This window comes from Pseudomonas sp. NFPP28 (assembly GCF_900115535.1).
In the GTDB taxonomy this organism is placed as follows: domain Bacteria; phylum Pseudomonadota; class Gammaproteobacteria; order Pseudomonadales; family Pseudomonadaceae; genus Aquipseudomonas; species Aquipseudomonas extremorientalis.
On sequence record NZ_FOWT01000010.1, the window covers coordinates 111,352 to 341,115 of the forward strand.

Below are 229,764 nucleotides of genomic sequence, written 5' to 3' on the forward strand. Positions count from 1 at the left end.
AAAACAACCGGGTGCATGTGCAGCCGATCCCGCCGACCCGTGGGCTGATTTTCGACCGTAATGGCGTGGTGGTGGCGGACAACCGGCCCAGCTTCAGCCTGAGCATGACCCGCGAGCGCTCTGGCGACTGGCAGCAGATCCTCGATGTGATCGTCGAGGTGCTGCAACTGACGCCGGAAGACCGGGTGATCTTCGAGAAACGCATGAAGCAGGGGCGCCGGCCTTTCGAGCCGGTGCCGATCCTGTTCGAGCTGACCGAAGAGCAGATCGCGCGGATCGCGGTGAACCAGTTCCGCCTGCCGGGTGTGGAAGTGGTGGCGCAGTTGGTGCGGCATTACCCGCAGGGGCCGCACTTTGCTCACTCCGTCGGCTATATGGGGCGGATCAACGAGAAAGAGCTGAAAACCCTCGATCCGGTGAATTACAGCGGCACCCACCATATCGGCAAGACCGGCATCGAGCGTTTTTATGAGCCCGAGCTGCACGGCCAGGTGGGTTACGAGGAAGTCGAGACCAACGCCCGTGGCCGCGTGCTGCGGGTGCTCAAGCGCACCGACCCGGTGCCGGGCAAGGACATCGTACTGAGCCTGGACATCAAGTTGCAGGAAGCGGCGGAGATGGCCCTGGGCGGGCGTCGCGGCGCGGTGGTTGCCCTGGACCCGGCTACCGGTGAAGTCCTGGCGATGGTCAGCCAGCCGAGTTTCGACCCCAACCTGTTTGTGACCGGGATCAGCTTCAAGGCCTACGCCGAGTTGCGCGATTCCATTGATCGTCCGCTGTTCAACCGCGTGCTGCGCGGCCTGTACCCGCCGGGTTCGACCATCAAGCCGGCGGTGGCGATTGCCGGCCTGGACGCGGGTGTGGTTACCGCTTCCAGCCGCGTGTTCGACCCGGGCTACTACATGCTGCCCAACTACGATCACAAATACCGTAACTGGAACCGCACCGGCGACGGCTTTGTCGACCTGGACACCGCAATCATGCGCTCCAACGACACCTATTTTTACGACCTGGCCCATAAGCTCGGGATCGATCGCCTGTCTGCCTACATGGGCAAGTTCGGTCTCGGCCAGAAAGTCTCCCTGGACATGTTCGAAGAGTCCCCCGGCCTGATGCCGTCGCGGGAGTGGAAGCGCGCAACCCGCCGCCAGGCGTGGTTCCCGGGCGAAACCCTGATCCTCGGTATCGGCCAGGGCTACATGCAGGCCACGCCGCTGCAACTGGCCCAGGCCACGGCGTTGGTCGCCAACAAAGGCATCTGGAACCGTCCGCACCTGGCCAAGACCATCGAGGGCGAGAAGCCCCTGGATGAAAACCCGATCCCGAACATCGTGCTGCGCGATCCGTCCGACTGGACCAAGGTCAACCATGGCATGCAGCAAGTGATGCACGGTGCACGCGGCACCGCACGCAAGGCGGCCATTGGTGCGCAGTACCGCATTGCCGGCAAGAGCGGTACCGCCCAGGTGGTGGCGATCAAGCAGGGCGAAAAATACGACCGCTCCAAGGTTCAGGAACGCCACCGCGACCACGCCTTGTTTGTCGGCTTTGCCCCGGCGGACGATCCGAAGATCGTGGTCGCGGTGATGGTCGAGAACGGCGAGTCCGGCTCCGGCGTCGCGGCGCCCGTGGTGCGCCAGGTGATGGACGCCTGGCTGCTGGCCGACGACGGCAGGCTCAAGCCCGAATATGGCGGCCCCCCTTCAAGCACCGAGGTTACGGCCCGTGAAGAGTAATTTTGACCGCATCCTCTCCAGTGAGGATGTGATGCGTCGCCGTGCGACGTTGCTGCAACGCATGCACATTGATGGCCCGCTGCTGATCCTGCTGCTGACCCTGGCGGCCGGCAGCCTGTTCGTGCTGTATTCGGCCAGCGGCAAGAACTGGGACCTGCTGATCAAGCAGGCGTCGTCGTTCGGCCTGGGCTTGTTGTCGATGGTGGTGATCGCCCAGCTCGAGCCACGTTTCATGGCGCGCTGGGTGCCGCTGGGCTACGTCGCCGGGGTGTTGTTGCTGGTGGTGGTCGACGTGATGGGCCACAACGCCATGGGTGCCACCCGCTGGATCAACATTCCGGGGGTAATTCGATTCCAGCCGTCGGAATTCATGAAAATCCTGATGCCCGCGACCATTGCCTGGTACCTGTCCAAGCGCACCTTGCCGCCGCAGCTCAAGCACGTGGGGATCAGCCTGATCCTGATTGGCGTGCCGTTCATCCTGATCGTGCGCCAGCCCGACCTCGGCACCTCGCTGCTGATCCTGGCGGGTGGCGCGTTCGTGCTGTTCATGGGCGGCTTGCGCTGGCGCTGGATCCTCAGCGTGCTTGCCGCTGCCGTGCCGGTGGCCGTGGCCATGTGGTTCTTCTTTATGCACGACTACCAGAAGCAGCGGATCCTTACGTTCCTCGACCCGGAAAGCGATCCGCTGGGTACCGGCTGGAACATCATCCAGTCGAAGGCCGCCATCGGCTCCGGCGGGGTATTTGGTAAGGGTTGGTTACTGGGCACCCAGTCGCACCTGGACTTTTTGCCCGAGAGCCACACCGACTTCATTATTGCGGTGATGGGCGAAGAGTTCGGCCTGGTGGGCATTTGCGCGCTGTTGCTGATCTATCTGCTGTTGATTGGTCGCGGCCTGGTGATCACCGCGCAGGCGCAGACGCTGTTCGGCAAATTGCTCGCCGGCGCCCTGACCATGACTTTTTTTGTTTACGTTTTCGTCAACATCGGTATGGTCAGTGGCCTGTTGCCGGTGGTTGGGGTGCCGTTGCCATTCATTAGCTATGGCGGAACTTCGCTGGTGACATTGCTGTCAGCGTTTGGGGTTTTGATGTCGATTCATACGCATCGCAAATGGATCGCACAGGTTTGAATAAGGTGAAGATGTCAATGCAAGTAATGCGCGGCTGGGCGACTCGGCACGCGTCCTGGATGGGCCTGATTGGGCTGCTGGGCGCAACGCAGGAGGCGCAGGCCGGTGACTATGATGGTTCACCCCAGGTCGCCGAATTTGTCGGTGAGATGACCCGCGACTATGGTTTCGCCGGTGAACAGCTGATGGGCGTGTTCCGCGAAGCGCAGAAAAAGCAGGCGATCCTCGACGCCATCTCGCGCCCCGCCGAACGTGTGAAGCAGTGGAAGGAATATCGCCCGATGTTCCTCACCGACGCCCGCGTGGCCCGTGGTGTGGACTTCTGGCGCCAGCACGAGGCCGTGCTGGCTCGCGCCGAGCAGGAGTACGGCGTGCCGGCCCAGGTCATCGTTGCGATCATTGGCATTGAAACCTTCTACGGGCGCAATACCGGCAGCTATCGGGTGATCGACGCCTTGTCGACCCTGGGCTTCGATTATCCGCCCCGCGCCGAGTTCTTCCGCAAGGAACTGCGCGAGTTCCTGCTGCTGGCCCGCGAAGAGCAGGTCGACCCGCTGAGCCTCAAGGGTTCCTATGCCGGTGCGATGGGCTTGCCGCAGTTCATGCCGAGCAGCTTCCGCGCCTATGCAGTGGACTTCGACGGCGACGGGCATATCAATATCTGGAGCAACCCCGACGACGCCGTCGGCAGCGTGGCCAGCTACTTCAAGCGCCATGGCTGGGTCGCCGGCGAGCCGGTGGTGATCCGCGCCGATGTCAGTGGGGACCGCGTCGATGAAGGTCTGACTCAGGGCATCGAGCCGGCCAAGACGGTCGGGGAGTTGCGGGCGCTGGGCTGGTCGAGTCAGAATGCGCTGCCTGACGATATGCCGGTCACGGCATTCCGCCTTGAGGGCGAAAACGGCCCGGAATACTGGATGGGCCTGAAGAATTTCTACGCAATCACGCGTTATAACCGCAGTGTGATGTACGCCATGGCCGTGCATCAGCTGTCAGACATGCTGGTCCAAGCACGGGGCACTAAGTAATGCGGGCATCGCCGTTCAATCAACCGCTCAAGCTGGTGGCGTTCGTCGCGTTGTCCCTGCTGGTCGTCAGTTGCTCCACCAGCCGCGGTCCGGCGCAGAAGTCCGGGGGCACCGCAGTTCGTTCCCAGCCGGGCCTGGACATCAACCGTGCGCACAAAGACGGCGCGCCGTGGTGGGATGTCGATGTGTCGAAGATCCCGGACGCCACGCCCACCCTGCACACCGGTGCCTACAAGGCCAACCCGTACACCGTGCTGGGCAAGACCTATTTCCCGTTGCAGGACTCCAAGACCTACGTGCAATCGGGCACGGCTTCCTGGTACGGCACCAAGTTCCATGGCCAGAACACTGCCAACGGCGAAGTGTATGACCTGTATGGCATGAGTGCGGCGCACAAGACCCTGCCGCTGCCGAGCTATGTGCGGGTGACCAACCTGGACAACAACCGCACGGTGATCCTGCGCGTCAACGACCGTGGCCCGTTTTACTCGGACCGTATCATCGACCTGTCCTACGCCGCCGCGAAGAAACTCGGCTACGCCGAAACCGGCACTGCGCGGGTCAAGGTCGAAGGCATCGATCCGGCGCAGTACTGGGCCCAGCGCGGCAAGCCGGCACCGTTGATGCTCAACGAGCCGCAGACACCACAACCGCAAATCACCGCATCGGCCGGCAAGGTCGAGCAGTGGACACCGCCGCCACAGCAGCACGCCCCGGACACCGTGGCTGTGCCGCAGGCTGCCCAGGGCGCTTCGCTGGCTGGCGGCCAATACTTGCAGGTGGGCGCTTTCGCCAACCCGGATGCGGCAGAACTGTTAAGGTCCAAGCTCAGCAGCATGGTCAACGCGCCGGTCTTCATCAGTTCCATCGTGCGTAACCAGCAGACATTGCACCGTGTGCGCATGGGCCCGATCGGCTCGCCGAGCGAAGTGGCGCAAGTGCAGAACAGCGTGCGCCTGGCCAACCTGGGGCAACCCAGCGTGGTCACCGCTGAATAAACAGAATTGATGGTTCTGGCCCGTGCGCGGGGCAGGGCTGTGGTTGCTGGCTCGTTGAACAATAAAAACCCGGGGGCAAGGGGTGAGCGGGCAACCGAACACGTGACAGTCTGGTAGCGGACTGTCTGAATAAGTTTTGCCCGCGAGGGCAAGTTTCCATAAGCAATTTCGAGAGACGGATGAACATCACCACCTTAGCCAAACGCACGTGCCTGCTTCTTTCGCTGATCATCACCCCAGCCGCCTGGGCGGTTGAAATGGTGCCGGCTTCCCCGCAACTGGCTGCCAAGGCCTGGGTCCTCATGGATGCCGCCAGCGGCAATGTGCTGGTCGAGAACAACGGTGACCAGCGCCTGCCACCGGCCAGCCTGACCAAACTGATGACCGCCTACATCGCGACCCTGGAAATCCGTCGCGGCCAGATCGGCGAGAACGACCCGGTTACCGTCAGTGAAAACGCCTGGCGTACCGGCGGTTCGCGGATGTTCATCAAAGTGGGTTCGCAGGTGACTGTGAGCGACCTGCTGCACGGCATCATCATCCAGTCCGGTAACGACGCCAGCGTCGCCCTGGCCGAGCACATCGCCGGCAGCGAAGACGCGTTCGCCGACATGATGAACAAAACCGTGGCCGACCTGGGCATGACCAACAGCCACTTCATGAACCCGACCGGCCTGCCGAACCCGGAGCACTACTCGTCGGCGCACGACATGGCGATCCTGGCGCGCGCGATCATTCGTGTCGACCCGGTGCACTACGCGATCTACTCCCAGAAGGAGTTCTTCTGGAACAACATCAAGCAGCCTAACCGCAACCTGCTGCTGTGGCGCGACAAGACCGTCGACGGTCTGAAAACCGGCCACACCGAAGAAGCCGGCTACTGCATGGTGTCGTCCGCTGTGCGCGACGGCCAACGCCTGATCGCCGTAGTCTTCGGCACCAACAGCGAGCAGGCCCGTGCGGCCGAGACGCAGAAACTGCTGACCTACGGTTTCCGTTTCTTCGAAACCCAGACCTTCTACCAGAAGGGTACTGAGCTGGCGACCGCGCCGGTGTGGAAGGGTGCTACCTCCCAAGTCAAGGCCGGCCTGGCTGAAGACCTGACCCTGACCATGCCTAAAGGCCAGCTGAAGAAGCTGGCTGCCAGCATGACCATGAACCCGCAACTGGTTGCGCCCATCGCCAAGGGCGACGTGATCGGTAAAGTCGAAGTGAAGCTGGACGACAAGGTGGTGCACAGCGCCGACCTGATCGCCCTGGACGCCGTCGACGAAGGTGGTATCTTCCGCCGCGTGTGGGATAGCATCCGTCTATTCTTCTACAGCCTGTTCAACTGATTGTGTGCACCTGCAAGGCCCCGTGTTGATCCGACGCGGGGCTTTGCCCGTCGCCACGGCTTACGCTTACGAGGCCGTTACGCCATGACCGATAAAGAAGCAGAAGTAAAGGCGCCCAAGATCGAATTCCCAGTGACGGATTATCCCGTCAAGGTGATCAGCGATACCGGCGTGGGCCGTAAGGACACCATTCTCGCGATCGTTCGCAAATACGCGACGATCAATGACAACCGCGTGGACGAGCGTCAAAGCTCCACCGGCAAATACACCACGATCCAGTTGCACATCGTTGCGACGGATCAGGACCAGCTCTACAACATCAACAGCGAACTGCGGGCCACCGGCTTCGTGCACATGGTGCTGTGATGTCACAGGTCCTGGGCTTTCGCGAGCTCGGCCGGATGGACTACGAGCCCGTCTGGCACGCCATGCAGCGCTTCACTAACGAGCGCGGCACGTCGGCCCCCGATGAGATCTGGCTGGTGGAACACCCGCCCGTGTTCACCCAGGGCCAGGCCGGCAAGGCCGAGCATCTGCTGCTGCCGGGGGAAATTCCGGTGGTGCAGGTCGACCGAGGTGGCCAAGTGACTTACCATGGGCCCGGCCAACTCGTGGCTTATTTGCTGCTGGATGTGCGCAAGCTGGGGTTTGGCGTGCGCGACCTGGTCAGCCGCATGGAGGGTTGCCTGATCGAGCTGCTGGCCAGTTACGGAGTGACTGCTGCGGCCAAGCCGGATGCGCCGGGTGTGTACGTTGATGGCGCGAAGATCGCCTCCCTGGGGCTGCGGATTCGCCACGGCTGTTCCTTTCATGGCCTGGCCCTGAACGTGGACATGGACCTGGCACCGTTCCGGCGGATCAACCCGTGTGGCTATGCCGGGTTGGCGATGACGCAACTGAGCGACCACGCCACACCGATTAAATTTGCCGAGGTAAGTGCCCGGCTGCGTGCGCAGCTCGTCAAACACCTCGACTATGCTGAGCAGACGACCCTTACGGGCGGAATCGACTGATTATGACTACTGATGCAGTGCAAACCATGATCCCGACGGTGGACGTTACCGAACGCCCAGCCCCGGCCCCGCGTGCCAAGGTGGAAGCCGGCGTCAAGCTGCGCGGCGCCGAAAAGGTTGCACGCATCCCGGTGAAGATCATTCCGACCACCGAACTGCCGAAGAAACCCGACTGGATCCGCGTGCGCATCCCGGTTTCGCCGGAAGTCGACCGTATCAAGGCGCTGCTGCGCAAACACAAGCTGCACAGCGTCTGCGAAGAGGCCTCCTGCCCGAACCTGGGCGAGTGCTTTTCCGGCGGCACCGCCACCTTCATGATCATGGGGGATATCTGCACCCGTCGTTGCCCGTTCTGCGACGTTGGCCACGGCCGTCCGAAGCCACTGGACGTCAACGAGCCGGAAAGCCTGGCCATCGCCATCGCCGACCTGCGCCTCAAGTACGTGGTGATCACCTCGGTAGACCGCGACGACCTGCGTGACGGCGGTGCCCAGCACTTTGCCGACTGCATCCGCGAAATCCGCAAGCTGTCGCCGAACGTGATGCTCGAAACCCTGGTGCCGGACTACCGCGGTCGCATGGACGTGGCGCTGGAAATCACCGCAGCCGAGCCGCCGGATGTGTTCAACCACAACCTGGAAACCGTGCCGCGCCTGTACAAGGCTGCCCGCCCCGGTTCGGACTACCAGTGGTCGCTGACCCTGCTGCAGAAATTCAAGCAGATGATGCCGCACATCCCGACCAAGTCCGGCTTGATGCTGGGCCTGGGCGAGACCGACGAAGAAGTCATCGAAGTCATGAAGCGCATGCGCGAACACGACATCGACATGCTGACCCTCGGCCAGTACCTGCAACCGTCCCGCAGCCACTTGCCGGTGCAGCGTTTCGTGCACCCGGACACCTTCGCCTGGTTCGCCGAGGAAGGCTACAAGATGGGCTTCAAGAACGTGGCGTCCGGCCCGCTGGTGCGTTCTTCGTACCATGCGGACGAGCAGGCCAAGCTGGTCAAGGCAAGCCTGGTTTCCTGATAGCGCTGTGAGCGGCACCGCAGGTTAATGTGGGAGGGGGCTTGCCCCCGATAGCGGACTGTCAGTCAGCACTTCTGATACTGATACACCGCCATCGGGGACAAGCCTCCTCCCACAGTTGTTTCGCGTTAGCCAAGGAGAGTCGTGGATGACCGCTGCAGTACCTGCCCTCCGTAGCGAAGGCACCATCGCCCTGATCGCCCCCGCCGGCCCCGCCATCCTGGACGTTGAAAAAGCCGGCCAATGGATGCGCACCCGCGGCTACGACCTGCGCATCTTCCCGGGTGTCTATGAACGCGACGGCTACCTCGCCGGCAGCGATAAAACTCGCCTCAACGACCTGCACACAGCTTTCGCCGACCCTGAAATCGACGCCATCTTCTGCCTGCGTGGCGGCTACGGCACGCCGCGCCTGCTCGATAGGCTGGACTTCGACCTGCTACGCGCCAATGCCAAACCCTTCGTGGGTTACAGCGACATCACCGCGCTGCACCTGGCAATCAGCCGTTACGCCGGCTTCGTGACCTTCCATGGGCCGATGCTCAACGCCGATCTCTTGGGCGACAAGCAACCACCTACCGAGTATTCATTGTTCAGCATGCTGCGCGGCCAGTTGGGCGCTGGCAGCGAGTTGACGCACCCCGTGGCGTACCCGCTGACCACAATCGAGCCTGGCATTGCCTGTGGGCGCTTGCTGGGTGGCAATCTGTCGATGATCGCGGCAGTCATGGGCACACCCTTTGAGATCGACGCAGATGGCATCATCCTGTTGATCGAGGACGTCAACGAGCCGATCTACCGTATCGACCGCCTGCTGACGCACCTGCGCCTGGCGGGCAAGCTGGAGCAGGTCGCCGGCGTACTGGTAGGGGACGTGGCGGGTGTGGATCAGGTTGCGCTGGAGCGCTTGCTCAAGCAGACCTTCGAGCCATTGCGCATCCCGGTGTTGTCCGGTTGGCGCAGTGGGCATTGCGACCCGAACCTGACGTTGCCGATGGGCGCATTGGTGCGGTTGGATGCGGGGGAGCAGCGGGTGGTGTTGGAGCAGGATGTGGTGTTCAAAGCCTGAGCTTTTTAGTCTGTCAGTCCGTCATCGGGGGCAAGCCCCCTCCCACAATGGAATGCTGTCGGAATGTGGGAGGGGGCTTGCCCCCGATAGCGATAGCCGCCAAAGGCAGCTCTATCGATTCTGCAACGACTCCAATAGTTTAACCGTCGGATACCCATCCGCCGGCCAGCCCAAGGCCTGCTGCGCCGCACGAATCGCCTTGCGCGTATTGGCGCCGATAATCCCATCCGGGTTGCCCGCGTCATAGCCGTTGGCACTCAAGGCCGTCTGCAAGTCGATGCGCTGTGAGCGGCTCAATGGCAGCTCATCCTTCGGCCAATCGCCACGGATCACTCCACCGCCACCAAAGCGTTCCGACAACAAGCCAACCGCCAGTGCATAGGACGAGGAGTTGTTGTACTTGAGGATCGCGCGGAAGTTATCCAGCACCAGGAACGCCGGGCCACGGTAACCGGCCGGCAACAGCAGCGCAGCGGAGAGTTGGTCGACGTTGGGCGGCATGCTTGCGCCGGGCGGCAGTTGGATACCCAGTTTCAGCCAATCTGCGACCGTCTTGCGGATGCCGCCATCGGCCAGGGCGTAATCGAAGTTCGCCGGCAGTTGTTTCACTTCGAAACCCCACGGTTGGCCTTTCTGCCAGCCGGAGCTCTGCAGGTAGTGTGCGGTGGAGGCGAGGGCGTCTGACGGGCTGTTCCAGATATCGCGGCGACCGTCGCCATCGAAGTCGACGGCGTGGGTGTTGTAGGTGGTTGGGATAAATTGGGTCTGGCCCATGGCGCCGGCCCAGGAACCTTTCATCTGGTCGGCCTGGATATCGCCGTGCTGGATGATCTGCAGCGCCGCCAGCAATTGCGCCTGGGCAAATGCCGGGCGGCGGCCTTCGTAGGCCAGGGTCGCCAGGGAGCGGATCACCGAGTTGTTGCCCTGGAACTGGCCGAAGTTACTTTCCATGCCCCATACCGACACCAGCGCCTGGCGGTCGACGCCATAACGTTGTTCGATGCTTTGCAGGATGTCGGCGTACTTGACCAGCAACGCCTGGCCGTTGCGCACGCGCACGGGCGACAGGGCGCCGTCGAGGTATTCCCACACCGGGCGGGAAAATTCCGGCTGGCTGCGGTCGGCGCGGATCACCGCCATGTCGGGTGTGACGTTGGCGAATGCGTTGTCGAACACGGTGGCGGTGATGCCGGCCTGCAGGGCTTGCACGCGAAAGGCCGCCTGCCATTCGGCGAAGGTCTGGGTCGGCTGGATATCAAGATTATCCACAGCCAGCGGGGCCACGACAGCGGGCGCAACCACAGGGGCGGTCTGGAGCTTGGGCAGCGGTTGAGCGTCGGCGGCGGTGGGTTTCTCCGCACAGGCGACGAGCAGGATGAGGCTGGAGGCAGCGATCAGCTGGCGAAAGTGCCAACGACGGGAAAGACTAGAGGGCATGCACAGGTCCAGGGATTGCAAATCAGGTGCAGACCTTATCATGCCAGAGGGCTGCTTGCCTTCAGGCAGCCAGAAAGTAAGAAGCCTCCCAGCTATTAGACTGGAAGGCTTCGCGGCGGTAGCTGCCTTTGCCCTTGCCGGCGCGTTCCTGACGGCTACGGAACAGTGGCTGGGCGATGATGGATTTGGCCTTGTTGGGGCCATGCTTGGATGGCTTTTTGCTCATGGTCGTTACTCTCGTTGGGTGGTTGAAGCGGTGCAAATCATCTGCCGATGTTGCGCCGCTGTAAAGCCCTTCGAGAGGTAGGACTATTCTGCCGGTAATGTCAGGCGCTGGCCGGCCATCAACAATGATAAACGGCTCAGGCTCATCCACGGCGAACCCGCCGCCTGGCCCTTGATCTGCGCGTCGATGCGTTGCGCTTCCAGCAGCAATTGCGCCCAGCGTTGCGCCGAGTGCCGCTGCAGTGCTTTGCTCATCAAGGGTTTGCGCTTGTCCCACACCGGCGGCCTGGCCTGGCTGAAGCATTTGTCCAGCGGCGTACCCTGGCTGTATTGCAGGGCAATATTGGCCAGCACCCGCAGTTCCCGGGCCAGGGCCCAGAGAATCACCGGCGGTTCCACGCCTTCGCCGCGCAGGCCTTCAAGCATACGCAAAGCGTGGGCGGGTTCACCGTTGAGGATCGCATCCACCAGCCCGAACACATCGAAGCGCGCGCTATCGGCCACGGCGCCCTGGACGGTTTCGACGGTAATCTGCCCGTCTTCGGCCATCAGCTTGAGCTTTTCGATCTCCTGGGCAGCGGCCAGCAAATTGCCTTCAACCCGGGCGGCGATCAACTCCACTGCGTCCTGGGTCGCCGACAGTCCCGACTGCGACAGCCGCTGGCGAATCCATTGCGGCAACTGGCTGCTGTCCACCGGCCAGATCTGGATGAACTGGGTCTGCGCCCCTTCCACCAGGGCCTTGCCCCACTTGGTTTTCTGCGCGCTGCCATCAAGCTTGGGCAGGCTGATCAACAGCACGGTGTCTTCGGCGGGGCGCGAGCAGTATTCCATCAGGGCGGCCGCGCCTTTGTCGCCAGGCTTGCCCGAAGGCAGGCGCAGTTCCAGCAGGCGCTTCTCGGCAAACAGCGACATGCTCGCACCGGCCTGCAGCAGCGTGCCCCAGTCGAAGCTGGCGTCGGCGCTGAAGACCTGGCGTTCGTCGAAACCTTGCTGGCGTGCCGCCGTGCGAATGGCGTCGGCGGCTTCCTGACACAGCAGCGGATCATCACCGCTGACAATGTAGACAGGCGCAAGGCCACCTTGCAGGTGTTTGGCGAGTTGGGCAGGGGCGAGTTTCATAGGCGGGGTAAACGGGGCGCTTGGGGCGCCCCGTCCGGCTTACTCGACAGGGACTTCAACAGGCGACTGTTTCGGTGTGTTGTCTTCGTACTCTTTGGCAGCTTTCAGCGCGTCGGCCTCGGCCTTGGCCTTGTTGTCAGCCTGTTGCTGCAGGGTCTCCAGTTGTTCCGGAGTCAGCATCGACAGGCGCAGCACAATGCGCTGTACCAGTTCGCGACGCATTTCCTTGCGCACCTGCTGGATTTCGGAGTCCGAACCCACCAGGTTGTTGCCATCGTGGCTGACCACTTTCTGCACCTGAATCTTGTCACCCATCAGCGGCAGATGATCGCGGCCCTGGATTTCGAAGTTGAGCGCAGTGCTCAGTTCGATGTCGGACGCACGCCCGGCGCTGGCGTAGCTCAGGTTACGCTGGGTTTCTCTTTCGTCCACCAGGAACAGTTTGTACGTCGCGCCGGTGTAGACGTGCACGCCGCTGTTTTCCAGCACCTGACGCAATTGCGTCACCGTATCGCCGTAGGCGTTGCGGGCGCTGACGTCGAGTTCCTTGATCGTCAGGTCATTGGTGGCAGTACCGCGCAGCTGGAAGCCGCATGCGCTCAGCAGCACGGCAAGGCCCATCACCAGCAAATTGCGTTTGATCATTTTGTTGCTCCCCTTGAAACCATGTGGGCCTTATCGAGGCCCTGAAGGCTTTGTTCGACGCAGGGCCCAAGCCCTGCGCCCGATCCGATTAGCTCGCGACGATATTGACCAGTTTGCCAGGCACCACGATCACTTTGCGAATCGTCAGGCCTTCGGTAAAGCGCAGCACGTTTTCGTTGACGCGGGCGGCCGCTTCAACGTCTTCGCGGCTGGCGGTGGCTGGCATGTCGATCTGGCCACGCAGTTTACCGTTGACCTGGATCACCAGTTGCAGCGTGTCCTGTACCAGGGCGCTGTCATCCTGCACCGGCCAGCGCGCATCGATGACGGCGTCGCTGTGGCCCAGGCGGTTCCACAGGTCGTGGCTGATGTGCGGCGTGATCGGCGCCAGCAGCAGGGTGACCGTTTCCAGGCCTTCCTGTACCAGTGCGCGATCCTGCTCAGTCACTTGTGGGGCTTTTTCCAGCACATTCATCAGCGTCATTACCTGGGCGATGGCGGTGTTGAACTTGTGGTTCTGGCCCACGTCCTGGCTGGCTTGCTTGATGGCCAGGTGGGTGCTGCGGCGAATGAGTTTCTGCTCGTCGCTCAAGGCGGCCACGTCCAGTTTGCCCGGCAGGCCCTGGCTGATGTGAGCGTGCGCCAGGCGCCAGACGCGCTTGAGGAAACGGTGCGAGCCTTCGACGCCGGAGTCGGACCATTCGGCGCTCATGTCAGGCGGCGAGGCGAACATCATGAACAGGCGGCAGGTGTCCGCGCCGAACTGATCGATCATCGACTGCGGGTCAACGCCATTGTTCTTGGACTTGGCCATCTTCTCGGTGCCGCCGATTTCCACCGGCAGGCCGTCGGCGATCAGCTTGGCGCTGATGACCTTGGCTTTGCTGTCGCGCTCAAGCTCGACGTCTGCCGGGTTGAACCAGGTGTAGGCGCCATTGGCTTCACGGCGATAGTAGGTCTCGGCGACCACCATGCCCTGGGTCAGCAGGTTCTTGAACGGCTCATCGGAGCTCACCAGGCCTTCGTCACGCATCAGCTTGTGGAAGAAGCGCGCGTACAACAGGTGAAGGATGGCGTGTTCGATACCGCCGATATACTGGTCAACCGGCAACCAGTGGTCGGCCGCGGATTTCTCTACCAGGCCGCCTTCATAGTGCGGCGAGGCGTAGCGGGCGTAATACCACGAGGACTCCACGAAGGTGTCCATGGTGTCGGTTTCACGTTTGGCAGGCGCGCCGCATTTGGGGCAACTGCATTCGTAGAATTCGGGCATGCGCGCCAATGGCGAACCGGCGCCGTCCGGCACCACGTCTTCCGGCAGGACGACTGGCAGTTGATCTTCCGGTACTGGCACGTCGCCACAGCTTTCGCAGTGGATGATCGGGATCGGGCAGCCCCAGTAGCGCTGGCGGCTGATACCCCAGTCGCGCAGGCGGAACTGGGTGCGCGAGGCACCGAGGTTTTTCTTGATCAGGGCGACTTCAATGGCGTCGAAGGCGCCCTGGAAGTCCAGGCCATCAAACTCGCCGGAATTGATCAGCTCACCGTGCTCGCCGTAGGCGTCCTGCCACGGGGCCGGGTTGGTGTCGCCCGAGCTGGTACGCACCACGGACTTGATCGGCAGGCTGTACTTGGTGGCGAATTCGAAATCGCGCTCGTCGTGAGCCGGCACAGCCATGACAGCGCCATCGCCGTAGTGCATCAGCACGTAGTTGGCCACCCACACCGGCAGCTTTTCACCGGTGAGTGGGTGCTCGACGAACAGGCCGGTCGGCAGGCCTTTTTTCTCCTGGGTGGCGACGTCGGCCTCGGCCACGCTACCGCCTTTGCATTCGGCGATGAACGCCTGCAACTCAGGGTTGTTCTGTGCAGCCAGGGTGGCCAGCGGGTGTTCGGCGGCCACGGCGACGTAGGTCGCGCCCATCAGGGTGTCCGGGCGGGTGGTGAAGACTTTCAGTGCGCCCGCTTCGCCGATCGAGTCGATGTTGTACGGGAACTGCACTTCCATGCCCTTGGATTTGCCGATCCAGTTGCGTTGCATGGTCTTGACCTGCTCCGGCCAGCCCGGCAGGTCGTCGAGGCTCGACAACAGTTCATCCGCGTAGGCGATGATCTTGAAGTAGTACATCGGGATTTCGCGCTTTTCGATCAGCGCGCCGGAGCGCCAGCCGCGACCGTCGATCACTTGCTCGTTGGCAAGGACGGTCTGGTCGATCGGGTCCCAGTTCACGGTGCCGCTTTTTTTGTAGATCACACCTTTTTCGAACAGGCGCGTGAACAGCCATTGTTCCCAGCGGTAGTAATCCGGCTTGCAGGTGGTGACTTCGCGGGACCAGTCCACCGCCAGGCCCAGGCTGCGCAGCTGGGTCTTCATGTAGGCGATGTTTTCGTAGGTCCACTTGGCGGGGGCCACGTTGTTTTTCATCGCGGCGTTTTCCGCCGGCATGCCGAAGGCGTCCCAACCCATGGGTTGCAGGACGTTCTTGCCTTGCATGCGCTGGTAACGGGAAATCACGTCGCCGATGGTGTAGTTACGCACGTGCCCCATGTGTAGCTTGCCGCTGGGGTAAGGGAACATCGATAGGCAGTAGTAAGTCTCCTTGCCTGGCTGTTCACTGACTTCAAAGGACTTTTGCTCGTCCCAGAAGGTTTGGGCGGCATTTTCTATTTCACGGGGCTGATATTGTTCGTGCATGGCTACTTTTGAACTGAATAGGGGTGGCCTAATCCTCTTCGGTGCAACATTCAGGTTGATCGACACCAAAAAGCGGCGCGTCCGTGCCCAAACCCTGCGGGAAGTGGAGTTACAGGAAGCGCCGTAGCATACATGACCCCACTCTATCGAGGGAAACCCTGATTGCTCTGGCAGGGCCGTCTGTCGTGGCGCCGGGCAGGCGCAGCCACGGGGGCTACGCTGTTTATTGGGGAGCAAGTCTTTCTTCAATGAGGTGAGGGGATGGTTGAATCGCAGCGAATCGTAACGAAACCGGAAATCTACGAAGGACTGATCGACCGATTGGGTCGTGCATTGGATGCAGCGAGGACAGCGGGCCGATTGCGTGATGAACGGCCTGTGGAGTTGGAACTGCGCGGTTTGACCCGCGCGGAGCTGGAACTGATCAAGGCTTTTCTGGAACGGAATGGGCGCGGTGCGCCTCCTCTGGTGGCAACCCCGCCACCCAAGGAGCCCACGCACTCTGCCAAGGTGGTGTGGCTCAAGGACTTGTCGGTCGGTCGCGGCCCGGAAAAACGCCGCTTCGTACGCTACAAGTAGTTCACTCCCCCAGAGCAACACCTTCGCGTCATGTCACGGTAAAGATTGTCGCTAAACCCCGTTACACCTTAGGCTTCGGGCATCTTTGGAGATGCCCGATGCCTATTCGTTACTTCATCAAACAACTGCTCCTGCCGCCCGGCATTCTTTTGCTGTTGCTGGCCCTTGCCTGGTGGTTTCGGCGCAGCCGGCCACGCTTGGCGGGTTGCTGCTTTGCGCTGGGGTTTGGCGGTATGTGGCTGATCAGCCTGCCGGTGATGGTGGAGTGGGGCGCGCGAACCCTGGAAACCGAGCCGCCGTTGGCGCGGGAAGACTGGTCGACGCTGGCGCAGCGCGCCGATGCGATCGTGGTGTTGGGCTCCGGGCGGGAGCGCGGGGACCCGGCCTGGGGCACCGATCAGCCGACGGGTATCGGCCTGGAGCGCCAGCGCTATGCCGCACGATTGGCCAAGGCCTCCGGGCTGCCGGTGCTGACTACCGGCGGCCTGCATTACGGCACACCGCCCAGCGAGGCGGAACTGATGGCGGTATCTATGCAGGATGACTTCGGCGTGACAGTGCGCTGGAAGGAAGAACGCAGCCGAACCACCTGGGAAAACGCGCAGATGAGCGCGGAAATTCTCTTGCCCGAAGGCATCAGGCGCGTGGTGGTGGTGACCCAGGCCTGGCACATGCCGCGTTCGGTGTGGAGCTTCGAGAAGGCCGGTTTCACCGTGGTGCCTGCGCCGGTGGGCTTCCTGGGCGTGGATAACGCCCGGCCACTGGGTGGCTGGATGCCTGAGTTCGTATCAGTGTGGCGCAGCGGGCAGTTGATCAACGAAGCGGTGGGGCAGCTGGGTTATCGGTTGTTCTATCGATAACGCGGCAGATCAACATCTGGGAGGGGGCAACCCCCCCTCCCACATTGGTTATGGGTTGTCTGTCAGACGGTTTTGGACATGCGGCCCGCCAGCAGCGCCCAACCGAACAGCCCCAGGCACAGGATGATCAACGGCCACGAACGCCATTGCAGGTACGGCGTGAGGTTGTGCATCGGCACCACTTCGCCGTAGAGAATGCCGCGTTCGAATTGCGGGATCTGCGCCGTGATCTGCCCGAACGGGTTGATCAGGCCGGTCACGCCATTGTTGGTGGCGCGGATCATCCAGCGCCCGGCTTCCAGCGCACGCATCTGCGCCATTTGCAGGTGCTGCAACGGGCCGATGGAGCGGCCGAACCAGGTGTCGTTGCTGATGGTCAGCAGCAGATCGCTCTGGGCTGACAGGCCGGCGGCGAATTCCGGGTACACCACTTCGTAGCAAATGAACGGCGCAATCTGATAACCCTTGGCCTGCAGCATCGCCTGGTCAGAGGGACCGCGGGCGAAGTCCGACATCGGTAGATCAAAAAAGGCAATCAGGCCACGCAACATGTCCTGCAGCGGCACGTATTCACCGAACGGCACCAGCTTCTGCTTGAGGTAGGTACCGTCGCCTTCGCCGACCACGGTGATGCCATTGAAGTAGCGCTTCTGGTGGTGCACTTCCTGGCGAATCGGTACCCCGGTGATCAGCGCGGTGTGCCGGTCGGCGGCGAACTTGCCCATCATGCCCAGGTAGCCTTCGACAGACTCCTTGAGCACCGGCACCGCCGTTTCCGGCCATACCAGCAAGTCGACACGCTTGGAGCTGAAGCTCATGTCGCGATACAGCGCCAGCTGCGCGTTGAGCTGCTCCGGGTCCCACTTCATGCTCTGTTCGACGTTGCCCTGGATGGCGGCCACGCTCAGCGGCGCGCCGGACGGACTGGTCCAGGCGTGATGCTTGAGTGCCAGGCCGATCGCCCAGGGTGCTACCAGCAATACCAGGCCGGCACCGATAAAGGCGTTGCGCTTGCCGGCCAGCAGGCGCGGCAGGTTGCACAGCAGCGCGGCGGTGAGTGCCAGGGCAAAGGAGATCAGCCACATCCCGCCCAGCGGCGCGAGGCCGGTGAGCGGGCCATCGAGTTGGCTGTACCCGGAATACAACCATGGGAAACCGGTGAGGAACCAGCCGCGAAATGCTTCCTGGCCCACCCACAACGCCGCGAAGGTCAGGGCATCGGCCAGCGGCGCTTCGTTGCGACGCAACCAGCGCGCCCACAGCCAGGCGGGCAGGGCGAAGAACCAGGCGATGGCAGCGGTGAACAGCAGCATCAGGAACCCCGCCAGCAACACCGAAGCGCCGCCGAAGTGGTGGATGCTGTAGTAGATCCAGCTGGTGCCGGCGCCGAACAGGCCGAAGCCGAAACACCAGCCACGGCCCAGGGCCTGGCGTGGGCTCAGTTCCCGCAGCCCGACATAGAACAGGCCGACCGCCACCAGCGCAAAAGGCCACAGGTCGAACGGCGCCAGCGCCAGGGTGGTGATGGCGCCGGCCACCACGGCCAGCAAATTACCGGGCCAGCCGGGGCGGGTTAGGCGCTGCATGTCATTCCTTAGCGGGCAATTGGTGTCAGGCGGATCAGGTGGATGCGACGGCTGTCGGCATTCAGGATACGGAAGCGATACGCGCCGATCTCGGTGGTTTCGTTACGCTTGGGCAGGTGCCCGAACGCACTCATCACCAGGCCTCCGACGGTGTCGAACTCATCGTCGGAGAATTCGCTGTCGAAGAACTCGTTGAAGTTCTCGATCGGCGTCAGCGCCTTGATCAGGAAGTCACCGCTGGGCAGTGGCTTGATGTAGCTGTCTTCTTCGACGTCGTGTTCGTCTTCGATATCGCCGACGATCTGTTCCAGCACGTCTTCAATCGTCACCAGGCCAGCTACGCCGCCGTATTCGTCGATCACAATGGCCATGTGATTGTGGTTGGCGCGGAATTCGCGCAGCAACACGTTCAGGCGCTTGGATTCAGGCACGAAGGTGGCCGGACGCAGCAAGTCCTTGATATTGAAGCTGTCGCCGTTCTCCTTGAGGATCAGCGGCAGCAGGTCCTTGGCAAGCAGGACGCCCATGACATCGTCATGGCTTTCACCGATCACCGGGTAGCGCGAGTGCGCCGAGTCGATCACGGCCGGGAGGAACTCCCGTGGGGTCTGGGTCGCCTTGATGCTGATCATCTGCGAGCGCGGGACCATGATGTCCCGTACTTGCAGGTCAGCCACCTGGATGGCGCCCTCGACAATGGCCAGCGCTTCGCTGTCCAGCAACTTGTTCTGATGGGCCTCGCGCAGCAGCTCCAAGAGCTCCTGGCGGTTTTTCGGCTCGTGGGCAAAAGCCTGGGTCAGTTTACCCAGCCATGACTTCTGCCCGTTGCTCGATCGGTCTTCGCTCATAGCGATTACTCTGAATCCTTTATTGTTACAGTTGAGTGTTTTTAAGCTTCGTCGTCGGCATATGGGTCCGGATGACCCAATTCTGCAAGCAACGTTTGTTCCAGTGTTTCCATTTCCTCGGCTTCCTCATCGTCTATATGGTCGTAACCCAAGAGATGCAAGCAGCCGTGGATGACTAGATGGGCCCAGTGGGCTTCAAGTTCCTTGCCTTGTTCCTTTGCCTCGCGCTCCACCACGGCGACACAGATGACCAGATCGCCCAGCAACGGGATATCCAGCAGCTCATCCGGCACATCGGCGGGGAAGGACAGCACATTGGTCGCGTAATCCTTCTGGCGCCAGGTGTGATTCAGTTCGCGGCCCTCGGGCTCGTCCACCAGGCGAATGGTCAGTTCCGAGTCGGCGGTGCGCTGGCGCAGGGCCAGGGCGCACCACTGACGGAACTGGGCTTCGCTGGGGGCGGGCGCTTCGGTGGCCAGCTGCAGGTCTAGCTCAAGCATCGCGGCGAAGGTCCTTGGCCGGTGCATCGTCGCGATGGTCGAAGCGCTCGTAGGCTTCGACGATGCGCTGCACCAGCGGGTGACGAACCACATCCTTGGGCATGAAGTGCGTGAAGCTGATGCCCGGCACGTCCTTGAGCACCTCGATCACCTGGGCCAGGCCCGACTTGGTGCCTTTGGGCAGGTCGACCTGGGTGACATCGCCGGTGATCACGGCGGTGGAGCCGAAACCGATGCGGGTGAGGAACATCTTCATCTGCTCGACCGTGGTGTTCTGGCTTTCGTCGAGGATGATGAAGCTGTTGTTCAAGGTACGACCACGCATGTAGGCCAGCGGGGCGATCTCGATCACCTGGCGTTCGATCAGCTTGGCCACGTATTCGAAGCCAAGCATCTCGTACAGTGCGTCGTAGAGCGGGCGCAGGTACGGGTCGATCTTCTGGGCGAGGTCGCCGGGCAGGAAGCCGAGCTTCTCGCCAGCCTCGACCGCCGGGCGTACCAGCAGGATGCGGCGCACTTGCTCGCGTTCCAGCGCGTCGACTGCGCAGGCCACGGCCAGGTAGGTCTTGCCGGTACCGGCGGGGCCGATGCCGAAGTTGATGTCGTTGCCGAGGATTTCCTTGACGTACTTCTGCTGATTCAAGCCGCGCGGGCGAATCATGCCTTTTTTGGTACGCAGGGCCACGCTGGCTTCGGCCACGGGGTTATTGGCCAGGTCTTCGACGGCCGATTCCTGCAGGTACAGGTGCACGGTTTCCGGCGACAGCTCGCTACCCTTGGTTTCGCGGTAGAGGCGGCGCAGCAGGTTTTCTGCGGACGTGGTGTGTTGGGGTTCACCAATGAGCTCGAACTGATTGCCGCGGTTGCGGATCTCGATGCTCAGGCGTTGTTCGATCAGGCGCAGGTGCTCGTCGAACTGTCCGCACAGATTGGCGAAACGGCGAGCCTCAAAGGGCTCGAGGAGAAAACGATGGGGTTCTGCTATGGGTGCGTTCAAGGTTGTTTTTAGCCGCCCTTTGGCTGTTGAGGTGAAAGAGAGAATAACGCCAGCTGCCCGTGCGCGAAAGCACTTACGTCATCGGAATGTTGCGCGGTCAGAATGTGGGAGGGCGCTTGCCCCCGATAGCGCCGGTTCAGATAAAACATCTGTGTCTGACACGCCGTCAGCGGGGGCAAGCCCCCTCCCACCTAATCAGGCAATTATTGCCGCAATGACCCGCGCAACGAATGCGGCTGCGCCGCATCGATGTGCACATCGGCAAACTGGCCGATCAGGGTCGGATTATCGCAACGGAAGTTTACGATTCGGTTGTTCTCGGTACGCCCCTGCAATTCGCCCGGGTCTTTTTTCGAATAGTCGGTGACCAGGATGCGCTGGACAGACCCGACCATTTGTCGGCTGATCTCGAAACCCTGCTGGTTCAAGCGGTGTTGCAGCGCATTGAGGCGCTCTTTTTTCAGCGCTTCCGGGGTGTCGTCCGCCAGGTCGGCCGCCGGGGTGCCGGGGCGTTGGCTGTAGACGAACGAATAGGAGAAGTCGAAGCCGACATCTTCGATCAGCTTCATGGTCTGCTCGAAGTCTTTCTCGGTCTCGCCGGGGAAGCCGACGATAAAGTCCGAACTGATGCAGATGCCCGGCACCGCTGCGCGCAATTTGCGCAGTTTGGATTTGTATTCCAGGGCGGTGTGGTTGCGTTTCATGGCCGCCAGAATGCGGTCCGAGCCCGATTGCACCGGCAAGTGCAGGTGCTTGACCAGCTCCGGCACTTCAGCGTGGGCCTGGATCAGGCTGTCGGAGAACTCCAGCGGGTGTGAGGTGGTGTAGCGGATGCGCTCGATACCGTCCACGGCAGCCACCACGCGGATCAGCTCCGCCAGGTCGGCCAGGCGGCCATCCTCGGTCAGGCCGCGGTAGCCATTGACGTTCTGGCCCAGCAGGGTCACTTCGCGCACGCCGTTTTCGGCCAGGTGGATGATTTCCGACAGCACATCGTCAAATGGCCGGCTGACTTCTTCACCGCGTGTGTAGGGCACCACGCAGAAGGTACAGTACTTGCTGCAGCCTTCCATCACCGACACATAGGCGCTTGGCCCATCGATACGGGGTTCGGGCAAGTGGTCGAATTTTTCGATCTCCGGGAACGACACATCCACCTGCGGCAGCTTGGTAGCGCGCGCGGCGTCGATCATTTCCGGCAGGCGGTGCAGGGTCTGCGGGCCGAAGACCACGTCGACATAAGGTGCGCGGTCGCGGATCGCGGCGCCTTCCTGGCTGGCCACGCAACCGCCGACGGCGATCACCATGTCCGGGTTGGCCAGTTTCAATTCGCGCCAGCGGCCCAGTTGCGAGTACACACGGTCCTGGGCCCGCTCGCGGATCGAGCAGGTATTGAGCAGGATCACGTCGGCATCTTCGGCGCGGGCGGTGACTTCCAGGGCCTGGTGTTCGCCCAGCAGATCGACCATGCGCGAGCTGTCGTACTCGTTCATCTGGCAACCGTGGGTTTCGATGTAAAGCTTCTTGGCCATGGGAATCGTCAACTGGTGGTAAAGAACCGCGCATTATAGGGGGCATGCCCATTGGTTCCTAGCGTTGTGCATCGGGTGCCATGCTATAGTTCGCGCCCTCTTTTATATCCCCGATGTGTTGTTCGCCCACCATGACCAAACGTGAAGCTCCAATCTACAAGGTGATTTTCCTCAACCAGGGCCAGGTGTTCGAAATGTACGCCAAGCAGATCTATCAAAGTGATCTGTGGGGTTTCCTGGAGGTGGAAGAGTTCGTCTTTGGCGAGCGCACCCAGTTGGTCGTCGACCCGGGCGAAGAGAAGCTCAAGGCGCAGTTCGAAGGCGTGGTGCGCAGCTTTGTGCCGATGCATTCGATTGTGCGCATCGATGAAGTCGAGCGCCTGGGCACGCCGAAGATCAGCGAGGCGCGGGGCACCAGCAATGTGATGCCATTTCCGATGCCAATGCCGGAGAAGTAAGGCGGCTGTCAGGGCAGCGGTGAGAAGGGCGAACGCCCATCGGCGCTCTGCAGTTCCAGAAGGTAGTTGCGGAAAATCTGGCCCAGCACCTGGGTCGCCACTTCCAGTTCATCGCGCTGCATGTGCTCGGCGACTTCGTCGGCGGTGTCCAGCGCGTCTTCAGCGCCGTTGACCGCGGCCATTTTCAGCACGATGTAGGCCTGGACGTTGTTGGCCGGCACGCCTTCGCCCTTGAAGAACATGTTGCCCAACTGGAATTGCGCTTGGGCATGGCCCTGCAACGACGCTTTCTCGAAGTAGCTCAAGGCCTTGTTGAGGTCGCGGGCAGGGTTCTTGCTGTCGTGGAAGTACTCGCCCAACTCGTATTGCGCCTGCGCATCCCCGCCGTCGGCCTGCTTCTGGCACGCGCTCAGGGCTTCGGCCTGGCTGTCTGGCTGGGTATTGAGGGTGCAACGACCCATCGCTGGGATTAACAACGAGTTGCCGCCTGCTTGTGCATGTGCCAGCAGCGGCTGAAGGAGCAACAGGCAGCCCAGAACCAGGGTGCGGCCGGTGCGTTTCATGGGAATCGACTTACCTCTGACGGGGCACGCGGACCCTCGGGGGATCCAATAAGCGCGCATTATGAAATAAGCAGGCCTCTGCTTACAAAGTCTTTACTCGTTTTTCTGCTGCTTGGGCAAGTTATCTGCCGGATTGCAGGTGAATTCTCGGAAAAACTCGGAAATATCTGTAAGCAAAGTAGCAAATCAGACACCGTTTGCGGGGTGCCTGATGGTTGCGGCCTGTTACTTCAGTGCGGCGAAGGCGCGTTCGGCGGCGTCGAGGGTCAGTTTCAGCTCGGCTTCGCCGTGGGCGATCGAGGTGAAGCCGGCTTCGAAAGCGCTCGGTGCCAGGTATACGCCGCCTTCCAGCATCAGGTGGAAGAAGCGTTTGAACAGACCGGCATCGCTGCCCATTACGTCGTCAAAAGTGACGATATCGTCGGCACCGCTGAAGTACAGGCCGAACATACCGCCCGCCTGGGTGGTGACAAACGGAATGCCTGCGGCATCGGCGCGCTGTTGCAGGCCGTCGAGCAGGCGCGTGGTGTAGTCGGTCAGCTCGGCGTGGAAGCCCGGGCGGCTGATCAGGCGCAGGGTGGTCAAGCCGGCGGCCATGGCCAGTGGGTTACCCGACAAGGTGCCCGCCTGGTACACCGGGCCAAGCGGCGCGATGTGCTGCATGATCTCGCGCTTGCCGCCGAAGCAGCCCACCGGCATGCCGCCGCCGATGATCTTGCCGAAGGTGCTCAGGTCCGGCGTGACGCCGTAGTGCGCCTGGGCGCCGCCGAGGGCGACGCGGAAACCGGTCATCACTTCGTCGAAAATCAGCACCACGCCGTGTTTGTCGCACTGTTCGCGCAGGCCTTCCAGAAAGCCTGGCGCGGGCGGCACGCAGTTCATATTGCCGGCCACCGGCTCGACGATGATGCAGGCCACGTCCTGGCCCACTTCATTGAGCATCTGCTCGACGGCGGCGATGTCGTTGAACGGCAGGGTCAGGGTGTGCTTGGCAAACGCGGCAGGCACGCCCGCCGAGCTAGGGACACCTTGGGTCAGCGCGCCAGAACCGGCCTTGACCAACAGGCTGTCGGAGTGGCCGTGGTAGCAGCCTTCGAACTTGATGATGCTGTCGCGGCCGGTGAAACCACGGGCCAGGCGGATTGCGCTCATGGTGGCTTCGGTGCCGGAGCTGACCATGCGCACCATTTCCATCGACGGCACGATCGAGCAGACCAGGTCCGCCATCTCGGTTTCCATGGCGGTCGGCGCGCCGTAGGACAGGCCGTGTTCCAGTTGCTTGCGCACCGCGTCCAGTACGTCCGGGTGGCTGTGGCCGAGGATCATCGGGCCCCAGGAGCCGACGTAGTCCACGTAGCGCTTGTCATCTTCGTCGGTGACGTAGGCGCCTTCGGCATGCTTGAAGAACAGCGGCGTGCCGCCCACGCTCTTGAACGCACGCACGGGGGAGTTCACACCGCCGGGGATGTGTTTCTGGGCATTGGCAAACAGCGTTTCGGAACGGGACATGATCGGGCTCTCTAAACTGAAATTTTAAGAAGGTCGTTGAACGCACGGGCGCGGCGCGTGACTTCCTGGGTGCTATCGGCGCCAAACAGGCCGTGCACCACCGCCAGCAGGTCGGCACCGTGGGCCACCAGGGGTTCGGCGTTCTCCAGGGTGATGCCGCCGATCACGCAGATCGGCAGCTGCAGGCGCGCACGGGCCAGGGCCAGCATTTCGACGGTGGCGGCCGGGGCGCCGGGCTTGGTACTGGAATTGAAGAAGCGACCGAAGGCGACGTAGCTCGCACCTTCCTTGGCAGCCTGCTCGGCCAGTTCGATCTGGCTGTGGCAGGTGGAACCGATGATGGCCTTGGAGCCGAGCAGGGCACGGGCCGGGGTCAGCGGGCCGTCGGTCTGGCCCAGGTGCACGCCGACGCCGAGGCGCGCGGCCAGTTCGGCGTCGTCGTTGATAATGAGTTGGGTTTTGTAGCGCGAGCACAGCTCCCGCAGCTTTTCTGCTTCACGCAGGCGCCGGGCTTCGTCGCTGCTTTTGTCGCGGTATTGCAGCAGGGTCACGCCACCGTCCAGCGCCGCTTCGACGTAGGCGAGGAATTTGCCGGCCAACAGTTGGCTGTCGGTAATGGCGTAAAGGCCACGTAGTTTCATCAGGCAGGCCTCGTGCTGTTAAGAGCAGAAATCCAGCGGCAGACGGCGCGGCACGAACTGGCCCTGGCCGAGTTGTTCTGCGTCACGCAGGGTGCGCCAAGTGTAGTTGAGGGCCGATTGCACGGCGCTCACCAGGCCTTCGCCCTGGGCGATCCGGCCCGACAGGGCACTGGCCAGCGTGCAGCCCGAACCGTGATAACTGCCAGGCAGGCGCTGGCAGGTAAAGGTCTGGCGCGTGCCGTCGCGGCTGTAGAGGCGGTTGTGTACTTCGTGCTCGTCGCCATGCCCGCCGGTGATCAGCAAATGCCTGATATACGGCAGCAGCTTCTCGGCGCATTCGTCCGCCGAGCCTTCCGGCAGCTCGGCGAGGATGCGCGCTTCGGGCAGGTTCGGCGTGGCGATCAGCGACAACGGCAACAGCCGCTCGCGCATCGCATAACCGACCTCGTCCTTGCCCAGGCTACCGCCGCCACCGGCGCGCAGTACCGGGTCGCACACCACCGGCAGGTGCGGATGCGCCTGCAGCAGTTCGACCACGGTGTCGACCATCGCGGTGGAACCGAGCATGCCGAGCTTGACCGCCGCCACTTCGGAGTCGCCGAGCACGGCATTGGCCTGGGCCAGTACCCATTCGCGGTCGAGCACGCGGAAGTCGCTGACGTTGACCGTGTTCTGCACGGTCAGCGCGGTGACGGCCGGAGCCGCGTGGCAACCCTGGGCGAGCAGGGCTTCGATATCTGCCTGCAAGCCGGCGCCACCACTGGGGTCATGGCCGGAGAGACAGAGGACAACGGGGCGAGAGCTGTAGATATTCATGGTGCGCGAGCTTACCACCAAACGCTTTTGGCGGGGCTGTTGCGCGAAAGAGGATTTTCACCGCGGGTGGAAGGTTTCAGCAATCCAGGTGAGTGCATGAACATTGCTGAAAGCCGCGTTCTAGAGCCTTTCAAAAAATTATTTCAATGGTGTCCAATAGCCTTTAGTGGCTATGCTAGAGTGGATCCAAACTACTAACTGTATTGCCGGTGTACGTCTTCTCAAAAGGAATGGGGGGCTTTTTGACATAACCGGGCAGGCCACGCTGGGGCTCTATGCGCTATTTGCTGATTTTATTGTTGTGCGGGCTGCCGCTGCTCGCCAGCGCCATCGAGTTCAACCAGGACACGCGCAGCCTGCCGCTGGGTCGAGCCTTGCAAGTGCTCGAAGACCCGACCGATGCCCTCACGATCGCCGATGTCAGCGCACCCTCTGCCGTCACGCAGTTCAAGCCCCACGATAAAGACACGCTCAACGCCGGTTACTCACGTTCGGTGTTCTGGCTCAAGGTCAATCTGCACTACCTGCCTCAGAATCCTGAAGCCCAACGCACCTGGTTGCTGGAGCTGGCCTACCCGCCGCTCGACCATCTGGACCTGTACCTGCCCGACAGCACAGGCACCTATCGCCTCGCCGGGCGCACAGGGGATGCGCTGCCGTTTGCCGCCCGTGAGATTCGCCAGAACAACTACCTGTTCAAGCTCGACTTCACGCCGGGCGAAGCGAAAACCGTCTACCTGCGCCTGCAAAGCGAAGGCTCGATCCAGGCGCCCTTGACGCTGTGGTCCAGCACCGCCTACCTGGAACAACAGCCGCTGCGCCTGTATGTGTTGGGCCTGATCTACGGCGTGTTGCTGGGCATGCTGGTGTACAACCTGTTCATCTATCTCAGCGTGCGCGACACCAGCTACCTCTATTACATCCTGTATATCGCTTCATTCGGCATGTACCAGCTGTCGGTCAATGGCGCGGCAGTGGAGTACTTCTGGCCGGACAACCCCTGGTGGGCGAATGCGGCGACGCCGTTCCTGATTGGCTCGGCCGCGTTGTTCGGCAGCCTGTTTGCGCGCAGCTTTCTGCACACGGCCCAGCACAGCCGCTGGATCAACCGTCTGTTGCTGGGGCTGGTGGCGTGTGGCGGTGTGGTGATGCTGCTGTCGTTGATGACCAGCTACGCCCTGGCGCTGCGCCTGGCCACCGGCTTGGCGCTGGTATTTACCGTGACCATCTTTGTCGCGGCCATCAAGGCCTGGTATTGCGGGCAGCGGGTGGCGCGCTATTTCATCATTGCCTGGTCGGCGTTCCTGCTCGGTGGGGTGGTCAATACCCTGATGGTGCTGGGCTACCTGCCGAATGTGTTCCTGACCATGTACGCCAGCCAGATCGGTTCGGCGATCGAAGTAGCGTTGTTGTCCCTGGCCCTGGCCGACCGCATCAACGCAATGCGTGAGCAACAGGCGCAGATCCTGTTCGATGCCAGCCAGAAGCTCGAAGTGCTCAACCAGCAATTGGCCCGCAGCAACCGCCTCAAGGATGAATTCCTCGCCACCCTGACTCACGAACTGCGCACCCCGATGAACGGCGTGATCGGCTCCCTCGAACTCATGCAAACCGTGCCGCTGGATGCGGACCTGGCGCAGTACCAGCAAACCGCTGCCGGCTCGGCGCGGGACATGATGCGCATGGTCAACGGCATCCTCACCCTCACCGAGTTGCAGGCCGGGCGCCTGGTTGCGCGGCCCGAGGTGTTCAGCCTGCGCGGTACGCTCGACACCTTGCGCCAGCAGTTCAGCGCCAGCGCCCAGAGCAAGGGCCTGGCCTTTTCCATCGATGTGGCGGACGAGCTGCCGGACCGCGTGCTGGGCGATGCCGACAAACTGCTGCAGTGCCTCGATTGCCTGCTGGATAACGCCTTCAAGTTCACCCACGAAGGTTCGGTGCGCCTGCGGGTGGTCGGTGTGCCCCACAGCGATGGTCGCCTTCGCCTGAGTTTTATCGTCACCGACACCGGGATCGGCTTTGCTTTCCTTGATGAAGCCACCCTGTACCAGCGCTTCTTCCAGCTGGATGGCTCCACCACTCGTGAGTACGGCGGCCTGGGCATCGGCCTGGCCATCTGCCGGCAACTGGTCGAACTGCTGGGCGGGCGCCTCACCCATCATTCCGAGCCGCGCAAAGGCAGCCGCTTTCAGCTGGAAGTAGAGGTCAGCCCGGTCCCGTCCGAGTCAAAGCCTGGACCGGACAAACAACGTGCGCCCCAGGAATGCTCGGTGCTGTTGGTGGATGACAACAGCGTCGGCCAATTGGCGGTGCGCGGTATGTTGCTCAAGCTCGGTTACCGGGTGAAAACCGTGGACAGCGGCCCGAGCGCGCTGGCGGCGTTGCAGGCAGCGGATTTCGATGCAGTGCTGTTGGATGTTCCAGAAGGCGGTTTCTCGTTGTGCTGTCAGATTCGTGCGTTGCCTGGCTGCGGCGAATTACCGGTGATCGCCTTGAGCTCGTCACTGAATGTGTCGGAGCGCGAGGGCTGCCATGGCATCGGGATTTCCGAGCGCCTGGCCAAGCCTGTACGTTTCGAGGCGTTGCAGGTGGTGTTGGAGCGTCGGTTGTTGTGCCCGTTAGAGGGCAAAAGCGCCGGACAATCGGCGGGTATGTCACTTTTTTAAGCGGTATGACGGTGCTTAACTGAAATGCAGGCCTCAACTGAACGTGGCCTTTTTTCTTGGAGGCCCGTCATGAATCTGCATCAATTCGCCGAAACCCACGACGTCACCAACCAACCGCCGTCCCTGGACGGCACCAACCTGTACCGTATCGATCTGCCCCTGCAGGAATGGTCGCGCCGCTTTGGCGCCGGCTGGGCGCAGGCGCGTATCGACGCCTACGGTGCGTTGGCGGGCGGGCCGTTGATGGAAGCCGGGTTCCTGGCCAACCAGAACAAGCCGGTGTTCAACAGCCATGACCGTTATGGTCGTCGCATCGACCTCGTGGAATTTCACCCGGCTTATCACGAGCTGATGCGCACCGCCGTCGAACACGGCCTGCCGTCACTGCCCTGGGCCCATCCGCAGTCCGGCGCCCACGTGGCCCGCGCCGCCATGACCTACCTGCACAGCCAGGCCGAAGCGGGCACCGGCTGTCCGCTGACCATGACCTTCGCCTGTGTGCCGGCGCTGCGTTTGCAGCCGGACCTGGCCGATATCTGGCTGCCGAAAGTCCTCGGCACCCAATACGATTCGCGCAACGTTGGCATCGCCCACAAGGCCGGTGCCACCATCGGCATGGCCATGACTGAGAAGCAGGGCGGCACCGATGTGCGTGCCAACACCACCCGGGCATATCCGGTGGGCGCTGGCGGGCCAGGGCAGGCCTATGAACTGGTGGGCCACAAGTGGTTCTGTTCGGCACCGATGTGTGATGCGTTCTTGACCCTGGCGCAAACCGACAAGGGCCTCACCTGTTTCCTGCTGCCCCGGCACCGTCCGGATGACACACGCAACGAGTTCTACATCCAGCGCCTGAAAAACAAACTCGGCAACTGCTCCAACGCTTCCAGCGAAGTGGAATTCCGTGGCGCCCTGGCCTGGATGATCGGCGAAGAAGGCCGTGGCGTGCCGACCATCATCGAGATGGTCGCCATGACTCGCTTCGATTGCATGGTCGGCTCCAGCGCCCTGATGCGCCAGGCGCTGACCCAGGCCAGCCATCATTGTGCCCATCGTTCGGTCGGCGGCCGCGTGCTCAGCGAGCAGCCGTTGATGCAGAACGTGCTGGCGGACCTGGCGCTGGAAAGCGAATCCGCACTGGCCCTGAGCCTGCGCATGGGCCGTGCGCTGGATCATCTGGACGATGAACAGGAAGCCAAGTTCGCCCGGCTGGTGACGGCGGTGGGCAAGTATTGGATCTGCAAACGTGCGCCAGCGATGATCAACGAGGCCGCTGAGTGCATGGGCGGCGCGGGGTATGTGGAAGACAGCATTCTGCCGCGCCTGTACCGTGAGGCACCGGTGAACTCGACGTGGGAAGGGTCCGGCAATGTGCAGTGCCTGGACGTGCTGCGGGCGTTGTCGAAAGAGCCGGGCGTGCTGGAGGCGCTGTTTGTCGAACTGGGCGATGGGCACGGCGACCGGCAGCTGGCGCGGCATATCGAGCAGTTGAAGTCGGCATTCATGGACACCCAGGACATCCAGTACCGTGCGCGGCAACTCACCGAAGACATCGCCGTGGCATTGCAGGCCAAGTTGTTGTTGGAGGCGGGGAATGCGGCGGTGAGTGATGGGTTTATTGCCAGTCGGTTGGGTGGCTTGTCTGGCCGTGTGTATGGAACCTTGCCACGCGGCGTAGATGTGGAGGCTCTCATCGCCCGCTCCACCCCCAATCTATCGGACTAAAATGCGGTAAACATGTGGGAGGGGGCTTGCCCCCGATAGCGGTGTGTCAGCGATAGATGTGTTGGCTGACAGTCAGCTATCGGGGCAAGCCCCCTCCCACATTTACCGCATTCCAACTCTGGTGTTTCGGTGAGGCCGGTATACAGGCAAGATAAAGGCCTGCAAGTCAGAACACAGGATGCTTACCGTGACCGAAGCTTTTGTTGTCGTTCAAACCGCTGAAGAAGCCGTGGACCGGCTGGCGGCCCTGCACGAGCGTGCCACTGGCGCGCTCAATCAAGCCCTCAAGCAATACCTCAAAGACCGCGTCGAGCCCGACGCCGAACAACGTGCGCTGTTTCGCTACCCGGAACTGCGCCTGACCTACCATTGCCACGGCGAAGTCCCACAGACCACCCGGGCGTATGCCAAGGTCCAGTTGCCGGGAACCTACAGCGTCACCGTCACCCATCCTGCGGCGTTCCGTAAATACCTGCTGGAGCAACTGGTGCCGTTGATGCACGACTTCACCGTGACCGTGGAAGTCGGCGTGAGCCAGCAGAACATCCCGTACCCGTACGTGGTGGAGCAGGGCGACGAACTGGCCGGTTCCGGCGTGACCGCCGCGACCCTGGCCCGTGTATTCCCCAGCACCGACCTGTCGGCCGCCACCGATGGCATCGCCGACGGCTTGTACGACTGGGAAAACACCGACCCACTGCCCCTGGCACTGTTCGATGCGGCCCGCGTGGACTTCTCCCTGCGCCGCCTGGTGCATTACACCGGCAGCGACTGGCGCCATGTGCAGCCGTGGATCCTGCTGACCAACTACCACCGTTATGTCGACCAGTTCATCCTGCATGGCCTGGAGCAACTGCGCAGCGACCCGCGCTTTATCCGCATGGTGCTGCCGGGCAACGTGGTGATCGACAAGAGCATGGATCACGGCGAAGCGTCGGCAATTGCCGCCGGTGTGGTGTGGCACCGTTACCAGATGCCGGCCTATCACCTGCAGGCCACTGATGGCCATGGCGTGACCCTGGTGAACATCGGCGTCGGCCCGTCCAACGCCAAGAACATCACCGACCATCTGGCCGTGCTGCGTCCGCATTGCTGGCTGATGATCGGCCACTGCGGCGGCCTGCGCCAATCCCAGACCATCGGCGACTACGTACTGGCGCACGCCTACATGCGCCGCGACGGTATTCTCGACCGCGTGGTGCCGCCGAACATCCCGATCCCGGCGCTGGCTGAAGTGCAGCTTGCGTTGCAGCAAGCGGCGGCTAACGTTACCGGCGAAAAAGGCGAAGAGCTGAAAAAACGCCTGCGTACCGGCACCGTGTTGACCTACGACGACCGTAACTGGGAACTGCGCTGGGCCCAGGAACGCCCACTGATCAACCTGTCCCGCGCCGTGGCCGTGGACATGGAGAGCGGCACCATCGCCGCGCAAGGCTATCGCTTGCGGGTGCCGTACGGCACCTTGTTGTGTGTATCGGACAAACCGCTGCACAGCGAAATCAAGCTGCCGGGTTCGGCCAACGCGTTCTATGAGCGTGCGGTCAGCCAGCACTTGAAGATCGGCATCGAGGCGGTGGACCTGTTGCGCACCGAACTCAACTCGCTGCACTCGCGCAAACTGCGCAGCTTCGACGAGCCGCCGTTCCGCTAAGCGGTTGGGATGGTCATTTAACGGTCAGGCCACTAGCATTGTCGGTCCTGACCGTTAGATGTTCCTTTGCCATGTCCCGTCCCACCCGTCCCGATTCGCGCCGCCCTGGCGTGAAACCCCCGTATTCCGCTGCGCGGCGTGTCGCCAAGGCGCCTCCGGCCGAGCCGAAGTTGATCCTGTTCAATAAACCGTTCGATGTGCTGACCCAGTTCAGCGACGAAGGCGGCCGCGCGACGCTCAAGGATTTCATCGATATTCCCGGCATCTACCCGGCGGGCCGTTTGGACCGTGATAGCGAAGGCCTGCTGCTGCTGACCAATGACGGCCAGTTGCAGGCACGGATTGCCGATCCCAAACACAAGCTGGCGAAAACCTACTGGGTGCAGGTGGAAGGCGAACCCACCGAAGAACAGTTGCAACGCCTGCGCAAAGGCGTCGAACTGAACGACGGCATGACCTTGCCCGCCGAGGCTCGGCAGTTGGATGAGCCCGAGCTGTGGCCGCGCAACCCGCCCGTGCGCTTTCGCAAAAGCGTCCCGACGCATTGGCTGGAACTGGTCATTCGTGAGGGGCGCAACCGACAGGTACGGCGCATGACCGCTGCTGTCGGTTTGCCTACTTTGCGCCTGGTGCGCGTGCGGATTGGCGATTGGTCGATCGACGGTCTGGACCAAGGCCAGTGGAAGGAAGTGCCGGCGCGCTTATAAGGCGCCGGACTCGATCAGGCCGATCACCACGCTCTTGATGATGAACGCGGCCACGCCCAGGCCCAGCACGAAGAACAGAATGAACGAGCCAAAGCGCCCGGCCTTGGACTTCTTCGCCAGGTCCCAGACGATAAAACCCATGAAAATGATCAGGATCGTGACCAGGCCGGTCATCATCCATTCTTCGAAGAGGGCGGGGTCGATGTTGTTCATGGGGGATTTTTCCGACAGGGCAGGCGGGCAGTATACGGCAGCGTTACCGACGCAACATTGACCTGGATCGAAGTGCAATCCAAATGTGGGAGGGGGCTTGCCCCCGATAGCGGTGGGTCAGTTGATAAATAACTGACTGACACTCAGCCATCGGGGGCAAGCCCCCTCCCACATTTGACCTTCACCGATCTTAAGTGCGCAGGTGGGTCAGGGGCAGTTCGGTGCTGTTCAATACCTGATTGAGCACAAAGCTGGAGCGCACGCTGGTCACACCTTCGATGCGGGTCAAGTGTCCGAGCAGCAATTTCTGGTAGTGGTCCATGTCCGGCACCACCACCTTCAACTGATAGTCCGCATCCATCCCCGTCACCAAACTGCACTCCAGCACCTGGGGCAGGGTGCGGATCGCCGCCTCGAAGTTCTCGAAACGCTCGGGGGTGTGGCGGTCCATGCCGATCAGCACGTAGGCGGTCAGGCTCAGGCCGAGCATCTTTCGGTCGAGCAACGCGACCTGGCGGGCGATGTAGCCGTCATCCTCCAGTTGCTTGACCCGGCGTGAGCAGGGCGACGGCGACAGGCCGATGCGTTCGGCCAACTCCTGGTTGGAGATCCTCGCGTCGCGCTGCAATTCCGCCAAAATACTCAGGTCGTATCGGTCAAGCTTGCTCATTGGGTTGGCCTTTGTCGTAACTATTGCGGCGAATTATCCATGAAGGGTTAAAAATTGCGCAAGCACTGTTTATTGACGCAATCTTCGCAATCATCTGTCGGCCGTCTACCGGTATCTTTATCAACAGAATCACCGCCTGGACAACAGTCCACAGCAGCCCGCCCAATCAGGCTCGCTGCGGCCGCTACCCGAGCAGGGTTGAGCCGGCCTCCAGGCTGCACACTGTCCACAAGACGGCGTGAGGTGAGCCAACGTCAAAAGCGTTGAGCCAGGACGAAGTTCTCAAGGGGTGGCCGACGGGTCACCCCTTTTCTTTTGCCTGCTGATAACCTGTGCGAGAACCGGGCCTGGCTTTTCCAGTCTCATGGACAGGCCCTAATCCGCAGTGAGGAATAGCATGAAGCGCATCTGGCGTATGGCAGGTGTAGGTTTGCTGGTGGTTACCGTTGGCGCCCAGGCAGTGGCCGACGAACGTGACAACGGGCCGCGTGGTGAAGGCGGTGGTCAGCATGAAAGAGGGCCGGAGGGCGGACGGCCAGGGGGCAATGAACAGCCGCGCCCCCAGAGCAACCCGCCACGGCCGGAGAACAATCAGCCACGCCCGCAGAATCAGCACTTTGATCGCGGCGGCCAGAACGGTGGCGGCCAATGGCAGGGACGTCCCCAGGGCAATGAGCAGGGGCGGCCGGTGCAACCCCCACCGCCACAACCGTCGAACAACCTGCCGATCCAGGGCCGCCCCGACACCGTACGCCAGACCCAGGAGCCCCGTCAGGGCTACTACCGCGACATCCCGCGCCGCAATGACGGCAATCAACACTGGGAAGCCGGCGGCCCCGGCTCGCGTCCCGGCGACAACCGCTGGCCAGGGCGCCCCGACGGCCACGGCAATGGCTGGGGCCCAGGCCCGCAACATCGCCCGGGCTATGTGATCGACCGTTTCCCCGACCGCAACTACCGTGTGCCTTACCGTGGCCAGGATTACTTCTACTCCGGCGGCTATTGGTATCGCCCGCAAGGCCCGCGTTATGTGGTGGTGACGCCACCGTACGGCATCCGTGTGCATTACCTGCCGGACTACGCGCGTGAAGTGTGGGTGGGTGGCGCGCTGTTCTTCCTCGCCGCGGGTGCCTATTACACCTACGAAAGCAGCTCCCAGCAGTACGTGGTCGTGCAACCACCGACGCAGGTGCCGCCGCCGCCCGCGCCGCAAGGCAATGGCTATGATGTGGTGGCATATCCCACCAACGGCCAGTCGCCGGCCCAGGTGCAGCAGGACGGTTATGACTGCTATCGCTGGGCGGTGCAGCAAAGCGGTTTCGACCCGCAGCAAGTGACCTACGCCCCCGACCCTGCAGTGGTGCAAACCTATCGCCAGGCCCAGGGCAACTGCCTGAGCAGTCGCGGCTATCAGGTGCAGTACTAGGGTTTATTGCCCGTGACCACTTCCCGTGGGTCGGCGTGCACCAGCACTTCGGCACGCGGGTAGGCTTTGTGAATGGCATCGGCGGCCTGGTCGCTGATGCCGTGGGCCACTGACAGCGTCAATTCCCCCGGCAATTCCAGGTGCAGTTGTACGAACCAGTGGCTGCCGGAAATCCGCGTGCGCAAATCATGGGCGCCCAACACTCCGGGCACACCACGGGCCAGTTCCAGCATGTGCTGGCTGACCTCCGGCGGCAGCTCCTCGTCCATCAGTACCGCAAAACTTTCCCGGGCGATCTGGATCGCGCTCCACAAGATATAGGCGGCAATGCCCAGGCCGAACCAGGCGTCCACCTGATGGTAGCCAAACCCTGCCAGCACCAGCGCCACCAGGATGCTGCCGTTGAGCAGCAGGTCCGAGCGATAGTGCAGTGAGTCGGCGCGCACGGCGTTGGAGCCGGTTTCGCGGATCACCCGGTGTTGCAGCATCAACAAGGCCACGGTCAGGACCAGGGAAAACACAATCACGCCAATGCTCAGCCACGGTGCGCCGACCGGCTCCGGGTGTTGCAGGCGCTGGTAGGCCTGGAACGCGATCAACACCGCACTGCCGCCGATGAATAGCGCCTGCGCCATGCCGGACAGCGACTCAGCCTTGCCATGCCCATAGCGGTGATCGTCATCGGCCGGGCGCAAGGCGTAGTGCACCGCGAGCAAATTCAACAGCGAGGTCACGCCGTCCAACAGCGAATCGGTCAAGCCGGCGAGCATGCTCACCGAGCCGCTGAGCCACCAGGCGATGGCCTTGGTGATAATCAGCGCACAGGCCACGCCCACCGAAGCGCGGGTGGCCAGGCGCAAGAGCCTGGCGTGTTCGGGACTGCTGGTCATGGACAGTCCTTATGCGGCGGGTTGCAGGCCCAGGGACGCGAGTTGCTGCACACTCCCTTTGAACTGGATCATGCGCGGGTCGTCCAGCGGCAGGCTGCGGCCGGTTTCCTTCTGGATGATGCTTTGCAGCTTGGCATTGTCGACCTTGCCGTCGGCGCCAATGGCGTCGTGGAGTTTGGCCGGGTCGACCTGGGCAGTCTTGCCCGGTTCGAAATAGATGGCGCCGGTGGCGAAGTCCACACCGAACGCGATCAGGCCGGGGATCACATAGAACAGCAGGCCCACGGCGTCGAGCACGGCGATGGTCGGGTCGATCTTGCCGTCGATCTGGCCACGGCGGTCGGGGTAGAAAATCGACCCGCAGGCGGTGAGTTGGCTCAGCAGGGTGACGGCGAGGACACCGCCGATGACACGGGAAGCGATACGCATGGGGACTCTCCTGAACACGGTGGATACGCGACTATATAGCAACGGCCTTACAGCAATGGCCTTGAGACCATCGTCGGCATTCGGCAGTTCGCCGTTATACTCGCCGCTCTGCTTTGGAGCCAGTATGAATTCGTTGCCGATCGATGAAGTTTTACCCGCACTGCGTGACGCCTTGGCGAATCGCCATGAAGCCGTGTTGGAAGCACCGCCCGGCGCCGGTAAAACCACCCGTGTGCCTTTGGCGTTGTTGAACGAGCCCTGGCTGGCCGGGCAGACCATTCTCATGCTCGAACCCCGCCGCCTGGCCGCCCGTGCCGCGGCCGAACGCCTGGCCAGCGAGCTGGGTGAAAAGGTCGGCGAAACGGTCGGCTATCGCATCCGCCTGGACAGCAAAGTCGGCCCTGACACCCGCATCGAAGTGGTCACCGAAGGCATCCTCACCCGCCGTCTGCAGGACGACCCGGCGCTGGACGGTGTGGGCCTGTTGATCTTCGACGAGTTCCACGATTTGCTGATTGGTTCGCTTTTAGGCTTCTGCTTGTCAAGCCTTAGAGGCAACGCCCACAAGGCGTTGCCTGCTTTTGCTCTTGCTTGAAAGTCAAAGCCCACAAGGCGTTGATGCTCCTGCTCCTGCTCCTGCTCCTGCTCCTGCTCCCGCTCCTGCTTTTGCCCTTGCTTCCGCTCTCGCTATTCCTGTCTTTAAATCGTGCGTTTAGGTAGCTCACTGATCCTGACCGGCACTCTCAAGTCCAAATCATCACTCAACGCCCAGCGTATACTGCTTCCCTGATTTGGGAGCCTCGATGATTTCTCTACCTATTGACCTCGTATTGCCAGACCTACGAGAGGCCCTGGCCAACCGTCACGAAGTAATCCTTGAAGCACCACCTGGTGCGGGTAAGACCACCCGAGTGCCTCTGGCGTTGCTGAACGAACCTTGGCTTGGTGACCAGAAGATCATCATGCTCGAGCCCCGTCGATTGGCTGCTCGGGCTGCCGCTGAGCGATTAGCGAGTGAATTAGGTGAGAAGGTTGGCGAGACGGTCGGATACCGCATTCGCCTTGAAAGCAAGGTAGGGCCGCGCACCCAGATCGAAGTGGTCACCGAAGGTATCCTGGCTCGCCGTCTCCAGGATGACCCTGCGCTGGATGGTGTGGGCGTGGTCATCTTCGATGAGTACCACCTGCGAAACCTCGACTCCGACCTTGCTTTGGCCCTTTGCCTGAGTGGCCGCGAACTGCTGCGCGATGAGCCTCCGCTGAAACTGCTTCTGATGTCCGCAACACTGGAAGGTGCTCGCCTTTCAAAGGTACTGAACGATGCGCCTGTCGTCACCAGTGAAGGGCGGATGTATCCGGTCTCAACGGTTTGGGGCAGTCCATATCAGCCGAGCGAGCGAATCGATGCGCGAGTCACGGACACCTGCTTGGCAGCCATCAACGAGCAGTCTGGAAGCGTTCTGGTTTTCCTTCCTGGACAGGCTGAGATTCTGCGGGTGGCAGAGACCCTCAAGGAGCAGATGAGCAGCCGCCCAGAGGTGATCGTATGCCCGCTGTACGGAGATCTCGACCTGAACGCACAGCGTGCTGCGATAGACCCTGCACCCAAAGGCTCCCGAAAGATCGTGCTGGCCACGAACATCGCCGAGACCAGTTTGACCATCGAAGGGGTCAGGGTAGTGGTGGACAGTGGTCTTGAGCGAGTACCGAAGTTCGATCCTCGCAGTGGGATGACCCGACTCGACACGCAGCGTATCTCGAAGGCCAGCGCTACCCAGCGTGCGGGGCGGGCAGGTCGTCTGGAGCCCGGTGTCTGTTATCGGCTGTGGTCGGAGTCGCAGCACGAGCAAATGGCCGGGTACAGCACCCCAGAGATCCTGCAGGCGGATCTTGCACCTCTGGCGCTCCAGCTGGCCCGGTGGGGAATGAAACCGGATGAGATGACCTGGCTCGACCAACCTCCATCAGCTCCCTTCGCCCAAGCCAGAGACCTGCTGAAGCGCCTGGGAGCGCTTGATGATGCTGGGCAGCTCACATCGCATGGATCGGCCATGAGCGAGCTTCCAGCGCATCCACGGATCGCTCACATGCTCATCAAAGGCAATGTGATGGGTTTGGATGACCTGGCGTGCAACATCGCGGCGCTGCTTGGTGAGAAGGACATCTTGCGAGGAGCAGGTGCTGACCTTCACACCAGGCTGAGTGCCTTGTCAGGCGAGCAACATTCACGTCGAGGCGGTGGATCTTTCCAGCGAGTGAAGCAGTCTGCTCGGCAGTATCGATCCCTGCTGCGTGGGAGAGCCGTTCACCCTGTCAGCGAGCCCGATAACCAAAGATGGGTAGGGTGCCTACTGGCATTCGCCTACCCTGACCGAATCGGTCTCCAGAGGCGTGCAAGTGCATCTGAGTACCGTCTCTCCAATGGGCGGGCTGCTGTGTTTTCAGAGCCCGATGCTCTCACCAAACATGAGTGGCTAGTAGTGGCCGACCTGGGTAGCCGGCAAGGTCAGCGGGAGGAGCGGATCTACCTGGCGAGTGATCTCGATTCGGCTTTGTTTGATGACGAGCTGGCTGACCTTGTGAGGTCTGTCGATGAGGTTGACTGGGACGAGAGGGAAGGGGCGCTCAAGGCTGAGCGGCAGCTAAAGGTGGGACAGTTGGTACTGTCTACAACACCTCTGCCAAGCCTTGATGAGCAAGCTCGTTCGCTAGCCTTGGTCAATCTGGTGAGGCGCAAGGGCATCGAGCTCCTCCCTTGGAATCCCGAGCTGCGGCAGTGGCAATCGCGGGTTGATCTGCTGCGTCAGCTGGATATCCAGAATGGCCAGGTAGAAAGCAAATGGCCTGATCTCAGCGATGCCAACCTCCTCGATACTCTCGAAGAGTGGCTCACACCGTACTTGGGCAGAGTCACGAGGCTCAGCCACTTCAGCCAGCTTGATCTGTCGTCGATAGTCAGAAACCTCCTGCCTTGGCCGCTTCCACAGGAACTGGAGGCTCAGGCGCCTCAGGCGATCCAGGTGCCTTCCGGTTCGAATATCCGTATCGACTACTCGCAGTATCCACCCATCCTTGCTGTGCGGCTGCAGGAGCTGTTTGGTCTAGCAGAAACTCCTCGCATCGCCCAGGGCAAGCAGCCGCTGATTCTACATCTCCTGTCGCCGGCTCGTAGGCCTGTGCAGGTTACCCAGGATCTTGCGAACTTTTGGCGTAGCACCTACTTGGAAGTGAAGAAGGATCTTAAGGGACGATACCCAAGGCACCATTGGCCTGAAGATCCATTGGTAGCCGAGGCGACTGCCAGAGCGAAGCCTAGGAAGCCCTGAGGTTTGGGCGTGCCTGTCGGACGGCTGTCGTGAACCAAGCCGCCTTGGCGTCTTGGCCCTGCGGGCTTCCATCCTCACGCCTTCAGCCATCCTGGCTTGCGCGCTCCGCTTACTCTTCAGCATGGTGCTTAGACCAGGCCGCTAGCCGTTTCGACCTAGCTGCCTGTTTTTCTGCGGTTTTAGGCTAGTTATTCAACTGGCCCGAGATCACGCTCAAGCAACTTCAGGAAATGTTCGATGAGGCCCGACGCATAACGCGCCTCGGATACAAGTTCCTCGTCATCTGCCCCTTTTCCGAGCATAAACTGAGCATACGATTTAGGCCCAATCAGATCGTGCCCCTCTGTCTTCAAGGTGCTGCAGAATCTCTCTTTCAATGCGATCCGGCATGCCTTGACGGCCTCTGGATGCAGGCCAGAGTTCGCACGCGCAACAAATTGGCCCACTACATCTTCGAGAGTGCCGGCATAGCGCATCACATGAATCAGGTCGCCCGAGTCTTTCTTCTCTGCGCGGCTGTGAAATGCCAAAGCTTTGAGGATGATGAATGCCGGGACGTCAGCGTAATGTACGGTCTCGATAGTAACGCCACGATCACCGAGCATTTCCGCCTCAATTTTTCTCGACTCGTACCAGTCATGCACAATTTCCATGTGCTCTACTGACAGTGCTGAAACATCCTCGCCATCGAGTGCAGCAATCTTGCTTGGTGGGCAGTCATCGGTTGAACCTCTGAGGAATTCAACCAAAACGACTTGCTTGGGAGAAATCTGATACTCCCACCGCCATGCTGTGTCCCAGCCATTTTTTGGATCAACCCACCGCTTGAATCCACGAGCCAGCAGTTGCTTGGACAGAGAAGTATATTTTCCGGATGCGAGCACGGAGAGATTAAGCGCAACGTCGACATCCGATGTACCAAAGTGGGCCGGCACATCTGGGTACTGTTCAGGCGTCAAATACCTCGGCACCAACCCGCCTACCAGGCGGATGGTATCCTTCAGTGAACCGAAGGCGCTGAGGAGGGTGACGAGCACTTGCTCACAGGTATGTGTCTGTGCAGCACTGTATCCATCAGCCGACTGTGGTTTAGCTTCTACTGCCACGTTACACCTTTAAAATATCTTCACGAAATTGGGCCGCAAGTTCTGCGTTTCGTCCACGGCCATTTAATAGGTCAAGGTACTGTATGAAAGGACTCGCAAACCAGGCTTGTTCATTGTACGAATACTCTTGGAAGAGCTCACTAGCTCCTGAGCGCTCGATCAAAACAACGTTGGCACCTTTTTCGGCTGGTTTTAGACTAAGTTTTTCAGCAACTCGCTCAGCTTTTGTCGGTACTATGATTTCTGCAATATCGACATGAGTGAGTAGGGGGGACAGACGATTGGCAGCGATAGCGCCGGTGAATGCTACCGACAAACCATCTCGTTGATCACGACCATTCCAGCTCATATTTGAGGACAATTCCTCGACAAGCCTTTTGGGGTTTTGGCAGAAGAAATACCAGCGTGAAGTTTGTTGCTTGCGTTGTACCCATACTTCGGCCCAGGCGTCCAGTAGTTCGGTAGGCCTGATGAGCCGGCGAATTCGATGCCGTCCTTCTCCTTGGGATTCTACCCAGCCAAGACGCTCAAGCTCTTGGAGCAAATTAGACACGGTAGCGCCAGATGTTTGGGAAAGCTCAACCACCTGCTGACCATGAAACCAGTCCCTATCCATATGAAGCAGAGTATGGATAATTTTCTCACGTGAACCTTTGAACACATCCACTTCTCGGAGTGTGCCTTTGGTCGCAGACTTACCTTTTTCGATATTGACTAGCCAGTTTCGATGCTTGAAGAACAGTGTGCCACTCGCATCGAAGAAGCTCACCCCACGGTTTCTGAGTTCGTCACGCGCCCCTTTGCTGATGTGTTCGGCAAGGAAAATTGGCACCATGTCAGAAGAATTCCTCGTTCGGCTCTGATGCCCCTGCAGATCCCACAAGGCATCTTTGATGTCCCGTGGATACGCTTCTTTCTTGATGGAGAACACGAGACGCCAGTCGCCCTCGGGGGTGTTCAGGCGACCCATGGCATCCGGCTCCCAAGGCTCACCCTCAGGATTGATCTTGATAGCTGACAACGCTGATCCTGTGGCCTCCTCAATTGCCTCAGCGAAGGCGCTCATCAGCGGTTCATGCTTTTCGAAATCGTAATTCATTGCTACCCCTGCACCGAAAGCTTGGACGAACCTCCGTCCATTTCTTAGCCTAAAGCTACGCTAGATTTTAAAAAAATCAATGCTTGATTCGGTGGTTGTCCTATTTTTCCTGTACAGGAAATCAAGCGAAACTAGGCCTAGATTCGGTATTCTGGCCATTTTTCCTGTTCAGGAAACCAAGCGAAACGGGGCTTTGATTCGGTGTTTCGGCTATTTTTCCTGTTCAGGAAATCAAGCGAAATAAGTCCTTGATTCGGCGTTTCGCCTATTTTTCCTGTACAGGAAATCAAGAAAATCTAGATCGCGACCCAGGCAGCACTGTGCCATGGTTGGGGAGGTTGAGTGAGCGTCTAGAATGGTTGCCAATGGGATTTTGACGCCATAAGCCGAGCGTTGAAGCCAGCGATCATTGGTGGCATCATCTCGCCATTAATACGGAGAGGGATTTCCACATGACGCCATTCGGACTAGCCGAGTGCTGCGCCTTGAGCGATGGGCGCGTTGATGACTGAGCCTACGCTTAAGTGCCGCCATACAGGACAGCATGTGCCTTACCTGATCCATCAGGGGCTGGCACCTATGTATGTATTCCAGCTCAGCGAGCAGTGGGACGCTGAGAAGCGGCAGATCATGAGGCAGCTGATGGCAGACTTCCCTGCTGCCGCAGACGACCCCAATGTGCTTTTTGATCAATTGCCCACCTATGGATTGTCAGATTTCCATTGGAGCTGGCTGGACAAAGCCTTTGCCTTCCGCAGCGATGATTACCACTGGTTCTTCCTGAGTGCACAGGGGCGGATCCAGGCGACCTGCGTCATCTACCATCCCAAGGAGAGCCGTCTGGATGGGGAGCGCATTTTCTACATTGACTACGTTGCTTCCGCGTACTGGAATCGAGACCGACCGAATTATGTGAAGCAGTTCGGGAGCGTCAGCCGGATCCTGATTGCCCACGCCTCCCACTTCGCCATCAACACGCTCGGCTACCGGCCAGGTTTTTGTTTGCACTCGCTGCCGACTGCGGAGGGGTACTACCGCTACCTGGGTATGATCGATTACGACGTTGATGCCGATAAAGAGAATCTGCGTTACTTCGAAGCGCCCCCTGAGATAGCTGGGAAGCTGGCAGGGGAGGCTCATCATGTCTGATTCTCCAGAAGGGCTTCCAGGCGATTTCGAGGTTTATCCATCCTCGCGGGATGCTGCGGTTGAGTTCACGGCGGCCCTGTCCAACCTGAAGAAAGCGCTGAAGCCAGCGGATGCCAAGACGCATGCGCGGCCCGGTGAGGCGTATGACGACTTCATCATTCGGCTCGCCCTCAACGCGACCAACAACAAGGCCGTGCTCTATCGCAAGAATGACTCTGCGGAAGAGACCAAGATCCAGGCGTGGTTGTCGCTGATCAATGAGAAGTCCAAGTTCGCTGTGCTGAGCCGGAGGATGCCTGATTTTCAGGGTTTGAGCGCTCAACATCTCCGGCAGATCGCGCTCCTGAGTCTCAAGCCTGAAAACATCACCACCCTGGTCGATGTCCTGGCCGAGTCCTACGGCGTGCTCCTGGTGGTGGAGCCGGGCTTCAAGTCGATGAAAATGGATGGGTGTACCTTCAAGTTGTCGCAGGGTACGCCAGTTGTTGGAATAGCGCTTCGTTACAACCGCTACGATAACTTCTGGTTCACGCTCATGCATGAGCTTGCCCATATCCATATGCATTACGATTATCTCGATAATCCGATCCTGGACGACCTCGAAGAAGACAACGATTCTGATCGCGAAGTCGAGGCAAACATCATTGCCAAAGACAGCTTGGTCTCTCGCCAATACTGGCGGACTGCCTGGAATGTCAGGGCCAACAAGAAACAACTTCTGGATGTTTGCGTTAAGGCTGAAGTGCACCCTTCCATCATGGCCGGGATGATTCGCCACCAAGCCAAGAATTACAAGCTTTACCCTGAATTGCATCACTCTATGGACGTTAAAAACGCTTTCGGGTTCGCCAATGATTAAATATGTACCTTTCCTGAAATTCAAACAGAATGAGATTCAAGGCGTTGGGGTGCTGGATGATGCGATTCGTAATCAGATAGTACCTATGTATGACGTTCCTCGGTCAGAAGTTGTGATGACAGAGGGAGAGGTTCTGGAGCGCCTGAGAATTGCGGGGAAAAATCTCAAGTCAGGGCGCAAGAAATCCATCTCGTATAAGTTCTTTGTCGATAACTTTGATATTGATGACACCATTGATCTTGGTGGAGTGTCGCAGTATAGGGCTATCCTGAATTACCTTTCGGACTATACGATTATTCCTGTTCTAGCGTTTGATCGCCATCCAGACCATAATGTGGCCGCTCTAGAATTTGTGAAGGCGCGGCCAGGTACTGAGGTTGGTATTCGTCTGCAAATGATGGATTTGGATAGCTATAATCTCACTAAAAGTAATTTGAACGCGCTTTGGGTCGATCTGGCAGCTGCTAACCCACAGTCTGTCGTATTACTTCTCGATCTACGAATTATCGAAGAAACCGTCGAGACGAAAAAGAAAGTTGAACGTTTCTTGGCTGGCTTCCAAAAGGATTTCCAAGTCACTGCCGTGGTGATGAGCGGGTCTGTTGTCCCAGCCTCAATTGGCGGGCTGGTCAAGACTGGTAATGAGGTTAATATTGATCGAAAGGAGTATTTGCTCTGGCGTTCAATCAATAGCTCGCCGGCTTACAGTAATGTCCTGTTTGGGGACTACGGAATTGTCAGTCCGGAATACTCGGATGCCGATATTGAGCCTGAACTAATCAGTGGTCTCTCTGCGCCGAAGGTGTTTTATACCTATCACGAGAAGTTTTTCATAGCTCGCGGTAAGCGATTCAAAACACATAAATATACACAGTATTTTGACATTTCCGATAAGTTGGTGGATCAGGTGTTTTTTAGAGATCCTACCTACTCATTTGGTGAGCGCTATATCCATGATCGAAGTAAAAAGGCTGCGGTGCGGTCTAAATCAACGGGCTCGCTAGGTAGCTGGATTAAGACTTCAACCGCCGCTCACATCACTTTCGTAGTTAACAACATTTGAGCGCCTTTCGATGAGGGCGCCTTGGATTCCTGCCAGGGCGTCGTCCCGGCTCAACTGATAGCTGATTTGCTCAGCGATAGCGTCACGGTTGAAAGATTTTTTGAAGACCACTTCAGGGTGTGCAGTCGCAATGGCCGTCAGCTCTGCCTTCCAGAGCATGAGAAGGGCATCTCTCTTGGAGAACATTGGGTTGGTGCCGGCCTTGCGGACGTAACGCAACATTGTCCTTTCTTTGCCAGGTGTGGCGAGAATGATGCCCCAATAGGCAGGGATCTTTTCCATTGCCCAACGCACATGGTTTTCTGTTGTTACCAAAGTCAGTTTGGGGAACGACCTTGAGTAGAACTCTGACTGCGACAGAATCCGGCGAACGTTGTCGGTCTCGCCTTTGATTTCATAGCAGTGCATCTCCCGATAGCAGGCAACTACGTCGGCAATGGCATTACCATTATCGATGGTGAGCTCTTCGAGCACGCGAGCAGGTTTAGGCGACCGCTTCATTAAGTGGTCAACTAAAGCGGTTCGGATTTCTTTATCTCTGAGCACTCAGAGCTCCAGGCGGGCACAAACGCAACATTTTAGCCTATGAACCTCCCAGTTGTGGAGTGCGCTCATCCAGCCGGATCACGTTCCTGACCGACAAGCCGTGGCGCCTGTGGGCTGTTTCAGATGTCATCGTTTCGAGTGGGAAGGCTTTGGGTGATAGCCTACCGGGGTGCCTTAGCTAACACCCGCGTCACCGGAGCACCATATGATCAATCTCCATCGCTTAATCACCAAGCTGTTTCCCGACCGCCGTCCCGATTGGGAGCAGAAGCGTGAGCGCGAGTTCATCCAGGCAGCGAACAGTTTCAAGACCCTCCGGGTGACTCCAGAGGGAGGGATGTTTATCGATCCAGAAGAGCTCCATGAGCAGATTGTCTCCGCACGTGAGCAGTTGAAGCATCTTGTCCACAAACCAGGAGCGCCTAGCAGGCCATTCAAAGCAGCGGCAGACCTCCAGCTGGAACAGGAAACGAGCCCCACCGTAGAGGCTCCAGAGGGTGCCCTGGACTATATCGAGGTCGTGGCTTGGCGTCGGTTGCCCAGTGGCTCTGCTGTGCGCTATGTATGTCTCCAGTCTACGAGTACCGGTGGCTATTCTGTCGCGACAGCCAATCTGTTCTCAGGAGCCCTAGAGAGTCTCCCTACCTGGGTCGACGGCAATACCCACAGGCAAATTGCGAATGCCCTACAGGTTGGTGAGCTCCATTGGTATGCGACTGTCACTGAGGCGATGGATGCCTGGAACGCCGCGGTTTGATGACCAGACTAAACAAAGAGGCTCGTCCGGTTCCGCTGGAGCATTACGAATATTAAAGTGCGCACCCCCGCCAGAGGGGATGTATCCCCTCTACATCGCTGGGTGAGTTTTCGCTACCCACCACCAAGCCTTTCACGAGTGCGGCATATAGCGTAAGGCTGTAGATGTTGGCGTAGTATAGGTATGACCTGCCAGCGATGGCTCTTGAAGCAGCAAAAGTCAGGAAAGGGATGGAAACCTAATTGCATCAAAATGATCAGACGGCTCTGCGCGCATTAGAACAGAATGTCATTTTACGTTTCTCAGCAGCGCTACGTCAGCGATTCTCAAATACCACACCGGATAAAAGCTCAACTGGTTTTGCTGACACAACTCTGGGATCACAAGATAAGATATTTGCCGATTATTTGATCGCGGCCAATGCACGGTTTGCGCTGGTCGAGTTCAAAGCATCATTTTTAGATATACGCTCCGAGGCAAAGAAACCTTTGCGACGCTCCCTTTTTGACCACCTAGCGGTGCGGGATGACCTGCTAAGGCGCTGCTTGGACTTTCACTACATTTGCTGGGGGGCAACTAGCTACCTTCCAATCTCAGGTAGCCAAGAGGGGTTTATTGAAGAGAGTGAGCTCTTGAATCATTACGCGCTGCAGGTCGCGCCGTTTATGGTCACAAAGCCTCGTCTCAAAAAAGTCGCTGACTTTTCAACGACTTCCTTTCTGGATGGATTCCTAGGCGCCCGCTTAATCGGCGGCAGTATCCATCGATTCAAAACCTATGTGAACGAGCTCGCTGCGATTGCAGGAGGCACTCAAGGAGACGCTTCGACCCTCGAGGGCATGGTGTTTGCTTTCGTACCGGGTGATGCAAACAGTCCGGGGCGGTATGCACATGGACGGTTTCGGGGACTCGATCATCTTGCCTTGCTGTTGGCGGCTAAGCCCGACAAATTGGAATATGACCGCCGACCAGGATACGAGCCTAAACCAGAGCCCGAGCCCGACTATCTACAGAGATCGAATCGAGGCATGCAGATGTAGTAGTGCGGTTACTACTTAGTCACCGCATTTGGCTGTCGCTGGATAATTTCGACGATCTTTTTTTTCTCGTCAGGCTTAGCATTACCCCATAGCAGATCGAAACGCGCTGCACTGAGTCTTACCTCTGCTTCGAGACCAGAATCCCGACTACTGTTGACGTACAAGGCTGCCAAAACGCCGAGCGCGGCTATGGCGAGAAAAGCTGCTGACAGATAGTAAATCGATCCCCTTGCTTGGCGTGCTGATTGTTCAATTTGCTCGGCAGCATTTTCGTTCTGATGAGCTGAGCGACCTACAGCGTCAACAACCGATTTAATCGAGTCTTCAACGCCTTTGAAGGCTGCAGCATGTGCTTGTCTCGCCGCATGAGCGGCGACTTCGTCTGCTCTTGACCAAGCCATTTCGGCGCTCTTAACTTGCTGCGCGATCTGCATACCGACAGCTTCAACATGCTCCGTATACTTGGCTGAACTTTCGAGCACTGCTGTGGCTGCACGAGTTTGGGTCGTTAACCGATCCACTTCATCAGTCAGTCTTTCCGTGCAACCTTGAAAATCCTTGTAAGTGACCATCCAAGGGTCTGTCTGGTTCATGTATCGTCCTTTGTTATCAATGATTGAGGGGGCGTTGTTAGGAGTTGCGCACCTCGATAATGATCCTTTGGTGGTGTAATCCGCAGTTTAGGCAAAGCACATGATCAGTGGTGATAACGCGTCCGGGCTAATTAGTTTCTTGCCCTCTACTAAAATCCACGCCCCTACCGGCCAAATCACTTGCAGAACTAACAGAATGGTAAAGCTCAAGAATGCCCGAAGAAGGTATTCATGAGTCATTTTGATACCGGTGACCTTCCTGTTTACCAGAGGGTAGTTGTAGAGCACAGCGCTAGATAGCTCCTTGGCCAGTGCAGCCTTCGGTGTCTTTTTGTTCCAGCTCTTTACTAACTCTCCAGGGCCTAGCTGAGCAAAGCCCGCGACCTGTAACGTACGGAATGCCCACGCTCCGGCTCTCAGCAAATAGGCGACAGCCCAGCCAAAAATGAACAATCCAAGGCAGCCCAGCCATTTACTGGACTTGTCACTCCAAACGGTAGGTAGCAGTGAGACCAGAACAGGAATCAGCGCAGTGATCGCAGCCAGGTAGATACCCGCCTTGGCATCAGCTCCCTTACGACGGTCAACCTCTGCATCGAACAGGCGACGCGATTCTTCCAGCACTACCTCGCCGTCCTTAGACCAATTGCTCTCCTGGACAGATGAAGCTAGCTGGCTCGCCCACGCATCATCCTCAGCCTGCTCTTCTGGTGTCAGGGGGATGACGCTTGGCCACAACCATTGAAGTCGTTCCTTAAGTTTTGACAACCGTATTCACCGTCAACTCATCCACGATTGCCGAGGCGATTGGATACCCGGTAAGGTTTTCTATCCAAGCCCACTGACCATTAGGGTTAATCTCCAAAAACCACAGCTTTCCTGTTCGATCACTTATCAAGTCAATAGCCCCATAGCGCAGGCCAAGGCGACGTACAAGTTCTACGCACTGTTCCTGCACCAATTCCGGAAGACTGATTTTCTCGTGACGAAGGTCAGGACGACTTCCCTGCCGCCAATCGATCTCGGTTTCAGGGTTCTCTTGAGACCAAATAGCGGTGGCAAAGACACGCTCACCGACCACCGTGACCCGCACATCGTATTGCTTGAGCACCTCAGCCTGGACGATGAACGGAGTCATTGCGATAGCTTGGGCTTGATCATCCTCAAGCGTACCCAGGCGAGAAGTGAAGATAACGCGCTCTGTCTCACCCGTTAGAACAGCCTGGCGAAGCGGCTTACTAATGGCCTGACTTATTACCGTGATGGCTCGTGCCGAAGAGATGTCGTTCGTTATGAATGCTTGGGGGACATTGAAGCCAATTTCTTGAGCGAGAAGAAGCTGCATTGGCTTGTCTTCAGCCATGAAGATCTTGGTAGGTGAGTTAAGCCAGCGACCCTCCAAGCGTGAATACAAGCTTTTGAGAAAGCTGCTCCACTCCGCCTCTATATAGGCCCGCTCTCCTGCATCCACTACTTGGTCAGATACAGCCGGCGCACCTGGTCTCCGAAAATAAGCACCTGAAATCTGCGAGCCTTGGGCCGTTTCACCATCCAGCGAGATAGACCATGCATCGCGAGGATATCCTGCCATCGAGCATAGCGCCTGTGGGAGTAGCTCTGTATTCAAGCGCATGAAAGGCTGGCCACGTCGACGGAGCTCTGCCACAACATAATCCATCGTGATGTCACGACGGTTGGTAACCAGCAGCAACATGAGGCGCTTCCAGGTCAGTCGGTGTAGTAACGAGTATCAAGCCCGAAGGTAGGATCGCCGTTGTCATCACGCTCCAACTCGACATTCGTCTTGGTGATCAGTTCGAGAATATGATTGGCCTCACAACGGTCATCGCGCTCTGTGTTCGCATCGGTCTTTGTCACAAGCTGCAGCAGGTGGTTGCAGGAGTCGGAACGAAGCGACTGGCTAGAGCGATCAGCGGAGAATTGCGCTCGATAGCGACCATGGTCGTCATCGTCGCTCTCAACCTTTTGATAGGTTTTGGTCAACAACTCGACCTGCCAACCCGCTTCATCATCTTGCTCTGCGTTGACCTTGGTCTTAGTCATGAGCTCATTCAGAGCTCGATCAGCGATGATCGGAGTTACCCCCGTTGGTGACTCGATGGCCCACATATTGAGCTCAGAAGAGTAGTAGCCAGGGATTCTGTCCTCCCCAGTCCTTGGAGTGGCGAATCTCGAAAGATACGGCGAGGTTCCAGACGAATTTGCTAGAGCTCCCAAGCTGGCTTCTCCTAATGCCGGCAAGTCGCGAAAGGCGACAACGGTCTGACCATACCATTTGGCCAGCATAGAGGTAAACGTGACCTTCTGGGATTACGCGTCCTAGCCTTTGCTGGAGCTAGCGAACAGCGCCACCATTAATCACATCGCACCTGCGTCGGCCCACGGCCCAGAGTTCAATCTGGGCTCGTGAGCGGGGCATCAGAAGCCAGGATTTTACGATTTAGATCTCATCGTCTGGCAGCCAAGGGATAACTCCCTTCGGGCCGACGTCCCAATTGTGATAAAGAATTTCGCCACTCACGAACGCCCCCCTGGCCCCGGTGAATATGCACTCGTTGATATTTGCATTGCGTAGATCCGCTCCGTCGACTTTAGCCCCCAAAAAGCAGGCTCCTCGAAGGTATGCTCCACGAAGATCGACACCTCTCAAATCCGCTTGGCTGAAGTCCGTTTCCCAGCCGTAGGCACCTGGTTGAATTACAGGGTCTGCGGTAATCGAGTAAAACTTTGCATTGCTGAAATTCGAGTGACTGGCCTTCTGGACATCCTGGAACCAGTCATAGTGCACGAGGCTCCCTGGTGCCTGAAGATAGCTGAAGTCAGGGACTTTCTTGCGTTTGAGAACACACCCAATTCTGCTGAATAGCAACGAGCTGAAATGGAACCCACTAAAATCCACGCCCCGTTTGTCCCCAGCTACTGCGAGAGGAACCTGGTCACGGAGGCACTCAATAAGCGCATCAAACTGCAATAAAAATCTGGCTCGGCGAAACACTCCCTCATAGGGCTGCCGCCAAAAGCCTTCAGAAAAACAATGAGCCGCATATCGCGAAATCATCCGATCTCTAGCGACAATTTTTTTGTATGTCACACCGTATTCTTTAGCAAGAATACGCAGGCAGATGTCTCGATTGGCGGGGGCCGAGCTGATCAACTGAGCACTAACTGCTCTGTCTAATGCAGTGCGACAGCAACTACGCAGCTCATGAAGCAGGACAGTAGCATCTGACTTGAAAGCAGCAAGCGAAGGAGTATCAGAGAAGTTCATAGCCTAGCCTCTCACGGTCAACGCTAAGCCCTAGTATCAGCTGACCATTCAAGGTGGCAGAAGGCGGATTTTGTAGCGACGGTGCAGAGGCTTTTCCTAGCTAGGGCTGAACGCCACCGTCTATGGCGCGAACTCATACTGAGAAAAAAGTGAGTCACCGTCAAGCCTGGAATCGCACCCGAAACATAAGGGCTGAGTGCAAGACCGCCCTTGCGAAGGCAGTCGCGGATCCGTGACCTGTGAATGGACTGTCCGACGCGTCGATAGGCTTACATCTTTATCGTGATAATGAACCAGCGATATTTGAAAAATGGTCGCGGGTTGGACGTCATGTTGCCAGCGCGTATCGTCAGTGGTGCGTCGGGCCCCATGAGCTCCAGGACGATGAATATCGATAGAGGTGCTGAGCTCGTCCTGCATGCGTTCGAAAACCCTGTTGAGCCTCGGATGGGCATTCGACTCCCTAAGTGCCGTTATCAGCTGCAAAAGCTAACGGCCCTGAGCTAAAGGCATTTGAACGTCGCAATATACTGTGTCGTCATCGTCCGACATTCCCATCGGAAAATCCTCGTAGCATGGTCTTCGCCTCCAGCTCATACGGTCTGACGTTGGGGCGTGCCCCTTCGGGGATGGGCTGTCGTGCACCGAGCCTGCGTCTCGGCCCTTCGGGCTTCCATCCTGCACGCCGCGTGCTCCGCTTGCCATGCCTTCGCGGCGGCGTGATCACCTGCCTTCGGTACGAGCGGTGACACAAGCTGAGCACATCCAAAGCTCAAAGGACTCAGTGCTCTCGAATAGCTAAGAGGAGGTAACCACCCCTGATAGTTCAAGCTTCGAAAAAAGCGCGGCAGGCGTTCATCAAAGCAGCTGCGTCGTGGAGTGCGCGGTGGTGCCTGATTGTTGGCAGTAGGCGGTAGATTTCACTGGCCGCCTCCCGGCCCACGAACACCTCCAGTGGCTTCAGCTCGAAGGTGGGTATCAGATCTGCTGCCTCGTAGAGCACATCGAGCCAAAAACCGTCCTGAGGTGAATCACTGCAAAGCACTTGCCCTAAAAACAGCTGATTCATTAGTTCCGCCACGGTGTGGGGGGTATCACCTTCCTGAAGCAAATGATCCTGAGTGAGACCATGCATGTCTTGCGCATCGAACGACCAGTGCGTCCAGTACCGGACTGGCTTGATCAGCGAGCTGAAGGAGGTCTCACTCGACACGACGGCAACTTCAATGGGATAGCTATCTGGGGCTATCCCTGATGCCTCGAAATCGATAAAAAAAGAAGGCCGCTCCACCTTGCTGCTCCTGTTTTAGAGTGGATTTTCAGCGGCTACACCGACTGCTTGTGTGGTTGCGCCGCCATCGCTCGAACCAGCCGTTCTAGCTGTTAGCAGCCTGTGCAACTCGGTGATTTTGCAGATGCTGCATCTCACACTCCCATTCAGTCAGAAATTTATCCCAGTCTGTGGCGTAGGGCCCATCAGGAATTTTGGTTGATCCGATGCTCGCTTGCAGAAAGCGTTCTCGCCAGGGCTGCGGGATATCGCGCTCCAAGATGATGTCGATTCCGGAGTTATGACGCATCACCGAGACGGAGTTACGAACCTCAATGAGCTCGAGTGGCTTATCGCTACAAGGGGTGTCGTTTCGCTCTTGGTCATCGAGATCATCGAGGATGGCGAGGAGGTCGGATGCATTGGAGTCACCAGGACGGAGGCATGCAAGGGCCCACAGAACCCTTCGCCTAGTTCTCTCGCGCTCGCGGAGCAAATCGCAGGTCATTTCAGCCTCCTTTCACAAAGCGGCGGTGTTTATGGCGTGCCGCCTTCGGCGGATGGCTGGCGTGAACCGAGCCGTAGCAAGCCACGTCTCGGCCCTACGGGCTTTCATCCAGCACGCCTGCGCGCTCCGCTTGCTCTGCTAGAAATCGCACGGGGTCTCAGCATGCGCTGAGATTTTAAAAAACTTGTAGATTAGGCCGCGCACATATCGTCAAGCGCTGGAGCGTTATCACTTGTGAAACTTACTGAATCGACTCGACAGTGCGGCGGGCGTAATCGTTTCCCAGGCCTCAGGATTAGATGTCTTACTGAATATCACCCAGGCTCGCCACAGAAAAAACAAACCGGCTAAAGATGCCTCAACTAAGGCGAAAACCGTGGTCGTATGCATTATTGCGCCGGGGTTATATTCACTGCTGAACCCAGCTACGAGTGCAAGTGAAGCAGCCCACCCGACGACGAACATCAGACAAAACGCCAGACAGGCATAGAATGCAAGCATCGCTGGAACTCCAAGCCTCATGTCAGTGGCAAACTTTGCTCTCCCACCTTCAGCTTTCATTCCATACAGCACTCCCTCATTTTTTTCTTTTTTTTTGCTGTTCTTGAACATCCCGAACATAGTTACTTGCTGACCAACCTCCAGCTCTTCATAAAACTTGCTAGGCACAACCAAGTTTGGAATAACTTCCCCGTCTATTTTTAGCATCAGTCTGTAACCACCTCTCATGGGCCTAGCGAAACTGATGTTATCAACTTTTTCAGAAAACTTTGCGCAATCAAATTTCATTATTAACTAACCCTGGTTCACTTTAAAAATAACGCCAATCTCAAACACCGGTCAGAGCAACCCATGAGGATGAAGCCCTACATAACGAACGCGTCATTGCCGCGTCATGCGTCGGTTCTCCCTTCTCGCATGACAAACTCCACTCCTGACACAGCACCGTTTTGACTTCGTAGCCGGCTTAAGCTGATCGAATGGCACGATAATATCACTATAGGCTGTTTATCGTAACGACCTCTCCATGGCTCTATCCTCGCTTTTGAGGATCCGACTCATGAATCTGAAGGAAGCGCTGGCGGGGGCATTACGCGGAGCCCGTGCACACCAAGGGTTGAGTTACGAGGATCTGGCGGGTGCAACGCACAGAACGAATGTAGGGAAGCTTGAGCAGGCCAGGACGACTCCGACGTTGGAGAAACTGGACGAGATCGCTGGCTACTTAGGCCTCGACGTTTTGACGATGGTCACTCTGGCCATTGCAGCGCAGGGTGACGAACTTCCTTCTGAGGTTTTGCAGCGTGCAACCTTGCGAATCCGTGAATTCGAGATGTCCGGGGGATGGCTGTTGGTAGAGGAGCAATTTAGCGATGGCAAGCTCATCAAGCGCTCCCAAGGAAAACCCAAGCAGCCCCTCAACGCGGACGCTATTCGGGCCTTGAAAGCGCAAGGTTTCGATAGGAAAACAATCTCGGAAAAGCTCGGGATTGCCAGAAGTACCGTCCAGAAATACTGGAATACCTGAGCCAGCAGGTCACCAGCGATCCGCGATCCATGCAGGCCGCTGGACTTCAACTTTCACCATCCACAACGACTTCATTGCGCTAGCTCAATTACGCGACGTCATCCGTACATGTAGGTGCGGTGTTTCGTTGGGAAAACCGACTATGATGTCTCGGAGCATCGCCTAACAGGACGTCAAACAACGCATGAATCTCCAGGCCCTTGGCGACAAGCTTCAACGCTACCGTGTCCAGCTTCAGCGAACTGTTGACGAAGTCGCAGCCTTCACCGCCATCAACGTTGAGCGTTTGAGTGGTATCGAGAAAGGTGCATTGGAACCTACTGGAGACGAGGTGCTGATCCTTGCCGACTACTATCGATGCGACTTCAAGTTTTTCATCTCAAACGAGCAGGTCGCACCATTTGAGCAAACTGAAACGCTCTACCGGGCGCATGGTCGTGAATTCTCGAAGGAAGATCGCTCTGCCATTCAAGAGTTTCTATACCTCTGCGAAACCGAGGAATTTTTAACCCAAGAGCTCCGTGGTGCTGCCAATACTTTTGCCTATACCCCACGGGGTAGCTACTTCCTCGCTCATGCCGAAGGCGCGGCAAAGGCATTTCGCCAGCAAATGGGTCATACCGACCGAGAGGTGCCCCGCGACATCTACTCCGAGTTTCGCTCGGTAGGTGTGCACGTGTTCCGGAGAAAGCTAGCCAACTCCAAAATCTCAGGCCTTTTTGTGATGCACCCCGTCGCTGGCAAATGCATTTTAGTTAACTACACCGAGGACGTTTACCGACAGCGATTCAGTGCAGCGCACGAGATGGCTCACTGCATTTTTGACAGTGAAGAAGGGGCAAGCGTAACCATCCCGGGAGACAACGACATCCGGGAGGTGCGGGCGAATAGGTTCGCCTCCTGTTACCTCATGCCTCCAGAAACGCTCAGCTTGCTTCCTGACCCAACTACCTGGTCTGAAGAGGAAGCTCAAGGATGGGCTAATAAGTTCCGAGTGAGCTGTGACGCCTTGGGTATAGCCTTGAAGGCCGCGAAGCGAGCTGACATTGAAACCAGTCGACGAATCCGAGGTTACCGTGTTACTCGACAAGCCAAGATAGACCCCGAATTACCTGAGAGCCTCACCCTCCAGCAACGCGCGAGAAAAGTCGCTCTGCTCGAACGCGGGCTGTCCGACCATTACGTGAAGCTTTGCCTGGACGCACATAGCCAAGGCATCATCAGCCTCGGCAGGCTCGCCGAAGCTCTTCTCTGCGGCTATGGCGAACTGGCAGCACTTGCCTCTCTATATGGAAGGACAATACATGGCTATTGATCCATCGAAATTCCACAAGATCAATGTGGCCGACACCTGCTCGGTGTGGAACATTTTGTCTTCGCGCCGACTGTATGCGGCAGCTCAAGAAGCCAAGTGTGAGTTCTGCATGACTGGATTCGTCCTATACGAATGCCTGGTCAAGCCCCGCACAGCCGCCACCGAAGCAGACCTCGAGTTGAGAGAGCGCCTCAAGCAAGAGCAGACCAAGGGCAAATTCGCGTCCCATTCCTGCAGCATTGACGATCTCCAAGCCATCGCAGACCTTGAAAGCCGAAAAAAACTCGGAAAAGGCGAGCTGTCGTCAATCGCCTTCGCAAGCAGAATCCGCCAAGCCTTCATCACTGATGATCGCAAGGCCAGAGCTCTCTCAGAAAGTGTTGCTCAAGCGATAACCCAGACAACGCCACACATGCATTCCTGGCTCATTTTCACCAATGTCCTTACAGATGCAGATCACCAGGTGGTTTTATCTCAACATATCGAAATGGGTGGCTCGCTGGCTACGCATCTGGAGACAGCTTACGGTATGGCGCTGCAGTGCAGGCTGAACATCCATGCTTCCAACAAGACACCTGGTTTCGATGCCTTGCTTTGAAAAAGGCGTACCGCAGAATGAGGGCGTTGAGGGCTGCGCCACTACTGCAGTAAGTGCGGGGAAAGATGGTGTTGGCCGTCTGACAATCGCAGAAACTGGTGAAGACTCGCACGTCCATTTCCTCTCTGGAAGGTAGCGAGGACGTACCTGGAGTTCACCGTGGTCAGTACCCAAAATCGGCCATCGCGCTCCGCCTTAATCACGTCAGAAGTCCGGATCAGATGACCATCACCAAACCGCCCATATTGGTCTTTGCGGCTGTGACCAAACACAACTCCTAATCCAGCACGAGCCTTTATGGATACTCTGCAGAGATAGGCTGTTATCGGTTTGTCGAAGCCTTGCGCTTGTGCTTTTAGGATTCGTGCGAGATCGAAATCTGTATGTCGTTTTCCATGCAGATTTACATCAATTGTGTTCAGCATAATTGCGTTCCTTTCGCAGTCCGTATGGCGTTACCAGGAAATCTTCACGGAACCATCTGTGCTGGTATCGTGCAGGATTCTTGGTAAATCTCAGGCTGTACGAATCATGTTCGCGTGATAGATCGGACGAAGGTTGCTCAGTGCATCGCTACTGAAGCCCGGTTGGTGAGAGCTGTGGTATTTGGAGCCGGTCTCCACCTCCAGCAGGCACACAACACACTCGTTTTGGTCTTCACCAAGCGTCACTTTGGTCAGTTTCTCCATCCGCCAAACTCCCGTGCCATTCATGTGGGCAGGTGTGACTACTTGCACCTCTGTGATGATCGTCTCCGCGTCCTGGGCAATCAGCAGTTGCTGAAGCCGTGGTTCGCTGTCGATCATCAGAACCGCCTCTGAAATTCTGTCCTCGTACATGGCCTGGACAGTTACGTGATACCAGTGATTACGAAGCACTTTGGATACCTGATGCCATTGGTATTGACCCTCACCGAACATGCCCGGTAAGCCCAGCATATCGGCGTCGTGTGTTCTAAACATCGTATGTCCTTGGCCTGAAGGGGCTCCGATATAGAGCGGAGGTTAGAAGAGGGAGAAAACGTCTTTCAGGCTTGCGAGCTGTTCATGACCAGGGCCAATCAATACGTAAACAGAGTTTCTGGTCTCGAACGCAACACCGTCGTGGAGACCGGTGCACATGCTTGAACGAACCCAATCGCCGCGTTCGAAACGGCCTTGGCTGTCCTCGGCCACGTTATGAGCAAACAGGATCATCGGGAGCTGGCCCGCTGCATGGCATTTGAAGAGTTCGTCGCGAGTGACTTCAATGCGAAATATTGTCCAATCTCGAACCAAGCAGTAAGGCTTTTCGGGAAAACGTTGGTTCGCCAGCGCTCGCGCTTCAGAGCTGCTCGACAGGCCTTCCAGTGGTGTACGTGGCCCCTTCATAAATTCGGGCTCTTCAACGCTAGCCATAAGGCTTCCTCTCAGTAATTACCATCAAATTGACAATTCAACCCTCTCTGCCCGCCGTTCACGATGGCTTGGCTGATCCACGGCAGCGTTGCGTTCTAATGGCCGTGGCGCGTGGATGAGGCTATTAAACCTCTACATAAGCCCTAAGGCAATCATAATGAACCTAATTGGGCGTGTTATGACGCTGCGGAGTGTGGCTCTATCCTCAGATTTGATTGGGGAATAACCAATGGATGCGGCAGAAGCACTGGCTGTCGTGGTTCGTGGGATTCGCAGAGGCCAAGGTTTGTCCCAAGAGGACATCAACAACCTCGGGCGCTCTCATTTCAGCCGGATTGAGCGGGGTGAAGTAAGTATCGGACTCGATGTCTTGGTGAAGCTCGCCGGGATCCTAGACCTCGATCCGGCTACGCTCCTGCTTATGGCGACCTCCATGCAAAATCACGAGTCATTTAAAGATGGTCAAAAACGTCTTTCGAAGCAGCTGGCAAGAATCAGAAAGGCAGGGATTGACCTTGAGATTGAGTCGCAGGCTCGGGTTGGGAAGCCACGTCCTGGTCGACCGGCTCGTCCCGAGGCGGCTATTAATGCCATTGAGGCCAATCGATTAAATCAGATGGGAACACCTGTCGCTGAGATCGCGGAAAGGTTGGGACTTTCTAAGGCGACTGTTCGTAGGTATTTGAAAACAACCAAGCCCGAGCAGCAGTGATTTTTGAATGACCAGCACCAGGCTGAAAATGTCCCAAGAAGGTTTGCTGTGGAGGACTGCTCTGCAACACCTTGGCCCCGTAGGGCTTCATCACATTGTTGTCGAACTATGGTCAAAGGCAGAGCCGCGAGCCCGCGCAACCGTCGAGTATCTGGAAAGACTTCACATTGGCAATGACGTGCTGAATATACTGAGAATTGCCCAAGTATCTGTCGGTGCGGTAGTACCTTACAGGCCGCTTGAGCCAGACAGGATCGCGATCTATTCGGCTCACGCGGAGCATCTCGCCGACAAGTTGTTGAAGGCCATGCCAGTCGAAAAGCTGCCGCCCAGCTTGAAGGGTGCCAGGCTTGAGGTTGATCTAGGAATGTAGGCCAAGCAACGGGTGATTCATACATGCTTCCAGTGGACACGCTGGAGCAGCCATCCTAGTAGAATTCGTCGAGCTGATTACCGCCCCCTTTGAGATGTTCTATGAACTCTGAATTAACTGAAGAAGAAATGCGTCGTGCGTTATTCGGTACGCCTCAGCCCGAGGAGCAGATGTCTGCTCCTGTAGTAGAGGAGCCAGTGGAAGAAGTTGTGCTCGCGAAATCGGTGGTCGCTCCAGCAGCCAAGAAGAAAACGGCAAAAGCATTCACGCCCAGGCTGAGGGTCACGTTACGCGTTGGAAACGAGTTTGAGGGGAAAATGGTCGAGTTGATTCACGAGGCTGATACGTTGAGCTCATTGCTTGCTGAGCAGGAGGCTGTGAAAGCTGCCAGGAAGAAGTACAAGTATGTGGAAGTGGTATCGGTTAAATCGATGTAGAAGACGCAGCCGGGCTGCTTGGGTAGAGCGTCGTGCGCCTAGCAGGCCGGTGCGCATTGGCGGTGCTCGAATGATTTTGGAGGTGCAGTCTAGCTGCAAGGTCGCACCAATGAACGTAAAATCAATACGTTGCCTGCCGTTTGAGTTCCAGTAGATGGCGCCAAAGCTAATTCAATTTTTCACATAGCTAACATCAAGCATCTCATGCCTATTGAAAGTATCCGTCAGTACCAATAGGATGGTCACGCAACAACTAAAAATAATATTAACATCAAGGAGAGATTTTATGGCGCTTAAACCAGGCCCAAAACCGATTGCCAAATCAACTGGAGAAGTTGATAAGCGTCGTCGTGACAATAAAGACACGCAAGGAAATAACCCCGACTTGAAACCTAGCAAGCCTTCAAAAAAATAGGTTTTCGCTGACAGAAGCTACTCTAATGGTAGCTTTTGTCATTGGAGTTTTTAGGGAATGGATGCATAGCCTGTAATTTCAATTTATCTGGCAATCACCACGCGTTCTATGAGCGCTACAAAGACATATCGAATGTAATCATTGCGGTATTTCCCAAGAGTTGAATTACACTGCGATTTCTAGATATGCTCTAGGCTAGTTACTTAAAGTTTTTTCAACTCTACTGATAACTGAACCGCCCCTGTTTCACAAATAAACTGAACGATAACTTTTGGCCGCAAGTAGCCGTTGCAGGCTGCTCTAGAAAGCACGACCAGTCGGCTGCTAACTGAGAGCATTGCCCCACTCGAAAGTATATTTGCCCCATGATTTTAAGCTCAAGACATCGGGGATTTTACTCTGGTGACCGTGGGTAAAAGCACGTTTACTTATGTGTGTAGTGCACTGTAGGCGAGCGCCTGCGCAGGTGATCAAGGTGGTGATGGCTTTTGGCCTCGATGCCAGCTAGATTTGGAGCTTTCTACGATCAAGGAAGGATATGAAAAAGCTCATCGCAGTAATGGGGATCTGTGTCGCACTTGGCGGTTGCGCTACGTCCCACTACACCGCAGGACGAGACTTTCCGTCGGCCAGTGTAGCGAGCATCACCAAAGGCAAAACGACGACTACTGAGTTGAAGTCCCCGTTTGGTGAGCCCTACGCCAAGAGTGCTGTCAGCGAGACTGACGAAAAGTGGATCTACACCTACACCAATGGCTCAGCCCATGCCCAAAGCTACGTGGTCACCATGAAGGTGACGACTACGGGCACTCAGAAAACTCTCGACGTCTTGATCCGAAATGATGTGGTCATCAACTACACGTTCAGCGAAGGCCCCGCTCCAGGCACTACCACTGCGACGAACTAAGTTCGCCACCTTGCCATTGGGCGACCCACTGCGCTCAGTACGTTGTTGATGGAGCAAGCTCATGGACAGAACGTATGCCTTCGTGGATGAGTCCGGGAATTCCGACCTAGACACGTCAAAAGGTGGAAGCTCGGATTTCTTCATCGTGTGCTCCATTCTAGTGGCAGAGAAAGACCTGGGCGCTGCTTATGCCCAAGCTGAAGCACTCCGCAAGCGTCATTTTCAAACAGGCGAGATCAAATCCAGCAATCTGAAGCCCAAGGATTCAGATCGCCGTGCCAGGATCCTCAACGAGCTAGCCGAACTGCCATTCAAGCTTTATTTCACCGTCGTTGATAAATCCCGAATTCATAAAGACGGCGGCCTACGTATCAAGACCTCGTTCATAAAATACGTGAACGGGTTGCTCTATGATCGTTTGTTCCGTGCATACCCAGACCTTCAGATGATCGTAGACGAGCATGGTGGCCGGGAATTTCAGGAGAGCCTCAAAAGCTACGTTGCAGAGCGATTCGTGGACGACCTATTTGGCGATAAGGATGCCTTCCAGACGATGGCCAGTAAGGACAACGTTTTGGTTCAGGTTGCAGATTTTTTTGCTGGCTCAGTCGCTCAGATCTACGAAGAGAAAGCTTCGGAAGAAGCAGTTCTTGCCTACAAAAAGATCCTACGCAGCCTGACTCTTGGAATGCTTGAGTGGCCATCCAAGTACCAGTCTCTTCTGCCACCGCCGACGGATGAATCTGGTTATGCAGACTACCAGGTACACCAAGAAGCTCTCCGCCAGGCCGACCGTTTTAGCGAGCGCGTTGGTAAGCACCCCGATGAAGATGAGCGACTGCAGCTAAGCATCTTGAGGTTCTTGAGATTCCAGAGCGAATTCGTCACCAAGGATTACGTGCTGACTACGGAGATCATGGCCCATCTAAAAGATAGCGGACTGGGAGAGGTCAACGGCCAGAGAATCCGCTCCAGTGGCATTGCCAAACTCCGCGATGCGGACGTCATCATCACAAGTGCGGCGAAGGGCTACAAAATTCCCCAGACACGTGCGGACATCAACGACTTCCTAGAGCGGGCATCCGGCATCGTCGTCCCTCTTCTCGAACGCGTTAAAAAAGCGCGCGATGTGTATCGGCTGAGCAGTCGAGGAGAATATGACATCGTCACTGCCAACCTTGCTGAGCTAGCCAAGCTGCTCGCTGCGCTCGAGGCATTTGCGGATGAGTGAGACATGCCTGCATCGCTGAATCGTTCACTTTGAAAGGAGGTACCAGACATGTTGAGCGTATTTTCGAAGCTCTCATCACACCTCAGTTCCTTGGTGGATACTGATCCCAGGCTTGCATTGCAAAAAGCTCGTGAAATTGATCTAGACGGGCGTGATCGCGCTAATTGGATGTCCCTGCGCGCAGCTACTTTGGTGAATGCCGGCGCCTCGGTTGGACAACAAGACGCCATTGAGGAGGGGCTTGAGCTGTACCGCGAGCTTCATGGTCTATATCCGACAGCTGATGTCACTTACAACCTAGCAAACGCGCTCGTGGAAGCCGCAAAATTTGGGGGCGATGACTCCGGTTGGTTAGATCATCAGGAACGAACCCGTGCCTACAGAGCCGAAGCCCGGCGATGCTATTGGAGGGTTGTGCAAGACGTAGATGCCGATTTGGAATTACGCACACAGGCTTGGACGAACATCGCTAATTTGTTCGCAAAAACCTACCGGCTTTCTGAGGCTCATGACGCACGCCTTTCCGCTCTAAAGGTTGATCCAACGAACGGCGTCGCCGCGTTCTGCGCGGCATTGGATCTAATGTGGCTTTTTAAACGTGGAGGCTGCTCAGAGCTAACGCACATGGAAGCCGTGATGCTAGCCAGGCAGGCACTTCGAAATAAGGAGCGAATTGTCCAGTACGCCGGGGCAAGCGTAGCGGCCAAGGTTGAAGCACTCGCCAGTGAGTTAAGCGATCCGCCATCGCGATCTCATCACACCAATCCATTCATCAGATGGGTGGAAGAGGAGCGTCTTACACTTGCTCCAGCTGTCGAACTCGTCGATCCATCCTTGGGTAAGCTCGATTGGCTTACCCTTCCAGGTATTCTCGAGCGTGAGCCAGAAATAGGTGGCAGCCCACCGCCATTGTTTGCCATGTTCAATATGCTGAAGAGCGATTTTCTGCTAGCCCGAGATTTAGCATGGCGAGCAAGTGATGAAAGCGTTTGGCCGAAGACAGGACAGTTTGCAGACACTCTTGATTATGCAATGTACGGCCCTGATACCTCGGCTCTCATACTGGCGCATCGAACAGCCCTTGACCTGCTTGACAAGGTAGCCGTAACGGCAAACTACTATTTCGAGCTGGGATTAGCTCCCAACAAGGTCTGTTTCGGGAGGCTGTGGAGAGATTCCGCAGACAAGAAAACAGGTACTCCGCTCACAAAAAAAGTAGAGGCACTGATTCGCGCAGGCGTATACGCAATGTACGGCCTGGCCGAGCTGGCAGAAGACTATGACGGCATAGATGGAATTCTCCGCTCACAGAAGGATCTGCGGAATTCGGGTACGCACCGATTCGTAGTGCTTCATGACCTTGGGGATCCCTCGCAAGCGAGGCAAGCTCCTGAAATCGAGCATCTAAACCGCTCAGATTTTATCGATGAGGCCCTGCGTGCCCTTCGGGTCGCGAGATCTGCAATCCAGATGCTCGCACTGGCAATTTCTCAGCACGAGGAAATCCTGAGAAAGCAAACCGATGGCATTATCGGAACCCTGATCGTTCCTGATCACCACTGGATTCGTGGTGGGGAGGAGGAGTTCTGATTCCTTGCTACTGAGCAGTCGGAACATCCAATTTGCGTCGCGTTGTTTAGACCACCTCGCAAAAAAGCTCCCAGTCGTAATGAGAAGCACGGCAGGTCGTGTACTTTCCCAAGACGTAAGCGAAGTGGAGCCCGCGAAGAGGCGGGCTCCAGATTCAGGCAAAAAGCTGGCAGGCAGGAACCTAGTCAGCCTTTACGACCTTCTAGCAAGAGGGGTTAGCGAATCCGTTGCCCACCCATGGCTACATCTCTGCAGTGAGCGGGTCACTCCGTTATGCGAATTATCTCACCCAGCAAGGCATCCAGCGGGCTTTTGAAGTCCACCTGATGCTCGGTAGGCAAATCTTCATTCCTACGAATCTGAGTGTGGAGATTACTGTCAGCAACGTGACGTAGCGAATTGTGCAGGCTCTGCATCTGCCCTTTGAACGATTTCGTGCCAGAGTAGTTGCTGGCTACTTCGGAAAAGACCCTCACACCAAATAGTGGCGGGACGTGATCAGTGATTGCTCGGATCAGCATAGCTGTGGCCATGTAAGCTTCGCTTCGATACACGAGGTTCAATTCCTCTAATAGACGAATCAGTCTCCTATAGTCGAAGCTGCCGACAGGAAAGCTTTTGATCGCCTCAATACGGTTGGGATTTACGTAGGAGGATTCACGTCCTGAACTGGGAGAGTCCGCTCGACTATCGACAAGCTGAGGCTGTTCTTTTGCTGCAGCTTCTGCTTCAAGCTCAGCAGTCATTCTGGCGACCCTGGCTAAACAGTTTCGGATACCTGGGTTTGCTCCTGGTGAGTTCGATAGCATATTGAATTGACTCAGGGCCGTCAGTGCCGATTCGAATTCGTATTTTCTTGTTGGGCCAAGATCATTTCTGATGGAGCTATCTAGGTGAGCGCCATCACGGCATGCTGCTGCAATCGCCCGACAAGGGCCGAATGCATCTACCTTCGATGACGGCATTTCAGCACTATCAAGCGCCGCTACCGCTGCTTTAACCATTTGCTGGATCTCAGCATAAAAACTTCTATCCAAAACCTTTCTCCAGTGAAGACTTGTGCTTTGTGGATTATGCGTCCGACTCGAACCCATACCCAGTGTGGATGGGCGCCGCCGGAGGAAAGCGCTGATGCAAAACGGCGGGGCTGGTGATTACCGTTTGGTGTTGCCGGCAAGACCTCCATCTTTGGACTTATCCTGACGCTTCACCAACAGGTTCTCGTGGCATCAGAAGGGGATCGAGTTGTCGAACTGAGTGGATGTCTTCCTCGGCACATGCGGGACGATCACTCGATGAGCTTCGGGTTCCCGACACTCTTGGCGTGATTGGATTGGGGCAGGGGATGACTGGAAGTTACAGTCATCCCCGTCCTTCATCAGATGGCGAAGATCTGATTCCGGTTGGGCTGGTTCTGCATGAACAGTAGAACGTCGAAGACTCGGCCCGGTGTTGCTTTCAGCTCTTTGTGGTCGCTGTCTTGAATCCCCTTCAGCAGCACTTCCCGATTCAAGCTCCAGCAGTGTCCTAGGAAGAAGGGGAGCTCGCAGATTCGGCGACCTCCCGCTTGATGAGCATTGTTCGGCAAGAGCTGTTGTCCGGTGAAGCCTGCTTTCCCCGCTCGCGTCAGTCCGCCCCTCACCTGGCTATCCAGTGCAGGCATCAGGCCGGTGATAAGAAGCAGCGCTTTCATGGGGTACGTGACGCTGGTGTTGTTGAAAAACAGCAGCTCTGCCAGCGTATTCAGGATATCCAGAAGCTCTTTGTCGAAAACTCCAACTTCCTTGAGCGAGGCATCGGTGTCGAAAATTCGATGTCCTTGGGGATTGAGGTCGAATGCTTCAAGGCTTTGTCGGCCCAGTTTGGCCAGGCAGGCGTGTAGTTTCTTGTCCTTCAGCGCGTTCTCGATTTGCGGGACAGGGCGAAGAATTGGGCTTCTGCGTTTGCACGCCCCCCAATTACGCAGTGCTGTAGAGAGCGCCTGTGCGAGTAGTGTTGCATTACCTGTGCTCGCCTCAGCTTTGAGATAACGCTGGGCAACCTTCTGCACATTAGCGAAGTCTTGGTGGTAGGACGGCCTGAAATCATTGATGGCCGAGGTAATGTCGAGGGAGCTGCCGACCAGTCGAAGCATGTTGTCCATCGTCGTCTAAAGAGAGCAGGAAGTTTCGGATTCTTCCGGGGGATTGGTCAAGCTGCCTCCACCTGACCCAGGAGCAAGTAACTCACTCGGGCCTAACGCTGGCCGCCACAAGCTCAGCTATGCCGTGGCGGATCGCATCAATGTTGCCGTCCAGGATCATGAACGCGGCTTGGACATTCGCCACAATGTCGACGGCCCCACGCTCGGCCACAAGAAGGAATCGAACAAATACTTCCTTCGTGGCTGTCGAGAGTTTTTCGTTGGCTCCAAAGTCGTATCGGACAAGGTGCCAGCGACGGCGTAATCGGGCTCTTGCTTACCACCACATCGTCACCAAGACCTGGTTGCCGGCATATGCCGGCTCCTCGTGCTGGGCGTAGATCAGCTTGGGCTGTGGTTGGGGTTCGGTTTTCGGCAGGTTGTTGGACTGCGTTAGCAGCACAACGATGTAGCCGCTCAAAACTCCCACGATCAGGCTCAGCAGCGTTTTTTTCAGCTCTTTTTTACTCATCAGTTGCCCACCTCCTTTTTTGAGGGCAACAGTTGGTATAACGGCAGTTTTTTTTCCGACCAGGGTATTTTGAGTTTTTTTTCTTTGCTTCGCCATCGTGGCCTCGCTTGCTTTTTGATCTGCTGATCGTGCTGTCACGACCAATTGCAGGCGCAATTTTCACAGGCGTTTGGCTGTGTCATCGGGAGGGGTTTGCATGGTTTTCGCAAATCCTGAAAACCCAATATGGCGGGTGAGGGAGGCCTGAGCGGCGATAGTCAGGCGTGCGCTAGGGAGATCCTGCACAACGTTGTCCCTTCGGAGGTAAGCGGAACAGGAATACTTGCCGGCAGACCTCTTATGTCCTAAGCCTTCATAGATCATGAATCAAGGGTATCCAGAATGCATGCAACGCGCCGAAGTGAAGCTGAGGTTTTTAAGGATCTGGCAGCCCTGACGGGCCAGCCTGGTTACGTTCATGCACTGGCCGGGATCTGTTATCGCGACAACCTTGTGTCGTTTCAGGGTGAGCACAAGGCCTCTGACCTTGACCATCTATTCGACCGTAGAAGGCTCAACCGGAATGAGACAACTACGCTCATGGGGCTGATGATGCGTCAGCCTCTAGATCTCACCGAGGTTGATGAAAATACGCTTAAGAGCTACGCCTCACGTACTGACGAGTTGATGGGTGAGCTCCACGACGCCATGAACGGCCCAGTGATGAGCGGGCTTGTGCCACATGCCGAGGAAGGTGGGGGCATGAGTGATTTTTGGCAGGGCGCGATGATGAAAGAGCCTTTTTTCTACAGCACCGAGTCAGCCTACAGCTTCCAGTATCGTGATTTCTTTGTTGAGAAGCATGCCATTGATGATGACTGGCTAGCCCGCGTAATGGGGTTTACCAGCGCACAGGCACTACGTGTCGCGAGAGCGATGTGTTCGTTGATAGATACCAGGGCAACGAACGGAACGCGACTGAGTGGCAACACCAAGGCAGGGGAACTACCTAAAGCGTCGGTGCTGGAACTCTTCGAGTTCACGGCGGCAGAGGTCTCCCAACGTTCTGGCCAAGAGCTTGCCATCGTTGAAGCATTTTTCAAGGCGCTAACATTCAGCGGCGATAATGGCCAATTCAATGAGGTTGGAGACTTCAACCAGGTGGCTGCAACCCCACTGCTGCCGACGGGGCGGGAGTCGGTGTTGTTGTTTTCTCACTATGCGATCTACGAAGCGCTGTACGAGTCACCTTTCTTCTGGATGAACCAGGATAAGGATTACAGGCAACAGGCATCCGACAATCGAGGTGCCTTCACCGAGCAATTCTCTCGTCGACGCCTGGCGGCGGTTTTTGGCAAGGCAAATGTCCACACCAACGTCAACCTGTACGAGGGTAAGAGGATTGTCGCAGAGGCGGATGTGCTGGTTATCTACGGTAACCGGATCATCATCGTTCAGGCCAAGGCGAAGAAGCTCACCTTGGCTGCCCGCAAAGGTAGCGATGGACACATCAAGGCTGATTTTGCAGCCGCGATTCAGAAAGCCTACGACCAAGGAGCTGAGTGTGCGACGGCTATCCTGTCCGGTAAATGCCGCCTCGAAGATGATCGTGGCCAAGCTGTCGTGCTACCGGAGAAGCTCAAAGAGATTTATCCATTCTGCGTGGTCTCCGACCATTACCCCGCATTGGCGTTTCAAGCCAGTCAGTACCTCAAATTCTCTGCTGATGAAATTGTTCGCCCACCCCTTGTGATGGACGTCTTCCTGCTGGATGTCCTCGCTGAAATGCTGGACACGCCGCTGCGTTTCCTGAGCTACATCCGCATGCGTGTGGAGTCCGCGCATAAGCTGATGATGAGTCATGAGCTCACTGCTCTTGCCTACCATCTGCGATGCAATCTGTGGCTCGATGACAAATACGACATGGTGATGCTGGACGATTCAATCGCAGCGGATCTCGATAGCGCCATGACAGTGCGGCGAGAAGGGCTCCCAGGCCAGCGAGTCCCTGAAGGAATCCTCACCAAGATGAAGGGGACGTATTACGAGCGCTTGATTGAACAGATCGAGCGCCGTCCCGCCCCAGCGATTCTAGAGCTGGGGTTCTCCCTTCTGTCCATGGGAGAGGAGTCGTGTAATTCGGTTCACCAAGCCATCGAAGGGTTGATCAAGATGGCAAAAATGGATGGCAGACGACATGACTTCGTACTTGGGATGACTAAGCCGGGGACAGGAATCTGTTTCCATTGCAACCCGACGCCTAGCGAGGCGGCCATCAGAACCCTGGAGCTGCATTGTGCGAAGCGGAAATACGTTCAACGAACGGCGAACTGGTTTGGAGTTTCGGTAGGACTCCAGGGTGAAATACAGTTCGGGATCACGCTTGAGTTCCCGTGGGAGCAATCGTCAGAGATGGATGATTTGACCAGGGAAATGAAGACGTCTTCGTCGCTGAGTATGGCGATGAAAACTGTGGAGAGAGCACTTGCTCCGAAGAAATATGGACGCAACGACCCGTGTCCTTGCGGAAGCGGTTTCAAGTACAAAAAGTGCTGCCTCTAACATAATTACCCCCAGGCGCAAGCTGTCCAAGGGAGCTTTGACTCTCTTCGAAAGCGCTTGGGTGGCGGAGCTTCGCGAGTAGACGGTAGCTTTCAGCTCGGAAGCGAAACGTATTTGATCGAAGCCAAGTGGGTCAAAGATCCGATTGGAGCAGCTGAACTACATACGTTCCAGGGCAAGCTGGATCAAAAGGCTGCCTGGGCACGTGGGGTTACGCTGCGAACCGAGACAACTACTCGTTCCACAGCATGTGTTCGTTCGAGACGATCAACAAGAAAACCGGTGTGCCTGAGAAGCGGATCCCGGCTGCGAACGCCTTCCTCATGAGCACCGGGTTGCTGATGAACATCGGCAAGGAGCAGACTGAGGAAGGGGGTCATAAGAAGGAGTCGAACAAGTATTTCCTTCGTGGCAATCGCGAGTTTTTCATTGGCAGCAAAATCTCCCCCGACAAGATGCCGGCGACCGCGTAGCGCGGTCGTCCGCCATCATATCGTCACCAAGACCTGGTCGCCGGCATATGCCGGCTCCTGGTGCTGGACGTACATCAACTGGGGCGGTCGATCAACGTCGCATTTCGGCTGATCACCAGCCTGCAGCAGTGCAACGATGTAGGCGCTCAAGACCGCAACGACCACATCCCGCAAGATTGTTTTTAGAGCAGTTTTAATCATTGGTTGCCCCCTCCATTTTCAGGGCAACCGTATTTAAACAGCAGCGTTTCGACAGAACTGGCAGGGTTTCCGATTTGTTTTTTTGCGCTCTAATCGTCGCTTGTGCAGGCCCTTCGCAGGCAGCGTGTAAAGCTAGCCGCAGTTGATCTCACGCCCTAGCGGAACACCTGACGTGATGCCGTGGACGGTGAAGCCAACGCCTTTAGGAGAGCTAACTCTAAAGCTAAAAAGGGAGCATTCATGGTTGAATGCCAACCCCGGTGAATCCTAGGTAGAGATGATTGATGCTGGCTGAGAATCAACCCCTGAAGAGAGCAATTCCAGCTGCATGTTTTGATAGTGCCTTCCACTCGCTCAAGGTGCTGCCTTTGAAGCTTGACCTAATGAACTGCATTCGGTGGGTGCGCAAGTCCATGTTGCTTTCACTCTGGATCCAGACCTTCTCGGTATTCAGCGCTTGATGCTGAAGGCTACGAAGCATTGTGTTCAATTGTCTTTGTTGATACTTGATCCTGGTCAGTGGCACCTGCTCTCCGCTCTGGAACTCTCGCATATTCACAAGGTCGTAGTTTTTGATATCAGCAATCCGAATATCATGCTTTTCGCGAGTGCAGTAGCTCCAAACCACGATCAAGACGCACATGTTCTGGAGCACGCTCTCGCCGACCTCGTGCTTGATGAAGTCGTTTCTTTCCCAATCCATGATCCATTTTGCCTGATCGTAAGCCCGGTCTAAATGCATTACCTTCAGTGAGCGCCAAGCCTGCTCCTCCCCAAAGCTCGGGCCAGAAAATCGATCCATCAGCCACGCCCTGAAAACCTCCTCTCCGAGGTCAGCTGGGACACGATCAACTCCTGCTGCCTGTAGACCCTCAATCAAGCGCAACAGGCTCGACACTGCGAGCTCTTCATAACGCTCCAGCTCTAGAAATTCCCAGTGATAACGGTTGAGCATGCTGGCCAACATTAGCCTCGCAGCAAGTGAGTCCTTGCTGGGTTGGACATCCTTGAGGATAAGCCGAACAGCTTCCTTGGTTTTATCTGTAACCCGCTGGTGTCGCCATTTGGCTTCGGCTCGAGCGTCGAAGACAGGCACATGTTTCAGCAGCTCAGTGATATCTTCATATCGGAATTTCCAGCACAGATCTAGGTGTTCCAGGGTTTCACCAAGCTTGATGTTGGGCAAAGCACTTAACATGGCCTCGCAGCTAGCTAGGAGGTCACCGTATTTCGCCCGCTCTTGTGGGCGCAGCTGATTCAGTAGCTCCACGAGGAAACGCCTTCTTGTGTCGTTCAGCTCGGAAATATGATCAACTGCGTCTCGCAGATATTGAGCTAGAGGCTTGCCATCCTTGATGGCTCCATCCAGAAATTTTCCCAGCGGGCCGATGAAGCTAGCCTGATCTTTCCCAGGTGTAACCTCTGGCGCAGCCAGTTGAAGCTGGCCCGACCACTGCGGGCGCAGGGCATACATGATCGTGCAAAGCTCCATGTACCGTCCGACTTCCTCGTCGTGGGTAGTGCGGGCTTCTGAGGTCATGCTTTCAAGCCAGTCTTGATAGGCTTGCTTGTCGAGACCTAGGATTTCTTGAATGCTTTGAACCGCTCGATCTTTTCGAGTCAGATATCCTTTGGCAAGCCTCTCTTGTCCTTTGTCGCTCATCATCTTTTCCATATCTGATTACCGGGCAGGAGCGGCGGCAGGTTGGTCTTCGAGGATTGCTCGAGTGCGTTTGCCCAGTTCCTGGCCGCCGAGCACCCCGACAGTGTACTCGTCCACCGTGATGGCTTGGCGCATGGCGTCCCGGTAGCAGGTGCCTGGCTTAACGTCCTGGATGGCTTGGGCGAGAGCATTTAGGTAGTCGGGCTCCGAGAAATTCTTGCGAGCTTGCTGCAGGTGGTAGGAGTCGCTACCTGCTGCCCAGGCGATGGAGATAGTCTTCTTGATCATGGATAACCTCTGTGTTTTGGTTGGTTTTGACTGCGAAACCAGTGTCATCCAAGCCAACATCTATCTTCGAGCAGGAAATCCGATTTAATTTTTGGGACAGAGGTAGGGGGGAGCCATCCGCCTCCTCACTGATCAATTCTCCATCGGCCTGAGCGCCAAGTGACGGAATATCCTTGACCGTTTTGGCCTGATTGGCGGTCTCATACTCACGCCTGCCTCGTGTGGTGCGAACCTCGATTCCCTGATGCATCCACTCGAGTAGCTAGGTCAATGTGTTGATGAATTGACTGCGTATATGCTGCGAGGATCGCTTAGCAGTGAAGGCTGCTCACAATCCTGAATTGTTGATCAATGGCGAAAAGCCACGTCTACCTTCCACTTGCGCGCTTAGCACGCCAAAATACGGATTTTTCCAAGAACAGACAGGATGTTTTGATGCAGACGATCATCGTTCGCTACTTCGAGACAGTGATCGATCAGGCTAAGGGAAATCAGGTGCCCAGGCTGCTCGGCACCGAGTCCTACGACGACATTCGTGAGGCACTGATACCTGGCCTGCCTCAGCCGAAGGGAGGAAAGGCGCCGCCTCCTATCTACGTTACCAAGTGCTTCTCGACGACCCAGTTCCATCGTTGGGAACTGGTGTCGGTCACCAGCACCGCTGCTACCGCGACTGTGCCGGCTGTGTTCACGATTTTCTTGAGGTCTCAGGACGTCTCCAAAGAGGTGTTTCTGTATCAGACCCTCAAGATGGACAAGAACCAGAAGGTGAATCGGCTGTTGCGGCCTGGCACGCTGGTGGAGGTTGATTACGGCTTTGTTCAGCACACAGGCCGCACCGATGCGAGCATGAAGACCAACAAGCGATACAGCGATACGCTCTTGGCGGGAGAAATGTACAAGCGCCGCTTGGCAGTCGTCGTAAAGGTGGTATCGAGTAATCTCGTTCAGGTTGCTCCTGTAACGTCCCAAGAGCCCGCGCCAGGGGATAAGTCGGTGTTTCAGATCACCCAGGCAACGCTGAACAGAATGCCGCGCTACAGAAGGAGCGGTAAATCCAGCTACGTGCTGTGCGGTAGGACAGAGTCTGTTTCGATCCAGCGATTGTTGCCGCCGCTGAGTTACGGTACCAACACGCAATCGCGGAATGTTCGGTACACCGTTGCGCTTACCAAGCCTGAAGAAAAGCTTTTCAAGGCTTCGATGCTGCACGCGGTCGGCGTCACCAACTACGTGCCCCATAACGATTACCTTCAAGAAAAGCTAAGAGCAGACCAGTTGGAGGAGGAGGTCACGCGCCTCACCCAACAGCTCCAGGCATCTCGTGCAGCCCTGGAAACATTGACGACTGTCGAAAACCTGGCAAAAAGGTGGGCTCAGGAATGGGAATTGCCTTATGCTGAAGACCTCGAAGTCCAGCGAGGACTAGACGCAGGAGCTGCAGTGCAGGCTTGAGACTCACTGGCGTCAACCAATATGGTTGACTACTGTGCTAGCGCAGTAGTATAATTACTGCACATGGTCGAGCTAAGAGCGCAGGACTCCACCTCGGCGACACGGCTAAAACCGTCTCCTGTGAAAGTAACATCGTCAAAGAAACCGCCCTTCAAGGCGGTTTTTTTGTGCCCGCAATTCAGGCGTTTTCAGAAGGGCAGGTCGTCGCTGATGGGCGCGGGGACGACTGGAGGCTTGGTGCCAAGGCTTTGTGGATGACGTCGAGGTACTCAGATCTGGTCATGATCTGCAAGCGGAGCGCGCCGGCCACGATGGGCCAAAGGCTTGAGGATGGAAGCCCGTCAGGGCCAAAACCTGGTGTAGCCAGGGTTTGGTTTACGAGACCCGTGCCCGGAAGGCCAAGCCCCAACTGAGCTTGTCCGTACTCAGTGATCCCAAGGTTGAAGGTGGCCAGCTTCCACTGCTAGCCACCCTCAGTCCAGTTACATGTCTGGATGAATGTCGTCGAAGAAGTTGGCGTTCAGCTCAAACTCCAAGGTGCCGAACCGGGCCAGCAGGTCTGCTCGCAGAGCTCCCTCGGCATACGGCTCTACGTCCACCCAGTAGCTGTAAGGCAGCCCATCATCCGAAGCATTCACTGTAACTTCCGCGTCTGCCAGAAGCTCAGCATCGGCCAGAGATATCTGGAGCTCACTCGCCAGCGCTTCGGCCATGGTACTGCTGGGACGGTGATTCTCGTTTTCAGCGGCTGCCTCTTGCGCCATGTACTCCCATTCAGTCCTGCGGTCACGATCTGCATCCGACTCGCTACTGGTGATGGAAACACCGTCTTCACCGAGCGACCACTTGCCATCACGTCGAATCAGCTCCACAACCGCCTGAAGGAAGAAGGCCCTGCCGTAGTAAATCCGGTCGGGATCCTGCTGCCCTTCGTAGGTGATGGACATGCCCAATGTGAGCACCCCTGTCGCCTCGTTGTAGGCGGCTGACTCCACCTCAATTTCGCCGATCCCAAACTCACTTGCGTTGGTCTCAGCCATCGCGCCGGAGAGCATTTGCTCCAGCTCCTGATCCAACTCGGAGAACACATCATCCGAGTGGATCGCCTCCTTGTAATCGCGGACGCCAAAGGCGGTGACCATCAAGCGAGGATCGTTAGGGTTTCGCTGGGCGACAACGGTAAGCTCGTGGTACTCCTCGAACCCTGCCTGGCGGGCAAGCGTTTCTTGAGCAACAGAGAGCTTCACGTCGTGTTGGCGAGCGTGGTGCTTGGCTTGCGATTTGATGATGCTGAGAGGGGAAAAATCGGACATAGCAATGTCTCCAAAACCATCGACGCTTTGGTTACCGATTGCCTGTTCACCGGGCAGCGTCTGGTTAGGAACATGCCGATGTAAAACGAGGTGTGTATCAACGATGGGCTATTGCTTCGCGAAACAGGCGCCAGGCGACCATCACCGCCTGGCCCTGATCATAGGTCAGGCATATCCACTTCGCAATAGACTGTGGATGAGCCACCACTAGGCTGGTTTCGCGGGGGATGTTTTGGAGTGTTGCGCGGAGATCGGCCCTTAAAGCGCAAGCGGAGCGCGCCGGCCCAAGACGGGCCAGAGGCTTGAGGATGGAAGCCCGCCAGGGCCAAAACCGGGCGCAGCCAGGGTTTGGTTCACGAGAGCCGTCACCCGGAGGGGCGAGCCCAAGCCCAAAGCGTAAGGCGTAATGAGCCCGATACGGGACATTGACTCCATTTTTGCCCCCTAATGTTCCCAAACAGGGGCACTACGTGGGTCGCTGTCCGCCGTGACAGTGGAAGGTCGACCTCACTCCAGTCGTCACAAAGGCTTGGGCTTGGCATCATACCTGGACAACTCGAGATCTCGCAGCTCCATCAACTCGTCACTCTGACGCACAAACTCATCGGGAGTTATCTTTTTGAGCTTGAATTCGTTGTAAAGAGCATCGGACTTTTTCTGGTAAAGCTTGAGCGTGTTAGTCTTGTGAACGCTTTCCGCAGCATTGCCTATGCTCTTATCTCCTTCAAATACCTTAGTCAGGTAGCTTCTGAGGGAGTCAATGCTTTTGTGGCCTGTCCACTTTCTGACCTCGCGCAAGAATTCCTTATCGCTAATCAGTGCAGCCTCGAACTCATCCTTGCTTTCAAACTTGTGTCGCTCTATTAACAATGTGAACAGGTTGGTGATGAATGCATGGCGGAACATGTGGGCACATGCTTGTTCTTCAATGCTAGCAGCTTCTCTAATTTGTGAAATTATCGAGGTTATGGTTTCTGGAGCTATCGGCTTAGCCGTTCTGTCTGATATAAATAAGTAGTCGTTTTTATTTTCTGGGTGAGATTTGATCAGCTTTTGTCTCAAAGCCAAGTAATCTTTGACCTCCTTTAGTGCAACGGCGTTGACCGGGAATTCACGAACAAAACTCTCGCCACGTTTGAGCGTTACGAACTTAAGCATCGGATATTTCATCAACAGAGCATCTCGTAATGCCGATGTCGTCAAAGATGCGATTTCTGTTCGTCGAGCACCTGTGTGTTGGAGGATGGCGAGCAATGCAAGGTGCCGAGCTTTGAGAAATTCGGACTTGTTGGAGTCACGTACTGCCAGCTCCATCCTATCAACGTTGTGCTCGGGAATCGGGCTTCGAGTATGCTCGCGGAAAGGTGAGGGAAAGGAGTGGTGCGATGTTGTATTCGTGATTTTGTGGCGGCTGTTAAACGTGCGAATAACTTCCTCAGTGGTTGATTTGATGGTGCCCTTTTGAGAAACGAAGTTAGGGTCGCCATGAAACTCGCCAATCCAAGTTAGAAACTTAAGGCACTCTCTGCCGATGTTGATGGTGGTTCTGTCTTTTCTTTTGGGTTTGTCTAGTTTTCTCGGATTCGGCTCTTCAATAAGCTCAACGATGAAGTCTTCAAAAAACTTGTCGGTTATATGGTAGGGATCAATCTTGTGCTGCCAGCAGCGCTTTATGAGTTGGCTAATATAGCTGGCGTACTGGCCTATCGTCCCACCTTTGCTATCCTGCATTCGACCATCGGCAGAAATTTGTTCATGCTTCTTGGATAGTTGTAGCAAGTACAGGTTGGCGATATGGCATGGCTCGTTGTTTGGCCACCTCATGTACGGGAATCTATAGAAGGAATGCTTGCGCGTCTTACCCCCAGCAAATCTCTGGAACAGATCAACATGATCTAGCGTTTCCACTAAGAATTCGTCAGTCATCTTTCTTGCCCTTGGTCGAGATGGATACGACCGAGGCCTTCTGTAAAGGCGGGATTTGATACATCTCTGGGTTCAGACTGGTTATTGCTGTGATGCGTTTTAATATTTCCGCAGCACGAATCTTGCGAGTGACTTCATCTTGCGCGCTTACGACGCCATCTAGTTTGCTACGAACATCGGACAAGGTTTGCAGGAGTATTAAGTTAGAGCGTTTGTGCACGTCGAGGCTCAGATTGGCCTCCGCCAGCTGCTCCAATATCGCCTCTCGGGTTCTGTTATTTTTTGTAGGCGGCTTTTGCTCTTCCTTGTTGATAGCCAATACAGCATTCTTGCGCAGGCTATCAATCGCAGAAAATCCACCTGGTATATGCTCTTCACTTCGCTGTTTAAAAGTATTTAGACTTATCGGGGATATATGAAGGGTTTCACCTTCGATATTCATTTCTAAGTCAAGCTTTGCCAAGGATGATTGGCTGATAAGTGCATCCCTGATTTTCGCGTGGTCGAGGTATTTGGAGGGTTTTGCAGTTATCGCTAATAGTAACTTTCTCGTGTTCTCGATTGAGGCGGTTTGAATGGCCTTGCCCTCATCCCATTTCATCTTGTTTCCTCACAACAACAAGGATGTCTACCCGCAAGCCGGTATCACTTTCTAAGAATATTGGCTCCATGGTCATCTGGTCGGTTTCCGTCAGGAAGTCGAAGTATTCTGCAAGTTTTTCTGGATCCATTACTGATACGTTTCGGGTGCCGAATTTCGACTCAATCAGGTCAATCACATCAGTATAGTGCGCGGCACCACCAGTGGCCATACGCTCGCTGAGGGCCTGCGACAAGGTGTTTTGAAGCTCCTTGCCCGGCAGCTCCTCCGTAATGTAGTTCCAGATGTGCGCCGGGTCAGTGTGTCCGAACATCCATTGGAGGATCCCCGCGCTTGCCCCGTAGCCACAATGAAGGAAGACCAGAGCAAAGAATCGCCTCAGTTGGTGCTGACGGATGTAGTAGCGGCGCCCCAGGCTGTCACGCTCGACCTCAAAGTAGTCACAGAACAGGTCAATGTTCTTGTAGTAGAGGTACACGTCGCAAGGGGTCAAAGAGCTTGTGCCGATGATTCCTGGGGATGAGAACAGGGGAAGGTGCTGATCGATGAAGCCGATCTCGATCAGCTCCTTCTGGAAGTCGATCAGCGTCTGAACCATCTCCGCTGCAAGGGGATCAATGGGGCGGGCGTTCCGGGCCCTTCGGCCTTTCAGTCCACGACTGGACTTCGCGATGCGGGCGATCAGCCAGCTTTTGTCCTCGCTGAGGCAGTTGGCAGGATCAAGTCCGCGTAGTTCACAGCCACGCTTCGCCATCGTTGCTCCGACCAACAACTGGATAGCTCCGTAGTAGATCCCGATGAGCTCTAGGAGGCCTGCGTTGCCCCGTAACTTGCTAAAGTAAACTTCCTTGGACTCTTTTAGTTCAGTGCCAGGAACCCTTCCGCTAGAGCGAGTTGAAATCCCCAGGTGCTGTACACCAAGCTCAGCGATGGAGGGTTCAAGGAGCGAAAGAATAATCTCGTCCGGGATGCCTGTGATATTGACCTTGTGTTTCACAGAATACTTGGCGATGTTTACATAGCTTTTGAGAAGCTTTGGGCCGTGTTCAAAGTGCAGCTCAACCCCATCCTTGATCGCCTTGAAGATGATTGGGGTAGGGACGTTCTTGAAACGTCCCATTGCTCCCCCTGCTACTCTGTAGGTGGCTATCTCCCTGAGATTTTCTTTGCTGGGAAGTTTGAAATCTAGGGCTGCGATCTTTTGCAGGAAGGTGAAGGCGGTGCGGTACAAGACCAAGTCCCGCTTGGTCATGCGGTCTGGGTTTCCGTTGGTGATCGGAACGCCGTCGAACTCACGAATGAAACGATCTGTACGCCATATGAAGCCTAATATGCTATGCAGGGGCTTGAGCCGTTTTTTTCCAGCGAGAGTGTCTTTGTATAGAAGAGCGCTAACTCGAATTGAGTTTACGTTAAGCCCACCATTTGGATTGGTGTGGTACATTTTATTGATATAAAGCGCGGCTCGTACACGTGGGATCAGCTCCAAGGGGATCTCCAGTTCATTCTCTTCAAGCTGAAGCGGTGTTATGTCGGCGAGGGTGGGGTATTCCTCCAGGCACTTATCAATACTCTCAGGGCTGGTTGTCTGGAGAAGGGACATGCAGTAGTCAGTGAGGCGGTTGTTCCAATCATAGGTACTCACGGCAACGTAGCTGCTAGTGCCGATCTGCTCGATGATGTCGCACATCACGTCATAGGTAAGCGCGCTCAGGCCATGCTCGACCAGCTCCAAGGCCTCAGCGCTTTGAAGGATGTGGTCGATAACCGTCAGGGTTCGCCGAAAAGAGGCTGACTGGGAGGCCCAGCTATTGCTGAAGCCAGGCCCAGCTGCATTTTCAGTCGACGCGATCAGCCAGCTTTGCAGCGAGTTGAGCAGCTTGACGTGCTGCGGATCGGTTAATAAGGAACCGTCGTACAGGTGAACACGCCAGTCCAGATCTTGGTCGGCCTTGAAACCAAAATTGTATTTCCATACAGGATCCCTATAACTTGAAACAAGCCAGGGCGCCGTCATGAAGTAGGCTATGTCGCGCTTCTTGAACAGGACGGCGAAATGGGCGAGGTGTTCAGGATACTGCATGGATCATCCTCTTGTAGGCGCTTGGGCTGCAGTTCCTTTCGGCGGTTTCCAAGTGAGCGTGTAAGACTTTATCGCCTGTTTTAAGGATGTACGTCTCGACCGTATCGCAAACCGCCGCCCAGTACCTGGCCAGCCCTCGAATAGAGTGCGGCGTCTTACTGGTATTGACGGCCTTCCTGATGGACATCAGCGCGGTCATGCTTTCAGCAGACACGGAGACGCCCACCTCCACAACCTCCCCATCGGCCAAGAGGTTTTCTTCCCTGGTTTTGAGGTTCTCAGGAACCTCCTTGAGCGTGTACCGGCTTAGGAACTCGTGAAGCTGGTCGAAATCGTCGAACTTGGAGGCGCGGAGCAGGTATTTACTGCCTTTCATGGCTTCGCAGATGATGCCCTTCTGGAAGATACGTACATACCGGGTCGCGAAGAAATCGTAGATCGCGGTGGGCAGATAGGAATCCAGCAGGTCTCGATTCATGTGGGCGTGGCCAAGCTTTCTGGCTAGTCTGGGCAGGCTGTGGTTTTGTATATAGTCGGCAACAGCTGCCTGGGCTCTAACCCTGCTAATTGAGAGCTTCTCGATGAAATCCACCAAGTCTTCCCCTCTTTTTATGGTGTGAGGTGAAAGCCGTTCAATGAACAATTCCCGTCTGGACGCATTTTTCTGCACTGCCGTACGATTCAATATGTTGCTATTAGCGGGGATTGGGTAGTTGAAACTTGTCCCGCAAGTGAGGAAGAGTCTTTGCCAGTTAGGATCGCCTTGTTTCTTGAGGAACTGTCGAAGAGGTTCTGTAATTTGCTCAACAATACGAACCAACGCAGCCGCTTTTGGGTGCAGCAGAATTTTCTGCTCCGAATTCTTGCTCCCGCGCCGATCTTTGAAACCAACAAGTAGATAGCCCTTGTCAGTTTTCAAGAACGATACCCTTCGGGAGCCGTCCCAGATTACCAAGTCGTCCATAAAGGTCGTTGTAATTTCAGGGTGGTAAAGAGTGAGTAGACACTGGAATGCAAATAAGCTGGTCGTCATTGGCAGTCCGAGTTTGAGCGCTAAGGCCTGGAGCTGGCATCCATAACGAACGCGCGCATCGGTGGTTATACACATCCCTTCTTCTTCGAAGGTGCGACAGATATTGGAGAAACCTAGCGTATTGAATTCGAGCTGGTTCTTTGGGCTGCGCTCTACCCGTTCCAAGACAGTTCCATCCTGAGCATCTCTGACTCGGCTTCGTTGAGCCTTACGTATCGCCAACGCTTCCGATAACCCCCATTTCCTAATGCATGAAAGATCACTGGTGATCTCCCCGTAGAGCAGGTCAATTGCCCGTATATCCGTGACATGCACAGGTACTTCGGTCAGAAGCTTATCTTTGATCTCAATGCCATCTTTGTTTTTTCTGATATTGAGCTCTGACCCAGGACGACTCTTTCCACTCGGCGTAACGATTGCTTCTTCAACAGCTGACCAAGTACCAGTCTTTAGAAAGCACCTGATAATCAAATTGCGCATAGTTCTGAAGGTACGGGCGTTTAGGTCTGCATTTTCTGTACGTTGCCAAGCGGTTTCTTGGTAATGCCAGAAAAACGCTTCAAAAAAATCTTCCATCATTTCAGATGATTGGAAGGCGGCAGAAGGGAATCGATAGCTTTGCTCGGTTATGAAGTTAGCGAGCAAGTTGATCAGACTGCTCGATACTTTTGCGTGCTTCAAAGAGTCGCGTCTAATTGCTTCGTGGAAAGCTTTGGTGAACTCGGGGCCATGCGAGTGGTACAGGCCGATCAGCTTGAGATAGACAGGTTTTCCTTTTTTGCCCTTAACCTTCCATCCACTCCAGAATGAGACGATTTCTGGGTCTAGCTTGTGCTTGCTATCGCACCATACCTGGTTGTAGTGCGGCTGCCGGTGGCGAAGATGCGTGACTGGGTGCAGGCCAGGAACCAGACCCACTAGGCCTGAAATCATCTGAGCCACGGCAATTGATCGGCCTCGAATTACTGCCGGCGTTAGAAGGGCCACATCCCCAAGATGGAGGCTTCCGAAGAAGCTCTCCACCAACCAGAGAAGCTTTTCCACCTGAAGGTTATCGAGAGTCAGTCGCTCGCCTAAGCAGTGGCAATGACAGTCCAAAAGCTGAAGGGCGCCCCATTTTTGGTTTTGGTTGACGTCTGGAGCCATCAGCAGCTTGCATGCGAGGTCTTCATCAATGGCCTGCTGCGGGTAGTTGGGCATGTAGGCTTTGCTTTTGATGATTGTCACGTTTTTTTGACCTGCGAAGACTGTTGTATTCCAAAAGAATAGGGCTTTCATAATTATCTGACAACATCGCAAATCAGCAAACTCTCCGAGCGCAGCCTCGACGCCGACCTGGCGCTGGCCCTGAGCCTCAACGGCCGCGAACTGTTTCGCGATGAGCAACCGCTGAAGATCCTGCTGATGTCCGCCACTCTGGAAGGCGAGCGTCTGGCCAGCCTGCTGGATGACGCGCCGATCCTGCGCAGTGAAGGCCGCATGTTCCCGGTGCAGATGCGCTGGGGCCGCCCTTATCAGCCCGGTGAATTCATCGAACCGCAGGCGGTGCAAACCATCCTCGAAGCCCTGCACGACGAAACCGGCAGCGTGCTGGTCTTTCTGCCAGGGCAGGCAGAAATTCGTCGGGTCCACCAGCAACTGGCCGACGTCCTCGGCGAGCGCCCCGATGTGCTGTTGTGTCCGCTGCATGGCGAGTTGGACCTCAACGCTCAACGCGCCGCCATCGACCCGGCGCCCGCCGGTAAACGCAAAGTCGTGCTGGCGACCAACATTGCCGAGACCAGCCTCACCATCAACGGCGTGCGCGTGGTGATCGATGCCGGGCTGGCACGCGTACCGCGTTTCGACCCGGGCAGCGGCATGACTCGCCTCGACACCCAGCGCATCTCCCGCGCCAGCGCCACCCAGCGCGCTGGTCGGGCAGGGCGCCTTGAGCCGGGCGTGTGTTATCGCCTGTGGTCCGAAGACCAGCATGAAGGCCTGGCCGCCTACGGCAGTGCGGAAATCCTCGCCGCCGACCTGGCGGGCCTAGCCCTGCAGCTGGCGCGCTGGGGCGTTACACCCAATCAATTGGTGTGGCTGGATGTGCCGCCGACCGCCGCGTATGCCCAGGCCCAGGATTTGCTGGTGCGCCTCGGTGCGTTGAATGACGACACACTCACCGCCCACGGCCAGAAAATGGCCGAACTGCCGGCCCACCCGCGTATCGCCCATCTGCTGTTGCGCGGGCAGGACCTGGGGCTGGCAAGCACCGCGTGCGATGTCGCCGCGCTGTTGGGCGAGCGCGATATCTTGCGCGGCAGCGGTGCGGACTTGCACAGTCGCTTGGCGCTGCTGTCCGGTGAAGAGCGCTCGCGCGGTACGCAAGGCGGCGTGCAACGGGCCAGGCAGTTGGCCCGGCAATACCGCGGCTATTTAAGAGGGCAGGCGACTCAAGCAGTGGCCGACCCCGATCATCCGCGCTGGCTCGGCGCCTTGCTGGCACTGGCCTACCCGGACCGCGTTGCCCAGCAACGTCGCCCAGGCGGTGCCGAGTACCGCCTGGCCAACGGCCGCGCGGCGCTGTTCGCCGAGGCCGATAGCCTGATGAAACAACCCTGGCTGGTCATCGCCGACCTGGGCAGCCGCCAGGGCCAGCGTGAAGAGCGCATCTACCTGGCGGCGGATTTTGACCCGGCGCTGTTCGACACGGTGCTTGCCGAACAAGTGCGCAGCGTCGATCAACTCGACTGGGACGAGCGTGAAGGCGTGCTGCGCGCCGAGCGCCAACGCAAAGTTGGTGAGTTAGTGCTCAGCCGCGAACCCCTCACCGGCCTCGATGAGTCCGCGCGCAGTCAGGCACTGGTCAACCTGGTGCGTCGCAAAGGCCTGGAACTGCTGCCGTGGACGCCGGAACTGCGCCAATGGCAGGCCCGCGTCATGCTGCTGCGTCACCTTGACGCCGGCAAAACCAGTGAATGGCCGGATATCAGCGACAGTGCCTTGCTCGCCAGCCTCGAACACTGGCTGATGCCCTACCTGGGCAAAGTGTCGCGCCTGAGCCATTTTGCCAACCTGGATATCTCCAGTTTCCTGCACAACCTGCTGCCGTGGCCGCTGCCCCAGCGTCTCGATGAACTGGCGCCGCAGCATGTGAAAGTGCCGTCGGGCTCGTCGGTGCGGCTGGACTACAGCGAACAGCCACCGATCCTCGCGGTGCGCTTGCAGGAGTTGTTCGGGCTGGCCGACACCCCGCGCATTGCCGGTGGGCGCCAGGTGGTGAAGCTGCACCTGCTGTCCCCGGCGCGACGGCCGGTGCAGGTCACCCAGGATCTGGCGAACTTCTGGCGCAGCACCTACGCCGAGGTGAAGAAGGATCTGAAGGGGCGCTATCCCAAGCATTACTGGCCGGATGATCCGTTGGTGGCCGAGGCAACAGCGCGGATCAAACCCCGCAAGTCATAACACCACAGGGTCCAAATGTGGGAGGGGGCTTGCCCCCGATAGCGGTCTGTCAGCTAGAGAGGTATTGGCTGGCACACTGTAATCGGGGGCAAGCCCCCTCCCACATGGGTTTGTGGTGTTGGTTATGGCGCGGCCGGTAGCAGGAACCGGGCGATCACCGGCAGGTGGTTGGATATCCGCAAGGTGTCTTCCTGCCGCACTTTCGCCTCGACCCGCTTGATCCGTGGGCTGTAGAACAGGTAATCCAGCGTGCGGTCCGGCCCGTCCACGCTTGGGTCGTTAGGGAAGTGCGTCAGCCACTTCTCACGGTCGATGCCGCTGGATTGGCTGTTGCTCGGGACCATCGGGTATTTGTCCCACAGCAGATGCAGCTCGCTGTCCGGCGAATACTGCCCGCGCTTGCCGGCGTCCAGGCGCAGGAATTGGCCCAGGGGCAGCAGGTTGAAATCCCCGCCGATCAGCCAGGGCGTGCCGCGCCCTTCGAATTTATCCAGGAGCTTGACCGTGGTCTGTACTTGTTCCAATACCGCGCTGCGCCCTGGGGCGTCACCGTCCAGGCGCGTGTTGAGCACCGCCAGTTGGCCGCCGTCGCTCAGGGGCAGGTAAGTCAGCAGCAAGGCCGGCTTGGGCTGGAACTGGCGGCTGAGGATGTTGGCCTCGGACGCCGGCAATTGCAGGCGTTCGGCGTGTTCGATCTGATAGCGGCTGAGTGTCGCGAGCTTGCGGCCGACGCTGCCGAAGATATGCCAATCGGGCACGAAGTCGGCTTTCCAGTCGAAGGCCTGGGCGCTGCATGGGTACAGGTCGACCAGGCGTTCCTGCAGCAGGGCCAGTTGGTCCTGATAGTGGGAAGGCTTGGCGTTTTCGTCGAGCTCCTGCAAGAGCAGGATGTCGGGTTGTTCGTCGCGGATCACCCGCGCCACTTCGTCAAGGCTGGCGGCCATGTCTTCCACGGTAGGCCGATCATCCGGGCCGCTGCCATCGGCCGTGTCGTACCAGAACACGTAGTTCTTGCCGGCCAGGTATTGCACGTTCCAGGTCATGACCTTGAGCGCCTGCCCCGGCAGCAGCGTGGGCGCACGCGGCGCAACGCAACTCACCGGCAGGGTTTCCTTGGGCTCGGGACGCCAGGTCAGGCTGTAGACCATGGCTGCAAACAGCCCCGCGATGATCAGCAGGCTCAGCAAGGTGATGCGCAATAAACGGGTCATCGGCTCGGCTTATAGCGTTTCAGAAGTGGCACGGAGCATATCACCGCGCGTCGGCATCGCCACCGATCAGCATGAATAAACGGAACAGTACCACGCTGGTAAACAGCTGCAGGAAGCTGTGGGCGCTGTCCAGTAACAGGCCCAGCAGCGGCGCGGGCGCGGGGTAGGCCGCTACGCTGGCGCCCTTGAGCAGCCACAACGGCGTCATCACACACAGCAGGCACACCAGGATCCTCCAGAAATGCCCACGGCTCAGGCGGAAACTTTCCTTCATCGCCTCCAGCGCTGGCATGCCGCGCAGCACCAGCAGGTACTCGGCAAACGCCAGCACCACCATCAGCCACAGGCCCGGCAGGAAATACAGCGACAGCCCCAGCAGGATCAGCAGCGTGCTCATGGCCGTCAGCAGGGCAAAGCGCGGCCACAGGGTCAGGGCCATGGCCCAGACATCCTTGGTGCGCGGCGACTCGCCACGGGTGCGGGCATCCAGAAACAGGATCAAGGCCCCGGTGTACAGCGGGTACACCAGCAACCCCACCACCACGCTGTAGCCGGGGAATGCATCCTCGCCCACCACGTGATTCAGCACCTGTTGCAGCAGGGCTTCGAAAATCACCAACGGCAAGCACAACTGGACGATGGCGCCCAGGTTGCGTTGGGTGAAACGGAAGGAGTCGCGCAGCACGTCTAACGGATTCATCAAGTTCATCGCAGGCCTGAAAGCAAGGGCAACACTTTAACCGATCATCACCGGCGGTGAGCAAACGTAAACCTTGAGTAAAGACCATTGAAACAACTCGTAACACCCCCATAACTAGAGCGGCGCCTGATGACAGGCACACCACGATTTCTACCGGCAATCTAACGAGGTCGCCATGAACAGCGAAGAGCAAACCCTGATCGATGGACTGTTTTCACGGTTGCAACAAGCCGAAACGGACTCAGCCCCCCGCGACGCCCAGGCCGAAGCGCGGATCAAGGAGCACATGACGCGCCAACCGGCGGCCGGGTACTACATGACCCAGTCGATCCTGGTGCAGGAACATGCGCTCAAGAGCCTCGACGCGCAGAACAAGCAGCAGGCGCAGCAGATCCAGCAATTGCAGGATGAACTGCAGAGGGCCAAATCCGCGCAGCCTGCTCCGGCGAGCAGCGGCGGTTTCCTGTCGAGCATCTTTGGCGGCGGTGGTTCCCGTGATCAGCAGCCGGCTCAAAGTGCACCGCCTTCTTCTGGTGGCGGCTGGCGCGAACCGGCGCGGCCTGGGTTCAGCCAACCTGCCCCGCAGCAGAATTATCAACAGCCTGCTCCAGCCGCTCCGGTGGGTAGCGGTTTCCTCGGCGGCGCGATGAAAACCGCAGCCGGCGTGGCCGGTGGTGTATTGCTGGCCGAAGGCATCAGCAGCCTGTTCAACCACAATTCGCAACAGCCGCAAGTCGTGGAAGAAATCATTCGTGAGGAGCCAGCGCCTGCCAGTGACAACGGCAACTGGGGCAATGATGACCAGAAGTACGCCGGCAACGACAGCTGGGGCAGCAACAATTCGGACAGCTTTGCCGACAGCGATTATTCCGACGATTCTTCCTCCTTCGGCGACGACGATTCCTTCGTCTGACCTACCTTGGCCCGGGGCGCTGCGTCGCCCCGGTCTGATTTTTCCCGGCAACCCTCTCGCGGCTGGCATACTTGCACCCTTTCCGGGCCCTGGCGCCTGGCTGTCATGAGGAAGTGCGGTGAAGAAAATTGCAGTGTTCGCCGATGTGCAAAACCTCTACTACACCGTCCGCCAGGCCTATGGTTGCCACTTCAACTACGCCGCGCTGTGGGCTGACATCAGCGCGCGCGGGCAGATCGTCGAGGCGTACGCCTATGCCATCGACCGTGGCGACAGCAAGCAGCAGCAATTCCAGCAGATCCTGCGCAACCTGGGCTTCACGGTAAAACTCAAGCCCTACATCCAGCGCAGCGACGGCTCGGCCAAGGGCGACTGGGACGTGGGCATCACCCTCGACATCATGGACGCCGCCGACCACGTCGATGAAATTGTGCTGGCCTCCGGCGACGGTGATTTCGACATGCTGCTCGACCGGGTTATCCACAAGCATGGCGTCGAGGCCGTGGCCTATGGCGTACCGGGGCTGACGGCCAATTCATTGATACGCGCCGCCAGCCGCTACGTGCCGATCGAAGGCGCTTTGTTGCTTAAATAGATCTTCAGATGGAGTTGGAACAGGTTTGGAACGTATAGCGGTCATCGACTTTGAAACCACCGGCATCACCCCGAGCAGCCGTTGCCGGGCCACGGAAATCGCGGTGGTCATCCTTGAGCGTGGCCAGATCGTGGACCGCTACCAGAGCCTGATGAAAACCGGCGTGCACGTGCCCGCGTTCATCGAACAACTCACCGGCATCAGCAACGCCATGCTGCGCAGCGCGCCGCCGGCGGAGCGGGTGATGAACGAGGTCAATGAGTTCGTCGGGACTACGCCGCTGATGGCGCACAACGCTGCGTTCGACCAGAAGTTCTGGGATTACGAATTGGGCTTGATCCGCCGCACGCGTTTGCAGAAGTTTGCGTGTTCTCTGTTATTGGCGCGACGCCTGATGCCGTCGGCGCCAAACCATAAGCTCGGCACGTTGAACGCCTTCGCTCAACTGCCCCACACCGGCCAGGCTCACCGGGCGCTGGCGGATGCGGAGATGGCGGCCAACCTCACGGCGCACCTGGCCCAGGAGCTGCGCCGTACCCACGGCTTGCGCGAACTGTCCCACGACCTGCTGTGCACCTTGCAGAAAGTGCCGGCGGCGAAGATCAATGAGCACTTGAAGAAGCATCGCGGGTTCTGACCTCGCCACACGCTCCAGAACACTGGGCTCTGAATGTGAAACTCAACATGTGGGAGCCGGGTTTGCCCGCGATGTCGTCGTCAGGGGATAAACGCTATCACCGATGCGGGTGAGCCCGAACCGCCTTCCAGTGCCAGGACGCCGATCACTAATGTGGCTCCTTTGACCGGCAGTTGGTCGAGGTTGGTCAGGCACTCCAACACAATCCCGTCCCCGGCCAGCACCGCACGATTCGTCGCAAATGCAGTGCTCTGCCCCGAATCAATCCCGTGGGTATCAATGCCTACACCGGCTACTTGGCGCTGCGACAACAGAAATTGAATTGCCGCCTCGCCGATCCCTGGGAAATGCGAGCCTTGGGCGTCCTGGCGGAAGAACGCCGCCGGATCATTCCAAAGGTGCTGCCAGCCGGTGTACATCAGCACCACGCAGCCCGGCTCGATAAGCCCGTGCTGGTATTCCCAGTCTTGAATGTCCTGCACGCTGATTTCGTAGTCTGGCGTGCATCGGGCCCGTACGTCGATGACCACCGCATGCCGCACCAGGTCGTGGGGTTGATAGCCGTCGATGCCTATGCCATCAGCATAAAAGCTGTTCGGCGCGTTCATGTGGGTGGCGCTGTGTTCGCCCATGCTGAAACGGCGCAGGAAGTAGCCGTCTTTGCTCAACGACGCTATGTCTTCGAACACCACCGGCGGATCCCCTGGCCACAACGGAATACGCGGGCTGATTGGATGGCTGAGGCTGACGACCTTACCCACCATTTTTCACCTCCAGTTGAGCCAACGGCACCCGCCTCTCTATCGCACTCGACAAAATAATCGAGGTCTTGCTGAACCCGAACTTCGCGATCCGGTTGATCAAATTCTCCAACTCCGGCATCGACCCCACCGCCGCCTGCATGATCACGCACGGGTCGCCGGTCACCCGATGGCATTCTGTCAGCTCGGGAATTTCCGCCAGCGCGTCGTACACCTTCTGACTGCCATGATTGGTCAACCGCAGTTCAATCACGCACTGGATCGGCAACCCCACCTTGGATAAATCCACCTTGGCCTGATACCCGGTGATCACCCCGCTGGCCTCCAATTTGGCCACGCGCTCGGCCACGGCAGGGGCGGAGAGGTTTACCGTGCGGGCCAGTTGCGCGTAGGACGCGCGGCCGTCTTCGAGCAGGGCGCTGAGGAGCATGCGGTCGTATTTGTCCATGATAAGGCTCCGGTTACGCGTGACTTTCGAAAGCACGGTTTATAGCCTTCACAACCATGCTTTGAAAAGTGTAACGGCGTTTTAAACAGGTTTTGTAACTTATGTTTAACGACCTGTCTTTTTAGAATAAGCCTCCCATCTCCTGCCATAGAGCTGCCCAATGCCTGGCCCACGTCGCTTTCCCTTACCGTTGATCGCCGCTTTTTTTGCGCTGTATGTGATCTGGGGGTCCACCTATCTGGTGATTCGCATCGGCGTTGAGTACTGGCCGCCGTTGTTGCTGGCGGGGATTCGGTTTTGCACGGCGGGGGCGTTGATGTATGGCTTCCTGCGCTGGCGTGGGGTGCCGGCGCCGACGTGGCCGCAGTGGAAAGCAGCCGGGATGATTGGTCTTTTGCTGCTCACCGTGGGCAACGGCGGTGTCAGCGTGGCGGAACACATGGGGGTGTCTTCCGGCGTGGCGGCGCTGGCCGTGGCGACGGTGCCGTTGTTCACCTTGCTGTGTGGGTATTTCTGGGGCGCGCGCAACACTCGCTTGGAGTGGGCGGGGGTGATTCTGGGGATCATCGGCATCGCCATGCTCAATATGGGCAGCACGTTGCAGTCGAGCCCGATGGGTGCTGTGTTGCTGTTGGTGGCGGCGGCTTCCTGGGCGTTTGGTTCGGTGTGGAGCCGGCAATTGCCGTTGCCCCAGGGCGCGATGGCCAGTGCTGCGGAGATGCTGGTCGCCGGTGTGGCGCTGTTGTTCGTCAGCGCGCTATCCGGTGAACGCCTGCAGGCCGCGCCGCCGCTGGAAGGCTGGCTGGCCCTGGCCTATCTGACGGTATTCGGCTCGATCATCGCCTTCAATGCCTACATGTACCTGCTCAAGCACGTACGCCCGGCGGCGGCGACCAGCTATGCCTACGTCAACCCGGCGGTGGCGGTATTGCTGGGGATTGTATTCGTGGGCGAGACCATCGGGCTGGAAGAAGCCCTGGCGATGCTGGTGATCATTAGCGCCGTCCTGCTGATCAGCCTGCCCCAGTGGCGCAAGCCCAAGCCGGAAATAAGGTAAACTGCGGCGCATTGCGACCTTGCGCTGAATTTTTCCTACGGTAAACACATGACTTTCGCCACCCTTGGCCTGATCGAACCTTTGCTGCGCGCCCTTGAGACGCTTGGCTACCAGACCCCGACGCCGGTGCAGGCGCAAGCCATTCCGGCAGTGCTGGCCGGTCGCGACCTGATGGCCGCGGCCCAGACCGGCACCGGCAAGACCGCCGGTTTCGCCCTGCCGCTCCTGCAACTGCTGACGATGGAAGGGCCGAAAGTCGCCGCCAACTCGGCGCGTGCGCTGATCCTGTGCCCGACCCGCGAGCTGGCCGAGCAGGTGCACGCCAGCGTCGCCGAGTACGCCCAACACCTGCCACTCACCACCTACGCGGTGTACGGCGGCGTGAGCATCAACCCGCAGATGATGAAGCTGCGCAAGGGCGTCGACATTCTGGTCGCCACGCCCGGTCGCCTGATCGACCTGTTCCGCCAGAACGCGCTGAAGCTCAACCAACTGCAAACCCTGGTGCTCGACGAAGCCGACCGCATGCTCGACCTGGGCTTCTCGGAAGAGCTGGCGAACATCTACCGCATGCTGCCGAAAAGGCGCCAGACCCTGCTGTTCTCCGCGACCTTCTCCGATGACATCCGCCTGCTGGCCGGGCAGATGCTCAACGACCCGCTGAGCATCGAAGTCAGCCCGCGCAACGTTGCTGCCAACACCGTGAAGCAGTGGATCGTGCCGGTGGACAAGAAGCGCAAGCCGGAGCTGTTTGTGCACCTGATGCGCAAAGGCCGCTGGAAGCAGGTGCTGGTGTTCGCCAAGACCCGTAACGGCGTGGATGCGCTGGTGGATAAGTTGCAGGGCCTGGGCATCAATGCCGACGGCATCCATGGCGACAAGCCTCAAGCGACCCGCCAACGTGCGCTGGACCGTTTCAAATCCAGTGAAGTGCAGATCCTGGTAGCCACTGATGTGGCAGCCCGTGGCCTGGACATCGAAGATTTGCCGCTGGTGGTCAACTTTGACTTGCCGATCGTGGCTGAAGACTACATCCACCGAATCGGCCGTACCGGGCGTGCGGGCAATACCGGTGAGGCGATTTCCCTGGTGTGTGCCGATGAAGTGAACATGCTGTCGGCCATCGAGATGCTCACGCGTCAGACCTTGACCCGCAAGATGGAGCCGGACTTCGAACCGGAGCACCGCGTGCCGGACACCGACGCCAGCGGGCAGGTGGTGAAGAAGCCGAAGAAACCGAAGAAGCCTAAAACGTCCGGTGGTGGCGGTAAGCGCAACCTGGGCAAGTGGGTGGACAGCGGTGAAGTGACGCCGGCGGAGCCTTCGATCAAGCCGGTGCGCAAGGTGCCCGTTTTTAATACCGGGCCGCGCAAGAAGAAGTAAGTTCTTCAGCGCGGCTGATGGCCTCATCGGGGGCAAGCCCCCTCCCACATTTGACTGTATTCACAAATCAAAGTGTGGGAGGGGGCTTGCCCCCGAAGGCGGCTTTGAATTCACCGCAATCTCAGCGATTGAGCCACTCCAACATCCCCCGCCCAGCCGCCCGGCCGCTGGCAAAACACCCCGTCAGCAAATACCCCCCGGTCGGCGCTTCCCAATCCAGCATCTCCCCCGCACAAAACACTCCCGGCAACTGCTTGAGCATCAAGCGCTCATCCAGCGCCTCAAACTGCACGCCGCCTGCGGTGCTGATCGCTTCATCCATGGGCCGGGTCTTCACCAGGAGCAAGGGCAGCGCCTTGATATCCACCGCCAACTGCGCCGGATTATTGAAGTGGTCAGCCGGCGCCCACTCGCGCAGCAGTGCGGCTTTCACCCCATCCAACCCCAATTGACTGTGCAGATGCTTGCTCATCGAGCGCGAACCACGCGGCTTGGCCAGGGCAGCCAGGACCTTGTCTAGCGGCTTGCTCGGCAACAGGTCGATATGCACGGTGGCCGCACCGTCGCGGTTGATCGCTTCGCGAATCGGCGCGGCCAGCGCGTAGATCAAGCTGCCTTCGATGCCGGTAGCGGTGATCACGCATTCGCCCAGCCGAGGCTTGTCGTCCCCCAGCCCGATGGCGACGTTTTTCAACGGCGCGCCAGCGAATTTGCTGACCATCAATTCGCTCCAGGCCGACACCTCGAAACCGCAGTTGCTCGGTTGCAGCGGGGCGCAGGGCACGCCGCGATCCGCCAGCAACGGGAGCCACGCACCGTCCGAGCCCAGGCGCGACCAGCTGCCGCCGCCCAGCGCCAGCAGCACGGCATCGCTGCGGACAGTTTTTTCGCCTTCGGGGCTGTGGATAAGTAAGTCGCCCTCGGCATTCCAGCCTACCCAACGATGCCGGGTGTGGATAACCACGCCCTGGTCGCGCAGACGCTTGAGCCAGGCGCGCAGCAGCGGGGCGGCTTTCATATCTGTAGGAAACACTCTGCCCGAGCTGCCGACAAAGGTCTCGATCCCCAAGCCATGAATCCACTCGCACAACGCCTCGGCCCCAAAACTGCGCAGCAGTGGCGCCATGTGCGGCGCACGTTCGGCATAGCGCGACAGAAACGCCGGGTACGCCTCGGAGTGGGTGATGTTCATGCCGCCCACGCCGGCCAGCAGGAACTTGCGCCCCACGGACGGCATGCCGTCGTACAGGTCCACCCGTACGCCTGCCTGGCTCAGGACTTCGGCGGCCGTCAATCCGGCAGGGCCGCCGCCGATGATGATGACGTGTGGGGGAGGGGTATCGGGCATGGGCTGCGCTCGCATAAATTAGCCGAGCATTCTACCCGACGAGAGTGAAAACGCCTGATCAAAAAACGTACAGCTTCCTACAGGCCTTATGATTAGTAGCTCTCACACGCTTACACTCAAGTTATCCACAGGTGGTTCCACAGGCATTGTGGGTAACGCTCACAGTTCAGTGACAACCTGATGACGTCCATACCCGTTGCGCACTGTGGTGCAGAATGCCGTGGCGGCGGGCCAGGGCCGGGCGGTCCTTGCTGTAGCCGCCGCCGATCACGCCCATCACCGGGATGTTGCGGCCCAGGCAGTGGCGCATCACGCTTTCGTCGCGGGCGGCGACGCCTTGGTCTGTCAGCTTGAGGTAACCGAGGGCGTCGTCCTTGTGCACATCGACGCCGGCGTCGTACAGCACCAGGTCCGGCTGGTAGAGCGGCAGCAGGTAGTTGAGCGCGTCGTCCACCACCTTGAGGTAGTCGGCGTCGCCCATGCCCATCGGCAGAGGGATGTCCCAGTCACTCTGGGCCTTGCGCGCGGGGAAGTTCTTTTCACAGTGCAGCGACACGGTGATGGCGTCTGGCGTGTCGTGGAGGATGCGTGCCGTGCCATCGCCCTGGTGCACGTCGCAATCGAAGATCAGCACGCGGTTGACCCGGCCACTGGCCAGCAGGTAATGGCTGATCACCGCCAGGTCATTGAAGATGCAGAAGCCCGCCGGGTAATCGTAGTGAGCGTGGTGGGTGCCGCCTGCAAGGTGGCAGGCCAGGCCGTGTTCCAGTGCTTGCTCCGCTGCCAGGATGGAGCCACCGACCGCGCGCACGGTGCGCCGGGCCAGGGCTTCGTTCCAGGGCAGGCCGAGGCGACGTTGGTCCTCGCGGGACAACTCGCCGCCCATGTAGCGTTCGATATACCCAGCGTCATGGGCCAGGGCCAGAATCTCTGGCGGGCACAGCTGCGGGCGCAGCAGTTGGCTGTCCTCGGTCAGTCCGGTGGACACCAGGTGGTCGCGCAGCAGGCGGAACTTGTCCATGGGGAACCGGTGGTCCGCCGGGAACTCGGGGCTGTAGTCATCGTGGTAGATCAATGGCAGAGGCATGGGATTTTCTGACGGGAACCTGCGACGCATCTTACCCGCGTTGTACACTCACGCACATGGCAAGGGAGGGGACCCATGGAGCCGATACTCGAATTGGAAAGCGCACGCCTTTTGTTGCGCCAATGGCGCGACAGCGACCTGCCGGACTTTGCGCGCATGTGCGCCGACCCGCAGGTGATGCGTTATTTCCCGGCCACACTGAGCCACCTGGAAAGCGCCGCGTTGATCGGGCGGATTCGTGGCCACTTCGCCGAATACGGCTTTGGCCTGTGGGCGTTGCAACGCAAGGACACGGGGGAATTCATCGGTCTCACCGGGTTGCTGAATGTCAGCTTCGATGCCGACTTTACCCCGGCGGTGGAAATCGGCTGGCGCCTGGCTCGCGAACACTGGGGCCTGGGCTATGCCAGCGAGGCCGCGTGGACCGCATTGCGCTGTGGTTTTGATCGTCTGAACCTGGACGAGATTGTCGCCTTCACCACCGAATCCAATCTGCCATCACAAAAAGTCATGCAGGCCATCGGTATGCATTACGATCCCCAGGCAGATTTTGAACACCCCAAGGTCGCAGCCGATGACCCGCTGCGCCATCATGTTTTGTACCGCATCACCCGCGCCCAATGGTTGGACACGCTGCACGGATAGGCAGCCCGGAATGCCCGATAGATTTTAGGAGTTGCTCTATGAGCCAAGTATTGGAAGATCTGGTGGACCTGCTGACCCTGGAGCCTATCGAGGAAAACCTCTTTCGTGGCCGCAGCCAGGACCTGGGTTTTCGCCAACTGTTCGGCGGCCAGGTGCTCGGCCAGTCGCTGTCGGCGGCCAGCCAGACCGTAGAAGAAGCGCGGCACGTGCATTCGCTGCACGGTTACTTCCTGCGCCCCGGCGACGCGAAATTACCGGTGGTGTACTCGGTGGACCGCGTGCGGGATGGCGGCAGTTTCAGCACGCGTCGCGTGACCGCGATCCAGAAGGGCCACCCGATCTTCACCTGCAGTGCATCCTTCCAGTATGACGAAGAAGGTTTTGCGCATCAGAGCACCATGCCGGTGGTAGTCGGCCCGGAAAACCTGCCGTCAGAGCTGGAACTGACCCAGCAACGCGCGCACCTGATCCCCGAGCACATGCGCGACAAGCTGCTGTGCCCCAAGCCGATCGAAGTGCGCCCGGTCACCGAGAAAGACCCGTTCAACCCGCAACCGTCCGACCCGGTCAAGTACGTGTGGTTCCGCGCCGACGGCGCCCTGGCCGATGCACCGGCGCTGCACAAATACCTGCTGGCCTACGCCTCGGACTTCGGCCTGCTGACCACTTCGCTGCTGCCCCACGGCAAAACCGTGTGGCAGAAAGACATGCAGGTCGCCAGCCTCGATCACGCGCTGTGGTTCCACGCCGACCTGCGTGCCGATGACTGGTTGCTCTACGCCATGGACAGCCCGTGGGCCGGCAATTCCAGGGGGTTCTCCCGAGGCAGCGTGTACAACCGCGCCGGGCAACTGGTGGCCTCGGTCACCCAGGAAGGCCTGATTCGCCATCGCAAGGATTGGGCATGAGCCTGACAGAGGTTAAACATTGGGTGTTCGACATGGACGGCACCCTGACGGTGGCCGTGCATGATTTCGCGGCCATTCGCGTGGCCCTGGAGATTCCACCTGAAGACGACATCCTCACGCACCTGGCGGCGTTGCCGAAGGAGGTTGCGGCGGCCAAGCATGCCTGGTTGCTGGAGCACGAGCGTGAGCTGGCGTTGGAGTCGGTGGCCGCCGAAGGCGCGGTAGAACTGGTGCGCGAACTGGCCGGGCGTGGCTATCGCCTGGGCATCCTGACGCGCAATGCGCGGGAGTTGGCGCATATCACCCTGGACGCGATTGGCCTGGCGGACTGTTTTGCCATGGAGGACGTACTGGGGCGTGACGATGCGCAACCGAAGCCGGATCCGGACGGCCTGCTGAAACTCGCGGCGGCGTGGGATGTGGCGCCAAGCGAGATGGTGATGGTCGGTGATTACCGCTTTGACCTGGACTGCGGCCGGGCGGCGGGGACGCGAACGGTGTTGGTGAATCTGCCGGAGAACCCGTGGCCGGAGTTGGCGGATTGGCATGCATCGGACTGCGCGGTGCTGCACCAGATGATCCAGCCCAGACAATAGAGATCAACTGTGGGAGGGGGCTTGCCCCCGATAGCGGTGTATAAATCAGCACATGTGTAGTTGGCAGACCGCAATCGGGGGCAAGCCCCCTCCCACAGGTTATGGCGTGAACAGTACTTTCTGGCCCTCGGGCGACGTAAACATCCCATCCCCGTTATGCCCCACTCCCGGCACTTCCACCAGCGTGTGACTCAACTGCGGGTGCCGCTGCTTGAGGTAGTCAAAATAGTTGTGCCCACGAATCAGGCGGTACGCGCCCTGGGTCTCGGCGGCGCAGCTTTTGTCCAGCGCCGGGTGGTTCGGGTCGGTGTCCTGCTGGCCCAGCAGGTAGGTGATATTGCGTGACACGTAAGCCTGCTCCAGCTGTTGGGCGCTATGGCCCTTGGCGTAGTCGGGCAGGTTGTGCAGGCCGTACTTCCAGTCGTTGAAGCCTGGGCAACTCGCGGTGTCGAACTTCACTGGGCGTTGTGGGGTGAAGTAGGCGTAGGACGAAGGGTTGGCCACCACGTAACGCAGGCTGATGCCTTCGGTTTGCAGCAGCGGGTGGTCGTGCCCGATGAGGGCGAAGCGCTGCACCACCTGGCCGCCGCCGGAGTGGCCGGCCACGACAATTTCCTTAAGCGTCGGGAACAGCTTGCGGTTGCCCAGGTGCTTGATGAGCTGGTCGAGGACGCCGTAGGAACTGATGTGTCCCGGACCGGTGGAGGGTTCGCCGGCCATCCAGTCATTGCCGTTCCAGCGCAGTACCTGATTGTCCAAGTGGTTGCGCTTGACGTCGGACGCATTCAGAAACTGCGGCGCAATCACCAGTGTGTTGGCGCTCTGGCCTGCGTGCTCGGCGGCGTCTTCAGCGCTTTGCAGGTAGGTCTGCGCATTGCGCAGGCGGCCGTGCACGATGATCAATGCGCGGGTGACCTGGGGCAGTGGCTGGCGCCAATCCTGGCTCAAACCGAGGCTGAGATCGCCGGCCTCCAGGTGGAAACGATGGGGGCTGACGTCCTTGACGCCGTGTTCGGCGGCCCAGGTTGAACACGTGACTAACAAGCCCAGCAGCCATCCCAATCGTTTATTCATTTAAAGACCCTTGGCGGTAAACGTGTCGCATTGAGTGATCTGGCCCTGGGCGAAGCCGGTCTTGAACCAGCGAACCCGCTGTGCCGAGGTGCCGTGGGTAAACGAGTCCGGCACAACACGCCCCTGACCCTGTTGCTGCAAGCGGTCATCGCCAATGGCGTTGGCCGCGTTCAGTGCTTCTTCGATATCGCCGGGTTCCAGCCAGTTGAGGCGCTTTTGCGCACGGTTGGCCCAGACCCCGGCGAAGCAGTCGGCCTGCAGTTCCTGGCGCACCAGCAGGCCGCCATCACCTTGCATCGGCCGACCCTGCTGGCGTGCGGCCTGGATTTTCGACGAGATGCCCAGCAAGGTCTGCACGTGATGCCCGACTTCGTGGGCGATCACGTAGGCCTGGGCGAAATCACCGGCGGCCTGGAAGCGCTGCGACATTTCCCGGAAGAAATCCAGGTCCAGGTACACCTGCTGGTCAGCCGGGCAATAGAACGGGCCGCTGGCCGAGGTGGCTCCCCCGCAGGCGGAATTGACCCGGCCACGGAACAGAATCAGTTTCGGATTCTTGTAGGCCAGGCCGTTTTCCTGGAACACCTGGCCCCAGGTGTCTTCGGTATCGCCCAGCACGGCGCGGACAAAGTCTGCTTGCTCATCGTTGGCCGGCGGCGCCTGACGTGTCTGCGTACTCACCGAGGGTGCCTGTTCCATCTGGCCGGTCAGTTGGCCGAGGATCTGCAACGGGTCCTGGCCGGTCAACCAGCCGATGCCGACAATCAGCACGATGGCCGTGAGGCTCAGGCCCTTGCCGCCCCCAAAGCGCATACCGCCCCCACCACCGCCGCTGTCATCGCGGGCGTCGACCACGTTGTCGCTGCGTCGGCCTTTTTTCCATAGCATGGGGCAATCCTCTTGGTGAACGGTCCTACATTAATTGGGGAAGAGTATGGCCGTTAATCGCGGCAATAGCCTTCGCCGGTATCGACAATCAGGCAATCCTTTTTATCCGCCAACCATTTCAAACCGGTGGCTTCGCCGTCGCCGGCGCTCAATTGCTGGGGGCCGTCCGGGCGGGTAAAGGCGATGCCGTCTTCGTTGGCTTCACCTTTGAAGGTGCCGGAGTCGTCGTCATCAAGGCCATATTTCATGGTCAGAATGTAGTGACCACGGCCAATACTGTCGTCCTTGGCGATGGTGAGGTAGAGGCCTTCTACGCCGATCCACTTGCCGAGCCATTTGTCGGTGGGCGGCGTTGCCGGCACCAGGGTGGCCTGCACGGACGCCGGTGCCGGCTTGGGGGCTGGCTGCTCTTGCTGGTTGCACGCGGTGAGCAGGGCAAGGGCAGACAGGACAAAGAGGATTTTTTTCATAGCAGCAAGGCCTTGATTAAAAAGTGTGCAACACGGCGGTCAACGTGCAGCGTTGGACTCGAATCCCGTGATTTAGTGCGCTGTTCGCACGGTGTTTGGTTATGCTCTAGGGGCAGACGCAGGCCCGGCTGCTAGATTACCGGGTTGAGTGCCACGCGTTCAGCTCGCCACGCAAGAGAATTCCATGACTGTCAGCACCCCCCTTTCCGGCGTCAACCACCCCTTCAAAGGCATTTTGCTGATTGTACTGGCGACGTTCCTGTTCTCCAGCCATGACGCCTTGTCCAAATACCTGGCCGGGTTCTACCCGATCGTGATGGTGGTGTGGGCGCGTTACCTGGTGCACACCCTCTTGATGGCCGGCATCTTCCTGCCGCAATCGGGCTTGCGCGTGCTGCGCAGCAAGCGGCCGGGGATGCAGGTGGTGCGGGCGCTGTGCCTGTTGGGCACCAGCCTGTTTTTCACCTCGGCGCTGCACTTCATCCCCCTGGCGGAAGCCACGGCGGTGAACTTCCTTGCACCGATCCTGGTAACGGCGCTCTCGGTGCCGCTGCTCGGCGAACATGTGACGCGTGGCCAGTGGCTGGCGGTGATCTGCGGGTTTGTCGGGGTGCTGGTCATCATCCACCCGGGCGGCGAACTGTTCACCCCGGCGGTCTTGTTGCCCCTGTGTTCGGCGCTGTTCTTCTGCTTCTACCAACTGCTCACGCGCATTCTCAGCCAATACGACACGCCCACCACCAGCAACTTCTTCGCCGGTCTGTGCAATACCTTGGTGATGAGTGCGATGGTGCCGTTTTTCTGGCAAGTGCCGACGCTGTGGCACGGCGTGTTGATGCTGGCCCTGGGCACCTGCGGGATGACCGCGCATTTGATGCTGACCCAGGCGTTCCGCTTCGCGGCACCGGCCTTGCTGGCGCCGTTTGGCTATTGCCAGATCGTGTTCGCGGGGTTGTTGGGCTGGCTGGTGTTCAACCACACCCCGGACCTGACCACGGTGGTCGGTATCGGGGTGATCTGCATGAGCGGGCTGGCCGCTGCCTGGCAGCAGCGGCGCCGGTAGCTGAGACGGTAGATCAAACGTCCACGGTAGGGATCTTGCGCGGCGCCATGAAGTACATCCAGGTCAGCGCAATGAAGTACATCGCCGGGATCAGGGTGAACAACACCGTGTAGTTGTTGTTCGTGACCGTGAGGATATGGCCGACGATCTGGGTCATGAACATGCCGCCGATGGCCGCGCACATGCCACCAAAACCGAACACCGTGCTCATCATGTGCTTGGGTGTGTAGTCCATCACCAGGCTCCAGATGTTGGCGGTCCAGGCCTGGTGTGCGCCAATCGCCAGGGAGATGGCGAACACCGCGACCCACAGCTGGCTGGAACCGGCGGCCATGATCACGCCGACGATGCAGCAGGCAAACAGCAGCATCGACAGCAGCCGCGCCTTGATCGAGTTCATGCCTCGGCCGATCAGGAACGACGACAGAATCCCACCCCCCACGCTGCCGAAGTCGGCGGTCAGGTAGATGATGATCAGCGGGATACCCATCTGGGTCACGTTGATGCCCAGGTTGTATTGCTGGTTCAGGAACGGCGGCAGCCAGTACAGGTAGAACCAGAACACCGGCGCGGTCATCGAGTAGGCGAGGGCGAAGGCCCAGGTGCCACGCATGCGCAGGATGCGGCTGAAGGGCACGCGGGGTTGTTCCGGTTCGACTTCCTGTTGCACGTAGTCCAGTTCGGATTGTTTGACGGTGGGGTGGTCTTCCGGGTTGAAGTACTTCAAGCCCCAGAACAGCAGCCAGATCCCTCCGAGCGCCGACATGCACAGGAACGCCGCCTGCCAGCCCCACACGTGCAGGATCAACGGCAGCAGCATCGGCGTCATCATCGCACCCACGTTGGTGCCGGCGTTGAAGATACCGGTGGCCACTGCCCGTTCACCGGCCGGGAACCACAGGCGCGTGGTCTTGACGCAGGCCGGGTAGTTGGCGGCTTCGGTCAGCCCGAGAATGAAACGACAGACCATGAAGCCCACCGCCGAGGTGGCCAGGCCGTGGGCGCCGGTGGCCAGGCTCCACAACAGGACCGCGCAGAAGAACACGCGCTTCACGCCGACCCGGTCGATCAAGCGGCCCTGCAGCACAAAGCCGATGGCATAGCCGACCTGGAACCAGAAGTTGATGTTGGCGTAGTCCATCGCCGTCCAGCTCATCTCCTTGGCGAGGATAGGCTGCATCACGCCCAATGCGGCGCGGTCGATGTAGTTGAGGGTGGTGGCGAAGAATACCAGGGCCAACATGCCCCAGCGCGTTTTACCCACGGCCAGGGCGCCGCGGATCTTGTCGCCGATGCCGGCGTGCGGTGTGCCCGGGCGGTCGGCCAGGACGGAGTTTTGCAGAGGCATGAGGTCGTACCCGTTTTTTGAAATTTTTATGGTGTGTTCTGGGTCTTGTTACTGAATCGATGGTGCGCAGCGGCTAAAAAATCGTCAATTCGCCAAAACGGCTTTGTGTTCGATAATCGCACCAAAAACTAACCGGTTCGTACATTTTAATTGCTGTGAACAGTTTAGCGGCCAATAATTTGCCGTAAATAAGACGCGCCTTAAATGCCGGGAGTCGCCCATGCAACGCTCTATTGCCACCGTTTCCTTGAGCGGAACCCTGCCGGAGAAACTCGAAGCCATCGCGGCGGCCGGGTTCGACGGCGTAGAAATCTTCGAAAACGATCTGTTGTATTACGATGGCAGCCCCCGTGAAGTGAGGCAAATGTGTGCCGACCTGGGCATTGCCATCACCTTGTTCCAGCCGTTTCGCGATTTTGAAGGCTGCCGTCGAGACCGCCTTGCACGCAACCTGGAGCGCGCCGAGCGCAAATTCGACTTGATGCAGGAACTGGGCACCGACCTGGTGCTGGTGTGCAGCAATGCCTCCGCCGATTGCGTGGGCGACGAGCGCATTCTGCTCGATGACCTCGGCCTGCTCGCCGAACACGCCGGCCGTCGTGGCTTGCGCATTGGCTATGAAGCGCTGGCCTGGGGCAAGCATGTAAATACCTGGCAACAGGTGTGGAACCTGGTGCGTCAGGTCGATCACCCGAGCCTTGGTGTATTGCTCGACAGCTTTCATACCCTGTCCCTCAAGGGCGACCCGAGCGCCATCGCCGAGATCCCCGGCGACAAGATCTTCTTCGTACAAATGGCCGACGCGCCGATCCTGGCCATGGACGTGCTGGAGTGGAGTCGGCACTTCCGTTGCTTCCCCGGCCAAGGCGAATTCGACCTGGCTGGGTTCCTCGGGCCGATCATCAAGAGCGGCTACACCGGGCCGCTGTCCCTGGAAATTTTCAACGACGGCTTCCGCGCCGCGCCCACCCGTGCGAATGCGGCGGATGGCCTGCGCTCCCTGCTGTACCTCGAAGAGAAAACCCGCGAACGCCTGAAGCAGGAAGCGCCGACGCAACCGGTCGAGATTCTGTTTGATACCCCGCCTGCCAGCGAATACGACGGCATCGAGTTCCTTGAATTTGCCGTGGACGAGAGCCTTGGCGCCAAGCTCACCCACTGGCTGGAACGCCTGGGGTTCGTCAAGGCCGGGCAGCATCGCTCCAAGAGCGTGAGCCTGTTGCGCCAGGGCGATATCAACCTGATCCTCAACTGCGAACCCTATTCGTTTGCCCACAACTTTTTCGAGGCCCACGGGCCGTCGCTGTGTGCCACCGCGATTCGGGTCAAGGACAGCGCCAAGGCCCTGGAGCGGGCGGTGGCGTACAAAGGCCAGCCGTATCGCGGCCTGGTCGGGCCGAATGAGCTGGAGCTGGCGGCGGTACGTGCGCCGGATGGCAGCCTGATTTACCTGGTGGATGAGAGTGAAGGCGGGCTGTACGACACCGACTTCAACCTGCAGCCCGGCGTGTCATCCAGCGGCGGCTTGCTGCGTATCGACCATATGGCCATGGCCCTGCCAGCCGACAGCCTCGACAGCTGGGTGCTGTTCTACAAGAGCCTGCTGGATTTCGAAGCCGATGACGAAGTGGTACTGCCCGACCCTTACGGCCTGGTGAAAAGCCGCGCGCTGCGCAGCCGTTGCAGCTCGATCCGTCTGCCGCTGAACATCTCCGAGAACCGCAACACGGCGATTTCCCACGCGCTGTCGAGCTATCGCGGCTCGGGTGTGCACCATATCGCCTTCGACTGCGCGGATATCTTTGCCGAAGTGCGCCGCGCCAAGGAGGCCGGTGTGCCGCTGCTGGATATCCCGCTCAACTACTACGACGACCTGGCGGCGCGTTTCGATTTCGACGATGAGTTCCTCAGTGAGCTGGCGTACTACAACGTGCTGTACGACCGCGATACCCAGGGCGGCGAGTTGTTTCACGTCTACACCGAACCCTTCGAAGGGCGGTTTTTCTTCGAGATCATCCAGCGCAAGAACGGTTATGCCGGCTACGGTGCGGCCAACGTGGCGGTGCGCCTGGCCGCCATGGCCAAATCGCGCAGCGGTGCGGTGCGCCAGGCACGTTTATAACGACGGTTGCGGTGCTTTCTTTCGGGGAGCGTCGCGGCCCATAATCACGGCCTGCATAACACTGGCCGTGAGCGCACCATGACCACCGAGGCACCTCGCAAGAGTCGTAAGAACAATCCGGAAAAGACCCGCGAAAACATACTCCAGGAAGCCATCGTCGAGTTTGTCCAGCAGGGCCTTTCCGGCGCTCGCGTGGACGCGATCGCCGAGCGTATCCACACCTCCAAGCGCATGATCTATTACTACTTCGGCAGCAAGGAGCAGTTGTACGTCGAGGTGCTGGAGAAACTCTACGGCGACATCCGCAACACCGAGACCCGCATGAACCTCACGGCCCTGGAGCCGCGTGAAGCGATCCGGCGGCTGGTGGAGTTCACCTTTGATCACCATGACCAGAATGTGGATTTTGTGCGCATTGTCAGCATCGAAAATATCCACAATGCCGAGTACGTGAAGCGCACAGACACCATCAAGGCGATGAACAGCAAGATCCTTGAAGGGTTGGGGGAGACCTTGCGCCGTGGCGCCGAGCTGGGCTTGTTCCGGGAAGGGCTGGAACCGTTGGACGTGCACCTGCTGATCAACTCGTTCAGCTTTTACCGGGTGTCCAACCGCCATACCTTCAGTGAGATTTTTCAGATCGACCTGTCGGATGAGGCGGTTAAACAGCGGCATCGGGACATGATTTGTGATTCGGTGATGCGTTACCTCCAGGCCTGAAGTCTCAGGTTGGAATGCATTCAAAATGTGGGAGGGGGCTTGCCCCCGATGACAGTGGGTCAGCTACAGATAAGCTGGCTGATCCACCGCTATCGGGGGCAAGCCCCCTCCCACATTTGGATTTTTATTCCAACTCAGTCAGGTATTCATGCTCTTGAAGTGCGCCAGCATGCGCTGCGCATCCGGCACTTCCCCACAGAACAGCTCAAACGCCTTCACCGCCTGAAACACCGCCATGTTGCCGCCATCCAGGGTGCGACAGCCCAATGCGCGGGCATCGCGCAGCAGTTCGGTTTCCAGCGGGAAATACACGATTTCCGCCACCCACAGGTCTGCCCTTAGCAAAGCGGCGGGCACCGGTGTGCCGGGCAGCTTGGCCATGCCCATCGGCGTGGTGTTCACCAGCCCATCGGCCTCGGCCACGGCGTTTTCTACGTGGTTGCCCACTTGGGCGCGCCCTGGGCCGAAACGTAGCGTGAGGTTCTCCACCAGGTCGCGGGCACGGGCGGGGTCCACATCGAAAATACTCAACTGTTGCACTCCCTCGGCCAGCAGCGCATGGGCCACTGCGGCACCTGCACCGCCGGCGCCCATCTGCACCACGCGTTGGCGGGCGACATCACTCAAGTTGCGCCGGAACCCTTCGGCAAATCCCAGGCAATCGGTGTTGTGGCCGATGCGCTTGCCGTCCTTGAACACCACTGTGTTGACCGCGCCAATGCCATGGGCCTCGTCGGAGAGTTCATCGAGCAGCGGTAGGATAGCCTGCTTGCACGGGTAGGTAATGTTCAGCCCGGTAAAGCCCATGAGCTCGGCGGCGCGCAGCAGATCGGGCAAGGCGTCGATGTCCAACTGCCGGGGCTCAAGGTCGATCAGGCGGTACAAGTAGCGCAAACCTTGGGCATCGCCTTCCTGTTCATGCAGCGCGGGCGTGCGGGAAGCCTGGATGCCAGCGCCGATCAGGCCGGCGAGGATGCGTGTTTTCATCGGGCCGATCCTTTGAGCAACTGGCTGAAGTGTTCCAGCGCCAAGTGGTAGCCGTGGCTGCCGAACCCTGCGAGCACGGCCTTCGCGATGGGTGACACAAAGGAGTGATGACGGAACGCTTCGCGGGCATGCACGTTGGAGAGATGCACTTCGATCACCGGCACTTCACTGGCCACCAGCGCATCACGGATCGCCACCGAGGTGTGGGTCCAGGCCGCCGGGTTGATCACGATCCCGGCGCAGCGGGCGCGGGCGCCGTGGATCCAGTCGAGCAGTTCGCCTTCATGATTGGTCTGGCGGAATTCGATTTTCAGGCCCAGCTGTTCAGCGCTGCGGCCGCACAAGGCCGCGACATCGGCCAGGGTTTCATGGCCGTAGGTAGCGGGCTCGCGGGTGCCGAGCAGGTTGAGATTGGGACCGTTGAGCACCAGCACGATAGGCGGCATGGGGTGTTCTCCACAATTCTTGTTAGTTGTGCAGATAAAATGTACTGAATGGTTAATTTGGTCAATTGATGGCGGCGTATGTGTTCGATTATCGAACCGTTAATCAGGCCGTTCATAAAGGCGGATCAGATTAGATATCAATTGAAAATCATTCTCGACAACGCTTAAGATGCCCGCCTGTTTCCTTAACATTCCAGGGAGTCGGTTTGTCGGACGTGGATCTCAAAGGCCTGTTTCTCAAGCATGCCGATGCCCTGCGCGGGTATCTGGCGCGCAAGGTACGGGACCCGCAGTTGGCCGCAGACCTGGTGCAGGAGAGCTTCCTGCGCCTGGCGGAAAAGCCGGCGGGCGAGCGCATCGACAACTCCCAGGGCTATCTCTATCGAACGGCAAGCAATCTGCTGATCGACCATATTCGCCAGGAAGCGCGGCGCAAGACTGACTCCGTGCCCCATGAGGCGCTGGCCGAGATTGAAGATGACGTGGCTGGGTTGGAGGTTCAGGCAATGGCGCAGCAACAGCGACAGGCATTGAAGCAGGCACTGGCGGAGTTGCCGGAGCGCACCCAGCAGATTTTCCGCCTCAACCGCATCGAAGGCATGACCCACGCCCAGGTCGCCCGGCACCTGGACATCTCTGACAGCTGCGTCCAAAAGCACCTGGCCAAAGCGTTGGCCTACGTGATGCAACGCTTGCAGGAAGGCGAGAGGGCACCATCCGACGAATGAATTACCGAAAAACGCCCGTTCACTCGTCACAGCGTTATATAACGAAAAATTCGAGATTCACACGTGAATAGCCAGGGTCCGCAGCAGCACAGCATTACCGAGGCGGCCGCCGATTGGGCGGTGCGCCTGCACGCCGGTGCCCTGACCGAACAGGAGCAGGCCGAATTGCGGCATTGGATCGCCTGCGACAGCCGCCACGAAGCGGCATTGCGTTTTGCCGAACAGACCTGGGCGGCACTGGGCGAGGTGTACAAGGAACCGCCGGTGAACCGCCAGCGCCCGTCGACGGCGACGCAGCCTGCGCGCGGGACCAGGCGGCGCCGGCCATGGCAACGTGCGGCGGCCGTCGCGCTGGTCGTGGTGGTAGCCGGTGTCGGCTGGGTGCGTGGTCCGGACTTGTTGCTGCACATGCAGGCCGACTACATCACCGAGAAAGGCGAAGTGCGCACCGTGCACCTGGCCGATGGCAGCAAGGTCGAGCTGGATTCCGCCAGTGCCATCCGCCTGGATTACGACAGTGTGCAACGCCGCATCAGCCTGCTGCAGGGCTCGGCGATCTTTGATGTGGCACCGAAGGTGGGCGAGGAAACCCGACCGTTCGTGGTGCAGAGCGCCGGCGGGCAGACCCGGGCGCTGGGCACGAAGTTTGTGGTGGAGCGCGAGGGCGACAGCCAGGCGTGGACCGGGGTGTTGGAACACAGTGTCGAGGTCACGCTGCAAGCCATCCCGAAAAAAGGCCCGGCCGACAAAGTGGTCAAACAAGGCCAGGCCGTACGCTACAGCACTCAGGAAGGCATCGTGCCTTTGGATCAACTCGACGTCGCGCGCGCCACCAGTTGGCGACGCGGTGTGTTGATCTTTGATCGCCAGCCGTTGGCCAATGTCATCGAACAACTCAACCGCTACCGTCCCGGGCGCGTGGTGTTGACTGACTCGGCCCTCGGCGAGCGTGAAGTCAGCGGCGTGTTCCGCCTCGACATGCTCGACACCGCCCTTGCCACGCTGACCCAGGAACTGCAGGTGCAACGCCTGGACCTGGCTGGCCTCAGCCTGATCTATTGATGACCCGGTGGGAGCCTGCTCCCACCGCCTGAAATCCCCCTTCCTGAAAAACTTTCAAAAAACCTTACTGACTTCCTGCGCGTCGCACGTCTTGCTAGGTGAGAAGCATTCGCATAAACAAGAAAACGCTCAGCGCAGGGAACAACAGAAATGTCAGCACTCAACAAGGGGCGTATCACCGCAAGCCGGTTAGCCCTGGCCATCCACTTGGGCCTGTTCGCCGCTGTGGCTCCGGTATTCGCTGCTCAGTCTCAGGCGAATGCTGCACGCCCTGCGGTGCTGATGCTGGATATCCCCGCGCAGTCCCTGGGCAGTGCTGTGCTGGCATTCGCCGACCAGGCCGGCCTGCAAGTGCTGTTCGACAGCCAGCGCCTGGCCGGTTTGCAGAGCACGGCCGTGAGAGGGCAATACAGCGTGCAGGAAGGTTTGGCGCGTCTGTTGGGGAATGCGCCGGTGGAGTATCGCTTCAATGGCGAACGCCAAGTCACCCTGACCCGCGTAGAGCAGAGCGGCGCCGCGTTGGCACTGGCGACCACCACGATCACCGGCCTGCACCCCAACGACTGGGTGTATTCATCGCCACGGTCGGTGAGTGTGGTCGGGCGTGAGCAACTGGATCGCAACCCACCACGGCATGCCGCCGAGATGCTCGAAGAGGCGCCGGGCGTCTACTCGGCGGTCAGCCAGCAAGACCCCGGTTTGTCGGTGAATATTCGCGGCATCCAGGACTACGGCCGGGTCAACATGTCGGTGGACGGCATGCGCCAGAACTACCAGCAAAGTGGCCACCAGCAACGCAATGGCACGCTGTATGTCGACCCGGAATTGCTGTCGGAGGTGGTGATCGAAAAGGGCGCCACGTCCACGATGGGCGGCGCCGGGGTGATCGGTGGTGTGGCCAATTTTCGCACCGTGGAAGCCGCCGACCTGCTCAAGGGCGGCAAGGAAATCGGTGGGCGCATCCGCTTGACCACCGGGCTGGGTGGGCGCAGCAACGGCACGCATTTTATCGGCAGTTCGGCGTTTGCCGTGGGCACCGATGTGTGGGACATGTTGGTGGCTGCCAGTGAACGTCATCTCGGCGACTACAAACCCGGCACCCGGGGCAGCATCGGCGAGTTGCGCACCGGCAGTTCTTTCCTGCCGGCCAGTGAAGACCGGATCAAAAACTCCACTGTCGAGTACACCGGCTCGGTGATGCGTTCACGCCTGCTCAAGCTGGGTCTGAACCTGCCGGTGGATCAGCGTCTGCAATTGAGCTACCTGACCACCGAGGTCGACTACGACGACGTCAACATGATGACCGCCGAAAAGGCCCAGCTCTGGGAGAAGCTCGGCAGCAGCAATGTCACGGCGCAGAACTTCGCACTGGACTACAGCTACACGCCGGACAACCCGCTGATCGATTTCAAGGCCAAGCTCTACTACGTCGACACCCGCAATGACCAGACCACACTGACCCGTGGCAGCAGCAAGGGCTACGACGTTACCTACCAGACCAACACCTATGGTTTGCAGGCGCAGAACATTTCGACCTTCGCCTTGAGCGAGCTGTCGGTAATCAAGGCCAACTACGGCCTGGAGTTTTTCTACGACAAGGTCCGGCCGGATTCCAATCAAATGGTGGCCGCCGATTCGGCGGTGACGGCCTCGGCGGCGGAAAGCATCACGCCCAGAGGTGACCGGGCGATGGGCAGCCTGTTCGCGCGCCTGGACTACGACTACGACAACTGGCTGAACCTCAATGCCGGGTTGCGTTACGACCGCTATCGGCTGCGCGGCGAGACCGGCCTGAACACCCGTACCTTCATCATCGGCACCACGCGACAGATCGGCTTGCCCATGACTTATGACGTGGATCGGGAAGAGGGGCACTTCTCGCCGACCTTCGGCCTGTCAGTCAAGCCCGGCGTGGATTGGCTGCAACTGTTCGCCACGTACGGCAAGGGCTGGCGCCCTCCGGCCGTCACCGAAACACTGGTCAGCGGCCGGCCCCACGGCGGCGGTTCGGAGTCGATTTTCCCCAACCCGTACTTGAAGCCCGAGACGTCCACGGCCTGGGAGGTCGGCTTCAACGTGCTCAAGGAAGACCTGCTGTTCGCCGAGGACCGCGTGGGCATGAAGGTGTCCTACTTCAACACCCGCGTGGATGACTTTTCCTATATGGCCCTGGGGGTGCAGCCGCCCGGTTATGGCATCGCCAATATCGGCAATGCGGCGTATGTGAACAACCTGGAAGCCACCCGTTTTCGCGGCCTCGAGTACCAGCTGGATTACGACGCCGGGTTCGCCTACGGCCAGTTCAACTACACGCGCATGCTCGGCAGTAATACGTTCTGCAGCAAGACCGCGTGGCTGGGTGGTGTCACCAAGATCCAGAAAGGCCCGGGCAGCCGAGCGCCGGTAGACGCGATGGTGCCGGACGACGTGGCCAATGCGGGGCAGAGCTGCAGCGCGATCCTGGGCTCCTCCGAACACATGCCGATGGACCGCGGCACCGCGACGCTGGGCGCACGCTTGTTCGAGCGCAAGTTGGATGTGGGGGTTCGTGCGCGCTACAGCGGCGGTTACTACGTCAAAGGTGGCGCCGGCGTGACCACCTCGCAAACCGGCGTCTACCCGGCTGACTGGAAGCCCTACACCGTCTATGACCTCTACAGCAGCTACCGCGCCACCGAGCAGTTGACCCTGCGCCTGGCCATGGAAAACGTCACCGACCGCGCCTACCTGGTGCCGCTGGGCGACGTACTGGCCTTCACCCTCGGGCGTGGGCGCACCTTGCAGGGCACCGTTGAATATCAGTTCTGACCGATTTTGCCCAGTGACGGGCAAAACCACAGCAGGCACTGGCTTGCTGCGGAGATACCACCCCATGATTTGGAGTTTTGCATGAGCATTTCTATTTCATACAGCACCGCCTTCGCCGCGAACACCGTTGCCGAGTACCTGAGCGACTGGTCGGCTTACTTTGGTGACCTGAACCACCGTGAAGGGTCGGTCAAAGAGGGTTCGAACACCGGTGGTTTCAATCCTGGCCCGTTCGACGGCACCCAATATGGCGTGTCGAGCACCGTCAGCGATGCCGCGGTGGTGGCCAACGGCGACCTGCATTACACCTTGTTCAACCCGCCGTCGCACACCTTGTGGGGTTCGATCGACTCGCTGGACCTGGGCACCATTCTGACGGGCGGCGCTGCCGGCGGTAGCTACGCCCTCGCCGAGCAGGAAGTCAGCTTCGCCAACCTGGGCCTGTCGAGCCTGCAGTCCGAAGGCCGCGACGGCCAGGTGCACAAAATCGTCTACGGCCTGATGAGCGGCGACAGCTCGGCACTGGCGTCGGCGATCGACTCCCTGCTCAAGGACATCGACCCAAGCCTGTCGATCAACTCGACGTTCGACCAACTGGCCGCTGCCGGTGTGGCGCATGTGGACTCGGCTGCTGTCGCCGCCTCCGACGTGGCGCTGGTGGGCGTACAAGACGTGCCTCAGGACTTCGCGCTGGCCGCTTAAGCAAAAAAGCGAATGGAAGATCGCTCTCCCATTCGCCGCATGACACACCGCCGTCGCCCAAGCCTTCTATCTCTTCAGCGACGGCGGTGCCGAATTCTGCGCAGCGTCGTACAGCCTGTCAACGCAACGGCGCTGCCCGCTCAACCCTTTGAGAATCCCCAGATGCGCCACGCCGGCAACGAAACCCTGGCTGCCCTCACGGCCTATAAAAGTGGCTTCTTCAACATCGGCCTGTTCTCGGCGGTGATCAACCTGCTGATGCTCGCCCCGGCGCTGTACATGCTGCAGGTGTACGACAGGGTGCTGGCTTCGGGCAACCAGATGACCCTGCTCATGCTGACGCTGATGATCCTTGGCCTGGTCGGCCTGATGGGCGCGTTGGAGTGGGTGCGCAGCCAGGTGGTGATCCGTCTCGGCACGCAGATGGACATGCGCTTGAACCAGCGGGTGTACGACGCCGCGTATGAAGCGCAACTCAAGGGCGGCACCCAGGCGGCCGGCCAGGCGTTGCATGACCTGACCACGCTGCGTCAGTTCGCCACCGGCCAGGCGTTGTTCGCGTTTTTCGATGCGCCGTGGTTTCCGGTGTACCTGTTGGTGATCTTCCTGTTCCACCCCTGGCTCGGGCTGTTGGCGCTGGTCGGCGCAGTGCTGTTGATCGTGCTGGCGTGGGTCAACCACCACGTCAGCCAGGCCCCGATGGCCCTGGCCAGCCAACTGTCGATCAGCGCCAGCCAGCAGGCCACGGCTAACCTGCGCAATGCCGACACCATCGAAGCCATGGGCATGCTCGCCACCTTGCGCGCGCGTTGGTTCGGCCAGCACCAGGCGTTCCTGGCGCAGCAGAACCTGGCCAGTGAAAAGACCGCGACGGTCACCGCCTGGTCCAAGGGCGTGCGCCTGGCATTGCAGTCGCTGGTGCTGGGCCTGGGCGCGTTGCTCGCGGTGCAGGGTGACATCACGCCGGGGATGATGATCGCCGGTTCGATCCTCATGGGCCGCGTGCTCAGCCCCATCGACCAGTTGATCGGCGTGTGGAAGCAGTGGGGCTCGGCGCGCCTGGCGTTTGATCGCCTGTCACAGATGCTGGAGGCCAACCCGGCCCGGCCCGAACGCATGAGCCTGCCGGTGCCCAAGGGCCAACTGAGCGTCGAGCAAATCAGCGCCTGCGCCCCCGGCAGCCGTCGACCGGCGCTGGCCAACCTGGGTTTCAGCCTGGCGACGGGCGAGGTACTGGGGGTGATCGGGCCGTCAGGCTGCGGCAAATCCACCCTGGCCCGGATCCTGGTGGGCGCCTGGGCACCCTTGGCCGGCAAGGTGCGGCTGGACGGTGCCGACCTGGCCTTGTGGGACAGACAGCAACTGGGCCCGCACATTGGCTACCTGCCGCAGGACATCCAGCTGTTCGCTGGCAGCATCGCGCAAAACATCGCGCGGTTTGCCGAGGTCGACGCGGACAAGGTCCTTGCCGCCGCACAAATGGCCGGCGTGCATGAGCTGATCCTGCAACTGCCGCAAGGCTACGACACGCCGTTGGGCGAAGGCGGCGCCGGGCTGTCCGGTGGCCAGAAACAGCGGGTCGGCCTGGCGCGTGCGCTGTACGGCCTGCCTGTGCTGATCGTGCTGGACGAGCCCAACGCCAACCTCGACGAGGTGGGCGAACAGGCCCTGCTCCAGGCCATCGGCCAGCTCAAGCAACAGCGTCGCACGGTGATCCTGATCACCCACAAGCCCAACGTACTGACCCTGACGGACCAGTTGCTGATCCTCAAGGACGGCCAGTTGCAGGCCTTCGGGCCGACGGCCCGCGTGTTGGAGGCACGGCAGAAACCGGCAGCGAGCAAGCCAGTGTCGACCCTGAACATGAGTTACCGCCTTGGTGAAGGAAAACAGGCATGAGCCAGAGCAAACCCGTGCTGATCAGTGACGCGCCGAACAATGTGCTGGCGCTGGATGATAAAAAATATTCGCGCCTGGGTTGGCTGCTGATGCTCGGCGGTTTTGCCGGGTTTCTCGGCTGGGCAGCGTTGGCGCCGTTGGACAAGGGTGTTGCGGTGCCGGGCAAGGTCATGGTCTCGGGCCATCGCAAGACGGTGCAGCACCCGGCCGGGGGGATCGTGGAGCGCATCGAGGTGCGCGACGGTGATGTGGTCAGCGCTGGCCAGGTCCTGCTGCGCTTGAAAGAAACGCCTTTGCGCGGGCAGATGCAGTCCCTGCGCAGCCAGTACCTGGCATCCCTGGCCAGTGAGGCGCGCTTGAGTGCCGAAAGCGAAGGGCTGGCGGCGATCCGCTTCGGCCCCGAGCTGCTCAACGATCCCGAGGCGACGGGCACGCTGAACCTGCAACGGCAACTGTTCCAGAGCCGGGCCCAGGCACTGGCCACCGAGCAACAAGGCCTGCGCGAAACCATCGCCGGCGCCGAGGCGCAGTTGCGTGGCACGCGGGATTCGCAAGCGAGCAAAGTCCGGCAGCGGGCGGCGTTGAATGAGCAACTGCAAGGCCTGCGCGAGTTGGCGCGTGACGGTTACATACCGCGCAACCGCCTGCTCGACAGCGAGCGGCTGTACTCACAGATCGACGGCGCCATCGCCGAAGACGACGGGCGCATCGGCCAATTGCAGCGCCAGGTGATGGAACTGCGCCTGCGCATCCGCCAGCTTGGCGAAGACTTTCAGAAAGACCTGCGCGGCCAGTTGGCCGAGACCCGCACCCGCAGCGACGACCTGCGCAATCGCCTGGCCTCGGCCGAGTTCGAACTGGCCAACAGCCTGGTGCGAGCGCCGGCGTCGGGCGTGGTGGTGGGGTTGGACGTGTACACCGAAGGTGGCGTGATCAAGCCCGGCCAGGCGTTGATGGACATCGTGCCCCAGGGCGAGCCCTTGCTGGTGGAGGCGCGGGTGCCGGTGCAGATGGTCGACAAAGTGCATCCGGGCTTGCCGGTGGAGTTGATGTTCTCGGCGTTCAACCAATCCACCACGCCACGGGTGGCCGGTGAGGTGACGCTGGTTTCGGCGGACCGCCAGGTCGATGAGCGCACCGACGAGCCGTATTACACGCTGCGTGCCCAGGTCAGCGCGGCGGGCATGCAGCAACTGGACGGCGTGCAGATCCGTCCGGGCATGCCGGTGGAAACCTTCGTCAAGACCGGGGAGCGCTCGATGCTCAACTACCTGTTCAAACCGTTGATGGATCGCACCCACATGGCGCTGGTGGAAGAATGAAGGCGCTGCTGTTTACCTTGTGTTTGGGGTGTACCTCGGCGCACGCCTTGGGTTTGCTGGATGCCTACGACCTGGCCCTGCGCAATGACCCGACCTTTCAGGCCGCGATCCAGGCGCGTGAAGCCGGTGAAGAAAACCGCGTGATCGGCCGCGCGGCGCTGTTGCCGAACCTATCGTGGAGCTACAACAACTCGCGCAACGAATCCGAAGTGACGGCGGGTGATGTCACCAGTGACCGTGACTACCGCAGTTACGCGTCGACCCTGACCTTGCAACAACCGCTGCTGGATTACGAGGCCTACGCGCGCTTTCGCCAGGGCACCGCCCAGGCGTTGATGGCCGATGAACGCTTTCGCGGCAAGAGCCAGGAGCTGGCGGTGCGGGTGCTCAACGCCTACAGCCAGGCTTTATTGGCCCAGGAGCGAATCGAGCTGAGCCGCGCACAGAAACGTGCGTATGCCGAGCGCCTGCAACTCAATGACCGCCTGCTCAAAGGTGGCGAAGGCACGCGTACCGATATGCTGGAAACCCAGGCGCGCCTGAGCCTGGCCCAGGCCGAAGAGATCGAATCCCAGGATGCCCAGGACAGCGCCCTGCGCGAGTTGGAAGCCATCGTCGGCCAACCGTTGCAGATCGAAGAACTGGCGCCACTGACGCGCCAATTCGAGATCCCGCCGCTGGAACCCAACCGTTTCGAAACCTGGCGCGAACTGGCCATGGCCAACAACCCGGAACTCCAATCCCAGCACCACGCCCTGGACGTGGCCGCCTATGAAGTGGAACGCAAACGCGCCGGGCACCTGCCCAAGGTCAGCCTGTACGCCACCAGCCGCCAGACCCGCTCCGACTCGGAGAGCAGCTACAACCAGAAGTACGACACCAACACGGTCGGCATCCAGGTCAGCCTGCCGCTGTTTGCCGGTGGCGGCGTATCGGCCTCCACGCGGCAGGCGGCGAACCAGCTGTCTCAAGCCCAGTACGAGCTGGACGCGCAAACCTCGGCCACGCTGGTGGAGTTGCGCAAACAGTTCAACCTCAACACCAGCGGCGCGGCCAAAGTGCGTGCTTATGAAATGGCCGTCAGCTCTGCGACGGCTTTAGTCGCTGCGACGAAAAAGAGTGTGGCCGGCGGTGAGCGGGTCAACCTCGACGTGCTCGACGCAGAACAACAACTCTTCACCGCCCGCCGCGATTTGGCGAATGCGCGACATGCCTATCTGCTGGCGAGGATTCAGCTGAAGTATTACGCGGGGTTGCTGAGCGAGCAGGACTTGCGGGCCTTGGCGGGGTATTTCCAGCCTTCGGCCTGACAACGATAGTTGCTCCGATGTGGGAGGGGGCAAGCCCCTCCCACCTTTGGATCTTCGGTGTCCTGCAGTATTACCGGCGGGTCAACAACACCCCGGATTCCATGTGGTGCGTCCACGGAAACTGGTCAAACATCGCGCATTTCGTAATCTTATGCGTGTCATGCAGTTGCGCGATGTTCGCCGCCAACGTCTCCGGGTTGCAGGAGATGTACAGGATGTTGTCGAAACGTCGGGTCAGTTCGCAGGTGTCCGGGTCCATGCCGGCGCGTGGTGGGTCGACGAACACGCTGCCGAATTCGTAGCTTTTCAGGTCGATGCCGTGCAGGCGGCGGAACGGGCGCACTTCGTTGAGGGCTTCGGTGAGTTCTTCGGCAGAGAGACGCACCAGCGTGACGTTACCCACCGCGTTTTCATCGAGGTTGCTCAGGGCCGCATTCACCGAGGTCTTGCTGATTTCGGTAGCCAGCACGTTGCGCACGCGCGTCGCCAGGGGCAGGGTGAAGTTGCCGTTGCCGCAGTACAACTCCAGCAGATCATCCGGGCGATCGCCCAGGGCGTCGTAGGCCCAGTTGAGCATCTTCTGGTTCACCGTGCCGTTGGGCTGGGTGAAGGCACCTTCGGGCTGGCGATAGCTGAAGGTGCGCCCGCCGACTTCGAGCTTTTCCACCACGTAGTCATGGCCGATCACATCGCGCTTGCCCTTGGAGCGGCCGATGATGCTGACATTCAAGTCGGCAGCCAGCTGGTTGGCGGCGGTGTGCCAGTGCTCGTCCAGCGGGCGGTGATAGCACAGGGTGATCATCGCGTCGCCGGCCAGGGTGGTGAGGAACTCCACCTGGAACAGCTTGTGGCTCAGGGCGGCACTGGCTTGCCAGGCGGCCTTGAGCTGCGGCATCAATTGGTTGATGCGCTGGCTGGCGATGGGGAACGCTTCGATCAGGATCGGCGTGCGCTTGTCGTCCTGGGAGAACATCGCGTAGTGGCGTTCACCGCCTTCGCGCCACAGGCGGAACTCCGCGCGCAGGCGGAAGTGCTGCAGCGGCGAGTCGAAGACCTGCGGCTCGGGCGCGTCGAACGGTGCCAACAGGTCACGCAAGCGCGTGACCTTGTCTTGCAGTTGAGCGGTGTAGCGTGCGGCGTCAAAAGTCATGCGTTGAACCAGCCCAGCTTGATCACGAACAGAATCGACAGAATCACCAGCGCCGGGTTCAGCTCACGGTAGCGGCCCGAAAGCAGCTTGATGGCGGTCCAGGCGATGAAACCGAAGGCGATGCCGTTGGCGATGGAGTAGGTGAAAGGCATTGCCAGGGCGGTGATCACCACCGGCGCTGCTACGGTAATGTCGTCCCAGTCGATTTCGGCCAGGCCCTGGGTCATCAGCACTGCCACGAACAGCAGGGCCGGCGCGGTGGCGAAGGCTGGGACGCTGGCGGCCAGTGGCGAGAAGAACAACGCCAGCAGGAACAGGATCGCGACCACGATGGCGGTCAAGCCGGTGCGGCCGCCGGCGCTCACGCCCGCCGCCGACTCGATGTAGCTGGTGGTGGTCGAGGTGCCGAGCAGGGAGCCGGCCATGGCGGCGGTGCTGTCGGCGATCAGCGCACGGCCCATTTTTGGCATGTGGCCATCCTTGCCCATCAGGCCGGCACGCTTGGCCACGCCGATCAGGGTGCCGGAGTTATCGAACAGGTCGACGAACAGGAAGGCGAAGATCACGCTGACCAGGCCGATATCCAGCGCGCCCTTGATATCCAGCTGCAGGAAGGTCGGGGCCAGGGACGGTGGCATCGACGTGACGCCGCCAAAAGGCGTGACGCCCAGCAGGATGGACACGAGGGTCACCGCCAGGATGCCGATCAGCACCGCGCCGCGCACGGCCAGGGCTTCCAGGGCCACGATCAGCACGAAACCGAGGGTGGCGAGAATTGGTGCCGGTTGTTTCAAGTCGCCCAGGCCCACCATGGTGGCCGGGTTGCTGACCACGATGCCGGCGTTGTGCAGGGCGATCAAAGCCAGGAACAGGCCGATACCGGCGGCAATCGCCGAGCGCAGGGGCAGGGGGATGGCGTTGATGATCCACTCACGGATACGGAAGATCGACAACAGGAAGAACAACACCGCCGAAATGAACACCGCACCCAGCGCCACCTGCCAGGTGTGGCCCATGTGCAGCACCACGGTGTAGGTAAAGAAGGCGTTGAGGCCCATGCCCGGCGCGAGGGCGATCGGGTAGTTGGCGATCAGGCCCATCACGGTCGAGCCGATGGCGGCCGCCAGGCAGGTCGCGACGAACACCGCGCCCTTGTCCATGCCGGTCTCGCCGAGAATGCTCGGGTTAACGAACAGGATGTAGGCCATGGCCAGGAATGTCGTGATGCCCGCGAGGATCTCGGTGCGCACGTTGGTGTTGTGTGCCTTGAGTTGAAACAGCTTTTCCAGCATGCCTGCTCCCTGTGACGCTCTGTGGCGTCGTGATTTGTTGACCTCTAAGTCAAAGCACAAACTGCGCCAAGCGCCTTTGGTTTCAGAGAGGATCGGAAAAAGCGGCGCATCATACCAGCAGCCGAGGCCTTGAGGCATACTGCGCCGACGTTTAAACCAAGGTCATCTGCAACATGAAAAACGCCAGCCCGTGGAGTCTAGCCCTGATCCCCTGTATCAGCCTGTTGCTCAGCGCAGCACCGGCCTGGGGCGCGACTGCACCGCCGTTGAGCGAAGTGCGCGTGTTCAAGGTTGAATCGGCGGCGTGCACGGAAACCATCCCCGAGCGCGCACAAAGCACGCAGATGTGCACGCACCGTGGGCCCACCAAGGTGTCAGTCATGGAAGTCGGCCTAGGCAACAACCCCATGGGCCGCTTTGATGGCGCAGAGCTCAATGGGCAGCGCACGGCGGTCTGCCAGGTCGGCAACATCAGCGAGGCCTGCAACGGGGCCGGCACACTGATGGGCTACATCTATGTATTTGACCTGAACGTGCAGGCCCAGGGCTGGTTCCAATACAGCAATTCTTCGATCAACCCCCCGCAGAACACGCTGACGACGCTGCTCAATATCCGCTGATCAATCACCTTGAACGCTCATTACCCCGGGAAGTCGTACCCCTGAGACGGCGATTTCCCTGAACGCCGCGGATGTCCACCAACCCGTGAGGTGTTTATGAGCGCAACCCCCAATGGCGCGGCGGCCCAACCGTTCGTCAGCCACCCGATACGCCTGAGCCTCAACGGCCAGGACCGCCAACTGGATGTATTGCCCTGGACCACACTGCTCGACCTTCTGCGCGAGCAACTTGACCTTGTCGGTAGCAAAAAAGGCTGCGACCACGGCCAATGCGGCGCCTGCACGGTATTGCGCGACGGCAAGCGGATCAATGCCTGCCTGACCCTGGCGGTGATGTGCGACGGCGCCGAGCTGACCACTATCGAAGGCCTGGCCGACGGCGACCAACTGCACCCGATGCAGCAGGCGTTTATCAAGCACGACGCCTTCCAGTGCGGCTACTGCACCCCCGGCCAGATCTGTTCCGCCGTGGGCCTGGCCAATGAAGGCCGTGCCCACGACACCGCGCAGATCCAGGAGCTGATGAGCGGCAACCTGTGCCGCTGCGGCGCCTACAGCAATATCCGCGATGCCATCGAGGAAGTCCTGGAGGGCAAACCATGAACCCCTTCCATTACAGCAGGCCGACCGGCGTACAGGAGGCCGTGCACCTCAGCAGCGCCGCATCGCGCTTTATCGCCGGCGGCACCAACCTGCTGGACCTGATGAAAGAGAACATCAGCCGCCCCGAACACCTCATCGACATCACCGGCCTGCCGCTGCATGACATTCAGCAAACGTCCAGTGGCGGACTGTTGATCGGCGCCCTGGTGAGCAATGCCGACCTGGCCTGGCACCCGTTGATCGAACAGCGTTACCCGTTGCTCTCCCAAGCCATCCTCGCCGGTGCCTCGCCGCAGCTGCGCAATATGGCCAGTACCGGCGGCAACCTGTTGCAGCGCACCCGTTGCTACTACTTCTATGACGCCACGGTACCGTGCAACAAGCGCGAGCCCGGCAGTGGCTGCCCGGCGCGCACCGGCTTGAACCGCATCCATGCGATCCTCGGTGCCAGTGAGCAGTGTGTCGCTACCCATCCTTCGGACATGTGTGTCGCCCTGGCGGCATTGGCGGCGCGGGTGCATGTCGAGGGCCGTGGCGGTGCGCGGATCATCGAGTTCGCCGACTTCCACCGCCTGCCCGGTGATACGCCGCAACGGGACAACCTGCTGGCCGACGATGAACTGATCACCGCCATCGAACTGCCTGCCGACAACCTGGCAAGCCATAGCAACTACCTGAAGATTCGCGACCGCGCCTCTTACGCCTTCGCCTTGGTGTCTGTCGCTGCAGCCCTTGAGCTGGACGGCGACCGCATCATTGATGCGCGCCTGGCGCTCGGCGGCGTGGCCCACAAACCCTGGCGCGACCGCGCGGTGGAAGCCGGGCTGATCGGCCAGGTTGTCAGCCGCGAAACCTTCAGCCAAGCCGCCGACGCCCTGTTGCAAGACGCGGAACCCTTGGAACACAACGGCTTCAAGATCAAGTTGGCGCGCCGGGGCATCATTCGTGCCCTGAGTGACGCCGCTGTTGCAGGAGAACGCCCATGACTGCCATCGGCAAACCCTTGGACCGGGTCGACGGTCTGCTCAAGGTTACCGGCCAGGCGCGTTACGCCGGTGAGTTTCCCGAGGAGGGCCTGCTGCATGGCAGCGTGGTGTCCAGCACCGTCGCCAAGGGCCGCGTGCTGCGTATCGACGCTTCCAGGGCGTTGGCGCTACCGGGGGTGGTGGCGGTAATTGATCACCTCAACCGGCCAAGAATCGCCAGCTACGACGACGCTTTCCAGGACGACGACGCGGCCGACGGCTCGCCGTTCCGCCCGCTGTACAACGACCGTGTGCTGTACAGCGGCCAACCCCTGGCCTTGGTGATCGCCGACAACCTCGAATTGGCGCGGCATGCCGGCTCCCTGGTGGAGATCGAGTACGCAACCGAAGCCTTCGAAACCGACCTGCTGGCCATGCAGGAACAGGCCTATGCCTCGCCGCAAACCCCGCCCAAGCCGCGCGGCAACTTCCAGGCCGAGTGGAGCGGCGCCCCCTTCAGCCTGGACCTGCACTACAGCACGCCCGTCGAACATCACAACCCGATGGAGCCCCACGCCAGCACCGTGCTGTATCAGCCGGACGGCACCCTGCATATCCATGACAAGACCCAGGGCCCGCAGAACTGCCAGGCCTATGTGCAAAAAGTCTTCGGCCTGGATAAAAGCCAGGTGCGCATCTTTGCCGCGTTCGTCGGCGGCGCGTTTGGCTCAGGTTTGCGCCCGCAGTACCAATTGCCGCTGGCGGTGATGGCGTCCCTGGCGCTCACACGCTCGGTGCGCGTTACCCTGACTCGCCAACAGATGTTCACCTTCGGCTACCGCCCGCGCACCTTGCAGCGTTTGCAGATGGGCGCGGCCGCCGACGGTCGTTTGCTCGCGCTGGGCCACACCGCTATCGGCCAGACCTCGCGCTTCGAGGATTTCAGCGAACATGTGGTGGAGTGGAGCGGCATGCTCTATCACTGCGACAACGTGCAACTGACCTACAACCTGGTGCCCCTGGACGTGTTCACGCCCCTGGACATGCGCGCACCTGGCGCAGCGCTCGGGGTGATCGGCCTGGAGTGCGCCATGGATGAACTGGCCTGCGCCTTGGGAATCGACCCGGTGCAACTGCGGCTGATCAACTACGCCGAGCGCAACCAGAACGAAGACAAACCCTGGTCAAGCAAGGCCCTGCGCGAATGCTACAGCGAAGGTGCCGAGCGTTTCGGCTGGAGCCAGCGCAACCCGGAACCGCGCAGCATGCGCGACGGTCGCCAGTTGATCGGCTGGGGCATGGCCGGCGGGGTGTGGGAAGCCATGCAGATGAAGGCCAGCGCCAAGGCGCGGATCGACGCGCAGGGCAAGCTGACGGTCAGCAGCGCCACCACCGATATCGGCACTGGCACTTACACGGTGATGACCCAGATTGCGGCGCAGGCCAGTGGCGTGGCGGTCGAGGACGTGGTCTTTGTGTTGGGCGATTCCTCATTGCCTACCGCACCGCTGCAGGGCGGCTCGTTTACCGTGTCTTCGGTGGGCACGGCGGTGCAGCAGGCCTGCGAAGCGTTGACCGGCAAACTGCTGGTCATTGCTCGGCAGACTTACCCGGTCTTCACGCAGGCCGAATCCGTACGCTTTGAAGACGGCCAGTTGCATACCGGTGACGTGAGTGTGTCGTTGGCGCAGTTGGTCAAGGACAGTGGCGAAGACGCGCTGGAGGTGCAGGTCGACAGCGAGCCCGACAAAAAACGCGAGGGCTATAGCACCGCGACCCATTCGGCGGTGTTTGTGGAAGTCCGGGTCGACGAAGACCTGGGCACCATCAAGGTCAGCCGCGTGGTCAGTGCGATTGCCGCCGGGCGCGTGGTCAACCCCAAGATGGCCCGCAGCCAGATTCTCGGCGGGGTGGTGTGGGGCATCGGCATGGCCCTGCATGAGGAAACCCAGACGGATCATCAGTTGGGGCGCTTCATGAATCACAGCCTGGCCGAGTACCACATCCCGGTGAACGCGGACATCGGCGAGATCGACGTGGTGTTTGTCGAGGAGCATGACGAGATCGTCAACGCCCTCGGGTCCAAGGGCGTGGGGGAGATCGGCATCGTCGGTGTTGCGGCGGCGGTGGCGAATGCGATTTATCACGCCACCGGCAAACGGGTGCGGGAATTTCCCATCACCCTCGATAAGGTGCTCTGACACGCTCTAGCCAGCACTGGTTATCAAGTGTGGGAGGGGGCTTGCCCCCGATGGGGGGTGTCAGTCAACGATGCTGTGACTGACATGGCGCTATCGGGGGCAAGCCCCCTCCCACATGGGTTATACGCTGGTTTTTTGAATAGGCTCTTCCACCGGCACGTGCATGCGGTCACGGTTGGCCAGGGTCGGGAACAGCTTGATCCACACGCCTGTTATCACCAGCGTACCGATCCCGCCCATGACCACGGCCGGCACGGTGCCGAACCAGTGGGCCGTGATCCCGGATTCGAATTCGCCCAACTGGTTCGACGCACCGATAAACAGGCCGTTGACCGCACTGACCCGACCGCGCATTTCATCCGGGGTTTCCAGCTGCACGAAGGACGCACGGATGACCATGCTGATCATGTCCGCCGCCCCCAGCACCACCAGCACCGCGAGGGAAAACCAGAAGGAGGTGGACAGGCCGAAGGCGATGGTCGCCACGCCGAACACACCGACAGCGGTGAACATCACGCGGCCCACATGGCGGTCCACCGAGAACCGCGCCAGCCACAGCGACATCAGCAACGCCCCCACCGCCGGCGCCGAGCGCAGCAGGCCCAGGCCCCAGGCGCCGGTCAGCAGGATGTCCTTGGCGAACACCGGCAACAGCGCGGTCGCACCGCCCAGCAGCACCGCGAACAGGTCGAGGGAAATGGCGCCGAGAATGTCCGGGCGGCTGCGGATAAACCGGATGCCGGCCAGCAGCGAATCCAGGGTGGCCTTGCCTTTATTCAATGGGGTCTGGCGGGCGGGCAGGTTGAGGGTCAGCACGCAGGCAATGAGGTACAGCACCACGGTAGGGCCATACACCCACACGCTGCCGAACGCGTAGAGCAAACCGCCGAGCGCCGGCGCGACAATGGTCGCCAGTTGCTGGGCCGACTGCGACGAGGCCACGGCGCGTGGGAACAGCGCGCTGGGCACGATGCTTGGCAGCAGTGCCTGGGTGGTGGGCATTTCGAACGAGCGCGCGGCACCCAGCAGGAAGGCGAGGATAAAGATCATCTCGCGGGTCACGTTGCCGGTCAGGCCGCCGATGGCCAGGCTCAGGGCAATCAGCGCCTGCACGGTCTGGCAGATGGCGGCCACCTTGCGTCGCTCATAGCGATCGGCCACATGCCCGGTGTGCAGCATGAACAGTACGCGCGGTACGAACTCCACCAGGCCGACCAGCCCCAGGTCCAGCACATTGCCGGTCAGTTGGTAGAGGTTCCAGCCGATGGCCACGGTGAGCATCTGGAAGCCGCTGGCGGTGAAGATGCGCGCCAGCCAGAACGCGATGAAAGGGCGGTGGTGACGCAACAGCAACGCGGGTTCACTAGGCATCGGGGAATTCAGATCAGAGCCAAAGGAAGCGCCGAGATTATCATTAAGTTGTAACAGATAGTTGCAACAACTGAGCTGAGGCAGTCTGTCACGCGGCAAAAGACCACACAGTTCATTCCTGAAAATGGGACTACTCTTTCAGCAATGCTTGATCCAGATCAATGCCCGCCCGGGCATCGGCCTGGTGGCCTGCGGGCCAGATTCCCTACGCGGTTGGCTAAAAAAAGAAACGAATCGAAATTCGCCAGACTCCATATCCGTGGGGGCAATGGGTGCAGGCTCCCGCCAGCAGCCGGTATTACCTGACAGAGGAAGACTTATGTTCGGTTTGGAGGCGCTCGATCTCGCCCGAATTCAATTTGCGTTCACCATCTCGTTCCACATCCTGTTCCCGGCGATCACCATCGGCCTGGCCAGTTACCTCGCGGTGCTGGAAGGCTTGTGGCTCAAGACCCACAACGACACCTACCGCGATCTCTACCACTTCTGGTCGAAGATCTTTGCCGTCAACTTCGGCATGGGCGTGGTGTCCGGCCTGGTCATGGCCTACCAGTTCGGCACCAACTGGAGCCGCTTCTCGGACTTTGCCGGCGCCGTCACCGGCCCGCTGCTTACGTACGAAGTGCTCACGGCGTTCTTCCTCGAGGCCGGTTTCCTCGGCGTGATGCTGTTCGGCTGGAACAAGGTCGGGCGCAACCTGCACTTCTTCTCCACCGTGATGGTGGCCGTGGGGACGTTGATTTCCACGTTCTGGATCCTCTCGTCCAACAGCTGGATGCAGACGCCCCAGGGGTTTGAAATCATCGATGGCCGTGTGATCCCGACCGACTGGTTCGCCGTGGTCTTCAACCCGTCGTTCCCCTATCGCCTGGCGCACATGGCCACGGCGGCCTTTGTGGCCACCGCATTCTTCGTCGGCTCCTCGGCAGCCTGGCACTTGCTGCGCGGCAAGGACAACCCGGCGATCCGCAAGATGCTCTCCATGGCGATGTGGATGGCCCTGATCGTTGCGCCCATCCAGGCGGTGATCGGTGATTTCCATGGCCTCAACACCCTGAAGCACCAACCGGCGAAAATCGCCGCGATTGAAGGCCACTGGGAAAACATCGGCAACGAACCGACTCCGCTGATCCTGTTTGGCTGGCCCGACATGAAGGCCGAGAAAACCAAGTACGCGGTGGAGATCCCGTACCTGGGCAGCCTGATCCTCACTCACTCCCTGGATAAGCAAGTGCCGGCCCTCAAGGAGTTTCCACCGGAAGACCGCCCCAACTCGACCATCGTGTTCTGGTCGTTCCGGGTCATGGTCGGCCTGGGCTTCCTGATGATCTTCACCGGCCTGTTCAGCCTCTGGCTACGCCGGGGCGACAAGATGTACACGTCCAAACCGTTCCTGTACCTGGCGTTGTGGATGGGGCCGTCCGGCCTGATCGCCATACTTGCGGGTTGGTTCACCACCGAGATCGGCCGCCAGCCGTGGGTGGTCTACGGGCTGATGCGCACGGCGGACGCGTCCTCCGGGCATAGCCTGGCGCAGATGACCATCACCCTGGTGTTGTTCGTGGTGGTGTACTTCGCGCTGTTCGGCGCAGGCCTGGGCTACATGATGCGCCTGGTGCGCAAAGGGCCTCAGACCCACGAAGGCAGCGAGCCCACCCATGGTGGCCCGGGCCAGAAACGTACACCGGCCCGTCCGTTGTCCGCCGCCGATGATGGCAGCGACGACGATCACGCGCACATCCAGCACAAGGGGCATTGAGATGGGTATTGATCTTCCGCTGATCTGGGCCGTGATCATTATCTTCGGCATCATGATGTACGTGGTCATGGACGGCTTCGACCTGGGTATCGGCATCCTGTTTCCGTTTATCCCGGGCAAGACCGACCGTGACGTGATGATGAACACCGTGGCCCCGGTGTGGGACGGTAACGAAACCTGGCTGGTACTGGGCGGCGCAGCGTTGTTCGGTGCGTTCCCGCTGGCCTATTCGGTGGTGTTGTCGGCGCTGTACCTGCCGCTGATCCTGATGCTGATCGGGCTGATCTTCCGCGGTGTGGCCTTCGAGTTCCGCTTCAAGGCCAAGGACCACAAGCGTCATCTATGGGACAAGGCCTTTATCGGCGGTTCCCTGGCGGCCACGTTCTTCCAGGGCGTGGCGCTGGGCGCATTCATCGATGGCATCCCGGTGGTGAATCGCCAGTTTGCCGGCGGTTCGCTGGACTGGCTCACGCCGTTCACGATGTTCTGCGGCGTGGCGCTGATCGTGGCCTACGCGTTGCTCGGCTGCACCTGGTTGATCATGAAGACCGAAGGCCCGCTTCAGGAAAAAATGCACAACCTGGCGCGACCGTTGGCCTTCGTTTTGCTGGCGGTGATCGGCATTGTGAGTATCTGGACGCCGCTGACGCACCCGGAAATCGCCTCGCGCTGGTTCACCCTGCCGAACCTGTTCTGGTTCCTGCCGGTGCCGATCCTGGTGCTGGTGACCCTGTACGGGTTGTTCCGTGCCGTGGCGCGTAATGCGCACTACACGCCGTTCCTGCTGACGCTGGTGCTGATCTTCCTGGGCTACAGCGGCTTGGGTATCAGCCTGTGGCCCAACATCATTCCGCCATCGGTGTCGATCTGGGACGCTGCCGCGCCGCCCCAGAGCCAGGGCTTCATGCTGGTGGGTACGCTATTCATTATCCCGTTCATCCTGGGCTATACCTTCTGGAGCTACTACGTGTTCCGCGGCAAGGTCACCCACGAAGACGGTTACCACTAGGAGGGGCGTTCCATGTCCGGCAAACCTTCGTTGCACGAGATTGAACAGGCCGAGAAGCAGCCGTTGTGGCGGCGCCTGGGGTGGCTGGCGATGATCTGGACGGGCAGTGTGCTGGCCCTGTTCGTCGTGGCCAGCCTGATGCGCATGTTTATGAGTGCGGCTGGCCTGACCACCCACTGACATCCCGATCCGGGCTTTGCGGCCCGGCTTTCCAGCCCTGCTTTTCGCCAGAGAAGCAGGGTTTTTTTATTTGCGCGCCTTGAGGATCACGAATTTTGGCGTGGTGGCGACTTGCTCGACACCCCGGAACAGGCGCGCCAGCTTGGTGTGATAACCGAGGTGGCGGTTGCCGACGATATAAAGGGCGCCGCCCACCACCAGGGCTTCCCGTGCCTGTTGGAACATGCGCCAGGCGAGGAAATCGCCGACCACCTGCTGCTGGTGGAACGGTGGATTGCATAGCACCACGTCCAGGGATTGCGGCTCTTGCCCCGCCAGGCCGTCGGCGGCACGCACGATCACATCGCGATCACCAAGGGCCGCTTGCCAGTTTTCGGCCGCCGATTGCACCGCCATGTAGGACTCGTCCACCAAGGTGTAGTGCGCTTCGGGGTTTTGCAGGGCGCTGGCAATCGCCAGTACGCCGTTGCCGCAACCCAGGTCTGCCACGCGGGCGCTGCCCAGGTTTTTCGGCAGGTGGGGCAGGAAGGCGCGAGTGCCGATGTCCAGGCCTTCGCGGCAGAACACGTTGGCGTGGTTCAGCAGTTCGATAGCCGGTGCGTCCAGGGTGTAGCGGGTGGGGTAGGGCGACACGGCAGCAGGGCGATCTTCAACGGTGGCGATCAGCAATCGCGCCTTTTTTACCGCGAGCGATGCGTGCATCGGGCCAATGTAACGCTCCAGCAACTCGCCCGCCGCCCGTGGCAAATGCTTGATCATCGCCCCGGCGATCACTTCGGCGCCTGGGGCCAGCTGGCCTTGCAAGCGAATCAGTTGTTCTTCCAGCAATGCCAGGGTTTTGGGTACGCGGATCAGCACCCGGTCGAACGGCCCGGTGGGGATATGGCTGGCCGGGATGAACGCAACGGCGTCAAACGCCTTGCCGTTGCGCACCAGGTTTTTTTCCAGGCCTTGCGCCGCCAGGAACGAATCGCCACTGGAGGTCAGTTGCACGTTGCCTTGAAGGCTGGCCGCAAGGGCGCCGAAGCTGTCATTGAGCACCAGCACCCGGGTTTGTGCGGTCGGCTGCTGTTCCGCCAAGTGGCTGAGCAGGTACTCGTCGGCGGCATCGAAGGCTTGCAGCGGATCGTTGTGTTGCTCTGGCTGGCGGATCAGATCGAGCTGGGCAAAGGGGCTTTCGAGCAGGGGCATGGCGGGGGAGACTCTGGGTAAACGATGGGTGTTCGACAGCGGTTGCCGAACCGTCTGAGTGAACCACGGGCGACACCCCGGAGGGGTCGCTCAGCACTCAGAGTGGGTGGTAAATGTTACGTTTTTTTCAGCGCGATTACATGCGGTGTTTCTTGGCCGGTTAAATAATCCCGGCCTGCGCGGCGCGAAGCACGGCGGCGATTTTGTTGTTGACGCCCAGTTTCTTGAGGATACTGCTGACATGAAAGCCTACCGTACGCTCGGACAAACAAAGTATGGCGGCGATATCTGCTGCGGTCTTGCCCATGCCAGACCACATAAGGACTTCCGTTTCCCTAGGGGTCAATTTGCTTGCAGGGTTGACGCTGGGTTTTTCGGCAAACTTCTGCGCCAGCACGGCATGCATGGCGTGGCAAAGCCATAGCGCCATTCCTGCTTTTTCATACAATTCTTCCGGGCTGATGTCACCTTTGCCACGGCTCAACGTCAGCATGCTGAAGACCCCCCGGAAATCATGCACGCTGATGGTCAACGCCTTGTGTACCTCCAAGGTAGCGGCCAAAGACCAAAGACTGGGCACGTCTTTGAATGTTTCCTCCTTCCAGACAAGGGGTAACACGCCCTCCCTACAATGTTTCACTACGGGGTCTACATCGAAGTAGTGCGCTTGGTGGTATAGATTTTTCCATTCAATTGGATAGTTCGTCAGTTCCACCGGTTTGTTTTCACCGTTGGTGAGTTGAGAACTCATCTTGAAGGAACAGTATTGGAAACCGAGTTCGTAGGCCTTGTTGATGGTCATTTCAAATACGCTGGTGACCTCGTCCTCACCTTCCAGCGAGTGGAGTCGTGTATTTCGCCAGTTAAGCATGGGTAAATCTCCATGGGGTCTCCGTGACTTGGGGTACGTCCTTTATCCCCAACGTTGCACGAAAATCAGTGTAGGACACGTACTACATGGCGAGAGGAAAATTTCGTTCTTGCGCTGTAAGGTTTAAGAATTTTTCCACAGGAAGGTAGTTAGCCAAGCAATTGGCAAGTTTGAAACTCGCGATTTATTAGGGGGTTGAAGCCCCTGTAACAACCCACTAACAGCGGCTATATGAGGCAGTTTTTAAAGCTAATAGCGAATTGATCGAAGGTGAAATTAATTTGCCATCATTGCGTACTGGTGTGATGCCACTCCCTATCGTAGGTGTTTCCGCGCACGACTTTGAGCGACACTAGGGCACCTGTAGAACGGAGCCCCCCATGACGGCCAGTGCTGAGAAATTTACCCGCCAGATCTTGCTCGACGTGCAATCGCTGACCCCCAGCCTGTTTACCCTGCGCACCACCCGCGATCCGGGCTTTCGTTTTACCGCGGGCCAGTTTGTACGTCTGGGTGTCACCAAGGCGGATGGCAGCACGGTATGGCGTGCGTATTCCTTGGTGTCCTCGCCGTTTGATGAGCACCTGGATTTCTTCTCGATTGTCGTCCCGGACGGTGAGTTCACCAGCGAGCTGAGCCGTCTGCGAGTCGGCGATACCTTGATGGTGGAGCGCCAGGCCACGGGGTTCCTGACCTTGAACCGCTTCGTCGACGGTCGGGATTTGTGGATGCTTGGCACCGGCACCGGGGTGGCTCCGTTTTTGTCGATCCTGCAAGACTTCGAGGTCTGGGAGAAATTCGAGCGCATCATCCTGGTGTACAGCGCACGGGAAGCCAAAGAGCTGGCTTACCAGGCGCTCATCAACACATTGGGTGAACGCGAATACCTGGCCGAATACGCACACAAACTGACCTACATCCCCATTGTTACCCGCGAACAACACCCCGGCGCATTGAATGGACGCATCACCACGCTGATCGAAAATGGCGAACTGGAGCGCGCGGCCAGCGTCGAACTGACCCCGGAGCATTCCCGCGTGCTGATTTGCGGCAACCCGCAGATGGTCGATGACACGCGCCAATTGCTCAAGCTGCGCGATATGAACCTGAGCTTGAGCCGGCGACCCGGCCAGGTGGCGGTGGAGAACTACTGGTAATAAAAAAGGCGCCTCAAACAGGCGCCTTTTCATGCCGGCTCGATTAGAGCGGCTTGTCGTTCTGTGCCTTGAGCAGATCGCGGATCTCACCCAGCAGCACTTCTTCCTTGGTCGGCGTCGGCGGCAGGCTTGGCGCCACGGCCTCTTCACGTTTGAGGCGATTGATCGCCTTCACGCCCATGAAGATCGCAAACGCGATGATCACAAAGTCGATGACGCTCTGGATGAACTTGCCGTATGCCAGGACCACCGCAGGCACATCGCCTTGGGCAGCCTTTAGCGTTATCGCCAGGTCACCGAAGTCCACGCCACCGATCAACAGACCAATGGGCGGCATCACCACGTCGCCTACAAACGAGGAAACAATTTTGCCGAAGGCTGCGCCGATGATAATACCGACGGCCATGTCGACCACATTACCTTTGACCGCGAAGGCCTTGAACTCACTGATCACGCCCATAGGTTATTCCTTGTTACAGATGAGAAGGGTGGTACCCAGTGTAAGTCAGTCGTAGAGGGCTTGCCTGAAACAACCGCTCACACTGTTAGCTTTTATCGACACATTAAAACGCAATTAGTTTGCAAAGTGCCATCAATCGCGCGCGAAATACCCGCCAAATCAGCGACTTACCAGATTATTTTATCAATCGGGTTGTTATGACTTTTCTATTTATCTTCTGACTCGCGGGTCACTAGCCTCTGGCAAGCACAACTGAATGTGCACTAAAAAAACCAGAGGAAACCTCGATGAACAATCCAATGAGCCGCGGGCCTGTTACCGCGCGATCCGCGCTGGTACTGGTGACCGCCAGCCTGCTTTCCCTGTCTGTACACGCCGCCAACCTGACCCGCGACAACGGTGCCGCCGTCGGTGACAACCAGAACTCGCAAACCGCCGGCGCCAATGGCCCGGTGCTACTCCAGGACGTGCAGCTTATTCAGAAATTGCAGCGCTTCGACCGCGAACGTATCCCCGAGCGCGTTGTACACGCCCGTGGTACCGGTGCCCACGGCACCTTTACCGTCACTGATAGCCTCAGCGACCTGACCAAGGCCAAGGTGTTTGCCGCCGGCGAGGCCACCCCGGTGTTCGTGCGCTTCTCCGCCGTGGTCCACGGCAACCACTCCCCGGAAACCCTGCGTGACCCACGCGGTTTCGCCACCAAGTTCTATACCGCCGAAGGCAATTGGGATTTGGTGGGCAACAACTTCCCGACGTTCTTCATCCGTGATGCCATCAAGTTCCCTGACATGGTCCACGCGTTCAAGCCAGACCCACGTACCAACCTGGATGACGATTCGCGGCGCTTCGACTTCTTCTCCCACGTGCCTGAAGCCACCCGTACGCTGACCGAGCTGTACTCCGACTCCGGCACCCCGGCCAGTTATCGGGAGATGGACGGCAACGGTGTGCACGCCTACAAGCTGATCAACGCCAAGGGTGAAGTGCACTACGTCAAGTTCCACTGGAAAAGTCTGCAAGGCATCAAGAACCTCGATCCCAAGCAGGTTACCGAAGTGCAGGGCCGCGACTACAGCCACATGACCAACGACCTGGTCACCCACATCAACAAGGGCGACTTCCCCAAGTGGGACCTGTACGTGCAGGTGCTCAAGCCTGAAGACCTGGCCAAGTTCGATTTCGACCCGCTGGACGCTACCAAGATCTGGCCGAACGTGCCTGAGCGCAAAGTCGGGCAAATGGTGTTGAACCGCAACCCGGCCAACGTGTTCCAGGAAACCGAGCAGGTAGCCATGGCCCCGGCCAACCTGGTGCCGGGCATCGAGCCGTCGGAAGATCGCCTGCTGCAAGGCCGGGTGTTCTCCTACGCCGACACCCAGATGTACCGCCTGGGCGCCAATGCCCTGCAACTGCCGATCAACGCGCCACGGGTGACCGTCAACAACGGCAACCAGGACGGCGCGATGAACTTCGGCAAGACCACCACCGGTGTGAACTACCAGCCAAGTCGCCTGTTGCCACGGGAAGAACCGCAAACCGCGCGCTACAGCCAGTCGGCGCTGTCAGGCAGCACCCAGCAGGCGAAGATCCAGCGTGAGCAGAACTTCAAGCAGGCGGGTGACTTGTACCGCTCCTACAGCAAGAAAGAGCGTCAGGACTTGATCGAAAACTTCGGCGGCTCGCTGGCCACCACCGATGACGAGAGCAAACACATCATCCTGTCGTTCCTCTACAAAGCCGACCCGGAGTACGGCACCGGTGTAGCCAAGGTGGCCAAAGGTGACCTGGCGCGCGTGAAGGCGCTGGCGGAAAAACTGACTGACTGATCCGTTGGTTACGGTCGACGCCCCGATACGGGCGTCGACCCCTGGCAGGAGAACAACCATGCGAATTTCTATCGGCTTGCTGATGGCCATGCTGGCCTTTGTCGCCCAGGCCGAGACTCCCGACCCGGTGGCGCTCAAGGCCCAATTGCAGGACTACTATTTCGACGCCGCCCGCCGTGGCGACCTCGACATGCTCAATACCTTTATCGACTCCGGCTACAGCCTCAACACCCAGGACGACAAGGGCTACACCGCGCTGATCCTCGCTGCCTACCACGGCCAGGGGCCTTTCGTGGAGCGCCTGCTCAACGCCGGTGCCGACGCCTGCGTGCAGGACAAACGCGGCAACACCGCGCTGATGGGCGCGATCTTCAAGGGCGAGTTGAAAATCGCCCAGCGCCTGCTGGCCACCGACTGCAACCCCGACCAGCGCAACGGTGCCGGACAGACCGCGGCCATGTACGCCGGGCTGTTCAAGCGTGTCGAGCTGCTGGATGAACTCAAGGCCAAGGGGGCCGATCTCAATGCCGAAGACCCGGTCGGTAACACCGCTTCACGCTTGGCCAGTGGTGAAATCCGGACCCCGGCGTCGCGCTGAGCTATCATCGCGGTTTTTCGGTTGGAGGTTCTCAAATGGCAAAGGCCAAGCGCATGTACGGCTGCACGGAGTGCGGCGCGACCTTTCCCAAGTGGGCCGGCCAGTGCTCCGAGTGCGGTGCGTGGAACACCCTGACTGAAACCATGATTGAGAGTGGCGGTGCGGCGGCCCCCACCGGCCGGGCCGGCTGGACCGGGCAGCAGGCGCAGATCAAGACCCTGGCTGAAGTCAGCGTCGAAGAGATCCCGCGTTTTTCCACGGCATCCGGCGAATTGGACCGCGTGCTGGGCGGCGGCCTGGTGGACGGCTCGGTGGTGCTGATCGGCGGCGACCCGGGCATCGGCAAGTCGACGATTTTGCTGCAAACCCTGTGCAGCATCGCCAGCCGCATGCCGGCGCTGTACGTCACCGGCGAAGAATCCCAGCAACAAGTGGCCATGCGCGCCCGCCGCCTGGGGTTGCCCCAGGATCAGCTGCGGGTCATGACCGAGACCTGCATCGAAAGCATCATTGCCACGGCCCGTATCGAAAAGCCCAAGGTCATGGTGATCGACTCGATCCAGACCATTTTCACCGAGCAGTTGCAATCGGCGCCGGGTGGCGTGTCCCAGGTGCGCGAGAGTGCGGCGCTGCTGGTGCGGTATGCCAAGCAGAGCGGCACGGCGATCTTCCTGGTCGGCCACGTCACCAAGGAAGGCGCGCTGGCCGGGCCTCGGGTGCTCGAGCATATGGTCGACACGGTGCTGTATTTCGAGGGCGAGTCCGATGGTCGCCTGCGCTTGCTGCGGGCGGTGAAGAACCGTTTCGGGGCGGTGAACGAGTTGGGTGTATTCGCCATGACCGACCGGGGGCTGAAAGAAGTCTCCAACCCGTCAGCGATTTTCCTGACGCGTGCCCAGGAAGAAGTCCCTGGCAGTGTGGTGATGGCAACGTGGGAAGGCACCCGGCCGATGCTGGTGGAAGTGCAGGCGTTGGTGGATGACAGCCACCTGGCCAACCCGCGCCGCGTGACCCTGGGCCTGGACCAGAACCGCCTGGCGATGCTGTTGGCGGTCCTGCACCGCCACGGTGGCATCCCGACCCATGACCAGGACGTGTTCCTCAACGTGGTCGGCGGGGTCAAGGTGCTGGAGACCGCCTCCGACCTGGCGTTGATGGCGGCAGTCATGTCCAGCCTGCGTAACCGGCCATTGCCCCATGACTTGCTGGTGTTTGGTGAAGTCGGTTTGTCCGGTGAAGTTCGCCCGGTGCCCAGCGGCCAGGAGCGCTTGAAGGAAGCGGCCAAGCATGGCTTCAAGCGTGCCATCGTGCCCAAGGGCAACGCGCCGAAGGAATCGCCGCCCGGGATACAGATTATTGGGGTGACCCGCCTGGAGCAGGCACTGGATGCACTTTTCGAGTAAACAGGGAGGGGCGCAATGCAACGAACGAATCGCTGGGGCGTGCTCGCCCTGTTCATGACCTTGGCCGGTCTGCCTGTCCTGGCGTGGGCCGACTTGCCGGCGGGATATCGCCTGGCGCAAAAGCTGGTCACGGAAGAAGGCAGCGTGCTGCAGGTGCTGGAAGACCAGCGCATCAGCGCTCAATTGCACAAGGACAGTTGGGGCAACGGGTTGGACGAAGACTCGTTCGACGAGCCCGGTGACCTGGTTGAAAACCCGTTGCTCGACGCCCAGCTGCGTCTGGTATCGGCCGCCGGCGAGGTGATCGCGCGCAAGAACCTCGGCTACCCGCTGGCCAAGGTCAAGAAAGCCCCGCTCAAGGGACAGCCCGCGCCTGTGTATTTTTTGATCGTTGATCAGACCGCGCCCATGGGCAGCTACAGTGGCCCGGCCACGCAACTGTTACTGCCTGCCAAGCAGGAACTGGAACCGGTGAGCTACCAGGACACCGACGGCAAACTCAAACCACTGACCCTGGCCAGCACCGGCAAGGCGGCCTGGAAGGTTTCGACGCCCGTCGACGGTAGTGCGGATGAGCTGTTGCAGATCTCGTGCTTTATGGACGGCGACGGTGACGATGATTTTGCCACGCGTTACCAGACCTACCGTTGGGTGGATGGCCAGTGGCAGGCGGCATCGACGCAGAAAGCCGGTTACTGGGACACGGAAAGCGACTTCCCGGCGCGTACGGCATTTCCCTGAGCCGTCATACTTCCAGCAAGGCGGCCAACTCCCGGTGCAGCTCGTCCTCGTCACCCAGGTTCAACTCGATCAGCCGCCGCAAGTGGCTGATCGAATCCAGGTCGATGTGCTGACACACAAACCCCAGTTGCCCAGGATCCTCATGGGTCAGTCGCACTTGCATCTTTATATGCGCCTTCGGATCGAGGCGTATATCGACGTCGAACGGCAGCGCCTTGTTGCCCTTCCAGTCTTCCGGCCGTTGCACCAGCAGGCCTTTTAGCGACAGGTCCACCAATTGCACTGGCCATTCGCGGCCGTTTTGCCGAATTTCGGTCTTGGCATCAAAGGCGATGCGGCGGAAACGACGGCGGTCAGACGGTTGCTCGGTCATGGTGAAGCCCTCCGGGGATAGGGGGATTGTAGTCGTGCGCCACTATTGGCTCGGTTTTTCTGCTTTTTTTGTCCGCAGAAGGCTCTAGACCAACGTAGGGGGGTGGCCTTTAAGTCCAGTAGCGCTAAACTCCGGATGGCTGTCCTTTCTGTCCACCCTGGCTGGAATATAAAAATGAAAAATAATAATAGCCTGCTACGCCACCTACCCTGGCTGGTGCTGGCAATCGTAGGAGCGTGCGCCCTGGGCGTAGTGGCCTTGCGCCGCGGCGAGGCGATCAACGCCTTGTGGATTGTGGTCGCTGCTGTGGCCATCTACCTGGTTGCGTACCGTTACTACAGTCTGTTCATCGCTAACAATGTGATGCAACTCGACCCACGGCGGGCCACCCCCGCAGTGCTCAACAACGACGGTCTGGACTATGTGCCGACCAACAAACACATCCTTTTTGGTCACCACTTTGCGGCGATTGCCGGTGCAGGCCCGCTGGTCGGCCCGGTATTGGCGGCGCAAATGGGTTACCTGCCCGGCACGCTCTGGCTGATTGCCGGCGTGGTGCTGGCCGGTGCGGTGCAGGACTTCATGGTCCTGTTCCTGTCCACCCGTCGCAACGGCCGTTCCCTGGGCGACATGGTTCGCGAAGAGATGGGGCGCATCCCGGGGACCATCGCGCTGTTCGGCTGCTTCCTGATCATGATCATCATCCTCGCGGTGCTGGCGCTGATCGTGGTCAAGGCCCTGGCCGAGAGCCCATGGGGCATTTTCACGGTGATGGCGACCATCCCGATCGCGATGTTCATGGGCATCTACATGCGCTACATCCGCCCGGGCCGCATCGGTGAAATCTCGATCATCGGCGTGCTGTTGCTGCTGGGTTCGATCTGGCTGGGCGGGCAGATTGCCGCTGATCCGGTCTGGGCCAAGGCGTTCACCTTCACCGGTATCCAGATCACCTGGATGCTGATCGGCTACGGTTTCGTCGCCGCCGTTCTGCCGGTGTGGCTGATCCTGGCACCGCGTGACTACCTCTCCACCTTCCTCAAGATCGGCACCATCATCGCCCTGGCGATCGGCATCCTGGTCACCATGCCAGAGCTGAAAATGCCGGCCTTGACCCAGTTCATCGACGGTACCGGCCCGGTGTGGAAGGGCGGCCTGTTTCCGTTCCTGTTCATCACCATCGCCTGTGGCGCGGTCTCGGGTTTCCACGCGCTGATCTCCTCGGGCACCACGCCCAAGCTCCTGGATAACGAAACCAACGCCCGCTACATCGGTTACGGCGGCATGCTGATGGAGTCGTTCGTGGCCATCATGGCGATGGTCGCTGCTTCGGTGATCGAACCTGGCGTGTACTTCGCCATGAACAGCCCGGCCGCTGTGGTCGGTGGTGATGTGGTGGCCGTGGCGCAAACCGTCAGCAGTTGGGGCTTTGCGATCACGCCTGAGGCGCTGCAAGCCGTGGCCCATGATATCGGCGAAACCACCATTCTGGCCCGTGCCGGTGGCGCGCCGACATTGGCGGTGGGTATCGCACAGATCCTGCACAGCGTACTGCCGGGTGAAAACACCATGGCATTCTGGTACCACTTTGCGATCCTGTTCGAAGCCCTGTTCATCCTCACGGCGGTGGATGCGGGCACCCGTGCCGGCCGCTTCATGCTGCAGGACCTGCTGGGTTCCTTCGTGCCGGCGCTGAAACGCACCGAGTCGTGGACCGCCAACCTCATTGCAACCGCCGGTTGCGTGGCGATGTGGGGTTACCTGCTGTACCAGGGCGTGATCGACCCACTGGGCGGTATCAACACCTTGTGGCCACTGTTCGGTATCTCCAACCAGATGCTGGCAGGTATCGCGCTGATGCTGGCTACTGTTGTGCTGATCAAAATGAAACGCCAACGCTACATCTGGGTGACCATGCTGCCGGCCGTCTGGCTGCTGATCTGCACCACCACGGCGGGCTTCATCAAGCTGTTCGACGCGAACCCTGCGATCGGCTTCCTGTCGCTGGCCAAGAAGTACAGCGATGCATTGGCCAACGGCCAGATCCTCGCCCCGGCCAAGAGCATCGACCAGATGCAGCACGTGATCTACAACGCCTACACCAATGCAACGCTGACGGCGCTGTTCCTGTTCGTGGTGTTCAGCATCCTGTTCTATGCGCTCAAGGTCGGCGTCGCCGCCTGGGGCAACAAAGAACGTACGGATAAAGAAGCCCCGTTCCAGGCTGTACCGGACGCGTAATCGAGGGTTGCAACCATGTTCAATGACATCAGTCGCCTCGGTAAATACCTCGGTCAGGCCGCGCGCCTGATGGTCGGCATGCCCGACTACGACACCTACGTCGAGCATATGCAAACCAAACACCCGGACAAGCCGGTGATGGACTACAAGGCGTTCTTCCGGGAACGCCAGGAAGCCCGTTACGGCGGCAAGGGTGGGCCCAAGTGCTGTTGAGTTAACGCAATATCCCTGTGGGAGGGGGCTTGCCCCCGATAGCGGTGTGTCAGTGACAGGTAAGTGCCTGACACGCTGCTATCGGGGGCGAGCCCCCTCCCACATTTGTTTCTGTGTTCCTTCAAGGAGAATTTCTTTTGTCCTCTCCCATTCCAGTCACGGTCCTCAGCGGCTTCCTGGGTGCCGGCAAGACCACCTTGCTGCGCCACCTGCTCAAAGCCGAGCACGGCCTGAAAATCGCCGTGATCGAAAACGAATTCAGTGACGCCGGTATCGACACCCAGCTGTTGGGCGCAGAACCGGTGCAAGTCATGACCCTGTCCAACGGCTGCGTGTGCTGCACCATCCACACCGACCTGACCAAGGCCCTGTACCTGCTGCTCGAGCGCCTGGACAGCGGCGAGATCGCCTTCGACCGCCTGGTGATCGAGTGCACCGGCCTGGCCGACCCGGCACCTGTGGCCCAGACCTTTTTCATCGACGAAGAACTGCGCGAGCGCTACATCCTCGACGGCATCATCACCCTGGTGGACGCGGCCCACACCGAGCACCACCTGACCCAGACCATTGCCCAGGCCCAGATCGGCTTTGCCGACCGCCTGTTGGTGAGCAAACGCGACCTGGTGGATGACGCTACCTTCGATGCGCTCAGTGAACGCCTGACCCGCATCAATCGCCGTGCGCCGATCCGGGTGGTGGATCATGGCAAGATCGACCTGGCCGAGTTGCTCGATGTGCGCGGCTTCAACCTCAATGCCGGCATGAGCTTGCGTCCGGTGAGCAAGGCGCCGTCCATCGACCGTATCTCCAGCCTGGTATTGCGCACCGACCAGCCGCTGGATATCGACCGACTCAGTGAGTTCATGAACGAACTGCTGGAAGACCACGGCAAGCAACTGCTGCGCTACAAAGGCGTGCTGAACATTGCCGGGGAAGACCGGCGCATGGTGTTCCAGGGCGTGCTCAAGCTCTACGGTTTCGATTGGGATACCGAATGGGCCGAAGGCGAGGTGCGAGAGAGTGTGATCGTGTTCATTGCCGATGAGTTGCCCGAAGACAAGATTCGCGAAGGTTTTGCCAAGGTCTACCAACCCTGACTTGAAACACAATCCAATGTGGGAGGGGGCTTGCCCCGATGAGGGTGTGTCAGTAGATAACTCTGTGACTGACACACTGCTATCGGGGGCAAGCCCCCTCCCACAATTAACTGTATTTCAAATTGGAATTTGGAATAAAAAAGCCCGGCTCAAGAGCCGGGCTTTTTAGTCAAGCAACTGCAATCAAGCGCCGTACACCGGCAGCTTCTTGCAGATGGCCTTGACCTTCTCACGTACCGCGTCGATCACGGCTTCGTTGTTCAGGTCGGCCAGGATGTCGCAGATCCAGCCGGCCAGTTCCTTGCACTCTGCTTCCTTGAAGCCGCGAGTGGTCACAGCCGGGGTGCCGAAGCGCAGGCCGGAGGTGACGAACGGCGAACGTGGGTCGTTCGGCACGGAGTTCTTGTTCACGGTGATGAAGGCTTTGCCCAGGGCCGCGTCAGCATCCTTACCGGAGATGTCTTGCTTGATCAGCGACAGCAGGAACAGGTGGTTTTCAGTACCGCCAGACACTACGTCAAAGCCGCGCTCGATGAACACGCTGGCCATGGCCTGGGCGTTCTTTACCACTTGTTGCTGGTAGGTCTTGAACTCAGGCTGCAGCGCTTCCTTGAAGCAGATCGCTTTAGCGGCGATCACGTGCTCCAGCGGGCCACCCTGGGCGCCTGGGAATACGGCGGAGTTCAGCTTCTTCTCGATGTCGGCGTTGGCGCGAGCCAGGATCAGGCCGCCACGTGGACCGCGCAGGGTCTTGTGGGTGGTGGTGGTCACGACGTCAGCGAAAGGTACCGGGTTCGGGTAGACGCCAGCGGCGACCAGACCGGCCACGTGGGCCATGTCGACGAACAGGTACGCACCGACCTTGTCAGCGATGGCGCGGAAGCGTGGGAAGTCCAGGATCTGCGAGTAGGCAGAGAAACCGGCCACGATCATTTTTGGCTTGTGTTCAACCGCCAGGCGCTCGACTTCGTCGTAGTCGATCAGGCCGTTGGCATCGATACCGTATTGAACGGCGTTGTACAGCTTGCCGGAGGAGGAAACGCTGGCGCCGTGGGTCAGGTGACCGCCGTGGGCCAGGCTCATGCCCAGGATGGTGTCGCCGCCTTGCAGCAGGGCCAGGTACACGGCGCTGTTGGCTTGGGAACCGGCGTGCGGCTGGACGTTGGCGTAGTCGGCGCCGAACAGTTCCTTGGCACGGTCAATGGCCAGTTGCTCAACCACGTCGACGTACTCGCAACCACCGTAGTAGCGCTTGCCCGGGTAGCCTTCGGCGTACTTGTTGGTCAGAACCGAACCTTGAGCCTCCATCACCGCAGGGCTGGTGTAGTTTTCCGAAGCGATCAGCTCAATGTGCTCTTCCTGGCGCACGGCTTCTTGCTCCATGGCGGCGAAGAGATCGGCGTCGTACTTGGCAATAGTCAAATCACGGCTGAACATGGCGGTCCTCAAGGATCGGGGGCAGAAAAGGAGGGCATTCTAACCCAATGGGTTTTAGATGGCATATGAAAGGACATCATGTCGCGGACAAGTGGGGCTCATCTGGGGATAGGCGGTGGCTGTGAGTGCCTTATCGGGGGGCAAGCCCCTTCCACAGTTGAATGTGTTCGCAGATCAGAATGTGGGAGGGGGCTTGCCCCCGATGAGGCCAGTGGCCTCACCGCAGAATTTCAGTCGAACATGAACAGCGCATCATTGCTGAACTGCGCTTCGAACCGATTCGCCGGCATCGGCCGCCCGAACAGATAGCCCTGCACCTCATCGCAGCCATGCTCACGCAGGAAATCCAGCTGTTCATGGGTTTCCACCCCCTCGGCGATCACCGCCAGGTTCAGGCTGTGGGCCATGGCGATAATGGCGCGGGCGATCTGGGCGTCCTGTTCGCCGGAGGGCAGGCCGTCGACGAAGGTGCGGTCGATCTTCAGCACGTCGATGGGGAACTGCTTGAGGTAGTTGAGCGACGAGTAACCGGTGCCAAAGTCGTCGACCGCAATGCTCAGGCCCAGGTTCTTCAGGCTGTCGAGGATCTGCATGGCCTCGTTGACCTCACGCATCAGGATGCTTTCGGTCAGCTCCAGCTCCAGGCACGCCGGCGGCAGGCCGGTGTCCTTGAGGATGGTGGCGATGCGCGTACCCAACTGGCCGTCGGAGAATTGTCGCGCCGAGATATTCACCGAGACTTTCGGCACCCGCACCTTGTTCTGGTGCCAGGTCTTGAGCTGGCGACAGGCTTCGCTGATCACCCAGTCGCCCACGTCCACCACCAGGCCCAACTCTTCCAGCACCGGGATGAAGTCTCCCGGCGGCACCAGCCCGCGTCGAGGGTGGCGCCAGCGCAGCAGGGCTTCGGCGCCGGTCAGGCGTTTGCCGTCGCCGCTGAACTGCGGCTGGTAATAGAGCACGAATTCGTTCTGGTCCAGGGCGTGGCGCAGGTCGCTTTCCAGCTCCAGGCGTTCCAGGGCGCTGGCGTTCATGTCGGCCTGGTAGAACTGGAAGTTGTTCTTGCCGCGTTCCTTGGCGTGATACATCGCCGTGTCGGCGTTTTTCATCAACTGGCTCAGTTCGTTACCGTCCTGCGGGCTCAGGGCGATACCGATACTGGCGGTCACGAAGAACTCACGACCTTCCAGTACGAAAGGTTTCACCAGGCTGGCGAGGATCTGCTCGGCCACATGAATCGCACGGTTGAGTGCCATGTCACGGTTGACCCGTGGCTGCAGGAGCAAGGTGAACTCATCACCGCCCATGCGCGCCACAGTGTCGTCTTCGGCGACGCAGCCCAGCAGGCGGGTGGCCATTTCCTTGAGCATGCGGTCGCCGGCGGCGTGGCCCAGGGAGTCGTTGATCGGCTTGAAGCGGTCGAGGTCGAGGAACATCAGCACCACCCACGACTTCTGCCGTTCGGCGGACTGCAGCGCGGTGTGCAGGCGGTCCTGGAACAGTGTGCGGTTGGGCAGGTGGGTCAGGGCGTCGTAATAGGCCAGGCGGTGGATGCGCTGCTCGCTGGCCTTGCGCTCGCTGATATCACTGAAGAAGCATACATAGCTGGCCAGGTCGCCTTCGTCGTCGAACACCGCAGTAATGCCGACCCACGCCGGGTAATGCTCGCCATTGCGGCGCTTGAGCCACACTTCGCCTTCCCAGGTACTGTGCTGGTGCAATTGCTTGAGCACATAGCGCAGGTGGGCTTCCTGCTGTTCATCGACGGTGAGCATGTTCGGCAACTGGTCGAGTACATCGCTGACCGCATAGCCGCTGACCCGGCTGAACGCCTCGTTGGCCTGCACGATATAGCCGGCGGGGTCAGTGATCAGGATCGCCGAAGTGGAGTGCTCGAATACCGTGGCCGCCATGCGCAGGTCTTTCTCGGCGCGGCGTTGCTGGCTGATGTCGCGGCCCACCCCAAGGATGCCCTCGAAAGCGCCGTGTTCGTCCCACACCAGCACCAGGCGCAGTTCGATCGGCACCTTGCGACCGTCGGCGCGCAGGCAGTCGAACAGGAACAGCTGGGTCTGGATCTCATCACGCAGCCTGTTCAGCGCATCAGGATCGCCCAGCGCACGGCTGACCTGTTCCATCAGGCTGTAAATGCCGGTCAGTTGCTGCGGGTTGGCGATGATCGACTGCCAGCCGTTCTTGAACACCCAGTCCACGTCATAGCCGAGCACGGCGTTGACCGACGGGCTGACGTAGTTGAGGGCCAACTGACTGTCGGTGGAACAGATCACGTCGCTGATACTTTCGGCCAGCATGCGGTAGCGTTGTTCGCTGTCACGCAGGGATTCGCTGGCTTCGATCTGGTCGGTGATGTCCTTGGCCACGCCGATGATGCGGGTGATCTGCGCGGTCTTGTCCCGCGCCAGGGCTTGTTCGCGGATATCGAAGCGCCGCCATTCATTATTGCGGTGACGGAAGCGCAACTGGCATTGCAGTTGGGTGGTGTAGCCGACCTGGCGCTGTTGCTGGCGCAAGTCGTGGTAATGCTCGGCGTCTTCGGGGTGCAGCAGGATTTCCCAGAAGTACTCGCCCATCTGCTGCAATTCGGCCTTGTTATAGCCGAGGGTGTGGCCCAGATGGTGGTTGCTGAAAATCATGCGCTGGCTGATTACGTCCTGCACATACAGGTGGTCGGGCACGGTGCGCACCACGTCCGACCAGAAACTCTCGCGTTCCACCAGCGACAGTTCGATCAACTTGCGGCTGGTGATATCGCTGATGCTGAGGATCACCGCCTTGAAATCGTCCTGCTGCTCGGGCAGGCGCATCACCAGCCACAGGTATTGCTCGTTGCCGGCCACGTCCTTGAGCTGGATTTCCAGCTCCAACTGGCTTTGTCGGGTCAGCACGGCTTCGAGTATCTGGTAACCAATGGACGTGGCGTTGCGTGGGCAGTCATCGATCAGGCGTTCCCAGGCCTGCTCGCAGGAACCTACGTTCAACAGGCTGACCGCCACCTGGTTGACCTCGGTGACGCGCAGCTCCTTGAGCAGTTGCTGGCGCTCGCTGGGGTTGTGCTGCAGCCAGGCGTGCAGCTGCTCGCGGGTCTCCAGCCGAGTCTTGTCGAAGAACGCGTTCAGCCCCGACAGGTCCAGCACGCACAGGGCCACGCCGGTGCCTTCGAAAATATCCTGGTAGCGCCGCCGCCCCTCATGCACCTGGCGCTGACGGCGGCGCATGTTCAGCAGCACGATCACCGGGATCAACGAGAACGCCAGGCCCAGCAGGCATTTGCCGATGAAGGCCGGCAGCAGTTGCTCCAGCACCGCGCTGCGGTCGAACAGCCCGCGCAGTTGCCAGTCGCTTTTGCTCAACGGTGTGATCAGTACGCTTTTATTCAGTTCGTCGGGGGTCAATGCAGACGCCCACTGCGCCGGCATGCCGCTGTCGCGGCTGACCACGCGATGGTTGAGGCGGTTCTCGATGGCCCACATCGGGCGCTGGCCCTGGCCGTCCTGACGGGTGAGGTTGGTCAGGTAGTTGGGGGCCAGGCGCAGCGCCCAATACATCCGTGAGCCGCCACTGGGCTGATGCAACAGTAGATAGATGAGGGTGCCGTCGTTGCTGTTGCTCAGGTAATAAGACTGGCCGTGGCTGCGTTGCACCAGTTCTTCGAGCCAGGCGCTGTCCTGGCTGTCGCTGGCACTGTCGCTGATCATCGCGCCGCTGGGGGCAAGCAGGGCGATGCTGCGCAATTCCGGCAGCGAACGTTGCAAGGTCCGCATCAAGGCCTGTTGCTGTTCGCTGTCACGCGGTGGCTCGACCATCGGCAGCAGGTTCAGGGCGATCTTTGCGCTGAGGGCCATGTTCAGGCTGATCTGTTCAGCCAGGTCGGCGCTGTAGTCGATGGTGTATTGCTGCTGGTTCTTCTGGTTTTGCTGCAACTGGTCCAGCAGTTGCCAGAACAATAACGCGAGCAGCATAAGGACAAGCGTCGCCAATGCGCCTTTGAGGGTGCCGTGCAGGGGCGCTCCCGGCGCTATATGAGCGGCGCGCAGGGGAGTTGGCGGCGTGACTTTGGACAAGCTGTGATCCTGCGGTTTGGCTGGACTGGCGCGCGACGTGCACTATAAGCCGGACGCCCGGAGGGCGGCTAGCATGCCTTGACTTGTGGCAAAGTGCCAGCCCTTGCCTGGCTGGACTGACCAAGCGCATTCAGGTAGCTTTGCCGGTTACGCGGGGGCGTTCCAGCCCCAGATATTCAGGCTTTATACCGCACGCTGGCATTGATGATAGTCAACGGCCCGCGCCGCGCATGGCCTGGCACGGGCTTCGCCCGCTTAATTCATCAGTCACTGACGCTAGGTTCACCATGGCTCAATACGTCTTCACCATGCATCGGCTGGGCAAAGTTGTCCCCCCGAAGCGGGAAATCCTGAAAAACATTTCGTTGTCCTTTTTCCCCGGCGCCAAGATCGGCGTACTCGGCCTCAACGGTTCGGGTAAATCCACGCTGCTGAAAATCATGGCCGGCGTCGACACCGAGTTCGAAGGCGAAGCCCGCCCGATGCCAGACCTGAACATCGGCTACCTGCCGCAAGAGCCGATCCTGGATCCGACCAAGACCGTGCGTGAAGTGGTCGAAGAAGCCGTCAGCGTGATCAAGGACGCCCAGGCGCGCCTGGACGAGGTCTACGCTGCCTACGCCGAACCGGACGCCGACTTCGACAAGCTCGCCGCCGAACAGGCCAAGCTCGAAGCCATCCTGCAGGCCGGCGACGGTCATAACCTGGAGCGCCAGCTGGAAGTCGCCGCCGACGCGCTGCGCCTGCCGGCATGGGACGCCAAGGTCGAACACCTGTCCGGTGGCGAGAAGCGCCGCGTGGCCCTGTGCCGCCTGCTGCTGTCGGCCCCCGACATGCTGCTGCTCGACGAACCGACCAACCACCTGGACGCCGATTCCGTCGCCTGGCTGGAACACTTCCTTCACGATTTCCCAGGCACCGTGGTTGCGATCACGCACGACCGCTACTTCCTGGACAACGTCGCCGGCTGGATCCTCGAGCTCGACCGTGGCGCCGGTATCCCTTACGAGGGCAACTACTCCGGTTGGCTGGAAGCCAAGTCCGACCGCCTGGCCGCCGAATCCAAGCAGCAATCGGCCCATGAAAAAGCCATGAAGGAAGAACTGGAGTGGGTGCGCAAAGGCGCCAAGGCCCGCCAGTCCAAGTCCAAGGCGCGTCTGCAACGCTTTGAAGAAATGCAATCGCAGGAATTCCAGAAGCGCTCGGAAACCAACGAGATCTACATCCCGGCCGGTCCGCGCCTGGGTGACAAGGTCATCGAGTTCAAGAACGTTACCAAAGGCTATGGCGACCGCGTACTGATCGACAACCTGTCGTTCTCCATGCCAAAAGGCGCGATCGTCGGTGTAATCGGCGGTAACGGTGCGGGTAAATCCACGCTGTTCCGCATGCTGATGGGCAAGGAAACCCCGGACTCGGGCACCATCGAAGTCGGCGAAACCGTGCAACTGGCCTGCGTGGACCAGAGCCGTGAAGACCTCGACGGCAGCAAGACCGTGTTCCAGCAGATTTCCGACGGCTCCGACCAGATCCGCATCGGCAACTATGAAATCCCGTCGCGTACCTATGTAGGCCGTTTCAACTTCAAGGGCGGCGACCAACAGAAGTTCGTCAAGGACCTGTCCGGTGGTGAGCGCGGTCGCTTGCACCTGGCCCTGACCCTGAAGGAGGGCGGCAACGTCCTGCTGCTCGACGAACCGTCCAACGACCTCGACGTTGAAACCCTGCGTTCCCTGGAAGAAGCCCTGCTGGACTTCCCGGGTGCTGCCATTGTGATCTCTCACGATCGGTGGTTCCTCGACCGCGTCGCGACGCACATCCTGGCGTACGAAGACGACTCGCAAGCGGTGTTCTTCGAAGGTAACTACACCGAGTACGAAGCGGACCGTAAAAAACGCTTGGGCGAAGCTGCTGCCCAACCGCACCGTGTGCGTCACAAAAAACTGGCCTGATCCGGGCTGGTGATTTGAAAGAGCGGAGCCTTCGGGCTCCGTTTTTTTTGCCTGGAATTTGATGGTGCGTGCGGTTTGATTTGAATCCCTGAAAGGGTGCATAAAAGCCCCTGAAACTGGATACATTTATATAAAACGCACCATTTAAATTCACAAAGGCGACATTTTGCCCTGTTGCAGTGCGGAATGAATTGATAAAGTCCGGCTCAATCTCCGTTAACAACTAAAAATTTGCCGAGACTTTTCATGATCGAATCCGTCGAATCCTTCCTTGCCCGCCTCAAGAAACGCGACCCTGACCAACCGGAATTCCACCAGGCCGTAGAAGAAGTCCTACGCAGCCTGTGGCCGTTTCTTGAAGCCAACCCCCACTACCTGACCTCAGGCATCCTGGAGCGCATCTGCGAGCCGGAACGCGCGATTACCTTCCGGGTGTCGTGGGTGGATGATCATGGCAAGGTCCAGGTCAATCGCGGTTTCCGTATCCAGATGAACAGCGCCATCGGCCCTTACAAAGGCGGCTTGCGCTTCCACCCGTCGGTCAACCTGGGCGTGCTGAAATTCCTCGCCTTCGAGCAGACCTTCAAGAATTCCCTGACGTCGCTGCCCATGGGCGGCGGCAAAGGCGGCTCGGACTTTGATCCAAAAGGTAAGAGCGACGCCGAAGTCATGCGCTTCTGCCAGGCCTTCATGAGCGAGTTGTATCGCCATATCGGCGCGGATGTGGACGTGCCGGCCGGTGACATCGGCGTAGGTGCCCGTGAGATCGGCTTCCTGTTCGGCCAGTACAAGCGCCTGAGCAACCAGTTCACCTCGGTGCTGACCGGCAAGGGCATGACCTACGGCGGCAGCCTGATTCGCCCGGAAGCCACCGGTTTTGGCTGCGTGTACTTCGCCGAAGAAATGCTCAAGCGCAACAACCAGCGGGTTGAAGGCAAGCGCGTGGCGGTGTCCGGTTCCGGCAACGTGGCGCAATACGCGGCGCGCAAGGTCATGGACCTGGGTGGCAAAGTGATTTCCCTGTCCGACTCCGAAGGCACCCTGTACGCGGAAAGCGGTTTGACCGAGGAGCAATGGTCGGCCCTGCTGGAGCTGAAAAACGTGCAGCGCGGGCGCATCAGCGAACTGGCTTCGCGTTATGGCTTGGAATTCCGCGCCGGTAAAACCCCTTGGGAACTGGCCTGCGATATTGCACTGCCCTGCGCTACGCAGAACGAACTCGACGCCGAGGCCGCCCGCACTCTACTGCGCAACGGCTGCATCTGCGTGGCCGAAGGCGCCAACATGCCGACCACCCTGGAGGCTGTGGATATCTTTATCGAGGCCGGCATTCTGTTCGCCCCGGGCAAGGCGTCCAATGCCGGTGGCGTGGCGGTGAGTGGCCTGGAAATGTCACAGAACGCCATGCGCCTGCTGTGGACCGCCGGTGAGGTGGACAGCAAGCTGCACAACATCATGCAGTCGATCCACCATGCCTGCGTGCACTACGGCGAAGAAAACGGCCGCATCAACTACGTCAAAGGCGCGAACATCGCAGGTTTTGTCAAAGTTGCCGACGCGATGCTGGCCCAAGGCATCGTCTAGGCCTCGGGCTCGACCCGCAGCACTTCGATCAACTGATCGCCGACGGGGCGTTGCCACAACACCTCGTCGCCGACCTGGGCGCCCAGCAAGGCGCGGCCCAGGGGCGAGCCCCAGTTGATCAAGCCTGCGCCGGCATCGGCCTGGTCTTCACCGACCAACTGAATGCGTTGCTGTTCGTCCAGCTCATTGGCGAAGGTCACCCAACTGCCGATCTGCACCTTGTCGGTGGACGTCGCCGGTGCCACCACTTGGGCGCTTTGCACCCGTTGGTTGAAGTAACGCAAATCCCGCTCAAGATCCGCCTGGCGCTGTTTATCGCCTTTGGCGGATTCCAGGCCATATTCGTGCTGCAACTGCGCAACCTTGGCCTGCAACTGCGCCAGCCCTTGCGCGGTGAGGCGGTTGGGTTGCTCGCTGACCTGGCGCTCCACCGGCTGGTCGGCCTGGGCAGCGGCGTTGTCCTCGTTTACAAAAGCTCGGCTCATCACGTTCTCCCTCAATGGAGTTTGGGCCATGATCGCCGCGCATTAGTTTCGATGGATGTCTGAAAGCGACCTACTGCGAACGATAGGCCCGGGCGGCGTCGCGGTCCTTCTCGTGCTGCCAAACGCGTTCGCGGTCATCCCAGTGATTGTCCTTGTAGTCGCGCAGCTCTTCGTTCTCGCGCATGGCCTTGCACTGGCGAAAGCCATCTTCCCAGCCCTCGGCGTATTCACGGACCTTGAGATAACGCGGCACGTTCTTGCGGAACTCCCCGCTGATCACCCCGGCCGCCTGACGACCGCTGCTGCAACCGTCATCAAAACCATCGGCAAACGCCGGTGGGTAACCCTTGGCCAACAACTCTTGATGGGTCGACTGGCAACCCGCCAACACCACCAATGCACACATCATTACCGCACACCGCCACATGGCGTACTCCCTGGCCGTTTCACGGCTGATAGGGGAAGTCTAGTCAGGGGTTTGTTGAGGCGGTGTGAAAGGATGGTGAGAAAGGTGTTGGGCTAAAGGGCCATCGCCGTAACCCTCGGCGAAAACGAAAAATTGCTTCTGTGGCGAGCGGGCTTGCCACAAAGTGATCTCGGTGCGACCTTTTAGTCGTGATAAACCACTGTTTTTTTCAGTTGAATGGACTCAGTGACATCAGGGCAGAGCAGTGTATTTGAGTCTATGAGAAACAAATGTGGGAGGAGGCAAGCCCCCTCCCACATATTGATCTCGGCCAGGCTTTAGTCAGTAGTGATACCACTTCACTTCAAGCATCACTTCATTCACTGGGGTCGATAGGTGGCTGTACTCGCGCTGGGCGCTCAAACGCAGGCCGAGGTTGCGCGACAATTCCCACTGTTGATTCAGGCTGATACTGCGGCGCACTTCGCCATTGGTGAAGAAGTCACCCTTGGCTTCCAGGCTCAGGTTGCCCAGCGGGTTCTTCCACAGCACGCCGGTGTTGAACCCGGCCGCCGGGGAGATGGCTTCGCTGAAGTCGTTGTTGTGCTCCACGCGCACGGTGCCGAGGGCGAAGCCGAGCATGTCGTCACTCAACTGCCAGGTGCCGCCGGCGCCGCCGTTGACGTGGGCGACCAGGGTTTCGTCGTCGTGTTTGCCGGGCACGCGTTCAAGGCCGCCAGTGACTTGCCAGGACCACGGCTGCAACAGGGCGTTGCGTGGGGTCAGGGAGCGGATGGTGGCCAGGTCCAGTTGCTGCAGCTGCCAGTGGTTGCCTTCGTACTGGCGCAGTTTCATTTGCAGGATTTCGATCTGTGCGCCGAGGGGGAAACCTTCAGCGTTGTCGTTGAGGTCGTGGTAGGCCATGCGCAGGCCGTATTCGCCGAAGGCCTTGTCGCCCCGGGTGCCGATGCCGGCTTGCCAGGTGCGCGATTCGTGGCCGTTTTCCGGCAGGCCGGGCGGTGTGATCTTGAGGTCGGGCGCCGGGTTCTGGTTGATCGCGCGCAGCAGTTCGAAGCTGCGTTGGGAGCGGACGGTGTCGCGTTCCAGGCCGTTGGCGCGGTAGCGGCCAAGGCGGTAGGCGGCGTCGATGATCAGGGCCTGGCGGTCGCGGGGCAGGGCTTTGAAGGCCGGTTCCTGCAATTGCTGCTGGTCATCGCTGACCTTCAACACCCATTGCTGTTCGTCGCTGTCCAGCGGCTTGGCGCGCTCCAACAGCTCGCGTTCGCGGGACGGGCGATAGTCGATCCTTTCCACCAGGCCCGCATCTTTCACCGCCTTGACCGTGTCGGTCGGGATGGCGGTCAGTGGAAACTGTTCGGTCAGGCGCAGGCCGGGGCGGGCCACTTGCAGCAGTTCGAGCAGGCGATAGGAGCAGTTTTCGTCGAAAAAGAAGTAATCGAACTGGATCTGCTTGAGCTCCCACACGTGCTCGACCATGCGCTCGGTCTCGACCTGGGTGAGGTTGAGGCGGTATTCCCACAGGTCGCGGTTCTCAAGGCTACGGTATTCGGAGAGTTTTTCCTGGTAGGGCACCAGGGCGAACAGGCCGGGATAACCACCCATCAGGCCTTTCCAGGCATAGAGGATGCTGTTGTCGGAGCCTTCGATATAGGCACCGAAGTTGATCGCGTAGCTGAGCAGGGCGGTGTTGTTGCTTTGCACGTCGGCCTGGTCGATGCGCAGCAGGGTGTGGCCGAACATCGACGACGGGCTGTTGAGGTAGGCCGCCGGGAAGATCATCACCGCGCTGTGAGGGGCGACGTCCTTGAACCATTGCTTGAATTCCGTGCAGTCCACGGCGGGCAGGTCAGTGAGGTGCAACTGATCCTTGAGCCAGCGGGTACGTGCGGGGTAAACGCATTGGGCGTGTTTTTCACCCAGGCTGGCCGGCGCGTAGAGCGCGTCAACGGTGGCCTTGAGTTCGGCGTCCGGGTGGTGGGCGCCATCGGCTGCGAGGAAGAATTTCTTGTCGCTGACATAACTGCGCCAGCCACTGATTTTGCCGGCTTCATAATGGCCGAGGGACAGCCAGAACGGATCGTTGGCCAATTGCTGCAAACGTTGATCATCAAGATGCGGTGCCGCGTACAGCGGGGCGCAGGCGAAGAGTGCCGTCCAGGCAAAGCGTTTGAGCATAGGGGCAACTTAAGTCGGAATTAAGAGAGACCCAAAGGGGAGGCGGGCCCAAAAATAAAACCCGCGCCTTAAGCAGGCGCGGGCTGGACGAGCTTAAGCCTGGGTAGCGTATTTCGCCAGACGGGCATCGCTTTTCAGTACAGCAATGGTGTTGTTGTGCACGTCGTCAGCGGTCACGTCAGCCTTGCTGAAGATCTGCTGGAAGTGCTCGTGGGTCACGGCCGCGAAGTGTTCGCGATCTTCCGGGGCCACGCCCAGTACCACGGCGTAGGTGGTCAGCGCTTCGCCATTACCCTTGGCCATGTCTTCGGACAGCTCGTTCATCATGCCATTCATGGCAATCCACGATTTGCCGCCGTAAGTCAGGGCGCTGTTGGTGCTGCAACCGTTGGTGCCCGAGGTCATGCCGAACGTGGCGTTACCCGAAGTACCGTTAGTGGTGGAAGCCAGGAAGTGAGCTGGAGTGCCGCGCTGGCCTTCGAACAACATGTTGCCCCAACCGCAGTTCGGGCCACCTGGTGCTTCTGCCATTGCATTGAGGGAGACGACGGTGAAGAGAGTACCGAGAAGGATCCGTTTCATAGCTTTGTTCTCTTTGTGTGCAAACCAATGGACAAGGGTTCAGGCGCATCGCGGCGCCCTAGGGGCCAGTTATTAGTCCAACCCGCGCAGTTTGGAGTTTAGGCACGTTCCAAGGGTTCCGTGCATTTTTCTAAAACATTCGATGATGACCCGATATTTTTACAGGGCGCGTCCCGTGTCTATGCTTTCCCACAGGCGCGCCTTGCCAGAGCGCGTAACCGGGAGCCAGAATGCCGTCATCTGCCCCGCCTGATGTAAGGAAGCCCGATGCCTGATCCTGTTGCTGCCAGCTTGCGTCTAGCGCCCGAAGCGCTGACTCGCCCTTTCTCCGCTGAACAGTTCAGCTTCTCGACCACCAATGATTTGGAGCCCTTTCGCGGTGTGCTTGGCCAGGAACGTGCGGTTGAAGCGTTGCAGTTCGGTGTGGCCATGCCACGCCCCGGTTACAACGTGTTTGTCATGGGCGAGCCCGGGACCGGTCGCTTTTCGTTCGTCAAACGCTACCTTAAGGCCGAAGGCAAGCGCCTGCAGACCCCGTCGGACTGGGTCTATGTGAATAATTTCGATGAGCCTCGCGAGCCGCGTGCCCTTGAATTACCGGGCGGCGGTGCGGCGGCGTTCATCAACGACATCAACGGTCTGGTCGACAACCTTGTCGCCACCTTCCCGGCAGTCTTCGAGCACCCGACTTATCAACAGCGCAAGAGCGCGATCGACCGCGCCTTCAACCAGCGCTACGACAAGGCCCTGGACGTAATCGAACGCCTGGCCCTGGAAAAGGACGTGGCGCTGTACCGCGACAGCTCCAACATTGCCTTCACGCCGATGCTCGACGGCAAGGCGCTGGACGAGGCCGAGTTCTCGCAGCTGCCGGAAGCTGATCGCGAGCGCTTCCACACGGATATTTCCGAGCTGGAAGAGCGCCTCAACGAAGAGCTGGCCAGCCTGCCGCAGTGGAAGCGTGAGTCGAACAACCAACTGCGCCAGTTCAACGAAGAAACCATCACCCTGGCCCTGCAGCCTCTGCTTGCGCCATTGTCGGAAAAGTACGCGGAAAACGCAGGCGTCTGCGGCTACCTGCAAGCCATGCAGGTGTACTTGCTCAAGACCGTGGTCGAGCAGTTGGTGGACGATGCCAAGACCGACGCCCAGGCGCGCAAGCTGCTCGAAGAGCAGTACTGCCCAAGCCTGGTGGTGGGCCATCCGGTCAACGGTGGCGCGCCAGTGGTGTTTGAGCCGCACCCGACCTACGACAACCTATTCGGCCGCATCGAGTACAGCACCGACCAGGGCGCGCTCTACACCACCTATCGCCAGCTGCGCCCGGGCGCCTTGCACCGTGCCAACGGCGGTTTCCTGATTCTTGAAGCCGAAAAAATGCTCGGCGAGCCGTTCGTGTGGGACGCCCTCAAGCGCTCCCTGCAATCGCGCAAGCTGAAGATGGAATCGCCGCTGGGCGAACTGGGCCGCCTGGCCACCGTGACCCTCAACCCGCAGATGATCCCGTTGCAGGTCAAGGTGATCATCATTGGTTCGCGTCAGTTGTACTACGCGTTGCAGGACGCCGATCCGGACTTCCAGGAGATGTTCCGCGTACTGGTGGACTTCGACGAAGACATCCCGATGGTCGACGAAAGCCTGGAGCAGTTCGCCCAATTGCTGAAAACCCGCACGTCGGAAGAAGGCATGGCACCGCTGACCTCGGATGCGGTGGCGCGGTTGGCCACCTACAGCGCCAGGCTGGCGGAGCACCAGGGGCGCTTGTCGGCGCGTATCGGGGATTTGTTCCAGCTGGTCAGCGAGGCGGATTTCATTCGCCATCTGGCAGGCGACGAGATGACCGATGCCGGGCATATCGAACGCGCACTCAAGGCCAAGGCCACGCGTACCGGGCGGGTGTCGGCGCGGATTCTCGACGACATGCTCGCCGGGGTGATCCTGATCGACACCGCCGGTGCCGCGGTGGGCAAGTGCAACGGGCTGACGGTGCTGGAGGTGGGCGATTCGGCATTCGGTGTGCCGGCGCGGATTTCCGCCACGGTGTATCCGGGCGGCAGCGGTATTGTCGACATCGAGCGTGAGGTCAACCTCGGCCAGCCGATCCACTCCAAGGGCGTGATGATCCTCACCGGTTACCTGGGCAGCCGTTATGCCCAGGAATTCCCGCTGGCGATCTCGGCGAGTATCGCGCTGGAGCAGTCCTACGGTTATGTGGACGGCGACAGTGCCTCCCTGGGCGAGGCGTGCACCTTGATCTCGGCCTTGTCGAAAACCCCGCTCAAGCAGTGCTTCGCCATCACTGGCTCCATCAACCAGTTTGGTGAAGTGCAGGCGGTGGGCGGGGTCAACGAGAAGATCGAAGGGTTCTTCCGCCTCTGCGAAGCGCGTGGCCTGACCGGTGAACAGGGCGCGATCATTCCCCAGGCCAACGTCGCTACGCTGATGCTGGATGAGAAGGTGCTGCAGGCCGTGCGTGCCGGGCAGTTCCATATCTATGCGGTGCGCCAGGCGGACGAGGCGTTGAGCCTGTTGGTGGGCGAGGATGCCGGTGAGCCGGATGCCGAAGGGCAGTTTCCGGAAGGCACGGTGAATGCGCGTGTGGTAGAGCGGTTGCGCGCGATTGCCGAGATGATCAGCGAGGAAGACCTGAAGGAAGCGGAGAAGGAGTTGGCGCAGGAAGCGTTGGCGGAAGCCAAGCCCATCTGATGGCGACGTGAATTGTGGCGAGCGGGCTTGTTGTGGCGAGCGGGCTTGCCCCGCGTTGGGCTGCGAAGCAGCCCTAAAACCAGACAATTCAATCTCACTGGCACACCGCAGCGGTCCTATTGGGGCTGCTGCGCAGCCCAACGCGGGGCAAGCCCGCTCGCCACAACTAGCACCATAGCCACAACAATCCCCTCACCACATGACGGGTAAAACCGTCATGAATTTGGCGCGACTGTAGGACCAACGCCCGTTGGTCCCTACAACCTTGGTTTGTCGTGGTTTTCTTCTATTCTGTGCTCAAGGGATATCCACAGGAGTCGCGGGATAGAAACAGCCTCGCGCCCAGGCGCAGGTTGAACACCGATCTACCGAGGGTCGCCGCCATGCCGCGCAACCTTTGCCTTACCCGCCAGTGCTTTGGCCTGGTCACCCGTATCGAATGTTCCATTCGCCCTCTTGCGGGGGATAACGGGATGTGGACCTTGTTGTTTGCCGCCGGAATGACCGGTGAACAGCCGTCCACCATCAAGTCTCAAGGCCCGTTCCCCGGGCCCTTCGTCGCGGAAAACATGCTGGAGTCCATCGTCGACAGCCTGACCCAGCACGGCTACGAGAAGGCGGGTGACCCGCAGATCTGGTGCCTGCACATGCAGGCCCATCTGCGACAGCTCAATGGTGACACCCAGCACTGACCGCTATTTGCTCTCGGGTTTGTCCAACTTGACCTCGAAGCCATATTGCACGGTGCTCAGGTCGGTGCGCTGGTAGCTTTCCAGGGTGGTCGGCCGGCCGTAGAAGTAGTGCACGTCAAACAGCGCCGTGCCGTATTCCTCGGCGCGGTGGCTGACGCCGAGGATTTCCTTGAGGTAGTTGCCGCTGGCGTCCTTGGCGTAGAACCGCCAGCTGTCGGCGGGGAAGGCCTTCTGGTCGACGATCAGCGCGTTGTCTTTGAGCGACAGCCCCTTGGGCAGCTTGGCCACGTCGATCTCGGCTTTGTCGATGGTCGCCAGGAACAGCGGAATCGAGCCCACCACATACGCCGGGTTTTCCGGGAACAGGTTCAGGTCGTAGGTGAGGGTGCCGCGTGCCGGGTTCAGTTCAAACGCCTCGGCCGGCAGTTCGATCGGCTCGCCACGTTCGCCTTTTTCGTCGGCGGTGAAGAAGGTCACCGGTGATTCGCTGCTGTTGCGCTCGCTGCCCACCAGGTCGTCATTGAAGGTGAACGGGTGGTCGAACACGATGTGCGCGGCGCTGGCGTCTTCAACCGACTGGCTGATGGTGACGCTGTTTTTCAGCTGGTCCTCGGTCATGCCCGCGTCTTTGAGCCAGCTTGCGGCGCCATCGTCATACACGGTGACCGGCATCGGCAGGGCCTGGACGGTGTTCTGCAGGCTGTTCTTGTCAAAGCGCATCACGGGCAGGTCGAGGTCTTTGCGCGTGCGCGTGGCGGTGGAAAAATCCAGTACGTTGACCTGCAGGTTGTCGATCACGCCATTGAAATACACCTTGGCGTAATGGCTGCTTTGTTTGTGTTCGAAAGCTTTTTGTTCCTCGGTGAGCTGTTTTTCGAACGCCTCCGACCAGGCTTTCTGCTTTTGCATCTCGGCCAGTTGTTTTTCGTAGAACGCCACCTGGGCGCTGCTTTCGTTGATCGAGCCCGACCGGGTGAGGAACTGCCCGGTGCTGTCCCGCGCCTGCACCAGCAGCGGGTTGGGCGATTCGTCACCGACTTCAGGCGCCAGCGGTTGGCTGTTGGTCAGCTCGATCTCGGCGTAGTTTTTTTCCAGGAGCAACAGGTTGAGGGTGATGTTGCCCTCGGTGCGCTTGTGGCCTACATCTTTTTTCGACAGATCAAAGGTCAACACCTTGCCCGGCGCGACCACTTCCACTGTGCCCTTGAGGCTGACGGGCTGTGGCTGGCTCTTGTTTTCCGTCTCGATGCCGTCGATGAACGGGTAGGTCACCGTCAGGTCGTCGGGGTTGGTCAGGTTGGAGCTGCTGGGGCTCAGCTGGATGCCCGGATCGGTTTCCGACCATTCCGGCTGGAAGGGGATGACCTTGTTGTTGCTCAGGGTCACCGACTGCCATTCCAGGCCGTGGGGGAAGGGGAACTGGTCAGGCATGTTGAAGTTGAACGGGAACACCGGCTGCAAGTCGGTCAGGTAGTCGGAATGGGAGCTCTTGCGCAGCACAAACAGGCCATTGATGTAGGTGTTCACCAACGCCTGGGGCGTGGGGTAGTGCTTGAGCAGGGCCAGGGAGTCCTCGCCGTACTCGGCTTCGATGGGCTTGCTGGCGAGTTTGACCCGCGCCCGCTCCAGTAACAGCAGCGAACCGCCCAGGTCGGCGACGGCGTCACGCAGCTTGGGGTCCTGGATGCTGTCCAGGGAGTGTTCGAACTTTGCGGTTTTCTCTTCGAGGGTGGTCTGCTTCTGCTCGTCACTGGGGGAGCAGCCGCCAGCCAGCAGCAATGCCGCGCACAGGCCGATACTGGCCAAAGGGGATCGCACATCCATCATCTGAGTTTTTCCTGTCCGACGTCATCGAGCCGAGTTGTTATTGGGCTCGACACTAGCAGAAAAATTCTCTTACAGATGCCGCACAGGTCAGTTTTCTCGTGGTTACAGCTGTCTTGTAGCGGCTGGTATACTCGCCGCCATTTCTAGCCAAGCTGTGTGAGATCCAATGGAACGCTTTATCGAAAATACTATGTACGCCTCACGCTGGCTGCTGGCGCCTATCTATCTGGGGCTTTCCCTGGGCCTGCTGATCCTGGCGCTGAAGTTCTTCCAGGAAATCATCCACGTCCTGCCCAATGTGTTTTCCATGCTGGAAGCTGATGTGATCCTGCTGCTGCTGTCGTTGATCGACATGGCCCTGGTCGGCGGCTTGCTGGTGATGGTGATGATTTCCGGCTACGAGAACTTCGTCTCGCAGCTGGATATCGATGACAACAAAGAGAAACTCAACTGGCTGGGCACCATGGACTCTTCGTCGCTGAAGATGAAAGTGGCGGCGTCCATCGTGGCGATTTCGTCCATCCACTTGCTGCGCATCTTCATGGACGCCAAGAACGTCGATCCGCAGCACCTGATGTGGTACGTGATCATTCACATGACCTTCGTGGTCTCGGCGTTTGCCATGGGTTACCTGGACAAGGTCACCAAACACTGATGCCCCGCGCCAGCCTTACTGCTCCACGAAGTAGTAAGGCTGGCGGTTGATCGACATCTGCTTGATCACCTTCACCGGGGTGGCCAGGTCGTTGGTATGGTCCAGCAACGCAATGTTGCCGGGCTTGGCGCCGAGGTAGTTGTGCAGCTCGGCCTCGGTCTTCAGGATCGGCAAGTAGGCCTGCAGATAGAACACGCTGGCCCCGGCGATGCGCTCGTTGGGCTGGAACAGCACCACCTCCCTGCCTTCATCTTTAAACGCCTGAACCTGGCTGATCACCGGGACGAACGACTGGCGTACATCGGCCTTGGGCGCAAACCAGAACGCTGCAATCAGATAGCAGCCCACGGCCAGGGTGAACACGCCGCCCACGAGGGTTCTGTGATGTGTGTAGAGCGCAGGTTTGCGGGTTTTCAGCCACGCCAGCAGCACCCGTGCATATTCCGCAGCCAGTACGGCGGCGGCCGGGGCCAGTGCCATCAGGTACACCGTGCGTTTGCTCGAGGCCAGGGTCAACAGGGTGAACTGCGCCACCAGCCAGACGCTGAAGAACAGGTGGTAGCGGTTGCGCACCAGGCTTTTGCGGAAATGCCACAGGCCCAGGTACACCAGGATATTCCACGGCAGGAACGCCTCGGGCAGCTTGGCGATGTAGTAGTAGAACGGCTCGTAATGGCCTGCCTCGACAAACGAACCGCTGAAACGGCCGACGCTGTTGGTCAGCAGCACTTCGGCCACCGCTTGCATGCCGCCACGCTGGAACAGGAAGCCCAGCCAGATCACCAATGGCACCAGCGCCAGCAAGGTGAACAGCGCGGGCTTGAGCCAGTCGCCAAGGCGCAGGCGCTTGTCCATGAGGCTGGTGCTGACCAGATATACAAAAATCACAATGCCCGGCATCGCCAGGCCCAGCACGCCTTTGCTGAGGGTGGCAATCACCATCCCTGCGGTAAACAGTGCCCATGCGCCTGTGCTTGACCCTTCACGATCGGGCCGCACGGCCTGGTAAAACCCCAGCAGTGCGGCGGTCACGCCGAGGGTGAGCAGCGAATCCTCACCCACACCGCGCGCATTGCTCCAGTAACTGGCCATGGTCGCCAGGATCAGCGCGGCGCTGAAGGCCAGCGTCTGCGGCCGGCCGAACTTGCGCAGCATGGTGTAAAGCAGCATTACGCTGAACAACCCAGCAAACGCCGAAGCCAGGCGCACTGCCCAGGTGGTGCCGCCAAACAGGCGAATCGCCCCGGCATCGATCCACAGGCTCAAGGGTGGTTTTTCCAGGAACGGTTCACGAAACAACTGGGGCACCACCCAGTTATTGTCCAGGTGCATCGCCATGGCGATCCCGGCCACGCGGGCTTCGGTGGAGCCTTGAAGCTCGTGGTTACCCAGGGCAAAGAAGAACAACAGACCAGCAAGCAGGAACAGCAGGGGAGCGGGACGCGTCATGGAGTGTGGCTACCTGGGCAGGAGGACCGTCCGGGGGAACGGTCATTGCAATGGGCTAGTATCCGTCGGCGTTTCTGAATATTTCGTGAACGAATGTGGGTTTTTTGTAAGGTCGGTCACGGCGCCATCAGGCTGGGCAGTGCGGCTCTACCTGCCGGGCTCAGCACCGGCTCCAGTTGCTCCCAGGTAAAACTCAGTTCGTTATCACAGCCATCACCCTGGGCGGGCGTCGACAGTTGCAGGCCCTGGGTGTTGAAGCTCAAGTCGAACGAGGAATAACTGGTCACGGCCGGGCACCCTTCGTCGGTGGTGGTCTGCTTGGCCAGCCAGCTGCTGAAAGCGGCCGGCAACTTGACTTGGCCCGAGTAGGGCGTGTCCCATTGCTCGTGGCCGCCCAACCACGTCCAGGGGTCGACCTTTTCACCGGTTTGCAGGTTCCAACTGTGCAGGCCCCAACTGATGCCCCCGCGTCCGTAGCCCGCCGACCAGCGATAGAACCGCACGGTGATCCAGTGCGATGACCAGTAGAACGGCTCCACCGCGATCTCACTGGTGGTGGTGCCGCCGCTCTGGTCCAGTGAGTTGCGCCGCTCCCTGTAGAAATCGGCCTGCCCGTCCGGGTTGATGGCCATGCGCGCGAGCTCTCGGTTGATCTTGTCGATGGCCGCACCGTCGCCTTCAAGTTTCAGGATGACCTGGCCTCCTTGGGTCTTCACTTGATAGGCGTGTTCGGCGAAGGTTTTCCGTTCGACCTTTACCGCGGGTGGCACGGCTTCAAGCGCATTGTTATAGGCATCGCTGGCGCAACCGTCCGTGTCCCTGCGTTTCAGCACCAACGCCAGGCTTTTACCCTCGAGAGATTTGCTCCAGGTACCCGTCAACGTGTCGCCTTGGGGATCATCCAACTGCCAGAACCCGGTTTGCCCTTCTTCAACCCACGGCTCACTGGCGTTGACCTGAGTGAGCTGAATGGGCGTCAGGATGCGTTGGTAGTAGTAACTGCCATTGGCGCCGTGGGCACCGTTGAAACACACGGTGATCGCGGATTTACCCAAGGTGCCTGTCCAGACACCGGCCAGGTCGGCGGCGTTTGCAAGCAGAGGGGAGCAGGCAAGGATGAGAACGGCGAGAGGCTTGAACACGGGTATCGGACTTCCGGATGTCTGATAGAGGAGAGCAGGGTAATCGCAAGTGTGGCGGGATTCCAGACGCGCAACAAAAGGCCGAGTCGCTGAACGCGTCTCGGCCTTTTGGTTACTGGAATGTTTGTGTGTCTTGAGTGAGCACCAGCACGCGCTCAACCAACAACTCCCCCAGCACGATCAGTTGCTGGGTGGCCAGCAGCTTGTGACGGTGGACGCCTTCGAGTTCGAAAGCCAGGTCGGTGGTCATGGCGTTGAGAGAGGCGAGGGTTTCGCTGGCTTGGATCAGCAGGGTTTCGGGGGGGATGTCTGGGGCGAGGGTGAAGAGGGTTGTGGAGGGGGGATTGGGGGTGATCTTTTTCATGGCTGAAACTCCTTGATTGATGGAGTCGCCAGACATCGCTGCTAAACGAAAAGGGTGGCGACTGTGCGCGGGTTAGCAGACCAGGAATCAAGGAACCCGGCGCACCCGAAAGTGCCCCACGCACAGCCGCCATAATACGCACAAGCGGATGCTGACAGCATCGCTGGAACGGATGGTGGCTTTGCAGGCCTTGATAGTAAACGAGCTGCTAAACCCGGTCGCTGATTTTGCAGCGACTGGGGGAGGCTATCTGCGTGGGAGGAGTTGTACTAGTTCATCGATGGCGCGATATCTTGAAGGAAAATTCTGAGCGTTCATTTTGTCGAGCTTTCGAAACCCCAGAAATGACAAAACCCGCACTGGGCGGGTTCGGTTGATTCTGACGTGGTGGGCCTGGGTAATCTGAAACAAGTCGGTATCTATCTGTTTTTGCAAGTTAATAATTGTTCGGTCAACTTGCTTGGAATACCAGTTGGAACGCTGCGTGGTTTGGCTTCCGATGGACGGTGCTTTTTGAGTTCCGCGCCATTAACTAATCGGCATCGAATCTATCAAGCAAATGGTCGTGTAAACGTTAGCGATGGCTGGTGACGGGAGTATCAGTTTTTTTGTGTTCGGGCTGGTTAGGGCCTGCCGTCAGGCAGGCCCTTGTTTTACCAGCTCGGTCTGGTAAATCGGTCTCCGTACAGGATCGCAAATTGATTCATTGCCACTTTCCAGTCGTGTGCCGCATGACCCCAGTTGGCGGTGATGTTGCGCAACCCAAGCCATATCAGTTTCGTCGCGGCCTCATCGGTCGGGAAGTGCCCTCGAGTCTTGATGATCTTGCGTAACTGGGCATTGATGCTCTCGATGGCATTGGTCGTGTAAACCACTTTGCGGATGCCCGCCGGGGAAACAAAAAACGGTATAACCCGATCCCAGGCGCGACGCCATGCAGCAACCACAGTCGGATACTGCTTGCCCCAGGGGCCCGCTTCAAAGGCGTTAAGCTCTTGCTCAGCCACATCGGCATTGATCGCCTGGTAGATCGGCTTGAGTGCTTTGGCCAGTGCCCGACGTTTATCCCAAGCGGCATAGTCCAAGCTGTTGCGGATCAGATGCACGATGCAGGTTTGCAGCGTCGTGGCAGGAAAAACCGCCCCCAACGCCTCCGGTATTCCTTTGAGGCCATCCGTGACGGCGATCAGAACATCTTCAACGCCACGAGTCTTGAGGTCGTTGAACACCTTCATCCAAAACTTGGCACCCTCGGTGCTCTCGATCCATATACCCAGAATGTCGCGCGTGCCATCAGGTAATACCCCCAGCGCCAGATAAATAGCCTTGTTGCACACTAACCCCTCGTCCCGGATTTTGACCCGTAACGCATCGAAGAAGATCACCGGATACATCGGTTCCAAGGGTCGTTGCTGCCAAGCGCCCACCTCTTCCATGACCGCATCGGTGACTGAGCTGATGAAGTCATGGGACACGTCAGTTCCATACTGCTCAGACAGAAAAGCGCGGATCTCACGCACCGTCATGCCCCGGGCGTACATAGCAATTATCTTGTCGTCGAAGCCTGTAAAACGGCGTTCGTGCTTGGGAATCAGGATCGGGGCGAAGCTACCGTCGCGGTCTCTGGGGATATCCAGGCGAAGCGGCCCGTCGTCGGTCAGAACCGTCTTGCTGCTTTTGCCATTGCGCTGATTGGTCGACTCCTCAGGGCGCTCCGCGCCCTGAGGGTAACCAAGGTGGTGACCCAGCTCGGCGCCTAGCGCACGCTCGATCAGAGCCTTCTTGAACGCCATGGACGCGTCTTGAATGGCTTCGGCGCTCATCGGGCCTTTAACAAACTGCTCGATCAGCTCTTGGGGAATCGAGGGCAACTCCCTCGCTGTTGCATTGGCGGACTTCTTTTTGGTCGGCATACATGCACCTCTAGCTACATGTTATGCCCGAACACAAAATTTCTGACAGTCTCGCAGAATCCCGTCCGTGCTTCTGCCTCCAGACAGCCTTCATGTCCTGGAGAACTTCGCGTCCATCATTCCGACGCTCAATTTTTGCACCGAGCTCCAGCATTTCTGTATGTCTCGCGAAAAGCATCGAGGAACCGACACGATTCAGTATAGCCCTCAGTCGATCGACGAACTCTTCGAAAATTGCTACTTGCTCCCCCTGCAGGGATTGTCGATATTGCTCGAAGATCCTGGGTCTGCTCCTCTTCAGTCGGGCTGAGTCCGGAGGTAACAACGCAAGCGACGTAGTGTGGGCGGAAGCCTTTGTGGTTAAGCTTCGCTCCGACGCTCCTGAAATTCTGCACTAGCTCCGGAGTGTCAGCTGAATCAGTAACAACAATTGCGAATCAAAATGATCTGTGGATATCGCTTTCGTGATTTTTAATTGCGTGCGTTGTGATCGCAATTTATGCTGTCCCCGCTTTCACTTCAAACCAGCGTATTCATGACCACTGAACCTCTCTCACAGCTAACGCAAGCCCAGCGTGACCGTCTGGCTTACCTCGAATTGCGTCTGCGTTTTTTCGGAGAAATAGGGCGACAGGATCTGATTCAGCGTTTCGGCATTCAAACGGCTGCAGCCACGCGCGATCTCGCCACTTATCGCGAGTTGGCAGGCAACAATCTGGCGTATGACCGCAGTAGCAAGATCTATACGCCGAGCAAAGAGTTTCGACCGATTTTCACCTTCTCTGCTGACCGGGTACTGGCCTGGCTGGCGGAGGGCTTTGGCGATGGTGAGCCGGCAAGCAGCGCGCCGGGTATTTCCTGCGTAACGTCCAAACGGCTTACTCAGCCAGATTTGGATACGTTGGGTTTGGTGACGCGCGCGATCTACCATCGTTGCCCTCTGCGAGTGGAGTACTACTCGCTGTCTAGTGGAAAGACCCAGAGAGAAATTGTTCCCTTTGCCCTTATTGATACGGGGCTGCGCTGGCATGTGCGCGGCTACGACCGCAAGCGCGGTGCATTTCGGGACTTTGTGATCACCCGCATCAAGCGGCCAAAGCTGCTGACGGAGTCTTCTGTCGCTGAACATGAGTACCCAGAACAGGATGTCCAGTGGAGCAGGATATTGGAGGTCGAGTTGGTACCTCACCCGGACCGACCGCACCCAGACATCACTGCCATGGACTACGGAATGAGCGATGGTGTGTTGCGTTTGAGGTTACGTGGAGCCACGGCTGGCTACGTAATGCGCAAATGGAGCATCGACTGCTCACCGGACCACCGCCTGCGTGATCCGGAATACCGCCTTTGGCTGAAAGACCCGCTGTTGCTCTACGGAGTAGAAACGGCGGTGCTGGCGCCTGGTTACCTGGCAGGCTGACCAAACGATTGCATACAAGCCGTGATGCATTCAGTCATCCGGCGATACGAAAATTTAGAGCGACTACCTGACCATGAGCAACACCAGAGAACTTGAACGCGCCGAGCTGCACAAAACGATCTGGCGCATCGCCAACGACCTGCGTGGCAGCGTCGATGGCTGGGATTTCAAAACTTATGTGCTCGGCATGCTGTTCTACCGATTCATCTCGGAAAACCTGACCAACTACCTCAACGAGCAAGAGCATCGCGCGGGCAGCGCGGATTTTGACTACAGCGATTTGGCTGATGCTCACGCTATCGTGGGCCGATACGAAACGGTTCAGGAAAAAGGCTTCTACATTTTGCCGTCGCACCTATTCGCTAATGTGCGGCGACGCGCCCGCCATGATCCAAACCTCAACGAAACCCTGTCTCAAGTTTTCAAAGACATTGAGGCATCGGCACTGGGGGCGGGTAGCGAGGATGACTTCAAAGGGCTGTTCGATGACCTGGACGTCAACAGTAGCAAGCTCGGCCCCACCGTGGTTAAGCGCAACGAAAAGCTGGTGAAGCTGCTCGATGCCATCGGCGATCTGCCGCTCGGCAACAGCTCGGGCAATTTTTCTGATAACAGCATCGACTTGTTCGGCGACGCCTATGAATACCTGATGCAGATGTATGCCTCCACCGCTGGCAAGTCCGGTGGTGAGTTTTATACCCCGCAAGAAGTCTCCGAGCTTTTGGCCCGTATCACCGTGGTGGGCAAGACCCAGGTCAACAAGGTCTATGACCCAGCCTGCGGCTCCGGCTCGTTGTTGCTCAGCTTTTCCAAGGTGCTGGGGCATAACAAGGTGCGTCAGGGCTTTTACGGCCAGGAAATCAACCTTACGACCTACAACTTGTGCCGGATCAATATGTTCCTGCACAACGTGAACTACGAGAAGTTCAACATCGCCCATGGCGATACGCTGACCGACCCAGCGCACTGGGACGACGAGCCCTTCGAGGCCATCGTCTCAAATCCCCCATACTCAATCAAATGGGATGGCGATGCCAACCCGCTGTTGATCAACGACCCACGCTTCGCCCCCGCCGGTGTGCTCGCTCCCAAGAGCAAGGCCGACCTGGCCTTCACCCTGCACATCCTGAGCTGGCTGGCGGTCAATGGCACCGCAGCGATTGTTGAGTTCCCCGGGGTGCTTTATCGCGGCGGTGCGGAAGCCAAAATTCGCAAATACTTGATCGACAACAACTACGTCGATGCTGTCATCCAGTTGCCTCCGGATTTATTCTTTGGCACCACCATCGCTACTTGCATCGTCGTATTAAAGAAGTCGAAGCGCGACAACGCCACACTGTTCATTGATGCTTCTAGTCTGTTTGTGCGCAGTGGCAACAAGAACAAGCTGTTACCCAAGTACCAGCAAAAAATCCTCGACGCATTCTCTGGTCGAAAAAGCCTTGATCATTTCGCGCGCTTGGTCGAGAACGACGAAATTGCTGCCAACGGCTACAACATCGCCGTTTCCAGCTATGTCGAACAGGCCGACATCAGAGAAGCTGTGAACATCCGTGAACTCAATAAAAAAATTCTCTGCATTGTTGCTAGACAAGCGGAGTTGAGAGGGCAGATAGACGCCATCGTTGAGGATCTGGAAGGAGTCCAGGCATGAACCAGGAGCCAGCGGGAGAGATCATGCCCTACCAGCGCGGCTATGCGACCACCATCGATTTTCATCTTGACGGCGAAACGGTCTGGCTGACCCAGGAAAAGATGGCCGAGCAGCCGAGCGAGGTGGAAGCGGCCTATATGGAAGCCATTAAGACGGTACAGAAGAAAATTACCGGGAAAAAAAGCCATGAGTCGCATTGAGGAGTTGATTGCGGAGCTGTGCCCTGAGGGGGTGGCATTTAAGCCGCTGGGCGAGGTTTCCGATATCAAGCGGGGGACATCAATAACTAAGTCTGCAGTAACCCCAGGCGAAATCCCAGTCATAGCAGGTGGGCGCACACCAGCTTATTTCCACAATGTGAGCAATCGCGATGGCGCGACTATTGTCATTGCAGGTTCTGGGGCATATGCCGGTTTTGTAAGTTGGTGGGATCAACCTACTTTCGTCTCAGATGCTTTTTCTATTAAGCCGCAAGATACTTTGTTGGCGAAGTACTGCTATTACTGGTTGACTAGCATTCAACAGACATTGCACGAGCTAAAAAGCGGCGGCGGCGTGCCTCATGTATACCCTCGCGATGTTTCTACCCTCCGTATCCCCGTTCCTCCCCTCGACATCCAGCGCGAAATAGTGAAAGTGCTAGACACCTTTAAAGAGCTTGAGGCTGAACTTGAGGCTGAGCTTAGGGCGGAGCTTGAGGCGCGTCGCTGGCAGTACAAGTACTACCGCGATGCCTTGTTCGCTTTTAGCGATCAAGATATTCGCTGGGCCGCGATGGCCGAGGTCGGAGAGTTCTTCCGTGGGCGCCGTTTTACCAAAGCTGACTATGCCGATGCCGGGGTTCCGTGCGTTCACTACGGCGAAATATATACACAGTACGGCACCGCCACCGAGACAACGGTTTCACATGTGCGCGCTGATTTTGCGTCGACGCTCCGTTTTGCAAAGCAGGGCGATTTGATAATTGCTGGTGTGGGCGAGACGGTTGAGGATGTTGGCAAGGCAGTGGCATGGATTGGCAGTGGTGAGGTTGCGATTCATGATGACTGCTTTGCCTTCCGTCACTCGCTGAACCCTCGGTTTGTGTCCTATTACTTCCAGACCACGGCGTTTCACACGGAGAAGAACAAGTTCGTCGCCCGTGCTAAGGTCAAGCGCTTGTCTGCAGAAAGCCTGGCCAAGCTGACCATTCCTCTTCCTTCACCCGAAGAGCAGGCCCGCATCGTAGCGATCCTCGACAAGTTCGATTCGTTGGTAAATGAAATTTTAATCGGCCTGCCCGCTGAGATCGGCGTCCGCCGCCAGCAGTACGCGCATTACCGCGACCGTTTGCTCACCTTCAAGGAAGCCACATGAGCGAAGACACCAAGCCTTATCGCTACGAGGCCATTGCACTCTCCAATGAGAGCACCGTGGTTGCAGAGTTTATGCCAGATGCACTGGGCGTGGGCGAGACCGGCTACCAGAGTGAGGCGGCGCTGGAGAAGGCTTTTATCGAGCAACTGCAGCGGCAGGCCTACGAATACCTGACGATCAGCACGGAGGCCGAGCTGATCGCCAACCTGCGTGCTCGGCTAGAGCAGCTTAACAAGACCGTGTTTTCCGATACCGAGTGGCAGCGCTTCTTTACGACCTGCGTTGCAGGCAGCAATGACGGCATTCTGGAAAAAACCGCACGTATTCAGGAAGACCACATTCAGGTCTTAAAGCGCGACGATGGCAGCAGCAAGAACATCTATCTGATCGACAAGGCTAATATCCATAACAATGTCTTGCAGGTGATCAACCAGTACGAAACGTCGGCTGGCGAGAGTGGCGGTAAGCATGCCTCTCGCTTTGATGTGACGGTGCTGGTCAACGGCCTACCGATGGTGCACGTCGAGCTTAAGCGCCGTGGCGTGGACATTCGTGAAGCCTTTAATCAGATCAATCGCTACCAGCGCGATAGCTTCTGGGCGGGCTCTGGGCTGTTCGAGTACGTGCAACTGTTCGTGATCAGTAATGGCACGCTGACCAAGTACTACAGCAACACTGTGCGCGACGGGCACTTGAAGGAGCAGTCCGGAAAACGTAGTAAAAGTAAAGCCACCAACAGCTTTTCCTTCACCAGTTGGTGGGCGGACGCGCACAACCAGCCCATCACTGAGCTTTTGGGCTTTACCAAGACCTTCTTTGCCAAGCATTCGTTGCTGAACGTACTCACCAAATACTGTGTATTCGATGTGGATCGCAAGCTGCTGGTAATGCGGCCCTATCAAATCGTGGCCGCCGAGGGCATCCTGCAGCGCATTGCCACGTCAACTAACCACAGACACTTGGGTAAGTTGGTGGCGGGTGGTTACATCTGGCACACAACGGGATCTGGTAAGACGTTGACCAGCTTTAAGGCTGCCCAACTGGCCCGTGGATTGCCGGACATCGACAAGGTGCTGTTCGTGGTGGATCGCAAGGATTTGGATTACCAGACAATGCGCGAATATGAGCGCTTCGAGAAAGGTGCGGCCAACTCCAATACCTCCACCTCAGTGCTGCAGAAGCAACTGGAAGACCCAAACGCTCGGATCATCATCACCACCATTCAGAAGCTCTCTCGTTTTGTGGCCAAGAACAAGAAGCATCTGGTGTATGACGCGCATGTGGTGGTGATTTTTGACGAGTGTCACCGCAGTCAGTTCGGCGACATGCACAGCGAAATCACCCGCGTGTTCAAGCGCTACCACCTGTTCGGCTTCACCGGTACGCCGATCTTTGCGAAGAACTCGGGAACCGGAGGCAATCCATTGCGCCGCACCACCGAGCAGGCCTTTGGCGACAAGCTGCACACCTACACAATCGTCGACGCCATCAACGACAAGAACGTGCTGCCGTTTCGCATAGACTACATCAATACCCTCAAGATGCAGGCGCGGATCAAGGACAAGCAGGTCTCAGCCATCGATACTGAACGTGCCCTGCTGGCTCCGGAACGTATCAGCCAAATCGTCGGCTATATCCGCGAGCATTTTGATCAGAAGACCAAGCGTGCCAGCACCTATCGCCATGATGGCAAGCGAGTGGCAGGGTTCAACTCGCTGTTTGCCTGTGCATCGATTGATGCGGCCAAGCGTTACTACACTGAATTCTCCGCGCAGCAGAAGGGCTTGCCTGAGGCCCAGCGGCTCAAGGTCGGCATGATCTACAGTTTTGCTGCGAATGAGGACGACGAAGACGGCTTGCTCGGCGAGGAGGAGTTCGAGGCTGAAGGGTTGGATCAAAGCTCGCGGGATTTTCTGGACAGCGCGATCAAGGATTACAACGCGCTATTTGCTACCAGCTTCGACACCTCGGCGGACAAGTTCCAGAACTACTATAAGGATCTGTCGCAACGCCTTAAGAAGCGTGAGCTGGACCTGGTCATTGTGGTCAACATGTTCCTGACCGGCTTCGACGCCACCACGCTGAACACGCTATGGGTGGACAAGAACCTCAAGGCGCACGGTTTGATTCAGGCGTATTCGCGCACCAACCGTATCCTTAACTCAGTCAAGACCTACGGTAACATCGTTTCCTTCCGCAACCTGGAGCAGGAAACCAACGATGCACTCGCCCTGTTTGGCAACAAAGACGCCAAGGGCATCGTGCTGCTGAAAGCATACGCCGAGTATTACTTTGAATACCAAGCCCGAGTCGCTGAGCTGCTCGACAAGTACCCGCTGGCAAAGGCCCTCGTCGGCGAAGCGTCGCAGAAAGCATTTATCAAACTATTTGGTTCGATCTTGCGGCTGAAAAATATTCTGACGGCGTTTGACGATTTTGCCGGGCATGAGATTCTCAGCGAGCGTCAGTTCCAAGATTATCAAAGCCTTTACCTGAACCTGTATGCCGAGTTTCGCGCTACGTCCGAGGCGGAGAAGGAGTCGATCAACGATGACGTGGTCTTCGAGATCGAGCTCATCAAGCAGGTGGAAATCAATGTTGATTACATCCTGCTGCTGGTCGAGCAGTACTTGAAGAAAAAGGGCACAGGAGACGACAAGGAAATCCGCGCCACTATCGAGCGCGCCATCAACTCCAGTCTCAGCCTACGTAATAAAAAGGATCTCATCATTCAGTTCGTGGAGTCGGTCAATACCAAGGCCAAGGTGGACGCTCAGTGGCAGAGCTTCATGGCGGCCAAAAAGACAGAGGAACTGGAGCGCATCATCACGGAAGAAAACCTCAATGCCGAGGCGGCGCGTGAGTTCATTGATAATGCTTTTCGTGACGGCGGTATCCCCACGAATGGCACTGCCATCACCAAGATCCTGCCGCCCGTATCGCGGTTCTCTCAGAACAACGGGCATGCGGCCAAGAAACAATCAGTACTTGGCAAGCTGGCTGTGTTTTTCGAGCGTTATTTCGGATTGGCTTGACGGGAAAGCATTCCAAAAAGAAAAGAGCAAACAGTCTCACGCCTTAATCAAGCCGAGCCGCGAAGTGGCTACGGTTTGAATGAGTTCTTAGGATCCGGCTTGGTCACGGCATTTGTCAGTGACTGCGGGCGTTAAGGCATTTGTCTGCTCTTTTTGCTGAAAAGCTAAGTCAACCTAGGGAGTGCCAATGGTTGTCTGGTAGGGCGGCTGCGATGGTCTTGAGCAAAAGTAATGAATCAAAAAAGAGGGAGGCACGTCAAGATCGTATCGGTACTCAATAGCTACGTTTTCTCCATTGATACGAGCGCTCGTTATTTCGCAGACGCGCGCAACCTGGGTAGGGTCTCCATCCGTCTCTGCTGCAAAGATCGCAGGCAGCGATTTCAGGCGATTGAGGTTAAGCATCCCCCCTGGTTTGAATTCAGCTTGCTGCTCAGGGGTGATGTAGATACGACCAATCGAGATCTCATCTCTACGGTCGCCCCATCCTCCGCCCATTACCAATAGATTGAACATCGATTCCATTCTCCGGCTGTTGAAGCTGTCATTAAGCTGGCATAACCGAGCCAAAACCACCCATTCAGGCACAAAAAAGGCACTCGCGATAAACGCTAAGTGCCTAATTTATATAGCTTATTTGGTGGAGCCGGGGGGATTTGAACCCCCGTCCGCCAGTACTCCGCTGTCGGTACTACATGCGTAGCCGTTTCTATTAAGTTAACCCTCAGCGACCCGAAGGGCAGGGTGCTTTGGGCGAGTTGTGTAAGTTTTAGCCGCTTCGTCCACAACGTACTGCACGGCGATTCTGTTCTATATGACAATCACTTTGGGTTTACAGACATCCCCTGGTGATTGCTGGACCCGAAGGTACCAGAAGCTCAGGGCTAAGGCTGCTTACGCAGCGAGAGCGAATTCCTGGCCGTAGTTTTCGTCATTGGCAACTATAAGAAGTTGCAACAGTGGATTTACGAGTTCTGTTACCAACTCGGCATGCACCTAAAGTTTCGCGACCGGCGTCGAATCCTAAACGGCCCCGTGCTTGTAACTCGTTGTTTCTTAGTGAGTGACAAGCCTATGCAGTGTACGCCAAACACTCACGGAAGGCCAACCCGAAGGTTGGTCTTCCGCTATGGCGCTGCCTATTGGCCGCCTTTTTCGCTGTTCTGCAGGTCTTGCAGCGCCTTCGAGGTGATCTCGATGCACTTTTTGTCATCACCCGCGGCGTGGGCCGCCTTGGCCTGGGAGACGGCGGTGTCTATCTCGCCGCTTTTACCACTGGTGTCGGTGGCGAGCAGCGCTTTACCGTTGTTGATTTTGTCCAGATTGATTTTGCACAGATCGGGCTCGCCCGCCGCGAACACGGGGGAGGCCAGCATCGCAGCGGTAATGAACAAGCCAGCAAGAGCGGAACGCTTCATAGGGTATCTCCTTGCGCAAAAGGGCTCGACGCTGCTGGCGTTCAACCGCTGCCAGCGACATCACTGATAAACCTCGCTTGGCGAGGCCTATGCAGATGACTACACCGGCGCGCAGGGGTTCTGTTTTTTTTGCAGGCTCAGTGAGCGCGGGCCTGGGTGACGCGGTCCACCAGGTAGACCAAGCCGTGATAGTCGATGCCGCCATGCTGGCTCAGGCCGATCTCACAGGTGCGGCTGGTGGAGATGCCTTCGCTGCAATATTGCACCGCATCCTTGAGGGTGCGCAGTGAGTGGGCGTTGAGTTCCGGTGTGGTGAAGCCCTTGTCGCCGGCGAACCCGCAGCAATGAATGCCTTCCGGGATCACCACGGTGTTGGAGCAGCGGCGAGCGAGGTCGATCAGGGCCTGGCTCTCGCCCAGGTGCTGGGTGCTGCAGGTGACATGCACCGCGATGGGGGCTTCCTGGGGGGTGAAGTCGAGGCGGTCCATCAGGTGCGTGCGGATAAATCGTACGGGGTCGTAAAGATCCAGGCGCGTTTCGCCCAGGTCCTGCACCAGGCGCAGGGTGCAGGGGCTGGTGTCGCAGTAGATCGGGTCGAGCCCGCCACGGCTGGCGTGGAGCAGTGCGCCGATCAGTTCCTGACGCTTGTGTTCGGCCTGTTCGGCGTAGCCTTTGGAGGCGAACGGCTGGCCGCAGCACAGGCTGTCCTGATTGTCGGGGAATACGACTTGGTAACCGGCTTTTTCCAACAGGTTGCGGGTTTTGTCGTACAGCGACATCTGCTCTTTATCGCCCGCCGCCGGGCCCATGGCGCGTGAGACGCAGGCCGCCAGGTAGACCACCCGGGGTCGCTCGTCCGTCACCGCCGGGCTGAAGCGAATGGCTTTCTCCGGCTGCGGCATGGCGTTGGTCCACTGCGGAATCTGCCCCTTGGACAGCTTGGTCACCCTGGCCGATAGCTTCGCCAGGCGCGGGGCGCCCAGCAGCATGCGTGCGCCATTGGCCACATGCAGTGTAAAACGCGCGCCTTGCAGCGCGGTGGCGAAATGCGTGGCGAGCCATTCGGCGGTTTTCGTACGGTCAGCATCGCGGCTGCGCAGTTTTTTCACCAGGTCGCCGGTATTGATTCCTACAGGGCAGCGCTGGGCGCAAAGCCCGGTGGCGGCGCAGGTGTCGATGCCCTGGTACTGATAGGCGGCTTCCAGCTCAGCGGTGTCGATACCAGCGCGTTTTTTCGCCTGGATATCGCGCCAGATCACGATGCGCTGGCGTGGGCTCAGAGTCAGGCCTTTCGACGGGCACACCGGTTCGCAGAAACCGCATTCGATGCACTTATCCACAAGCCCGTCGGCGGCGGGCAGCGGCTTGAGGTGCTTGAGGTGGATTTGCGGGTCTTCGCTGAGCACCACGTCCGGGTTGAGAATGCCGTTGGGGTCGAGCAGGCGCTTGAGTTGCCACATCAGTTGATAGGCATCGTTGCCCCATTCCAGTTCGACGAACGGGGCCATATTGCGGCCGGTGCCGTGTTCGGCTTTCAGCGAACCACCGAATTCCACCGCTACCAGTTGTGCCACGTCGTCCATGAACGCTTGGTAGCGTGTGACTTCTTCCGCGCTGTTGAAGCCTTGGGTGAACACGAAGTGCAGATTGCCTTCCAGCGCGTGTCCGAAAAGTATCGCTTCGTCGTAGTGATGTTTGTCGAACAGCTCGATCAAGCGATTCACGCCGATTGCCAGTTGTTCGACCGGGAAGGTCACGTCCTCGATGATTACCGTGGTGCCGGTTTTGCGCACGGCGCCGACGGCGGGAAAGGTGTCCTTGCGGATCGCCCACAGGCGGGCGTTTTCCACGGGGTCTTCGGTGAAATCGACCTGCTTCTCGACCGGAAACTGGGCCAGGGAAGCCATGATCAGCGCCAGTTGCTCGTGCAGTAACGACGAGGACGCTGCACGCGACTCGATCAATAGGGCGCAGGCATTTTCCGATAGGTACTGTACGAAAGCGGGCATGCCCGGCTTGTTCTGTACCGAGCGCATGCTGCGACGGTCCAGCAGCTCAACGGCCGAAACGGGTTGGGTCTTGAGGACGGTGACTGCATTGCAGCAGGTTTCGACGTCCGGAAACACAATCAACGCCGAGGCTTTGTTGGGGTGATCGATCACGGTGTCGTAGGTGACCGCGCTGATAAACCCGAGGGTCCCCTCGGAGCCCACCAGCAGATGGCTGAGGATATCGAGGGGGTCGTCGAAATCCACCAAGGCATTGAGTGACAGCCCGGTGGTATTTTTCAGACGGTATTTGTGGCGGATCTTTGCCGCCAGTTCAGTATTTGCGCGGGTCTCGCGCCCCAGTGTCGCTAGACGCTCAAGCAGCGCGCCGTGCTGTTCGCGAAACGCCGCCACGCTGGCTGCGTCTTCGGTATCCAGGCGGCTGCCGTCAGCCAATACCAGGCGTATCCCGGCCAGGGTGTGGTAGGTGTTCTGCGCCGTGCCGCAGCACATGCCGCTGGCGTTGTTGGCGACGATGCCGCCGATTTTGCAGGCGTTGATCGACGCTGGGTCCGGCCCGATCTTGCGCCCGAACGGCGCCAGCCACGCGTTGGCCTGGGCGCCGATCACGCCGGGCTGCAGGCGGATTTGTGTGCCTTGGCCGCGAATTTCGCGGCCATTCCAGTTGTCCCCCAGTACGATCAGCACCGAGTCGCTGATGGCTTGCCCGGACAGGCTGGTGCCAGCGGCACGGAAGGTGACTGGAACGTGGTCGCGTTGAGCCAGTTGCAGCAGCGCGACGACTTCGTCTTCCGACTCCACGCGGATTACCAGCTGTGGGATCAGTCGGTAAAAACTGGCGTCGGTGCCGAAGGCGAGGGTGGAAAGCGGGTCGTCGAAGCGTCGATCTTTCGGGATCAGTTGTGCGGCGTCGCGCAGGAAAGCAGCAGGCAGGCTCATCGGTCCTCCAGAAATAGCAGACGCCGGAACCGTTGTCCGGCGTCGATTCTTACCCTATTGCATGCAGGTCTCAGTGCACCAGCATACCGGTGAACCAGTAGGCCTGGGCCAGGGTGATCAGCCCGACGATGGTGGCAAAGAACAAGCTGTGCTTGAGGGTAAAGCGGAACAGGTCGGATTCCTTGCCCACCAGGCCGGTGGCGGCGCAGGCCACGGCGATGGATTGTGGCGAGATCATTTTGCCGGTGACGCCGCCGCTGGTGTTCGCGGCAACCAGCAGGGTGTCGTTCACACCGATCTGATGCGCAGTGGTGGCTTGCAGCGAGCTGAACAGGGCGTTGGACGACGTGTCGGAGCCTGTCAGGAAAACTCCCAGCCAGCCGAGGAAAGGCGAGAAGAACGGAAAGGCTGCGCCGGTGCCGGCCAGTACCAGCGCCATGGTCGATGACATGCCGGAGTAGTTGGTGACGAAGGCAAAGGCCAGCACCATGCCGATGGACAGGATCGGCCAGCGCAGTTCGTAGAAGGTCTCTTTTAAAGTGGTAAGACCAGTCTTGATGTCGATCTTCAGTACCAGCATCGAGATCAGCGCGGAGAAGAAAATCGCGGTGCCGGTCGCGGAAATCGGGTCCAGCTTGAACACGGCCGGAATCGCAGTGGGGTTGGTCACGATCGGTGCGACCTTGATCACCAGTTGATCCAGGTGCGGGATCGCAAAGTTGAACACCCAGCTGTACATCGAGCCACCGGCGGCGAACATCGCCTTGAACGGCTTGAGGGTCCAGATGGTGACCAGCACCGTGAGAATCAGGAACGGCGACCAGGCCTTGAAAATCTGCACCAGGCTGTAGGGCGAGACAGTCGTGTTGCGCGGCAGGCCGAAACCGCCCGCACTCGCGGTGACCGCAGCGCTGGATGTGGCGCCGGCTATCTGTGCGCCCGCAGTGCGCTTGGGCTGCCAGACTTTCAGGAACAGCGTCAGGGAAATCAGGCTGGCCAGGGCCGAGGTGATGTCCGGCAGTTCCGGGCCGATGAAGTTGGAGGTGAAGTACTGGGTGATGGCAAAGCTCAAACCTGCAACCAGAGCGGCCGGCCAGGTTTCACGCACGCCGCGCAAACCGTCCATCATGAACACCAGCCAGAAAGGCACGAACAGCGACAGCAGCGGCAATTGGCGGCCGGTCATGGCGCCGATCTTGAACGCATCAATGCCGGTCACTTGACCTGCCACGATGATCGGGATGCCCAGGGCGCCGAATGCGACAGGCGCGGTGTTGGCGATCAGGCACAGGCCGGCGGCGTACAGCGGGTTGAAGCCCAGGCCGACCAACAACGCTGCGGTGATCGCCACGGGGGCGCCAAAACCGGCCGCACCTTCCAGGAAGGCGCCGAAGCAGAAGCCGATCAGCAGCACTTGCAGGCGTTGGTCATCGGTAATCGACAGGACCGAACTGCGGATGATCTCGAATTGGCCGCTTTTGACCGTGAGTTTGTAGAGGAACACGGCCGCGACGATGATCCACGCGATAGGCCATAGGCCGTAGGCAAAGCCGTAACCGGCGGCGGCCAGCGCCATGTCCACCGGCATCTGGAAGGCGAAGATCGCCACCAGGATCGACAGCGCCAGGGTGATGCTGCCGGCCACATGCCCTTTGAGGCGAAACACGGCCAGGGCCAGGAAGAAGAATACGATCGGGATGACGGCCGCCAGTGCGGACAGGCCGAGGCTGCCGAGCGGGCTGTAGAGCTGTTGCCAGGTTTGCATATGGGGTGGCCCCTGATTGTTGTTGTTTGGTCAGCTTGGATAATTGGTAATACCAATTTACAATCGCTGTTGGCTAGAGTAAAAGCCTTGCCAGGGGCGTGTCAATTTGCCGCTTGCGAAACTTTGGTCGTAGGTCGGTGTGCAGGGGGGGCTGATCGGTTGAAAGGAAGGCGTTCTGATAGGTGCCGCAAGCGCTGCGATAGGCCAGAATAGAGCCCCGGCGAGTGGTCGGGATGGTGGAGAGTGAGTGATGGGGTTTGATCAGGTGCGTCAGCGCCGTTTGTCTGACGATATTGTCGAGCAGCTTGAGGGCATGATCCTCGAGGGCACGCTGAAGTCGGGCGAGCGCTTGCCGGCCGAGCGCGCTTTGGCTGAGCAGTTCGGGGTGTCGCGGCCTTCCTTGCGCGAGGCGATCCAGAAGTTGGCGGCCAAGGGGTTGCTCGTCAGCCGTCAAGGCGGTGGCAATTATGTGGCTGAGTCCCTGGGCTCCACGTTCAGTGATCCGTTGCTGCACCTGCTGGAGAACAATCCCGAGGCCCAGCGTGATCTGCTGGAGTTTCGTCAGACCCTCGAAGCGTCTTGCGCCTATTACGCCGCGCTGCGCGCCACGGAGGTTGATCGCGAGCGGCTGACGGCGGCGTTCGAGGTGCTACAGGATTGCTACACCCGCTGCGATGAAGTGAGTCGAGCGGAAGAGGGCGCGGCCGATGCACGGTTTCACTTGGCGATCGCCGAAGCCAGTCATAACGCCGTGTTGCTGCACACCATTCGCGGTCTGTTCGACCTGCTGAAACGAAATGTGGTGACCAACATTGGTGGCATGTACCAGCAGCGTACGGAAACCCGTGACATGCTGATCAGTCAGCATCGGGATTTGTACCTGGCGATTATCGAAGGTCGCGCCGAGCAGGCGCGCGAGGTTTCAACACGTCACCTGCTGTATGTGCAGGAAGTGCTGGAGGAAGTACGTCAGGAAGTTCAGCGCGTGGCGCGTGCGGAGCGGCGCAAGGGGATGTAGCCGAGGGGGGGCGCCCACGGCTGCATCGCAGCAAGGATTATTCTTCCTTGCCCTTGTTGCGCACGGCGCGATGCAGTTCGCGGTTGGAATCACGTTCGCGCTCGGAATCACGCTTGTCGTATTCCTTCTTGCCCTTGCCCAGTGCAATTTCGCACTTGACCAGGTGCTTGCTCCAATACCAGGACAGGCAGACGCAGGCATAGCCCTTCTGCTGTACAGCGGCTGCGAGCTTTTCCAGTTCGCGGGCATTGAGCAGCAGCTTGCGCGTACGCACCGGGTCGGCTATCACGTGGGTGCTCGCGGTGGTCAGCGGGGTGATATGACTGCCGAGCAGCCATGCCTCGCCATCCTTGAGCAGCACATAACTGTCGACCAGTTGCAGCTTGCTGGCACGCAGACTCTTTACTTCCCAGCCGGCCAGGACCAGACCAGCCTCGAACCGATGTTCGATGAAGTAATCGTGTCGCGCCTTTTTGTTTTGCGCGATGGTCCCTGTGGGGTGTTTCTTTTGTTTAGCCATAGGGGCGGCATTATAGGGAGTTGCGAGCGTGTCGGCTACGGTCAACCTGCGTGCTTGAGCGTGTTGGATGAATCCCGGACAATGCAGGCAGTTCTCTGGATTTTTTCTTTCGCGGATCGGGCTGTTTTTTCGCGATGTTTGCCTCAGCTGTGGAAATAACGCACACATGACGACGCACATTCAACGTTCAGCGCTGTTGCCCTATCCGGCACAGGCGCTCTATGACCTGGTCAACGACGTGGCGCGTTACCCGGAATTCCTGCCGTGGTGCTCAACGGCCGAGGTGCTGGAAGGTAGTGATGACCACATGGTCGCCAGTGTCGGGGTCGCGAAGGGTGGCCTTAGTCAGCATTTTGTTACGCGTAATGTGCTGGTGCCCGGTAAGTCCATCGAAATGAATTTGCAGGAAGGGCCGTTTACCCAACTGCATGGCGTATGGGTGTTCAAGGCGCTGACGGATAAGGCCTGCAAAATCAGCCTGGATCTTTCTTTTGACTATGCCGGGCCTATTGTGCGGGCGACGTTGGGGCCGTTGTTCAACCAGGCCGCCAATACCCTGGTGGATGCTTTTTGTCAGCGAGCCAAGCAACTGCATGGTTGAGATCGAAGTGGTGTATGCCGCCGAGGATCGCCAGGTGTTGCTGGCGGTGTCGGTGCCGGTGGGCACCCATCTGCGTGCTGCAGTGCAGGCGTCCGGTATTGCAGCGCAGTTTCCCGAGCTGGATCCAGCGAATTGCCCTTTGGGGATATTCGGCAAGGTGGTTGCGGATGCCCACGTGCGCGCAGTGCAGGCCGGTGACCGTATTGAGATTTACCGTCCGTTATTGGTGGATCCGAAAGAGGTGCGCCGGCTCCGCGCGGCCAAGGCGGCCCTGGCCAAGCAGCAGCACCCATAGGCCAGCCAAATGGCAGGCAACAAAAAGCCCGGCATGCCGGGCTTTTTGTTGAGCGCCGCACACTTACTGCGGGCTGGTGTCCAGAGGCTGCGGCGTCGGGACGGGTACTGTCTCCACCCCGTCGACGTCTTTCTGGATCTTGTCAAGCAAGGAGCCAGGCTTGGCCGGTACTTCGGACTTCGGCTTCTCGCCTTCCTGCGCAGGCGCAGTCACGTTGTTACCGTTATCCTTGCCAAGCAGGGCTTCATCACGGCTTACGCCGGGCATGAAGTCGCCGGACAGGCTGACAAGCTGGTCATTGCCATTGAAGATGACACTGACGCGCTCCTGCTGGCGTTCACCGCCACCTGGTTGCAGGCTGTAGAGATAATCCCAGCGATCGGCATGGAAAGTGTCGGTCAGCAGGGGATTACCCATGATAAACCGTACTTGCCGTCGGGTCATTCCGGGGCGTAACTGGTCTATCATGTCCTGCGTGACGACATTGCCCTGCTGGATGTCGATTTTGTAAACCCCGGGGAATGAACAACCGGCGAGTGCGAGCAGTCCCACAAAGGTGAAACTGGTTAGCAAGAGCTTGGTGTTTTGCATCGGTGGGCGACTTCCACTATCTTGGCTGGGACAACGTAAACGCCGATCATACCCGTATTAAGAGAAGCTGCGAAGCAGCATCCGCGAGAAAGCTAACCATGGTTGAAAATAGCGAACTACGCAAAGCCGGTCTCAAAGTGACTCTGCCACGAGTCAAGATTCTACAAATGCTCGATTCTGCTGAGCAGCGCCACATGAGTGCCGAGGATGTCTACAAGGCGCTGATGGAGTCTAATGAGGACGTTGGTCTGGCCACGGTTTACCGTGTGCTGACCCAGTTTGAAGCCGCTGGGCTGGTGGTTCGTCATAATTTCGACGGCGGTCATGCAGTGTTCGAATTGGCTGACGGTGGTCATCACGACCACATGGTTGACCTGGATACCAACGAGGTTATCGAGTTCACCAGCCCGGAAATCGAAGCGTTGCAGCATAAGATTGCTGAAGAGCATGGCTTCGATCTGGTTGACCATAATCTGGTCCTGTACATCCGTAAGAAAAAGTAACAAGCGCTGCAGATTTACGCTGCAAAACGATCGAAGGCGACCTCAGGGTCGCCTTCGTGCTTTCTATAAAGAAGGAATGTTGTTCGCTCAGGCCTTTGCTGCCACGACCATTTTCTTCGCGTGCGCCAACGACTCCTTGGTCAAATCAATACCGCCGAGCATGCGCGCCACTTCTTCCACACGTTCGGATTTGTTCAGCTTGGACACGGCCGTGTGCGTCGCATCACTGCCGCGTACCTTGTGCACAAACAAGTGTTGATGACCTTGGGCTGCCACTTGCGGTAAGTGGGTGACCGTCAGTACCTGGCCTCGATCCCCAAGGCGTCGCAACAGTTGGCCAACAATTTCTGCTGTCGGCCCGCCAATGCCCACGTCAACTTCGTCGAATACCAGTGTCGGTACCCGGGAGGTTTGCGCGGTAATCACCTGGATCGCCAGGCTGATCCGCGAGAGCTCGCCGCCGGATGCCACTTTTGCCAACGCCTTGAGCGGCTGCCCAGGGTTGGCGCTTACCAGTAGTTCAACCTGCTCCAGTCCGTGGGGTTGCAGCTCGTTGCTGGTGTTGGCGTGCAGTTCGATGGTGAAGCGCCCGCCCGGCATGCCCAGGCGCTGGATCTCCAGCTCCACTGCGCTGGCCAGGCCGGTCGCGGCTTGTTGGCGCAGGTCGCTCAGTTCGCGCGCCTTCTCCTGGTAATGACGAGCGAACGAGGCGAGTTCTTCGCCCAGTCGTTCGATGGACTCGTCATTCGCATTCAGGGTCTCGATTTCATCCAGCAGCTTTTGCTGCATTGTCGCCACTTCGGTGGGCTGGATTCGATGCTTGCGCGCCAGGGTATAGATGGTGTCCAGGCGTTCTTCTATTTCCTGCAGGCGTGCCGGGTCGGCATCGAAGTGATCCAGGAAGCGATTCAGTTCGCCGACCGCTTCCTCCACCTGAATCTGTGCACTGGTGAGCAGCGTCGTAGCTTCGCTCAGCGAGCCGGAGGCATTGTTCACGCTCGACAAGCGATTGAGGCTGGCAGTCAGTGCATTGAGCACGTTGCCCGAGTCGCTTTCACTGCATTGCTCAACCACCTGGCGACAAATACCCAGCAGGGTTTCTGCGTTGGTGAGGTTCTTGTGTTCCTGCTCGAGCTGCTCCAGTTCGTTCTCGCCCAGGCCCAGGCTCTCCAGTTCTTCGAGTTGATAGCTGAGCAATTGATGGCGAGCACGTTGTTCATCGCCGGAGTTGGAGAGTCGCTCCAGTTCCTGGCGAGTCTGGCGCCAGCGCTGGGCGGCCAGTTGCACCTGGCGGGCAAGGTCTGTGGCGCCGGCGTATTCATCTAGCAGGCGGCGATGGGTGTCGGTCTTCAGGAGCGACTGGTGCTCATGCTGGCTGTGGATATCGATAAGCAGCTCGCCCAGGGCTTTCAGGTCGCCCAGTGGGCAGGGCGTACCGTTGATATAGCCGCGAGAGCGACCCTCCGCCGTGATAACCCGTCGCAGGATGCACGGGCCTTCATTATCAAGGTCGCGTTCGGCCAGCCAGGTTTCGGCCTCGGGAATATCGGCCAGGTCGAAGGTGGCCAGGATATCAGCCTTGTCTGCGCCGGGGCGCACCACGCCGCTGTCGGCGCGATCACCCAGGGTGAGGCCCAGGGCATCGAGCATGATCGACTTGCCGGCGCCGGTTTCGCCTGTGATTACGCTCATCCCTCGGTCCAGTTCGAGATCCAGGTGTTCAACGATGGCGTAGTTATGTACGGACAGGTGCACGAGCATGACGGCCGCTCCCAGGCTTTAAGTCTGGTTATTTATACAGTGTTTTGTTCGGAGCTGACAATCCTGGCGTTTAGCTCGATTTGCTTGAATAGATGTGTTTTTTAGCGCGCTGAGGAATGAAAGAGCAGGAATTGATCCCGGTCATGGGAAAGACTTTTGGTAACGCCTACGCCCTTGAACCTGGAAATTGTGGCCCCATATACCGGAACAGAAGCGCGAGTTGAGTTCGCGCATGATTTTGAAAGGAGAAAACTATGGCTGACGAACAGACGCAGGATACGCAAACTCCAGACGCCAATTCGGCTGTCGGCGACGAGCTGGCAACTCGCGTGCAAGTGCTCGAAGAGCAATTGGCGGCTGCGCGGGATCAGTCTTTGCGTGTTGCCGCCGATCTGCAGAACGTCCGCCGCCGTGCCGAGCAGGATGTAGAGAAGGCTCACAAGTTCGCACTGGAAAAATTCGCCGGTGACTTGCTGCCGATCATCGACAGCCTGGAGCGTGGTCTCGAGTTGTCCAATCCGGATGACGAAAACATCCGCCCAATGCGCGAAGGGATCGAGCTGACCCTGAAAATGTTCCAGGACACCCTGAAGCGTTATCAACTGGAAGCCATCGATCCAACCGGCGGCGAACCGTTCAACGCTGAACATCACCAGGCCATGTCCATGCAGGAAAGCCATGACCTGGAGCCTAACAGCGTGCTGAAAGTGTACCAGAAGGGCTATCAGCTCAACGGTCGCCTGCTGCGCCCGGCGATGGTTGAGGTGAGCAAGGAGCCTGCAGCGGTTGCGCCTTCTATTGATGAGCAGGCTTGAAATACGCTGTAAAGCCCCCATCTATAAGTCAAGCGTTTAAGTGCTACCGCAGTTAGCCACCACTGCTGCGGCAACCAAATTCAAGTTTCGGGAGAGTAAATCATGGGCAAAATTATCGGTATCGACCTGGGGACCACCAACTCGTGTGTGTCCGTCATGGAAAATGGCAAGGCCAAAGTCATCGAGAACGCGGAAGGCGCGCGTACCACACCGTCGATCATTGCTTACGCAAATGATGGCGAGATCCTGGTCGGTCAGTCGGCCAAGCGCCAGGCTGTCACCAACCCGCACAACACTCTGTACGCAGTAAAGCGTCTGATCGGTCGTAAGTTCGACGAAGAAGTCGTACAGAAAGACATCAAGATGGTGCCTTACAAAATCGCCAAGGCTGACAACGGTGACGCCTGGGTTGAAGTAAATGGCGCCAAGATGTCTGCACCGCAGATTTCGGCTGAAGTCTTGAAAAAGATGAAGAAGACGGCCGAAGACTACCTGGGTGAAACAGTGACCGAGGCGGTGATCACCGTTCCGGCCTACTTCAACGACAGTCAGCGTCAGGCCACTAAAGACGCCGGCCGCATCGCGGGCCTGGACGTAAAACGCATCATCAACGAACCAACCGCAGCTGCGCTGGCTTACGGTATGGACAAGGCCAAAGGCGACCACACCGTGATCGTTTATGACCTGGGTGGTGGTACGTTCGACGTGTCGGTTATCGAGATCGCTGAAGTTGACGGCGAGCACCAGTTCGAAGTGTTGGCCACCAACGGTGACACCTTCCTGGGTGGTGAAGACTTTGATATTCGTCTGATCGACTATCTCGTTGACGAATTCAAGAAAGAAAGCGGCATCAACCTCAAGGGTGATCCGCTGGCGATGCAGCGTCTGAAAGAAGCTGCTGAAAAAGCCAAGATCGAACTGTCTTCGAGCAATTCGACCGACGTGAACCTGCCGTACATCACTGCAGATGCCACCGGTCCTAAGCACTTGAACGTGAAGATTTCTCGCGCCAAGTTGGAAGCACTGGTTGAAGACCTGGTTCAGCGCACCATCGAACCTTGCCGCATCGCGCTGAAAGACGCCGGTATCGACGTTGGCTCCATCAACGACGTGATCCTGGTCGGCGGTCAGACCCGTATGCCATTGGTTCAACAGAAAGTTACCGAGTTCTTCGGCAAGGAAGCACGTAAAGACGTGAACCCGGACGAAGCGGTTGCCATGGGTGCTGCCATCCAGGGTGCGGTACTGGCCGGCGACGTGAAAGACGTGCTGCTGCTGGACGTCAGCCCGCTGACCCTGGGTATCGAAACCATGGGCGGCGTGATGACTGCGCTGATCGAGAAAAACACCACGATTCCTACCAAGAAATCCCAGGTGTTCTCGACTGCCGACGACAACCAGGGCGCGGTGACCATTCACGTGCTGCAAGGTGAGCGTAAGCAGGCTGCTCAGAACAAGTCCCTGGGCAAGTTCGACCTGGCCGAGATTCCACCAGCTCCACGTGGCGTGCCACAAATTGAAGTGACCTTCGACATCGATGCCAACGGCATCCTGCACGTTGGCGCGAAAGACAAGGCGACTGGCAAAGAGCAGAAGATCACCATCAAGGCCAACTCCGGTCTGTCTGATGAAGAAATTCAACAGATGATTCGTGATGCTGAAGCGAACGCTGATGCGGATGCCAAGTTTGCCGAGCTGGCTGGCGCCCGTAACCAGGGTGATGCGCTGGTTCACTCGACGCGCAAAATGGTCGCTGATGCTGGCGATAAAGTGACTGCCGAAGAGAAGGCTGCCATCGAAGCTGCTGTCGTTGCCCTGGAAACCGCCGTGAAAGGCGATGACAAGGCAGCTATCGAAGCCAAGATCGAAGAACTGTCGAAAGTGTCTGCGCCAGTTGCTCAGAAAATGTACGCCGAACAAGGTCAGCCAGCTGACGGTGCTGCGCAACAGGCAGAGCCTGAAGCCAAGCACGACGACGTTGTCGATGCCGAGTTCGAAGAAGTCAAAGACCAGAAGTAAGTTGGTCGCCCGGTTGACCGCTATCAAGCGGTGACTGGTAGGATGTCGCCGCGCGGGAGCTTGCTCCCGCGTTGGCGTGTCTGGGGTATGCGAATTTTTACAGCATGCGACAGTCTTCGGATGCTGGCGGTGTGATCGGGAATGCTCCTGCTTTCCGAGCAGTAAATACCGCATTTTTGGCCGGGTCCCTGGCTAAAAGTAGTAATGACCAGGATCGTTGAATTGACGTGAGTTGGGTCCGGGCCTGTATTGGGGCTCAACGAGTTTGGCAAGGCTCAGGAGGGTCTGGCCGAACGTCCTTAAGAGTGCAAAGACTTATGGCAAAGCGTGACTATTACGAAGTATTGGGTGTGGAGCGCGGCTCCAGCGAGACGGACCTGAAGAAGGCCTACCGTCGCCTGGCGATGAAGCATCACCCGGACCGTAATCCGGATAGCAAAGAATCCGAGGAAATGTTCAAAGAGGCCAACGAGGCCTACGAATGCCTGTCTGATCCCAACAAGCGGGCAGCGTACGACCAGTATGGCCACGCCGGTGTCGACCCGAGCATGGGCGGCGGCGGTGCCGGTTTTGGTGGCCAGAACTTCTCCGATATCTTCGGCGATGTATTCAGCGACTTCTTCGGTGGTGGCCGGGGTGGTCAGCGTGGCGGCGCCCAGCGTGGCAGCGACTTGCGCTACACCCTGGAGTTGAACCTGGAAGAAGCCGTACGCGGCACCAGCGTCAATATCCGTGTGCCGACGCTGGTCAATTGCAAGCCGTGCGACGGTTCGGGGGCCAAGAAAGGCTCTTCGCCGATCACCTGCCCAACGTGCGGCGGTATTGGTCAGGTCCGTATGCAGCAGGGCTTCTTCTCTGTGCAGCAGACCTGCCCGCGCTGCCATGGCCAGGGCAAGATCATTTCCGACCCATGCGACTCCTGCCACGGCGAAGGTCGTGTCGAAGAGTACAAAACCCTTTCGGTGAAAGTGCCGGCGGGTGTGGATACCGGTGATCGCATTCGTCTGTCGGGTGAGGGCGAGGCGGGTACGCAGGGTGGCCCTACGGGGGACTTGTACGTGGTGATCAATGTGCGCGAGCACTCGATCTTCCAGCGTGACGGTAAGCACTTGTTCTGCGAAGTGCCGATCAGCTTTGTTGATGCGGCGCTGGGTGGCGAGCTTGAGATTCCAACGCTCGACGGTCGGGTCAAGCTCAAGATTCCTGAGGGCACCCAGACTGGCAAGCAATTCCGTATCCGTGGCAAGGGCGTTGCGCCGGTGCGTGGCGGCGGTGCTGGCGACCTGATGTGCCGTGTGGCGGTAGAGACTCCGGTCAACCTGAATCGTCGTCAGCGTGAACTGCTTGAGGAGTTCCGCAGCTCGATGGAGGGTGATGACTCTCACTCGCCGAAAACCGCGGGCTTTTTCGACGGTGTGAAGCGCTTCTTCGGCGACCTGTAAGGAATTGAATATGCGACGTATAGCCGTAATGGGCGCTGCCGGGCGCATGGGCAAGACGCTGGTCGAGGCGGTGCAGCAACGCTCGCCGGCCTCCGGGCTGACGGCGGCGATCGTCCGCCCGGGCAGCACGTTGATCGGCGCGGATGCCGGTGAGCTGGCTTCGCTGGGGCGCATCGGCGTTTCGTTGTCGGGCAACCTGGAGCAGGTGGCTGACGAGTTCGACGTACTTATCGACTTCACCCTGCCGGAAGTGATGCTGAAAAACCTGGCGTTCTGCCGCAAGGCGGGCAAGGCGATGGTGATCGGTACCACCGGTTTGACGGTTGAGCAGAAGCAGTTGCTGGTGGAGGCGGGCAAGGATATTCCTATCGTCTTCGCGGCCAACTTCAGCGTGGGCGTGAACCTGTCGCTCAAGTTGCTTGATCTGGCAGCGCGCGTGCTGGGGGACGAGGCGGATATCGAAATCATCGAGACCCATCATCGCCACAAGATCGATGCGCCGTCGGGCACCGCGCTGCGCATGGGCGAGGCGATCGCTGATGCGCTGGGTCGCGACCTGTCGAAAGTGGCGGTATACGGCCGCGAAGGCCATACCGGCGCGCGTGCGCGTGACACCATCGGCTTTGCAACGGTGCGCGGGGGGGATGTGGTGGGTGATCACACCGTGTTGTTCGCCACTGAGGGCGAGCGCCTGGAAATCACGCACAAAGCGTCCAGTCGCATGACGTTTGCCAAGGGTGCGGTGCGTGCAGCACTCTGGTTGGAAGGTCGCGAAGCGGGTCTTTACGACATGCGCGATGTGCTGGATCTGCACTAAGCAGTAGCTAAAGCGGGGCCTCAAGCTTATGCTTAGGCCCCGTTTTTACCCGCTGAGCGACGCCCTGTCGCATTCCCCTGCCTTTAAGGCTCATTAGCGGTGGACCAAAAAAGCCTTTTTCTGTAAGCTACAGCTTTAGTGTGTCCACTAAAAGCGCGCAGAATAATTCAGTGAAGAAGCGGGGTGACGTGTCCATACGTCACTCCGCTTTTTTACAACCTGCGATCGCCCTTTCAGGCTTTATTTACGGGAGGTCTTCTTGACTAAGCCAGCCATACTCGCCCTTGCTGATGGCAGCATTTTTCGCGGCGAAGCCATTGGAGCCGACGGTCAGACCGTTGGAGAGGTAGTGTTTAACACTGCCATGACCGGCTATCAGGAAATCCTTACCGATCCTTCCTACGCCCAACAGATCGTTACCTTGACCTATCCGCACATCGGCAACACCGGTACTACACCGGAAGACGTCGAGTCTGATCGTGTCTGGTCGGCCGGTCTGGTGATTCGTGACCTGCCTCTGGTTGCGAGCAACTGGCGTAACACGATGTCGCTGTCCGATTACCTGAAGGCCAACAATGTTGTGGCGATCGCGGGTATCGACACGCGCCGCCTCACGCGCATCCTGCGTGAGAAGGGGTCGCAGAACGGCTGCATCATGGTCGGTGACAATATTTCCGAAGAGGCGGCGATTGCCGCAGCCCAAGGTTTCCCTGGCCTGAAGGGCATGGACCTGGCGAAAGTCGTCAGCGTCAAAGAGAAGTACGAATGGCGCTCCACGGTCTGGGACTTGAAGACCGACAGCCACGCGACCATCGAAGCCGCGGACCTGCCTTACCACGTAGTGGCCTACGACTACGGCGTGAAGTACAACATCCTGCGCATGCTGGTCGAGCGCGGTTGCCGCGTGACCGTGGTGCCGGCGCAAACCCCGGCCAGCGACGTGCTCGCCCTGCAACCGGACGGCGTGTTCCTGTCCAATGGCCCGGGTGACCCTGAGCCATGCGACTACGCCATCCAGGCGATCAAGGAAGTGCTGGAAACCGAGATTCCGGTGTTCGGTATCTGCCTCGGTCACCAATTGCTCGCCCTGGCCTCCGGCGCCAAGACCCTGAAAATGGGTCATGGCCACCACGGCGCCAACCACCCGGTACAAGACCTGGATACCGGCGTTGTGATGATCACCAGCCAGAACCACGGTTTTGCGGTAGATGAAGCCACCCTGCCGAGCAACGTGCGCGCCATTCACAAGTCGCTGTTCGACGGTTCCCTGCAGGGTATCGAGCGCACCGACAAGAGCGCGTTCAGCTTCCAGGGCCACCCTGAAGCCAGCCCGGGCCCGAACGACGTAGCACCGCTGTTCGACCGTTTCATCAATGAGATGGCCAAGCGACGCTGACTGAGCGGCCTGCGGGCGGCCCCGGATGTCGGTGGCCCCCGCAGGCTCTTCAAAGATTGTTCAAGACGGCTTGCCGACTGACCTGCGGATTTGAGTGACAAACCCATGCCAAAACGTACAGACATAAAAAGCATCCTGATTCTCGGCGCTGGCCCGATCGTGATCGGCCAGGCCTGTGAATTCGACTACTCCGGCGCCCAGGCCTGTAAAGCCCTGCGCGAGGAGGGCTACCGCGTCATCCTGGTGAACTCCAACCCGGCCACCATCATGACCGACCCGGCCATGGCCGACGCCACCTACATCGAGCCGATCAAGTGGCAGACCGTTGCCAAGATCATCGAGAAAGAGCGTCCGGACGCGCTGCTGCCGACCATGGGCGGCCAGACCGCACTGAACTGCGCCCTGGACCTGGAGCGCGAAGGCGTCCTGGAAAAGTTCGGCGTAGAGATGATCGGCGCCAATGCCGACACCATCGACAAGGCTGAGGACCGTTCGCGCTTCGACAAGGCCATGAAGTCCATCGGCCTGGCCTGCCCGCGTTCCGGTATCGCCCACAGCATGGAAGAAGCCAATGCGGTCCTCGAGACCCTGGGCTTCCCGTGCATCATTCGTCCGTCGTTCACCATGGGCGGCACCGGTGGCGGTATTGCTTACAACCGTGAAGAGTTCGAAGAAATCTGCGCCCGCGGCCTGGACCTGTCGCCGACCAAAGAGCTGCTGATCGACGAATCCCTGATCGGCTGGAAAGAATACGAGATGGAGGTTGTCCGCGATAAAAAGGACAACTGCATCATCGTCTGCTCCATCGAAAACTTCGACCCGATGGGCGTGCACACCGGTGACTCGATCACCGTGGCTCCGGCACAGACCCTGACCGACAAGGAATACCAGATCCTGCGTAACGCCTCCCTGGCGGTACTGCGCGAGATCGGCGTGGAAACCGGCGGCTCCAACGTTCAGTTCGGTATCTGCCCGAACACTGGCCGCATGGTCGTGATCGAGATGAACCCGCGCGTATCCCGTTCGTCGGCCCTGGCTTCAAAAGCCACCGGCTTCCCGATCGCCAAGGTCGCGGCCAAGCTGGCCGTGGGTTACACCCTGGACGAGCTGTCGAACGACATCACTGGCGGCAAGACCCCGGCGTCCTTCGAGCCTTCCATCGACTACGTCGTCACCAAGCTGCCGCGTTTTGCCTTCGAAAAATTCGCCAAGGCTGATGCGCGCCTGACCACCCAGATGAAGTCTGTCGGTGAGGTCATGGCCATCGGCCGTACCTTCCAGGAATCCCTGCAGAAAGCCCTGCGCGGCCTGGAAGTGGGCGTTTGCGGCCTGGACGAGAAACTCGACCTGAGCAACCCGGAAAGCATGAGCGTGCTCAAGCGCGAGCTGACCGTGCCGGGCGCCGAGCGCATCTGGTACGTGGCGGACGCGTTCCGTGCCGGCATGACCGTCGAAGACATCTTCGGCATGAACATGATCGACCCGTGGTTCCTGGTGCAGATCGAAGATCTGATCAAGGAAGAAGAGAAGGTCAAGACCCTGGGGCTGGCCAGCATCGACCGCGACATGATGTTCCGCCTCAAGCGCAAAGGTTTCTCTGATCAGCGTCTGGCCAAACTGCTGGGTGTGACCGAGAAGAACCTGCGTACCCATCGCCACAAGCTGGAGATCTTCCCGGTCTACAAGCGTGTTGACACCTGCGCGGCCGAGTTCTCCACCGACACCGCGTACCTGTACTCCACCTATGAGGAAGAGTGCGAAGCCGCGCCGTCGGGTCGCGACAAGATCATGATCCTGGGCGGCGGTCCGAACCGCATCGGCCAGGGTATCGAGTTCGACTACTGCTGTGTCCACGCTGCCCTCGCCCTGCGCGAAGATGGCTACGAGACCATCATGGTCAACTGCAACCCGGAAACTGTTTCTACTGACTACGACACCTCCGATCGTCTGTACTTTGAGCCAGTGACCCTGGAAGACGTGCTGGAAATCGTGCGCGTCGAGAAGCCGAAAGGTGTGATCGTCCAGTACGGCGGGCAAACTCCGCTGAAACTGGCGCGTGCCCTGGAAGCGGCCGGCGTGCCGATCATTGGTACCAGCCCGGACGCTATCGACCGTGCAGAAGACCGCGAGCGCTTCCAGCAAATGGTTGAGCGCCTGAACCTGCGTCAGCCGCCAAACGCCACTGTGCGCAGCGAAGACGAAGCCATCCGTGCCGCCAGCAAGATCGGCTACCCGCTGGTGGTGCGTCCGTCCTACGTGCTGGGCGGTCGTGCGATGGAAATCGTCTACGAAGAAGAAGAGCTCAAGCGTTACCTGCGTGACGCGGTGAAAGTATCCAACGACAGCCCGGTGCTGCTGGACCACTTCCTCAACTGTGCCATCGAGATGGACGTGGACGCGGTGTGCGACGGTACCGACGTGGTGATCGGCGCGATCATGCAGCACATCGAACAGGCGGGCGTTCACTCCGGTGACTCCGCTTGCTCGCTGCCGCCGTACTCGCTGCCGGCGCACATCCAGGACGAAATGCGCGAACAGGTCAAGAAAATGGCCCTGGAGCTGGGTGTTGTCGGCCTGATGAACGTGCAGCTGGCGTTGCAAGGCGAAGACATCTACGTGATCGAGGTCAACCCGCGTGCTTCGCGTACCGTGCCGTTTGTTTCCAAGTGCATCGGTGTGTCCCTGGCCATGATCGCTGCCCGCGTGATGGCCGGTAAGACCCTGAAGGAAATCGGCTTTACCAAGGAAATCATTCCGAACTTCTACAGTGTGAAAGAGGCGGTGTTCCCATTCGCCAAATTCCCTGGCGTGGACCCGATCCTGGGCCCAGAGATGAAGTCCACCGGTGAAGTGATGGGCGTTGGCGATACCTTTGGTGAGGCGTTTGCCAAGGCCCAGATGGGCGCCAGCGAAGTGCTGCCGACCGGCGGTACTGCGTTTATCAGTGTGCGTGATGACGACAAGCCACTGGTTGCAGGCGTGGCCCGCGATCTGATCAACTTGGGCTTCGAAGTCGTGGCCACTGCCGGGACCGCCAAGCTGATCGAAGCTGCCGGCCTGAAAGTGCGTCGCGTGAACAAGGTGACGGAAGGCCGTCCGCACGTGGTTGACATGATCAAGAATGACGAAGTCACCCTGATCATCAACACCACCGAAGGTCGCCAGTCGATCGCGGATTCCTACTCTATTCGTCGTAACGCCTTGCAGCACAAGATCTACTGCACCACCACCATTGCTGCTGGCGAAGCCATCTGTGAAGCGCTCAAGTTCGGTCCGGAAAAGACCGTGCGTCGCTTGCAGGATCTACACGCAGGATTGAAGGCATGACCAAATACCCAATGACCGTCCAGGGCTTCAAGGCCCTGGAAGAGGAGCACGCCCACCTGACCAAGGTCGTCCGTCCGAAGCTTAGCCAGGACATCGGGACGGCCCGCGAACTGGGTGACCTGAAGGAAAACGCCGAATACCACGCTGCCCGCGAGCAGCAAGGTATGGTCGAAGCGCGGATCCGTGACATCGAAGGCCGTCTGCAGAACTCGGTGGTCATTGATGTGACCACCATTCCTCATACGGGCAAGGTGATCTTCGGTACGACCGTCGAAATCGCCAATGTCGAGACCGATGAAAGCGTGACCTACCACATCGTGGGAGAGGACGAGGCCGACATCAAGCAAGGCAAGATCTCTGTGGGGTCTCCGATTGCCCGCGCCTTGATTGCCAAGGAAGAGGGTGATGTGGTCGCTGTGAAAACGCCGAGCGGTGTGATCGAGTACGAGATTGTTGAAGTTCGTCACATCTGAAAGACGGCGCCCGCTTCGTGCGGGCGCCATGCTTTGGCAGCTCTCCCAGATGCTTTGGGTGGGCGGCCTGTGGTTGTTGCATATCGGTGTGTTGCCAGCGCTGGGCCTGATTGGCCTGGCACCGCTGCTGATCGACGAGATCGATGGACTACTCAGTGCGCTGCTGGTGGGTTTTGCGGCGGCGTGCGTGACGCTCCAGGTATTGGTGCTGGTCAAGGCCGAGGGCTTGGGGAGTTTGTGGCGGGATATTCGCGGGCAACTGCTGTTGATGGCGCTGTATGCATGCGCAATGTTTTGCGTGGTGCATGTCTGGTTGCCGGAAGCGTTGCGCTGGCAGCTATTCAGCTATCTTGTGCTAGGGTTCTCCGGCCTGGTGCTGGTTTTACAGCCTGCACCGGGATGGAGTGGCGGGGCGCGCGAAGCACGCCCGTGACCCTTTTTATTACTTGAAGCGGTGTACGTTCGACAGTTGCTTGTTGACGCTGAAGTTCTTGCGATACAGCAGCGCCATCTTGCCGATGACCTGGACCAGGTCCGCTTTGCCTGCCTTGCACAGTTCTGCAATAGCAGCCAGGCGAGCTTCGCGATCAAGGATGTTGACCTTGATCTTGATCAGTTCATGATCGTTCAGCGCACGTTCGAATTCGGCTAACACACCTTCAGTCAAACCGTTATCTGCCACAATCAGAACTGGTTTCAGATGGTGGCCAATGGATTTGTACTGTTTCTTCTGCTCTTGAGTGAGCGGCATAATCTGACCCCTGCGTCTGATCTTGTAAAAAGCGGCGGCCAGTTTACCCGAGCGAGTCCGGGACCGCCCAGTTAATCACGACCCGTTTTATTTTTCGAGGTGGCCCGTGGCCCGTTCCAAAACCAGCCTTAAGTGGCTACAAGAACATTTCAACGATCCTTACGTCAAAAAGGCGCAAAAGGACGGTTACCGGTCCCGGGCCAGCTACAAATTGCTGGAACTCCAGGACAAGGACAAATTGTTCCGCCCAGGCATGAGCGTGATCGACCTGGGTGCCGCCCCGGGGGGCTGGTCCCAGGTGGCCAGTCGTCTGATTGGTGGGCAAGGCCGGTTGATCGCTTCCGACATCCTGGAGATGGACAGCATCCCGGATGTGACGTTCGTGCACGGGGACTTTACCCAGGACGCGGTCCTGGCCGAAATCCTGGAAGCCGTCGGAAATTCGCAGGTGGACCTTGTGATTTCCGACATGGCCCCCAATATGAGTGGATTACCGGCTGTTGATATGCCGCGAGCCATGTTCCTGTGCGAGTTGGCGCTGGATCTGGCGGGTCGGGTATTGCGTCCGGGTGGTGATTTCCTGGTCAAGGTCTTCCAGGGTGAAGGCTTCGACGAGTACCACAAGAACATTCGCAAGCTGTTCGACAAGGTGCAAATGCGTAAGCCGGACTCCTCGCGTGACCGGTCTCGCGAGCAGTATCTGCTGGCGCGGGGGTTCCGTGGCATCGAAGGCGCCGCCAGTGATGAGCGTCTTTGAGGGTTTGAAGGGAGTCGATAGGTTTTTTTATATCGCTTTCGTCACGAAGCTTTACGAATATTGTGTAGTCAAAGTTTCACAAAGGGTTACAGACGGCGCCTGCCAGTGTTGTAGGTAATGTAGTAAGTTAGGCCGGTGAATATCATGCGAAGCGCGCGCCAGTAGCGGAGCTTGCTTCAGAGGGTAGTTAATTGAACGATATGGCAAAGAATCTGATCCTGTGGTTGATCATCGCGGCTGTCCTGGTGACGGTGATGAACAACTTCTCCAGCCCTAACGAGCCGCAGACCCTCAACTATTCCGACTTCATCCAGCAAGTTAAGGATGGCAAGGTCGAGCGCGTAGCGGTTGATGGCTACGTGATCACCGGCAAACGCAACGATGGCGACAGCTTCAAGACCATTCGTCCGGCCATCCAGGACAACGGTCTGATCGGTGATCTGGTGGATAACCACGTGGTCGTCGAAGGCAAGCAGCCTGAGCAGCAGAGCATCTGGACCCAGTTGCTGGTAGCCAGCTTCCCGATCCTGGTGATCATCGCGGTGTTCATGTTCTTCATGCGCCAGATGCAAGGTGGTGCGGGAGGCAAGGGCGGACCGATGAGTTTCGGCAAGAGCAAGGCACGCCTGCTCTCCGAAGACCAGGTGAAAACCACGCTGGCTGACGTTGCCGGTTGCGACGAAGCCAAGGAAGAAGTGGGCGAGCTGGTCGAGTTCCTGCGCGATCCGGGCAAGTTCCAGCGATTGGGCGGCCGCATTCCTCGTGGTGTGCTGATGGTTGGCCCTCCGGGTACCGGTAAAACTTTGCTGGCCAAGGCGATTGCCGGCGAAGCCAAGGTGCCGTTCTTCACCATTTCCGGTTCCGACTTTGTCGAGATGTTCGTCGGTGTGGGCGCCAGCCGTGTTCGTGACATGTTCGAGCAGGCTAAGAAACATGCGCCTTGCATCATCTTCATCGATGAAATCGACGCCGTCGGTCGCCATCGTGGCGCCGGCATGGGCGGCGGTCATGATGAACGTGAGCAGACCCTCAACCAGTTGCTGGTTGAGATGGACGGCTTTGAAATGAACGACGGCATCATTGTGATCGCTGCTACCAACCGTCCGGACGTGCTGGACCCTGCATTGCTGCGTCCAGGCCGCTTCGACCGTCAGGTTGTGGTGGGCTTGCCGGATATCCGTGGTCGCGAACAGATCCTGAAAGTACACATGCGCAAAGTGCCAATGGGTGATGATGTGGCTCCGGCCGTGATTGCCCGTGGTACTCCTGGCTTCTCCGGTGCCGATCTGGCCAACCTGGTCAACGAGGCCTCGTTGTTCGCTGCCCGTACCGGCAAGCGTATCGTGGAGATGAAAGAGTTCGAATTGGCCAAGGACAAGATCATGATGGGCGCCGAGCGCAAGTCCATGGTCATGTCCGAGAAAGAGAAGCAGAACACCGCTTATCACGAAGCCGGTCACGCCATTGTCGGTCGTGTTGTGCCTGAGCACGACCCGGTCTACAAAGTGTCGATCATCCCGCGTGGTCGGGCGCTGGGTGTCACGATGTTCCTGCCGGAAGAAGACCGTTACAGCCTGTCCAAGCGCGCACTGATCAGTCAGATCTGCTCGCTGTACGGCGGTCGGATTGCCGAAGAGATGACCCTTGGCTTCGACGGCGTCACCACCGGCGCTTCCAACGACATCATGCGTGCCAGCCAGATTGCACGGAACATGGTGACCAAGTGGGGCTTGTCGGAAAAACTCGGTCCGCTGATGTATGCCGAAGAAGAAGGCGAAGTGTTCCTGGGGCGTGGCGGTGGTGGTCAAAACGCCAGCTTCTCCGGTGAGACAGCCAAGCTGATCGACTCCGAGGTGCGCAGCATCATTGACCAGTGCTACGGCACGGCCAAGCAGATCCTCACGGATAACCGCGACAAGCTGGATGCCATGGCGGATGCGCTGATGAAGTACGAGACCATTGATGCCGACCAGATCGACGACATCATGGCCGGCCGCACGCCGCGTGAACCTCGCGATTGGGAAGGCGGTTCTGGCACCTCTGGCACTCCACCCGTGGTTCAGAATGAACGCCCTGAAACCCCGATTGGCGGCCCGGCAGCTGATGTCTAAGGTTTGAAATGACTTCTGTGTTGTCCTCCACCCGGTTGCCTTGCGGCAACCGGGTTCTTGATTTGGCCCATACGCATGTCATGGGCATTCTCAATGTAACCCCCGACTCTTTCTCTGATGGCGGCCGCTTCAGTCAGCGCGATGCTGCATTGCGTCATGCAGAGGCCATGGTGGCGGCGGGAGCGACCCTGATTGATGTCGGCGGTGAGTCGACTCGGCCTGGTGCTCGACTGGTTTCTCCCTTGGAGGAGCTGGAGAGGGTCGCGCCAATAGTTGAACGCATTGCGCGTGAACTGGACGTGATCATCTCGGTTGATACATCAACCCCGGCGGTAATGCGCGAAACTGCACGCCTGGGGGCGGGAATGATTAACGATGTCCGCTCCCTTCAGCGTGACGGTGCGCTTGATGCGGCAGCGGCCACCGGTTTGCCGGTGTGTCTGATGCATATGCTGGGTGAGCCGAGCAATATGCAGGACAGTCCTCACTATGATGATCTTGTTGGTGAGGTGAGTGGATTTCTTGCCGAGCGGGTTGCGCACTGCGTTGCCGCCGGGATTGCTGTGGAAAAGATCGTCCTCGATCCCGGTTTCGGCTTTGCCAAGACCCTGCAGCACAATCTAAGTCTGTTCAAGCATATGGAGTCCTTGCATGCCCTTGGTCGGCCTCTTCTGGTCGGCGTTTCGCGCAAGAGCATGATAGGGCTTGCGCTGAATCGCCCGGTGGGTGAGCGACTGTACGGTGGTCTTGCACTGGCGGCGCTTGCAGTCACCAAGGGTGCGCGTATCTTGCGGGTGCATGATGTTGCCGAGACGGTGGATGTGGTGCGTATGATTGCCGCGGTAGAATCAGCCGAATAAGAATGATGGAGCACTTATGACTAAAAAATATTTTGGCACCGACGGTATTCGCGGTCGGGTCGGCGAGTTTCCGATTACTCCTGATTTCATGCTCAAGCTCGGCTGGGCCGCAGGTATGGCGTTCCGCAGCATGGGCGCGTGCCGCATCCTGGTGGGCAAGGACACTCGGATTTCGGGTTACATGTTCGAGTCGGCGCTGGAGGCGGGGTTGTCTGCCGCGGGTGCCGATGTGATGCTGCTGGGGCCGATGCCGACGCCGGCCATCGCTTACCTGACGCGCACCTTTCACGCTGAAGCCGGTATCGTGATCAGTGCTTCGCATAATCCTCATGATGACAACGGCATCAAGTTCTTCTCGGGTCAGGGCACCAAGCTGCCGGACGAGATCGAGTTGATGATCGAAGAGCTCCTGGATGCGCCGATGACGGTGGTTGAGTCCAGCAAGCTTGGCAAGGTGTCGCGTATCAACGACGCCTCCGGCCGATACATTGAGTTCTGCAAAAGCAGCGTGCCAAGCAGCACCAATTTTGCCGGCCTGAAGATTGTGGTCGATTGCGCCCATGGTGCGACCTACAAGGTGGCGCCGAGCGTATTCAAGGAGTTGGGCGCAGACGTGACAGTGCTGTCGGCCCAGCCTAACGGGTTGAACATCAACGAGAACTGCGGCTCCACCCATATGGAGCAGTTGCAGGCCGCTGTACTTGCCGGGCATGCCGACCTGGGTATTGCCTTTGATGGTGATGGTGATCGTGTACTGATGGTGGATCACACGGGTGTCATTGTTGATGGTGATGACCTCCTGTTCATCATTGCTCGCGACCTGCACGAGCGTAACAAGCTGCAGGGCGGTGTCGTCGGTACGCTGATGAGTAACCTGGGGCTTGAACTGGCCCTGGCGGATCTGGGTATTCCGTTCGTGCGTGCCAATGTCGGTGACCGCTATGTGATCGCGGAACTGCTTGAGCGCAACTGGCAGGTAGGTGGTGAGAATTCCGGACACGTAGTCTGCTTCCAGCACACCACGACAGGCGATGCGATCATTGCTGCGCTGCAGGTGCTTATGGCCATGAAGCGTCGTGAAGAAAGTCTGGCCCAGGCGCGCCAGGCCGTGCGCAAGTGCCCGCAAGTATTGCTGAACGTGCGTTTTGCGGGCGGCTCAAATCCTATTGAGCATCCGGCTGTCAAAGAGGCATGTGAGCGTGTAACCCTGGCAATGGAGGGGCGTGGCCGTGTGTTGTTGCGCAAGTCCGGCACAGAGCCGTTGGTGCGTGTCATGGTCGAAGGTGATGACGAAACACAGGTTCGCGGCCATGCCGAAGACCTGGCAAAACTGGTAACTGAAGTTTGCGCCTGAATTCGGCTTGCCAGTGATGATGTGGTTGGGTAACATCTGCGCCCACTTTGACCGACGAGGTACAGCATGCGTCGCACTATGGTAGCTGGTAACTGGAAGATGCACGGTACCCGCGCCAGTGTCGCTGAGCTGATCAATGGCCTTCGTCACTTGGCCTTGCCGAGCGGTGTTGATGTCGCGGTTTTCCCGCCTTGCTTGCATATCACCCAAGTGGTTGATGGCTTGAAGGGCAAGTCGATCCAGGTCGGCGCGCAGAATTCTGCGGTGGAAGCCATGCAAGGCGCATTGACCGGTGAGATTGCACCGAGCCAGTTGGTCGATGCGGGTTGTTCCTATGTGCTTGTCGGGCACTCCGAGCGCCGTCAGATGATGGGCGAGCGTGATGGAACACTCAATCGCAAGTTCGCAGCAGCACAGGCTTGTGGCTTGATTCCGGTGTTGTGCATAGGGGAAACCCTGGAGCAGCGCGAATCGGGCAAGACTCTTGAAGTTGTCTCGCGTCAGCTGGGCAGCATCATCGAGGAGTTGGGTGTTGGTGCGTTTGCAAAGGCAGTAATCGCTTACGAGCCGGTCTGGGCCATTGGTACCGGGCTGACTGCTACACCGCAACAAGCGCAGGATGTGCACGCAGCCATCCGCGCGCAGTTGGCGGCAGAGAATTCTGAAGTCGCACAAGGTGTGCGTCTTCTATACGGCGGCAGCGTGAAGGCGGCCAATGCGGTCGAACTGTTCGGCATGCCGGATATCGATGGGGGGCTCATTGGTGGAGCTTCCCTGAATGCAGATGAGTTCGGTGCGATCTGTCGCGCCGCGGGAAACTGAAAAAATGCTGGAAACAGTCGTAGTCGTTTTTCATCTGTTGGCTGCTCTGAGCGTAGTTGCTCTGGTTTTGCTGCAACAGGGTAAAGGTGCGGATGCTGGTGCGTCTTTCGGTGCAGGTGCTTCAAATACTGTGTTCGGAAGCCAAGGTTCCTCTACCTTTCTTAGTAAGTTTACTGCTATACTTGCCGCCGGTTTCTTCATAACCAGCTTGGGGTTAGGTTACTTTGCTAAAGAGAAAGCTCATGTGCTGACTCAAGTAGGTCTCCCGAACCCAGCAGTGTTGGAAGTACCAAAAGCAAAACCGGCTTCTGATGATGTCCCGGTGCTTCAAGAGCAAAAGTCGGCTACTCCAGCGACTGACGTGCCTCCAGCTCAAGAGCAGAAGTAAGAAGGGTTGTAAACGCTGTATTGCCGAGGTGGTGGAATTGGTAGACACGCAACCTTGAGGTGGTTGTGCCCATAGGGTGTAGGGGTTCGAGTCCCCTTCTCGGTACCAATTGTCAGGAGAGCCCGCTGTTGCGGGCTTTCTTGTAGGTGGAAGGTTACATTGACCCTGTAAGGGATCGGTCGTATACTTCCGCCCCAGCTTTGTCGCGGGGTGGAGCAGTCTGGTAGCTCGTCGGGCTCATAACCCGAAGGTCGTCGGTTCAAATCCGGCCCCCGCAACCAGTTTTAGCGGAGCCCCTTTTAAGGGGCTTTTTGTTAGCTGGACACTTTCAACGCCGCTGTTCGACGGCGTTTCAAGGATGGGCGTTTCGCCCATTTTTTTATTTTGCACAGCATGCACATACATGCACGAGGGGGTTCAGGTGTCGAGCAAGCTAGAAGAGTTGCAGGCCTTGTTGGCCCCGGTGGTCGTGGCCCTAGGCTATGAATGCTGGGGTATTGAGTTTTCGGCTCAAGGTCGCCACTCAATGTTGCGCGTTTATATCGATAAAGAGGGCGGCGTGCTGGTGGACGATTGTGCCATTGTCAGCCGGCAGATCAGCGGTGTGCTGGATGTTGAAGATCCGATCTCCGTTGAATACACCCTCGAAGTTTCCTCGCCAGGCATGGAACGCCCACTGTTCACTATTGATCAGTTTGCAAAATTTGCCGGTGAACAAGTGAAGATCAAGCTGCGATCTCCCTTTGAAGGGCGACGCAACTTTCAGGGCCTTCTGCGCGGTGTAGAAGAACAGGATGTCGTGGTGCAGGTAGAAGACCATGAATTCCTGTTGCCGATCGATATGATCGACAAGGCCAACATTATTCCCAGTTTTGACTGAGACGCGGATCCCGCGGATCCAATGGCTTGCGAAAGGCGAGGCGTACGATGAGCAAAGAAGTACTGCTGGTTGTTGAGTCGGTATCCAATGAAAAGGGCGTACCGGCAAACGTGATTTTTGAAGCGCTGGAGCTGGCCCTGGCCACTGCTACCAAAAAGCGTTTTGAAGACGAAGTTGATCTGCGTGTGGAAATCAACCGCCACACCGGTGCCTATGAGACTTTCCGTCGCTGGACGGTCGTCGAAGAAGCCGATCTTGATGATCCGGCCATCGAAACCTGGCCAAGCAAGGTTGCCGAAACGCATCCTGGTGCCAAGGTCGGTGATGTCGTCGAAGAAAAGATCGAATCGATCGAATTCGGCCGTATCGCTGCACAGACCGCCAAACAGGTCATCGTGCAGAAGGTTCGCGAAGCCGAGCGCGCTCAAGTCGTTGACGCCTATCGCGAGCGCCTGGGTGAAATCATCTCCGGCACCGTGAAAAAAGTCACCCGCGATAACGTGATCGTCGACCTGGGCAACAACGCCGAAGCGTTGCTGGCTCGCGAAGACATCATTTCCCGCGAAACCTTCCGTGTCGGCGTGCGCCTGCGTGCGCTGCTCAAGGAAATCCGCACCGAGAACCGCGGCCCGCAGCTGATCCTGTCGCGTACCGCACCGGAAATGCTGATCGAGCTGTTCCGTATCGAAGTGCCGGAGATCGCCGAAGGCCTGATCGAAGTCATGGCTGCGTCCCGCGACCCGGGTTCGCGCGCCAAGATCGCGGTCCGCTCCAAGGACAAACGCATCGACCCGCAGGGCGCGTGCATTGGTATGCGCGGTTCGCGTGTTCAGGCAGTGTCGGGCGAGTTGGGTGGTGAGCGTGTGGACATCGTGCTGTGGGACGATAACCCGGCGCAGTTCGTCATCAACGCCATGTCGCCGGCTGAAGTGGCGGCAATTATCGTTGACGAGGATGCCCATGCCATGGACATCGCCGTTGGCGCAGACAATCTGGCTCAGGCCATTGGTCGTGGTGGTCAGAACGTGCGTCTGGCCAGCCAACTGACCGGTTGGACCCTGAACGTGATGACCGAATCGGACATCCAGGCTAAGCAGCAAGCTGAAACCGGTGACATCCTGCGCAACTTCATCGAAGAGCTCGAAGTCGATGAAGACCTGGCGCAGGTGCTGGTAGATGAAGGCTTCACCAGCCTGGAAGAGATTGCCTACGTACCGTTGGAAGAAATGCTCAACATCGACGGCTTTGACGAAGACACCGTCAACGAGCTTCGCGCTCGGGCCAAGGATCGTTTGTTGACTAAAGCCATCGCTACTGAGGAAAAGCTGGCAGACGCCCATCCGGCCGAAGACCTGCTCTCGCTTGAGGGTATGGACAAGGATTTGGCGATGGAACTGGCGGTGCGCGGCGTAATTACCCGCGAAGACCTGGCCGAGCAGTCTATTGACGATCTGCTCGACATCGACGGCATTGACGATGATCGTGCCGGCAAGTTGATCATGGCCGCCCGAGCCCATTGGTTCGAGTAACTAGGCGCGGCCTGAGGAGAGAAGTGCATGACGCAAGTCACGGTGAAACAACTGGCCGATGAGGTCAAAACACCGGTAGAGCGCCTGTTGCAGCAGATGCGTGAGGCAGGTCTGCCGCACACCGCCGCCGATGAAGGTGTGAGCGATAGTGAGAAGCAGTCTTTGCTGACTCACTTGAAGAGCAGCCACAAGGCGAAAGTGGAAGAACCGCGCAAGATTACATTGCAGCGCAAAACCACCAGCACCCTGCGTGTTGCTGGTAGCAAGAGCATCAGCGTTGAAGTACGCAAGAAGAAAGTCTTCGTACAGCGCAGCCCGGAAGAAATCGAAGCCGAGCGCAAACGCGAACTGGAAGAACGTCGCGCAGTAGAAAATGCTGCTCGTCAGAAGGCTGAAGAAGAAGCCAAGCGTCGCGCCGAAGAAGAAGCGCGTCGCCAGCCTGCTGCTGCGCAACCTGCTGCCACTGAAGCGGTCGCCGCGCCTAGCGCGCCAGTTGAAGCTGTGCGTGAGGCCGCTCCGGTTGCCGCTGCACCAGCACCGGCTGCTGACGCCCGTAAACGCGACGAACCTCGTCGTCCGGACAAACCACGTGCCGACGATAACAATCGTCGCGGTGGTGGTGGCGATGGCGAGCGCAAAAACGCTCCGCATCGTGCCTCGGTCAAAGAGAAAGCGCCTGCTCCACGCGTTGCCCCACGTACTACCGACGAAGAAAGCGATGGCTTCCGTCGTGGTGGTCGCGGCAAGGCCAAGCTGAAGAAACGCAACGCCCACGGTTTCCAGAGCCCAACCGGCCCTGTCGTGCGTGAAGTGAAGATCGGCGAGACCATCACTGTGGGCGACCTCGCCCAGCAGATGTCGGTCAAGGCTGCTGAAATCATCAAGTTCATGTTCAAGCTGGGCACACCGGCCACCATCAACCAGGTACTGGATCAGGAAACTGCCCAACTGGTTGCTGAAGAGCTGGGCCACAAAGTGACCCTGGTCAGCGACACCGCCCTGGAAGATTCCCTGGCCGAGTCCCTGAAGTTTGAAGGTGAGGCGGTTTCCCGTGCACCGGTTGTGACCGTAATGGGCCACGTTGACCACGGTAAAACCTCCCTGCTCGACTATATCCGTCGTGCCAAGGTAGCCGCAGGCGAAGCCGGCGGTATCACCCAGCACATCGGCGCGTACCACGTTGAAACCGACCGTGGCATGGTGACGTTCCTCGATACCCCTGGTCACGCTGCGTTTACCGCAATGCGTGCCCGTGGTGCCAAGGCGACCGACATCGTGATCCTGGTGGTTGCAGCCGACGACGGCGTGATGCCACAAACCATCGAAGCCGTTCAGCATGCCAAAGCAGCTGGCGTTCCGCTGGTAGTCGCTGTGAACAAAATCGACAAGCCGGGCGCCGATCTCGATCGCATCCGTAGCGAACTGTCGGTTCACGGCGTGACATCCGAAGAGTGGGGTGGCGACACTCCATTCGTACCGGTTTCCGCGAAGATGGGTACTGGTGTTGACGAACTGCTCGAAGCCGTTCTGCTGCAAGCCGAAGTTCTGGAACTGACTGCCACTCCATCGGCTCCTGGCCGTGGCGTTGTAGTTGAGTCCCGTCTGGACAAGGGCCGTGGCCCGGTTGCGACCGTTCTGGTTCAAGACGGTACCCTGCGCCAAGGCGACATGGTGCTGGTCGGTTCGAACTACGGCCGTGTACGTGCCATGCTCGACGAGAACGGCAAGCCAATCAAGGAAGCCGGCCCGGCTATCCCGGTCGAGATCCTCGGCCTGGACGGTACACCGGACGCTGGTGACGAGATGAGCGTGGTTGCCGACGAGAAGAAAGCCCGTGAAGTGGCTCTGTTCCGTCAAGGCAAGTTCCGTGAAGTCAAGCTGGCCCGTGCTCACGCCGGCAAGCTGGAAAACATCTTCGAGAACATGGGCCAGGAAGAGAAGAAGACGCTTAACATCGTCCTCAAATCTGACGTACGTGGTTCCCTCGAAGCGTTGAACGGCGCTTTGAACGGCCTGGGTAACGACGAAGTACAAGTGCGCGTTGTCGGTGGCGGTGTCGGTGGTATCACCGAGTCCGACGCCAACCTGGCACTGGCTTCCAACGCTGTACTGTTCGGCTTCAACGTGCGTGCCGATGCTGGCGCTCGCAAGATCGTCGAGCAGGAAGGCCTGGACATGCGTTACTACAACGTCATCTACGACATCATCGAAGACGTCAAGAAAGCCCTCACCGGCATGCTTGGCAGCGACGTCCGGGAGAACATCCTGGGTATTGCCGAAGTACGTGACGTGTTCCGCTCGCCGAAATTCGGCGCGATCGCCGGCTGCATGGTGGTTGAAGGCACTGTGTACCGTAACCGTCCAATCCGTGTACTGCGTGAAGACATCGTTATCTTCGAAGGCGAGCTGGAATCCCTGCGCCGCTTCAAGGATGACGCTTCCGAAGTACGTGCCGGCATGGAATGCGGTATCGGCGTCAAGAGCTACAACGACGTCAAGGCTGGCGACAAGATCGAAGTCTACGAGAAGGTTCAGGTTGCTCGCAGCCTCTAACTCGCGCACTTCAGGAGCCACGCAACGCGTGGGCATGCAATTGCCCCGCGCAGCGTACGGACTCTAAACGCAACGCCCGGTCTGGCTTTTGTCAGGCCGGGCGTTTGCCGCTTTCAGACCCCACGGGTTTCACCGTGTGGCAGTAACAGGTAACAAGACATGGCAAAAGAATACAGCCGTACCCAGCGTATCGGCGATCAGATGCAGCGCGAGCTGGCCCAATTGATCCGTCGCGAAGTCAAAGACCCACGCGTTGGCCTGGTCACCATCACCGCCGTTGAAGTGAGCCGTGACGTGGGTCACGCCAAGATCTTCATCACCGTGATGGGGCAGGACAACAGCGAAGAAATCGCGCAAAGCATCAAGGTGCTCAACTCGGCTGCAGGCTTCCTGCGCATGCAGTTGGCCCGTGAAATGAAGCTGCGCAGTGTTCCTCAGCTGCACTTTCACTACGATGAGAGCGTCGTGCGGGGTGCACATCTGTCGGCCCTGATCGAGCGCGCCGTGGCTGAAGACAGCCAGCACCCGTCCACACCTGAAGACGCCAAGGAGTAAGCGGTGGCTCAGGTCAAACGTATCCGTCGCAACGTCAGCGGCATCATTCTGCTCGACAAGCCCATTGGTTTTACCTCCAATGCCGCGTTGCAGAAGGTCCGCTGGCTGCTCAATGCCGAAAAGGCCGGGCACACCGGCAGCCTCGATCCACTGGCCACCGGCGTGTTGCCGTTGTGCTTTGGCGAGGCCACCAAGTTCTCCCAATACCTGCTCGACTCCGACAAGGGTTATGAAACCCTGATGCAACTGGGCAAGACCACCACCACGGCCGACGCCGAAGGTGATGTTTTGCAGGTTCGCGAAGTGACCGTTGGTCGTGCTGATATTGAAGCTGCTTTACCCGCTTTTCGTGGGGAAATCAGTCAGATACCGCCGATGTACTCGGCGCTCAAGCGTGATGGCCAGCCTCTTTACAAGCTGGCACGTGCGGGCGAAGTAGTGGAGCGCGAACCGCGTTCTGTTACTATTGCGCGCTTGGAATTGCTCGCCTGTGAAGGCGACACCGCCCGGTTGGCCGTGGACTGCAGCAAAGGCACCTATATCCGTACCCTGGTGGAAGATATTGGTGAAAAGCTCGGTTGCGGCGCGTACGTTGCAGAACTGCGGCGCACCCAGGCCGGTCCTTTCAGCCTGGCCCAGACGGTCACGCTGGAAGAGTTGGAAGCGGTACACGCCGAAGGCGGCAATGAAGCAGTTGATCGCTTCCTGATGCCATCGGACAGCGGTTTGCTCGATTGGCCATTGCTGCACTTCTCGGAGCACAGCGCGTTCTACTGGCTCAACGGCCAGCCGGTACGTGCCCCGGATGCCCCGAAGTTCGGCATGGTGCGGGTACAGGATCATAACGGTCGCTTTATCGGTATCGGTGAAGTGAGCGAAGACGGGCGCATCGCGCCGCGTCGACTGATTCGGTCAGAATGACCGAACGAGTGTGGCTGTTAACAGGCACGGTCAACACTCATTTTTAGATACAGGGATTTGTCCCTGGCCTGTTGAAACTGCCCTTTGGGTGGTTTCCTGAAAAAAGGATTGCCTCATGGCTCTCGACGTTCAAGAAAAAGCACAAATCGTTGCTGACTATCAGCAAGCTGTTGGTGACACTGGTTCGCCAGAAGTGCAAGTTGCACTGCTGACCCACAACATCAACAAGCTGCAAGGTCACTTCAAGGCCAACGGTAAAGACCACCACTCGCGTCGTGGTCTGATCCGCATGGTAAACCAGCGCCGTAAGCTGCTGGACTACCTGAAAGGCAAGGATCTGGGTCGTTATCAGACTCTGATCGGTCGCCTGGGTCTGCGTCGCTAATAAGCGATTGCGCTAGAGGTTGGTTGTCTGCCGTGTGCCAGTGGGATTCCCGCTGGCCCATGGCAGGCTCCCAGCCTCAAGTTTTATCTGGACACACGTTTTACCCTGGACGAGCGTCGGGCCGATTCCCGGCATTGCCCAAGAATTTCGCAAGAAGACAAGTTCCCCAAGAGCCACAAAGAAGGTAGGACACCGTGAACCCGGTTATCAAAAAATTCCAGTTCGGTCAGTCGACCGTTACCCTCGAGACAGGCCGTATCGCCCGTCAAGCCTCCGGCGCAGTGCTGGTTACCGTTGATGACGACGTTACCGTACTGGTGACCGTTGTTGGCGCCAAGACCGCTGACCCGAGCAAAGGCTTCTTCCCCCTGTCCGTTCACTACCAGGAAAAGACTTACGCTGCCGGTAAGATCCCTGGCGGTTTCTTCAAGCGCGAAGGCCGTCCTTCCGAGAAAGAAACCCTGACTTCCCGACTGATCGACCGTCCGATCCGTCCGCTGTTCCCAGAAGGCTTCATGAACGAAGTGCAGGTTGTCTGCACCGTCGTTTCCACCAGCAAGAAGACCGATCCGGACATCGCTGCGATGATCGGTACCTCGGCGGCCCTGGCCATCTCCGGTATTCCTTTCGATGGCCCGATCGGCGCAGCCCGCGTAGCGTTCCACGAAAGCACCGGCTACCTGCTGAACCCGACTTACGAGCAACTGAAAGCATCGAGCCTGGACATGGTCGTTGCCGGTACCTCGGAAGCCGTGCTGATGGTTGAATCGGAAGCCAAAGAGCTGACCGAAGACCAGATGCTGGGCGCCGTACTGTTCGCCCACGACGAGTTCCAGGCTGTCATCAAGGCTGTCACCGAACTGGCTGCCGAAGCGGCCAAGCCAACCTGGAGCTGGGCTGCTGCCCCGGAAGCCACCGAATTGCTGGGCGCTATCCGCTCCGAGTTCGGCGCTGCCATCTCCGACGCCTACACCATCACCGTCAAGGCCGACCGTTATGCTCGCCTGGGCGAGTTGAAGGACCAGGTTGTCGCCAAGCTGTCCGGTGAAGAAGGCCAGCCTTCCGCCAGCGACGTCAAAGCGGCTTTCGGTGAGATCGAATACCGCACCGTCCGCGAAAACATCGTTAACGGCAAGCCACGTATCGACGGTCGCGACACTCGTACCGTGCGCCCGCTGAACATCGAAGTCGGTGTTCTGCCGAAGACTCACGGTTCGGCCCTGTTCACCCGTGGTGAAACCCAGGCGCTGGTCGTTGCGACCCTGGGTACCGCCCGTGACGCACAGTTGCTGGACACCCTGGAAGGCGAGAAAAAAGACCCGTTCATGCTGCACTACAACTTCCCTCCGTTCTCGGTGGGCGAGTGCGGTCGCATGGGTGGTGCTGGTCGTCGCGAAATCGGTCACGGCCGTCTGGCCCGCCGTTCGGTCCAGGCCATGCTGCCTGCCGCTGACGTGTTCCCGTACACCATCCGTGTTGTGTCGGAAATCACCGAGTCCAACGGTTCCAGCTCCATGGCTTCCGTTTGCGGTGCTTCCCTGGCACTGATGGACGCCGGTGTGCCGATGAAGGCGCCGGTTGCCGGTATCGCCATGGGCCTGGTTAAAGAAGGCGAGAAGTTCGCCGTCCTGACCGACATCCTGGGCGACGAAGACCACCTGGGCGACATGGACTTCAAGGTAGCCGGTACCGCCAAAGGTGTGACCGCGCTGCAGATGGACATCAAGATCAAGGGCATCACCGAAGAGATCATGGAAATCGCCCTGGGCCAAGCCCTGGAAGCGCGCCTGAACATCCTCGGCCAGATGAACCAGATCATTGGTCAGTCCCGTACCGAACTGTCGGAAAATGCTCCGACCATGATCGCGATGAAAATCGACACCGACAAAATCCGTGATGTTATCGGTAAAGGCGGCGCGACCATTCGTGCGATCTGCGAAGAAACCAAGGCTTCGATCGATATCGAAGACGACGGCTCGATCAAGATCTTCGGCGAAACCAAGGAAGCGGCTGAAGCAGCACGTCAGCGCGTCCTGGGCATCACTGCCGAGGCCGAGATCGGCAAGATCTACGTCGGTAAGGTTGAGCGCATCGTCGACTTCGGCGCATTCGTCAACATCCTGCCGGGCAAAGACGGTCTGGTGCACATCTCCATGCTGAGCGACGCTCGGGTTGAGAAAGTCACCGACATTCTGAAGGAAGGCCAGGAAGTGGAAGTGCTGGTACTGGACGTGGACAACCGCGGCCGTATCAAGCTGTCCATCAAGGACGTAGCAGCAGCCAAGGCTTCGGGCGTTTAATCACCCAAGGCTTCAGGTTGAAAAAGAGGACTCTTCGGAGTCCTTTTTTTTTGGATGCAGGAAAGTACCTAAAAATCAGGCGCTTAAATGAAAGCAAAAGCCGCAACTTGCATGCAGGCACGGGCGGCATCATGCAAGTTGCACGAATCCGAAATTTTCTATTTTTTATAAGTTGTTGTTTGTAAAGGATTTTATTGGTGATTCGGACTTGGCACACTGCCTGCAATAACCCTGTTAACGCTGCAGCATCAAGGTTCACACACTGCAGACTTTCAATAAAACAGGAGTTACTCGTATGAAGAAGTTCGCTCTCGCTACTGCTACCGCTCTGACCCTAGCCATGGGTGCCAACGTTGCCTTTGCCCAGACTTCCCAAGCGCCAATGACCCTTGCAGCGGGTGAAGCCACCAAGGCGAAAGAAGCTACTTCCGACACTTGGATCACTACCAAAGTCAAAGCTGACCTGCTGACCGAAAAAGGTATTCCAGGTTCCGACATCAAGGTTGAAACCAATAAAGGCGTGGTTTCCCTTTCTTCTGACGTCGCTATCTCGGACTCGCAAAAAGCGACTGCCGTAGCTATCACCAAAAAAATCAAAGGTGTAACCGCTGTTTCGGCTGACGGCCTGCTGGCTGGCGGCGCGACCAAGGCGGACAACATCGACAAAACCAAAAGCGCAGCAGCAGGCGCTAAAGAGTCCACCTCCGATACCTGGATCACCACCAAAGTAAAAGCTGACCTGGTAACCGAGAAAGGCATTCCTGGTACCGACATCAAAGTCGAAACCAATAAAGGTGTAGTGTCCCTGTCTTCGACCACCCCGGTCACTGAAGCTCAGAAAACTACCGCGGTGAACATCACCAAGAAAATCAAAGGCGTTAAAGCTGTATCGGCCGACGGCCTGAAAGCAGAGTAACCCTTGGAGCTTCGTCTGAACGAGACGGCGGCGGCTTAGGGTGAGTTAGATATCCACCCGATGCACCTCTGGAGTTCATGCGACCGACCACACGGATGTGGTCATTACAGGCCCCGGCACTTGTGTCGGGGCCTGTTCTATTGTGGGCGGTTCCTACAGGGCTTATTCGGCATCCAGGTGCATTGGCGTAACGACGCGACCATCTTTCTCCGCCTGGCCCAGATTGGCATCAATGAAGTACACCCGGTCATCTTCCAATTGGCCTTTATCCACCAGGTAATCCTTGATGGTGCTGGCACGGTCCTGGCCAAGTTGGCGTAGCAGTACGTCGCTGCCACTCCAGAATTTGATCACGCCGTCGCGAAGCTTCGCGCTGCGCTCATCGCTGCTCAGGTCCTTCCATTCGGCCGGCGGTTGTTGTTTCAGGCGGGTGCGGTAGATGCCTTCCAGCAAGGGGGCTTTTTCCTTCTCGGGTACGACGAGCAACGACGCCTGGGCGGGTACTTTGTCACCGCGACGTTGAAGAATCTTGTAGTAGTTGTACTGGTATTCACGCTCTAGCCGCTGGGCCGCAAGGAATGGCCCATCGCTGCTGGCTGCGGCGGTGCCTTCGATTTCCAGGCGCAGGGTAGGACGCTCTTTCAGCGCTTTGGCCAGTGTGTTCAAGGCGCTTTCGGCATCCTTGTTCAACTCGCTGGAACCGGCGGCGAACGACACATTACCGAGATCTTCCGAGCCGCCACCGGTCACCAACCCACCGATAAACTTGAAAGGCGCCGTTGCCGCGCGTACCACGAGGTTACGCAGGGTCTGCCATACGATCGGCATCACGCTGAATTGCGGGTTGTTCAAGTCACCGGTTACCGGCAATTCGATGGAGATCTTGCCATCACTGTCCTTGAGCAAAGCGACGGCCAGGCGAATCGGCAAGTCCACGGCATCGGCGCTGTCGACTTTCTCGCCCAATTGCAATTGCTCAACCACCACCTTGTTCTCGGCCTTCAACTGGCCTTTGGTGATTACGTAGTGCAGGTCGAGGTTCAGCCGTCCCTTGCGGATACGGAAGCCAGCGAACTTGCCGGAATAAGGCGTCAGGGTGGTCAGTTCGACACGCTTGAAGCTGGTCGCAATGTCCAGCGCCGCCATCGGGTCGAACGGGTTCACGCTGCCCTTGATAGTCACTGGCGCATAGCGATCAACCTTGCCCTTGATATCGACGCTGGCCGGTTTGGCCTGGCGACTGTCGATAGTGCCGATCTGCCCGTTGAGCTGTTGAATCGCGGTGGCGAAGTTGGGGGTAAGGCTGAAATCGGCAAAATTGGCCGAGCCGTCATTAATCGCAATCTGCCCGATGCGGATGCCCAGGGGCTTGTCCTTGCTGGCGGGTTTGGAACCTTTGTCGGGCGCTTGTGGAATCAGCAGGTCATCCACGTTGGTGGTGCGGTCGTCGTTGATCATGAAGCGCGCATACGGCTGCAGCAGGTTGACCTTGTCGATCGACAGGCTGTCGCCGTGCTGGTAGTTCACGCCTTCGAGCACCAGGCGCTGCCATTTGAGAAAGTCGCGGGTCTTGAGGGTATCCAGGGTGTGCAATTGATCGACTTGAGCCCGGCCGGTGACCTGCAACTTCAGCGGATCGGTGCTTTTGAGGTTCACATCAAGATTGCTGCCGAGCATACCGCTGCGCAGTTCCAGGCGAATGAACGGGCTGATGTAGGACTGGGCCACCCGCAGGTCGATGTCCTGGGTATTCACTTTCAGCCTGGCACTGACCGGGTCGAGGTTGACCTCGCCGGTCGCCTGGAGCTTGCCTTGCTTGCCCACGCCGGAGTCGACCTTCACGGTAAACGGGCTCCGGTTGAGGCTGTCGAAATTCTGCATGTCGACGTTCAACGGGCCGAGTTCCAGCGCTACTGCTGGCTTGGCCTGTCGATCGGCCAGGTGCACCTGGTAGTTACGCAGTTGCACGTCCTTGAGCAGCACTTGCCACGGCTTGCTTGGCGCGGCGGGTTCGGCTTTTGGCGAGTCGGCGGTGGCGGGTGCGTTTTTCGCTTCGGGCGCCTTGGCCGGTTTGCTCGGCTGGCTGGCGAACAGTTTCTGCCAGTCCAATTGCCCGTCAGCCTCAAGGGCTGCCCAGGTCTCCAGTTTGTTACTGCGGATCTTGCCGACCACCACTTGCTGCTTGGCCAGGTCCACCGTGGTCTCGCTGACGTCCAGGCGCTCCAGGCGCACCAATGGGCGGCCGTCCGGTGCCTTGATGGCAAAGGGCGCGATGCTGGCGGCGGTGTTGGTCAGGTTCAGCTCGGTCTCTTTGGCCAGGCTGAATTTGTACTCGGTGCTGAAGTTGAGCACGCCGTCTTCAAGCACCAGTGGCAGCGCGTCACGTACGTAGGGCCACCAGGCTTTCATCTTGCCGTTGGTGACCTTCAACGTGCCTTCGGAAGTGATCGGCACCAGGCTGAAATTGCCTTTCCAGTCGATCTGTCCACCTGCGGGGCCGGCTGCGACCAGGGTCATGTCGGCATTGTCTTCGGGCAGGGTGCTGAGGTTCTTCAGCTCGAAGTCGAGTGTGTCGTAGAGGAATTCGATGGGCTCGCTGGGGCGCAAGTCTTCGAAATGCACGTAGCCGCCGGCCAGCTTGATGCTGTCGATACGCAGAGGGAACGGTTTGGCATCCGGATTGGTCGGTGTTGGCTCGCTGGGCGGCAGTTTGAACAACTGCGCCAGGTTGAGTTGGCCGGACTTGTCGAACAGCAGCTCGGTCTTGGGCTTGTCCAGCTGTATATCGGCCAGGTGCAGGGCGCGGGTCCAGAGGCTGTCGATCTGCAGGTTGGCGTAGAGGCGTTCGAACCCGACTTGTTCCTTGCCGGGTTCACCGATCTTCAGGCCCCACAGGGTCAGTTCCAGGCTGAACGGGTTGAGCTCGATTCGCTCGATCCGCGCCGGCACCGTGGCGTAATTGGCCAACTGCTGGTTGGCGATGCGAAGGGCGATGCCGGGGAGAATCAAAAAGCCCAGCAAGCTGTACAGGGCAAGGGCGGTCAACAAGGCGCCAGCGGCGCGAATCAATCCTTTGGGCATGGGGCGGCGCCATCTATGTCAAACAGGAGTGCCTTGGAGTATGGCACGGGTTTTCGGTTCCGAAGAGCAAGGGCCTTTGAGAAACGTCTTACAGTTGGAGTATCAGGGTTTTCAGGGGCGGTTGCTGATCCTGGGACGGGAAGTCCGCTCCAGGCGTCATGATTTTCCAGTCACGCACCGGGCGCCCGGCTTTTTCCGCGCAGCGCAGCACCTGTTCGCGCCAATCCTCCATGCTGACTTTCGCCAGGTTGTTGCAGCAGATCAGCACGCCATTGTCAGCGGTGGCCAGCAGGGCTGGCTTGAGCAGGCTCTGGTAGTCGCGCAGCAGGTCGACGGTGCCGAACGCGCTCTTGGCCCAGGCCGGTGGATCCAGCAGCACCAGGTCGTATTGACGTTGCTCCAGGCGCGGATAACTCGGCAGCTTTTGCCCACGGCGCTGGGTGATCGGCAGGCCTGCCAATTGGCGAATCGCCGGGAAGTAGTCGGACTGTACGAACTCCATGCTCGGCAATTGCGGGTTCAGCAAGCCGTTTTCGCGACCGACCGCCAGGTTGCCCTCGGCAAAGTCCAGGTTGCACACCTCGCGGGCGCCACCGGCGGCTGCGCTCAGGCCCACGCCGCAGGTGTAGGCGAACAGGTTGAGCACGCTTTTTCCGGCGCTGTTGGCCTTGACCCAGCCGCGGGTGTTACGCAGGTCGAGGAACAGCAGCGGGTCCTGCCCGGCATGCCGCCCACGCACGCGGTAACTGAGGCCCCACTCGTGGCCAACCAGGTCCTGCAGTGCGGCGGGTTCGGCGCGATACACCGTGTCTTCGCGGTCGATGCGCGAATTGCCACGGGCGCGATCGTTGTACACCAGCAACAACTCCAGGCCCATGTACTGGTTGACCTGTTGATGCAGGTCCAGCAGGTCGGCGGTTTCCAGGGATTGGTGGAAACTCTGCACCAGCAACTGCGGGCCGTAGCGGTCGATGGTCAGGCCCCCGGCGCCTTCCTGGCTGCCATGGAACAGCCGGTAACAGTCGGTACCCTGTGCGTGCAACTCGCTGATCAGGTCTTGGCGATGATCGAGGGCGGCGCGCAGCGCCTGATTCAAGGGAGACATGGAGCGCGCCTTGCTGGGGAATTGAGGGCGCGAAGTTTAACAGCTATGCGCCGTCGCCTACATCAACCCCATCCGGCGATGGGCGCGTTGCACAGAGCCATTGCGCATCGCCCAGCGCAACATCGGGGCACTGCGTTTGACGCCAGCACGGATCATCTGACGTTGCAGCGGGCTCTGGTGCTGGTCGAGCATCGCGCTGGCCCAATCCGGCAGCAGGTCGATCCCGGCGCGCATCATCAAGCTGCCAAATGGCTTGGCCAGCAGGCTGGGGGAGGGAGCATTCAGCAGTAGCCGCAGTACTTCGCGGCTGCGATCGTCGCACAGCAATTGCGGGCGGATGCGAGCCAAATAATCCGAAACGTCCTGCCGAGAACGCGGAACATGCCGCGCACCCAGCTGTTCAGCGACCAAGGCAATTTCACTGTAGTAACGGTCCTGGTCGCGACCGGACAGGTGCGGGTTGCAATAACGCAAGTGAGCGGCCAGGAAGTGACTGACCTCCGCCACATGCACCCAGGTCAGCAATTCCGGGTCGCTGGCCGCATAAGGCCGGCCATCCGGGGCGTGGCCGACCACCTGCAAGTGAATGGTGCGGACTTTTTCGATCAGCCATTCGGCGTCTCTGCGCGAGCCGAACGTCGTGCCCGAAATGAACTGCGAGGTCCGCCGCAAGCGCCCAAGCATGTCCTGGCGAAAGTTGGAATGGTCCCACACGCCCGCCAGGGCCAACGGATGCAAGGCTTGCAGCATCAAGGCGCTGATGCCGCCGATGAGCATACTGCTGAAGTCGCCATGCACTTGCCAACTCACCGAGTCGGGCCCGAACAAGCCTGGGTCGCCCTTGGGGTTTTCCAGGTCCAGTTGGCCCAGCGACAGGCCGGTCAGGCTCATCAACTGGGTTTCGATACGGCTGCGGATAAATTCCATGGCGACGTGGGGTTTCCTATCGGTTCAGGCGTTTGTCGATCAAACCGTCGACCACGCTCGGATCGGCCAGGGTCGAGGTATCACCCAGGCTGTCCAGTTCGTTGCAGGCAATCTTGCGCAAGATCCTGCGCATGATTTTGCCGGAACGGGTTTTCGGCAAGGCCGGGGCCCATTGGATCAGTTCCGGCTTGGCGAAGCTGCCAATTTCTTTGCTGACCAGATCCAGCAGGTGTTTTTTTAACGCATCGCTGGGTTCCACGCCATTCATGGGGGTGACAAAGGCATAGATGCCCTGGCCTTTGACATCATGGGGATAGCCCACCACGGCGGCCTCGGCCACCTGATCGTGCAGCACCAGGGCGCTTTCTACCTCGGCAGTGCCGATGCGGTGGCCTGACACGTTGATCACATCGTCGATGCGCCCGGTGATCCAATAATCGCCGTCTTCATCGCGGCGTGCGCCGTCACCGGTGAAGTAGTAGCCGGGGTAGGGGTTGAAGTAGGTGTCGACCATGCGCTGCGGATCGCCGTACACACTGCGGATCTGCCCCGGCCAGCTGGCTTTGATCGCCAGTACGCCACTGCCGGCGCCGCTGAATTCCTTGCCGTGTTCATCGAGGAGTACCGGCTGTACGCCGAACATTGGCTGGGTCGCGCACCCTGGCTTGATTCGCTGGGCGCTGACCAGTGGGCTGAGCATGATGCCGCCGGTCTCGGTCTGCCACCAGGTATCCACAATCGGGCAGCGTTGTTCGCCCACGGCATTGAAGTACCAGTCCCAAGCCTCCGGGTTGATCGGTTCGCCGACGCTGCCCAGCAGGCGCAGGCTGGCGCGCGAGGTATTTTCCAGCGGGCCGTGGCCTTCGCGCATCAGCGCACGCAGGGCGGTGGGCGCGGTGTAGAAGATGTTGACCTGGTGCTTGTCGATCACCTGCCAGAAGCGCGAACTGTCCGGATAGTTCGGCACGCCTTCGAACATCAGCGAGGTCGCGCCATTGGCCAGCGGGCCGTACACGATGTAACTGTGGCCGGTGACCCAGCCCACATCGGCGGTGCACCAGAACACTTCACCGTCGCGGTAATCGAGCACGTACTTGAAGGTCATCGCCGCTTGCAGCAGATAGCCGCCGGTGGTGTGCAGCACGCCCTTGGGTTTGCCGGTACTGCCGGAGGTGTAGAGGATGAAGAGCGGGTCTTCGGCGTCCATCGGCTCGGGCGGGCAGTCGCTGCTGGCCGCATCCAGGGCTTGTTGATACTTGAGGTCGCGACCTTCGCTCCAGCCAACGGTCGCTCCGGTGCGCTCCACTACCAGCACCGTGCTCACATTCGGACAACTGGCCAGGGCCTTGTCGACATTCTGCTTCAGTGCAACGGGCTTGCCGCCGCGCACGCCTTCGTCTGCGGTGATCACCGTGCGGCAGTCGGCATCGAGAATACGGTCACGCAAGGCATCCGGCGAGAAACCACCAAACACCACGGAGTGCACCGCGCCAATCCGTGTGCAGGCGAGCATGGCGTAGGCGGCCTCCGGGATCATCGGCATGTAGATGCATACCCGGTCGCCTTTCTTCACGCCACGGCTTTTCAGCACATTGGCCAGGCGGCTGACGTTCTGGTGCAGTTGGAGGTAGGTGATTTTTGAAGATTTTGTCGGATCATCGCCTTCCCAGATGAAGGCCGGCTGATCGGCGCGTTGCGCCAGGTGACGGTCGATGCAGTTGTAGCTGACGTTGAGTTGACCACCGGCAAACCATTGGGCGGCGCCGGTGTGGATGTCTGAGCGTTGAACGGTGTGCCAGGGGGTTATCCAGTCGAGAAAGTGCTCGGCCTGTTCAGCCCAGAAGGTATCCGGCTGTTCGATGGATTGGCGGTAGAGGCGCTGATAGTCCTCTTGACTGAGTTGCGCAGCCCGGCGGACGGCATCGGCGGTGGGGAACGTGCTGATATCGAACATGAGCGATCCTTATTCTTGTTTTTGCGACAAGTCATAAAGATGCACCCGGCAGGGGTAGGGTTCAAGGCCAACCTCCAAATGGACGTTGGCCTTGCAAAAACTGGATCAGCCGCGGTGACGACCGCGGAAGTAATTGATCAGGCCCTGGGTCGAAGCGTCCTCGGCCGAGGTCTCTTCGGCGCCGGTCAGGCGGTTGTAGACGCCCTTGCCCAGCTCCTTGCCCAGCTCCACACCCCATTGGTCGAAGGCGTTGATACCCCAAATCACGCTCTGTACGAACACTTTGTGCTCATACATGGCTACCAGGGCACCCAGGCGACGCGGGCTGATGCGTTCGACCACGAGGGTGTTGCTCGGGCGGTTGCCCGGAATCACCTTGTGCGGTGCCAGCTTCTGCACTTCGTCTTCCGGGATACCTTTGTCGCGCAGCTCGGCTTCCGCTTCGGCGCGGGTCTTGCCGAGCATCAGCGCCTGGCTCTGGGACAGGCAGTTGGCGTACAGCCATTGATGGTGGTCGGACACCGGGTTGAAGCTGACGATCGGCACGATAAAGTCGGCCGGGATCAGTTGGGTACCCTGGTGCAGCAACTGGTGGTAAGCGTGCTGGCCGTTGCAGCCAACGCCGCCCCAGATCACCGGGCCGGTATCGGTAGCGACGGGCGTACCGTCCTGGCGCACGCTCTTGCCGTTGGATTCCATGTCCAGCTGTTGCAAGTGTTTGGTGATGTTACGCAGGTAGTGGTCGTACGGCAGGATCGCGTGGCTCTGCGCGCCCCAGAAGTTGCCGTACCACACGCCCAGCAAGCCCAGCAGCACCGGCATGTTCTGTTCGAACGGGGCGTTCTGGAAATGCTGGTCCATGGTGTAGGCACCGGACAGCAGTTCCTTGAAGTTGGACATGCCGATGGCCAGGGCGATCGGCAAGCCGATGGCCGACCACAGCGAGTAACGGCCGCCGACCCAGTCCCACATCGGGAAGATGTTTTCTTCGCGAATTCCGAAGGCCACGGCCGCCGCGTTGTTGCTCGACACGGCGATGAAGTGGCGATACAGCTCGGCTTCCGAGCCACCCTGGGCCAGGTACCAGGCACGGGCGGCCTGGGCGTTTTTCAGGGTTTCGAGGGTGTTGAAGGATTTTGACGAGACGATGAACAGCGTGGTCTCGGCGCGCAGCTTCAGGGTCAGCTCGTGGAACTCGCTGCCGTCGATGTTCGCCAGGTAGTGGCAGCGCACGCCTTTGTGGGCGTAGGACAGCAGCGCTTCGGAGACCAGCTCCGGGCCGAGGAACGAGCCACCGATACCGATGTTCACCACGTCGGTGATCGGCTTCTCGGTGTAGCCACGCCACAGGCCGTCGTGGATGCGGCCGACCAGGTCGGTGATCTGGTTCAGCACTTTGTGCACGTCCGGCATGATGTTCACGCCGTTGACCGACAGCTTGTCACCCACCGGACGGCGCAGTGCGGTGTGCAGCGCTGGGCGGCCTTCCGACGAGTTGACTGGTTCGCCTTTGTACAGCGCGTCAATCGCTTCCTTGAGGTGGACCTCTTTGGCGAGGTTTACCAGCAGGTCACGGGTTTCGCCGGTGATCAGGTTTTTCGAGTAATCGAGGAAAAGTCCGCAGCTGCTCAAGGTGAACTGGGAAAAACGCTGAGGATCGGCATTGAACGCTTCGCGCATGCTGAAATCCTGCATGGCTTGGCGATGTTGATTGAGCGCTTGCCAGGCGGGCAGAGCGGTAACGTCATGAGGGGTGCGGTAGTACGCCATCGCTGCGGGTTTCCTTTTATTACGGGGACTGCCTTTAGGACACTTATTTGCCTGGAACATCCAGTCTTTGATCAAGCAATGGGTTCCAGACAGCGCTAACCATAGCGCAGGGCGATTACATTAAACCTAGCGTGTCGATATGTCTTGGCTTTGTCTGCGCTAAGGCCGGTACTTTTTTATACCGGCACTTTTTATTTACGCAGTGAGGAGGGCAACTGGAAGGGTCAGTCGAGGATCAGATGCAGGTTATCGATGAGACGGGTGGCCCCCAAGTAGGCGGCGACCAGGATCACGATATCCCGGTCTTCGGCCGTGGCCGGGCGCAAATGCACGCCTTGGCGCACTTCGAGGTAGTCCAGGCGCAGCCCGGCGGCTTCGATCTGGCGGACCTGTTCGGCGCGCAGCTTGGCGAAGTCATGGTCACCGGCCTTGATCGCAGCGCCTATCTGGCTGAGGCTGCGGTACAGCACCGGCGCAATGGCGCGCTGTTCGTCGCTGAGGTAGCCGTTGCGCGACGACAGCGCCAGGCCGTCGTCGGCGCGCACGGTGGGCTCGCCGATGATCTGGATCGGCATGTTCAGGTCATGCACCATGGCGCGGATCACGGCCAGTTGCTGGTAATCCTTCTGGCCAAACACGGCCATGTCCGGCTGCACCATGTTGAACAGCTTGCTGACCACCGTCGCCACGCCTTCGAAATGCCCGGGACGGCTGGCGCCACACAGGCCTTCGGACAGTTGCGGCACGCTGACACGGGTCTGGCCGGTCATGCCGCCTGGGTACATTTCCTCGACGGTAGGTGCGAACAGCAGGTTGCAGCCGGCTTGCAGCAACTTTTCCTGATCGGCGGCCAGGGTGCGGGGGTATTTGTCCAGGTCTTCGCCGGCGCCAAATTGCAGCGGGTTGACGAAGATGCTGGCGACCACGAAATCCGCCTGCTGGGCGGCCTTGGTCACCAGGGTGGCGTGGCCGCTGTGCAGGTTGCCCATGGTCGGCACAAAGCCGATACGCTTGCCGGCGCTGCGGGCATGGGTTACGGCGGCCCGCAGTTCACGTACGGTTTTAACGGTGTTCATGCAGAGAACCCATGTTCGGCGGCCGGGAAGGTCACGCCTTTGACTTCGGCGACGTAGGCGCTCAAGGCGTCATGGATGCTGGTCTGGCCAGTCATGAAGTTCTTCACGAACTTCGGCACACGACCGCTGATCGACAGGCCGAGCATGTCGTGCAGCACCAGCACCTGGCCATCGGTGGCCGAACCTGCGCCGATACCGATTACTGGCACTTTCACGGCCTGGGTGATTTCTGCCGCCAACTCGCTCGGCACACATTCGAGCAGGATCATGGCCGCGCCGGCCTGTTCCAGGGCGATGGCGTCCGCACGCATCTGGCGCGCCTGGGCCTCATTCCGGCCCTGGACCTTATAGCCGCCAAGGATGTTCACGGACTGCGGCGTCAGTCCCATGTGCACACACACCGGCACGCCGCGTTCCGCGAGCAGGCGGATCGACTCGGCGAGCCATAACGCGCCTTCAATTTTGATCATGTGCGCGCCGGCTTGCATCAGCTTGCCGGCATTCTGGAAGGTTTGTTCGAGCGTCGCGTAACCCATGAACGGCAGGTCGGCGATGATGAAGGCGCCATCGTTACCGCGCTTGACGCTGGCGGTGTGGTACGCAAGTTCATCGGTGGTGACGGGCAGGGTGCTGTCATTCCCTTGAAGAACCATGCCCAGGGAGTCGCCCACCAGCAGCACTTCAACCCCGGCCTGGCAACTGGCGTGGGCGAACGTGGCGTCGTAGCAGGTCAGCATGGCGATTTTTTCACCTTTGAGCTTGAGGCTCTGCAAGGTGGTCAGGGTAATGTCTGGCATGAAAAGGGTCCTCGTTCAGGCGCTTGGAAACAGCGAGTAACGCGCGTGAGTCTTCGTTTATACAGGCGCACTGTCTTGAGAGCAGTGCTTATAAGGCCTGGATTGCGCCCTTCAGCGCCGGGTTGGCGGCAGCGGGACGCCTATAGTCGTGAGGAGGACACGGGAAGTCAATTGGATGTGTTACCGCATTGTTACGATGACGGTGTTACCGCTGTTACTGACGCGATTCAGCAACGGTGAGCCGTTCAAGACCGACAAACGGGCAGGCTTCAAGCAGTTCGTTGAGGGTTTGGCCATCGGGTAACGCCAGGCTGGCGGGCGCCAGTTCGGCCAACGGGTACAGCACAAAAGCCCTCAGGTGCATCTGGTAGTGCGGCACCTTGAGACGCGGTTCGTCGATCAGGCGATCGCCAAACAGCAGGATGTCCAGGTCAAGCGTGCGCGGGCCCCAGCGCTCGAGGCGTTCGCGGCCCTGGTCGTTCTCGATGGCTTGCAGCGCATCCAGCAGCTCAAGAGGGGCGAGGTTACTGTCAAGGGCAGCCACTGCATTGGTATAGCGCGGTTGGCCCGGGAGCAGGGAGTCACTTTGATAGAAGGCAGAGACACCGGCGACGTGCGTGCCGGGCAATTGCGCCAGTGCTTCGATAGCGCTGCGCAATTGCTGATCCGGGGCCGCCAGGTTGCTGCCCATGCCGATGTAGATGCGTTCCACGCTTATTCGCCCGAGGCGTCGGCCGCGCTGCGCTTGCGCTTGCTGCTGCTGCGGCGACGCTTCTTCGGCCCGGCGCCTTCGCCATCGCCTTTGCTGCCGAGGTCACGGATCATGTCGCGGCGTTCGCTGTCATTGGCGTCCTGGTAGTCGGTCCACCATTCGCCCAGGCCGTCGGTCTGCTCGCCGGCGCTCTCACGCAACAAAAGGAAGTCGTAGCCGGCGCGGAAACGCGGGTTGTCCAGCAACAGGTCGGCACGTTTGCCACTGCGACGTGGCAGGCGCTCCTGCATGTCCCAGATCTCACGGATCGGTATGGTGAACCGTTTGGGAATGGCGATGCGCTGGCACTGCTCGGCGATCAGCTCATGGGCGGCTTCCTGCATGGCCGGGATCGGCGGCATGCCACGCTCCTGCAGGCGCAGCACGCGCTTGGGCAGGGCCGGCCACAACAGGGCGGCAAACAGGAACGCCGGGGTGACCGGTTTGTTCTGCTTGATGCGCAGGTCGGTGTTGATCAGTGCTTCGCTGATCAGGGTGTGGGTGTACGTCGGGTTGTATTCCAGCGCCTCGGCGCTGGCCGGGAACAGTGGGTCGAACAACTGCAGGTCGACGAGCATTTCGAAGGTGTCGGCGGCGTAGCCCGAGAGGAACAGCTTCAACACTTCTTCGAACAGGCGCGCCGAAGGGATCTCCCGCAGCATCGGTGCCAGTTCGCGAATCGGCGCGGCGGTGTGTTTCTCGATGCCGAAGTTGAGCTTGGCGGCAAAACGCACCGCACGCAGCATGCGCACCGGGTCTTCCTGGTAGCGCTGGACCGGGTCACCGATCAGGCGGATCAGGTTGTTGCGGATATCGTGTACGCCATTGGCGTAATCGAGAATGCGCTCGCTGACCGGATCGTAATACAAGGCATTGATGGTGAAGTCGCGGCGCTGCGCGTCTTCCTCGAGGGTACCGTAGACGTTGTCACGCAGGATGCGCCCGCTTTCGTTGCGGGAGGACTGATTGGTGTCTTCCTCTTCATCGTTTTGCGGGTGGCCGGCGCGAAACGTCGCAACTTCGATGATTTCGCGACCGAAGTGGATATGCACCAGCTTGAAACGCCGGCCGATGATCCGCGCATTGCGAAATTCGGCACGCACTTGCTCAGGCGTGGCGCTGGTAGCGACGTCGAAGTCCTTGGGCGTGATATTGAGCAGCATGTCGCGTACACAACCGCCCACCAGATAAGCCTGGTAGCCGGCGTTCTGCAAACGTTCGACGATATTCACGGCATAACGGCTGAATTGAGCGCGTTGCAGCGAATGCTGGCTGCTGTTGAGCACTTCAGGCGTGCTGCGTTTGTGTTGCGTACGACGCAAGGGAGAACGGAATGACTGGAACAACTTCTTCAGCATGGGATGCACTGTTTGAAGGAATGTTCGGCCATAACGAAGAATGACCGCATGATGGGCGGGGATTCTAGCATTTAGTCAGGGGATGGTGTAGGAACAAGCTGCAAGCCCCAAGCCAAAAGCTTCAAGAGGTTGCTGGGTGGTCAAATGGCGGAAACTACAAGGGGAGCCGAAGCTCCCCCAGAAGTAGTTGCGTGCTCTATTTTTATTATGGATTGCGGGCTTCTTGTTTTTGTTGATCGCCCTCGCCATGAAGCTTCACCTTCATGACACTCCCAATCGGGAGTCAAGAGCAAACGGATTGCTTTGGTCGCTGTGTTGCTGATCTACGATCCAACCAGTTCAGGCTCTGCCTTAGGGCAGTTTTTGTTGTTCTCGGCCTGGTTGCGGGGCAAGCCCCAAATGCAACGCCTCTCCAAAAGAATCAGTTAGCTGCGCCTCCGCCGTGTTGTTTTTGTTATGCGTGAGTCGATTCGTCTTATTTTTATTGTCTTGTACAAAGCTTGTTATTGTTTTTGTACTAAGCATATAGCAGGGTGCGTGCCAACTTTTGCACCGCCCAGCAAAACCGGGGGGTTGAGGTGGTATCGGGCTTTTGACGGCCCAAAAAAAACCGGGGCTTCGTTACCGTAAGCCCCGGCTTTTGTTACGCGAAATATCCGCGGTAACAGTTTTTTCACATCTGCGGGTGTTACCTGTGGGGGCGCGCCCTCAACTCTCGCTGGCCACGCCGGTCTTGCGCCGCGGAATGCCCAGGCGCTGGCGACGTTCCCACAGGCATTTACGGCTCACGCCCAGCTTGCGCGCCAGTTCGGTCTCGGTCATATGGTCCTGGTGCTCAAGGACGAAATGCTGGAAGTAATCTTCCAGTGACAGATCTTCCGTCGGCTCGTGGCTGGTGTTGCTACCGCCGCCCTGTTGTGGGGCCAGGCCGATGAAGTCGTCGTCCTCCAGATCGCTCAGCTCAATGTCGATACCCAGCAGCTCGGCGGAAATCTCCGGGCTCTCCGACAGGATCACCGCACGCTCGACCGCATTTTCCAGCTCCCGCACGTTACCCGGCCACGAGTAATGGCGAATCGCCTGCTCGGCGTCCGGGGCAAACTTCAGGTCGGTACGGTTGATGCGCGCGCTCTGGCGCAGCAGGAACGCGTTGGCGATCTCATTGACGTCGGCGCCACGCTCACGCAGGGCCGGCAACTTGAGGGCGATCACGTGCAGGCGGTAATACAAGTCTTCACGGAACTGGCCGATCTTGGCCAGGCTCTTCAGGTCCCGGTGGGTCGCGGCGATCAGTCGAACATCGACCTTCTGCGATTGCACCGAGCCCACACGGCGAATCTCGCCTTCCTGCAACACGCGCAGTAACCGCGCCTGGGCTTCCAGAGGCAGTTCGCCGATTTCGTCGAGGAACAGCGTGCCGCCGTCCGCCGCTTCCACCAGGCCCGCACGCCCGGCGCTGGCGCCGGTAAACGCGCCTTTTTCGTGGCCGAACAGTTCGGACTCGATCAGGGATTCAGGGATCGCCGCGCAGTTCACCGAGATCATCGGCGCCTTGGCACGCTTGGACAGGTTGTGCAGGGCGCGGGCCACCAGTTCTTTACCGGTGCCAGACTCGCCCTGGATCAATACATTGGAGTCGGTGGGCGCGACTTTGCGGATCTTGCTGTACAGGTCCTGCATGGGTGGGCAGGAACCGATGATGCCGATCTCGCCGTTGCTGTTGTCGACGCCTGGCTTGTCATTGGTTTTGCTCGCCGGTCGTTGCTCGGCCGGCGCGCTGCTGGCCGACTGGCGGTCGCGCAGGATACGGGCCACCGCCTGGAGCATCTCGTCATGGTCGAATGGCTTGGCGATGTAATCCACCGCGCCCATCTTCATGGAGTCCACCGCCGACCGCAGGCTGGCGTAGCTGGTCATGATCAGCACCGGAGTGCCCTGGCCCAGTTTGATCAACTCGGTACCAGGCGCGCCAGGCAGGCGCAGGTCGCTGACAATCAGGTCGAACGTGGGAATGCTGAACCGCTCCTGGGCTTCCTGCACCGAGCCGGCTTCGCTGACCTGGTACTGATTTCGTTCAAGCAGGCGACGCAAGGCAGAGCGGATAATGGTTTCGTCTTCGACGATCAAAATGTGCGGCATTGATTCAATTCTCTCGACGGTCTCAGTTCACAGCGGACGTCGCTTCGACATGACGCGGCAAGGTCACCCGAATACGGGTGCCGCGTTGGCTTTCGGTGTCAGCCGGGCTGTCGATGGTGATTTGTCCATAATGCTCTTCAACGATGGAATAGACCAGTGCAAGGCCCAGACCGGTACCTTCACCTGGGTCCTTGGTGGTGAAGAAGGGTTCGAACAATCGGTCCATGATGTTCTGTGGAATACCGCTGCCTTCATCTTCGACGATCAGATCGACCGTATGTTCGAAAGCCTCGGTCTTGACGCGCACCGCACCGCCGGCCGGGGTGGCGTCACGGGCGTTGGACAGCAGGTTGATCAGCACTTGGGCGAGGCGTTGGGAGTCGCCGTCGACCCAATGGTCGGGGTCGCATAAATTGAAGAACTGTACTTCGAAATTGCGCCGGTTCAAGGCCAGCAGCCCAATGGCGTCCTGTGCCACCTCGGCCAGGCACACGGCTTCGTCGTGGTTCTGGTGGGCGCCGGCGTGGGCAAAGCTCATCAGCGACTGCACGATGCGCGAAACACGCTTGGTCTGTTCGAGGATCTGCCCGCTGATTTCGGTGATTTCGCCGTCGTCTTCACGCTCTTCCCGCAGGTTCTGCGCCAGGCAGGCAATACCGGTGATCGGATTGCCGATTTCATGGGCCACGCCCGCCGCCAACCGACCGATACTGGCCAGGCGCTCGGAGTGCACCAGCTTGTCTTCGAGCATCTGGGTTTCGGTCAGGTCTTCCACCAGCAGCACCAGACCACTGTTACCGGGGGCCAGGGGTTCGTCGATGGCGGCTTTGTGCAGGTTGAGCCAGCGGGTCTGGCCGTCGAGGGCCAGGTGCTGCTTGTGCAGGTGTTCGTCGGGCAGATTGATGAAACCTTGCAACAGTTCTTTCCACGGCTCGCCCAGTGTATTCAGGCGTGAGCCGACTACGCGTTGCGCCGCGATACCGGTGAGTTCTTCCATGGCCTTGTTCCACATCAGGATCTCTTGATCCTTGGCCAGGGAGCAGACGCCCATCGGGAGTTCCTGCAGGGTCTGGCGGTGGTAGCGACGCAGGGCATCGAGTTCGGCGGCCAGGCCTGTGAGGCGGGAGTGGTAGTCCTCCAGCCGGCTTTCGATGAAATGGATGTCTTCGGTCACGTAGTTTTCGCCGCCGGCCTTGTAGGGCAGGAAGGTTTCCACCATGTCCTGGGACACGCTCGGCCCCATCAATCCGGACAGGTTGGCTTCGATACGGTCACGCAGGCGGCGCAGGGCGTACGGGCGGCGCTCATCGAACGGCAGGTAGAGATCGCGCAGCGCCTGCTCGACTTCCTTCTGTGCCGCCTTGGCACCCAACGGCTTGGCCAGTTGCGTGGCGAATTCCTGGGGTGAGGCGGCATGCAATTCACGTCGTTGCGGACGGCGTACGTTATCCACCGCGCAGGCTTCGGCGGCGCTGGTTTCTTCCGGGCTGGCGTTGGTAAACAGTGAGATCAGGGTGAACATCAAGACGTTGGCGGCCAGCGACGCAATCGCGGCCATGTGCCAACTGGTGTCATCCAGCACGTAGATCATGTTCAGCAACGGGATGTAGAAGCCCTGCAGGTTGCCGACCAGCGGCAGCAGCATGGTCACGACCCACACCAGGATCCCCGCCAGCAGCCCGGCGATGAAGCCACGCCGATTGGCGGTCGGCCAATACAGTACCGACAGCACGCCCGGCAGGAACTGCAAGGTGGCGACAAATGCAACGATCCCCAGGTTGGCCAGGTCTTGACCCGCGCCCAGCAGCAGGTAGAAACCATAGCCGGCCATGATGATCGCGACGATCAGCGCGCGCCGTGTCCATTTCAGCCAGCGGTAGATATTGCCCTCGGCCGGTGGTTGGTACAGCGGTAACACCAGGTGGTTGAGTGCCATCCCCGAGAGGGCCAGGGTGGTCACGATGATCAACCCGCTGGCAGCCGATAGCCCCCCGACGTACGCCAATAGCGCCAAGGCCGGGCTATTCGCGGCTATGCCGATGCCCAGGGTGAAATACTCAGGATTGGTGGTGGCCCCCAGTTTCAGACCGGCCCACAGGATCAGCGGCACCGCCAGGCTCATCAACAGCAGGAACAACGGCAAACCCCAGCTGGCGCTAACCAGCGAGCGCGGGTTGAGGTTTTCGGTAAAGGTCATGTGGTACATGTGCGGCATCACGATTGCCGAGGCGAAGAACACTAGCAGCAGTGTGCGCCAGGGGCCTTCCTGCAATGGCGTATGCAGGGCGGCGAGGGCGGTCTGGTTCTGCAGCAGCCACAGTTCCAGCTGTTGCGGGCCGTCGAACACGCCGTAGAGCGCGTACAGGCCAACGCCGCCGATGGCGATCAGCTTGATCACCGACTCGAAGGCAATCGCGAACACCAGGCCCTCGTGCTTCTCGCGGGTGGCGATATGGCGTGAGCCGAAGAAAATCGTGAACAGCGTGATCAGCGCGCAGAAGGCCAGGGCCACCCGATGTTGCACCGGTTCGCGGGTCAGGATGCTGATGGAGTCCGCCACCGCCTGGATTTGCAGGGCCAGCAACGGCAGCACGCCGATCAGCATGAACATGGTGGTCAGCGCGCCGGCCCAGGTGCTGCGAAAGCGGAAGGCGAACAGGTCGGCCAGGGAGGACAGTTGGTAGGTGCGGGTGATCTTCAGGATCGGGTAAAGCAGCACCGGTGCCAGCAGAAACGCACCGGACACCCCGAGGTAGCTGGAAAGAAAGCCGTAACCGTATTGATAGGCCAGGCCTACGGTGCCATAGAACGCCCAGGCGCTGGCGTAAACGCCAAGGGACAAGGTGTAGGTCAGCGGATGGCGAATGATCGCCCGCGGAATCATTCCACGCTCACTGATCCAGGCCACCCCGAACAGCGCGGCCAGGTAGGCGGCGCTGATCAGCAGCATCTGGGTCAGGCTAAAGCTCATCGGCATCTTTTTGGCTCTGCAGGATGAAAGTCACGACGATCAGGATCAGCCACAGCAGATAGGGGCGATACCAGGCGCCCGTGGCGTCGATCCACCAATCCATGATGGCGGGGGAAAACAGGTAGATCCCGACGACCAGCAGCAGGACCAATCGATAGATGTACATGTTGGCCTCTGATTGAAAAACTGCGGCGATGGTAACGGATGCCGGCCAAGCTGCAAGCGCCTTCAGCTCAATTGCGCTTCTGCCAGCGTGAGTGTGTGCGGTATCCGCGTGGCGTCCCAGTGCTGGATGCCCCAATCCAGCAGTTCCCGTGGGCTGGCGTGGAGCAGCTCGTCACCGGGTTGCTGCCCGAGGGCGCGCAGGGCCCTTAATAGCAAAGGCGTGGCCTGGTCGGGTGTCAACGGCGGGGAACGATAGGATTTGCCCAATTTGTTACCGTCCGGCTGGACGATCAGTGGCACATGCAGGTAGCGCGGTTGGCGCAGGCCGAGCAGTTCCTGCAGGTAGAGCTGGCGCGGCGTGGAGTCGAGCAGGTCGGCGCCGCGCACGATGTCGGTAACACCTTGCCACGCATCGTCGAGGACGACTGCCAATTGATAAGCATAGAGCCCATCGCGGCGACGGATGACGAAATCGCCTACATCGCGACCCAGGTGCTGTCGGAATTCGCCCTGGACGCGGTCGGTAAAGTGGTAAGCAAGCTCAGGAACACGCAAACGGATGGCGGCATCTTGCTGATCGTGGCCGGCATTGCGACACAGGCCCGGGTAGATGCCGTTGTAGGCCTCCAGTTGTTTACGTGAGCAAGTGCAGGCGTAGGCGAGGCCGTGGTTGAACATATCGTTCAGTACTTTGGCATAGGCTTCGTGCCGTTCGCTTTGTCGGACCAGTTCGCCGTCCCACTCAAACCCGTAGCTTTCCAGTGCGTGCAGGATCGCAGCCTGGGCGCCGGGCTCTTCGCGGGGCGGGTCGAGGTCTTCCATGCGCATCAGCCAGCGGCCGTGGTTGGCGCGGGCGTCGAGGTAGGAGGCGAGCGCGGCGACCAGTGAGCCGAAATGCAAGTGGCCGCTGGGCGTGGGGGCAAAACGCCCGATATAGGTAGAGGCTGTCATGGGCCGGATACTACTGGAAATTCGCTAAACCCCAGAAACAAAAATGGGGCGTTCGCACGCCCCATTCGTTCAGCTCGGCTGGATTACTTGCCGACCTGTTTTTCCTTGATTTCGGCCAAGGTCTTGCAGTCTACGCAGAGGTCTGCGGTTGGGCGGGCTTCCAGGCGACGAATACCAATCTCGACACCGCAGGATTCGCACCAGCCGTATTCTTCGTCCTTGATCAGCTGCAGCGTCTTGTCGATCTTCTTGATCAACTTGCGCTCGCGATCACGGGCGCGCAGTTCCAGGGCGAATTCTTCTTCCTGGCTCGCGCGGTCGGCCGGGTCAGGGAAGTTGGCTGCTTCGTCCTTCATATGGTCAACCGTACGGTCGACTTCCTGCATCAAGTCCTGTTTCCACTTGTTCAGGATCTTGGTGAAGTGCTCGCGCATGGGCTCGCCCATGTACTCCTCACCTTTCGTCTCTACGTAAGGTTCGAAGCCGTTGAGGCCTTGAGTCTGCTGTTGCTTTGCTTGGGTGGACATGAATAGACCGCCTCTCACTCTTCTAATCCATTGCGCAGGATTGCAACGTCACCGACACCTGCCGGCCCTGCGGCTGCAAGCGGGCGAACTTACCAGATAGATTCGGGGTGCGCCACTCCCGGTTGTCGAGGCCCACCGCAAAGGGGTTGCAAACTGCGACTGCCCGCCATTGCTGGGTATGTGTTACCTCGAATGTAGATTTTAGTCGGTTTGCACGCGCTTGCCCGGACTGCACATGCCGCCGGGCAGGCAATAGAACATGTTTTACGGCGCGGGTTCGGTAGAATCCAGATTTTGTCCTCACCGTTAAGGAAGGCTAATGGCCCAGCCCTACAGTGCGCGCAGTCGCGCCATCGAACCTTTTCATGTCATGGCATTGCTGGCGCGGGCCAATGAGCTGCAGGCCGCCGGCCATGATGTGATCCACCTGGAAATCGGCGAGCCGGATTTCACCACCGCCGAGCCGATCATCCAGGCCGGCCAGGCGGCATTGGCCAATGGTAAGACCCGTTACACTGCAGCCCGTGGCCTGCCAGAGCTACGCGAAGCCATCAGCGGTTTTTATCAGCAGCGTTACGGCTTGAACGTGGATCCCGAGCGCATTCTTATCACTCCTGGCGGGTCCGGCGCGTTGCTGCTGGCCAGCAGCCTGCTGGTGGACCCGGGCAAGCATTGGCTGCTCGCAGACCCTGGTTACCCTTGCAATCGCCACTTCCTGCGCCTGGTAGAGGGCGCGGCGCAACTGGTGCCGGTAGGCCCGGAGGTGCGCTATCAGTTGACCGCCGACCTGGTGGCCAGGCACTGGGATCAGGACAGTGTGGGCGCGCTGGTGGCCTCGCCAGCCAACCCGACGGGGACGATCCTCACCCGTGGCGAATTGGCCGGGCTTTCTGCGGCCATCAAGGCGCGCAACGGCCACCTTGTGGTGGATGAGATCTACCATGGCCTCACTTACGGCACCGACGCAGCCAGCGTGCTGGAAGTCGACGACGACGCCTTCGTCCTCAATAGTTTTTCCAAGTATTTCGGCATGACCGGCTGGCGCCTGGGATGGCTGGTTGCACCCCCGGCGGCAGTGGGCGAGTTGGAGAAGTTGGCGCAAAACCTCTACATCAGTGCTCCCAGCATGGCCCAACACGCGGCGCTGGCGTGTTTCACCCCACAGACCCTGAGCATTCTCGAAGAGCGCCGTGCCGAATTCGGTCGCCGTCGCGATTTCCTGTTGCCCGCCCTGCGCGAGCTGGGGTTTGGCATCGCCGTTGAGCCGGAGGGGGCGTTCTATTTGTACGCCGATATCAGCGCATTTGGCGGTGATGCCTTCGCATTTTGCCGCCATTTTCTCGAAACCGAGCATGTGGCTTTTACGCCTGGCTTGGACTTTGGCCGCTACCAGGCCGGTCATCATGTGCGTTTTGCCTACACGCAGAACCTCGATCGGCTACAAGAAGCGGTGGAGCGGATCGCCCGTGGTCTGCGGAGCTGGCAAGGCTGATGCGCTTTAATCCTCCCCTTGAAGAAGCGCGACTGATTCGCCGCTACAAGCGTTTTCTCACCGATATCGAGACCGTTACCGGCGAGTTGCTGACCATTCACTGCCCCAACACGGGCTCAATGCTCAATTGCATGGTGGAAGGTGGGCAGGTCTGGTTCAGCCGCTCCAATGACCCCAAGCGCAAATTGCCCGGCACCTGGGAAATCGCCGAGACGCCTCAGGGCCGCTTGGCCTGTGTGAACACGGCGCGGGCCAATCAATTGGTCGAGGAGGCGCTGCATGCAGGGGGGATCACTGAGCTCAATGGCTTTACCGCGTTGAAACGCGAAGTGCCTTACGGCCAGGAGAAAAGCCGCATCGACTTTCGCCTGGATTATCCCGACGGCGCGGCCTATGTCGAAGTCAAAAGTGTGACCCTGGGCTATGACGGCTCTGCGGTTGCGGCGTTTCCCGACGCGGTGACCCAGCGCGGCGCCAAGCATTTGCGTGAGCTGGCGCACCTGGCGCGGGAGGGTGTGCGCGCGGTGCAGCTGTACTGCGTCAATCTCTCGGGGATTGAGGCTGTGCGACCGGCGGTGGAAATCGACCCCGGTTATGCCGCAGCCCTGCGTGAAGCCAAGGCGGCAGGGGTGGAAGTGCTGGCGTATGGCGTGCGTGTGACCTGCGAAGAAATCTGTGTAGGCCGGCGCCTGGACGTGCTGCTCGACTAGAGTTCCACCCATAGGCCTTGAGCGTCTTCGCAGCCGCGCAGGGCGGTCAGGCTCTGCCCGGCGCAAGGGCCGGCGATGCATTCGCCATTCTCGATCAGGAACAGGGCGCCGTGAGTCGCACACTGGATCAGGCTGGCGCTGTCGTCGAGAAACTGGTCGGGTTGCCATTCCAGTGGAATGCCA

At 59.1% G+C, this 229,764-nt stretch carries 202 protein-coding genes, 2 tRNA genes, 1 other RNA gene and 2 pseudogenes (2 of these 207 cut by a window edge); 110 read left to right on the forward strand and 97 right to left on the reverse strand.

Features of this window, described 5'->3' with window-relative positions:
- The 9 genes from mrdA to BM110_RS24635 form a co-directional block, all read left to right on the forward strand.
- Positions 1–1,736 carry the 3' portion of a penicillin-binding protein 2 gene (gene mrdA / locus BM110_RS24595; protein ID WP_071489890.1) on the forward strand. 163 nt of this gene lie to the left of the window's left edge, so 1,736 of the gene's 1,899 nt are visible here — the last part of the coding sequence; the start codon falls outside the window, past its left edge; the stop codon is at positions 1,734–1,736.
- A gap of 31 nt (positions 1,737–1,767) precedes the next feature.
- The gene (gene rodA / locus BM110_RS24600) at positions 1,768–2,871 is read left to right on the forward strand and encodes a rod shape-determining protein RodA (protein ID WP_042570827.1); all 1,104 of its coding nucleotides are present in this window, start codon (positions 1,768–1,770) and stop codon (positions 2,869–2,871) included.
- Between the two features lie 17 nt (positions 2,872–2,888).
- A complete protein-coding gene (gene mltB / locus BM110_RS24605) occupies positions 2,889–3,899 on the forward strand; it encodes a lytic murein transglycosylase B (protein WP_071489891.1) in 1,011 nt (336 codons plus the stop codon).
- Positions 3,899–4,897 (forward strand): septal ring lytic transglycosylase RlpA family protein, encoded by a 999-nt coding sequence (locus BM110_RS24610; protein ID WP_071489892.1) that lies wholly within the window; start codon positions 3,899–3,901, stop codon positions 4,895–4,897. Before mltB ends, BM110_RS24610 begins: the two co-directional genes overlap by 1 nt.
- Before the next feature lie 179 nt (positions 4,898–5,076).
- A complete protein-coding gene (locus tag BM110_RS24615) occupies positions 5,077–6,234 on the forward strand; it encodes a D-alanyl-D-alanine carboxypeptidase family protein (protein ID WP_071489893.1) in 1,158 nt (385 codons plus the stop codon).
- An 84-nt stretch (positions 6,235–6,318) separates the two neighbouring features.
- A complete protein-coding gene (locus BM110_RS24620) occupies positions 6,319–6,600 on the forward strand; it encodes a DUF493 domain-containing protein (RefSeq protein WP_071489894.1) in 282 nt (93 codons plus the stop codon).
- Positions 6,600–7,247, forward strand: a complete 648-nt coding sequence (gene lipB / locus BM110_RS24625; RefSeq protein ID WP_093514307.1) for a lipoyl(octanoyl) transferase LipB — start codon at positions 6,600–6,602, stop codon at positions 7,245–7,247. The genes BM110_RS24620 and lipB overlap by 1 nt, the downstream gene beginning before the upstream one ends.
- Positions 7,248–7,273: 26 nt before the next feature.
- The gene (gene lipA / locus BM110_RS24630) at positions 7,274–8,275 is read left to right on the forward strand and encodes a lipoyl synthase (RefSeq protein WP_166794335.1); all 1,002 of its coding nucleotides are present in this window, start codon (positions 7,274–7,276) and stop codon (positions 8,273–8,275) included.
- A gap of 148 nt (positions 8,276–8,423) precedes the next feature.
- Complete coding sequence (locus tag BM110_RS24635; protein WP_093514308.1) at positions 8,424–9,344, forward strand: S66 peptidase family protein; 921 nt, start codon at positions 8,424–8,426, stop codon at positions 9,342–9,344.
- A gap of 111 nt (positions 9,345–9,455) precedes the next feature.
- On the opposite strand, the gene BM110_RS24640 is transcribed toward BM110_RS24635, so the two are convergent.
- The 5 genes from BM110_RS24640 to leuS all read right to left on the reverse strand — a co-directional run bounded on the left by BM110_RS24640 (position 9,456) and on the right by leuS (position 15,468).
- Entirely contained in the window at positions 9,456–10,781 is a 1,326-nt protein-coding gene (locus tag BM110_RS24640) for a lytic murein transglycosylase (RefSeq protein WP_092248145.1), read from the reverse strand.
- A gap of 61 nt (positions 10,782–10,842) precedes the next feature.
- Positions 10,843–11,007 carry an alternative ribosome rescue factor ArfA gene (gene arfA / locus BM110_RS24645; protein ID WP_003176285.1) on the reverse strand — a complete coding sequence of 55 codons (165 nt, stop codon included), beginning with the start codon at positions 11,005–11,007 and terminating at the stop codon, positions 10,843–10,845.
- A gap of 83 nt (positions 11,008–11,090) precedes the next feature.
- Positions 11,091–12,128 carry a DNA polymerase III subunit delta gene (gene holA / locus BM110_RS24650; protein ID WP_093514309.1) on the reverse strand — a complete coding sequence of 346 codons (1,038 nt, stop codon included), beginning with the start codon at positions 12,126–12,128 and terminating at the stop codon, positions 11,091–11,093.
- 39 nt (positions 12,129–12,167) lie between these two features.
- Positions 12,168–12,773, reverse strand: a complete 606-nt coding sequence (lptE, locus tag BM110_RS24655) for an LPS-assembly lipoprotein LptE (RefSeq protein WP_092248148.1) — start codon at positions 12,771–12,773, stop codon at positions 12,168–12,170.
- An 88-nt stretch (positions 12,774–12,861) separates the two neighbouring features.
- On the reverse strand, positions 12,862–15,468 hold the full coding sequence (leuS, locus tag BM110_RS24660) for a leucine--tRNA ligase (RefSeq protein ID WP_093514310.1): 2,607 nt from the start codon (positions 15,466–15,468) through the stop codon (positions 12,862–12,864).
- Positions 15,469–15,729: 261 nt separating this feature from the next.
- On the opposite strand from leuS, the gene BM110_RS24665 reads away from it, so the two are divergent.
- Positions 15,730–16,047 (forward strand): hypothetical protein, encoded by a 318-nt coding sequence (locus tag BM110_RS24665; RefSeq protein ID WP_092248154.1) that lies wholly within the window; start codon positions 15,730–15,732, stop codon positions 16,045–16,047.
- A gap of 98 nt (positions 16,048–16,145) precedes the next feature.
- Positions 16,146–16,907 (forward strand): YdcF family protein, encoded by a 762-nt coding sequence (locus BM110_RS24670; RefSeq protein WP_093514311.1) that lies wholly within the window; start codon positions 16,146–16,148, stop codon positions 16,905–16,907.
- Between the two features lie 62 nt (positions 16,908–16,969).
- Here BM110_RS24670 and lnt read toward each other — a convergent pair whose 3' ends face one another.
- The 5 genes from lnt to miaB form a co-directional block, all read right to left on the reverse strand.
- The gene (gene lnt / locus BM110_RS24675; protein ID WP_092248159.1) at positions 16,970–18,493 is read right to left on the reverse strand and encodes an apolipoprotein N-acyltransferase; all 1,524 of its coding nucleotides are present in this window, start codon (positions 18,491–18,493) and stop codon (positions 16,970–16,972) included.
- A gap of 8 nt (positions 18,494–18,501) precedes the next feature.
- Complete coding sequence (locus BM110_RS24680; protein WP_010206772.1) at positions 18,502–19,341, reverse strand: HlyC/CorC family transporter; 840 nt, start codon at positions 19,339–19,341, stop codon at positions 18,502–18,504.
- Positions 19,342–19,382: 41 nt separating this feature from the next.
- On the reverse strand, positions 19,383–19,841 hold the full coding sequence (ybeY, locus tag BM110_RS24685; RefSeq protein WP_093125711.1) for an rRNA maturation RNase YbeY: 459 nt from the start codon (positions 19,839–19,841) through the stop codon (positions 19,383–19,385).
- The gene (locus tag BM110_RS24690) at positions 19,834–20,838 is read right to left on the reverse strand and encodes a PhoH family protein (protein ID WP_092248165.1); all 1,005 of its coding nucleotides are present in this window, start codon (positions 20,836–20,838) and stop codon (positions 19,834–19,836) included. The genes ybeY and BM110_RS24690 overlap by 8 nt, the downstream gene beginning before the upstream one ends.
- Before the next feature lie 203 nt (positions 20,839–21,041).
- Positions 21,042–22,370 (reverse strand): tRNA (N6-isopentenyl adenosine(37)-C2)-methylthiotransferase MiaB, encoded by a 1,329-nt coding sequence (gene miaB / locus BM110_RS24695; protein WP_092248168.1) that lies wholly within the window; start codon positions 22,368–22,370, stop codon positions 21,042–21,044.
- 131 nt (positions 22,371–22,501) lie between these two features.
- Between miaB and BM110_RS24700 the strand changes: the two genes are divergently transcribed.
- Positions 22,502–22,828 carry a DUF1820 family protein gene (locus tag BM110_RS24700; RefSeq protein WP_003194436.1) on the forward strand — a complete coding sequence of 109 codons (327 nt, stop codon included), beginning with the start codon at positions 22,502–22,504 and terminating at the stop codon, positions 22,826–22,828.
- Between the two features lie 8 nt (positions 22,829–22,836).
- Here the strand turns inward: BM110_RS24700 and BM110_RS24705 are convergent, their stop codons facing one another.
- The 4 genes from BM110_RS24705 to BM110_RS24720 all read right to left on the reverse strand — a co-directional run bounded on the left by BM110_RS24705 (position 22,837) and on the right by BM110_RS24720 (position 26,357).
- Entirely contained in the window at positions 22,837–23,391 is a 555-nt protein-coding gene (locus BM110_RS24705) for a tetratricopeptide repeat protein (RefSeq protein ID WP_071489908.1), read from the reverse strand.
- 225 nt (positions 23,392–23,616) lie between these two features.
- Complete coding sequence (hemL, locus tag BM110_RS24710; protein ID WP_092248174.1) at positions 23,617–24,900, reverse strand: glutamate-1-semialdehyde 2,1-aminomutase; 1,284 nt, start codon at positions 24,898–24,900, stop codon at positions 23,617–23,619.
- An 11-nt stretch (positions 24,901–24,911) separates the two neighbouring features.
- A complete protein-coding gene (gene thiE / locus BM110_RS24715; protein WP_092248177.1) occupies positions 24,912–25,541 on the reverse strand; it encodes a thiamine phosphate synthase in 630 nt (209 codons plus the stop codon).
- A gap of 18 nt (positions 25,542–25,559) precedes the next feature.
- Positions 25,560–26,357 (reverse strand): hydroxymethylpyrimidine/phosphomethylpyrimidine kinase, encoded by a 798-nt coding sequence (locus tag BM110_RS24720; RefSeq protein WP_092248180.1) that lies wholly within the window; start codon positions 26,355–26,357, stop codon positions 25,560–25,562.
- A gap of 275 nt (positions 26,358–26,632) precedes the next feature.
- Between BM110_RS24720 and BM110_RS24725 the strand changes: the two genes are divergently transcribed.
- The 4 genes from BM110_RS24725 (at position 26,633) to BM110_RS24740 (ending at position 33,106) form a co-directional block, all read left to right on the forward strand.
- On the forward strand, positions 26,633–29,023 hold the full coding sequence (locus BM110_RS24725) for a hybrid sensor histidine kinase/response regulator (RefSeq protein ID WP_092248183.1): 2,391 nt from the start codon (positions 26,633–26,635) through the stop codon (positions 29,021–29,023).
- A 69-nt stretch (positions 29,024–29,092) separates the two neighbouring features.
- A complete protein-coding gene (locus BM110_RS24730; protein WP_092248186.1) occupies positions 29,093–30,748 on the forward strand; it encodes an acyl-CoA dehydrogenase family protein in 1,656 nt (551 codons plus the stop codon).
- A 178-nt stretch (positions 30,749–30,926) separates the two neighbouring features.
- A complete protein-coding gene (gene amn / locus BM110_RS24735; RefSeq protein ID WP_161630243.1) occupies positions 30,927–32,399 on the forward strand; it encodes an AMP nucleosidase in 1,473 nt (490 codons plus the stop codon).
- A 71-nt stretch (positions 32,400–32,470) separates the two neighbouring features.
- Entirely contained in the window at positions 32,471–33,106 is a 636-nt protein-coding gene (locus BM110_RS24740; protein WP_071489914.1) for a pseudouridine synthase, read from the forward strand.
- Here BM110_RS24740 and BM110_RS24745 read toward each other — a convergent pair.
- Both BM110_RS24745 and BM110_RS24750 read right to left on the reverse strand, forming a co-directional pair.
- Positions 33,101–33,310 carry a DUF2788 domain-containing protein gene (locus BM110_RS24745; protein WP_025999909.1) on the reverse strand — a complete coding sequence of 70 codons (210 nt, stop codon included), beginning with the start codon at positions 33,308–33,310 and terminating at the stop codon, positions 33,101–33,103. The genes BM110_RS24740 and BM110_RS24745 overlap by 6 nt on opposite strands.
- Before the next feature lie 199 nt (positions 33,311–33,509).
- Complete coding sequence (locus BM110_RS24750) at positions 33,510–33,989, reverse strand: Lrp/AsnC family transcriptional regulator (RefSeq protein ID WP_003194418.1); 480 nt, start codon at positions 33,987–33,989, stop codon at positions 33,510–33,512.
- A 397-nt stretch (positions 33,990–34,386) separates the two neighbouring features.
- On the opposite strand from BM110_RS24750, the gene BM110_RS24755 reads away from it, so the two are divergent.
- Complete coding sequence (locus BM110_RS24755; RefSeq protein ID WP_093514312.1) at positions 34,387–35,415, forward strand: DUF6515 family protein; 1,029 nt, start codon at positions 34,387–34,389, stop codon at positions 35,413–35,415.
- Here BM110_RS24755 and BM110_RS24760 read toward each other — a convergent pair.
- Positions 35,412–36,305 carry a cation diffusion facilitator family transporter gene (locus BM110_RS24760; protein WP_093125738.1) on the reverse strand — a complete coding sequence of 298 codons (894 nt, stop codon included), beginning with the start codon at positions 36,303–36,305 and terminating at the stop codon, positions 35,412–35,414. The two genes, BM110_RS24755 and BM110_RS24760, sit on opposite strands and share 4 nt — an antisense overlap.
- 9 nt (positions 36,306–36,314) lie before the next feature.
- Positions 36,315–36,734, reverse strand: coding sequence for a polyribonucleotide nucleotidyltransferase (locus BM110_RS24765; RefSeq protein ID WP_071489917.1), 420 nt, complete (start codon positions 36,732–36,734; stop codon positions 36,315–36,317).
- A 124-nt stretch (positions 36,735–36,858) separates the two neighbouring features.
- Here BM110_RS24765 and BM110_RS24770 point away from each other — a divergent pair.
- A pseudogene (locus BM110_RS24770) lies at positions 36,859–37,278 on the forward strand (DEAD/DEAH box helicase); the annotation flags it as partial.
- A gap of 259 nt (positions 37,279–37,537) precedes the next feature.
- Positions 37,538–40,060 (forward strand): ATP-dependent helicase HrpB, encoded by a 2,523-nt coding sequence (gene hrpB, locus BM110_RS24775; RefSeq protein WP_093514313.1) that lies wholly within the window; start codon positions 37,538–37,540, stop codon positions 40,058–40,060.
- A 188-nt stretch (positions 40,061–40,248) separates the two neighbouring features.
- On the opposite strand, the gene BM110_RS24780 is transcribed toward hrpB (BM110_RS24775), so the two are convergent.
- Positions 40,249–41,166 carry a hypothetical protein gene (locus BM110_RS24780; protein ID WP_093514314.1) on the reverse strand — a complete coding sequence of 306 codons (918 nt, stop codon included), beginning with the start codon at positions 41,164–41,166 and terminating at the stop codon, positions 40,249–40,251.
- 1 nt (position 41,167) lies between these two features.
- A complete protein-coding gene (locus tag BM110_RS24785; protein ID WP_093514315.1) occupies positions 41,168–42,265 on the reverse strand; it encodes a type IV toxin-antitoxin system AbiEi family antitoxin in 1,098 nt (365 codons plus the stop codon).
- 546 nt (positions 42,266–42,811) lie between these two features.
- On the opposite strand from BM110_RS24785, the gene BM110_RS24790 reads away from it, so the two are divergent.
- The 3 genes from BM110_RS24790 to BM110_RS24800 are packed head-to-tail and all read left to right on the forward strand — an operon-like array spanning position 42,812 to position 45,336.
- On the forward strand, positions 42,812–43,414 hold the full coding sequence (locus tag BM110_RS24790) for a hypothetical protein (RefSeq protein WP_256575457.1): 603 nt from the start codon (positions 42,812–42,814) through the stop codon (positions 43,412–43,414).
- Entirely contained in the window at positions 43,407–44,273 is an 867-nt protein-coding gene (locus BM110_RS24795) for an ImmA/IrrE family metallo-endopeptidase (protein ID WP_093514317.1), read from the forward strand. Before BM110_RS24790 ends, BM110_RS24795 begins: the two co-directional genes overlap by 8 nt.
- On the forward strand, positions 44,266–45,336 hold the full coding sequence (locus tag BM110_RS24800) for a beta family protein (RefSeq protein WP_093514318.1): 1,071 nt from the start codon (positions 44,266–44,268) through the stop codon (positions 45,334–45,336). Before BM110_RS24795 ends, BM110_RS24800 begins: the two co-directional genes overlap by 8 nt.
- On the opposite strand, the gene BM110_RS24805 is transcribed toward BM110_RS24800, so the two are convergent.
- The gene (locus BM110_RS24805) at positions 45,295–45,882 is read right to left on the reverse strand and encodes a sce7726 family protein (RefSeq protein WP_093514319.1); all 588 of its coding nucleotides are present in this window, start codon (positions 45,880–45,882) and stop codon (positions 45,295–45,297) included. The two genes, BM110_RS24800 and BM110_RS24805, sit on opposite strands and share 42 nt — an antisense overlap.
- Positions 45,883–46,087: 205 nt before the next feature.
- Here BM110_RS24805 and BM110_RS24810 point away from each other — a divergent pair, with 205 nt between their 5' ends.
- Positions 46,088–46,639 (forward strand): hypothetical protein, encoded by a 552-nt coding sequence (locus tag BM110_RS24810; RefSeq protein ID WP_093514320.1) that lies wholly within the window; start codon positions 46,088–46,090, stop codon positions 46,637–46,639.
- 242 nt (positions 46,640–46,881) lie between these two features.
- Positions 46,882–47,679, forward strand: coding sequence for a hypothetical protein (locus BM110_RS24815; RefSeq protein WP_093514321.1), 798 nt, complete (start codon positions 46,882–46,884; stop codon positions 47,677–47,679).
- A gap of 11 nt (positions 47,680–47,690) precedes the next feature.
- Here the strand turns inward: BM110_RS24815 and BM110_RS24820 are convergent, their stop codons facing one another.
- The 8 genes from BM110_RS24820 to BM110_RS24860 all read right to left on the reverse strand — a co-directional run bounded on the left by BM110_RS24820 (position 47,691) and on the right by BM110_RS24860 (position 54,128).
- Positions 47,691–48,272 (reverse strand): hypothetical protein, encoded by a 582-nt coding sequence (locus BM110_RS24820; RefSeq protein WP_093514322.1) that lies wholly within the window; start codon positions 48,270–48,272, stop codon positions 47,691–47,693.
- 87 nt (positions 48,273–48,359) lie between these two features.
- A complete protein-coding gene (locus tag BM110_RS24825; RefSeq protein ID WP_256575458.1) occupies positions 48,360–49,040 on the reverse strand; it encodes a hypothetical protein in 681 nt (226 codons plus the stop codon).
- Positions 49,027–49,986 carry an MvdC/MvdD family ATP grasp protein gene (locus BM110_RS24830; protein WP_093514324.1) on the reverse strand — a complete coding sequence of 320 codons (960 nt, stop codon included), beginning with the start codon at positions 49,984–49,986 and terminating at the stop codon, positions 49,027–49,029. Before BM110_RS24830 ends, BM110_RS24825 begins: the two co-directional genes overlap by 14 nt.
- A gap of 14 nt (positions 49,987–50,000) precedes the next feature.
- Positions 50,001–50,336, reverse strand: coding sequence for a hypothetical protein (locus BM110_RS24835; protein WP_093514325.1), 336 nt, complete (start codon positions 50,334–50,336; stop codon positions 50,001–50,003).
- A gap of 397 nt (positions 50,337–50,733) precedes the next feature.
- On the reverse strand, positions 50,734–51,561 hold the full coding sequence (locus tag BM110_RS24840) for a pentapeptide repeat-containing protein (RefSeq protein WP_093514326.1): 828 nt from the start codon (positions 51,559–51,561) through the stop codon (positions 50,734–50,736).
- Positions 51,562–52,387: 826 nt separating this feature from the next.
- Positions 52,388–52,852, reverse strand: a complete 465-nt coding sequence (locus BM110_RS24850; protein ID WP_093514327.1) for a 3'-5' exonuclease family protein — start codon at positions 52,850–52,852, stop codon at positions 52,388–52,390.
- Positions 52,853–52,937: 85 nt separating this feature from the next.
- Positions 52,938–53,339: a hypothetical protein gene (locus BM110_RS24855; protein ID WP_093514328.1), complete on the reverse strand. Its 402-nt coding sequence runs from the start codon at positions 53,337–53,339 to the stop codon at positions 52,938–52,940.
- Between the two features lie 228 nt (positions 53,340–53,567).
- Entirely contained in the window at positions 53,568–54,128 is a 561-nt protein-coding gene (locus tag BM110_RS24860; RefSeq protein WP_175538866.1) for a hypothetical protein, read from the reverse strand.
- Positions 54,129–54,399: 271 nt separating this feature from the next.
- On the opposite strand from BM110_RS24860, the gene BM110_RS24865 reads away from it, so the two are divergent.
- The 3 genes from BM110_RS24865 (at position 54,400) to BM110_RS24875 (ending at position 56,780) form a co-directional block, all read left to right on the forward strand.
- Positions 54,400–54,867, forward strand: coding sequence for a helix-turn-helix domain-containing protein (locus tag BM110_RS24865; protein ID WP_093514329.1), 468 nt, complete (start codon positions 54,400–54,402; stop codon positions 54,865–54,867).
- Positions 54,868–55,051: 184 nt separating this feature from the next.
- Positions 55,052–56,182, forward strand: coding sequence for an XRE family transcriptional regulator (locus BM110_RS24870; protein WP_093514330.1), 1,131 nt, complete (start codon positions 55,052–55,054; stop codon positions 56,180–56,182).
- Positions 56,172–56,780, forward strand: coding sequence for a hypothetical protein (locus BM110_RS24875; protein WP_093514331.1), 609 nt, complete (start codon positions 56,172–56,174; stop codon positions 56,778–56,780). The genes BM110_RS24870 and BM110_RS24875 overlap by 11 nt, the downstream gene beginning before the upstream one ends.
- Before the next feature lie 41 nt (positions 56,781–56,821).
- On the opposite strand, the gene BM110_RS24880 is transcribed toward BM110_RS24875, so the two are convergent.
- The 3 genes from BM110_RS24880 to BM110_RS24890 all read right to left on the reverse strand — a co-directional run bounded on the left by BM110_RS24880 (position 56,822) and on the right by BM110_RS24890 (position 58,177).
- The gene (locus BM110_RS24880) at positions 56,822–57,205 is read right to left on the reverse strand and encodes a hypothetical protein (protein WP_093514332.1); all 384 of its coding nucleotides are present in this window, start codon (positions 57,203–57,205) and stop codon (positions 56,822–56,824) included.
- Between the two features lie 90 nt (positions 57,206–57,295).
- Positions 57,296–57,742: a hypothetical protein gene (locus tag BM110_RS24885; protein ID WP_093514333.1), complete on the reverse strand. Its 447-nt coding sequence runs from the start codon at positions 57,740–57,742 to the stop codon at positions 57,296–57,298.
- A gap of 42 nt (positions 57,743–57,784) precedes the next feature.
- Entirely contained in the window at positions 57,785–58,177 is a 393-nt protein-coding gene (locus BM110_RS24890) for a DUF6957 family protein (protein ID WP_093514334.1), read from the reverse strand.
- Between the two features lie 229 nt (positions 58,178–58,406).
- Here BM110_RS24890 and BM110_RS24895 point away from each other — a divergent pair, with 229 nt between their 5' ends.
- From BM110_RS24895 to BM110_RS24920, 6 genes are all read left to right on the forward strand, one after another.
- Positions 58,407–58,889, forward strand: a complete 483-nt coding sequence (locus tag BM110_RS24895) for a transcriptional regulator (protein ID WP_093514335.1) — start codon at positions 58,407–58,409, stop codon at positions 58,887–58,889.
- Between the two features lie 474 nt (positions 58,890–59,363).
- A complete protein-coding gene (locus BM110_RS24905; RefSeq protein ID WP_093514337.1) occupies positions 59,364–59,699 on the forward strand; it encodes a hypothetical protein in 336 nt (111 codons plus the stop codon).
- Between the two features lie 286 nt (positions 59,700–59,985).
- Positions 59,986–60,114, forward strand: coding sequence for a hypothetical protein (locus BM110_RS29945; RefSeq protein ID WP_256575459.1), 129 nt, complete (start codon positions 59,986–59,988; stop codon positions 60,112–60,114).
- Positions 60,115–60,652: 538 nt separating this feature from the next.
- A complete protein-coding gene (locus BM110_RS24910; RefSeq protein ID WP_093514338.1) occupies positions 60,653–61,021 on the forward strand; it encodes a hypothetical protein in 369 nt (122 codons plus the stop codon).
- 61 nt (positions 61,022–61,082) lie between these two features.
- Positions 61,083–62,252, forward strand: coding sequence for a DUF3800 domain-containing protein (locus BM110_RS24915; RefSeq protein ID WP_093514339.1), 1,170 nt, complete (start codon positions 61,083–61,085; stop codon positions 62,250–62,252).
- A gap of 48 nt (positions 62,253–62,300) precedes the next feature.
- A complete protein-coding gene (locus tag BM110_RS24920; protein ID WP_093514340.1) occupies positions 62,301–63,842 on the forward strand; it encodes an LA2681 family HEPN domain-containing protein in 1,542 nt (513 codons plus the stop codon).
- A 263-nt stretch (positions 63,843–64,105) separates the two neighbouring features.
- Here BM110_RS24920 and BM110_RS29435 read toward each other — a convergent pair whose 3' ends face one another.
- The 3 genes from BM110_RS29435 to BM110_RS29440 form a co-directional block, all read right to left on the reverse strand.
- Positions 64,106–64,879: a hypothetical protein gene (locus BM110_RS29435; protein WP_139220344.1), complete on the reverse strand. Its 774-nt coding sequence runs from the start codon at positions 64,877–64,879 to the stop codon at positions 64,106–64,108.
- A gap of 341 nt (positions 64,880–65,220) precedes the next feature.
- A complete protein-coding gene (locus tag BM110_RS24930) occupies positions 65,221–65,976 on the reverse strand; it encodes a hypothetical protein (protein WP_139220345.1) in 756 nt (251 codons plus the stop codon).
- Positions 65,977–66,301: 325 nt separating this feature from the next.
- The gene (locus BM110_RS29440; RefSeq protein WP_139220346.1) at positions 66,302–66,652 is read right to left on the reverse strand and encodes a hypothetical protein; all 351 of its coding nucleotides are present in this window, start codon (positions 66,650–66,652) and stop codon (positions 66,302–66,304) included.
- A gap of 225 nt (positions 66,653–66,877) precedes the next feature.
- Here BM110_RS29440 and BM110_RS30035 point away from each other — a divergent pair, with 225 nt between their 5' ends.
- Positions 66,878–69,037 (forward strand): SEC-C metal-binding domain-containing protein, encoded by a 2,160-nt coding sequence (locus tag BM110_RS30035; RefSeq protein ID WP_093514344.1) that lies wholly within the window; start codon positions 66,878–66,880, stop codon positions 69,035–69,037.
- Between the two features lie 248 nt (positions 69,038–69,285).
- Positions 69,286–69,510, forward strand: a complete 225-nt coding sequence (locus BM110_RS29640; protein WP_175538867.1) for an LSm family protein — start codon at positions 69,286–69,288, stop codon at positions 69,508–69,510.
- Positions 69,511–69,525: 15 nt separating this feature from the next.
- On the opposite strand, the gene BM110_RS24950 is transcribed toward BM110_RS29640, so the two are convergent.
- From BM110_RS24950 to BM110_RS24960, 3 genes are all read right to left on the reverse strand, one after another.
- Positions 69,526–69,711 carry a hypothetical protein gene (locus BM110_RS24950; protein ID WP_093514346.1) on the reverse strand — a complete coding sequence of 62 codons (186 nt, stop codon included), beginning with the start codon at positions 69,709–69,711 and terminating at the stop codon, positions 69,526–69,528.
- Between the two features lie 298 nt (positions 69,712–70,009).
- Complete coding sequence (locus tag BM110_RS24955; protein ID WP_218189517.1) at positions 70,010–71,386, reverse strand: hypothetical protein; 1,377 nt, start codon at positions 71,384–71,386, stop codon at positions 70,010–70,012.
- A gap of 6 nt (positions 71,387–71,392) precedes the next feature.
- Positions 71,393–71,662 carry a hypothetical protein gene (locus tag BM110_RS24960; RefSeq protein ID WP_093514348.1) on the reverse strand — a complete coding sequence of 90 codons (270 nt, stop codon included), beginning with the start codon at positions 71,660–71,662 and terminating at the stop codon, positions 71,393–71,395.
- A 435-nt stretch (positions 71,663–72,097) separates the two neighbouring features.
- Between BM110_RS24960 and BM110_RS24965 the strand changes: the two genes are divergently transcribed.
- Positions 72,098–73,117, forward strand: coding sequence for a hypothetical protein (locus tag BM110_RS24965; protein ID WP_093514349.1), 1,020 nt, complete (start codon positions 72,098–72,100; stop codon positions 73,115–73,117).
- Positions 73,118–73,599: 482 nt separating this feature from the next.
- Here the strand turns inward: BM110_RS24965 and BM110_RS24970 are convergent, their stop codons facing one another.
- The 5 genes from BM110_RS24970 to BM110_RS24990 form a co-directional block, all read right to left on the reverse strand.
- Complete coding sequence (locus BM110_RS24970) at positions 73,600–74,430, reverse strand: hypothetical protein (RefSeq protein ID WP_093514350.1); 831 nt, start codon at positions 74,428–74,430, stop codon at positions 73,600–73,602.
- A gap of 519 nt (positions 74,431–74,949) precedes the next feature.
- Entirely contained in the window at positions 74,950–76,356 is a 1,407-nt protein-coding gene (locus BM110_RS24975) for a tyrosine-type recombinase/integrase (RefSeq protein WP_093514351.1), read from the reverse strand.
- Entirely contained in the window at positions 76,349–76,957 is a 609-nt protein-coding gene (locus BM110_RS24980; protein ID WP_093514352.1) for a hypothetical protein, read from the reverse strand. Before BM110_RS24980 ends, BM110_RS24975 begins: the two co-directional genes overlap by 8 nt.
- Positions 76,944–79,040, reverse strand: coding sequence for a site-specific recombinase (locus BM110_RS24985; protein WP_093514353.1), 2,097 nt, complete (start codon positions 79,038–79,040; stop codon positions 76,944–76,946). Before BM110_RS24985 ends, BM110_RS24980 begins: the two co-directional genes overlap by 14 nt.
- Entirely contained in the window at positions 79,027–81,459 is a 2,433-nt protein-coding gene (locus tag BM110_RS24990) for a hypothetical protein (protein WP_256575460.1), read from the reverse strand. Before BM110_RS24990 ends, BM110_RS24985 begins: the two co-directional genes overlap by 14 nt.
- On the opposite strand from BM110_RS24990, the pseudogene hrpB (BM110_RS24995) reads away from it, so the two are divergent.
- Positions 81,388–83,517 (forward strand): annotated as a pseudogene (hrpB, locus tag BM110_RS24995) (ATP-dependent helicase HrpB); the annotation flags it as partial. The gene BM110_RS24990 and the pseudogene hrpB (BM110_RS24995) overlap by 72 nt on opposite strands.
- A gap of 122 nt (positions 83,518–83,639) precedes the next feature.
- Here hrpB (BM110_RS24995) and BM110_RS25000 read toward each other — a convergent pair.
- Together BM110_RS25000 and BM110_RS25005 are read right to left on the reverse strand one after the other, a co-directional pair.
- A complete protein-coding gene (locus BM110_RS25000) occupies positions 83,640–84,728 on the reverse strand; it encodes an endonuclease/exonuclease/phosphatase family protein (protein ID WP_093514354.1) in 1,089 nt (362 codons plus the stop codon).
- Between the two features lie 40 nt (positions 84,729–84,768).
- The gene (locus tag BM110_RS25005; RefSeq protein ID WP_093514403.1) at positions 84,769–85,428 is read right to left on the reverse strand and encodes a YciC family protein; all 660 of its coding nucleotides are present in this window, start codon (positions 85,426–85,428) and stop codon (positions 84,769–84,771) included.
- A 175-nt stretch (positions 85,429–85,603) separates the two neighbouring features.
- Here BM110_RS25005 and BM110_RS25010 point away from each other — a divergent pair, with 175 nt between their 5' ends.
- The 3 genes from BM110_RS25010 (at position 85,604) to BM110_RS25020 (ending at position 87,573) form a co-directional block, all read left to right on the forward strand.
- A complete protein-coding gene (locus BM110_RS25010; RefSeq protein WP_068932002.1) occupies positions 85,604–86,341 on the forward strand; it encodes a DUF2076 domain-containing protein in 738 nt (245 codons plus the stop codon).
- A 118-nt stretch (positions 86,342–86,459) separates the two neighbouring features.
- Complete coding sequence (locus BM110_RS25015) at positions 86,460–86,936, forward strand: LabA-like NYN domain-containing protein (RefSeq protein ID WP_025858209.1); 477 nt, start codon at positions 86,460–86,462, stop codon at positions 86,934–86,936.
- Between the two features lie 25 nt (positions 86,937–86,961).
- Positions 86,962–87,573 carry a 3'-5' exonuclease gene (locus BM110_RS25020; protein ID WP_092248204.1) on the forward strand — a complete coding sequence of 204 codons (612 nt, stop codon included), beginning with the start codon at positions 86,962–86,964 and terminating at the stop codon, positions 87,571–87,573.
- An 80-nt stretch (positions 87,574–87,653) separates the two neighbouring features.
- Here BM110_RS25020 and BM110_RS25025 read toward each other — a convergent pair whose 3' ends face one another.
- Positions 87,654–88,337: a cyclase family protein gene (locus BM110_RS25025; RefSeq protein WP_092248207.1), complete on the reverse strand. Its 684-nt coding sequence runs from the start codon at positions 88,335–88,337 to the stop codon at positions 87,654–87,656.
- Positions 88,327–88,782, reverse strand: a complete 456-nt coding sequence (locus tag BM110_RS25030; protein ID WP_092248210.1) for an Lrp/AsnC family transcriptional regulator — start codon at positions 88,780–88,782, stop codon at positions 88,327–88,329. Before BM110_RS25030 ends, BM110_RS25025 begins: the two co-directional genes overlap by 11 nt.
- A gap of 160 nt (positions 88,783–88,942) precedes the next feature.
- On the opposite strand from BM110_RS25030, the gene yedA reads away from it, so the two are divergent.
- Together yedA and BM110_RS25040 are read left to right on the forward strand one after the other, a co-directional pair.
- Positions 88,943–89,839 (forward strand): drug/metabolite exporter YedA, encoded by an 897-nt coding sequence (gene yedA / locus BM110_RS25035; protein WP_092248213.1) that lies wholly within the window; start codon positions 88,943–88,945, stop codon positions 89,837–89,839.
- 48 nt (positions 89,840–89,887) lie between these two features.
- Positions 89,888–91,222 (forward strand): RNA helicase RhlE1, encoded by a 1,335-nt coding sequence (locus tag BM110_RS25040; RefSeq protein WP_093514355.1) that lies wholly within the window; start codon positions 89,888–89,890, stop codon positions 91,220–91,222.
- A gap of 121 nt (positions 91,223–91,343) precedes the next feature.
- Here BM110_RS25040 and BM110_RS25045 read toward each other — a convergent pair whose 3' ends face one another.
- Both BM110_RS25045 and BM110_RS25050 read right to left on the reverse strand, forming a co-directional pair.
- A complete protein-coding gene (locus BM110_RS25045) occupies positions 91,344–92,570 on the reverse strand; it encodes a TIGR03862 family flavoprotein (protein WP_093514356.1) in 1,227 nt (408 codons plus the stop codon).
- A gap of 166 nt (positions 92,571–92,736) precedes the next feature.
- On the reverse strand, positions 92,737–93,657 hold the full coding sequence (locus tag BM110_RS25050; protein WP_093125762.1) for a histone deacetylase family protein: 921 nt from the start codon (positions 93,655–93,657) through the stop codon (positions 92,737–92,739).
- A gap of 75 nt (positions 93,658–93,732) precedes the next feature.
- Here BM110_RS25050 and BM110_RS25055 point away from each other — a divergent pair, with 75 nt between their 5' ends.
- From BM110_RS25055 to BM110_RS25065, 3 genes are read left to right on the forward strand one after another with little or no spacing between them, the layout of a single operon-like run.
- On the forward strand, positions 93,733–94,302 hold the full coding sequence (locus BM110_RS25055) for a GNAT family N-acetyltransferase (protein WP_071489928.1): 570 nt from the start codon (positions 93,733–93,735) through the stop codon (positions 94,300–94,302).
- Between the two features lie 38 nt (positions 94,303–94,340).
- Positions 94,341–95,210, forward strand: coding sequence for an acyl-CoA thioesterase II (gene tesB, locus BM110_RS25060; protein WP_092248219.1), 870 nt, complete (start codon positions 94,341–94,343; stop codon positions 95,208–95,210).
- The gene (locus BM110_RS25065; RefSeq protein ID WP_092248221.1) at positions 95,207–95,806 is read left to right on the forward strand and encodes an HAD family hydrolase; all 600 of its coding nucleotides are present in this window, start codon (positions 95,207–95,209) and stop codon (positions 95,804–95,806) included. Before tesB ends, BM110_RS25065 begins: the two co-directional genes overlap by 4 nt.
- Positions 95,807–95,905: 99 nt before the next feature.
- Here the strand turns inward: BM110_RS25065 and BM110_RS25070 are convergent, their stop codons facing one another.
- From BM110_RS25070 to BM110_RS25080, 3 genes are read right to left on the reverse strand one after another with little or no spacing between them, the layout of a single operon-like run.
- Positions 95,906–96,880 (reverse strand): hypothetical protein, encoded by a 975-nt coding sequence (locus BM110_RS25070; protein WP_093514357.1) that lies wholly within the window; start codon positions 96,878–96,880, stop codon positions 95,906–95,908.
- The gene (locus BM110_RS25075) at positions 96,881–97,768 is read right to left on the reverse strand and encodes a KPN_02809 family neutral zinc metallopeptidase (RefSeq protein ID WP_093514358.1); all 888 of its coding nucleotides are present in this window, start codon (positions 97,766–97,768) and stop codon (positions 96,881–96,883) included. It abuts the gene before it with no gap.
- Positions 97,769–97,821: 53 nt separating this feature from the next.
- Positions 97,822–98,238, reverse strand: coding sequence for a membrane lipoprotein lipid attachment site-containing protein (locus tag BM110_RS25080; protein ID WP_071489932.1), 417 nt, complete (start codon positions 98,236–98,238; stop codon positions 97,822–97,824).
- Positions 98,239–98,422: 184 nt separating this feature from the next.
- Here BM110_RS25080 and BM110_RS25085 point away from each other — a divergent pair, with 184 nt between their 5' ends.
- The gene (locus BM110_RS25085; protein ID WP_071489933.1) at positions 98,423–99,301 is read left to right on the forward strand and encodes a DMT family transporter; all 879 of its coding nucleotides are present in this window, start codon (positions 98,423–98,425) and stop codon (positions 99,299–99,301) included.
- A 13-nt stretch (positions 99,302–99,314) separates the two neighbouring features.
- Here BM110_RS25085 and BM110_RS25090 read toward each other — a convergent pair whose 3' ends face one another.
- On the reverse strand, positions 99,315–100,649 hold the full coding sequence (locus tag BM110_RS25090; RefSeq protein WP_092248230.1) for an MFS transporter: 1,335 nt from the start codon (positions 100,647–100,649) through the stop codon (positions 99,315–99,317).
- Between the two features lie 220 nt (positions 100,650–100,869).
- Between BM110_RS25090 and quiC the strand changes: the two genes are divergently transcribed.
- The gene (gene quiC / locus BM110_RS25095) at positions 100,870–102,771 is read left to right on the forward strand and encodes a 3-dehydroshikimate dehydratase QuiC (protein WP_093514359.1); all 1,902 of its coding nucleotides are present in this window, start codon (positions 100,870–100,872) and stop codon (positions 102,769–102,771) included.
- Between the two features lie 78 nt (positions 102,772–102,849).
- Positions 102,850–103,491: a TetR/AcrR family transcriptional regulator gene (locus tag BM110_RS25100; RefSeq protein WP_033897904.1), complete on the forward strand. Its 642-nt coding sequence runs from the start codon at positions 102,850–102,852 to the stop codon at positions 103,489–103,491.
- Between the two features lie 138 nt (positions 103,492–103,629).
- Here BM110_RS25100 and BM110_RS25105 read toward each other — a convergent pair whose 3' ends face one another.
- Together BM110_RS25105 and aroQ are read right to left on the reverse strand one after the other, a co-directional pair.
- Positions 103,630–104,478 carry a shikimate dehydrogenase gene (locus BM110_RS25105; RefSeq protein WP_093514360.1) on the reverse strand — a complete coding sequence of 283 codons (849 nt, stop codon included), beginning with the start codon at positions 104,476–104,478 and terminating at the stop codon, positions 103,630–103,632.
- A complete protein-coding gene (gene aroQ, locus BM110_RS25110) occupies positions 104,475–104,924 on the reverse strand; it encodes a type II 3-dehydroquinate dehydratase (protein WP_010206717.1) in 450 nt (149 codons plus the stop codon). Before aroQ ends, BM110_RS25105 begins: the two co-directional genes overlap by 4 nt.
- Before the next feature lie 206 nt (positions 104,925–105,130).
- Here aroQ and BM110_RS25115 point away from each other — a divergent pair, with 206 nt between their 5' ends.
- The 7 genes from BM110_RS25115 (at position 105,131) to BM110_RS25145 (ending at position 114,755) form a co-directional block, all read left to right on the forward strand.
- Positions 105,131–105,652, forward strand: coding sequence for an RNA polymerase sigma factor (locus tag BM110_RS25115; protein ID WP_092248238.1), 522 nt, complete (start codon positions 105,131–105,133; stop codon positions 105,650–105,652).
- A gap of 63 nt (positions 105,653–105,715) precedes the next feature.
- On the forward strand, positions 105,716–106,714 hold the full coding sequence (locus BM110_RS25120) for a FecR family protein (RefSeq protein ID WP_093514361.1): 999 nt from the start codon (positions 105,716–105,718) through the stop codon (positions 106,712–106,714).
- 150 nt (positions 106,715–106,864) lie between these two features.
- A complete protein-coding gene (locus BM110_RS25125) occupies positions 106,865–109,522 on the forward strand; it encodes a TonB-dependent receptor (protein WP_093514362.1) in 2,658 nt (885 codons plus the stop codon).
- 81 nt (positions 109,523–109,603) lie between these two features.
- Positions 109,604–110,224, forward strand: coding sequence for a heme acquisition protein HasA (locus BM110_RS25130; protein WP_092248247.1), 621 nt, complete (start codon positions 109,604–109,606; stop codon positions 110,222–110,224).
- 162 nt (positions 110,225–110,386) lie between these two features.
- Positions 110,387–112,123, forward strand: a complete 1,737-nt coding sequence (locus tag BM110_RS25135) for a type I secretion system permease/ATPase (protein ID WP_093514363.1) — start codon at positions 110,387–110,389, stop codon at positions 112,121–112,123.
- Entirely contained in the window at positions 112,120–113,445 is a 1,326-nt protein-coding gene (locus BM110_RS25140) for an HlyD family type I secretion periplasmic adaptor subunit (protein WP_093514364.1), read from the forward strand. The genes BM110_RS25135 and BM110_RS25140 overlap by 4 nt, the downstream gene beginning before the upstream one ends.
- Positions 113,442–114,755 carry a TolC family outer membrane protein gene (locus BM110_RS25145; protein ID WP_093514365.1) on the forward strand — a complete coding sequence of 438 codons (1,314 nt, stop codon included), beginning with the start codon at positions 113,442–113,444 and terminating at the stop codon, positions 114,753–114,755. The genes BM110_RS25140 and BM110_RS25145 overlap by 4 nt, the downstream gene beginning before the upstream one ends.
- Positions 114,756–114,825: 70 nt before the next feature.
- On the opposite strand, the gene trmA is transcribed toward BM110_RS25145, so the two are convergent.
- On the reverse strand, positions 114,826–115,905 hold the full coding sequence (trmA, locus tag BM110_RS25150; protein ID WP_093125837.1) for a tRNA (uridine(54)-C5)-methyltransferase TrmA: 1,080 nt from the start codon (positions 115,903–115,905) through the stop codon (positions 114,826–114,828).
- Positions 115,902–117,197, reverse strand: a complete 1,296-nt coding sequence (locus BM110_RS25155) for an NCS2 family permease (protein ID WP_058427718.1) — start codon at positions 117,195–117,197, stop codon at positions 115,902–115,904. The genes trmA and BM110_RS25155 overlap by 4 nt, the downstream gene beginning before the upstream one ends.
- Positions 117,198–117,370: 173 nt before the next feature.
- Here BM110_RS25155 and BM110_RS25160 point away from each other — a divergent pair, with 173 nt between their 5' ends.
- The 4 genes from BM110_RS25160 (at position 117,371) to BM110_RS25175 (ending at position 121,586) form a co-directional block, all read left to right on the forward strand.
- The gene (locus BM110_RS25160; protein ID WP_093514366.1) at positions 117,371–117,817 is read left to right on the forward strand and encodes a DUF4879 domain-containing protein; all 447 of its coding nucleotides are present in this window, start codon (positions 117,371–117,373) and stop codon (positions 117,815–117,817) included.
- Positions 117,818–117,913: 96 nt separating this feature from the next.
- On the forward strand, positions 117,914–118,420 hold the full coding sequence (locus BM110_RS25165) for a (2Fe-2S)-binding protein (protein ID WP_093514367.1): 507 nt from the start codon (positions 117,914–117,916) through the stop codon (positions 118,418–118,420).
- On the forward strand, positions 118,417–119,406 hold the full coding sequence (locus tag BM110_RS25170) for an FAD binding domain-containing protein (protein WP_092248269.1): 990 nt from the start codon (positions 118,417–118,419) through the stop codon (positions 119,404–119,406). The genes BM110_RS25165 and BM110_RS25170 overlap by 4 nt, the downstream gene beginning before the upstream one ends.
- The gene (locus BM110_RS25175; protein WP_093514368.1) at positions 119,403–121,586 is read left to right on the forward strand and encodes a xanthine dehydrogenase family protein molybdopterin-binding subunit; all 2,184 of its coding nucleotides are present in this window, start codon (positions 119,403–119,405) and stop codon (positions 121,584–121,586) included. The genes BM110_RS25170 and BM110_RS25175 overlap by 4 nt, the downstream gene beginning before the upstream one ends.
- A 120-nt stretch (positions 121,587–121,706) precedes the next feature.
- Here the strand turns inward: BM110_RS25175 and BM110_RS25180 are convergent, their stop codons facing one another.
- A complete protein-coding gene (locus BM110_RS25180) occupies positions 121,707–122,957 on the reverse strand; it encodes an MFS transporter (RefSeq protein ID WP_093125849.1) in 1,251 nt (416 codons plus the stop codon).
- Positions 122,958–123,276: 319 nt separating this feature from the next.
- Between BM110_RS25180 and BM110_RS25185 the strand changes: the two genes are divergently transcribed.
- From BM110_RS25185 to BM110_RS25195, 3 genes are read left to right on the forward strand one after another with little or no spacing between them, the layout of a single operon-like run.
- Positions 123,277–124,716: a cytochrome ubiquinol oxidase subunit I gene (locus BM110_RS25185; protein ID WP_071489952.1), complete on the forward strand. Its 1,440-nt coding sequence runs from the start codon at positions 123,277–123,279 to the stop codon at positions 124,714–124,716.
- 1 nt (position 124,717) lies between these two features.
- The gene (gene cydB / locus BM110_RS25190; RefSeq protein ID WP_092248277.1) at positions 124,718–125,725 is read left to right on the forward strand and encodes a cytochrome d ubiquinol oxidase subunit II; all 1,008 of its coding nucleotides are present in this window, start codon (positions 124,718–124,720) and stop codon (positions 125,723–125,725) included.
- A gap of 12 nt (positions 125,726–125,737) precedes the next feature.
- Positions 125,738–125,905: a DUF2474 domain-containing protein gene (locus BM110_RS25195; protein ID WP_071489954.1), complete on the forward strand. Its 168-nt coding sequence runs from the start codon at positions 125,738–125,740 to the stop codon at positions 125,903–125,905.
- A gap of 66 nt (positions 125,906–125,971) precedes the next feature.
- Here the strand turns inward: BM110_RS25195 and BM110_RS25200 are convergent, their stop codons facing one another.
- The gene (locus tag BM110_RS25200; protein ID WP_092248281.1) at positions 125,972–127,096 is read right to left on the reverse strand and encodes a methyltransferase; all 1,125 of its coding nucleotides are present in this window, start codon (positions 127,094–127,096) and stop codon (positions 125,972–125,974) included.
- A gap of 160 nt (positions 127,097–127,256) precedes the next feature.
- Positions 127,257–127,967, reverse strand: a complete 711-nt coding sequence (locus tag BM110_RS25205; protein ID WP_092248284.1) for a helix-turn-helix transcriptional regulator — start codon at positions 127,965–127,967, stop codon at positions 127,257–127,259.
- 380 nt (positions 127,968–128,347) lie between these two features.
- Between BM110_RS25205 and BM110_RS25210 the strand changes: the two genes are divergently transcribed.
- Positions 128,348–129,124 (forward strand): ferredoxin--NADP reductase, encoded by a 777-nt coding sequence (locus BM110_RS25210; protein WP_093514369.1) that lies wholly within the window; start codon positions 128,348–128,350, stop codon positions 129,122–129,124.
- Positions 129,125–129,167: 43 nt separating this feature from the next.
- On the opposite strand, the gene mscL is transcribed toward BM110_RS25210, so the two are convergent.
- Positions 129,168–129,584 (reverse strand): large-conductance mechanosensitive channel protein MscL, encoded by a 417-nt coding sequence (mscL, locus tag BM110_RS25215; RefSeq protein WP_071489958.1) that lies wholly within the window; start codon positions 129,582–129,584, stop codon positions 129,168–129,170.
- Between the two features lie 287 nt (positions 129,585–129,871).
- Here mscL and katB point away from each other — a divergent pair, with 287 nt between their 5' ends.
- From katB to BM110_RS25235, 4 genes are read left to right on the forward strand one after another with little or no spacing between them, the layout of a single operon-like run.
- Positions 129,872–131,413 (forward strand): catalase KatB, encoded by a 1,542-nt coding sequence (gene katB, locus BM110_RS25220; RefSeq protein ID WP_071489959.1) that lies wholly within the window; start codon positions 129,872–129,874, stop codon positions 131,411–131,413.
- Between the two features lie 58 nt (positions 131,414–131,471).
- A complete protein-coding gene (locus BM110_RS25225) occupies positions 131,472–132,011 on the forward strand; it encodes an ankyrin repeat domain-containing protein (protein WP_092248290.1) in 540 nt (179 codons plus the stop codon).
- 35 nt (positions 132,012–132,046) lie between these two features.
- Complete coding sequence (gene radA / locus BM110_RS25230) at positions 132,047–133,414, forward strand: DNA repair protein RadA (RefSeq protein WP_049711449.1); 1,368 nt, start codon at positions 132,047–132,049, stop codon at positions 133,412–133,414.
- Between the two features lie 15 nt (positions 133,415–133,429).
- Positions 133,430–134,155: a hypothetical protein gene (locus tag BM110_RS25235; protein WP_093514370.1), complete on the forward strand. Its 726-nt coding sequence runs from the start codon at positions 133,430–133,432 to the stop codon at positions 134,153–134,155.
- Between the two features lie 4 nt (positions 134,156–134,159).
- Here BM110_RS25235 and BM110_RS25240 read toward each other — a convergent pair whose 3' ends face one another.
- Complete coding sequence (locus BM110_RS25240; RefSeq protein WP_058427704.1) at positions 134,160–134,528, reverse strand: PilZ domain-containing protein; 369 nt, start codon at positions 134,526–134,528, stop codon at positions 134,160–134,162.
- A gap of 174 nt (positions 134,529–134,702) precedes the next feature.
- Here BM110_RS25240 and BM110_RS25245 point away from each other — a divergent pair, with 174 nt between their 5' ends.
- The 3 genes from BM110_RS25245 to yjiA all read left to right on the forward strand — a co-directional run bounded on the left by BM110_RS25245 (position 134,703) and on the right by yjiA (position 138,079).
- Positions 134,703–136,769 (forward strand): carbon starvation CstA family protein, encoded by a 2,067-nt coding sequence (locus BM110_RS25245; protein ID WP_058427703.1) that lies wholly within the window; start codon positions 134,703–134,705, stop codon positions 136,767–136,769.
- A 15-nt stretch (positions 136,770–136,784) separates the two neighbouring features.
- A complete protein-coding gene (locus BM110_RS25250; protein ID WP_003194308.1) occupies positions 136,785–136,982 on the forward strand; it encodes a YbdD/YjiX family protein in 198 nt (65 codons plus the stop codon).
- A 137-nt stretch (positions 136,983–137,119) separates the two neighbouring features.
- Positions 137,120–138,079: a GTPase gene (gene yjiA, locus BM110_RS25255; RefSeq protein ID WP_093514371.1), complete on the forward strand. Its 960-nt coding sequence runs from the start codon at positions 137,120–137,122 to the stop codon at positions 138,077–138,079.
- Between the two features lie 183 nt (positions 138,080–138,262).
- Here the strand turns inward: yjiA and glyA are convergent, their stop codons facing one another.
- Positions 138,263–139,516 (reverse strand): serine hydroxymethyltransferase, encoded by a 1,254-nt coding sequence (gene glyA / locus BM110_RS25260; RefSeq protein ID WP_058427701.1) that lies wholly within the window; start codon positions 139,514–139,516, stop codon positions 138,263–138,265.
- Positions 139,517–139,746: 230 nt separating this feature from the next.
- Complete coding sequence (locus BM110_RS25265) at positions 139,747–143,598, reverse strand: sensor domain-containing protein (RefSeq protein WP_093514372.1); 3,852 nt, start codon at positions 143,596–143,598, stop codon at positions 139,747–139,749.
- A 287-nt stretch (positions 143,599–143,885) separates the two neighbouring features.
- Between BM110_RS25265 and ettA the strand changes: the two genes are divergently transcribed.
- Positions 143,886–145,550, forward strand: a complete 1,665-nt coding sequence (gene ettA, locus BM110_RS25270) for an energy-dependent translational throttle protein EttA (RefSeq protein WP_071489964.1) — start codon at positions 143,886–143,888, stop codon at positions 145,548–145,550.
- Positions 145,551–145,796: 246 nt separating this feature from the next.
- Complete coding sequence (gdhA, locus tag BM110_RS25275; protein WP_093125875.1) at positions 145,797–147,134, forward strand: NADP-specific glutamate dehydrogenase; 1,338 nt, start codon at positions 145,797–145,799, stop codon at positions 147,132–147,134.
- Here the strand turns inward: gdhA and BM110_RS25280 are convergent.
- The 4 genes from BM110_RS25280 to BM110_RS25295 form a co-directional block, all read right to left on the reverse strand.
- Positions 147,131–147,619, reverse strand: coding sequence for a GreA/GreB family elongation factor (locus BM110_RS25280; RefSeq protein ID WP_093514373.1), 489 nt, complete (start codon positions 147,617–147,619; stop codon positions 147,131–147,133). The two genes, gdhA and BM110_RS25280, sit on opposite strands and share 4 nt — an antisense overlap.
- A 70-nt stretch (positions 147,620–147,689) precedes the next feature.
- Entirely contained in the window at positions 147,690–148,046 is a 357-nt protein-coding gene (locus tag BM110_RS25285; protein WP_093514374.1) for a hypothetical protein, read from the reverse strand.
- Positions 148,047–148,367: 321 nt separating this feature from the next.
- Complete coding sequence (locus BM110_RS25290; RefSeq protein ID WP_093514375.1) at positions 148,368–150,221, reverse strand: Lnb N-terminal periplasmic domain-containing protein; 1,854 nt, start codon at positions 150,219–150,221, stop codon at positions 148,368–148,370.
- A gap of 93 nt (positions 150,222–150,314) precedes the next feature.
- Positions 150,315–150,803 carry a DUF3015 domain-containing protein gene (locus BM110_RS25295; RefSeq protein ID WP_015885974.1) on the reverse strand — a complete coding sequence of 163 codons (489 nt, stop codon included), beginning with the start codon at positions 150,801–150,803 and terminating at the stop codon, positions 150,315–150,317.
- Between the two features lie 267 nt (positions 150,804–151,070).
- Between BM110_RS25295 and BM110_RS25300 the strand changes: the two genes are divergently transcribed.
- Both BM110_RS25300 and BM110_RS25305 read left to right on the forward strand, forming a co-directional pair.
- Complete coding sequence (locus BM110_RS25300; RefSeq protein WP_092248319.1) at positions 151,071–153,509, forward strand: Lon protease family protein; 2,439 nt, start codon at positions 151,071–151,073, stop codon at positions 153,507–153,509.
- Between the two features lie 383 nt (positions 153,510–153,892).
- Positions 153,893–154,201, forward strand: coding sequence for a PA4575 family protein (locus tag BM110_RS25305; RefSeq protein ID WP_058427690.1), 309 nt, complete (start codon positions 153,893–153,895; stop codon positions 154,199–154,201).
- Positions 154,202–154,204: 3 nt separating this feature from the next.
- Here BM110_RS25305 and BM110_RS25310 read toward each other — a convergent pair whose 3' ends face one another.
- On the reverse strand, positions 154,205–156,028 hold the full coding sequence (locus tag BM110_RS25310; protein ID WP_093514376.1) for a hypothetical protein: 1,824 nt from the start codon (positions 156,026–156,028) through the stop codon (positions 154,205–154,207).
- Between the two features lie 166 nt (positions 156,029–156,194).
- On the opposite strand from BM110_RS25310, the gene BM110_RS25315 reads away from it, so the two are divergent.
- Positions 156,195–156,683 (forward strand): TIGR00645 family protein, encoded by a 489-nt coding sequence (locus BM110_RS25315; RefSeq protein WP_093514377.1) that lies wholly within the window; start codon positions 156,195–156,197, stop codon positions 156,681–156,683.
- A 15-nt stretch (positions 156,684–156,698) separates the two neighbouring features.
- On the opposite strand, the gene BM110_RS25320 is transcribed toward BM110_RS25315, so the two are convergent.
- From BM110_RS25320 to BM110_RS25340, 4 genes are all read right to left on the reverse strand, one after another.
- Entirely contained in the window at positions 156,699–158,132 is a 1,434-nt protein-coding gene (locus tag BM110_RS25320; protein WP_093514378.1) for an ArnT family glycosyltransferase, read from the reverse strand.
- Between the two features lie 116 nt (positions 158,133–158,248).
- Positions 158,249–159,274, reverse strand: a complete 1,026-nt coding sequence (locus BM110_RS25325; protein WP_093514379.1) for a hypothetical protein — start codon at positions 159,272–159,274, stop codon at positions 158,249–158,251.
- 112 nt (positions 159,275–159,386) lie between these two features.
- The gene (locus BM110_RS25330; RefSeq protein ID WP_093514380.1) at positions 159,387–159,638 is read right to left on the reverse strand and encodes a DUF6124 family protein; all 252 of its coding nucleotides are present in this window, start codon (positions 159,636–159,638) and stop codon (positions 159,387–159,389) included.
- A gap of 653 nt (positions 159,639–160,291) precedes the next feature.
- On the reverse strand, positions 160,292–161,551 hold the full coding sequence (locus BM110_RS25340) for an IS256-like element ISPsy17 family transposase (RefSeq protein WP_093514381.1): 1,260 nt from the start codon (positions 161,549–161,551) through the stop codon (positions 160,292–160,294).
- 535 nt (positions 161,552–162,086) lie between these two features.
- On the opposite strand from BM110_RS25340, the gene BM110_RS25345 reads away from it, so the two are divergent.
- From BM110_RS25345 to BM110_RS25365, 5 genes are all read left to right on the forward strand, one after another.
- Complete coding sequence (locus BM110_RS25345; RefSeq protein ID WP_093514404.1) at positions 162,087–162,971, forward strand: helix-turn-helix transcriptional regulator; 885 nt, start codon at positions 162,087–162,089, stop codon at positions 162,969–162,971.
- A 73-nt stretch (positions 162,972–163,044) separates the two neighbouring features.
- Positions 163,045–164,625 (forward strand): type I restriction-modification system subunit M, encoded by a 1,581-nt coding sequence (locus BM110_RS25350; RefSeq protein ID WP_093514382.1) that lies wholly within the window; start codon positions 163,045–163,047, stop codon positions 164,623–164,625.
- On the forward strand, positions 164,622–164,825 hold the full coding sequence (locus BM110_RS29645) for a virulence RhuM family protein (RefSeq protein ID WP_093514383.1): 204 nt from the start codon (positions 164,622–164,624) through the stop codon (positions 164,823–164,825). Before BM110_RS25350 ends, BM110_RS29645 begins: the two co-directional genes overlap by 4 nt.
- A complete protein-coding gene (locus BM110_RS25360; protein ID WP_093514384.1) occupies positions 164,812–165,981 on the forward strand; it encodes a restriction endonuclease subunit S in 1,170 nt (389 codons plus the stop codon). The genes BM110_RS29645 and BM110_RS25360 overlap by 14 nt, the downstream gene beginning before the upstream one ends.
- Positions 165,978–169,016 carry a type I restriction endonuclease subunit R gene (locus tag BM110_RS25365; protein ID WP_093514385.1) on the forward strand — a complete coding sequence of 1,013 codons (3,039 nt, stop codon included), beginning with the start codon at positions 165,978–165,980 and terminating at the stop codon, positions 169,014–169,016. Before BM110_RS25360 ends, BM110_RS25365 begins: the two co-directional genes overlap by 4 nt.
- 174 nt (positions 169,017–169,190) lie before the next feature.
- Here BM110_RS25365 and BM110_RS29450 read toward each other — a convergent pair whose 3' ends face one another.
- From BM110_RS29450 to BM110_RS25390, 5 genes are all read right to left on the reverse strand, one after another.
- The gene (locus BM110_RS29450) at positions 169,191–169,532 is read right to left on the reverse strand and encodes a hypothetical protein (RefSeq protein WP_139220347.1); all 342 of its coding nucleotides are present in this window, start codon (positions 169,530–169,532) and stop codon (positions 169,191–169,193) included.
- Between the two features lie 122 nt (positions 169,533–169,654).
- Positions 169,655–170,051, reverse strand: a transfer-messenger RNA (tmRNA) gene (gene ssrA, locus BM110_RS25375).
- Between the two features lie 104 nt (positions 170,052–170,155).
- Positions 170,156–170,434: a hypothetical protein gene (locus BM110_RS25380; protein WP_010206635.1), complete on the reverse strand. Its 279-nt coding sequence runs from the start codon at positions 170,432–170,434 to the stop codon at positions 170,156–170,158.
- Positions 170,435–170,571: 137 nt separating this feature from the next.
- Positions 170,572–173,382 (reverse strand): FAD-binding and (Fe-S)-binding domain-containing protein, encoded by a 2,811-nt coding sequence (locus tag BM110_RS25385; protein WP_093514387.1) that lies wholly within the window; start codon positions 173,380–173,382, stop codon positions 170,572–170,574.
- A 70-nt stretch (positions 173,383–173,452) separates the two neighbouring features.
- Positions 173,453–175,147 carry a lactate permease LctP family transporter gene (locus BM110_RS25390; protein ID WP_071489983.1) on the reverse strand — a complete coding sequence of 565 codons (1,695 nt, stop codon included), beginning with the start codon at positions 175,145–175,147 and terminating at the stop codon, positions 173,453–173,455.
- A 250-nt stretch (positions 175,148–175,397) separates the two neighbouring features.
- Here BM110_RS25390 and BM110_RS25395 point away from each other — a divergent pair, with 250 nt between their 5' ends.
- On the forward strand, positions 175,398–176,165 hold the full coding sequence (locus tag BM110_RS25395) for a GntR family transcriptional regulator (protein ID WP_092248351.1): 768 nt from the start codon (positions 175,398–175,400) through the stop codon (positions 176,163–176,165).
- A 37-nt stretch (positions 176,166–176,202) separates the two neighbouring features.
- Here the strand turns inward: BM110_RS25395 and smpB are convergent, their stop codons facing one another.
- Positions 176,203–176,685: an SsrA-binding protein SmpB gene (gene smpB / locus BM110_RS25400; protein WP_058427663.1), complete on the reverse strand. Its 483-nt coding sequence runs from the start codon at positions 176,683–176,685 to the stop codon at positions 176,203–176,205.
- Between the two features lie 166 nt (positions 176,686–176,851).
- On the opposite strand from smpB, the gene BM110_RS25405 reads away from it, so the two are divergent.
- Both BM110_RS25405 and BM110_RS25410 read left to right on the forward strand, forming a co-directional pair.
- The gene (locus BM110_RS25405) at positions 176,852–177,286 is read left to right on the forward strand and encodes a type II toxin-antitoxin system RatA family toxin (protein ID WP_093125917.1); all 435 of its coding nucleotides are present in this window, start codon (positions 176,852–176,854) and stop codon (positions 177,284–177,286) included.
- Entirely contained in the window at positions 177,279–177,581 is a 303-nt protein-coding gene (locus BM110_RS25410) for an RnfH family protein (protein ID WP_093514388.1), read from the forward strand. Before BM110_RS25405 ends, BM110_RS25410 begins: the two co-directional genes overlap by 8 nt.
- A gap of 63 nt (positions 177,582–177,644) precedes the next feature.
- Here BM110_RS25410 and BM110_RS25415 read toward each other — a convergent pair whose 3' ends face one another.
- Positions 177,645–178,172, reverse strand: coding sequence for an outer membrane protein assembly factor BamE (locus BM110_RS25415; RefSeq protein ID WP_071489987.1), 528 nt, complete (start codon positions 178,170–178,172; stop codon positions 177,645–177,647).
- Positions 178,173–178,270: 98 nt separating this feature from the next.
- On the opposite strand from BM110_RS25415, the gene fur reads away from it, so the two are divergent.
- A complete protein-coding gene (gene fur, locus BM110_RS25420) occupies positions 178,271–178,675 on the forward strand; it encodes a ferric iron uptake transcriptional regulator (RefSeq protein WP_003194220.1) in 405 nt (134 codons plus the stop codon).
- Positions 178,676–178,762: 87 nt separating this feature from the next.
- Here the strand turns inward: fur and recN are convergent, their stop codons facing one another.
- Positions 178,763–180,436 (reverse strand): DNA repair protein RecN, encoded by a 1,674-nt coding sequence (recN, locus tag BM110_RS25425; protein ID WP_071489988.1) that lies wholly within the window; start codon positions 180,434–180,436, stop codon positions 178,763–178,765.
- 254 nt (positions 180,437–180,690) lie between these two features.
- On the opposite strand from recN, the gene grpE reads away from it, so the two are divergent.
- From grpE to BM110_RS25465, 8 genes are all read left to right on the forward strand, one after another.
- A complete protein-coding gene (grpE, locus tag BM110_RS25430) occupies positions 180,691–181,251 on the forward strand; it encodes a nucleotide exchange factor GrpE (protein ID WP_092248360.1) in 561 nt (186 codons plus the stop codon).
- Positions 181,252–181,353: 102 nt separating this feature from the next.
- On the forward strand, positions 181,354–183,270 hold the full coding sequence (dnaK, locus tag BM110_RS25435) for a molecular chaperone DnaK (RefSeq protein WP_092248363.1): 1,917 nt from the start codon (positions 181,354–181,356) through the stop codon (positions 183,268–183,270).
- 317 nt (positions 183,271–183,587) lie between these two features.
- Positions 183,588–184,712: a molecular chaperone DnaJ gene (gene dnaJ / locus BM110_RS25440; RefSeq protein ID WP_071489991.1), complete on the forward strand. Its 1,125-nt coding sequence runs from the start codon at positions 183,588–183,590 to the stop codon at positions 184,710–184,712.
- Positions 184,713–184,722: 10 nt separating this feature from the next.
- Complete coding sequence (dapB, locus tag BM110_RS25445) at positions 184,723–185,529, forward strand: 4-hydroxy-tetrahydrodipicolinate reductase (RefSeq protein ID WP_092248366.1); 807 nt, start codon at positions 184,723–184,725, stop codon at positions 185,527–185,529.
- A gap of 259 nt (positions 185,530–185,788) precedes the next feature.
- On the forward strand, positions 185,789–186,925 hold the full coding sequence (carA, locus tag BM110_RS25450) for a glutamine-hydrolyzing carbamoyl-phosphate synthase small subunit (RefSeq protein ID WP_071489993.1): 1,137 nt from the start codon (positions 185,789–185,791) through the stop codon (positions 186,923–186,925).
- A gap of 105 nt (positions 186,926–187,030) precedes the next feature.
- Complete coding sequence (carB, locus tag BM110_RS25455; protein WP_010206612.1) at positions 187,031–190,252, forward strand: carbamoyl-phosphate synthase large subunit; 3,222 nt, start codon at positions 187,031–187,033, stop codon at positions 190,250–190,252.
- A complete protein-coding gene (gene greA, locus BM110_RS25460) occupies positions 190,249–190,725 on the forward strand; it encodes a transcription elongation factor GreA (protein ID WP_060752268.1) in 477 nt (158 codons plus the stop codon). Before carB ends, greA begins: the two co-directional genes overlap by 4 nt.
- A gap of 28 nt (positions 190,726–190,753) precedes the next feature.
- Positions 190,754–191,158 (forward strand): MFS transporter, encoded by a 405-nt coding sequence (locus tag BM110_RS25465; protein ID WP_071489994.1) that lies wholly within the window; start codon positions 190,754–190,756, stop codon positions 191,156–191,158.
- A gap of 9 nt (positions 191,159–191,167) precedes the next feature.
- Here the strand turns inward: BM110_RS25465 and yhbY are convergent, their stop codons facing one another.
- Positions 191,168–191,476, reverse strand: coding sequence for a ribosome assembly RNA-binding protein YhbY (gene yhbY / locus BM110_RS25470; protein ID WP_028617972.1), 309 nt, complete (start codon positions 191,474–191,476; stop codon positions 191,168–191,170).
- 106 nt (positions 191,477–191,582) lie between these two features.
- On the opposite strand from yhbY, the gene rlmE reads away from it, so the two are divergent.
- From rlmE to BM110_RS25550, 16 genes are all read left to right on the forward strand, one after another.
- Complete coding sequence (gene rlmE, locus BM110_RS25475; RefSeq protein WP_010206606.1) at positions 191,583–192,233, forward strand: 23S rRNA (uridine(2552)-2'-O)-methyltransferase RlmE; 651 nt, start codon at positions 191,583–191,585, stop codon at positions 192,231–192,233.
- A gap of 200 nt (positions 192,234–192,433) precedes the next feature.
- Entirely contained in the window at positions 192,434–194,344 is a 1,911-nt protein-coding gene (gene ftsH / locus BM110_RS25480; protein ID WP_058427653.1) for an ATP-dependent zinc metalloprotease FtsH, read from the forward strand.
- A gap of 8 nt (positions 194,345–194,352) precedes the next feature.
- Entirely contained in the window at positions 194,353–195,204 is an 852-nt protein-coding gene (gene folP / locus BM110_RS25485; RefSeq protein WP_071489995.1) for a dihydropteroate synthase, read from the forward strand.
- 16 nt (positions 195,205–195,220) lie between these two features.
- Positions 195,221–196,558: a phosphoglucosamine mutase gene (gene glmM / locus BM110_RS25490; RefSeq protein WP_093125940.1), complete on the forward strand. Its 1,338-nt coding sequence runs from the start codon at positions 195,221–195,223 to the stop codon at positions 196,556–196,558.
- Positions 196,559–196,624: 66 nt separating this feature from the next.
- Positions 196,625–197,380: a triose-phosphate isomerase gene (gene tpiA / locus BM110_RS25495; RefSeq protein ID WP_058427650.1), complete on the forward strand. Its 756-nt coding sequence runs from the start codon at positions 196,625–196,627 to the stop codon at positions 197,378–197,380.
- 4 nt (positions 197,381–197,384) lie between these two features.
- A complete protein-coding gene (gene secG / locus BM110_RS25500; protein WP_003194191.1) occupies positions 197,385–197,768 on the forward strand; it encodes a preprotein translocase subunit SecG in 384 nt (127 codons plus the stop codon).
- Positions 197,769–197,790: 22 nt separating this feature from the next.
- Positions 197,791–197,876, forward strand: a tRNA-Leu gene (locus BM110_RS25505).
- Positions 197,877–197,972: 96 nt separating this feature from the next.
- Positions 197,973–198,049: transfer RNA gene (locus tag BM110_RS25510), tRNA-Met, on the forward strand.
- 140 nt (positions 198,050–198,189) lie between these two features.
- Complete coding sequence (gene rimP / locus BM110_RS25515; protein ID WP_003235029.1) at positions 198,190–198,648, forward strand: ribosome maturation factor RimP; 459 nt, start codon at positions 198,190–198,192, stop codon at positions 198,646–198,648.
- 47 nt (positions 198,649–198,695) lie between these two features.
- A complete protein-coding gene (gene nusA, locus BM110_RS25520) occupies positions 198,696–200,177 on the forward strand; it encodes a transcription termination factor NusA (protein ID WP_025857112.1) in 1,482 nt (493 codons plus the stop codon).
- 27 nt (positions 200,178–200,204) lie between these two features.
- Entirely contained in the window at positions 200,205–202,730 is a 2,526-nt protein-coding gene (gene infB / locus BM110_RS25525; protein WP_071489997.1) for a translation initiation factor IF-2, read from the forward strand.
- Positions 202,731–202,889: 159 nt separating this feature from the next.
- A complete protein-coding gene (gene rbfA, locus BM110_RS25530; RefSeq protein WP_003176137.1) occupies positions 202,890–203,285 on the forward strand; it encodes a 30S ribosome-binding factor RbfA in 396 nt (131 codons plus the stop codon).
- Positions 203,286–203,288: 3 nt separating this feature from the next.
- On the forward strand, positions 203,289–204,206 hold the full coding sequence (gene truB, locus BM110_RS25535; RefSeq protein WP_043051764.1) for a tRNA pseudouridine(55) synthase TruB: 918 nt from the start codon (positions 203,289–203,291) through the stop codon (positions 204,204–204,206).
- 115 nt (positions 204,207–204,321) lie between these two features.
- Positions 204,322–204,591, forward strand: coding sequence for a 30S ribosomal protein S15 (gene rpsO, locus BM110_RS25540; RefSeq protein ID WP_003177875.1), 270 nt, complete (start codon positions 204,322–204,324; stop codon positions 204,589–204,591).
- Between the two features lie 194 nt (positions 204,592–204,785).
- Positions 204,786–206,891 carry a polyribonucleotide nucleotidyltransferase gene (gene pnp, locus BM110_RS25545; protein WP_093514389.1) on the forward strand — a complete coding sequence of 702 codons (2,106 nt, stop codon included), beginning with the start codon at positions 204,786–204,788 and terminating at the stop codon, positions 206,889–206,891.
- 295 nt (positions 206,892–207,186) lie between these two features.
- The gene (locus tag BM110_RS25550) at positions 207,187–207,807 is read left to right on the forward strand and encodes a BON domain-containing protein (RefSeq protein ID WP_071489999.1); all 621 of its coding nucleotides are present in this window, start codon (positions 207,187–207,189) and stop codon (positions 207,805–207,807) included.
- A gap of 162 nt (positions 207,808–207,969) precedes the next feature.
- Here the strand turns inward: BM110_RS25550 and BM110_RS25555 are convergent, their stop codons facing one another.
- The 14 genes from BM110_RS25555 to dksA form a co-directional block, all read right to left on the reverse strand.
- The gene (locus tag BM110_RS25555) at positions 207,970–210,888 is read right to left on the reverse strand and encodes a DUF748 domain-containing protein (protein ID WP_093514390.1); all 2,919 of its coding nucleotides are present in this window, start codon (positions 210,886–210,888) and stop codon (positions 207,970–207,972) included.
- An 88-nt stretch (positions 210,889–210,976) separates the two neighbouring features.
- Positions 210,977–211,993 carry a class I SAM-dependent rRNA methyltransferase gene (locus BM110_RS25560; protein WP_093514391.1) on the reverse strand — a complete coding sequence of 339 codons (1,017 nt, stop codon included), beginning with the start codon at positions 211,991–211,993 and terminating at the stop codon, positions 210,977–210,979.
- Positions 211,994–212,050: 57 nt separating this feature from the next.
- A complete protein-coding gene (locus BM110_RS25565; protein ID WP_071490002.1) occupies positions 212,051–212,920 on the reverse strand; it encodes an oxygenase MpaB family protein in 870 nt (289 codons plus the stop codon).
- Between the two features lie 16 nt (positions 212,921–212,936).
- Positions 212,937–214,874: an acetate--CoA ligase gene (gene acs / locus BM110_RS25570; RefSeq protein ID WP_093514392.1), complete on the reverse strand. Its 1,938-nt coding sequence runs from the start codon at positions 214,872–214,874 to the stop codon at positions 212,937–212,939.
- A gap of 105 nt (positions 214,875–214,979) precedes the next feature.
- On the reverse strand, positions 214,980–216,644 hold the full coding sequence (pgi, locus tag BM110_RS25575) for a glucose-6-phosphate isomerase (protein ID WP_071490004.1): 1,665 nt from the start codon (positions 216,642–216,644) through the stop codon (positions 214,980–214,982).
- A gap of 224 nt (positions 216,645–216,868) precedes the next feature.
- The gene (gene panC, locus BM110_RS25580; RefSeq protein WP_092248396.1) at positions 216,869–217,720 is read right to left on the reverse strand and encodes a pantoate--beta-alanine ligase; all 852 of its coding nucleotides are present in this window, start codon (positions 217,718–217,720) and stop codon (positions 216,869–216,871) included.
- Positions 217,717–218,517 carry a 3-methyl-2-oxobutanoate hydroxymethyltransferase gene (gene panB / locus BM110_RS25585; protein ID WP_093514393.1) on the reverse strand — a complete coding sequence of 267 codons (801 nt, stop codon included), beginning with the start codon at positions 218,515–218,517 and terminating at the stop codon, positions 217,717–217,719. Before panB ends, panC begins: the two co-directional genes overlap by 4 nt.
- 214 nt (positions 218,518–218,731) lie before the next feature.
- A complete protein-coding gene (gene folK, locus BM110_RS25590; protein ID WP_092248403.1) occupies positions 218,732–219,229 on the reverse strand; it encodes a 2-amino-4-hydroxy-6-hydroxymethyldihydropteridine diphosphokinase in 498 nt (165 codons plus the stop codon).
- A gap of 2 nt (positions 219,230–219,231) precedes the next feature.
- Complete coding sequence (locus BM110_RS25595; protein ID WP_071490008.1) at positions 219,232–220,626, reverse strand: polynucleotide adenylyltransferase PcnB; 1,395 nt, start codon at positions 220,624–220,626, stop codon at positions 219,232–219,234.
- 708 nt (positions 220,627–221,334) lie between these two features.
- A complete protein-coding gene (locus BM110_RS25600) occupies positions 221,335–222,765 on the reverse strand; it encodes a sigma-54-dependent transcriptional regulator (protein ID WP_092248406.1) in 1,431 nt (476 codons plus the stop codon).
- A 22-nt stretch (positions 222,766–222,787) separates the two neighbouring features.
- On the reverse strand, positions 222,788–225,742 hold the full coding sequence (locus BM110_RS25605; RefSeq protein WP_162276390.1) for a sensor histidine kinase: 2,955 nt from the start codon (positions 225,740–225,742) through the stop codon (positions 222,788–222,790).
- The gene (locus BM110_RS25610; RefSeq protein ID WP_003176118.1) at positions 225,726–225,902 is read right to left on the reverse strand and encodes a hypothetical protein; all 177 of its coding nucleotides are present in this window, start codon (positions 225,900–225,902) and stop codon (positions 225,726–225,728) included. Before BM110_RS25610 ends, BM110_RS25605 begins: the two co-directional genes overlap by 17 nt.
- Positions 225,903–225,964: 62 nt before the next feature.
- Positions 225,965–226,852 (reverse strand): tRNA glutamyl-Q(34) synthetase GluQRS, encoded by an 888-nt coding sequence (gene gluQRS, locus BM110_RS25615; RefSeq protein ID WP_092248409.1) that lies wholly within the window; start codon positions 226,850–226,852, stop codon positions 225,965–225,967.
- Positions 226,853–226,935: 83 nt separating this feature from the next.
- A complete protein-coding gene (gene dksA / locus BM110_RS25620) occupies positions 226,936–227,379 on the reverse strand; it encodes an RNA polymerase-binding protein DksA (protein WP_058427634.1) in 444 nt (147 codons plus the stop codon).
- Positions 227,380–227,698: 319 nt separating this feature from the next.
- On the opposite strand from dksA, the gene BM110_RS25625 reads away from it, so the two are divergent.
- Complete coding sequence (locus tag BM110_RS25625) at positions 227,699–228,871, forward strand: pyridoxal phosphate-dependent aminotransferase (protein ID WP_093514394.1); 1,173 nt, start codon at positions 227,699–227,701, stop codon at positions 228,869–228,871.
- On the forward strand, positions 228,871–229,581 hold the full coding sequence (gene sfsA / locus BM110_RS25630) for a DNA/RNA nuclease SfsA (RefSeq protein ID WP_093514395.1): 711 nt from the start codon (positions 228,871–228,873) through the stop codon (positions 229,579–229,581). The genes BM110_RS25625 and sfsA overlap by 1 nt, the downstream gene beginning before the upstream one ends.
- Here the strand turns inward: sfsA and BM110_RS25635 are convergent.
- A protein-coding gene (locus BM110_RS25635) for a Rieske (2Fe-2S) protein (RefSeq protein WP_071490014.1) crosses the window boundary here: on the reverse strand, positions 229,578–229,764 show its 3' portion. It continues 131 nt past the right edge of the window; 187 of the gene's 318 nt are visible here — the last part of the coding sequence; its start codon lies beyond the right edge, outside the window; its stop codon occupies positions 229,578–229,580. The two genes, sfsA and BM110_RS25635, sit on opposite strands and share 4 nt — an antisense overlap.

What these genes read in the sequence shown, in the direction of transcription:
- rodA (WP_042570827.1), top strand. Translation starts at nt 1,768, where the DNA reads ATGCGTCGCCGTGCGACGTTGCTGCAACGCATGCACATTGATGGCCCG.
- mltB (WP_071489891.1), top strand. Translation starts at nt 2,889, where the DNA reads ATGCAAGTAATGCGCGGCTGGGCGACTCGGCACGCGTCCTGGATGGGC.
- BM110_RS24610 (WP_071489892.1), top strand. Translation starts at nt 3,899, where the DNA reads ATGCGGGCATCGCCGTTCAATCAACCGCTCAAGCTGGTGGCGTTCGTC.
- BM110_RS24615 (WP_071489893.1), top strand. Translation starts at nt 5,077, where the DNA reads ATGAACATCACCACCTTAGCCAAACGCACGTGCCTGCTTCTTTCGCTG.
- BM110_RS24620 (WP_071489894.1), top strand. Translation starts at nt 6,319, where the DNA reads ATGACCGATAAAGAAGCAGAAGTAAAGGCGCCCAAGATCGAATTCCCA.
- lipB (WP_093514307.1), top strand. Translation starts at nt 6,600, where the DNA reads ATGTCACAGGTCCTGGGCTTTCGCGAGCTCGGCCGGATGGACTACGAG.
- lipA (WP_166794335.1), top strand. Translation starts at nt 7,274, where the DNA reads ATGATCCCGACGGTGGACGTTACCGAACGCCCAGCCCCGGCCCCGCGT.
- BM110_RS24635 (WP_093514308.1), top strand. Translation starts at nt 8,424, where the DNA reads ATGACCGCTGCAGTACCTGCCCTCCGTAGCGAAGGCACCATCGCCCTG.
- BM110_RS24640 (WP_092248145.1), bottom strand. Translation starts at nt 10,781, where the DNA reads ATGCCCTCTAGTCTTTCCCGTCGTTGGCACTTTCGCCAGCTGATCGCT.
- arfA (WP_003176285.1), bottom strand. Translation starts at nt 11,007, where the DNA reads ATGAGCAAAAAGCCATCCAAGCATGGCCCCAACAAGGCCAAATCCATC.
- holA (WP_093514309.1), bottom strand. Translation starts at nt 12,128, where the DNA reads ATGAAACTCGCCCCTGCCCAACTCGCCAAACACCTGCAAGGTGGCCTT.
- lptE (WP_092248148.1), bottom strand. Translation starts at nt 12,773, where the DNA reads ATGATCAAACGCAATTTGCTGGTGATGGGCCTTGCCGTGCTGCTGAGC.
- leuS (WP_093514310.1), bottom strand. Translation starts at nt 15,468, where the DNA reads ATGCACGAACAATATCAGCCCCGTGAAATAGAAAATGCCGCCCAAACC.
- BM110_RS24665 (WP_092248154.1), top strand. Translation starts at nt 15,730, where the DNA reads ATGGTTGAATCGCAGCGAATCGTAACGAAACCGGAAATCTACGAAGGA.
- BM110_RS24670 (WP_093514311.1), top strand. Translation starts at nt 16,146, where the DNA reads ATGCCTATTCGTTACTTCATCAAACAACTGCTCCTGCCGCCCGGCATT.
- lnt (WP_092248159.1), bottom strand. Translation starts at nt 18,493, where the DNA reads ATGCAGCGCCTAACCCGCCCCGGCTGGCCCGGTAATTTGCTGGCCGTG.
- BM110_RS24680 (WP_010206772.1), bottom strand. Translation starts at nt 19,341, where the DNA reads ATGAGCGAAGACCGATCGAGCAACGGGCAGAAGTCATGGCTGGGTAAA.
- ybeY (WP_093125711.1), bottom strand. Translation starts at nt 19,841, where the DNA reads ATGCTTGAGCTAGACCTGCAGCTGGCCACCGAAGCGCCCGCCCCCAGC.
- miaB (WP_092248168.1), bottom strand. Translation starts at nt 22,370, where the DNA reads ATGGCCAAGAAGCTTTACATCGAAACCCACGGTTGCCAGATGAACGAG.
- BM110_RS24700 (WP_003194436.1), top strand. Translation starts at nt 22,502, where the DNA reads ATGACCAAACGTGAAGCTCCAATCTACAAGGTGATTTTCCTCAACCAG.
- BM110_RS24705 (WP_071489908.1), bottom strand. Translation starts at nt 23,391, where the DNA reads ATGAAACGCACCGGCCGCACCCTGGTTCTGGGCTGCCTGTTGCTCCTT.
- hemL (WP_092248174.1), bottom strand. Translation starts at nt 24,900, where the DNA reads ATGTCCCGTTCCGAAACGCTGTTTGCCAATGCCCAGAAACACATCCCC.
- thiE (WP_092248177.1), bottom strand. Translation starts at nt 25,541, where the DNA reads ATGAAACTACGTGGCCTTTACGCCATTACCGACAGCCAACTGTTGGCC.
- BM110_RS24720 (WP_092248180.1), bottom strand. Translation starts at nt 26,357, where the DNA reads ATGAATATCTACAGCTCTCGCCCCGTTGTCCTCTGTCTCTCCGGCCAT.
- BM110_RS24725 (WP_092248183.1), top strand. Translation starts at nt 26,633, where the DNA reads ATGCGCTATTTGCTGATTTTATTGTTGTGCGGGCTGCCGCTGCTCGCC.
- BM110_RS24730 (WP_092248186.1), top strand. Translation starts at nt 29,093, where the DNA reads ATGAATCTGCATCAATTCGCCGAAACCCACGACGTCACCAACCAACCG.
- amn (WP_161630243.1), top strand. Translation starts at nt 30,927, where the DNA reads ATGCTTACCGTGACCGAAGCTTTTGTTGTCGTTCAAACCGCTGAAGAA.
- BM110_RS24740 (WP_071489914.1), top strand. Translation starts at nt 32,471, where the DNA reads ATGTCCCGTCCCACCCGTCCCGATTCGCGCCGCCCTGGCGTGAAACCC.
- BM110_RS24750 (WP_003194418.1), bottom strand. Translation starts at nt 33,989, where the DNA reads ATGAGCAAGCTTGACCGATACGACCTGAGTATTTTGGCGGAATTGCAG.
- BM110_RS24755 (WP_093514312.1), top strand. Translation starts at nt 34,387, where the DNA reads ATGAAGCGCATCTGGCGTATGGCAGGTGTAGGTTTGCTGGTGGTTACC.
- BM110_RS24760 (WP_093125738.1), bottom strand. Translation starts at nt 36,305, where the DNA reads ATGACCAGCAGTCCCGAACACGCCAGGCTCTTGCGCCTGGCCACCCGC.
- BM110_RS24765 (WP_071489917.1), bottom strand. Translation starts at nt 36,734, where the DNA reads ATGCGTATCGCTTCCCGTGTCATCGGCGGTGTCCTCGCCGTCACCCTG.
- hrpB (WP_093514313.1), top strand. Translation starts at nt 37,538, where the DNA reads ATGATTTCTCTACCTATTGACCTCGTATTGCCAGACCTACGAGAGGCC.
- BM110_RS24785 (WP_093514315.1), bottom strand. Translation starts at nt 42,265, where the DNA reads ATGAATTACGATTTCGAAAAGCATGAACCGCTGATGAGCGCCTTCGCT.
- BM110_RS24795 (WP_093514317.1), top strand. Translation starts at nt 43,407, where the DNA reads ATGTCTGATTCTCCAGAAGGGCTTCCAGGCGATTTCGAGGTTTATCCA.
- BM110_RS24800 (WP_093514318.1), top strand. Translation starts at nt 44,266, where the DNA reads ATGATTAAATATGTACCTTTCCTGAAATTCAAACAGAATGAGATTCAA.
- BM110_RS24810 (WP_093514320.1), top strand. Translation starts at nt 46,088, where the DNA reads ATGATCAATCTCCATCGCTTAATCACCAAGCTGTTTCCCGACCGCCGT.
- BM110_RS24820 (WP_093514322.1), bottom strand. Translation starts at nt 48,272, where the DNA reads ATGAACCAGACAGACCCTTGGATGGTCACTTACAAGGATTTTCAAGGT.
- BM110_RS24830 (WP_093514324.1), bottom strand. Translation starts at nt 49,986, where the DNA reads ATGTTGCTGCTGGTTACCAACCGTCGTGACATCACGATGGATTATGTT.
- BM110_RS24835 (WP_093514325.1), bottom strand. Translation starts at nt 50,336, where the DNA reads ATGACTAAGACCAAGGTCAACGCAGAGCAAGATGATGAAGCGGGTTGG.
- BM110_RS24840 (WP_093514326.1), bottom strand. Translation starts at nt 51,561, where the DNA reads ATGAACTTCTCTGATACTCCTTCGCTTGCTGCTTTCAAGTCAGATGCT.
- BM110_RS24855 (WP_093514328.1), bottom strand. Translation starts at nt 53,339, where the DNA reads ATGACCTGCGATTTGCTCCGCGAGCGCGAGAGAACTAGGCGAAGGGTT.
- BM110_RS24860 (WP_175538866.1), bottom strand. Translation starts at nt 54,128, where the DNA reads ATGAAATTTGATTGCGCAAAGTTTTCTGAAAAAGTTGATAACATCAGT.
- BM110_RS24865 (WP_093514329.1), top strand. Translation starts at nt 54,400, where the DNA reads ATGAATCTGAAGGAAGCGCTGGCGGGGGCATTACGCGGAGCCCGTGCA.
- BM110_RS24870 (WP_093514330.1), top strand. Translation starts at nt 55,052, where the DNA reads ATGAATCTCCAGGCCCTTGGCGACAAGCTTCAACGCTACCGTGTCCAG.
- BM110_RS24875 (WP_093514331.1), top strand. Translation starts at nt 56,172, where the DNA reads ATGGCTATTGATCCATCGAAATTCCACAAGATCAATGTGGCCGACACC.
- BM110_RS24880 (WP_093514332.1), bottom strand. Translation starts at nt 57,205, where the DNA reads ATGCTGAACACAATTGATGTAAATCTGCATGGAAAACGACATACAGAT.
- BM110_RS24885 (WP_093514333.1), bottom strand. Translation starts at nt 57,742, where the DNA reads ATGTTTAGAACACACGACGCCGATATGCTGGGCTTACCGGGCATGTTC.
- BM110_RS24890 (WP_093514334.1), bottom strand. Translation starts at nt 58,177, where the DNA reads ATGGCTAGCGTTGAAGAGCCCGAATTTATGAAGGGGCCACGTACACCA.
- BM110_RS24895 (WP_093514335.1), top strand. Translation starts at nt 58,407, where the DNA reads ATGGATGCGGCAGAAGCACTGGCTGTCGTGGTTCGTGGGATTCGCAGA.
- BM110_RS24905 (WP_093514337.1), top strand. Translation starts at nt 59,364, where the DNA reads ATGAACTCTGAATTAACTGAAGAAGAAATGCGTCGTGCGTTATTCGGT.
- BM110_RS29945 (WP_256575459.1), top strand. Translation starts at nt 59,986, where the DNA reads ATGGCGCTTAAACCAGGCCCAAAACCGATTGCCAAATCAACTGGAGAA.
- BM110_RS24910 (WP_093514338.1), top strand. Translation starts at nt 60,653, where the DNA reads ATGAAAAAGCTCATCGCAGTAATGGGGATCTGTGTCGCACTTGGCGGT.
- BM110_RS24915 (WP_093514339.1), top strand. Translation starts at nt 61,083, where the DNA reads ATGGACAGAACGTATGCCTTCGTGGATGAGTCCGGGAATTCCGACCTA.
- BM110_RS24920 (WP_093514340.1), top strand. Translation starts at nt 62,301, where the DNA reads ATGTTGAGCGTATTTTCGAAGCTCTCATCACACCTCAGTTCCTTGGTG.
- BM110_RS24930 (WP_139220345.1), bottom strand. Translation starts at nt 65,976, where the DNA reads ATGCTTCGACTGGTCGGCAGCTCCCTCGACATTACCTCGGCCATCAAT.
- BM110_RS30035 (WP_093514344.1), top strand. Translation starts at nt 66,878, where the DNA reads ATGCATGCAACGCGCCGAAGTGAAGCTGAGGTTTTTAAGGATCTGGCA.
- BM110_RS29640 (WP_175538867.1), top strand. Translation starts at nt 69,286, where the DNA reads ATGTGTTCGTTCGAGACGATCAACAAGAAAACCGGTGTGCCTGAGAAG.
- BM110_RS24950 (WP_093514346.1), bottom strand. Translation starts at nt 69,711, where the DNA reads ATGATTAAAACTGCTCTAAAAACAATCTTGCGGGATGTGGTCGTTGCG.
- BM110_RS24955 (WP_218189517.1), bottom strand. Translation starts at nt 71,386, where the DNA reads ATGGAAAAGATGATGAGCGACAAAGGACAAGAGAGGCTTGCCAAAGGA.
- BM110_RS24960 (WP_093514348.1), bottom strand. Translation starts at nt 71,662, where the DNA reads ATGATCAAGAAGACTATCTCCATCGCCTGGGCAGCAGGTAGCGACTCC.
- BM110_RS24965 (WP_093514349.1), top strand. Translation starts at nt 72,098, where the DNA reads ATGCAGACGATCATCGTTCGCTACTTCGAGACAGTGATCGATCAGGCT.
- BM110_RS24970 (WP_093514350.1), bottom strand. Translation starts at nt 74,430, where the DNA reads ATGTCCGATTTTTCCCCTCTCAGCATCATCAAATCGCAAGCCAAGCAC.
- BM110_RS24975 (WP_093514351.1), bottom strand. Translation starts at nt 76,356, where the DNA reads ATGACTGACGAATTCTTAGTGGAAACGCTAGATCATGTTGATCTGTTC.
- BM110_RS24980 (WP_093514352.1), bottom strand. Translation starts at nt 76,957, where the DNA reads ATGAAATGGGATGAGGGCAAGGCCATTCAAACCGCCTCAATCGAGAAC.
- BM110_RS24985 (WP_093514353.1), bottom strand. Translation starts at nt 79,040, where the DNA reads ATGCAGTATCCTGAACACCTCGCCCATTTCGCCGTCCTGTTCAAGAAG.
- BM110_RS25000 (WP_093514354.1), bottom strand. Translation starts at nt 84,728, where the DNA reads ATGACCCGTTTATTGCGCATCACCTTGCTGAGCCTGCTGATCATCGCG.
- BM110_RS25005 (WP_093514403.1), bottom strand. Translation starts at nt 85,428, where the DNA reads ATGAATCCGTTAGACGTGCTGCGCGACTCCTTCCGTTTCACCCAACGC.
- BM110_RS25010 (WP_068932002.1), top strand. Translation starts at nt 85,604, where the DNA reads ATGAACAGCGAAGAGCAAACCCTGATCGATGGACTGTTTTCACGGTTG.
- BM110_RS25025 (WP_092248207.1), bottom strand. Translation starts at nt 88,337, where the DNA reads ATGGTGGGTAAGGTCGTCAGCCTCAGCCATCCAATCAGCCCGCGTATT.
- BM110_RS25030 (WP_092248210.1), bottom strand. Translation starts at nt 88,782, where the DNA reads ATGGACAAATACGACCGCATGCTCCTCAGCGCCCTGCTCGAAGACGGC.
- yedA (WP_092248213.1), top strand. Translation starts at nt 88,943, where the DNA reads ATGCCTGGCCCACGTCGCTTTCCCTTACCGTTGATCGCCGCTTTTTTT.
- BM110_RS25040 (WP_093514355.1), top strand. Translation starts at nt 89,888, where the DNA reads ATGACTTTCGCCACCCTTGGCCTGATCGAACCTTTGCTGCGCGCCCTT.
- BM110_RS25045 (WP_093514356.1), bottom strand. Translation starts at nt 92,570, where the DNA reads ATGCCCGATACCCCTCCCCCACACGTCATCATCATCGGCGGCGGCCCT.
- BM110_RS25050 (WP_093125762.1), bottom strand. Translation starts at nt 93,657, where the DNA reads ATGCCTCTGCCATTGATCTACCACGATGACTACAGCCCCGAGTTCCCG.
- BM110_RS25055 (WP_071489928.1), top strand. Translation starts at nt 93,733, where the DNA reads ATGGAGCCGATACTCGAATTGGAAAGCGCACGCCTTTTGTTGCGCCAA.
- tesB (WP_092248219.1), top strand. Translation starts at nt 94,341, where the DNA reads ATGAGCCAAGTATTGGAAGATCTGGTGGACCTGCTGACCCTGGAGCCT.
- BM110_RS25065 (WP_092248221.1), top strand. Translation starts at nt 95,207, where the DNA reads ATGAGCCTGACAGAGGTTAAACATTGGGTGTTCGACATGGACGGCACC.
- BM110_RS25070 (WP_093514357.1), bottom strand. Translation starts at nt 96,880, where the DNA reads ATGAATAAACGATTGGGATGGCTGCTGGGCTTGTTAGTCACGTGTTCA.
- BM110_RS25075 (WP_093514358.1), bottom strand. Translation starts at nt 97,768, where the DNA reads ATGCTATGGAAAAAAGGCCGACGCAGCGACAACGTGGTCGACGCCCGC.
- BM110_RS25080 (WP_071489932.1), bottom strand. Translation starts at nt 98,238, where the DNA reads ATGAAAAAAATCCTCTTTGTCCTGTCTGCCCTTGCCCTGCTCACCGCG.
- BM110_RS25085 (WP_071489933.1), top strand. Translation starts at nt 98,423, where the DNA reads ATGACTGTCAGCACCCCCCTTTCCGGCGTCAACCACCCCTTCAAAGGC.
- BM110_RS25090 (WP_092248230.1), bottom strand. Translation starts at nt 100,649, where the DNA reads ATGCCTCTGCAAAACTCCGTCCTGGCCGACCGCCCGGGCACACCGCAC.
- quiC (WP_093514359.1), top strand. Translation starts at nt 100,870, where the DNA reads ATGCAACGCTCTATTGCCACCGTTTCCTTGAGCGGAACCCTGCCGGAG.
- BM110_RS25100 (WP_033897904.1), top strand. Translation starts at nt 102,850, where the DNA reads ATGACCACCGAGGCACCTCGCAAGAGTCGTAAGAACAATCCGGAAAAG.
- BM110_RS25105 (WP_093514360.1), bottom strand. Translation starts at nt 104,478, where the DNA reads ATGAAAACACGCATCCTCGCCGGCCTGATCGGCGCTGGCATCCAGGCT.
- aroQ (WP_010206717.1), bottom strand. Translation starts at nt 104,924, where the DNA reads ATGCCGCCTATCGTGCTGGTGCTCAACGGTCCCAATCTCAACCTGCTC.
- BM110_RS25125 (WP_093514362.1), top strand. Translation starts at nt 106,865, where the DNA reads ATGTCAGCACTCAACAAGGGGCGTATCACCGCAAGCCGGTTAGCCCTG.
- BM110_RS25130 (WP_092248247.1), top strand. Translation starts at nt 109,604, where the DNA reads ATGAGCATTTCTATTTCATACAGCACCGCCTTCGCCGCGAACACCGTT.
- BM110_RS25135 (WP_093514363.1), top strand. Translation starts at nt 110,387, where the DNA reads ATGCGCCACGCCGGCAACGAAACCCTGGCTGCCCTCACGGCCTATAAA.
- BM110_RS25140 (WP_093514364.1), top strand. Translation starts at nt 112,120, where the DNA reads ATGAGCCAGAGCAAACCCGTGCTGATCAGTGACGCGCCGAACAATGTG.
- BM110_RS25145 (WP_093514365.1), top strand. Translation starts at nt 113,442, where the DNA reads ATGAAGGCGCTGCTGTTTACCTTGTGTTTGGGGTGTACCTCGGCGCAC.
- trmA (WP_093125837.1), bottom strand. Translation starts at nt 115,905, where the DNA reads ATGACTTTTGACGCCGCACGCTACACCGCTCAACTGCAAGACAAGGTC.
- BM110_RS25155 (WP_058427718.1), bottom strand. Translation starts at nt 117,197, where the DNA reads ATGCTGGAAAAGCTGTTTCAACTCAAGGCACACAACACCAACGTGCGC.
- BM110_RS25160 (WP_093514366.1), top strand. Translation starts at nt 117,371, where the DNA reads ATGAAAAACGCCAGCCCGTGGAGTCTAGCCCTGATCCCCTGTATCAGC.
- BM110_RS25165 (WP_093514367.1), top strand. Translation starts at nt 117,914, where the DNA reads ATGAGCGCAACCCCCAATGGCGCGGCGGCCCAACCGTTCGTCAGCCAC.
- BM110_RS25170 (WP_092248269.1), top strand. Translation starts at nt 118,417, where the DNA reads ATGAACCCCTTCCATTACAGCAGGCCGACCGGCGTACAGGAGGCCGTG.
- BM110_RS25175 (WP_093514368.1), top strand. Translation starts at nt 119,403, where the DNA reads ATGACTGCCATCGGCAAACCCTTGGACCGGGTCGACGGTCTGCTCAAG.
- BM110_RS25180 (WP_093125849.1), bottom strand. Translation starts at nt 122,957, where the DNA reads ATGCCTAGTGAACCCGCGTTGCTGTTGCGTCACCACCGCCCTTTCATC.
- BM110_RS25185 (WP_071489952.1), top strand. Translation starts at nt 123,277, where the DNA reads ATGTTCGGTTTGGAGGCGCTCGATCTCGCCCGAATTCAATTTGCGTTC.
- cydB (WP_092248277.1), top strand. Translation starts at nt 124,718, where the DNA reads ATGGGTATTGATCTTCCGCTGATCTGGGCCGTGATCATTATCTTCGGC.
- BM110_RS25195 (WP_071489954.1), top strand. Translation starts at nt 125,738, where the DNA reads ATGTCCGGCAAACCTTCGTTGCACGAGATTGAACAGGCCGAGAAGCAG.
- BM110_RS25200 (WP_092248281.1), bottom strand. Translation starts at nt 127,096, where the DNA reads ATGCCCCTGCTCGAAAGCCCCTTTGCCCAGCTCGATCTGATCCGCCAG.
- BM110_RS25205 (WP_092248284.1), bottom strand. Translation starts at nt 127,967, where the DNA reads ATGCTTAACTGGCGAAATACACGACTCCACTCGCTGGAAGGTGAGGAC.
- BM110_RS25210 (WP_093514369.1), top strand. Translation starts at nt 128,348, where the DNA reads ATGACGGCCAGTGCTGAGAAATTTACCCGCCAGATCTTGCTCGACGTG.
- mscL (WP_071489958.1), bottom strand. Translation starts at nt 129,584, where the DNA reads ATGGGCGTGATCAGTGAGTTCAAGGCCTTCGCGGTCAAAGGTAATGTG.
- katB (WP_071489959.1), top strand. Translation starts at nt 129,872, where the DNA reads ATGAACAATCCAATGAGCCGCGGGCCTGTTACCGCGCGATCCGCGCTG.
- BM110_RS25225 (WP_092248290.1), top strand. Translation starts at nt 131,472, where the DNA reads ATGCGAATTTCTATCGGCTTGCTGATGGCCATGCTGGCCTTTGTCGCC.
- radA (WP_049711449.1), top strand. Translation starts at nt 132,047, where the DNA reads ATGGCAAAGGCCAAGCGCATGTACGGCTGCACGGAGTGCGGCGCGACC.
- BM110_RS25235 (WP_093514370.1), top strand. Translation starts at nt 133,430, where the DNA reads ATGCAACGAACGAATCGCTGGGGCGTGCTCGCCCTGTTCATGACCTTG.
- BM110_RS25240 (WP_058427704.1), bottom strand. Translation starts at nt 134,528, where the DNA reads ATGACCGAGCAACCGTCTGACCGCCGTCGTTTCCGCCGCATCGCCTTT.
- BM110_RS25245 (WP_058427703.1), top strand. Translation starts at nt 134,703, where the DNA reads ATGAAAAATAATAATAGCCTGCTACGCCACCTACCCTGGCTGGTGCTG.
- BM110_RS25250 (WP_003194308.1), top strand. Translation starts at nt 136,785, where the DNA reads ATGTTCAATGACATCAGTCGCCTCGGTAAATACCTCGGTCAGGCCGCG.
- glyA (WP_058427701.1), bottom strand. Translation starts at nt 139,516, where the DNA reads ATGTTCAGCCGTGATTTGACTATTGCCAAGTACGACGCCGATCTCTTC.
- ettA (WP_071489964.1), top strand. Translation starts at nt 143,886, where the DNA reads ATGGCTCAATACGTCTTCACCATGCATCGGCTGGGCAAAGTTGTCCCC.
- gdhA (WP_093125875.1), top strand. Translation starts at nt 145,797, where the DNA reads ATGATCGAATCCGTCGAATCCTTCCTTGCCCGCCTCAAGAAACGCGAC.
- BM110_RS25280 (WP_093514373.1), bottom strand. Translation starts at nt 147,619, where the DNA reads ATGAGCCGAGCTTTTGTAAACGAGGACAACGCCGCTGCCCAGGCCGAC.
- BM110_RS25285 (WP_093514374.1), bottom strand. Translation starts at nt 148,046, where the DNA reads ATGTGGCGGTGTGCGGTAATGATGTGTGCATTGGTGGTGTTGGCGGGT.
- BM110_RS25290 (WP_093514375.1), bottom strand. Translation starts at nt 150,221, where the DNA reads ATGCTCAAACGCTTTGCCTGGACGGCACTCTTCGCCTGCGCCCCGCTG.
- BM110_RS25295 (WP_015885974.1), bottom strand. Translation starts at nt 150,803, where the DNA reads ATGAAACGGATCCTTCTCGGTACTCTCTTCACCGTCGTCTCCCTCAAT.
- BM110_RS25300 (WP_092248319.1), top strand. Translation starts at nt 151,071, where the DNA reads ATGCCTGATCCTGTTGCTGCCAGCTTGCGTCTAGCGCCCGAAGCGCTG.
- BM110_RS25305 (WP_058427690.1), top strand. Translation starts at nt 153,893, where the DNA reads ATGCCGCGCAACCTTTGCCTTACCCGCCAGTGCTTTGGCCTGGTCACC.
- BM110_RS25310 (WP_093514376.1), bottom strand. Translation starts at nt 156,028, where the DNA reads ATGATGGATGTGCGATCCCCTTTGGCCAGTATCGGCCTGTGCGCGGCA.
- BM110_RS25315 (WP_093514377.1), top strand. Translation starts at nt 156,195, where the DNA reads ATGGAACGCTTTATCGAAAATACTATGTACGCCTCACGCTGGCTGCTG.
- BM110_RS25320 (WP_093514378.1), bottom strand. Translation starts at nt 158,132, where the DNA reads ATGACGCGTCCCGCTCCCCTGCTGTTCCTGCTTGCTGGTCTGTTGTTC.
- BM110_RS25330 (WP_093514380.1), bottom strand. Translation starts at nt 159,638, where the DNA reads ATGAAAAAGATCACCCCCAATCCCCCCTCCACAACCCTCTTCACCCTC.
- BM110_RS25340 (WP_093514381.1), bottom strand. Translation starts at nt 161,551, where the DNA reads ATGCCGACCAAAAAGAAGTCCGCCAATGCAACAGCGAGGGAGTTGCCC.
- BM110_RS25345 (WP_093514404.1), top strand. Translation starts at nt 162,087, where the DNA reads ATGACCACTGAACCTCTCTCACAGCTAACGCAAGCCCAGCGTGACCGT.
- BM110_RS25350 (WP_093514382.1), top strand. Translation starts at nt 163,045, where the DNA reads ATGAGCAACACCAGAGAACTTGAACGCGCCGAGCTGCACAAAACGATC.
- BM110_RS29645 (WP_093514383.1), top strand. Translation starts at nt 164,622, where the DNA reads ATGAACCAGGAGCCAGCGGGAGAGATCATGCCCTACCAGCGCGGCTAT.
- BM110_RS25360 (WP_093514384.1), top strand. Translation starts at nt 164,812, where the DNA reads ATGAGTCGCATTGAGGAGTTGATTGCGGAGCTGTGCCCTGAGGGGGTG.
- BM110_RS25365 (WP_093514385.1), top strand. Translation starts at nt 165,978, where the DNA reads ATGAGCGAAGACACCAAGCCTTATCGCTACGAGGCCATTGCACTCTCC.
- BM110_RS29450 (WP_139220347.1), bottom strand. Translation starts at nt 169,532, where the DNA reads ATGTTCAATCTATTGGTAATGGGCGGAGGATGGGGCGACCGTAGAGAT.
- BM110_RS25380 (WP_010206635.1), bottom strand. Translation starts at nt 170,434, where the DNA reads ATGAAGCGTTCCGCTCTTGCTGGCTTGTTCATTACCGCTGCGATGCTG.
- BM110_RS25385 (WP_093514387.1), bottom strand. Translation starts at nt 173,382, where the DNA reads ATGAGCCTGCCTGCTGCTTTCCTGCGCGACGCCGCACAACTGATCCCG.
- BM110_RS25390 (WP_071489983.1), bottom strand. Translation starts at nt 175,147, where the DNA reads ATGCAAACCTGGCAACAGCTCTACAGCCCGCTCGGCAGCCTCGGCCTG.
- BM110_RS25395 (WP_092248351.1), top strand. Translation starts at nt 175,398, where the DNA reads ATGGGGTTTGATCAGGTGCGTCAGCGCCGTTTGTCTGACGATATTGTC.
- smpB (WP_058427663.1), bottom strand. Translation starts at nt 176,685, where the DNA reads ATGGCTAAACAAAAGAAACACCCCACAGGGACCATCGCGCAAAACAAA.
- BM110_RS25405 (WP_093125917.1), top strand. Translation starts at nt 176,852, where the DNA reads ATGACGACGCACATTCAACGTTCAGCGCTGTTGCCCTATCCGGCACAG.
- BM110_RS25410 (WP_093514388.1), top strand. Translation starts at nt 177,279, where the DNA reads ATGGTTGAGATCGAAGTGGTGTATGCCGCCGAGGATCGCCAGGTGTTG.
- BM110_RS25415 (WP_071489987.1), bottom strand. Translation starts at nt 178,172, where the DNA reads ATGCAAAACACCAAGCTCTTGCTAACCAGTTTCACCTTTGTGGGACTG.
- fur (WP_003194220.1), top strand. Translation starts at nt 178,271, where the DNA reads ATGGTTGAAAATAGCGAACTACGCAAAGCCGGTCTCAAAGTGACTCTG.
- recN (WP_071489988.1), bottom strand. Translation starts at nt 180,436, where the DNA reads ATGCTCGTGCACCTGTCCGTACATAACTACGCCATCGTTGAACACCTG.
- grpE (WP_092248360.1), top strand. Translation starts at nt 180,691, where the DNA reads ATGGCTGACGAACAGACGCAGGATACGCAAACTCCAGACGCCAATTCG.
- dnaK (WP_092248363.1), top strand. Translation starts at nt 181,354, where the DNA reads ATGGGCAAAATTATCGGTATCGACCTGGGGACCACCAACTCGTGTGTG.
- dnaJ (WP_071489991.1), top strand. Translation starts at nt 183,588, where the DNA reads ATGGCAAAGCGTGACTATTACGAAGTATTGGGTGTGGAGCGCGGCTCC.
- dapB (WP_092248366.1), top strand. Translation starts at nt 184,723, where the DNA reads ATGCGACGTATAGCCGTAATGGGCGCTGCCGGGCGCATGGGCAAGACG.
- carB (WP_010206612.1), top strand. Translation starts at nt 187,031, where the DNA reads ATGCCAAAACGTACAGACATAAAAAGCATCCTGATTCTCGGCGCTGGC.
- greA (WP_060752268.1), top strand. Translation starts at nt 190,249, where the DNA reads ATGACCAAATACCCAATGACCGTCCAGGGCTTCAAGGCCCTGGAAGAG.
- BM110_RS25465 (WP_071489994.1), top strand. Translation starts at nt 190,754, where the DNA reads ATGCTTTGGCAGCTCTCCCAGATGCTTTGGGTGGGCGGCCTGTGGTTG.
- yhbY (WP_028617972.1), bottom strand. Translation starts at nt 191,476, where the DNA reads ATGCCGCTCACTCAAGAGCAGAAGAAACAGTACAAATCCATTGGCCAC.
- ftsH (WP_058427653.1), top strand. Translation starts at nt 192,434, where the DNA reads ATGGCAAAGAATCTGATCCTGTGGTTGATCATCGCGGCTGTCCTGGTG.
- folP (WP_071489995.1), top strand. Translation starts at nt 194,353, where the DNA reads ATGACTTCTGTGTTGTCCTCCACCCGGTTGCCTTGCGGCAACCGGGTT.
- glmM (WP_093125940.1), top strand. Translation starts at nt 195,221, where the DNA reads ATGACTAAAAAATATTTTGGCACCGACGGTATTCGCGGTCGGGTCGGC.
- tpiA (WP_058427650.1), top strand. Translation starts at nt 196,625, where the DNA reads ATGCGTCGCACTATGGTAGCTGGTAACTGGAAGATGCACGGTACCCGC.
- secG (WP_003194191.1), top strand. Translation starts at nt 197,385, where the DNA reads ATGCTGGAAACAGTCGTAGTCGTTTTTCATCTGTTGGCTGCTCTGAGC.
- nusA (WP_025857112.1), top strand. Translation starts at nt 198,696, where the DNA reads ATGAGCAAAGAAGTACTGCTGGTTGTTGAGTCGGTATCCAATGAAAAG.
- infB (WP_071489997.1), top strand. Translation starts at nt 200,205, where the DNA reads ATGACGCAAGTCACGGTGAAACAACTGGCCGATGAGGTCAAAACACCG.
- rbfA (WP_003176137.1), top strand. Translation starts at nt 202,890, where the DNA reads ATGGCAAAAGAATACAGCCGTACCCAGCGTATCGGCGATCAGATGCAG.
- rpsO (WP_003177875.1), top strand. Translation starts at nt 204,322, where the DNA reads ATGGCTCTCGACGTTCAAGAAAAAGCACAAATCGTTGCTGACTATCAG.
- BM110_RS25550 (WP_071489999.1), top strand. Translation starts at nt 207,187, where the DNA reads ATGAAGAAGTTCGCTCTCGCTACTGCTACCGCTCTGACCCTAGCCATG.
- BM110_RS25555 (WP_093514390.1), bottom strand. Translation starts at nt 210,888, where the DNA reads ATGCCCAAAGGATTGATTCGCGCCGCTGGCGCCTTGTTGACCGCCCTT.
- BM110_RS25560 (WP_093514391.1), bottom strand. Translation starts at nt 211,993, where the DNA reads ATGTCTCCCTTGAATCAGGCGCTGCGCGCCGCCCTCGATCATCGCCAA.
- BM110_RS25565 (WP_071490002.1), bottom strand. Translation starts at nt 212,920, where the DNA reads ATGGAATTTATCCGCAGCCGTATCGAAACCCAGTTGATGAGCCTGACC.
- acs (WP_093514392.1), bottom strand. Translation starts at nt 214,874, where the DNA reads ATGTTCGATATCAGCACGTTCCCCACCGCCGATGCCGTCCGCCGGGCT.
- pgi (WP_071490004.1), bottom strand. Translation starts at nt 216,644, where the DNA reads ATGGCGTACTACCGCACCCCTCATGACGTTACCGCTCTGCCCGCCTGG.
- panC (WP_092248396.1), bottom strand. Translation starts at nt 217,720, where the DNA reads ATGAACACCGTTAAAACCGTACGTGAACTGCGGGCCGCCGTAACCCAT.
- panB (WP_093514393.1), bottom strand. Translation starts at nt 218,517, where the DNA reads ATGCCAGACATTACCCTGACCACCTTGCAGAGCCTCAAGCTCAAAGGT.
- BM110_RS25595 (WP_071490008.1), bottom strand. Translation starts at nt 220,626, where the DNA reads ATGCTGAAGAAGTTGTTCCAGTCATTCCGTTCTCCCTTGCGTCGTACG.
- BM110_RS25600 (WP_092248406.1), bottom strand. Translation starts at nt 222,765, where the DNA reads ATGCCGCACATTTTGATCGTCGAAGACGAAACCATTATCCGCTCTGCC.
- BM110_RS25605 (WP_162276390.1), bottom strand. Translation starts at nt 225,742, where the DNA reads ATGCCGATGAGCTTTAGCCTGACCCAGATGCTGCTGATCAGCGCCGCC.
- BM110_RS25610 (WP_003176118.1), bottom strand. Translation starts at nt 225,902, where the DNA reads ATGTACATCTATCGATTGGTCCTGCTGCTGGTCGTCGGGATCTACCTG.
- gluQRS (WP_092248409.1), bottom strand. Translation starts at nt 226,852, where the DNA reads ATGACAGCCTCTACCTATATCGGGCGTTTTGCCCCCACGCCCAGCGGC.
- dksA (WP_058427634.1), bottom strand. Translation starts at nt 227,379, where the DNA reads ATGTCCACCCAAGCAAAGCAACAGCAGACTCAAGGCCTCAACGGCTTC.
- BM110_RS25625 (WP_093514394.1), top strand. Translation starts at nt 227,699, where the DNA reads ATGGCCCAGCCCTACAGTGCGCGCAGTCGCGCCATCGAACCTTTTCAT.
- sfsA (WP_093514395.1), top strand. Translation starts at nt 228,871, where the DNA reads ATGCGCTTTAATCCTCCCCTTGAAGAAGCGCGACTGATTCGCCGCTAC.